The sequence below is a fragment of the Paractinoplanes globisporus DSM 43857 genome, from assembly GCF_000379645.1.
In the GTDB taxonomy this organism is placed as follows: domain Bacteria; phylum Actinomycetota; class Actinomycetes; order Mycobacteriales; family Micromonosporaceae; genus Actinoplanes; species Actinoplanes globisporus.
In genome coordinates, this window is sequence record NZ_KB903350.1 from 203,792 (window position 1) to 373,546 (window position 169,755).

General features: G+C 71.1%; 173 protein-coding genes and 1 pseudogene (1 of these 174 running past the window's edge). 72 read left to right on the forward strand and 102 right to left on the reverse strand.

What is annotated here, in order from left to right:
• Positions 1–697: the 3' portion of a serine hydrolase domain-containing protein gene (locus tag A3CQ_RS56340; RefSeq protein WP_020517623.1), read on the forward strand. It extends 509 nt beyond the left edge of the window; 697 of the gene's 1,206 nt are visible here — the last part of the coding sequence; the start codon falls outside the window, past its left edge; its stop codon occupies positions 695–697.
• A 67-nt stretch (positions 698–764) separates the two neighbouring features.
• Here A3CQ_RS56340 and hisS read toward each other — a convergent pair whose 3' ends face one another.
• A complete protein-coding gene (gene hisS, locus A3CQ_RS0145410; protein ID WP_020517624.1) occupies positions 765–2,087 on the reverse strand; it encodes a histidine--tRNA ligase in 1,323 nt (440 codons plus the stop codon).
• A 24-nt stretch (positions 2,088–2,111) separates the two neighbouring features.
• A complete protein-coding gene (locus A3CQ_RS0145415) occupies positions 2,112–2,792 on the reverse strand; it encodes an MBL fold metallo-hydrolase (protein WP_020517625.1) in 681 nt (226 codons plus the stop codon).
• A gap of 130 nt (positions 2,793–2,922) precedes the next feature.
• Between A3CQ_RS0145415 and A3CQ_RS0145420 the strand changes: the two genes are divergently transcribed.
• The gene (locus A3CQ_RS0145420) at positions 2,923–3,789 is read left to right on the forward strand and encodes a peptidylprolyl isomerase (RefSeq protein ID WP_026206914.1); all 867 of its coding nucleotides are present in this window, start codon (positions 2,923–2,925) and stop codon (positions 3,787–3,789) included.
• A 32-nt stretch (positions 3,790–3,821) separates the two neighbouring features.
• A complete protein-coding gene (locus A3CQ_RS0145425) occupies positions 3,822–4,652 on the forward strand; it encodes a peptidylprolyl isomerase (protein WP_020517627.1) in 831 nt (276 codons plus the stop codon).
• A 45-nt stretch (positions 4,653–4,697) separates the two neighbouring features.
• Here A3CQ_RS0145425 and A3CQ_RS0145430 read toward each other — a convergent pair whose 3' ends face one another.
• The 8 genes from A3CQ_RS0145430 to ruvC all read right to left on the reverse strand — a co-directional run bounded on the left by A3CQ_RS0145430 (position 4,698) and on the right by ruvC (position 13,888).
• Positions 4,698–7,184: a RelA/SpoT family protein gene (locus A3CQ_RS0145430; RefSeq protein ID WP_020517628.1), complete on the reverse strand. Its 2,487-nt coding sequence runs from the start codon at positions 7,182–7,184 to the stop codon at positions 4,698–4,700.
• A gap of 163 nt (positions 7,185–7,347) precedes the next feature.
• Entirely contained in the window at positions 7,348–7,902 is a 555-nt protein-coding gene (locus tag A3CQ_RS0145435; RefSeq protein ID WP_020517629.1) for an adenine phosphoribosyltransferase, read from the reverse strand.
• A 58-nt stretch (positions 7,903–7,960) separates the two neighbouring features.
• Positions 7,961–9,166 (reverse strand): protein translocase subunit SecF, encoded by a 1,206-nt coding sequence (secF, locus tag A3CQ_RS0145440; protein ID WP_020517630.1) that lies wholly within the window; start codon positions 9,164–9,166, stop codon positions 7,961–7,963.
• A gap of 2 nt (positions 9,167–9,168) precedes the next feature.
• The gene (gene secD / locus A3CQ_RS0145445; RefSeq protein ID WP_020517631.1) at positions 9,169–11,043 is read right to left on the reverse strand and encodes a protein translocase subunit SecD; all 1,875 of its coding nucleotides are present in this window, start codon (positions 11,041–11,043) and stop codon (positions 9,169–9,171) included.
• 151 nt (positions 11,044–11,194) lie between these two features.
• Positions 11,195–11,578, reverse strand: a complete 384-nt coding sequence (gene yajC, locus A3CQ_RS0145450; RefSeq protein ID WP_020517632.1) for a preprotein translocase subunit YajC — start codon at positions 11,576–11,578, stop codon at positions 11,195–11,197.
• A gap of 143 nt (positions 11,579–11,721) precedes the next feature.
• Positions 11,722–12,753 carry a Holliday junction branch migration DNA helicase RuvB gene (ruvB, locus tag A3CQ_RS0145455; protein WP_020517633.1) on the reverse strand — a complete coding sequence of 344 codons (1,032 nt, stop codon included), beginning with the start codon at positions 12,751–12,753 and terminating at the stop codon, positions 11,722–11,724.
• Positions 12,750–13,352 (reverse strand): Holliday junction branch migration protein RuvA, encoded by a 603-nt coding sequence (gene ruvA / locus A3CQ_RS0145460; RefSeq protein WP_020517634.1) that lies wholly within the window; start codon positions 13,350–13,352, stop codon positions 12,750–12,752. The genes ruvB and ruvA overlap by 4 nt, the downstream gene beginning before the upstream one ends.
• Positions 13,349–13,888, reverse strand: coding sequence for a crossover junction endodeoxyribonuclease RuvC (gene ruvC, locus A3CQ_RS0145465; RefSeq protein ID WP_026206916.1), 540 nt, complete (start codon positions 13,886–13,888; stop codon positions 13,349–13,351). Before ruvC ends, ruvA begins: the two co-directional genes overlap by 4 nt.
• A 102-nt stretch (positions 13,889–13,990) precedes the next feature.
• On the opposite strand from ruvC, the gene A3CQ_RS0145470 reads away from it, so the two are divergent.
• Positions 13,991–14,521: a hypothetical protein gene (locus A3CQ_RS0145470; protein WP_020517636.1), complete on the forward strand. Its 531-nt coding sequence runs from the start codon at positions 13,991–13,993 to the stop codon at positions 14,519–14,521.
• Between the two features lie 23 nt (positions 14,522–14,544).
• Here A3CQ_RS0145470 and A3CQ_RS0145475 read toward each other — a convergent pair whose 3' ends face one another.
• The 3 genes from A3CQ_RS0145475 to pdxT form a co-directional block, all read right to left on the reverse strand.
• Positions 14,545–15,084 (reverse strand): Uma2 family endonuclease, encoded by a 540-nt coding sequence (locus tag A3CQ_RS0145475; protein WP_245577664.1) that lies wholly within the window; start codon positions 15,082–15,084, stop codon positions 14,545–14,547.
• Between the two features lie 175 nt (positions 15,085–15,259).
• Positions 15,260–16,012: a YebC/PmpR family DNA-binding transcriptional regulator gene (locus A3CQ_RS0145480; protein WP_020517638.1), complete on the reverse strand. Its 753-nt coding sequence runs from the start codon at positions 16,010–16,012 to the stop codon at positions 15,260–15,262.
• 26 nt (positions 16,013–16,038) lie between these two features.
• On the reverse strand, positions 16,039–16,638 hold the full coding sequence (pdxT, locus tag A3CQ_RS0145485) for a pyridoxal 5'-phosphate synthase glutaminase subunit PdxT (protein WP_026206917.1): 600 nt from the start codon (positions 16,636–16,638) through the stop codon (positions 16,039–16,041).
• Between the two features lie 23 nt (positions 16,639–16,661).
• Here pdxT and A3CQ_RS0145490 point away from each other — a divergent pair, with 23 nt between their 5' ends.
• Together A3CQ_RS0145490 and A3CQ_RS0145495 are read left to right on the forward strand one after the other, a co-directional pair.
• Entirely contained in the window at positions 16,662–17,081 is a 420-nt protein-coding gene (locus A3CQ_RS0145490) for a helix-turn-helix domain-containing protein (RefSeq protein ID WP_020517640.1), read from the forward strand.
• Positions 17,078–17,512 carry a VOC family protein gene (locus tag A3CQ_RS0145495; RefSeq protein WP_020517641.1) on the forward strand — a complete coding sequence of 145 codons (435 nt, stop codon included), beginning with the start codon at positions 17,078–17,080 and terminating at the stop codon, positions 17,510–17,512. Before A3CQ_RS0145490 ends, A3CQ_RS0145495 begins: the two co-directional genes overlap by 4 nt.
• Positions 17,513–17,566: 54 nt before the next feature.
• Here A3CQ_RS0145495 and fliQ read toward each other — a convergent pair whose 3' ends face one another.
• Positions 17,567–17,839 carry a flagellar biosynthesis protein FliQ gene (fliQ, locus tag A3CQ_RS0145500; RefSeq protein WP_020517642.1) on the reverse strand — a complete coding sequence of 91 codons (273 nt, stop codon included), beginning with the start codon at positions 17,837–17,839 and terminating at the stop codon, positions 17,567–17,569.
• 201 nt (positions 17,840–18,040) lie between these two features.
• Here fliQ and pdxS point away from each other — a divergent pair, with 201 nt between their 5' ends.
• Complete coding sequence (gene pdxS, locus A3CQ_RS0145505) at positions 18,041–18,937, forward strand: pyridoxal 5'-phosphate synthase lyase subunit PdxS (RefSeq protein WP_026206918.1); 897 nt, start codon at positions 18,041–18,043, stop codon at positions 18,935–18,937.
• A gap of 7 nt (positions 18,938–18,944) precedes the next feature.
• Here pdxS and A3CQ_RS0145510 read toward each other — a convergent pair whose 3' ends face one another.
• Genes A3CQ_RS0145510 through pgsA form a run of 4 tightly spaced genes read right to left on the reverse strand, consistent with a single transcriptional unit; the run spans position 18,945 to position 22,209 of the window.
• On the reverse strand, positions 18,945–19,484 hold the full coding sequence (locus A3CQ_RS0145510; RefSeq protein ID WP_020517644.1) for a hypothetical protein: 540 nt from the start codon (positions 19,482–19,484) through the stop codon (positions 18,945–18,947).
• Between the two features lie 25 nt (positions 19,485–19,509).
• Positions 19,510–20,664, reverse strand: a complete 1,155-nt coding sequence (locus tag A3CQ_RS0145515; protein WP_020517645.1) for a glycosyltransferase family 4 protein — start codon at positions 20,662–20,664, stop codon at positions 19,510–19,512.
• 10 nt (positions 20,665–20,674) lie between these two features.
• A complete protein-coding gene (locus A3CQ_RS0145520; RefSeq protein ID WP_020517646.1) occupies positions 20,675–21,541 on the reverse strand; it encodes a phosphatidylinositol mannoside acyltransferase in 867 nt (288 codons plus the stop codon).
• Entirely contained in the window at positions 21,538–22,209 is a 672-nt protein-coding gene (gene pgsA, locus A3CQ_RS56345) for a phosphatidylinositol phosphate synthase (RefSeq protein ID WP_051115544.1), read from the reverse strand. Before pgsA ends, A3CQ_RS0145520 begins: the two co-directional genes overlap by 4 nt.
• 191 nt (positions 22,210–22,400) lie before the next feature.
• Between pgsA and A3CQ_RS0145530 the strand changes: the two genes are divergently transcribed.
• Complete coding sequence (locus tag A3CQ_RS0145530) at positions 22,401–24,572, forward strand: elongation factor G-like protein EF-G2 (RefSeq protein WP_020517648.1); 2,172 nt, start codon at positions 22,401–22,403, stop codon at positions 24,570–24,572.
• Between the two features lie 3 nt (positions 24,573–24,575).
• On the opposite strand, the gene A3CQ_RS0145535 is transcribed toward A3CQ_RS0145530, so the two are convergent.
• Positions 24,576–25,745, reverse strand: a complete 1,170-nt coding sequence (locus tag A3CQ_RS0145535; protein WP_026206919.1) for an FAD-dependent monooxygenase — start codon at positions 25,743–25,745, stop codon at positions 24,576–24,578.
• A 53-nt stretch (positions 25,746–25,798) separates the two neighbouring features.
• On the opposite strand from A3CQ_RS0145535, the gene A3CQ_RS0145540 reads away from it, so the two are divergent.
• Entirely contained in the window at positions 25,799–26,380 is a 582-nt protein-coding gene (locus A3CQ_RS0145540; protein WP_020517650.1) for a TetR/AcrR family transcriptional regulator, read from the forward strand.
• Here A3CQ_RS0145540 and A3CQ_RS0145545 read toward each other — a convergent pair.
• Positions 26,340–26,825 (reverse strand): HIT family protein, encoded by a 486-nt coding sequence (locus tag A3CQ_RS0145545; protein ID WP_084699509.1) that lies wholly within the window; start codon positions 26,823–26,825, stop codon positions 26,340–26,342. The two genes, A3CQ_RS0145540 and A3CQ_RS0145545, sit on opposite strands and share 41 nt — an antisense overlap.
• Positions 26,826–26,889: 64 nt before the next feature.
• Positions 26,890–27,777 carry an ADP-ribosylglycohydrolase family protein gene (locus A3CQ_RS0145550; protein ID WP_020517652.1) on the reverse strand — a complete coding sequence of 296 codons (888 nt, stop codon included), beginning with the start codon at positions 27,775–27,777 and terminating at the stop codon, positions 26,890–26,892.
• Positions 27,778–27,873: 96 nt separating this feature from the next.
• On the opposite strand from A3CQ_RS0145550, the gene A3CQ_RS0145555 reads away from it, so the two are divergent.
• The 4 genes from A3CQ_RS0145555 (at position 27,874) to A3CQ_RS61905 (ending at position 32,570) form a co-directional block, all read left to right on the forward strand.
• On the forward strand, positions 27,874–28,563 hold the full coding sequence (locus A3CQ_RS0145555; protein ID WP_020517653.1) for a response regulator transcription factor: 690 nt from the start codon (positions 27,874–27,876) through the stop codon (positions 28,561–28,563).
• Positions 28,564–28,580: 17 nt separating this feature from the next.
• Positions 28,581–29,963 carry an ATP-binding protein gene (locus A3CQ_RS0145560; RefSeq protein ID WP_020517654.1) on the forward strand — a complete coding sequence of 461 codons (1,383 nt, stop codon included), beginning with the start codon at positions 28,581–28,583 and terminating at the stop codon, positions 29,961–29,963.
• A 216-nt stretch (positions 29,964–30,179) separates the two neighbouring features.
• A complete protein-coding gene (locus A3CQ_RS0145565; protein WP_026206920.1) occupies positions 30,180–32,405 on the forward strand; it encodes an RICIN domain-containing protein in 2,226 nt (741 codons plus the stop codon).
• Positions 32,406–32,417: 12 nt separating this feature from the next.
• Positions 32,418–32,570: a hypothetical protein gene (locus A3CQ_RS61905; RefSeq protein ID WP_169516373.1), complete on the forward strand. Its 153-nt coding sequence runs from the start codon at positions 32,418–32,420 to the stop codon at positions 32,568–32,570.
• Here the strand turns inward: A3CQ_RS61905 and A3CQ_RS0145575 are convergent.
• Together A3CQ_RS0145575 and A3CQ_RS0145580 are read right to left on the reverse strand one after the other, a co-directional pair.
• Positions 32,555–33,565 (reverse strand): adenosine deaminase, encoded by a 1,011-nt coding sequence (locus tag A3CQ_RS0145575; protein ID WP_020517656.1) that lies wholly within the window; start codon positions 33,563–33,565, stop codon positions 32,555–32,557. The two genes, A3CQ_RS61905 and A3CQ_RS0145575, sit on opposite strands and share 16 nt — an antisense overlap.
• A gap of 17 nt (positions 33,566–33,582) precedes the next feature.
• Positions 33,583–34,344, reverse strand: coding sequence for a trans-aconitate 2-methyltransferase (locus tag A3CQ_RS0145580; protein WP_020517657.1), 762 nt, complete (start codon positions 34,342–34,344; stop codon positions 33,583–33,585).
• Positions 34,345–34,423: 79 nt separating this feature from the next.
• Between A3CQ_RS0145580 and A3CQ_RS0145585 the strand changes: the two genes are divergently transcribed.
• A complete protein-coding gene (locus A3CQ_RS0145585) occupies positions 34,424–35,401 on the forward strand; it encodes an aldo/keto reductase (RefSeq protein ID WP_020517658.1) in 978 nt (325 codons plus the stop codon).
• A 41-nt stretch (positions 35,402–35,442) separates the two neighbouring features.
• Positions 35,443–35,637, forward strand: coding sequence for a hypothetical protein (locus A3CQ_RS59900; protein ID WP_245577656.1), 195 nt, complete (start codon positions 35,443–35,445; stop codon positions 35,635–35,637).
• A 105-nt stretch (positions 35,638–35,742) separates the two neighbouring features.
• On the opposite strand, the gene A3CQ_RS0145590 is transcribed toward A3CQ_RS59900, so the two are convergent.
• The 7 genes from A3CQ_RS0145590 to A3CQ_RS0145620 form a co-directional block, all read right to left on the reverse strand.
• Positions 35,743–35,946 carry a cold-shock protein gene (locus A3CQ_RS0145590; RefSeq protein WP_020517659.1) on the reverse strand — a complete coding sequence of 68 codons (204 nt, stop codon included), beginning with the start codon at positions 35,944–35,946 and terminating at the stop codon, positions 35,743–35,745.
• 288 nt (positions 35,947–36,234) lie between these two features.
• A complete protein-coding gene (locus A3CQ_RS0145595) occupies positions 36,235–36,495 on the reverse strand; it encodes a DUF4235 domain-containing protein (RefSeq protein ID WP_020517660.1) in 261 nt (86 codons plus the stop codon).
• Positions 36,496–36,500: 5 nt separating this feature from the next.
• Positions 36,501–36,779: a DUF3618 domain-containing protein gene (locus tag A3CQ_RS0145600; RefSeq protein ID WP_020517661.1), complete on the reverse strand. Its 279-nt coding sequence runs from the start codon at positions 36,777–36,779 to the stop codon at positions 36,501–36,503.
• Positions 36,772–37,212, reverse strand: a complete 441-nt coding sequence (locus tag A3CQ_RS0145605) for a phage holin family protein (protein ID WP_020517662.1) — start codon at positions 37,210–37,212, stop codon at positions 36,772–36,774. Before A3CQ_RS0145605 ends, A3CQ_RS0145600 begins: the two co-directional genes overlap by 8 nt.
• A gap of 50 nt (positions 37,213–37,262) precedes the next feature.
• Positions 37,263–38,450 carry a mechanosensitive ion channel family protein gene (locus A3CQ_RS0145610; protein ID WP_020517663.1) on the reverse strand — a complete coding sequence of 396 codons (1,188 nt, stop codon included), beginning with the start codon at positions 38,448–38,450 and terminating at the stop codon, positions 37,263–37,265.
• A 60-nt stretch (positions 38,451–38,510) separates the two neighbouring features.
• Positions 38,511–39,335 carry a DUF1206 domain-containing protein gene (locus A3CQ_RS0145615; RefSeq protein WP_020517664.1) on the reverse strand — a complete coding sequence of 275 codons (825 nt, stop codon included), beginning with the start codon at positions 39,333–39,335 and terminating at the stop codon, positions 38,511–38,513.
• Positions 39,336–39,371: 36 nt separating this feature from the next.
• Positions 39,372–39,701, reverse strand: coding sequence for a hypothetical protein (locus tag A3CQ_RS0145620; protein ID WP_020517665.1), 330 nt, complete (start codon positions 39,699–39,701; stop codon positions 39,372–39,374).
• Positions 39,702–39,740: 39 nt separating this feature from the next.
• Here A3CQ_RS0145620 and A3CQ_RS0145625 point away from each other — a divergent pair, with 39 nt between their 5' ends.
• Complete coding sequence (locus A3CQ_RS0145625) at positions 39,741–40,028, forward strand: GNAT family N-acetyltransferase (RefSeq protein ID WP_020517666.1); 288 nt, start codon at positions 39,741–39,743, stop codon at positions 40,026–40,028.
• 22 nt (positions 40,029–40,050) lie between these two features.
• On the opposite strand, the gene A3CQ_RS63455 is transcribed toward A3CQ_RS0145625, so the two are convergent.
• Entirely contained in the window at positions 40,051–41,895 is a 1,845-nt protein-coding gene (locus tag A3CQ_RS63455; RefSeq protein ID WP_020517667.1) for a glycoside hydrolase family 3 N-terminal domain-containing protein, read from the reverse strand.
• Positions 41,896–42,027: 132 nt separating this feature from the next.
• Here A3CQ_RS63455 and A3CQ_RS63880 point away from each other — a divergent pair, with 132 nt between their 5' ends.
• The 5 genes from A3CQ_RS63880 to A3CQ_RS0145655 all read left to right on the forward strand — a co-directional run bounded on the left by A3CQ_RS63880 (position 42,028) and on the right by A3CQ_RS0145655 (position 46,108).
• On the forward strand, positions 42,028–42,159 hold the full coding sequence (locus tag A3CQ_RS63880; protein WP_020517668.1) for a hypothetical protein: 132 nt from the start codon (positions 42,028–42,030) through the stop codon (positions 42,157–42,159).
• A 40-nt stretch (positions 42,160–42,199) separates the two neighbouring features.
• A complete protein-coding gene (locus tag A3CQ_RS0145640; RefSeq protein ID WP_026206923.1) occupies positions 42,200–43,831 on the forward strand; it encodes a RecQ family ATP-dependent DNA helicase in 1,632 nt (543 codons plus the stop codon).
• 391 nt (positions 43,832–44,222) lie between these two features.
• A complete protein-coding gene (locus A3CQ_RS0145645) occupies positions 44,223–44,726 on the forward strand; it encodes a hypothetical protein (RefSeq protein ID WP_020517670.1) in 504 nt (167 codons plus the stop codon).
• Between the two features lie 25 nt (positions 44,727–44,751).
• Positions 44,752–45,642 (forward strand): AraC family transcriptional regulator, encoded by an 891-nt coding sequence (locus A3CQ_RS0145650; protein ID WP_020517671.1) that lies wholly within the window; start codon positions 44,752–44,754, stop codon positions 45,640–45,642.
• Positions 45,643–45,691: 49 nt separating this feature from the next.
• The gene (locus tag A3CQ_RS0145655; protein ID WP_020517672.1) at positions 45,692–46,108 is read left to right on the forward strand and encodes a VOC family protein; all 417 of its coding nucleotides are present in this window, start codon (positions 45,692–45,694) and stop codon (positions 46,106–46,108) included.
• Positions 46,109–46,163: 55 nt separating this feature from the next.
• Here the strand turns inward: A3CQ_RS0145655 and A3CQ_RS56360 are convergent, their stop codons facing one another.
• From A3CQ_RS56360 to A3CQ_RS0145695, 8 genes are all read right to left on the reverse strand, one after another.
• Positions 46,164–47,186 carry a hypothetical protein gene (locus tag A3CQ_RS56360; RefSeq protein ID WP_020517673.1) on the reverse strand — a complete coding sequence of 341 codons (1,023 nt, stop codon included), beginning with the start codon at positions 47,184–47,186 and terminating at the stop codon, positions 46,164–46,166.
• A gap of 84 nt (positions 47,187–47,270) precedes the next feature.
• Positions 47,271–47,897 (reverse strand): response regulator, encoded by a 627-nt coding sequence (locus A3CQ_RS0145665; protein WP_020517674.1) that lies wholly within the window; start codon positions 47,895–47,897, stop codon positions 47,271–47,273.
• Complete coding sequence (locus A3CQ_RS0145670) at positions 47,894–49,159, reverse strand: histidine kinase (protein WP_020517675.1); 1,266 nt, start codon at positions 49,157–49,159, stop codon at positions 47,894–47,896. Before A3CQ_RS0145670 ends, A3CQ_RS0145665 begins: the two co-directional genes overlap by 4 nt.
• A 22-nt stretch (positions 49,160–49,181) precedes the next feature.
• Complete coding sequence (locus A3CQ_RS0145675; RefSeq protein ID WP_020517676.1) at positions 49,182–49,916, reverse strand: ABC transporter permease; 735 nt, start codon at positions 49,914–49,916, stop codon at positions 49,182–49,184.
• A 1-nt stretch (position 49,917) separates the two neighbouring features.
• Positions 49,918–50,811 (reverse strand): ABC transporter ATP-binding protein, encoded by an 894-nt coding sequence (locus A3CQ_RS0145680; protein ID WP_020517677.1) that lies wholly within the window; start codon positions 50,809–50,811, stop codon positions 49,918–49,920.
• Positions 50,812–50,892: 81 nt separating this feature from the next.
• Complete coding sequence (locus A3CQ_RS56365; protein ID WP_040434174.1) at positions 50,893–52,083, reverse strand: glycosyltransferase; 1,191 nt, start codon at positions 52,081–52,083, stop codon at positions 50,893–50,895.
• Positions 52,084–52,161: 78 nt separating this feature from the next.
• Positions 52,162–53,742 carry a phytoene desaturase family protein gene (locus A3CQ_RS0145690; protein WP_020517679.1) on the reverse strand — a complete coding sequence of 527 codons (1,581 nt, stop codon included), beginning with the start codon at positions 53,740–53,742 and terminating at the stop codon, positions 52,162–52,164.
• An 18-nt stretch (positions 53,743–53,760) separates the two neighbouring features.
• Positions 53,761–54,249: a MarR family transcriptional regulator gene (locus tag A3CQ_RS0145695; RefSeq protein WP_020517680.1), complete on the reverse strand. Its 489-nt coding sequence runs from the start codon at positions 54,247–54,249 to the stop codon at positions 53,761–53,763.
• Positions 54,250–54,356: 107 nt separating this feature from the next.
• Here A3CQ_RS0145695 and A3CQ_RS0145700 point away from each other — a divergent pair, with 107 nt between their 5' ends.
• Positions 54,357–54,731, forward strand: a complete 375-nt coding sequence (locus A3CQ_RS0145700) for a DoxX family protein (RefSeq protein WP_020517681.1) — start codon at positions 54,357–54,359, stop codon at positions 54,729–54,731.
• Here A3CQ_RS0145700 and A3CQ_RS0145705 read toward each other — a convergent pair.
• On the reverse strand, positions 54,728–55,312 hold the full coding sequence (locus A3CQ_RS0145705; RefSeq protein ID WP_245577657.1) for a hypothetical protein: 585 nt from the start codon (positions 55,310–55,312) through the stop codon (positions 54,728–54,730). The genes A3CQ_RS0145700 and A3CQ_RS0145705 overlap by 4 nt on opposite strands.
• A gap of 199 nt (positions 55,313–55,511) precedes the next feature.
• On the opposite strand from A3CQ_RS0145705, the gene A3CQ_RS0145710 reads away from it, so the two are divergent.
• Both A3CQ_RS0145710 and A3CQ_RS0145715 read left to right on the forward strand, forming a co-directional pair.
• Positions 55,512–55,712 (forward strand): hypothetical protein, encoded by a 201-nt coding sequence (locus A3CQ_RS0145710; protein WP_020517683.1) that lies wholly within the window; start codon positions 55,512–55,514, stop codon positions 55,710–55,712.
• A gap of 75 nt (positions 55,713–55,787) precedes the next feature.
• The gene (locus A3CQ_RS0145715) at positions 55,788–56,144 is read left to right on the forward strand and encodes a DUF6401 family natural product biosynthesis protein (protein WP_020517684.1); all 357 of its coding nucleotides are present in this window, start codon (positions 55,788–55,790) and stop codon (positions 56,142–56,144) included.
• A gap of 71 nt (positions 56,145–56,215) precedes the next feature.
• On the opposite strand, the gene A3CQ_RS56370 is transcribed toward A3CQ_RS0145715, so the two are convergent.
• A complete protein-coding gene (locus A3CQ_RS56370) occupies positions 56,216–57,646 on the reverse strand; it encodes a mechanosensitive ion channel family protein (RefSeq protein ID WP_040434137.1) in 1,431 nt (476 codons plus the stop codon).
• 130 nt (positions 57,647–57,776) lie between these two features.
• Here A3CQ_RS56370 and A3CQ_RS0145725 point away from each other — a divergent pair, with 130 nt between their 5' ends.
• From A3CQ_RS0145725 to A3CQ_RS64460, 5 genes and pseudogenes are all read left to right on the forward strand, one after another.
• Positions 57,777–59,924 carry a SpoIIE family protein phosphatase gene (locus A3CQ_RS0145725; RefSeq protein WP_026206925.1) on the forward strand — a complete coding sequence of 716 codons (2,148 nt, stop codon included), beginning with the start codon at positions 57,777–57,779 and terminating at the stop codon, positions 59,922–59,924.
• Positions 59,925–60,122: 198 nt separating this feature from the next.
• Complete coding sequence (locus A3CQ_RS0145730) at positions 60,123–60,854, forward strand: VOC family protein (protein ID WP_020517687.1); 732 nt, start codon at positions 60,123–60,125, stop codon at positions 60,852–60,854.
• 92 nt (positions 60,855–60,946) lie between these two features.
• Positions 60,947–61,183 carry a hypothetical protein gene (locus tag A3CQ_RS0145735; protein WP_020517688.1) on the forward strand — a complete coding sequence of 79 codons (237 nt, stop codon included), beginning with the start codon at positions 60,947–60,949 and terminating at the stop codon, positions 61,181–61,183.
• A 1-nt stretch (position 61,184) separates the two neighbouring features.
• Positions 61,185–61,385: pseudogene (locus A3CQ_RS63460) on the forward strand (Clp protease N-terminal domain-containing protein); the annotation flags it as partial.
• Positions 61,386–61,472: 87 nt separating this feature from the next.
• Positions 61,473–61,802, forward strand: a complete 330-nt coding sequence (locus A3CQ_RS64460) for a Clp protease N-terminal domain-containing protein (RefSeq protein ID WP_387697964.1) — start codon at positions 61,473–61,475, stop codon at positions 61,800–61,802.
• A gap of 1 nt (position 61,803) precedes the next feature.
• Here the strand turns inward: A3CQ_RS64460 and A3CQ_RS0145745 are convergent, their stop codons facing one another.
• Positions 61,804–62,190 (reverse strand): hypothetical protein, encoded by a 387-nt coding sequence (locus A3CQ_RS0145745; protein WP_020517690.1) that lies wholly within the window; start codon positions 62,188–62,190, stop codon positions 61,804–61,806.
• Between the two features lie 38 nt (positions 62,191–62,228).
• Between A3CQ_RS0145745 and A3CQ_RS56375 the strand changes: the two genes are divergently transcribed.
• The 3 genes from A3CQ_RS56375 (at position 62,229) to A3CQ_RS56380 (ending at position 64,824) form a co-directional block, all read left to right on the forward strand.
• Positions 62,229–63,071, forward strand: coding sequence for an NAD-dependent epimerase/dehydratase family protein (locus A3CQ_RS56375; RefSeq protein ID WP_020517691.1), 843 nt, complete (start codon positions 62,229–62,231; stop codon positions 63,069–63,071).
• Entirely contained in the window at positions 63,068–64,309 is a 1,242-nt protein-coding gene (locus tag A3CQ_RS0145755; protein WP_020517692.1) for an enolase C-terminal domain-like protein, read from the forward strand. Before A3CQ_RS56375 ends, A3CQ_RS0145755 begins: the two co-directional genes overlap by 4 nt.
• A gap of 65 nt (positions 64,310–64,374) precedes the next feature.
• The gene (locus tag A3CQ_RS56380; protein ID WP_157297127.1) at positions 64,375–64,824 is read left to right on the forward strand and encodes a hypothetical protein; all 450 of its coding nucleotides are present in this window, start codon (positions 64,375–64,377) and stop codon (positions 64,822–64,824) included.
• 67 nt (positions 64,825–64,891) lie between these two features.
• On the opposite strand, the gene A3CQ_RS0145765 is transcribed toward A3CQ_RS56380, so the two are convergent.
• The 4 genes from A3CQ_RS0145765 to A3CQ_RS0145780 are packed head-to-tail and all read right to left on the reverse strand — an operon-like array spanning position 64,892 to position 67,379.
• Complete coding sequence (locus A3CQ_RS0145765) at positions 64,892–65,143, reverse strand: hypothetical protein (RefSeq protein WP_020517694.1); 252 nt, start codon at positions 65,141–65,143, stop codon at positions 64,892–64,894.
• Positions 65,140–66,057, reverse strand: a complete 918-nt coding sequence (locus A3CQ_RS0145770; protein WP_020517695.1) for a DUF1295 domain-containing protein — start codon at positions 66,055–66,057, stop codon at positions 65,140–65,142. The genes A3CQ_RS0145765 and A3CQ_RS0145770 overlap by 4 nt, the downstream gene beginning before the upstream one ends.
• Positions 66,058–66,072: 15 nt before the next feature.
• Positions 66,073–66,702, reverse strand: coding sequence for an aldo/keto reductase (locus tag A3CQ_RS56385; RefSeq protein ID WP_020517696.1), 630 nt, complete (start codon positions 66,700–66,702; stop codon positions 66,073–66,075).
• The gene (locus A3CQ_RS0145780; protein WP_020517697.1) at positions 66,699–67,379 is read right to left on the reverse strand and encodes an SDR family NAD(P)-dependent oxidoreductase; all 681 of its coding nucleotides are present in this window, start codon (positions 67,377–67,379) and stop codon (positions 66,699–66,701) included. The genes A3CQ_RS56385 and A3CQ_RS0145780 overlap by 4 nt, the downstream gene beginning before the upstream one ends.
• Positions 67,380–67,489: 110 nt before the next feature.
• Here A3CQ_RS0145780 and A3CQ_RS0145785 point away from each other — a divergent pair, with 110 nt between their 5' ends.
• Entirely contained in the window at positions 67,490–70,045 is a 2,556-nt protein-coding gene (locus A3CQ_RS0145785; RefSeq protein ID WP_020517698.1) for a winged helix-turn-helix domain-containing protein, read from the forward strand.
• Positions 70,046–70,122: 77 nt separating this feature from the next.
• Here A3CQ_RS0145785 and A3CQ_RS0145790 read toward each other — a convergent pair whose 3' ends face one another.
• Entirely contained in the window at positions 70,123–70,581 is a 459-nt protein-coding gene (locus A3CQ_RS0145790) for a GNAT family N-acetyltransferase (RefSeq protein WP_040434138.1), read from the reverse strand.
• Positions 70,582–70,642: 61 nt separating this feature from the next.
• On the opposite strand from A3CQ_RS0145790, the gene A3CQ_RS0145795 reads away from it, so the two are divergent.
• The 7 genes from A3CQ_RS0145795 to A3CQ_RS59905 all read left to right on the forward strand — a co-directional run bounded on the left by A3CQ_RS0145795 (position 70,643) and on the right by A3CQ_RS59905 (position 77,276).
• The gene (locus A3CQ_RS0145795) at positions 70,643–72,019 is read left to right on the forward strand and encodes an alpha/beta fold hydrolase (protein WP_020517700.1); all 1,377 of its coding nucleotides are present in this window, start codon (positions 70,643–70,645) and stop codon (positions 72,017–72,019) included.
• 48 nt (positions 72,020–72,067) lie between these two features.
• On the forward strand, positions 72,068–72,508 hold the full coding sequence (locus A3CQ_RS0145800) for a MarR family winged helix-turn-helix transcriptional regulator (protein ID WP_020517701.1): 441 nt from the start codon (positions 72,068–72,070) through the stop codon (positions 72,506–72,508).
• Between the two features lies 1 nt (position 72,509).
• Positions 72,510–73,478: a pirin family protein gene (locus A3CQ_RS0145805; RefSeq protein WP_020517702.1), complete on the forward strand. Its 969-nt coding sequence runs from the start codon at positions 72,510–72,512 to the stop codon at positions 73,476–73,478.
• 460 nt (positions 73,479–73,938) lie between these two features.
• Positions 73,939–74,688: an alpha/beta hydrolase family protein gene (locus tag A3CQ_RS0145810; RefSeq protein ID WP_020517703.1), complete on the forward strand. Its 750-nt coding sequence runs from the start codon at positions 73,939–73,941 to the stop codon at positions 74,686–74,688.
• A 162-nt stretch (positions 74,689–74,850) separates the two neighbouring features.
• Positions 74,851–75,030, forward strand: coding sequence for a hypothetical protein (locus tag A3CQ_RS61520; protein ID WP_157297129.1), 180 nt, complete (start codon positions 74,851–74,853; stop codon positions 75,028–75,030).
• 68 nt (positions 75,031–75,098) lie between these two features.
• Positions 75,099–75,791: a hypothetical protein gene (locus A3CQ_RS0145820; RefSeq protein WP_157297131.1), complete on the forward strand. Its 693-nt coding sequence runs from the start codon at positions 75,099–75,101 to the stop codon at positions 75,789–75,791.
• A gap of 60 nt (positions 75,792–75,851) precedes the next feature.
• Entirely contained in the window at positions 75,852–77,276 is a 1,425-nt protein-coding gene (locus tag A3CQ_RS59905; protein ID WP_157297132.1) for an SMI1/KNR4 family protein, read from the forward strand.
• On the opposite strand, the gene A3CQ_RS56390 is transcribed toward A3CQ_RS59905, so the two are convergent.
• The 4 genes from A3CQ_RS56390 to A3CQ_RS0145845 all read right to left on the reverse strand — a co-directional run bounded on the left by A3CQ_RS56390 (position 77,269) and on the right by A3CQ_RS0145845 (position 80,995).
• Positions 77,269–77,592, reverse strand: coding sequence for a TetR-like C-terminal domain-containing protein (locus A3CQ_RS56390; RefSeq protein WP_020517707.1), 324 nt, complete (start codon positions 77,590–77,592; stop codon positions 77,269–77,271). The genes A3CQ_RS59905 and A3CQ_RS56390 overlap by 8 nt on opposite strands.
• A gap of 69 nt (positions 77,593–77,661) precedes the next feature.
• Positions 77,662–79,575 (reverse strand): hypothetical protein, encoded by a 1,914-nt coding sequence (locus A3CQ_RS0145835; RefSeq protein WP_026206929.1) that lies wholly within the window; start codon positions 79,573–79,575, stop codon positions 77,662–77,664.
• Between the two features lie 157 nt (positions 79,576–79,732).
• Positions 79,733–80,221: an SUKH-4 family immunity protein gene (locus tag A3CQ_RS0145840; protein ID WP_040434179.1), complete on the reverse strand. Its 489-nt coding sequence runs from the start codon at positions 80,219–80,221 to the stop codon at positions 79,733–79,735.
• A 24-nt stretch (positions 80,222–80,245) separates the two neighbouring features.
• Entirely contained in the window at positions 80,246–80,995 is a 750-nt protein-coding gene (locus A3CQ_RS0145845) for an alpha/beta fold hydrolase (RefSeq protein WP_026206930.1), read from the reverse strand.
• Positions 80,996–81,068: 73 nt separating this feature from the next.
• On the opposite strand from A3CQ_RS0145845, the gene A3CQ_RS0145850 reads away from it, so the two are divergent.
• Both A3CQ_RS0145850 and A3CQ_RS0145855 read left to right on the forward strand, forming a co-directional pair.
• Positions 81,069–82,265, forward strand: a complete 1,197-nt coding sequence (locus A3CQ_RS0145850; RefSeq protein WP_020517710.1) for an aminopeptidase — start codon at positions 81,069–81,071, stop codon at positions 82,263–82,265.
• A 5-nt stretch (positions 82,266–82,270) separates the two neighbouring features.
• Complete coding sequence (locus A3CQ_RS0145855) at positions 82,271–83,128, forward strand: NAD-dependent epimerase/dehydratase family protein (protein ID WP_020517711.1); 858 nt, start codon at positions 82,271–82,273, stop codon at positions 83,126–83,128.
• 366 nt (positions 83,129–83,494) lie between these two features.
• Here the strand turns inward: A3CQ_RS0145855 and A3CQ_RS0145860 are convergent, their stop codons facing one another.
• On the reverse strand, positions 83,495–85,042 hold the full coding sequence (locus A3CQ_RS0145860) for a phospholipase D family protein (protein ID WP_026206931.1): 1,548 nt from the start codon (positions 85,040–85,042) through the stop codon (positions 83,495–83,497).
• Positions 85,043–85,121: 79 nt separating this feature from the next.
• On the opposite strand from A3CQ_RS0145860, the gene A3CQ_RS61525 reads away from it, so the two are divergent.
• Positions 85,122–85,286, forward strand: a complete 165-nt coding sequence (locus A3CQ_RS61525; RefSeq protein WP_020517713.1) for a hypothetical protein — start codon at positions 85,122–85,124, stop codon at positions 85,284–85,286.
• Here the strand turns inward: A3CQ_RS61525 and A3CQ_RS0145870 are convergent.
• From A3CQ_RS0145870 to A3CQ_RS0145890, 5 genes are all read right to left on the reverse strand, one after another.
• Positions 85,276–85,932: a class I SAM-dependent methyltransferase gene (locus A3CQ_RS0145870; RefSeq protein WP_020517714.1), complete on the reverse strand. Its 657-nt coding sequence runs from the start codon at positions 85,930–85,932 to the stop codon at positions 85,276–85,278. The genes A3CQ_RS61525 and A3CQ_RS0145870 overlap by 11 nt on opposite strands.
• A gap of 86 nt (positions 85,933–86,018) precedes the next feature.
• Positions 86,019–86,546 (reverse strand): DUF6817 domain-containing protein, encoded by a 528-nt coding sequence (locus tag A3CQ_RS0145875; protein WP_020517715.1) that lies wholly within the window; start codon positions 86,544–86,546, stop codon positions 86,019–86,021.
• Positions 86,543–87,634, reverse strand: a complete 1,092-nt coding sequence (locus A3CQ_RS0145880; RefSeq protein WP_020517716.1) for a protein-L-isoaspartate O-methyltransferase family protein — start codon at positions 87,632–87,634, stop codon at positions 86,543–86,545. Before A3CQ_RS0145880 ends, A3CQ_RS0145875 begins: the two co-directional genes overlap by 4 nt.
• A complete protein-coding gene (locus tag A3CQ_RS0145885) occupies positions 87,631–88,752 on the reverse strand; it encodes a phosphotransferase family protein (RefSeq protein ID WP_020517717.1) in 1,122 nt (373 codons plus the stop codon). The genes A3CQ_RS0145880 and A3CQ_RS0145885 overlap by 4 nt, the downstream gene beginning before the upstream one ends.
• Entirely contained in the window at positions 88,749–89,066 is a 318-nt protein-coding gene (locus tag A3CQ_RS0145890; RefSeq protein WP_026206932.1) for a TfoX/Sxy family protein, read from the reverse strand. Before A3CQ_RS0145890 ends, A3CQ_RS0145885 begins: the two co-directional genes overlap by 4 nt.
• A gap of 139 nt (positions 89,067–89,205) precedes the next feature.
• Between A3CQ_RS0145890 and allB the strand changes: the two genes are divergently transcribed.
• Both allB and alc read left to right on the forward strand, forming a co-directional pair.
• Positions 89,206–90,525 carry an allantoinase AllB gene (gene allB / locus A3CQ_RS0145895; RefSeq protein ID WP_020517719.1) on the forward strand — a complete coding sequence of 440 codons (1,320 nt, stop codon included), beginning with the start codon at positions 89,206–89,208 and terminating at the stop codon, positions 90,523–90,525.
• A gap of 4 nt (positions 90,526–90,529) precedes the next feature.
• On the forward strand, positions 90,530–91,513 hold the full coding sequence (gene alc, locus A3CQ_RS0145900) for an allantoicase (RefSeq protein WP_020517720.1): 984 nt from the start codon (positions 90,530–90,532) through the stop codon (positions 91,511–91,513).
• 21 nt (positions 91,514–91,534) lie between these two features.
• Here alc and A3CQ_RS0145905 read toward each other — a convergent pair whose 3' ends face one another.
• The 9 genes from A3CQ_RS0145905 to uraD form a co-directional block, all read right to left on the reverse strand.
• The gene (locus tag A3CQ_RS0145905) at positions 91,535–92,719 is read right to left on the reverse strand and encodes an FAD-dependent oxidoreductase (RefSeq protein ID WP_020517721.1); all 1,185 of its coding nucleotides are present in this window, start codon (positions 92,717–92,719) and stop codon (positions 91,535–91,537) included.
• Between the two features lie 153 nt (positions 92,720–92,872).
• Entirely contained in the window at positions 92,873–93,529 is a 657-nt protein-coding gene (locus A3CQ_RS0145910; RefSeq protein WP_020517722.1) for a PadR family transcriptional regulator, read from the reverse strand.
• Positions 93,530–93,854: 325 nt separating this feature from the next.
• Positions 93,855–94,988, reverse strand: a complete 1,134-nt coding sequence (locus A3CQ_RS0145915; protein ID WP_040434139.1) for a DUF6986 family protein — start codon at positions 94,986–94,988, stop codon at positions 93,855–93,857.
• Between the two features lie 4 nt (positions 94,989–94,992).
• Positions 94,993–96,540, reverse strand: a complete 1,548-nt coding sequence (aceB, locus tag A3CQ_RS0145920) for a malate synthase A (RefSeq protein WP_020517724.1) — start codon at positions 96,538–96,540, stop codon at positions 94,993–94,995.
• 216 nt (positions 96,541–96,756) lie between these two features.
• The gene (locus A3CQ_RS0145925; RefSeq protein ID WP_026206933.1) at positions 96,757–98,262 is read right to left on the reverse strand and encodes a DUF1996 domain-containing protein; all 1,506 of its coding nucleotides are present in this window, start codon (positions 98,260–98,262) and stop codon (positions 96,757–96,759) included.
• Positions 98,263–98,438: 176 nt separating this feature from the next.
• The gene (locus A3CQ_RS0145930) at positions 98,439–99,779 is read right to left on the reverse strand and encodes an 8-oxoguanine deaminase (RefSeq protein WP_020517725.1); all 1,341 of its coding nucleotides are present in this window, start codon (positions 99,777–99,779) and stop codon (positions 98,439–98,441) included.
• Positions 99,776–100,636 (reverse strand): factor-independent urate hydroxylase, encoded by an 861-nt coding sequence (gene pucL, locus A3CQ_RS0145935; protein ID WP_020517726.1) that lies wholly within the window; start codon positions 100,634–100,636, stop codon positions 99,776–99,778. The genes A3CQ_RS0145930 and pucL overlap by 4 nt, the downstream gene beginning before the upstream one ends.
• 4 nt (positions 100,637–100,640) lie before the next feature.
• Positions 100,641–101,003 carry a hydroxyisourate hydrolase gene (gene uraH / locus A3CQ_RS0145940; protein WP_020517727.1) on the reverse strand — a complete coding sequence of 121 codons (363 nt, stop codon included), beginning with the start codon at positions 101,001–101,003 and terminating at the stop codon, positions 100,641–100,643.
• Positions 100,990–101,499 (reverse strand): 2-oxo-4-hydroxy-4-carboxy-5-ureidoimidazoline decarboxylase, encoded by a 510-nt coding sequence (gene uraD, locus A3CQ_RS0145945; protein ID WP_020517728.1) that lies wholly within the window; start codon positions 101,497–101,499, stop codon positions 100,990–100,992. The genes uraH and uraD overlap by 14 nt, the downstream gene beginning before the upstream one ends.
• Before the next feature lie 183 nt (positions 101,500–101,682).
• Between uraD and A3CQ_RS63470 the strand changes: the two genes are divergently transcribed.
• Both A3CQ_RS63470 and A3CQ_RS0145955 read left to right on the forward strand, forming a co-directional pair.
• Entirely contained in the window at positions 101,683–104,691 is a 3,009-nt protein-coding gene (locus A3CQ_RS63470; RefSeq protein WP_020517729.1) for an ATP-dependent helicase C-terminal domain-containing protein, read from the forward strand.
• 79 nt (positions 104,692–104,770) lie between these two features.
• Positions 104,771–105,172 (forward strand): hypothetical protein, encoded by a 402-nt coding sequence (locus A3CQ_RS0145955; RefSeq protein ID WP_020517730.1) that lies wholly within the window; start codon positions 104,771–104,773, stop codon positions 105,170–105,172.
• Here the strand turns inward: A3CQ_RS0145955 and A3CQ_RS0145960 are convergent.
• The 8 genes from A3CQ_RS0145960 to A3CQ_RS0145995 form a co-directional block, all read right to left on the reverse strand.
• A complete protein-coding gene (locus A3CQ_RS0145960) occupies positions 105,165–107,489 on the reverse strand; it encodes a putative bifunctional diguanylate cyclase/phosphodiesterase (RefSeq protein ID WP_020517731.1) in 2,325 nt (774 codons plus the stop codon). The genes A3CQ_RS0145955 and A3CQ_RS0145960 overlap by 8 nt on opposite strands.
• An 85-nt stretch (positions 107,490–107,574) precedes the next feature.
• Positions 107,575–108,294, reverse strand: a complete 720-nt coding sequence (locus A3CQ_RS0145965) for a PP2C family protein-serine/threonine phosphatase (RefSeq protein WP_020517732.1) — start codon at positions 108,292–108,294, stop codon at positions 107,575–107,577.
• A gap of 115 nt (positions 108,295–108,409) precedes the next feature.
• Positions 108,410–109,432 carry a hypothetical protein gene (locus tag A3CQ_RS0145970; RefSeq protein ID WP_020517733.1) on the reverse strand — a complete coding sequence of 341 codons (1,023 nt, stop codon included), beginning with the start codon at positions 109,430–109,432 and terminating at the stop codon, positions 108,410–108,412.
• A complete protein-coding gene (locus A3CQ_RS58310; protein ID WP_245577658.1) occupies positions 109,429–110,541 on the reverse strand; it encodes a transporter substrate-binding domain-containing protein in 1,113 nt (370 codons plus the stop codon). The genes A3CQ_RS0145970 and A3CQ_RS58310 overlap by 4 nt, the downstream gene beginning before the upstream one ends.
• Positions 110,542–110,574: 33 nt before the next feature.
• Complete coding sequence (gene treZ / locus A3CQ_RS0145980) at positions 110,575–112,299, reverse strand: malto-oligosyltrehalose trehalohydrolase (RefSeq protein WP_026206935.1); 1,725 nt, start codon at positions 112,297–112,299, stop codon at positions 110,575–110,577.
• Positions 112,299–114,566 (reverse strand): malto-oligosyltrehalose synthase, encoded by a 2,268-nt coding sequence (gene treY / locus A3CQ_RS0145985; RefSeq protein ID WP_020517736.1) that lies wholly within the window; start codon positions 114,564–114,566, stop codon positions 112,299–112,301. Before treY ends, treZ begins: the two co-directional genes overlap by 1 nt.
• On the reverse strand, positions 114,566–116,677 hold the full coding sequence (gene glgX / locus A3CQ_RS0145990) for a glycogen debranching protein GlgX (RefSeq protein ID WP_026206936.1): 2,112 nt from the start codon (positions 116,675–116,677) through the stop codon (positions 114,566–114,568). Before glgX ends, treY begins: the two co-directional genes overlap by 1 nt.
• Before the next feature lie 154 nt (positions 116,678–116,831).
• Positions 116,832–117,749 carry a ketopantoate reductase family protein gene (locus A3CQ_RS0145995; RefSeq protein WP_020517738.1) on the reverse strand — a complete coding sequence of 306 codons (918 nt, stop codon included), beginning with the start codon at positions 117,747–117,749 and terminating at the stop codon, positions 116,832–116,834.
• A 70-nt stretch (positions 117,750–117,819) separates the two neighbouring features.
• Between A3CQ_RS0145995 and A3CQ_RS0146000 the strand changes: the two genes are divergently transcribed.
• Positions 117,820–119,430 (forward strand): methyl-accepting chemotaxis protein, encoded by a 1,611-nt coding sequence (locus A3CQ_RS0146000; RefSeq protein WP_020517739.1) that lies wholly within the window; start codon positions 117,820–117,822, stop codon positions 119,428–119,430.
• A gap of 3 nt (positions 119,431–119,433) precedes the next feature.
• Here the strand turns inward: A3CQ_RS0146000 and A3CQ_RS0146005 are convergent, their stop codons facing one another.
• Together A3CQ_RS0146005 and A3CQ_RS0146010 are read right to left on the reverse strand one after the other, a co-directional pair.
• On the reverse strand, positions 119,434–119,697 hold the full coding sequence (locus tag A3CQ_RS0146005; RefSeq protein ID WP_020517740.1) for a UBP-type zinc finger domain-containing protein: 264 nt from the start codon (positions 119,695–119,697) through the stop codon (positions 119,434–119,436).
• Positions 119,694–121,259 carry a Na+/H+ antiporter gene (locus A3CQ_RS0146010; protein ID WP_020517741.1) on the reverse strand — a complete coding sequence of 522 codons (1,566 nt, stop codon included), beginning with the start codon at positions 121,257–121,259 and terminating at the stop codon, positions 119,694–119,696. Before A3CQ_RS0146010 ends, A3CQ_RS0146005 begins: the two co-directional genes overlap by 4 nt.
• 71 nt (positions 121,260–121,330) lie before the next feature.
• Between A3CQ_RS0146010 and A3CQ_RS0146015 the strand changes: the two genes are divergently transcribed.
• From A3CQ_RS0146015 to A3CQ_RS0146035, 5 genes are read left to right on the forward strand one after another with little or no spacing between them, the layout of a single operon-like run.
• On the forward strand, positions 121,331–122,326 hold the full coding sequence (locus tag A3CQ_RS0146015) for a 3-oxoacyl-ACP synthase III family protein (protein ID WP_026206937.1): 996 nt from the start codon (positions 121,331–121,333) through the stop codon (positions 122,324–122,326).
• The gene (locus A3CQ_RS0146020) at positions 122,323–123,057 is read left to right on the forward strand and encodes a glycosyltransferase family 2 protein (RefSeq protein WP_020517743.1); all 735 of its coding nucleotides are present in this window, start codon (positions 122,323–122,325) and stop codon (positions 123,055–123,057) included. The genes A3CQ_RS0146015 and A3CQ_RS0146020 overlap by 4 nt, the downstream gene beginning before the upstream one ends.
• A complete protein-coding gene (locus A3CQ_RS0146025) occupies positions 123,009–124,475 on the forward strand; it encodes a class I adenylate-forming enzyme family protein (protein WP_020517744.1) in 1,467 nt (488 codons plus the stop codon). The genes A3CQ_RS0146020 and A3CQ_RS0146025 overlap by 49 nt, the downstream gene beginning before the upstream one ends.
• Positions 124,472–125,620 carry a cytochrome P450 family protein gene (locus tag A3CQ_RS0146030; RefSeq protein ID WP_020517745.1) on the forward strand — a complete coding sequence of 383 codons (1,149 nt, stop codon included), beginning with the start codon at positions 124,472–124,474 and terminating at the stop codon, positions 125,618–125,620. The genes A3CQ_RS0146025 and A3CQ_RS0146030 overlap by 4 nt, the downstream gene beginning before the upstream one ends.
• Positions 125,617–126,459: an NAD-dependent epimerase/dehydratase family protein gene (locus A3CQ_RS0146035; protein WP_020517746.1), complete on the forward strand. Its 843-nt coding sequence runs from the start codon at positions 125,617–125,619 to the stop codon at positions 126,457–126,459. The genes A3CQ_RS0146030 and A3CQ_RS0146035 overlap by 4 nt, the downstream gene beginning before the upstream one ends.
• Here A3CQ_RS0146035 and A3CQ_RS0146040 read toward each other — a convergent pair.
• Together A3CQ_RS0146040 and A3CQ_RS0146045 are read right to left on the reverse strand one after the other, a co-directional pair.
• Positions 126,446–127,021, reverse strand: a complete 576-nt coding sequence (locus A3CQ_RS0146040) for a fibronectin type III domain-containing protein (RefSeq protein ID WP_157297136.1) — start codon at positions 127,019–127,021, stop codon at positions 126,446–126,448. The two genes, A3CQ_RS0146035 and A3CQ_RS0146040, sit on opposite strands and share 14 nt — an antisense overlap.
• 69 nt (positions 127,022–127,090) lie before the next feature.
• Positions 127,091–127,747: a hypothetical protein gene (locus A3CQ_RS0146045; protein ID WP_020517748.1), complete on the reverse strand. Its 657-nt coding sequence runs from the start codon at positions 127,745–127,747 to the stop codon at positions 127,091–127,093.
• Between the two features lie 203 nt (positions 127,748–127,950).
• Here A3CQ_RS0146045 and A3CQ_RS0146050 point away from each other — a divergent pair, with 203 nt between their 5' ends.
• Together A3CQ_RS0146050 and A3CQ_RS0146055 are read left to right on the forward strand one after the other, a co-directional pair.
• The gene (locus A3CQ_RS0146050; protein ID WP_020517749.1) at positions 127,951–128,856 is read left to right on the forward strand and encodes a proteasome assembly chaperone family protein; all 906 of its coding nucleotides are present in this window, start codon (positions 127,951–127,953) and stop codon (positions 128,854–128,856) included.
• A 412-nt stretch (positions 128,857–129,268) separates the two neighbouring features.
• Positions 129,269–129,715, forward strand: a complete 447-nt coding sequence (locus A3CQ_RS0146055; RefSeq protein WP_020517750.1) for a hypothetical protein — start codon at positions 129,269–129,271, stop codon at positions 129,713–129,715.
• A 43-nt stretch (positions 129,716–129,758) separates the two neighbouring features.
• Here the strand turns inward: A3CQ_RS0146055 and A3CQ_RS0146060 are convergent, their stop codons facing one another.
• The gene (locus tag A3CQ_RS0146060; protein WP_020517751.1) at positions 129,759–130,505 is read right to left on the reverse strand and encodes an alpha/beta hydrolase; all 747 of its coding nucleotides are present in this window, start codon (positions 130,503–130,505) and stop codon (positions 129,759–129,761) included.
• A gap of 63 nt (positions 130,506–130,568) precedes the next feature.
• Between A3CQ_RS0146060 and A3CQ_RS0146065 the strand changes: the two genes are divergently transcribed.
• The 3 genes from A3CQ_RS0146065 to A3CQ_RS0146075 are packed head-to-tail and all read left to right on the forward strand — an operon-like array spanning position 130,569 to position 133,923.
• Positions 130,569–131,093 (forward strand): PadR family transcriptional regulator, encoded by a 525-nt coding sequence (locus A3CQ_RS0146065; protein WP_020517752.1) that lies wholly within the window; start codon positions 130,569–130,571, stop codon positions 131,091–131,093.
• A complete protein-coding gene (locus A3CQ_RS0146070) occupies positions 131,090–131,767 on the forward strand; it encodes an ABC transporter ATP-binding protein (RefSeq protein ID WP_020517753.1) in 678 nt (225 codons plus the stop codon). The genes A3CQ_RS0146065 and A3CQ_RS0146070 overlap by 4 nt, the downstream gene beginning before the upstream one ends.
• Positions 131,764–133,923 (forward strand): FtsX-like permease family protein, encoded by a 2,160-nt coding sequence (locus tag A3CQ_RS0146075; protein WP_020517754.1) that lies wholly within the window; start codon positions 131,764–131,766, stop codon positions 133,921–133,923. The genes A3CQ_RS0146070 and A3CQ_RS0146075 overlap by 4 nt, the downstream gene beginning before the upstream one ends.
• A gap of 98 nt (positions 133,924–134,021) precedes the next feature.
• Here the strand turns inward: A3CQ_RS0146075 and A3CQ_RS58315 are convergent, their stop codons facing one another.
• Complete coding sequence (locus A3CQ_RS58315) at positions 134,022–134,555, reverse strand: RICIN domain-containing protein (protein ID WP_157297138.1); 534 nt, start codon at positions 134,553–134,555, stop codon at positions 134,022–134,024.
• 148 nt (positions 134,556–134,703) lie between these two features.
• Positions 134,704–135,261, reverse strand: a complete 558-nt coding sequence (locus A3CQ_RS0146085) for a uridine kinase family protein (RefSeq protein WP_020517756.1) — start codon at positions 135,259–135,261, stop codon at positions 134,704–134,706.
• 86 nt (positions 135,262–135,347) lie between these two features.
• Here A3CQ_RS0146085 and A3CQ_RS0146090 point away from each other — a divergent pair, with 86 nt between their 5' ends.
• Entirely contained in the window at positions 135,348–136,013 is a 666-nt protein-coding gene (locus A3CQ_RS0146090; RefSeq protein WP_370657644.1) for a hypothetical protein, read from the forward strand.
• Between the two features lie 458 nt (positions 136,014–136,471).
• On the opposite strand, the gene A3CQ_RS56405 is transcribed toward A3CQ_RS0146090, so the two are convergent.
• Positions 136,472–136,993, reverse strand: a complete 522-nt coding sequence (locus A3CQ_RS56405; protein ID WP_020517758.1) for a DUF4188 domain-containing protein — start codon at positions 136,991–136,993, stop codon at positions 136,472–136,474.
• A gap of 88 nt (positions 136,994–137,081) precedes the next feature.
• On the opposite strand from A3CQ_RS56405, the gene A3CQ_RS0146100 reads away from it, so the two are divergent.
• The 8 genes from A3CQ_RS0146100 to A3CQ_RS0146135 all read left to right on the forward strand — a co-directional run bounded on the left by A3CQ_RS0146100 (position 137,082) and on the right by A3CQ_RS0146135 (position 144,862).
• The gene (locus A3CQ_RS0146100; protein ID WP_211216808.1) at positions 137,082–137,708 is read left to right on the forward strand and encodes a MerR family transcriptional regulator; all 627 of its coding nucleotides are present in this window, start codon (positions 137,082–137,084) and stop codon (positions 137,706–137,708) included.
• 86 nt (positions 137,709–137,794) lie between these two features.
• Positions 137,795–138,919, forward strand: coding sequence for a PD40 domain-containing protein (locus A3CQ_RS0146105; protein ID WP_026206941.1), 1,125 nt, complete (start codon positions 137,795–137,797; stop codon positions 138,917–138,919).
• An 83-nt stretch (positions 138,920–139,002) separates the two neighbouring features.
• A complete protein-coding gene (locus A3CQ_RS0146110) occupies positions 139,003–139,392 on the forward strand; it encodes a hypothetical protein (protein WP_020517761.1) in 390 nt (129 codons plus the stop codon).
• Between the two features lie 15 nt (positions 139,393–139,407).
• The gene (trmB, locus tag A3CQ_RS0146115; RefSeq protein ID WP_020517762.1) at positions 139,408–140,175 is read left to right on the forward strand and encodes a tRNA (guanosine(46)-N7)-methyltransferase TrmB; all 768 of its coding nucleotides are present in this window, start codon (positions 139,408–139,410) and stop codon (positions 140,173–140,175) included.
• Positions 140,176–140,244: 69 nt separating this feature from the next.
• Entirely contained in the window at positions 140,245–142,377 is a 2,133-nt protein-coding gene (locus A3CQ_RS0146120) for an ATP-binding protein (protein WP_020517763.1), read from the forward strand.
• Positions 142,378–142,410: 33 nt separating this feature from the next.
• On the forward strand, positions 142,411–143,805 hold the full coding sequence (locus tag A3CQ_RS0146125) for a selenium-binding protein SBP56-related protein (RefSeq protein ID WP_020517764.1): 1,395 nt from the start codon (positions 142,411–142,413) through the stop codon (positions 143,803–143,805).
• On the forward strand, positions 143,802–144,425 hold the full coding sequence (locus A3CQ_RS0146130) for a hypothetical protein (RefSeq protein ID WP_020517765.1): 624 nt from the start codon (positions 143,802–143,804) through the stop codon (positions 144,423–144,425). The genes A3CQ_RS0146125 and A3CQ_RS0146130 overlap by 4 nt, the downstream gene beginning before the upstream one ends.
• Positions 144,422–144,862, forward strand: coding sequence for a pyridoxamine 5'-phosphate oxidase family protein (locus A3CQ_RS0146135; protein ID WP_020517766.1), 441 nt, complete (start codon positions 144,422–144,424; stop codon positions 144,860–144,862). Before A3CQ_RS0146130 ends, A3CQ_RS0146135 begins: the two co-directional genes overlap by 4 nt.
• On the opposite strand, the gene A3CQ_RS0146140 is transcribed toward A3CQ_RS0146135, so the two are convergent.
• The 7 genes from A3CQ_RS0146140 to A3CQ_RS0146170 all read right to left on the reverse strand — a co-directional run bounded on the left by A3CQ_RS0146140 (position 144,839) and on the right by A3CQ_RS0146170 (position 150,566).
• A complete protein-coding gene (locus A3CQ_RS0146140; protein WP_020517767.1) occupies positions 144,839–146,185 on the reverse strand; it encodes an MFS transporter in 1,347 nt (448 codons plus the stop codon). The genes A3CQ_RS0146135 and A3CQ_RS0146140 overlap by 24 nt on opposite strands.
• Positions 146,178–146,735 (reverse strand): winged helix-turn-helix domain-containing protein, encoded by a 558-nt coding sequence (locus A3CQ_RS0146145; protein WP_020517768.1) that lies wholly within the window; start codon positions 146,733–146,735, stop codon positions 146,178–146,180. The genes A3CQ_RS0146140 and A3CQ_RS0146145 overlap by 8 nt, the downstream gene beginning before the upstream one ends.
• 39 nt (positions 146,736–146,774) lie before the next feature.
• Positions 146,775–148,811, reverse strand: a complete 2,037-nt coding sequence (locus tag A3CQ_RS0146150) for a copper-translocating P-type ATPase (protein WP_020517769.1) — start codon at positions 148,809–148,811, stop codon at positions 146,775–146,777.
• A 73-nt stretch (positions 148,812–148,884) separates the two neighbouring features.
• Positions 148,885–149,280: a DUF1801 domain-containing protein gene (locus A3CQ_RS0146155; RefSeq protein ID WP_020517770.1), complete on the reverse strand. Its 396-nt coding sequence runs from the start codon at positions 149,278–149,280 to the stop codon at positions 148,885–148,887.
• 60 nt (positions 149,281–149,340) lie between these two features.
• On the reverse strand, positions 149,341–149,781 hold the full coding sequence (locus A3CQ_RS0146160; RefSeq protein WP_020517771.1) for a hypothetical protein: 441 nt from the start codon (positions 149,779–149,781) through the stop codon (positions 149,341–149,343).
• A 33-nt stretch (positions 149,782–149,814) separates the two neighbouring features.
• Positions 149,815–150,102 carry a hypothetical protein gene (locus tag A3CQ_RS0146165; RefSeq protein ID WP_020517772.1) on the reverse strand — a complete coding sequence of 96 codons (288 nt, stop codon included), beginning with the start codon at positions 150,100–150,102 and terminating at the stop codon, positions 149,815–149,817.
• 29 nt (positions 150,103–150,131) lie between these two features.
• Complete coding sequence (locus A3CQ_RS0146170) at positions 150,132–150,566, reverse strand: OsmC family protein (RefSeq protein ID WP_020517773.1); 435 nt, start codon at positions 150,564–150,566, stop codon at positions 150,132–150,134.
• A 40-nt stretch (positions 150,567–150,606) separates the two neighbouring features.
• Between A3CQ_RS0146170 and A3CQ_RS0146175 the strand changes: the two genes are divergently transcribed.
• Positions 150,607–151,359, forward strand: coding sequence for a hypothetical protein (locus tag A3CQ_RS0146175; RefSeq protein WP_020517774.1), 753 nt, complete (start codon positions 150,607–150,609; stop codon positions 151,357–151,359).
• Between the two features lie 2 nt (positions 151,360–151,361).
• On the opposite strand, the gene A3CQ_RS0146180 is transcribed toward A3CQ_RS0146175, so the two are convergent.
• On the reverse strand, positions 151,362–151,856 hold the full coding sequence (locus A3CQ_RS0146180) for an SRPBCC family protein (protein ID WP_020517775.1): 495 nt from the start codon (positions 151,854–151,856) through the stop codon (positions 151,362–151,364).
• Positions 151,853–152,215 (reverse strand): metalloregulator ArsR/SmtB family transcription factor, encoded by a 363-nt coding sequence (locus A3CQ_RS0146185; RefSeq protein WP_020517776.1) that lies wholly within the window; start codon positions 152,213–152,215, stop codon positions 151,853–151,855. The genes A3CQ_RS0146180 and A3CQ_RS0146185 overlap by 4 nt, the downstream gene beginning before the upstream one ends.
• Positions 152,216–152,271: 56 nt before the next feature.
• On the opposite strand from A3CQ_RS0146185, the gene A3CQ_RS0146190 reads away from it, so the two are divergent.
• A complete protein-coding gene (locus tag A3CQ_RS0146190; protein ID WP_040434190.1) occupies positions 152,272–152,892 on the forward strand; it encodes a ribonuclease FAU-1 family protein in 621 nt (206 codons plus the stop codon).
• Positions 152,893–152,896: 4 nt separating this feature from the next.
• Here A3CQ_RS0146190 and A3CQ_RS0146195 read toward each other — a convergent pair whose 3' ends face one another.
• From A3CQ_RS0146195 to A3CQ_RS0146210, 4 genes are all read right to left on the reverse strand, one after another.
• Positions 152,897–154,678, reverse strand: a complete 1,782-nt coding sequence (locus tag A3CQ_RS0146195) for a gamma-glutamyltransferase family protein (protein ID WP_020517778.1) — start codon at positions 154,676–154,678, stop codon at positions 152,897–152,899.
• Positions 154,679–154,718: 40 nt separating this feature from the next.
• Positions 154,719–156,650, reverse strand: coding sequence for an ABC transporter ATP-binding protein (locus A3CQ_RS0146200; protein ID WP_020517779.1), 1,932 nt, complete (start codon positions 156,648–156,650; stop codon positions 154,719–154,721).
• Complete coding sequence (locus A3CQ_RS0146205) at positions 156,647–158,419, reverse strand: ABC transporter ATP-binding protein (RefSeq protein ID WP_020517780.1); 1,773 nt, start codon at positions 158,417–158,419, stop codon at positions 156,647–156,649. Before A3CQ_RS0146205 ends, A3CQ_RS0146200 begins: the two co-directional genes overlap by 4 nt.
• Positions 158,420–158,503: 84 nt before the next feature.
• Complete coding sequence (locus tag A3CQ_RS0146210; RefSeq protein ID WP_157297140.1) at positions 158,504–159,997, reverse strand: alpha/beta hydrolase; 1,494 nt, start codon at positions 159,995–159,997, stop codon at positions 158,504–158,506.
• A 116-nt stretch (positions 159,998–160,113) separates the two neighbouring features.
• Between A3CQ_RS0146210 and A3CQ_RS0146215 the strand changes: the two genes are divergently transcribed.
• Complete coding sequence (locus A3CQ_RS0146215) at positions 160,114–161,226, forward strand: PQQ-dependent sugar dehydrogenase (protein ID WP_026206943.1); 1,113 nt, start codon at positions 160,114–160,116, stop codon at positions 161,224–161,226.
• Between the two features lie 48 nt (positions 161,227–161,274).
• Here the strand turns inward: A3CQ_RS0146215 and A3CQ_RS0146220 are convergent, their stop codons facing one another.
• From A3CQ_RS0146220 to A3CQ_RS0146235, 4 genes are all read right to left on the reverse strand, one after another.
• Complete coding sequence (locus A3CQ_RS0146220; RefSeq protein ID WP_157297142.1) at positions 161,275–161,529, reverse strand: hypothetical protein; 255 nt, start codon at positions 161,527–161,529, stop codon at positions 161,275–161,277.
• A gap of 129 nt (positions 161,530–161,658) precedes the next feature.
• Positions 161,659–161,952 (reverse strand): hypothetical protein, encoded by a 294-nt coding sequence (locus A3CQ_RS0146225; RefSeq protein WP_020517784.1) that lies wholly within the window; start codon positions 161,950–161,952, stop codon positions 161,659–161,661.
• Positions 161,953–161,965: 13 nt separating this feature from the next.
• Positions 161,966–163,636 (reverse strand): sodium:solute symporter family protein, encoded by a 1,671-nt coding sequence (locus A3CQ_RS0146230; RefSeq protein ID WP_020517785.1) that lies wholly within the window; start codon positions 163,634–163,636, stop codon positions 161,966–161,968.
• 50 nt (positions 163,637–163,686) lie between these two features.
• The gene (locus A3CQ_RS0146235) at positions 163,687–164,352 is read right to left on the reverse strand and encodes a TetR/AcrR family transcriptional regulator (RefSeq protein ID WP_020517786.1); all 666 of its coding nucleotides are present in this window, start codon (positions 164,350–164,352) and stop codon (positions 163,687–163,689) included.
• Between the two features lie 81 nt (positions 164,353–164,433).
• Between A3CQ_RS0146235 and A3CQ_RS0146240 the strand changes: the two genes are divergently transcribed.
• Positions 164,434–165,609, forward strand: a complete 1,176-nt coding sequence (locus tag A3CQ_RS0146240; protein ID WP_020517787.1) for an FAD-dependent monooxygenase — start codon at positions 164,434–164,436, stop codon at positions 165,607–165,609.
• 111 nt (positions 165,610–165,720) lie between these two features.
• Here A3CQ_RS0146240 and A3CQ_RS0146245 read toward each other — a convergent pair whose 3' ends face one another.
• Genes A3CQ_RS0146245 through A3CQ_RS60350 form a run of 3 tightly spaced genes read right to left on the reverse strand, consistent with a single transcriptional unit; the run spans position 165,721 to position 168,061 of the window.
• Positions 165,721–166,539: an alpha/beta fold hydrolase gene (locus A3CQ_RS0146245; RefSeq protein ID WP_020517788.1), complete on the reverse strand. Its 819-nt coding sequence runs from the start codon at positions 166,537–166,539 to the stop codon at positions 165,721–165,723.
• Positions 166,539–167,198: an HAD family hydrolase gene (locus A3CQ_RS60345; RefSeq protein ID WP_020517789.1), complete on the reverse strand. Its 660-nt coding sequence runs from the start codon at positions 167,196–167,198 to the stop codon at positions 166,539–166,541. Before A3CQ_RS60345 ends, A3CQ_RS0146245 begins: the two co-directional genes overlap by 1 nt.
• Positions 167,195–168,061 carry an LLM class F420-dependent oxidoreductase gene (locus A3CQ_RS60350; RefSeq protein WP_020517790.1) on the reverse strand — a complete coding sequence of 289 codons (867 nt, stop codon included), beginning with the start codon at positions 168,059–168,061 and terminating at the stop codon, positions 167,195–167,197. Before A3CQ_RS60350 ends, A3CQ_RS60345 begins: the two co-directional genes overlap by 4 nt.
• Positions 168,062–168,303: 242 nt before the next feature.
• Here A3CQ_RS60350 and A3CQ_RS58320 point away from each other — a divergent pair.
• A partial coding sequence (locus A3CQ_RS58320; protein ID WP_157297144.1) for a glycosyltransferase occupies positions 168,304–169,755 on the forward strand: 1,452 nt, incomplete at its 3' end.

Consider the following 169,755-nt stretch of genomic DNA (forward strand, 5'->3'; position numbering starts at 1 on the left):
GCGGATCGGAGTCGGCGCGGGCTCGACGAACGCGCCGGGCGCGGCCTGGTCGTACTCGAACACGAATTACATCCTGGCCGGGCTGATCATCGAGCGGGTGACCGGTCACAGTTACCGCGCCGAGGTGAGCCGGCGGATCCTGCGGCCGCTGGGGTTGCGGGACACCTATTTCGAGGGGGCCGAGCTCGACATCCGCGGGCCGCACATGCACGCCTACGTCCCCTGGACGGACGGCACGCTGAAGGACTTCACCCTTTACAACATGTCGTGGGCGTGGTCGGCCGGCGAGATCGTGTCGACCGCCCGCGACCTGGACGTCTTCTACCGTGCGCTGCTGGGCGGCCGGCTGCTCGCGCCGCCGCTGCTGGCGCAGATGGAGACGACCGTCCCGCAGGTGCCGGACAACCCGGCGGCCGGCGGTTACGGCCTCGGGCTTTACTGGGTGGATCTGCCGTGCGGCCGTTTCTGGGGACACGACGGCGGCACGATCGGCCACCAGACGATCTCGTGGCACAGCGCGGACGGTATGCGCCAGGTGACATACGCCCAGAACATGGCGTTTTACCAGACCTCGGAGACCGAGCCACACCCGATCGACACAGCGCTCGTCAACTTCCTCGTGACGGCGCTGTGCGGCAGCGCCCCGGCCACGCTGGCCACGCCGAGGATGCCGCAGACGGTCGAGACACTCCGCTGAGCGGGACGGGTCGGAGCCGGTGCACCTGTGCATGGCTCCGACCCTGGACCCGGCCCTTGGGGGAGAGTCAAGCGCCCGAGACCACCGGGTGCAGATCCTCCGCCGGCGGCTGCCAGGACGCGGCGTCCGCGGACACCTGGTCGCCCGAGCGGATGTCCTTGACCGAGTCCGGCTCGCCGTCCGCGCCCGGGAACCACACGTACGGAATCCCGCGCCGGTCGGCGTACTGGATCTGCTTGCCGAATTTCGCGGCCGTCGGCGCCACCTCGGTGGGGATGCCGCGGCGGCGCAACGACGCGGCGATCCGGTCACAGGCCACCCGCTGCTCCTCGTGCGGCAGCGCCACGAGCACGCAGGTCGGCACCGATCGGGAGACGCTCAGCGCCTGCTGCCCGAAGAGCACGCCCAGCATGCGGGACACGCCGATCGAGATGCCGACGCCCGGGAAGCGATCCTTGCCCGAGGAGGCCAGGTTGTCGTACCGGCCGCCGGAGCAGACCGATCCGAACCGCTCGTAACCGCGCAGCTGGGTCTCGTAGACGGTCCCGGTGTAGTAATCGAGACCGCGAGCGATCTTCAGCTCGGCGGCGACGAGGCCCGGAGCGTGCTCCCGGGCGGTCTCCACGACCCGCACCAGCTCCTCGAGACCCTCGTCCAGCAGCGGGTCCTCGACGCCGAGCTTGCGCACCGCGTCCACGAAGGAGGCATCCTCGGCCGAGATCGCGGCGAGGTCCAGGCACGCGGCGGCCTGGGCCTCGGACGCCCCGGCGGTCTCCACGATCTGCTCGGCCACGCGAGCCGGGCCGATCTTGTCCAATTTGTCGACCGTACGCAGCACCTGCTCGGTGTCGGTGAGCCCGAGGCCGCGGTAGAACCCCTCGCACACCTTCCGGTTGTTGACCTGGATGCGCGCGGCCGGGATCGGCAGGCCGCTCAGCGCGTCCCCGATGACCAGCGGCATCTCGGTGTCGTAGTGGAACGGCAAATTGTCCCGGTTGACCACGTCGATGTCGGCCTGGAGGAATTCGCGGTACCGCCCCTCCTGGGGACGCTCACCCCGCCACACCTTCTGGATCTGGTACCGCCGGAACGGGAAGACCAGCTTGCCCGCGTTTTCCACGACATATCGGGCGAAGGGCACGGTCAGGTCGAAGTGCAGGCCAAGTTGATCGTCGCCGGAGGCCTCGTCCGGAGCGCCCTGCAGACGGTGCAGCAGGTAGACCTCCTTCGAGGTCTCCCCCTTGCTCAACAGTGTCGGGAGCGGCTCGACCGACCGCGTCTCCAGCGGGGCGAAGCCGTACAACTCGAAGGTGGACCGGATCCGGTCGATCACACGCTGCTCGATGATGCGCTGCGCGGGCAGCCATTCGGGGAAGCCGGAAATCGGCATTCTCAAAATCTCCTAGGAAAATCGTCAGAGACCACGGCGCGGCGCGGCGATCAATTCCCGGAGGTACGGGTTCGTCGCGCGCTCGCGGCCGATGGTGGTGGCCGGTCCGTGGCCGGGCAGGACGACGGTCTCGTCGGCCAGCGGCAGGATCTTTTCCCGCAGGCTGGTCATCATCGTCGCCGTGTTTCCGCCCGGCAGGTCGGTGCGTCCGATGGACCCCGCGAAGAGCACGTCACCCGAGAGGCATAGGGGTGACTCGTCCGGCAGGCGGAACAGCACCGACCCGCCGGTATGGCCGGGAGCGTGGTCGACCGTCACCTCGAGCCCGACGAGGTTCAATACCGCTCCGTCGGTCAGCTCCGCCACGTCGGACGGCTCCGTGTACTGCAGACGGCCGCCGAACAGCGAAGATAGATCGGCACTGAGGCCCTTCGACGGGTCGGCCAGCATCTCCCGGTCGGCCGGGTGCACGTACGCCGGGATCCCCCGCGCGCCGCAGACCGGGGCGACCGAGAACGTGTGATCGAGGTGCCCGTGGGTGAGCAACACCGCGGCCGGGTGCAGCCGGTGCTCGGCCAGAACCTCGTCGAGCTGGTCGAGCACGCCGATGCCCGGGTCGACGATCAGGCACTGCTCGCCCGGCCCCGCGGCAACCACATAGCAATTGGTGCCGAAGGCCTCGGCCGGAAAGCCGGTGACGAGCAAGGGAGCCCCTAAAAGAGATCGGATACGAATCGTAACGAGCGTAGCCGGGCGGGGGCACACCACTTTCCCAGGAGGTACCCGTACACTCTTGCGGGCGTGTGGCAGGACACAGGAGGAAGGGCAGCGTTCGGTGGCATCCAGTAAGGACCGGCAGCGCAAGCTCGCTCGGGAGAAGCTCGATCGGCAGATGGCGCGACGAGCTGTCAAGGAGCGACGGCGGCGGCGGGTCTACGCCGGGGTCGGTGCGGGTGTCGCGTTACTGCTCATCGTCGGCGGCGTCGCCTGGATCGGCGGGGCGTTCGACTCCGACGACACCACGAACGCCGCCGACCAGGACATCTGCGCCTGGACTCCGCAGAGCGCGACGACGAACACGAACCTCAAGGACGTCGGCACGCCGCCCACGAAGAACATTCCCGTCGAGGGCACCGAGACCATGACGATCAAGACCGACCAGGGCGACCCGATCGAGGTCAGCCTCGACATGGCCACGTCGCCCTGCGGCTCGGAAGATCTCCGGTACCTCGCGAGCAAGAACTTCTACGACAACACGACGTGCCACGAGATCACGACGTACGGCGCGATCCGTTGCGGCGACCCGAGCGGCACCGGGCTCGGCGGCCCGACGTACAGCGTGTACAGCGAGAACACACCGACCTCGCCCGACCCGTCGGCGAGCGCCGCGCCGGCCGGCAAGACCCCGCTCTATCCCAAGGGCACGGTCGCGCTGATCGGCAACCCGCCGGGCACCAACGGCAGTCAGTTCCTGATCTTCTTCAAGGACTACTCGCCGGCCACCCCGGAGTACTCGATCGTCGGTTCCGTGACCGCGGGCATGACGACGGTCGACAAGATCAGCAAGATCCCGACCGTCGAGGACACCGGCGGCGACAAGATCAAGCCCAAGACGAAGATCACGATCACCAGTCTCACCGTCGGGCAGACGGCTGCCTCCACGGCCGCCTCAGCCGCGCCCACGGCTAGCGCCCAGTCCTAATCCCCCAGGCCGAACACAGCAGGAGGAACACCGTGTCGTCGATCAAGGACCGGCAGCGCGCGGCGGCGCGAGCCCGGCTCGAGAAGGAGATGGCCGAGCGAGCCGCGGCCGCAAGGAAGCGCCGCCAGCGCCAGGCGATCATCGGATCGGCGATCGCGGTTGTGGTCATCGCCGGTGCGGCAGTGTGGATCGTCACCGCCATGAAGGACGACAACAAGAAGAGCACGAGTGCCGGCGGCGTGCCGGCCGGCCAGGTCGCGTGCACCTGGACGCCGTCCGACGCGAGCAGCGGCGGCAAGGTCAAGGACGTCGGCACCCCGCCGGCCACCGCGCCGAACACCGGCTCCGCCACGCTGACCATGGACACCAACCTCGGCAAGATCGTGGCGACCCTCGACAAGGCCAAGGTGCCCTGCACGGCGTCGAGCTTCACGTACCTGAGCAGCAAGAAGTTCTGGGACAACACGAAGTGCCACCGGCTGGTCAACGAGGCCAACTTCAAGGTGCTGCAGTGCGGCGACCCGTTCGCCACCGGCAAGGGCTATCGCGAGACCGACGGCCAGGGCGGCCCGAGCTACACGATGGCCGAGGAAAACCTGCCGACCGACACCAACAACCCGTACCCCGCTGGCTCGATCGCGATGGCGAACACCGGCCAGGCCGGCAGCACCGGCAGCCAGTTCTTCATCTGCTCGGAAAACACGCAGCTCCCCGCGAACTACACGCTGCTCGGCACGATCACCTCGGGCCTCGACATCGTGAAGGACGTGGTCAAGGCCGGTGACGACGGCGCGTTCAAGGCGTCGGCCGGCGGTGGGCACCCCAAGAAGGAACTCGACATCAAGACGCTCACGATGTCGTAATCCGGCGATTCTCGAGAAGGGCGGGGCTCAGGCCCCGCCCTTTTCCTATGCGCCCGATGTCACTCGGTAGGCGTCGAATACGCCGTCGACCTTGCGAACGGCGGCCACGAGGTGGCCCAGGTGTTTCGGGTCGGCCATCTCGAAGGTGAAACGGCTGACCGCCACGCGGTCGCGGGTGGTCGTCACCGTGGCCGAGAGGATGTTGACGCGCTCCTCGGACAGGACCCGGGTCACGTCGGCCAGCAGCTTGTGCCGGTCGAGCGCCTCCACCTGGATCGCGACCAGGAAGGTCGACGCGCTCGTCGGTTTCCAGCTCACCTCGACCACGCGCTCGGACTGGTCGCGCAGGTCCTCCGCGTTCGCGCAGTCCTCGCGGTGCACGCTCACGCCGCCCGAGCGGGTGACGAAGCCGAACACGGCGTCGCCCGGCACCGGGGTGCAGCAGCGGGCCAGCTTGACCCACACGTCGCTGACGCCCTTGACCACGACGCCCGGGTCCTGCGCGGTGCTGCGGTTGCGCGGCGGACGGGTCGCGACGGCGGTCTCGGCGATGTCCTCGACCGCGCCCTCCTCGCCGCCGAAGCCGGCCACGAGTTTCTGCACGACGGACTGGGCGGAGACCGTGTTCTCCCCGACCGCCGCGTACAGGGAGGCGACGTCGGCCAGGTGCAGGTCGCGGGCGATGGTCGTGAGGTTCTCGCTGGTCAGCATGCGCTGCAGGGGCAGGCCCTGCTTGCGCATCGCCTTGACGATCGACTCCTTGCCGATCTCGATCGCTTCCTCGCGCCGCTCCTTGTTGAAGAACTGCCTGATCTTCGTACGGGCGCGGGGGCTCTTGACGAAGCCGAGCCAGTCCTGCGTCGGTCCCGCCGTGGCCGATTTCGACGTGAAGATCTCGATGACGTCGCCGTTGGACAGTGTCGACTCGAGCGGGACCAGCTTGCCGTTGACCCGCGCGCCGATGCACTTGTGCCCGACCTGGGTGTGCACCGCGTACGCGAAGTCGACCGGCGTCGAGCCGGTGGGCAGCGGGATCACGTCGCCCTTCGGCGTGAAGACGTAGACCTCCTGGCTGGACAGGTCGAAGCGCAACGCGTCCAGGAACTCGGACGGGTCGCTCGCCTCGCGCTGCCAGTCGAGCAGCTGCCGCAGCCAGGTCATCTCGTCGATGTGCGCCGGCGGGCCGACGATCGTCGCGCCCTTCTGCTCCTTGTACTTCCAGTGCGCGGCGATGCCGAACTCGGCCGTGCGGTGCATCGCGAACGTGCGGATCTGCATCTCGACCGGCTTGCCGGTCGGGCCGATGACCGTCGTGTGCAACGACTGGTACATGTTGAATTTCGGCATCGCGATGTAGTCCTTGAACCGGCCCGGCACCGGCTGCCAGTTCGCGTGGATGACGCCCAGCGCGGCGTAGCAGTCGCGGACCGTGTCGACCAGGATGCGCACGCCGACCAGGTCGTAGATGTCGTTGAAGTCGCGGCCTCGCACGATCATCTTCTGGTAGATCGAGTACAGGTGTTTCGGCCGGCCGGTGGTCTCCGCCTTGATCTTGGCCGATTTCAGGTCGAGCGAGACCCGGTTGGTCACCTGGCGCAGCAGCGCCTCCCGCTGCGGCTGGTGCTCGCCGATCAGGCGGTTGATCTCCTCGAACCGCTTGGGGAACAGCGTGCCGAACGCGAGGTCCTCGAGCTCCCACTTGATCGTGTTCATACCGAGGCGGTGGGCGAGCGGGGCGAGGATCTCCAGCGTCTCCTTGGCCTTCTGCTCCTGCTTGGGGCGGGGCAGGAAGGTCAGCGTACGCATGTTGTGCAGGCGGTCGGCGAGCTTGATGACCAGCACGCGCGGGTCTTTCGCCATGGCCACGACCATCTTGCGGATCGTCTCGGCCTTGGCCGCGTCGCCCAGCTTGACCCGGTCGAGCTTGGTCACGCCGTCGACCAGCAGCGCCACCTCGCCGCCGAAGTCGCCCTTCATCTGGTCGAGCGAGTAGTCCGTGTCCTCGATCGTGTCGTGCAGCAGGGCCGCCACCAGGGTGGTCGTGTCCATGCCGAGGTTCGCCAGGATCGTCGCCACGGCGAGCGGGTGCGTGATGTACGGGTCGCCGGACTTGCGGTACTGACCCGAGTGCCAGCGGGCGGCCACGTCGAAGGCGCGCTGCAGCTGACGGCCGTCGGCCTTGGGGTGGCTGGCCCGGTGGGTGGCGATCAGCGGCTCGAGAACCTCGCTGACCTGGGTGCTCTGCCACGGCGCGTTGAACCGGGCGAGCCGGGCCCGGACCCGGCGCCCGGTGGGCGCGCTGGCCAGCCCGAAGACGCTGCTCGGCTCGTCCTCGGCCGGCAGCGGCTGGGTGACATCGGGATCGGGAGCGGGCACCGCGGGGCGAGGCTGGGTCATCTCGATCGGGGTCGCCTCGGCCTCCTCGGCCGCGCGCGACTCCTCGACGGGCGGCGCCTCAGCGTCCGCACCGGTCTGTGTGTCCTCGGTCGGCTGCACCGTGCCCTCCGCCGGAGGGGCGACGTCGCTGGACACCGGCCTCCTCACACCATCGCCTGGAACCTCACCGGTCGCCGTCGGCCGGAGTAGTCCGCTCATGCCATTGGTCACCTGGTTAGGAACGCCATCCTACCCGCACCGTCTTCCCCGATGGCCCGCCCGAACCTCCGAAAGAACGACCGCCAAACCGGCAAACCGGTCAAACCGTCAGCAGGGCGTGGACCTCACGGGGCGCGAGCCGCTTCCGGCCCTCGAGAAAGGCCAGCTCCATGAGCACGGAGAAGCCCGCGACCGTGCCGCCGGCCCGCTCCACCAGGTCGAGCGCGGCGCCCGCCGTGCCGCCCGTGGCGAGCACGTCGTCGACCACCAGGACGCGCTGACCGGCGATGAACGCGTCCTCGTGCACCTCGAGGGTCGCCTCGCCGTATTCGAGCGCGTACGTGGCGCTGAGGGCCTTTCGCGGCAGCTTGCCGGCCTTGCGCACCGGGATCACGCCGGTGCCGGTCGCGTAGGCGACCGCGGCGGCCACCACGAAACCGCGCGCCTCGACGCCGGCCACCACGTCGAACCCGTCCGGGTAGCGCGCGACGATGCCGTCGACCACCCGGCGGAACGCGGCGCCGTCGGCGAACAGCGGCATCAGGTCCTTGAAGACGATGCCGGCCTTCGGGAAGTCGGGGACGTCGATCGTGCCGTTCGCGACGACGGCGGCCAGCTCGGGGCCGCTGTCGCCGCGCGGGGTCTCATCAGTCACGGCTCGGAGCCTACCGACACAAAAGGCCCGCCTCTCGGCGGGCCTTTCGCGAAAAGAGTTACCGGCGCTTGCCGCCGCCGCTGGGCCGGTTGCCGGCGCCGCCGGGCCGTCCGCTGCGGTTGGTGTTGCGCTTGGCCGTGGGCCGCGAGCCCGGCCGCGGAGCCGTCGAGGCCAGGGCCGGCGCCTCCTCGTCCGAGACGGTCGCGTTCGGCTGGCGCTGCCGCTCGGCGCGCGGGGCGACGTCGCCCGAGCGGGCCGCGGCCCGGCGGGCCATGACCCGGGCGGTGTGCGCCTTGATCTTCGGCTCGTGGTCCTTGAGCAGGGTCAGCAGCGGCGCCGCGAACATGATCGACGAGATGACACCGATGCCCATACCGACGAACAGCACGAGACCGAGGTCCTTCAGCGTGCCCGCGCCGAGCAGGCCGGCGCCGATGAACAGCAGGCCGCCGACCGGCAGCAGCGCCACGAGACCGGTGTTGAGCGAGCGCATCAGGGTCTGGTTGATCGCCAGGTTCGTCGCCTCGGCGTACGTCCGGGTGCTGCCCGCCGTGATGCCGCGGGTGTTCTCCTGGACCTTGTCGAAGACGACCACCACGTCGTACAGCGAATAACCGAGGATCGTCAGGAAGCCGATCACCGTGGACGGCGTGACCTCGAAACCGACCAGCGAGTAGACGCCCGCGGTGAGGATCAGGTCGAGCAGCAGCGAGGAGACCGCGGCCGCCGCCATCCGCCACTCGAATCTGATGACCAGATAGGCCATCACCAGGACCAGGAAGATGACCAGGCCGATGACCGCCTGCCGGGTCACCTGCCCGCCCCAGGCCGCCGAGACCTGGTCGTCGCTGACGTCCGCCGGATTCACGCCGAGGTCGGCGACCAGCGTCTGCTTGGCCTGCTCGGCCTGCTCGGCGGTCAGCGCCGAGGCGCGGACCGTGAAGCTCTCGCCGCCCTGGCCGGCCCGGCCGACCTTCTGCACGGCGGTGACCTCGGCGCCCGGGTCGACCTGCTTGATCGCCTTGTCCACCGCGTCCGAGACCTCGGACTGGGTGAGCGGCGCGCCGGCGGCGGTCTTGGCCGGGACGCTGAACGACGTGCCACCGGCGAACTCGATGCCGAGGCTGAACCCGCGGAACACGAAGCTGCCGATCGCGATCACCACGAGGACCGCGGCGACGGTGAACCAGAGCTTGCGCCGGCCCACGATGTTGACGTTCGCCTCGCCCTGGTAGAGGCGGGTGGCAAGACCGGTGCGGGCCATGATCAGGCCTCCTTGACGTCGGTCGGGGCGGTACGCAGGACGCGGCCGAGACCGCTCACCCGCGGCGACATGAACGCCTTGGTGTTGGCGAACATCGTCATGATCGGATGCCGGAAGAGGAACACCACGACCAGGTCGAGCACGGTGGACAGACCCAGCGCGAACGCGAAGCCCTGAACCGCGCCGATCGAGACGATGTAGAGCACCACCGCGGCGAGGATCGTGATCGTGTTCGCCGAGATGATCGTGCGCCGGGCCCGGGCCCACGCCCGCGGCACCGCGCTACGCGGACTTCGGCCCTCGTGGATCTCGTCCTTGAGCCGTTCGAAGTAGATGACGAACGAGTCCGCGGCGACACCCAGCGACACGATGAAGCCGGCTATACCGGCCAGGGTGAGGGTGAAGCCGAGCGTGCGGCCGAGGAAGACCAGCGCGCCGAAGGTCAGCAGACCAGACAGGATGAGACTCAGGAAGATGACCGAGCCGAGCAGGCGGTAGTAGAAGAACGCGTACACCGCCACCAGGAGCATGCCGATCGCGGCCGCGAGCAGACCCGCCTGCAGCTGCTGGATACCGAGGGTCGCGGAGATCGTCTGCGCCGGGCCCGAGGTGAAGGTCACCGGCAGGGCGCCGAAGTTGAGCTGGTCGGCCAGCTGCTTGGCGGTCACCGCGGTGAACTGGCCGGTGATCTGCGAGGTGCCGGTGAGCACGCCCTGGATCTGCGGCGCCGAGATGACCGACTTGTCGAGCACGACCGCGACCGCGCAGTGGTCGATCTGGCCGTACATCGCCGTGGCGGCGACGAAGCAGGGGTCGCTCGAGGTCGCGTTGAACGCCTGGCGGGTCAGGTTGGCCCACTTGGTCGAGCCCTCGCTCTTGAAGTCGAGCGAGACGACCCACTGGCCGTTCTGCTGGTCGAGCTGCGGACTCGCCTTGGAGATGTCGTCGCCGACCACCGGCGCCTTGTCCAGCATGATCTTGCCGCCCTGGTAGCAGACCGCGGCCTGCTTGCTGACGTCGTCGATCGCGCCGTTCGGCCGGTCGTCCAGCTGCTTGCAGCTGATCGTCGGCACGTTGTACTGCATCTGCGGGGTCAGGGCGTTGACCTCGGCGCCGGAGAGCTTCGCGAAGCTCGCGAACGGCAGGCCGGCCTTCGGGTCGGTGGAGAGGTCGACCGGGGCGGTCAGCTTCTCGGCGGCGGCCCAGGCGGCCGCGCCCACCTTCTGCTGCACCTCGGCGACGGTCACGGTCTGGTCGCCAGGGACCGCGGCGGTGGCGCTCGCCGTCGGGCTGGGCGTGGGGGTCGCGCTCGGGCTCGGCGCCTTCACGACCTCGCCGCCGCCCTGGCCGCCCGTCGAGGGCGAGGCGTTGGCGGCGGGGGCGCTGGTGGCCGTGCCCGCTCCGGCCGACGCGCTGGTCGACGGCTTCACGGAGCCGGAGGCGCCGGCCGACGGGGCCACGCTCGGGCTCGGCGGGTTCAGCGCCGTCGACGACACGTCACCGGTCGCGCCGATCACCAGGCGGAAGCGCATCTGCGCCGCCTGCGACAGGGTCTTGAGCTGGTCGTCGGCCTTGCCGGCCAGCGACACCACGATGTTGCGGTTGCCCTGGATGACCACCTCGGCCTCGGACACACCGAGCGCGTTGACGCGGTTCTCGATGATGCTCTTGGCCTGCTCCATGCTCTCTTTCGACGGCACCTGGCCGCCCTGCACGGAAGCGATGTAGGTGGCCTGCGTGCCGCCGACCAGGTCCAGCCCCAGCTTGGGGTGGAGCCGGTCGGTGAAGCCGCCCTTCGCGCCACCGGCGAAGAAGACAAGCAGATACAGGACGACGAAGACCAGGCCGAGCACGCCGAGTTGGCGTCCGGGATGCATCTGTCCCTGTGGTGGTCGTGCCACGGCGTTCGGTCTCCCTGCGTTACGGCCGCCCCCCTGGCGGCGCCCATACATTGTCGATGGCCGATCTCCGGCCGGACGAACCGGCCCGACGGCTCACTGCGCCGCGGGCCGGTCCGGGAAGTATGTGTCAGTCCTTTTTCTGGGTGTCGGCGACAGTGTCGTCGTCGGCGACCGGCTCGTCCGCCGCCTCGGCCTCGTCGACCGGGGCAGCCTCCTCCGCCTCCTGCCTGTGCAGGACGCGAGCGATGGCCGGACGGGCGAACTTCACCTGAACACCCGGAGCGACCTCAAGAGTAGCCACGTCGGCGTCGACCGAGACGATCGTGCCGTGCAGGCCCCCGATCGTGACAATCTGGTCACCGGGGCCCAACTTGTTCTGCAGTTCCTGCGCTTCGCGACGCCGCTTCTGCTGGGGGCGGATCATCAGGAAATAGACCACGCCGAAGAGCAGGAGCAGGAACAGGATGGTGGTGAAGCTGTTTCCTGCTCCCGAGGCGGCTGCCAGATACACGAGAAAGCCTTCCGTAGGCCTCGGTGCGGTGGTGTGCGCACGTCGAGGCGATAAACACGTCGGGGTTGAACCGCGGCGAGTCTAATCGGTCAACCTGAGAAGTCCGAATGCGGCACACATCACGTTCACATTACGAGCGGATTTCATACGTCTCGGGCGAACAAGTCCGCCTGAACCGCCCCGGACGGCGGTGTCCTACCCAGGTGCAGCCAGCCCGATTCGGTCGCGACCCGGCCCCGCGGCGTGCGCGCCAGCAGGCCCGCCCGCACCAGAAACGGCTCGCAGACCTCCTCGACCGTGTCGGACTGCTCCCCCACGGCAACGGCGAGGGTGGACAAACCGACCGGGCCTCCGCGGAACGTGTCGATCAGGGCTCGCAGCACGGCCCGGTCGAGCCGGTCGAGGCCGAGTTCGTCCACGTCGTACACCTGAAGGGCTTCTCTGGCAGTTTCCTGGGTGACCACGCCGTCGGCCCGCACCTCGGCGTAGTCGCGCACGCGACGCAGCAGGCGGTTGGCGATACGCGGCGTGCCGCGCGACCGGCCGGCGATCTCCGCCGCACCCTCGGCGGTGATCGGCACCCCGAGGATGCGCGCCGACCGGTGCAGCAGAGAGTCCAGATCGGCCGATGAGTAGAAGTCGAGGTGCGCGACGAACCCGAACCGGTCACGCATCGGCCCGGAGAGCAGGCCCGCCCGCGTGGTCGCGCCGACCAGCGTGAACGGCTCGACGTCGAGCGGGATCGCGGTCGCGCCCGGCCCCTTGCCGACCACCACGTCGACCCGGAAGTCCTCCATGGCGCTGTAGAGCAACTCCTCGGCCGGCTTCGCGATCCGGTGAATCTCGTCGATGAACAGCACGTCGCCGGGCGCGAGACCGGTCAGGATCGCCGCCAGGTCACCGGACCGCTCGATCACCGGCCCACTCGTGGTGCGAATCCCGGTCCCGAGCTCAGCGGCGACGATGTTCGCCAGCGTGGTCTTACCCAAGCCCGGTGGCCCTGACAGGAGGATGTGGTCGGGCGGCGTGCCGCGGCCCATCGCGCCTTTGAGCAGCAGCTCGAGCTGATCGCGTACGCGATGCTGGGCGATGAAGTCGGCCAGCCGGCGCGGCCGGACGCTCGCCTCGGCATCGAGATCGTCGTCGCCCGCGTCCGCGGAGACCAGTTCGCTCATCGTGCGCGGCCCAGCAGCCGGATGGCCTGGCGCAGGAGCACGGGTACGGGCGGCACCTCGCCGTCGATCGTCTCGGCGACCTTGGAGACGGCCTGGTCGGCCTGCGCGACCGTCCAGCCCAGCGCGAGCACGCCCTGCCGCACCTGCTCCTGCCAGCCGCCGCTGAGCACCCCGGCCGAGCCGCCGTCGCCGAGCGGCAGCGGGCCGATCCGGTCGCGCAGCTCGACCACCATCTTCTCGGCGCCCTTCTTGCCGATGCCCGGCACCTGGGTGAGCGTCGCCAGGTCGGCGCCGACGATGGCGCGGCGCACCACGTCCGGGGAGTGCACGGCGAGCACCGCCTGGGCCAGCCGCGGGCCCACTCCGCTGGCCGTCTGCAGGAGCTCGAACAACTGCTTCTCGTCGTCGTCGGCGAACCCGTACAGGGTCAAGGAATCTTCCCGGACCACCATGCTGGTCGCCAGGCGCGCCTCGAGGCCGGCCTTCAGGCCGGCGAGAGTCCCCGGCGCGCACTGCACCTGCAGGCCGACGCCGCCGACCTCGATGACGGCGCTGTCCGGGTTGATGGCGGCGACCAGGCCGCGCACGCTGGCGATCATCGCCGGGCTCCTCGTCGTTGGTACCGTGCCGCGGCGAGCGCCGCCGCCTCGATGCGGGCCCGGGTGCCGCCACGCCAGATGTGGCAGATGGCGAGGGCGAGCGCGTCCGCGGCGTCGGCCGGCTTGGGCGGCGCGTCGAGCCCGAGCAGCCGGGTGACCATCCCGGTCACCTGCTGCTTGCCGGCCGTGCCGGAGCCGGTCACGGCCGCCTTCACCTCGCTCGGCGTGTATGTCTGCACGGGCAGCCCCGCCCGCGCGCCGGCCAGGATCGCGACGCCGCTGGCCTGCGCCGTGCCCATCACCGTCCGCACGTTGTGCTGGGAAAACACCCGCTCGACGGCCACGCTCTCGGGCTGGTGCTCGGCGACCAGCCGGGCGAGCTCGGTGTCCAGCCGCAGCAGCCGGAGGGAGATGTCGTCGTCGGTGTCGGTGTAGACGACGTAGTAGGCGATCAGCTTGCACTGCCGCCCCGGCACGCCCTCGACCACGCCGACGCCGCAACGAGTGAGGCCCGGGTCGACGCCGAGCACGCGCACCACGGACCTCCCCTGCCTCACGTACGTGTGTTCGACACCCTAATACGCGGTGGTCTTGCGCCCGGCACCGACACGCCTCGACGATGGGGACGGGAGGTAGTCATGTACCTCGTTCCGCCGATGGATGACGAACCACCACCGGAGTACGTCGCCTTCGTCGCCGGCCACCTGACCGCTCTGCGCACCGAGACGGACCGGCTGGTAGGCGGCGACGCCGAGGGCGGCCATATCTACATGGACGTGCTGGCCGACCTGGCCGGCCACTGGCGCCGCCTGCGTTTGTGGTCCTGGCTGGCGGGCAAGGACGCGGCCGGGGAGTACCTGCAACGCCGCCTGGCCGCCCGCACGAAACAGTGGCGCGACGAGCAGATCTACGACGTCGACGTCCGCGTGCTGCGCACGCAGATCTACATGCCGCTGCATGGTCCCGGCCAGACGCTCGCCTTGCGCAAGGCCCAGGTTCTCGATGACACCGTACGAGCCGGAGCAGTCCCCTTCGCCGACGCGGGCATTGCGTGGGTCCAGGCCTACAAGAAGCAGGAGTGGCACCGCTTGGGCCGCTGGATTGCCACCTGCATTCTCGTGGTAGGCGGAATGATCCAGTACATGACCTGGCTCTCCACCGGCTCCTGACGCTTACCGATCGACGGCGGCCATTACCGAGCGCGGTACTCCGCTTCCAGCTCGGACAAAAGCAGGCTGCGCTCCCACGAATACGTTGACTTGGCGGGCGCCAGCCGGAGAATCCGGACGTGCGCGTCGTCTTCGTCGCGGTCGAGTGTCTGATCGACGATCCAATACTCGGGGATGCCGCGCTTGGCGTACCAGTCCATCTTGTCGGTGTACTCGCCGTTGACCGAGTTCTCCGACACGACCTCGACCACGAGGCTGTACGCCGAGCCGGGCAGGTTCGAATACGACGCCTTCTGGGGTGGAAGCGCCCCGGCGATGACACCGACATCGGGAAGCCGGCAGTCGCGCGGCCGATCCCCGAGCACGCCAGGGTCCTGGAAGGCCTCGAGACCGGCCGCATGGAGCATGAGAAGGAGGCGCCGCGTGATCGACTTATGCCAGAAGGTCGACGGCGTCATGATGACGAGGTTTCCCTCGTGCAACTCGTAGCGGTAACCCTCGGGCAAGGTGAGGAGATCTTCGACATCGAGGCTCTCAATGGGGGGCAGATTCAAGCTCGGCATCACCAGCACCTCCTCACCGTACTGGTCACCAGACCAGCCGTCACCGGTCAACTGTCCCCGTGTTCACATGTACCAGAAACGCGCACCGTGATGGCACAAGTATCGCCTCACCCGGGCCCCGGAAACGCGAACGGGGCCGGCGCAGCAAGCACCGACCCCGACACAACCTCTGTTGTCACGCGTCAATGGCCGCCATGACCTCGTCCGACACATCGAAGTTCGCGTAGATGTTCTGGACGTCGTCGCAGTCCTCGAGCGCGTCGATCAGCTTGAAGACCTTGCGGGCCGCTTCCTCGTCCACCGGCACGGTCATCGTCGGGACCAGGGAGGTCTCGGCCGAGTCGTACTCGATGTCCGCCTCCTGCAGTGCCGTGCGCACCGCGATCAGGTCGGTCGGCTCGGAGACCACCTCGAACGACTCGCCCAGGTCGTTGATCTCCTCGGCGCCGGCGTCGAGGACGGCCAGCATCAGGTCGTCCTCGCTGAGGCCGCCGCTCGGGACGAGCACCACGCCCTTGCGGTTGAACAGGTAGGACACGCTGCCGGCGTCGGCGAACGTGCCGCCGTTGCGGGTCAGCGCGGTGCGCACCTCGGTGGCCGCGCGGTTGCGATTGTCGGTGAGGCACTCGATCAGAATCGCGACGCCGGCGGGTCCGTAGCCCTCGTACATGATCGTCTGCCAGTCGGCGCCGCCGGCCTCGAGGCCCGAGCCGCGCTTGACGGCGCGGTCGATGTTGTCGTTCGGTACCGAGCTCTTCTTCGCCTTCTGGATGGCGTCGAAGAGCGTGGGGTTACCGGCCGGGTCCCCGCCACCGGTGCGCGCCGCGACCTCGACGTTCTTGATGAGCTTGGCGAACATCTTGCCGCGCTTGGCGTCGATGACCGCCTTCTTGTGCTTCGTCGTCGCCCACTTGGAGTGGCCGGACATGAAAAACCTCCGTCATTGCCGCGCGTCTAGTCCAAGGCCTGGCGGACCATCTCGACGAAGTACCGGTGGACGCGGAGGTCGCCGGTCAGCTCCGGGTGGAATGCCGTGGCGAGCAGGTTGCCCTGCCGAACGGCGACAATCCTACCGGCGGCCGGTCCGTCCTTGACGCGGCCCAACACCCGCACGTCGTCGCCGACCTCCTCGACCCATGGCGCGCGGATGAAGACGGCGTGAAAATCGCCGCCCGCGATGTCCTCGATCGATACGTCGCCCTCGAACGAGTCGACCTGCCGGCCGAACGCGTTGCGGCGCACGGTCATCTCGATCCCCTGGAACGACTCCTGATCGGGCCGCCCGTCCAGCACCGTCGTGGCCAGCATGATCATGCCCGCGCACGACCCGTACACCGGCATCCCGTCGGCGATCCGCTTGCGAATCGGATCGAGCAGCCCGAAGCTCACGGCGAGGTTGCTGATCGCCGTCGACTCCCCACCGGGGATGACCAGGGCGTCGACGTCCGTCAGCTCAGAAGGCCGCCGCACCGGCCGCGCCAGCACGTCACTCTCCGCAAGGGCCGCCAGATGCTCCCGGACATCGCCCTGCAGGGCCAGCACACCGATATTCACCTTTCCCAGCTTAGGCTGGCCACGTGTTCGCGATCCGCCGGGTGCGGGACCACCTCGACCGCCACTACGCCGACCCGATCGCGCTCGACGCCCTCACCGCCATCGCCGGAATGTCGCGCTTCCACCTGATCCGCACGTTCCACGCCGCCTACGGCGTCACCCCGATCCGCTACCTCTCCCGCCGCCGCATCGAAAGAGCACAAGACCTTCTGCGGTACGCGAACCTGACCGTCACCGAGGTCTGCGTGGCCGTCGGCTTCTCGTCGCTCGGCTCGTTCTCCTCCCGCTTCACCGCCCTGGTCGGCGAGAGCCCCACCGCCTACCAGCGCCGCTACGCCGCGAACGCCCCGCACATCCCGGGTTGTCACCTGTTCATGAACGGGGTGATTCCGCAATTTCCGAGAAGCACGCCGGCCGGGGACGGGCCTAGCGTCGAGGAATGATTGAGAGCATCTCGCTGGTCACGGTCTACTGCCTCGACCAGAGCGCCACCCGCGACTTCTACGTCGACCACCTGGGCTTCGAGCCCCGCGTCGACGCCACCATGGGCGAGTTCCGGTGGGTGACCATCGCGCACCCCAGCCAGCCCGAGCTCGAGGTCACCCTCATGCTCCCCGGCCCGCCCCTTTCCCCCGACGCCGCCGCCTTCATCCGCTCCCAGCTCGAGTCGGGCCAGATGGGCGGCCTGGGCCTGCGCGTCGACGACTGCCGCAAGACCGCCGCCGACCTGACCAAGGCCGGCGTCACGTTCATCCAGGAGCCCTCCGACCGCCCGTACGGCGTGGAAGCGGTCATCCGCGACAACACGGGCAACTGGCTCACCCTGGTCGAACCCAAGCCCTTCACCCAAGAAGACCTCAAGAACTTCGCATAGGTGGCGGGAACGCGGAAGGCCGGCCCGAGTGGGCCGGCCTTCAGGTGCTCGGGGTCAGGAGCCGATCAGCTGGGGGATCTTCTCGAACAGCTGCTGCGTGTAGGTGACCATCTCGTGGAGCATCCAGTTGCCCGAGAAGAGCAGGGCCGCGCCGCAGGCCGCCGCCTTCGGGACGAACGAGAGGGTCGCCTCCTGGATCTGGGTGACCGACTGGAACAGGGAGATCGCGAAGCCCACCACCAGGGCGGTGAGCAGCACCGGAGCGGCCATCTTCGCCGCGATGGTCATCGCCTGGAGAGCGAGCTCGGTAATCATCGTGTCGGTCATGCCAGTCAGTTCGGAGCGGCGGCGGCGGCGCGGAGTGCGAAACGGGCGCAGCCAGGTTGCCGTTCGGTTCGCCCGGGAGAAACCCTCAAGTCGGCGCCGGCACGGAACACAGGCCACCGAGGGGTCGATTGGCCATCGGTGAGGGGCCCCGAGCTGAGTACGATTCACGTACCGAAACCCTGCTTGAGGAGCTTATTCACCATGTCTGAGAACCAGCCCGCCGTCGGGACCGCGCGGGTCAAGCGCGGTATGGCGGAGATGCTCAAGGGCGGCGTGATCATGGATGTTGTCACGCCGGACCAGGCGAAGATCGCGGAGGACGCCGGGGCCGTGGCGGTCATGGCGCTGGAGCGGGTGCCGGCCGACATCCGGGCTCAGGGCGGCGTGTCCCGGATGTCCGATCCTGACATGATCGACGGGATCATCGAGGCGGTGTCGATCCCGGTCATGGCGAAAGCGCGGATCGGGCACTTCGTCGAGGCGCAGGTGCTCCAGGCGCTCGGGGTCGACTACGTCGACGAGTCCGAGGTGCTGACGCCCGCCGACTACGCGAACCACATCGACAAGTGGCAGTTCACGGTGCCGTTCGTGTGCGGCGCGACAAACCTGGGCGAGGCGCTGCGCCGGATCACCGAGGGCGCCGCCATGATCCGGTCGAAGGGCGAGGCGGGCACGGGCGACGTGTCCAACGCGACCACCCACATGCGCAAGATCCGGCAGGAGATCCGCCGGCTGCAGACGCTGCCGGAGGACGAGCTGTTCGTCGCCGCGAAGGAGCTTCAGGCGCCGTACGAGCTGGTCAAGGAGGTCGCCGAGGCGGGCAAGCTGCCGGTCGTGCTGTTCACGGCGGGCGGCATCGCGACCCCGGCCGACGCGGCGATGATGATGCAGCTGGGCGCCGAGGGCGTGTTCGTCGGCTCCGGCATCTTCAAGTCGGGCAACCCGGCCCAGCGCGCGAACGCGATCGTCAAGGCCACGACCTTCCACGACGACCCGGACGTGATCGCCAAGGTCTCCCGCGGTCTCGGCGAGGCGATGGTCGGCATCAACGTCGACGACATCCCCGTCCCGCACCGCCTGGCCGAGCGCGGCTGGTAAGGCTCGCTCAGACCGACTCGAGCGGAGCCGTCGGCGGGGTCGCGGGCAACGGGACCTCCGCCGCCGGCTCGGGCAGCGCCGGGTCCTCGATGTCGAAGTACTGCGGCAGGGGATAACGCCTGGCCATGCCCAGCGCTCGCACCAACAGGCGGCGGCGGGCGGTGAGGGCGTCGCGCACCTGGTCGGTGTGCACCTGACGGGCCAGCCCGACGCGGCGGCTCGTGGCGATCAGCTGGCGGGTCGCGGGGTCGGTGCCGGTCAGTGCCGTGGCCCGCAACCGGCGGGTCAGGTCGTTCTCCGCCGACTCGCGCTCGTCGGGGTCGGCGTCCAGCGCGAGGCGGGCGGCCGCGTACAGCTCGTCGCTGTCCCGCTGCTCGGCGACGACGGCGGCCGCGGCGGCCCGGCGGAGCAGGTGGGCATCGAGAGCCCGCTCGGCCGACTGGGCGCGCACGTGCACCCGCTCGACGCGGTGCGCCGTCCAGCCGAGGTAGGCGGAGAGCAGCGCGATGACCGCGACGACCCCCAGCACCCACCACATGCCGGGCATCGTAGTGCCCTTTCGTGACCCCCCGTCAGGCCCCCGGCCGTGGCTCTGACCACTCTTCGTCGATGACCCGGCCGTCGGTGGCCTCGATCGCGGTGGCGTAGACCTCGAGGACACGCTTCGCCACGCTCGCCCAGTCGAACGCGGCGACCGTGGTGCGGGCCGCCGCGGCCAGCCCCTGGCGCCGCTCGGGGTCGTCGAGGAGCGCCCCCAGCAGCACCGCGAGGGCCGCGGCGTCTCCGGTCGGGAAGAGCGCGCCGGCCTTCCCGCCGTCGAGCACCCGGCGGAACGCGTCGAGGTCGCTCGCCGCGATCGCCGTTCCGGCCGCCATCGCCTCGGTAAGGATCATGCCGAAGCTCTCACCGCCCGTGTTCGGCGCCACATACACATCAACGCTGCGCAGCATGCGAGCTTTGTCCGCTTCAGATACTAAACCGAGAAATTTCACTCTTTCGTGGAGAGAGTCGGGAATCTCGTCGTAAAGGTCGTCAGGGTCCCCGGGGCCGGCCACCAGCAGCCGCAGACCGGGGCGTTCCCGGGCCAGCGCCACGAACGCCGACCGCAGGATCTCGAAACCCTTCCGGGGCTCGGTGAAACGCCCCAGAAAACCGAGAGTCCCGCCGGATCCGGGCCACCCGTCGAACGGGACGGCATCGGCGAACTTCGCGACCGCCACCCCGTTCGGGATCTCCATCGCTCCCCCGCCGAGGTGCTCGACCTGGACCTTCCGGGCCAGCTCGCTGACCGCGATCCGCGCCGTGATCTTCTCGATCACCAGCTGCAACAGGCCCTGAGCCACCGACATGGCCCGTGACCTCGTCATCGCGGTGTGGAAGGTGGCCACGACCGGTCCCCGCGCCGACAGCACCGCCAGCATCGAGAGGCTCAGCACCATCGGCTCGTGCACGTGCAGCACGTCGAACGCGCCCCGGTTGAGCCATCGGCGGACCCGGGCCGTCGACACCGGCCCGAACGAGATCCGGGCCACCGAGCCGTTGTAGGGAAACGGCACGGCCCGCCCGGCCGGCACCACGTACGGCGGAAGGTCGGCGTCCTCGTCGGCCGGCGCGAGCACGCTGACCTCGTGACCGAGCCCGATCAGCGCCTCGGAGAGATCCATGATGTGGTTCTGTACACCGCCGGGCACGTCGAAGGAGTAGGGCGAGACGATCCCGATCCGCACGATGCTCCCCCTACAGCCACAGCTTCTGCAGCATGTGCCAGTCCTGCGGGTGTTCGGCGATTCCCTCGGCGAAGGCGTCGGCCAGCATCTGCGTGGTGGCCTTGACCCGGACGTCGAGCGGACCCTCCGCCGGCGGCGTGATCGGCTTCAGCACCGCGTACGTCTGGGTGGGGGTGAAGGAAAGTCCGACGGCGTAGAGCGGCGCGCCGGTGCGGATCGCGAGGATCGCCGGCCCGGCCGGCATGCGGGTACGCCCGCCGAAGAAGCTGACCTCGACGCCGTTGCGGGAGAGATCGCGGTCGCCGAGCAGGCAGACCATCCAGCCCGCCAGGAGCCGATCGGCCAGCTCGTCCAGCGGTGGCCGCTCCCCGCCGGTGAGGGGGATGACCTTCATGCCGAGGTTCTCGCGGTACTGGACGAACCGGCGGTACACGGCCTCGGGCTTGAGCCGCTCGGCCACCGTGACCATGCGCCAGTCGTTGGAGGAGACCCAGCCGGCGGCCGCGTCCCAGTTGCCGGCGTGCGGCAGCGTCAGGATCAGGCCCTTCCCGTCGGCCATGGCCTTCCTGATCCAGTCGTAGTGCTCCTCGGAGATGCCGAACCCGTCGAGGAGCTGCTGCCGGCTCTGCGAGGGCAGGCGGAAGGCCTCCAGCCAGTAGCGCGCGTAGGAGCGCAGGCCGTCGCGGACGACCTGCTCCGGCACGTCGCCGCCGGCCACCTGGGTGAGATTCCTGCGCAGGCGTTGGGTGCCGGGTCCATTTTTCTTGTACGCGCGGTCGGCCGCCGCGTTGAAGAGGGACCGCGCCACCGGAAGGGGCAGCATGCGCACGACCCGCCACCCGGCCGCGAAGCCGAACTCGATCAAACGGTCCTTCACGGAGTCTCCGAGCGGGTCTCCGAAGCGGCGTCCGAAGCGGCGTCCGAAGCGGTCTCCGACGGCGCCGGCTCGGTGCGCGCGGCGTGGATCAGCCGCTGGAAGACGGTGATCACCGAGAGCGCGGCCACGACCCACAGCGCGGCCGGGAGACCCCAGTCCAGGCCGGCCGCGCCGAGCAGACCGCCGACGCCGAGGATGACCAGCCGTTCGAAGCGCTCGGCGATGCCGACGTCCGCGTTCAGGCCGAGGCTCTGCGCCCGGGCCTTCACGTACGACACGACCTGACCGGCCGCCAGAGCGACCAGCGCCGCGGCCACCCCACCGTACGGATTGCCCTGGGTGGCCATGTAATAGACGACGGCGCCGAAAACGGCGCCGTCGGCGATGCGGTCCATCGACGAGTCGAGGAGTGCCCCGAACTTGCCGGAGCCGCCGCGCATGCGGGCCATCGTCCCGTCGAGCACATCGGTGAGCGCGCACGCGGTGACCACCCACGTGCCCCAGAAGAGGTGCCCGTTGGCGCCCAGCCACGCGCCGATGAGCACGCCGACGGTGCCGGCGATGGTCACGGCGTTCGGCGAGATCCCGAGGCGCAGCAGGAAGCGGGCGGTCGGGTTGACGACGTGCGACACGACAGCACGGGCGGGTACTTGGACGATCTTTGCCATGGCGGTCCCACCATATCGGCGCAGGGCGGAAGTCGGCACGTGCCCGCCCACCAGTGGCCGTATCGTCATCTCTGCGGCGTTTTGCCAACTACAAAGGGTTGCGGGCTCTACAGCGCCGGGTGTGGGATTCAGGAACAGCGTGGTAACAGTCACGAAACGCTCGGCCATTCAAACAGCAGGGAGCGGCTGCCATGGCGCAGAAGACCTCGGAGAAGGGGCTCAACGGCGCGGCGGCGCCGGTGGTGACCGAGCCCGGCAGAGTACGAAACGTGGTGCTGGTGGGCCACTCCAGCTCGGGCAAGACCACTCTGGTCGAGGCCCTGCTCGCCGCCACCGGGACGATTCCGCGGGCGGGCACGGTGACCGACGGCACCACGGTGTCCGACCATGACCCGGCGGCGGTGCGCCAGCAGCGATCGGTGTCGCTGGCCTGCGCCCCGCTGATCCACCAGGATGTGAAGATCAACCTCCTCGACACGCCCGGGTACGCCGATTTCGTGGGCGAGCTGCGCGCGGGCCTGCGGGCCGCCGACGCCGCGCTCTTCGTGGTGTCGGCCGAGGGCGGATCCAGCGGAGAGAAAATTGCCGACGCCACGATTTCGTTATGGGAGGAATGTGCCGCGGTCGGCATGCCCCGGGCCGTCGCGATCACCAGGCTCGACCACCCCCGCGCCGACTACGACGGCACGCTGGAGGCCTGCCAGGACGCGTTCGGCGAAAACGTGATGCCGATCTACCAGCCGATGCTCGCCGACGACGGCGAGTCGGTGGCCGGCCTGCTCGGCCTGGTGACGCTGCGGGTGCTGGACTATTCGAAGGGCTACCCGCCCGAGGTCGGCGAGGCCGAGCCCGAGCACCTGACCCCCATCGCCGACGACCGGAACACGCTGATCGAGGGGATCATCGCCGAGAGCGAGGACGAGACCCTCATGGACCGCTACCTCGGCGGCGAGGAGGTCACCGCCGACACCCTGGTGACCGACCTGGAGATGGCCGTCGCCAAGGGCAACTTCTACCCGGTCATCCCGGTCTGCTCGGCGACCGGCGTCGGCCTCGACGCGCTGCTCGACGGCCTGGTCAACGGCGCTCCCTCGCCGCTGGAGCACGACCTGCCGGTGGTCACCGGGGTGGACGGCTCCCCGCGCCCGCCGCTGACCTGCGACCCCGACGGCCCGCTGGTGGCCGAGGTGGTCAAGACCACGATCGACCGGCACGTGGGCCGCGTCTCGCTGGTCCGGGTCTTCTCCGGCACGCTGCGCCCCGAGCAGGTCCTGCACGTCTCGGGCCACGGCCTCGCCGAGCGCGGCCACCCCGATCACGACGCCGACGAGCGCGTGGCGCATGTCTACTCCCCGCTCGGCGCGACGCTGCGCGAGGTGGCGTACTGCGTGGCCGGCGACATCTGCGCGATCACCAAGTCGGGCAGCGCCGAGACCGGCGACACGCTCAGCGGCAAGGACGACCCGATGCTGATGGCGCCGTGGACCATGCCCGAGCCGCTGCTGCCGATCGCGATCGTGGCCAAGACCCGCTCCGACGAGGACGCCCTCGCGAAAAACCTCGCCCGCCTCGTGGCCGGCGACCCGACGCTGCGCCTCGACCGCAACGCCGAGACCCACCAGCTGGTGCTCTGGACGATGGGCGAGTCGCACGCCGACGTGGTGCTCGACCGGCTGCGCTCGGGCGGCGTCGAGCTCGACACCGAGCCGGTGAAGGTGCCGCTGCGCGAGACGCTCGCCACCACGGCCAAGGGGCACGGCCGGCACGTGAAGCAGTCCGGTGGCCACGGCCAGTACGCGGTCTGCGACATCAGCGTCGAGCCGCTCCCCCGCGGCTCGGGCTTCGAGTTCGTCGACAAGGTGGTCGGCGGCGCGGTGCCGCACAACTACATCCCCTCGGTCGAGAAGGGCGTCCGCAGCCAGCTCGAGCGCGGGCTGGTCGCCGGCTACCCGGTGGTCGACCTGCGGGTGACGCTCTTCGACGGCAAGGCGCACAGCGTCGACTCGTCGGACGCCGCGTTCCAGACCGCGGGCGCGCTCGCGCTGCGCGAGGCGGCCGCGGCGGCCCAGGTCACGCTGCTCGAGCCGATCGACGAGATCGCCGTGCGCGTCCCGGAGATGTACGTCGGGGCCGTGATGAGCGATCTTTCCGGCCGCCGGGGCCGGCCGCTCGGCTCGGAGTCCGAGGCCGACGGCGTGCACAGCGTCGTGCGGGCCGAGGTCCCGCAGACCGAGCTGATCCGGTACGCGGTGGAGCTGCGCGCCCTGTCCTCCGGGGCGGGCACGTTCACCCGTACCTACGTGCGGCACGAGCCCATGCCCGCCCACCTGGCCGATGGGGTGCGTAAGGAGCACACGAAGTAGCCGTCACAAGGCGATGGCGTTGGCCGCCTCGTGCATCGGCGCGAGGATCTTGTCGATCACCTGCTCCTTGCGCGGGTGGTACTTCAGGGTCCGCATGCCGTACGTGCGGAAGGCGATCGCGAGGCGGCCGCCCGGCACCATGTCCTTGGCCATCTTCCGGCCGAAGGCCAGGTTCTTCTCGACGTACGGCCGCATCTCCCGCTCGTAGGCCGCGAAACCGTCCGCCTCGCCGAGGTGCCGCCCCAGAACGTACGCCCCGACCAGCGCGAGGCTCGTGCCCTGCCCGGAGGCCGGCGCGGGGCAGTGCGCGGCGTCGCCGAGCAGCACCACCCGCCCGGATGACCACGACGGCAGCTCGACCTGGCTCATCGAGTCGAAGTAGAAGTCGTCGGCCTTGTCCATCGCGGCCAGGAACTCGCCGGTGCGCCAGCCCTGCCCCTCGAAGGCCTCGCGGACGAGCCGCTTCTGCGCGGCCACGTCCCGCCGGTCGAAGTCGAGCGAAGGCGCGGCGAAGGCCAGTCCGACCCGCGCGTCCTGGTGTGGATCCATCGCGTACGCGAAGACCAGCCGGCCGGGCCGGAAGTACATGACCTCCTCCCGTTCGATGCCCAGCAGGTTCGGCGTCGAGAAGATAGAGATGTACGCCCCCAGGTGGCTCAGCGGCGATTCCCCCAGGACCATCCGCCGGGTCGCCGAGTGCAGCCCGTCGGCGCCGACCACGTAGTCGAACCGCCGGGGCGCGCCACGCTCGAAGGTCACATCGACGCCGTCCGGCCCGTCGGCGAGCTTGGTGACCGCGTCGCCGAACACGTATTCCACGCCGTCGGCGGTGGCGTCGTGCAGGATGCGGCTCAGGTCCCACCGCATGATCTCGACGTCGTCGCCACGACGGCCCATGAGCAGGTCGGCCGGGAGCGCCGCGATCGGGCGGCCGTCGCTCTTCACGTAGGTGATGCGGCGCATCCCGGTGTCGGCGGCCTGGGCCGCCTCGAGCAGGCCCATCCGGCGCAGCACCTCGGTGGCCGCACCACGGACATCCACCTTGTAACCCGCCTCGCGCAGCGCCGGGGCGCGCTCGACGACGGTCACCTCGAAGCCGCGCTTGCGGAGCCAGAACGCCAGTGCGGGACCGGCCACGCCGGCTCCCGAGATCAGTACCCGTGAGGTTGTCATGGACGTACTATACAAATGTCTTATACGTTTGTATAGAAGTTAGGATCGTCACCGTGGGCCACAAGGAAGATCTGCTGGTCGGGGCCAAGCGAGCCCTGCTGGAACGGGGCTACGCGCGCACCACGGCGCGCGACATCGTGGCGCTTTCCGGCACCAACCTCGGCTCGATCGGCTACCACTACGGCTCGACCGAGGCGCTGATGACGGCGGCGATGCTCAGCGCGATGGAGGACTGGGGCGACCGGATCGGCCTCGCACTGACCGGCCCGGGCGCTCCGGGCGAGGACCCGTTGATCGGCTTCTGGCGGCGCGTGCTCGGCTCGCTCGCCGAGGACCGGGCGCTCTGGATGGCCAGCGTCGAGGTGATGGTTCAGGCCGAGCACAACCCCCAGCTGCGCGAACAGCTCGCGGACGGGATCCAGCAGGGCCGCCGCGGCATGGCCTCGCTGATCACCGGCCGCCCGGAGGACGAGCTCGACGACGAGACCGTGCGCACCCTGGGCGCGGTGCAGATGGCGATGATGTCCGGCGTGCTCATCCAGTGGTTCACCGACCCGGCGACCGCGCCCACCCCCGAGCAGATCGTCGCCGGGATCAGAGCGCTGGCGGAGAGGGCCACGCCTTCGCCAGCATGACCCTGGTGTCGGTCAGCACCTGCGGCAACACCTTGGTGCGCCCGATCAGCGTGACGAAGTTGGCGTCGCCGCCCCACCGCGGCAGCACGTGCTGGTGCAGGTGGGCCGCTATGCCCGCGCCCGCCACCGCCCCCTGGTTCATGCCGAGGTTGAAGCCGTGCGGGCTGCTCACCGACCGGATCACCCGCATCGCCGTACGCGTGAAGGCCGAAAGCTCGGCCGTCTCCTCCTCGGTGATGTCGGTGTAGTCGGCAACGTGCCGGTAGGGGCAGATCAACAGGTGCCCCGGGTTGTACGGATAGAGGTTGAGCACCGCGTAGACCAACTCGCCGCGGGCCACCACCAGGCTCTCCGGCTCGGGCAGGCCGGGCGCGAGGCAGAACGGGCAGCCGGACGGTTTCGCGTATCCCCCGGGCGGGGCGTCCTCGCCGGTCAGGTACGCCATCCGGTGCGGCGTCCAGAGCCGCTCCAGCCCGTCGGGCTCCCCGGTCTCCGTCACAGAAGGCAGCCTATGCCAACGCGGCGGCGAGCCAGGGCGGGAGCGCCTCGCGGGCCGAGAGCCACGGCGCGGGAATGCCGTCCATCCCGGTGTGGGCGGCCACGATCCCGCCGGCGATCGCGCAGGTCGTGTCCACGTCGCCGCCGGCCGAGACGCAGGCCTCGATCGCGCCGGGATAGTCGTCGAGGAAGCGATCGGCCACCCAGACCGCGAACGGGACCGTGTCGCGGGCCATCGCCGCCGAGCCGTTGCCCAGCTCGTACGCGGCCTCGGCCACGTCGCGGAGGTGGGTCGCGCGCAGCAACCCCTCGCGGACCCGCCCGTCGGGGGTGTGCGCCGCGACCGCCCGTAGCAGCCCCGGCCGGTGCCCGTCGAGCCGGCCGGCTGCCGCCAGCGCCGCCGCGACCGCGACCGCCACCCCGCCGGCCAGACCCTCGGCGTGAGCGTGGGTCACCTCGGCCGCACGGGCGCCCTGCGCGGCCGCCCGCCGGAGTGAATCGGCGTGCCAGGCGCCCAGCGGCGCGGCCCGCATCGCCGCGCCGTTGCCGAGCGATCCGGCGCCGTCGAAGGCCGCCGCGGACGCGATCGGCCACGGCAGACCCTCGCGGATGGCACGCAGCATGACGACCGCGCCGGGACCGTAGCCCCGATACGGATCGTGATGGCGGGCGAGCAGGTCGGCGAAGGCGTCGCGGTCGAGCTCGCCCTCGTCGAGGATGGCGACCAGACAGCACGCCTGCTCGGTGTCGTCGGTCCACTCCCACGGGCCCGGCGGCAGGTCGGCGAAGTCGACGGGCCGTACGAAATGCTGCGCTCCGAGGGCATCGCCGACACTGAGACCGGCCAGGCTCTCGAGGGCCAGGGCCAGTCGTGTACCGGGGAAAAGCGTGAATGACATCGGCACATCGGATGGTATTCCACTACCGAACGTGATCGAAGGGTGTCCCTGAATCACCGGTTAGGCGCGGCTTGCCGTTGGCAGTACGGTCTCTGCATGGCCACGGTGTTGCTCGTCGAGGACGATCACGTCGTGCGTGGCGCCATGCTCCGCTCGCTCACCGATCGGGGCCACGCTGTGCACGCGGTCGGCACGGCGCTCGACGCGTTGCGGCGGGTCGCCGCCGAGACTCCCGACCTCGTGGTGCTCGATCTCGGACTGCCCGATCTGGACGGTTCGGACGCTTTGCGCATGTTACGCGGCATCACCGACGTACCGATCATCATCGCCACCGCGCGCGACGACGAGCAGACGGTCGTCCGGTTGCTGCGGGCCGGCGCCGACGACTACATGGTCAAGCCGTTCACCGGCGCCCACCTCGACGCGCGGATCACCACGGTGCTGCGCCGGGTGGGCCGCGCCAGCCGCACCGCCCAGCCGGCCGTGCACGAGGTCGGCGAGCTGCGGGTGGACGTGGGCGAGCGCAGCGCCAGCCTCGGCGACCAGTCGCTGGCCCTGACCCGTAAAGAATTCGATCTACTGGCATATTTGGCAGCGCGTCCGGGCCGAGTGGTCTCCCGTCGTGAGCTGTTGGAGGAGGTATGGCGACAGCCATCGGTCGGCGAGGACCAGACGATCGACGTTCATCTGTACTGGCTACGCCGGAAACTGGGCGAATCCGCGGCGAAGCCTCGCTACCTGCGCACCGTGCGGGGGGTCGGATTCCGGTTGGTGGCGCCGGACTGAGGTCCCGGCTGGCGGCCATGAGCGCCGTCACCACCGCCGTCGCCGCACTGGCGTTTCTCATCCCGCTCGGCTGGGAACTGCGCTCCGACCACCGTGACCAGGTCATGTCCGCGGCCGAGCGGCGCAGCGCCACGATCGCGGGCGCGGTCGCCGCGGGCGCCGACAAGAAGGGTCTGGCCGCTGCGGTCGCCGCGGCCGGGGGCCGGGCCGTGGTCCATCCGCCGGGCGACGTGTCGTCGACCCGGGCGGGCGCGGCCGAGGTGCGACTGACGGCCACGAGCGGCGCCATCCGCGAGGTGGGCGTTCCCGATGGTCTCGTACGCCTGGAGCCCGTGACCGTCGGCGGCAAGACGTCCGTGGTCGAGGTGTTCGTGCCGGCGGCCGACCTGGCCGGCAACACCACCCGCAACTGGCTGCTGCTGCTCGGCATCGCGCTGGGCCTGGTCGGCGGCTCGGTCTTCGTGGTCGACCGGCTGGCCCGCGGCGCGGTCAACTCGGCGCGCAACCTCGTCCACGCGGCCCTCGCGGTCGGCGACGGCGACCTCGGCGTCCGCATCCAGCCGTCCGGCCCGCGGGAGCTGGCCGAGGCCGGGTACGCGTTCAACCGCATGGCCGACCGCCTCGTCAGCAACCGCACCGACGAGCGGGAACTGGTCGCCGACCTGTCGCACCGGCTGCGCACCCCGCTGACCGCTTTGCGCCTCGACGCCGAGGCCCTCGACCCCGACGACACCCAGGTCGGCATGTTCGACCAGGAGGAACTCGACCGGCGGCGCGGTATCCGGCGCATCCGGCAGGCGATCGTGACGCTGGAGGGCGAGGTCAACCAGCTGATCAACACGACCCGCCAGGCCGTCGCGGCCCAGGTGGCGAACGCTCCCGAGGAGGGCCTGTGCGACGCCTCCGAAGTGGTCCGTGAGCGGATGACCTTCTGGTCGGCGCTGGCCGCCGACCAGAACCGGCAGTACCGCGTGATCGGCGCTCATCTCCGTATCCCGGTTCCGGTCGGCCGGGCCGAACTGGCTGCCGCGCTCGATGCCGTTTTGGGTAATGTGTTCCGGTACACCCCCCAAGGAACCGCGTTCGAGGTGGGCATCTCCCGGCGTGACGGCTGGGTTGCCGTCCGCGTCGACGACGCGGGGCCCGGTATCCCCGACCCGGAGAGGGCGATGCAGCGTGGCCAGAGCAACCAGGGCTCGACCGGTCTCGGTCTCGACATCGCCCGCCGCGCGGCGCAGGCCGCGGGCGGCTCGGTCAGCCTCGACCGCGCCGCGATGGGTGGCGCGAGCGTGGTGATGCTGCTGTCCGACGCCGATGCCACCCCCAAGCAGGCGAGCCGGTTCGGCCTGGTCGGGCGCCTGGCCCGGGAACGCGGCAACCGCCCCGGGAGGCCCGAGTGAACGTCGCTCCGGGCGGTGCAACAGTTGCTTAGATCTGCATTAAAGAGGTTTCGCCGGCTCGCCCGGAGTGGAATGGTTCCCCCCGATCCCATCCGGCTTCCCGGTTCGGACCCCGCACATCGTCCCCGCGCAGCGAACCGGCGAAGCTCACACGCGGTGAGAGGCGGTAATCCCATATCCGCCTCCCACCGCGCTCCCGCCAGGCAAGGAGAGGACTTGTCCACCCACCGCCGGCCGGTCGTCGCGCCGCGCGCACATCGCCGGGTGGAACGCCCCGGCACGGCCGCGCGCCCGTGGACGCACCGGCTGCTGCCGGTCGGCCTGGGCCTGGCCGTGCTCGGCGTGGGCGGCGTCGTCGGTCCCAGCGTGGTCGAGGAGGTCTCCGGCGGCGGCTCGCAGCAGCTCGAGCTGGCCGCCCTGCCCGCCGACAACCCGGGCCAGGGACTGGTCTACGAGGGACTCTCGGCGGCCAAGGCCGACGCGATCTGTGCCGGTACGTACCAATTGGACGACCAGACCTGCACGCACGGCCCCGACCCGGCCCCGGCCGGCCTCGCGGTCCGCCGCGACGTCACCCCGGTCACGGCGAAAGCGCCCGAGCCGGTGCAGCCCACCCTGGAATCGGCCGCGGTGCCGACCGACGCCGAGATCGCCCGGGACGAGGGCGGCAGCGCGCTGACCGCGGACGCGCCGGCGTTGATCCCCGACGCCGCGCCCGGCGAGGCCGACTTCATCATGGGCGCGCAGAACGTCGCCTGCGAGTCCGACGGGCGCAGCGGCAAGCGGGTCCAGGTGCTCTACCTGCACGAGTTCGGCACCCCGTCGCGGTACACCGACTTCCTCGGCTCGATCCGCACGTGGTCGGCCGGCGTCGACCAGATCTTCGACGAGAGCGCCGGCGAGACCGGCGGATCGCGGCACATCCGCTTCGTCACCACCCCGCAGTGCCGGGTCGACGTCGCCGAGGTGCAGCTGCCGCCCGAGGCGCTGGACACGTTCGCCAAGAGCGTGCGGGCGTTGCAGGCGCTCGGCTACAACCGGAACGACCGCAAGTACTTGATGTTCGCCGACGCCAACGTCTACTGCGGCATCGCGACCTACATCGCCGACACCCGGGCCGGCCTGGGCAACCGCAACAACGGCGGTCCGTCGTACGGCCGGGTCGACTCGGGCTGCTGGAGCTCGGTGATGGCGGCCCGGGAACTCACCCAGACGCTGGGCGCGGTGCTGATCGGCTCGCCGAACGCGAGCGGTGCGGGCGGCTGCCTCGACGAGTACGACCTGCTCTGCGGCGAGGACCGCTCCGGCAAGCCGGTGCGCGACGTCTGCCCCAAGAAGCACGAGACGCGTCTCGACTGCGGCCACGACGACTACTTCAGCACCAACCCCAAGCCGGGCAGCTGGCTCGCCAAGAACTGGAACATCGCCACCAGCGAGTTCCTGCTGCGCAGCGACGGCGGCGACGACGTACCGGACGCGGTCGGCGCACCCTCGGACACCGCGACGGAGGCGCCCACCGAGGCACCGTCGGTCGCGCCGAGCGTGAGCGTGCCCCCCGCCCCCGGCCCCGGCGGCGTCGCGGACGGCGGCGGCGACGCGCCCCCGGCCCCGGGCGACGGCCCGGCACCGGGCAACGGAAATGGCAACGGAAATGGCAACGGCAACGGCCCGGCGAACGGGAACGGCGCCGGGCCGCCGGTCTCCACCTCTCCGTCGACCGAGCCGGTCGGCCACACGGCCAAGCCGATCGTCACCCGGCCGGTGACGGCCCAGGCCGTCCAGGCGGTGCTCGAGATCCGCGACGCCACGAGCAGCTCGGTCCGGCTCACCTGGAGCGCGGCCTCACCCACCGCCACGTACGAGGTCTGGGTCGGCAACTCGCCGATCGCCACCACCAAGGCCACCCGGGCCCGGCTCATCGGCCTCCGGCCGGACGCGACCTACCAGGTGACGATCAAGACGGGCAGCACGTACGCGGCGAAGGCCACGGCCGAGACCGCGCCCGCCGCCCGGCCCGCCCAGAACACGTGGTTCACCCTGACCAACGCGCTGACCGGCGGCGCCGCCGACCTGTACGCGGCCCGTACCGCCAACGGGACTCCGCTGACCCTGGCCGGCACCGACGGCGACGCGCAGCAGCAGTGGCAGCTGGTGCCGGCCGGCACCGGCAGCTACTCGCTCGTCTCGCGCGCCACCGGCAAGTGCGTGGTGCCGCTCAACGGCAACCCGGTCGCCGGGACGCCCCTGGTGCAGGGCGACTGCGGCACCGACGACGGAGCCCGCTGGCAGTTGCAGGCCTCGCCGTTCGGATTCACTCTGCGCACCACGGTCGGCGACCTGGTCGCCGGCGTAGGACAGCAACGCTTCGGCGCGCACCGGGTGCTGGTGCTCCAGAACGGCAACGGTCAGCGCCACCAGAGCTGGACGGCGGTACCCGACTGACGGGAGGCGACGATGCCTGAGACGCTCACCAAACCCTTGGCCGAGCCCGACGAGGGCCCGGCCCGGTTCAACAAGCGGCGCCTGGTGCGCTGGATCGCGATCCTCACGATCGGCATCATCGTGGTGCTCGCGGTGTGGCAGGAACCGCTCTACGCGCGGTTCTGATAGGCGTCGATCTCGGCGATCAGAGCTTCCTTGCCGGCCGGGTCGAGGAAGCTCTGCCGCACTGCGCCCCGGGCCAGCTCGGCCACGCCCGCGTCGTCGAGGTCCAGCAGGCGGGCGGCGACCGCGTACTCCTCCTCGATCGTGGTGCCGAACATCGGCGGGTCGTCGGAGTTGATGCTCACCTGAACGCCGGCGCCGACCAGCACGGCCAGCGGGTGCTCCTCGATCGAGGCGACCGCCCGGGTGCGTACGTTGGAGGTCGGTGAGATCTCCAGCGGGATCCCGTGCTCGGCCAGGTACGCCATCAGCTCCGGGTCCTGCGCGGCGGAGATGCCGTGCCCGATCCGCTCGGCGTCCAGGTCGCGCACGGCCGACCAGATCGTCTCGGGCCCGGTGGTCTCGCCGGCGTGCGGCGCGCTGTGCAGCCCGGCCGCCCGCGCCTGGTCGAAGTACGGCTTGAACTGTGGCCGCGGCACGCCGACCTCGGGCCCGCCGAGGCCGAAACTGATCAGTCCGTCCGGTCGCTCCTCGAGGGCGACCCGCAGCGTCTCCTCGGCGGCGGGCAGGCCGGCCTCGCCCGGGATGTCGAAGCACCAGCGCAGCTCGATGCCGAAGTCGCGCCGCGCGCCGCGCCGGGCGTCCTCGATCGCCTCGCAGAACGCCTTCGCCGCGATGCCCCGCTTCACGCTCGAGTACGGCGTGACGGTCAGCTCGGCGTACCGGACCTGCTGGCGGGCCAGCTCGCGGGCCACCTCGTAGGTCAGCGTCCGCACGTCCTCGTCGTCGCGGATCAGGTCGACGACGGACAGGTACACCTCGATGAAGTGCGCGAAGTCGCGGAACGCGAAGTAGTCGGCCAGCGCGGCCGGATCGGCCGGCACCGGCGACCGGCCCTCGTGGCGGGCGGCCAGCTCGGCCACGATCCGCGGCGAGGCCGAGCCGACGTGGTGCACGTGCAGCTCTACTTTCGGCAGCCCGGCAATGAACGAGGTCACGCGGGGTTTTCCTTTCGTCAGGACGCGGTCCGCGCCACCACGAAGACGCGGCGGAACGGGAACGCGACGTGCCCGTGTGCCGCCGGGTAGGCGGCGGTCAGTTCCCGCTCCAGGTCGGCGCGGAACGACTCCCACGCATTCTCGTCCAGCGCGGCCTTGACGGGCCGCAACGCCGTGCCCTCCATCCACCGCAGAACGGGGTGTGCCTCGCCACTCTCGGGCAGCAGGTGCAGGTACGTCGTCTCCCACGCGTCGACCTCGGCCCTGGCCGCCATCAGCAGGCCGGCATAGCCGGTCGGGTCGTCGACCGGAGCCTCCCGGGTCACGTGGGCCACGCCGTACTCCGCCGCCACCTGCCGCAGCAGGCGGTGCGAGGGGCCGTCGAAGTTGCCCGGCACCTGCATGGCGAGCCAGGCGCCGGGCGGCAGCTCGGCGGCCCAGCGGGCGAGCAGCTCGCGGTGCCCGTCGACCCACTGCAGGGTGGCGTTGGTGACCAGCACGTCGACGTCGGCGCCGGGCTTCCAGTCGCGGACGTCGCCGAGCTGGAACCAGGCCGGCCCGCCGTGCGCGACGGCCTTGTCGATCATCTCGGGGGACGAGTCGACGCCGGTGACCCGCGCCTGCGGCCAGCGCTCGGCCAGGGTCAGGGTGAGCTCACCGGGGCCGCAGCCGAGATCGACGACGGCGCGCGGCCGGTCGGCGTCGATGCGGGCGGTCAGATCGAAGAAGGGCCGGGAGCGCTCGGCCCCGAAGCGGCGGTAGACGGTCGGATCCCACATGGTCAACCTTCCTGCACTGTCTTCCAAACCGTACGTACGTCTTGCTGGACGATAGCAGAGGGAGCGGTAGGGTCGGGCCGTGGAAAATCGCACCTTCTCGAGGCTGGGCCGCACGGTCGGCGTCATCGGTCTCGGCGCCTGGCAGCTGGGCGCCGACTGGGGTGACGTCAGCGAGGCCGACGCGCACGCCACCCTGCAGGCCGCGGTCGACGCCGGGGTCACCTTCATCGACACCGCCGACGTCTACGGCGACGGACGCAGCGAGCAGATCATCGGCTCGTTCATCAAAGACAAACCTCAGCTCACGGTCGCCACCAAGATGGGGCGCCGCGTTGAGCAGGTCCCGGCGAACTACACGCTCGACAACTTCCGCCGCTGGACCGACCGGTCCCGCGCCAACCTCGGCGTGGAGACGCTCGACCTGGTGCAGCTGCACTGCCCGCCGACGCCGGTCTACTCCACCGGCGAGGTCTACGACGCGCTCGACACCCTCGTCGAGGAGAAGCGCATCAAGGCGTACGGCGTGAGCGTCGAGAAGGTCGAGGAGGCGCTGGCCGCCATCGCCCGCCCGGGCACCGCGAGCATCCAGATCATCCTCAACGCGTTCCGGCTCAAGCCGCTCGAGCGGGTGCTGCCGGCCGCCGCCGAGGCCGGCATCGGGATCATCGCCCGGGTGCCGCTCGCCAGTGGCCTGCTCTCGGGCAAGTACGACGAGCACACCACCTTCCCGGCCAACGACCACCGAAACTTCAACCGCCACGGCGAGAGTTTCGACGTGGGCGAGACGTTCGCCGGGGTCGACTACGAGACCGGCCTCGAGGCGGTCCGCCGGCTGCGCCCTCTGGTTCCCTCCGGCGCCACCATGGCCCAGTTCGCGCTCCGCTGGATCCTCGACCAGTCCGGCGTCACCGTGGTCATCCCGGGCGCCCGCAACCCCGAGCAGGCCCGGGCCAACGCGGCCGCCGCCGATGTGGCGCCACTGCCGCCCGAGACTCTCGCCGCGGTGAAGGCGCTTTACGACGAACTGATTCGTCCGGCGGTGCATGACAAATGGTGAACGAACCGGCATCACCCCCGCGACTCAAAGGGTGGTTGCTCATGACGATCGGGCTTCTCGCGATCGTCGTCGGTGCGCTGTGGACAGTCCAAGGACTTGACATTCTCAGCGACAGCAAGATGAGCGGCAAACAAACCTGGGCATTCGTCGGTGTCGGTGTTGCCGTGTTCGGCCTGATCCTGGCAGTGATCGGCGAACGTGTCCGATCTCGATCCAAAAGAAAAGTAGAAAGCTAAAGGAAAGCCCCGCACTCTCCAACGAGAGTGCGGGGCTTGTCTCGATCCGAAGCCGATCTCCGCCAGGCGATCGGCGGCCGGTCACGAAGGACCGGCGTGTTTGGCTCAGAGCGGGCGAACCTGCTCCGCCTGCGGGCCCTTCTGGCCCTGGGCGATCTCGAACTCGACCCGCTGGTTCTCCTCCAGAGTGCGGTAGCCGCTCATCTGGATGGCCGAGAAGTGGACGAACACGTCAGCACCCCCGCCGTCGACGGTGATGAAGCCGAAGCCCTTGTCCGCGTTGAACCACTTCACGGTTCCTTGCGCCATGCTGAACTCTCCCTCTGAAAATGCCGGCCCTGCTGAAGCCCGGGCCGATGACCGTTTTCGAGCAGCGGCGCCGTGAGGCGGCCCTTCCAGAGGACGTCCCATCCGTTGCGACCATCCCGCGGTCTTGGCGGAAGCAGCGAACCACATACGCAAAAACTGGGCACACTGTACCCGAGAAGGGGCCGGAAAAGCTGCCCCTGAAGCGAATCGAATAAACGCCTGGCTATACGGAAAAGGCCCCCCACTTCGCTCTCGCGATGTGGGAGGCCCGTGCAGCTCAGGGGCGCCTTAGTCGGGCCATTGGCCGGTCAGTTTGCGCACCGTCGAAGCGCCGCCTCGATCGACGGCCGCCTTCACGAGAGCGAAGATCGCACCTTGTAGCGCGGCGGCCGCGAGTATCTCCCCCCAGCCGCGGTCCTCATCGGTCGCGTTCGGTGCGTCGTCGTCTCCGGAAACCGCCTTCCAGATCTCCTTGAACGCATATCCGGCCACCGCCCCGGCGGCCGCGCCGAGCAACAGACCCACCGGCTTGTACGCGATCTTGGACATCCTGCTCAACGTCGCCTCCCCCGTACCACCAGGATGATCCCCACCACCGCGACGATGCCCGCCGCCACCAGAGCGATCGGCACCTGGTTGGCCACCACCGCCTCGCGGGCCCGCTGCCTGCTCTGCTCGAGCTGGCCGAGCGCGCGCGACTTGACGTCGGCCTTGGCCGTGAGGGCCTGCACCGTCTCGCCCAGCTCCGCGCGGGTCAGCTTGATCTCGGCCCGCAGTTCCGCGATGGTCGGTTTCGGCGCCGGCGCCGCCGTATCGCCCGTCTGCTCACTCATTCGGCTCCGCTCCTCGACCGGTCCTGACCGCCTGCTTGACCTCGTCGACGTCGAGCTTGACGCTCTCGATCGCCGCCTTCGGTTCCGGCGGCACCGCCTTGGTCACCTGAATCTTGCCGAACAGCGCCAAGAGCCCGGCCACCAGGAACAAGGCTACGGTCCAGATCAGCGCGGCCAGCCAGAGCGGCAGGAACAGGCTGAACACGATGATCAGTGTGGCGATCGCGGCACCCACGCCGTAGAACACGAACACCCCGCCGGCGCCGAACAGCCCGATGCCGATGCCGGCGTGCTTGCCTTTCTCGGCGAGCTCGGCCTTGGCCAGCGCTATCTCGTCGCGGACCAGGCGTGAGATCTGCTCGCTGGCGGTCTGCACGAGCTCGGCCGTGGACTGCTCCGCGACCGGTCTCTTGCCGTTCAGGACGTCGGCCATCGTGACCCCCCTTTCCCCTACCCAGGGTTTATGCCCTGATCAACTGTGAGTCAATCCTCTTGCTTAAAACCCGGCAAAGCGCTCGCCGCCGTGTCACCATCCGGGCCGCCGAAGCGGGCGCCTCGCTCCTCGGCGTCGCGCCCGCCGCTGAAGACCTGGGCATCGTTGGAGGGTTCCGACCGGGGCGGCGGGGACAAGCGGGCCGGCGTGGGCTCGGCGGATTCCAGGTCGGCGCGCAGCCGCGGCAGGGCGTCCGGCTGATGCTGCCAGACGTACGCGACCAGGCGCTCACGCACCAGGCAGCGCAGGTCCCACAGGGCCGCCGCGTCGGCCGCGCTCACCAGCGCGCGCAGCCGGACGTTCCCGCCCACCGCGTCCGTCACCTGCAGCACGCAGACCCGCCCGTCCCAGAGGCTGGATCCCTCGCAGACCGCGCGGAGCTCGGCCCGCAGCGCCTCGATGTCGGTCGAGAAGTCCACGTCCAGCTCGGCGGTGCCCAGCACGGCCGATCCCGTACGCGTCCAGTTCTGGAACGGCTTGGTGGTGAAGTACGAGGTCGGCAGGAGCAGCCGGCGATCGTCCCAGATCTGCACGGCCACGTAGGTGAGCGTGATCTCCTCGATCCGGCCCCATTCCCCCTCGACGACGACCACGTCGTCGACCCGGACGGCGTCGCTGAACGCCAGCTGCACTCCGGCGAACACGTTGCCGAGCGTGCTCTGCGCGGCCAATGCCGCGATCACCGAGACCAGGCCGGCCGAGGCCAGCACGCTCGCGCCCAGCGCCCGGATGTCGGGGAAGGTCATCAGCACCACGCCGAGCGTGAGCACGACGATCGCGGCGACCGTGACCCGGCGCAGGATCACCACCTGGGTCTTGAGACGGCGGCGCTTCAGGTTGTCGGGGACGTCGGTGCGCCAGCGGGCCAGCGCCGCGTCCTCCAGCACCAGCACCAGCGCGGCGACCAGCCAGGCGAACGCCGCGATGAACAGGATCACCAGCAGGTGCAGCAGCGGGCCGCGGCCCGGGAAGTCACCGGCCTGCCAGCGGACCGCCTGCTGGACCGCGAACAGGGTGACCGTGGCCAAGAACGGGCGGTGCGCGGTGCGGGCCAGGTCGGCGGCGAGCTCCGAGCGGCGGCCGAGCCGAGTCGTCATCCAGTGCAGGATCTCGACGAGCACGATCGCGGCGCCGGCCGTGGCCACGACGGTCAGGATTCCGATCATCAGGTGGCGCATCGTGCTCTCCTCTCCACGGGACGGGCCGGACAACCCTTCCGCGTGGAGAGTAGAGAGGACTCAGACTTTCCGGTACCGGGCCTGGGCGAAGCAGTAGATGCCGAACGCGGCGATCCCGAGCCCGATCAGCGCCAGCAGCCACACACCCCACGGGTGGCCGGCGAGCGTCTTGAGGGCCGCGTCGAGGCCGCGGGCCTTGTCCGGCTCGGAGGTGACGGCCGCGGCGACGACCAGCACACCGGCGATGGCGTACGCGACGCCCTTGGCCGTGTACCCGGCCATCCCGAGGCGGATCGTGGACTTTCGCACCGACGCGGCCATCTGCTGCGTGTTCAGGTGCTTCACGAACTTCTTGCGCGCCCCGTACACGAAGATGCCGATTCCGACGCCGATGACCACCAGGCCGATGAAGCCGACCAGCCAGCGGCCGCCCTGATGCGCCATGATGCCCGCCGACTTGCTCTGCTGGCTGTCCGCCATCGACGCCTTCGCGCCGCGCAGGACGTTTACCGCGTACCAGGCCAGCCAGAGATAGAGGATCGCGCGAACGCCGGAGATGACCCGCTCGGCGATCGCCGTCTTGGTGCGCGGGCCGCTCTCGCCGATGATCGCCTCGAACGCCTGCCAGATCGCGAGCCCGACCATGCCGATAGCGATCAGGACCAGCAGCACCTCGCCGAATCCGTTGCCGGCCAGGGACTGCAGGGCGCCGGACTGGTCGCTCTCGTGGCCGGACCCGCGGAAGGCGACCTGGAACGCGATCCAGGCGAACAGCAGATGGATGATGCCGTAACCGACAAAACCCGCCCTGGCCACGAACTCCAGCGGCTTGCTGTCGGCGGCTCGGGAGGCGGTGTGTTTGACTTGCGAGGTCGCGGAGGACATGCCCCCTCATTGACCGGGGCCGACCTCCGGCAAACCTCAGTTACGTGACACCTGGAAACTGACGGTGCTGTCGGTGACGCTGTCGAGTGACACCTGCAGGCCCGCGACCTGCGCCGCCTGCTGCCCCTTGGTGAGCGTGACCTGCTCCCCCGCGACGTCGAGAGTCACCGTGTTCGAGTCGGCGCTGACGAATTTCGCCTCGACGCCGAGGACGCTCGCGCTCGCGTTCACCTCGCGGTCGATGGTCACCGTGCACTGGTCGATGCCGCAGCTGACGTTGTCACTACTGCAGCCGGCGAGCAACGCGAGGCCGAGGGTGGCGGAGCTGAGTGCGGCGGCGACGCGCCGGGTGGGCTTGAGCACCATTCGAGGGTACGAGGTCAGAGCCACCCTAAAGTGAAAGTCGTGAGCGACTACGAGGTGCAGGACAACACGGCCAACCATCGCTTCGAGCTGCTGGTCGACGGGGCGGTCGCCGGCCTCGCCATGTACCGTCACCGCGGCGACGACATCGTCGTGGTCACGCACAGCGAGGTGAACCCGCAGTTCCGGGGCCGCGGCCTCGGCAACGAACTGGCGCAGCGGACGCTCGAGCTGATCCGCTCCCGCGGCCAGAAGGTCGTCCCGATCTGCCCGTTCTTCGCCCGCTACGTCGAGGAACACCCCGAGTACGACGACATCGTCGTCGCCTGACCTCGGCCGCGGCAGTCACCTGTCAGGCTGCAAGCGGCGCCGGCACCGGGCTACCCGCGATGACCTCAGCCGCGGCCAGTCCGCAGGCGCGGGTCGCGCCGTGGGTGGCGATGTGCACCCCGCCGATGACCCTGACCGGCACGCCCATCTCGACGACGATCGCGTCCGGGCGTGCCTCGAGCACCCGGGCCAGCGCCGTTGCCAGCCACGGGTGCCGGTGCACGTCCCGGGCGACCAGCACGAGGGCGCGGCCCTGCGCGCCGGCCAGCACCGGGGCAGCCGGATCGGCGAGACCTTCCAGGTCGTCGGCCGTGAGTCGCAGCGAGGTGGTGCCGGGCAGCAGGTCGTCGAGGGGCGCGCCGACGCCCCACGGGGTCTCGGCGCCGATCGCGATGTTGCGCGGCGGCGCGAACTCGACCACGTGAGCCGGCCGATCGATCGGCAGCCGAGCGGCGCCATCGGTCACCGTCACCTTCACCGCCCGCCGCGCCGCCTCGAAGCCGACCGCCGAGCCCTTCACCTTCACCTTCGCCCCGTTCACCGCAGAACCGTTCGCCCCAGAACCGTTCGCCCCAGAACCGTTCGTCGCGGAAACGTTCGCCGCGCGAACGTTCGCCGCGGAACCGTTCGGCGCGGAAACGTTCGCCGCGGAAGCGTTCGGCGCGGAAACGTTCGGCGCGAAAACGTTCGGCGCGGAAACGTTCGGCGCAGAAACGTTCGGCGTAGAAACGTTTGGGGCGGAAACGTTCGGCGTGGAAACGTTTGGGGTGGAGGCGTTTGCTGGCGCGCCGTGGGGGGACGGCAGGGCCGTCAGGTCGCCGTTCAGGCGGGCCGCGTCGGCTATCGCGCGGGCACCGGTTCGGGTTTGTGCGCGGGTTGCCCACGCGCCCAGGTCGCGCACGCGGCGGGCGGCGTCTACCAGGCGTTCCTCCTTGAGGTCGCCGGTGCGGACCGCCTCGACGATCGCGTCGCGCAGGAGGATCGCGGTCTGCTCGTCGGCGTGGTCGCCGCCCACGCAGATCGCGTCTACGCCGGCCGCGAGCGCTCGGACAGTCGCGCCGGCAAGGCCGTAGCGGCGCCGGACGCCTTGCATCTCGATGCCGTCGGTGACGATCAGGCCGTCGAAGCCGAGCTCGTCGCGGAGCAGGTCGGTCATGATCTTGCGGCTCAGGGTGGCGGGCCACTCGTCGTCGTACGCGGGGACGAGCAGGTGCCCGGTCATCACGGACTGGACGCCCGCCTCGATCGCGGCGCGAAAGGGCAGCAGTTCGCACGCCTCCAGCCCGGCCCGATCGCGGTCGATCAGCGGCACCTCGTGGTGCGAGTCGACGCTGGTGTCGCCGTGACCCGGGAAATGCTTCGCACAGGCGGCGACTCCGGCGTCCTGCAGGCCACGGATGAAAGCGCCCGAGTGGCGCGCCACCAACCGCGGCTCGGCGCCGAAAGCGCGTACGCCGATCACGGGGTTGTCGGGGTTGCTGTTGACGTCGGTGTCCGGGGCGTAGTCCAGGGTGATCCCGGCCGCGGCCAGCTCGGCGCCCAGATCGCGGGCGACCGCCTCGGTCAGCTCCGGATCGTCGATCGCGCCCAGCGCCAGATTGCCGGGGCGGGAGCTGCCGTCGCGCGACTCGAAGCGGGTGACGTCGCCGGCCTCCTCGTCGATCGCGACGATCACGTCGGGGCGCTCGGCCCGCAGCTGGGCGGTGAGCGCGGCCACCTGGGCCGGCGACTCGACATTGCGGGCGAACAGGGCGACACCCCCGAGCCCCTCGGCCAGCCAGCGGCGGACCCAGTCCGGCGCGCTCGTCCCGACAAAGCCCGGCTGGAGCACCGTCGCGGCCAGCTCCGGCAGTTCCTGGTTGGGCATGGGCCCCCGTACCTCCGCGTCGTCGCGCGCTCATGGGAGCGCGCCCCCCGGTTGTGCGGACCTATGGTCACACCCGGCCACCGATTTAGTCAACAAACCTTTCTATTAGCCGGGTCTCGATACGATGCCCTCGTGCCCACTGAACTGGCCGCGACCTCGGGCGTCGACTGGTCGCAGATCCACGCCGTACGGCTGCTCGGCGTCGCCCTCGCCGCGCTGTTCCTCCTCTGGGCGATCCGCCGGATGTTCGGCGGGAAGAAATAGGCGTTTGCTTGTCACATCGGCGGGGCACAATGGCCGCGCCATGAACCTCTTCCATCGCTCACGCCTGCGCAGGGTCGCCCAGCAACACTTCGGGTGGCCCTCGTTACGCCCGGGCCAGTTCCGGCCGATGCGCGCGGTGCTGCGCCGGCGCGACGCGCTGGTCATCCTGCCCACCGGGGCCGGCAAATCGGCCATTTACCAGGTGCCGGCGGTGCTGCTGCCCGGCCCCACGATCGTCATCTCCCCGCTGCTCGCCCTGCAGCAGGACCAGATCGCCGCGCTGAACGAGCGCGACGATCCGCTGACCCGCGCCGTGCGGGTCAGCTCGGCCGAGACGCCGAACCAGCAGCGCGCGGCCCTCGAGGAGATCCGTTCCGGGCGGGCCGAGTTCCTGTTCATCACGCCCGAGCAGCTGAGCGACCCCGCGCGGCTCGCCGAGATCCGCGCGCTCAAGCCGGGACTGGTGGCTGTCGACGAGGCGCATTGCATCTCGGCGTGGGGCCACGACTTCCGCCCCGACTATCTCGCCCTCGGCGGCATGATCAAGGAGATGGGCCGCCCGCCGGTCCTGGCGCTGACGGCCACCGCCTCACCACCGGTGCGCGAGGACATCATCTCCCGGCTCGGCCTGCGAAAGCCCGAGGTGCACGTCTCCGGGCTGGACCGGCCGAACCTGTTCCTCGAGGTGGCGCACTGCCCCGACGAGGACTACCGCTGGCGCCGGCTCACCAAGCTGATCGACTCGGTCGAGCGCCCCGGCATCATCTACGTCGCGACCCGCCGGGCCGCCGAGGAGTTGTCGGGCCGGCTGGTCGCGGCCGGGTACAACGCGGCGTTCTATCACGGCGGCATGGCCGGCGGACCGCGCGAGCAGCGGCAGGAGGACTTCGCGTCGGACAAGGTGGACATCATGGTGGCCACCTCGGCGTTCGGCATGGGCATCGACAAGGCCAACATCCGCTGGGTGGCGCATGTGGCCCTGCCCGACTCGCCGGACAGCTACTTCCAGGAGATCGGCCGCTCCGGGCGCGACGGCGGACCGGCCCACGCCATGCTGCTGTGGCGGGCCGAGGACGAGGCGATCCAGCGCTTCTTCACCGGCGGCGCGCCGGACGAGGCGGAACTGCGCTCGCTGGCCGCGGCGCTGCGCTCGGGCCCGATGACCAAGACCGCGCTCAAGGACAAGACCGGCCTGGGCCCGCGCAAGGTCGGCGCCTACCTCGCCCTGCTCGAGGAGGCCGGCGCCGCCGTCCCCGGCGCCGGCAACAAGATGACGGTCCCGCTCTTCGCCCCGCTTCCGGCGGCCGCGGCGGTCGCCGCCCTCCAGGCGTATGAGCGTCAGCAGGTCGTCACCCGCTCCCGGACCGACATGATGCGCGGCTTCGCCCAGGCCCGCGGCTGCCGCACCCAGGTTCTGCTCTCCTACTTCGGCGAGCGGCTGGCCCGGCGCTGCGGCCACTGCGACAACTGCGTGAACGGCGTGACCGAGCCCGCGGTGTCACCGAAATCCGCACCGTTCGCCGTGCACAGCCGGGTCCGGCATCAGGAGTGGGGCATCGGCATGGTGATGGGCTACGAGGAGGACCGTATGACCGTCCTTTTCGACGACGTCGGCTACAAGACCCTCTCGGTCCCGGTCGTCGTCGAGAACTCGCTGCTCACGGCGCCGTAGGTCACCAGTCGCCGGCGATGACCGCGACGTCGGCACGGCGGAGTGGTCCCGTCTCCGCCTGCCGACGCCGCCGGGCGACGAGTACGCCGCCCATCCCGGCCAGGCCGCGACCAGCAGGACGGCCACTGCCCACCTCATCGCTGAGCCCGGCGGAACGACCTTCAAGATGTCACGTCGCGGGCTCGACCGTCGGCTATTTCGCCAGGTCAGGGCCCTCTTGAGTGACGGCCGGGCGCGGGCGGCGCACAGGGCGTCGCCGAGGCTTTCGCCGACGCTGGTACGTTGCGTTTCGCCAGCCGCAAGTCGGTGATCTTCGACGCGGGTCGGGGTAGTAGGGGGCGAGGCTCGCATCGGCGCGGGCCTTCGATTGCCGAGATGTGAGGACGATGTCGTGAGCGACGAACCGCTGTACTCGAAGCTGGGCTTCACCGACGCCGAGTGGGGGCTGCTGGTCGGCCTGCCGCAGTCGGTGCTGACGGCGGCGAGCGCCGCCACGCCCGACAGCGCCCGCAAGACCCGGGCCGAGAACGAGGCCGGCCGCGACGTGATCTCCGACGCCCGTACGTCCGCGAGCCCGCTGGTCGCGGCCGTCGCCGCGGCCCTGGTCTCCGAGGTGGGCGACCCCGAGCTGGGCGAGGAGGCCGCGGTGATCGAGCCCGGAGACCCCATCGCGTACGCCGAGGACGTCCTCGAGCGGGTCGCCGAGGCGAACGCGCTGCTCACCGCCAAGGCCGACCAGGCCGACGCCGAGACCTACAAGCACTGGGTCATCGAGATCGCCGAGAGCGCCGTCGGCGCCGCGTCGACCGGCGGAGTTCTCGGCATCGGCGGCGAGCAGGTGACCGACTCCGAGCGGGCGTTCCGCGACGAGCTGGCCAAGGCCCTGGCCGACTGACCCCGGCCCGGGCCATCCTGGTCGGGTGGGTCTCGACGAGTACGCGCAGGTGCGACCGTCTTTAGCGCTGCGCCCCTTCGTCGGGTTCTACTCCGGGTACCGCCAGGCCGGAATCGCGCCGGCCCGGCACCGGGGGCTGCCCTCGCCGTACCTGACGCTGATCTTCACGATGGACGATCCGCTGGAGGTGGCGGTCCATCCCGATCCGCGGCAGCGCCCGGGTCGCTACGACGCGCTGATCGGCGGGCTGCACCTCACCCCCGCGGTGATCACGCATCCGGGCCGGCAGTCGGGGGTCCAGGTCGCGCTGCGTCCGCTCGGGTGCCGCGCCCTCTTCGGGCTGCCCGCCGCCGAGCTGGTCGGCGCCGACCTGCACGCGTCCGACGTCCTCGGTGACCCATGGGTAGCCGAGGTGCGCGAACGCCTGCTGTCGGCGCCCGATTGGCCGTCCCGCTTCGCCGCGGTCGACAACGCCCTGCGCCGCCGCCTGCACGACAACCCACCCCAGATCAAACCCGAGATTGTGTACGCCTGCAGCCGCCTGCTGGACGACCCTGTAGCCACCGCCGCAACGATCATCGAACGCCACCCGCTCGCCGGGGGTGGCGGCGCGGTCGGGCCGAGCGGCGGCGCGGTCGCGGACGTCGCGGCGGAGGTTGGCTGGAGCGCGCGTTATCTCACCGACCGGTTCCGGGCCGAGGTGGGACTGCGACCCAAGGAGGCCGCGCGGGTGGCCCGGTTCGATCGGGCGCGACGGGCGCTGAAACCCGGCACCCGGCTGGCCGATGTCGCCGCCGTGCACGGCTTTGCCGATCAGTCTCATCTCGTGCGGGAGTTCCACGCCTTCGCCGGCTGTTCGCCGACGGCGTGGCTGGCCGACGAGCTCGACCTCATCGAGAGCCTGCGCCACCTGTAGTTCGGTTTTGTCCAAGCCACCGCGGGCCGGACGGGGCGACGATCGGGGCATGACCGATGAGAAGACTCCGCCACCGCAGGTGTGGCCCACGCTGCGGGCGAACGACGCCCGCGCCCTGATCAAGTTCCTCGTGGAGGCGTTCGGCTTCGAGGAGACCGTCGTCTACGGCGAGGGGGATCGGGTCGATCACGCCCAGCTCAGCTGGCCGCTTGGCGGCGGCATCATGCTCGGCTCCGCCAACCGCGGCCCCGACGACCAGTGGGCGCTCCCGCCCGGCACGTTCGGGGCCTACGTGGTCGCCGACGACGTCGAGGCCCTCCACGACCGCGCGGCGAAGGCCGGCGCCCAGATCGTCCGGCCGCTTCAGAACACTGATTACGGCTCGCACGAATTTGCCGCCCGCGATCCCGAGGGCAATCTGTGGTCGTTCGGCACCTATCGGGGGGAGCCGCGGGCTGGGTCGTAGGGCCCGACGCCGGCTGTCTGACGCGCAGGGTTCTCGCTCGGTGGGGCCGGACGGGTCAGACGTGGCTCAGGCGGGTGGGGTGGTCCTGGGCTGGCGGTTGGCGTAGCAGGGCGAGGGTGCGGGCTGCGGCGGCGACGATGGCGGCGATGGCCAGGGCCGTCGCCGTGTCGGCGATCAGGGGCGCCTCCAGGGGACTGATGCGGGCGGCGGACTCGATGACCGCTAGCAGGCAGAGGGTGGCGTAGCCGGAGACGGCCAGGGCGACCGTGTGCAGGCGGGAGCGCTCGGACAGGGGGGTGCGGGCCAGCAGCCACGCGAGCAGGGGCAGGGCCAGCACGCCGTGCATGGGCACGAAGTGGGCCGGTTTCCACTGGGCGCCGACCGCGTACGCCGCTACCTGGTCGCCGCGGGCCACATCCAGGACCGCGGTCACCACCATGATGGCGCCGATCAGGAGGGCCGTGTCCAGGGCCAGGAAGCCTGCCCGCAGGGCCAGGCGCATCGAGGGCGCCACGCCGGGGAGGGGGCGCAGGGTCGCTACCGTCAGCGCGACTATGACCAGGATGATGACTCCCCCGCCGGCGGCCAGGACTCGGGAGACGAGGGTGTCGAAGGGGGTCTCCATGTTGAAGTGGGAGGGGACTCGGCGCCACGCCTGCAGGGTGATCAGGGCGACCTCGACCACGGCGGCCGCGGCGAAGACACCGAGCAGGAGGCGGCGGGAGCGGGCGCGCAGCGGGACGTAGGACGACACCCAGGCCAGCGTGATCAGAGTCAGGCCGAAGGAGAGGCCGAACGTCGCCGGCTTGCGCCAGGAGACCGGGCCCTCCCAGGTGTCGCCCGAGGTGATCAGCACGGCGGCGTGGAAGAGGCCGCTGGCCACCAGGGCCGCCCCGAGGTAGTAGCTGATCCGCTCGATGCGACGGGGGCCCGCGGCCGGCGACTCGTCGGGGGGCGGACCCAGCATGGGCGCGTCGGACGGATGCGGCGGGTCCGGCGCGGGCGCATGCGAGGTGGACGGCGTGGGCGCGTGCGGGGCAGTCGGCGTGGGCGCCGGCGGGGTGGCGTTGTGCGACATGAGGGGGATCCTTCCGGACGAGGAGCGGGCGCGCGTCGGACGACGGGCGTACACCGTTCTACGACGTGGGTATGACAAGAACCGTCAATCCCGCCGGAGCAGCCCCTGTTCGAAGGCCGCCGCCACCGCCGCCGCCCGATCGCGGACACCCAATTTCGCGTACGCGTGAAGAAGGTGGGTCTTGACCGTCGCCTCGCTGATGAAAAGCAGCGAGGCCGCCTCCCGGTTGCTGTTCCCGCGGGCGATGAGCGTGAGCACCTCGATCTCGCGGGCGCTGAGCGGCTCCTTGACCGGCGAGCGCAGCGTCCCCATGAGACGCCCGGCGACGGCCGGCGAGAGCACCGACTCCCCCCGGTACGCCGCGGTGACCGCCCGGAACAACTCGTCGCGCGGGGTGTCCTTGAGCAGGTAGCCGGTCGCCCCGGCCTTGATCGCGGGCAGCACGTCACGGTCCGTGTCGTACGTCGTCAGCACCAGCACGCGCGCGGTCGAGCCCTGTTCACGGAGCGCGCGGATCGTGGTGACCCCGTCCATCTCGGGCATGCGCAGGTCCATGAGCACGACGTCGGGCGAGACCGAGGAGGCGACCGCCAGCGCCTCGCGACCGTTGCCGGCCTCGCCCAGCACCGCGAAGCGATCGTCGCCGGCGAACATCCCGCGCAGGCCGTCCCGTACGACCGGATGGTCATCGACGATGAGCAGCCCGATCATGCCGCCGCCCCCAGCCCGAGAGCCGGCACGCAGGCCGAGACCGCTGTCCCGGCGCCGGGCTCCGACTCCACGGCGAGCGTCCCGGCGACGCGCAGCACCCGTTCCCGCATGGCGCTGAGGCCGTAGGACGAGGCATCCGGCGACGCCGAGGGATCAAACCCGACCCCGTCATCCCGTACGTCGAGCGTCACCACATCCTCCATGTACGACAATGTCAGGAAAACTCGGGTGGCCTGAGCGTGCCGGGCAACGTTCGCGAGCGCCTCCTGCGCGGTCCGCAGCAGCGTGGTCTCGATCTCGGGCAGCAGCGGCCTCGGCGCCCCGGTGGTGATCAGCGACGCGGTGACCTCGTGCAGGCCGGACCACGTCGACACCACCTCGTCGAGCGCGTCGGGCAGGGCCGCCGCGTCCAGCGGCTGCGGCCGCAGCGCCTGCACCGACCGTCGGGCCTCGGCCAGGCTCTCCCGGGCCAGTTTCCGCGCCGCCTCGACGTGCCGCTCCCAGGCGCCGGGCACGGCCGAGGCCGCCTCGAGCTGGGTGACGATCCCGGTCAGCCCCTGGGCCAGCACGTCGTGGATCTCGCCGGCCATCCGCTGCCGCTCGTCGTGCACCCCGGCCTCGCGGGCCTGCACCAGCAGCTGGGCGTGCAGTCCCGCGTTCTCCTTGAGGGCCGCCGCGAGCTTGGCGTTCGTCTCGGCGAGCTGATGGATCATCTCGACGCGCTTCGCGGACTGCTCGTCGGTCATCGTGGTCAGCATCGTCATGGAGCCGGCGATCACGACGTTGAACACCAGCAGGACCGCGAAGTACCCCCATGCGCCCGGATGAGCGATGACCGGGAAGCCGCCGATCTGGGCGATGGCGTTGGCCACGGCCACCGAGGTGGCGCCGGCCAGCCGGGACAGGCGGCCGCGGAACGCGTACCCGGTGAAGAGGTAGCCCGTCCAGGCGAAGAAACCGAACAGCGGGCTGCACCAGACCAGCAGGTAGATCAGCGCGATGAGCACGACGTAGAAGATCGTCATGCGGCGGTGGTCGTGCTCCCACTGCGGGTGCAGCGCGGTCCACCAGAGCATCCACCCGGTGGTGAAGACCACCAGCCCGGCGATGATCGGGTAGGGCTGGTGGGCCACGTCGAGGGCCGCGCCGATCGGGACGATCGCGGTGGACCAGGCAAGAGCCACGTACGGGACCCACCTCAGCCACCGGTCGAGCCGGCGCCGCGACGAGTCCAGCCGGGCGACCTCCGACATGTCCGACATATCTCAGCTCTCCTCGGGAACCCTACGACCAGCGGAACAGCCGGGCCGCACCGAACCCGAACACCACGAGGTATCCCACCAGCACGGTAGCCGACAGCAGACTCGGCCAATGACCCGTCATCGCCTCGTGCAACGCCCGCTCCCCCGCCCCGAGCGGCGTGAAGTCCCCTACTCGCTGCAGCGCCGCCGGCATCGCCTCGCGCGGCAGCCACAGGCCGGCGAAGAACATCGACGGGAAGAACAGCAGCGTGCCGACCGTGTTGGCGGCCTTGCCCGTGGGCACCACCGCCGAGATGAACATCCCGATCGCGAAGACGCCGAGGGCGGCGAGCAGGAAGGCCAGGACAAAACCCGCAAAATTCGACGGCAGCCGTACGTCGAAAGCGAGGCGAGCCACGGTCAGCGCCAGCGCGCTGGAGACGATCGCCGTGATCAACGCGGCGGCCAGTTGGGCGCCGAGCAGCAGGGACGGCCGGGCCGGAGTGGTGGCGAGCCGCCGCAGAATGCCCTTCTCCCGGTACAGAGCCAGCACGGACGGCGTCACCTGCAGGCCGAGCATCGCCAGGGTCAGCGTCACGGCGATCCCGGCGTACAGGTCGATCACCCGCGCACCGCCGATGTCCGGGTTCGCCTCCCGGAAGGACGGGATGCTCCCGAGGATCACCACGAGGATCGTCGGGAAGAGCAGCGAGAAGAACGTCGGCACCGGCTCGCGGAACAGCAGCTTCAGCTCGCTGACGGTCAGTTTGGTGAACATGTCAGTCCCTTCCCACGAGCCGGACGAACGCCTCGTCCAGGTTCGCCTGCTCGATGCGCAGGTCGTTGGCGATGATCTGGTGGGCGGCCAGCACCGAGGTGACGGCCTGCAGCAGGTTGCCGGTGCCGACCACCTCGACCTGCGGGCCGTGGTGCAGCACCGCGGTGACCTCGGGCGCGGCCAGCAGGAGCGGGTCGTCGAGCGGCACGGACGGCCGGAACCGGATCCGCTGCTCGGCGCTGAGCGCGTTGACCAGCCCGGCCGGCGAGTCCAGCGCCACGACCTCGCCGTGGTCGATCACAGCGACCCGGTCGCAGAGCCGGGACGCCTCCTCCATGAAGTGGGTGACCAGCACGATCGTGACGCCGGTGTCGCGGATCGACTCGATCAGGTCCCAGGTGTCGCGGCGGGCCTGCGGGTCGAGACCGGTGGTGAGCTCGTCGAGGATCGCGATGCGCGGGCCGCCGATGAGCGCGAGCGCGATCGACAGCCGCTGCTTGCGGCCGCCGGAGAGCTTGCCGTACCGGGCGTTGAGCTGGTCGTCGAGGCCGAGGGTGGCGGCCAGTTGCCGCCAGTCGGCCGGCGACGGATAGAAGGCGCTGTAGAGCTCGAGCGCCTCGCGCACGGTGATCTTGTCTTGGAGCTGGCTCTCCTGGAGCTGCACCCCGACCAGCCGGCGCAGCGCCGGATCGCGGGGCGGACGGCCGAGCACGGTGATCGTGCCGCCGTCGGCGGTGCGCAGGCCCGACACACACTCCGCGGTGGTGGTCTTGCCGGCGCCGTTGGGGCCGAGGATGCCGAAGATCTCGCCGCTCTCGACGGCGAACGAGACATCGCGCACCGCGACCGTTTCCCCGTACTGCTTCCGCAGGTTCTTGACCTCGATGACTGGCATGCATCGAGCGTCGCGTGGATCGTTCCCGGCCGAATCGACCGGCAAGCGAGCCTTCTAGTCCACCAACTGGTGGATGCGGTCCTAAGCCAACGCCTCGGCGCTGCTGTCGCGGCGACGGCCGGCGACGGCCGCGTAGACCGAGCCGACCTGGGCCGCGACCCGCCGCCACGAGTACGCCTGGCGGGCCCGGTCGAGCGCGGCGGTCGCGTACGCGAATCGGCGGACCTTGTCGTTGACCAGCCGCCGCAGCGCCCCGCCGAGCGCCCGGGGATCGCGGGCCGGCACCAGATCGCCGGTCAGACCGTCGACCACCGCCTCGGTCAGCCCGCCCATCGCGCTCCCCACGATCGGCACGCCGCAGGCCATCGCCTCCAGCGCGGACGCCTCGAGCTCCTCCTGCCAGGGCGCGGGCACGTACAGGTCGGCGGAGCGGTACCACCCCGGCATGTCGGCCGCGGGCACCCGGCCCACCAGCCGGAACCGGTCGGCGACGTGCAGCTTGTCGGCGAGCGCGCGCAGGGTGCGGGCGCCCGGGTCGGCCGGCAGTTGCTCGGGCGATGGGCCGCCGACCACCACCACCTCGGCCTCCGGCACCCAGCGCATGGCCTGGACGACGTCGCCGAAGCCCTTGCGCTCGACGAGCTGACCGACCGACAGGATGCGGGGACGCCCCGGGTCGCGCTCGACGGCCGGGCCCTCGGGGGTGAACCGGTCCGAGTTGACCCCGGCCGGCACGACGGTCAGCTGGGTCCGCGGCACGCCGATGCGCACCAGATCCCGTACCTCACCCTGGGTCTGTGCGACCACCTGGTCGACGGCGCGTCCGAGAGCCCGCTCGTAACCGGACCGCGACGGCTTGCCGTCGGTGGACGCCTCGATCGCGCCGAGCTCGTGGAACGACTGCACGACGGGAAGGTCCAGCTGGCGGGCGGCGGTCACTGCGGCCAGGCCACTGGTCCAGAAGTGGGCGTGCACGACGTCGGGCTCCCACCCGCCGTCGCGCCATTTCTCGGTGAGCCGCTGGGCGAACTCCCCCATGTACGGCAGAAGGAGGTCGGGTGGGACGACGCGGAGCGGGCCGGCCGGCACGTGCACGACGCGGATGCCGCCCGGGGTGGTGACCTCTTCGGCCACGGCCGGTTCGTCGCGGCGGGTGTAGACGCGGACCTCGTGGCCGAGCTCGGCGAGCGCGGTGGACAGCTCGGCGACATGGGTCTGCTGGCCGCCGTCACCCAGCGGGCTGGCGTGCTCGGAGATCATCGCGATGCGCACGGCTTCCTCCGGGTCGGGCGACGGTGACGCGGTGCTGATGCCCGACGCCCAAATCGGCAAACATCACCACCGGTCACCTTACCGGTAAATTGCCCGCTGAGCTGCGGCGACGGCGCCCCGGTAGAGGTCGCCTGTGAGGGATGCCTCGCGGGCGAGAGCGGCCCGGGCGGCGTTGGCGCCGGGCGCGCCGTGCACACCGCCGCCGGGATGAGCCGACGAGCTCGCCAGATAGAGGCGGTCGATCGGCGTGTCGGCGCGGCCCAGGCCGGGGATCGGGCGCAGGAACAGCTGCTGGTAGGCCGCCGAGGTGCCGCCGCCGAGCGCGCCGCCGGCGAGCGACGGGTTCTCCCGCTCGAGATCGGCCGGCGAGAGGACGTGCCGTCCCACGATCAGCTCCCCGAAGCCGGGCGCGTAGGTCTCGACGACCGATTCCATCCGCTCCACGTGGGCGGCGATCTCGTCGGGCTCCCAGTGGTCGCGGCGGGGCAGATGGGTGTACGCCCAGGCCGATTCGGTGCCCGGCGGCGAGTGCCCCGGGTCGGCCGTGGTCATCTGCCCGAGCAGGAGGAACGGATCGGGCGGCACCTCGCCCGTCGCGATCCGCGCGGAGAACCGGGTCAGCCCGTTCAGATCGGCGTTCAGGTGGATCGTCCCGGCGCCGGCCGCCGCCGGGTTGCGCCAGGGGATCCTGCCGCGGACGGCCCAGTCGATCTTCAGCGTCGCACCGTCCCAGCGGAAGTGCGACAGATCGCTCACCATGCGCGGCGGCAGCCACCGCTCTCCCACCAGATCGAGGAAGAGCGCGGGCGCCGGCACGTCGGCGAGAACGGCCCGGCGGGCCGCAAAATCACGACCACCCCGATCCCGTACGCCCATGGCCCGCCCCCGCGCGATCAGGATGCGATCCACCGGTGCGTCGTAGACGATCTCGCCGCCGCGTGCCGTCAGCCGGGTCACCAGGGCGTCGGTTATCCGCTGCGCGCCGCCCGCCGGAACAGGCCAGCCCGTCTGCTGCCCGAGCATCGCCAGCAGCCAGCCGTAGATCCCGCCCGCCGCGTCGTCCGGGGACAGGTCGGTGTGCAGCGCGCAGCCGGCCAGCGCCAGCGTCGCGCCCTCCCCGCGGAACAGTTCGGACCCGAGCTGCCGCGCCGAGAGCATCAGCCGCCGGCCCAGCCGGAGGGCGCCGCCGACCCGTAACCGTCCGAGAAGCCCCAGACCGGCCGTCACGGGCGGAAACGGCGTCAGGATCGCGTCCAGTAGCGGCTCCGAGATCCGCGACCACTCCGCGTAGGCGTCCCGCCAGCGCTCTCCGTCACCGTCCGCGAACTGCTCCATCGACGCCATCGTCACGTCGAGATCGCGGTTGACGGTCGCGGCCCGGCCGTCCGGCAGCAGGTGGGTGAAGACGTCCGGCGCGTGCCGCCACTCGATCCCCAGGTCGAGCCGGCGCAGCACCGGCGACGCGAACCCGAGCGGGTAGAACGAGCTGAACAGATCCGACAGATATCCCGGCGACGTGACAAATCCGGACCGCACGGCTCCGCCCGGCTGCGATGTCGCCTCCAGCACCCGCACCGACCATCCCGCGTCGGCCAGCAGATTCGCGGCAACCAGCCCGTTGTGGCCGGCCCCGACCACGATCGCGTCCGCGACGTCCATCCGCTCCCCTGCCTCCGCCTACGCGCTCGGCGGGCAGTGGCCGCCGGGGTCGACGGCGCCCATGATGCGGCGGGCGATCTCGCGCAACTGGCGCCGCTGGGGCTTGGTGAGCGGGTCGAAGACGAGCTGGCGGACCGCCTCGACGTGGCCGGGGGCCGCCGCCACGACCTTGGCGTAGCCCTCGTCGGTGAGGACCGCGAGCGTGACGCGGCCGTCGGCCGGGTCGGGGAAGCGGCGGACCCAGCCGCGTTTCTCGAGGCGGGAAACGACCTGGGAGAGGCGGGGCAGCGAGCCCTCGGCCGCGACGGCCAGATCGCTCATGCGCATGGTGCGCTCGGGGGCCATCGACAGGCCGGACAGCACCAGGTACTCGAAGTGGGTCAGCGCGGCATCCCGCTGCAGCTGAGCGTCGAGCGCACCGGGCAGGCGCATCAGCAGGGCGGCCAGGGACATCCAGGTCTCCCGCTCGTCGGGCTCCAGCCAGCGGGGCTCGGGATCGGCTTCCACCGGGTCAGTTTAGCTTAACGATTGAAGCGACATTCTGTTGCAGCGTGAAGTGAATTCGCGTACGGTTCGCTTCACTCGTTAACTAACTCGGCTCGTGGAGGGCCCCTGTGAACGTCGTTTTGTGGATCATTGCGGGGCTGCTCGCGGCCGCCTTCCTGGCCTCCGGCGCGATGAAGGTGCTGCGGCCGAAGGAGCAGCTCAAGGCGGCCGGCATGGGCTGGACCGACGACTGGTCGGACCGTGCCGTCAAGGCCATCGGCGGGCTCGAGGTGCTGGCCGCGATCGGGCTCATCCTGCCGGCCGCGCTCGACATCGCGCCGATCCTCGTGCCGCTGGCCGCCACCGGCCTGGCCGTCATCATGGTGGGCGCGATCATCGTGCACGCGCGCCGCAAGGAGTACCCGGTGGCCATCATGAACGTGGTGCTGCTGGCGCTGACCGTGTTCGTGGCGTGGGGACGGTTCGGGCCGTACTCCTTCTAGTCGTCGCGGACGGTCAGGCTGCCGATCGTCGAGCGCGTGCTCACCGCGTACCGGTCGGGGAATGTGATCCAACCCGGCGTCTGCACGACGGTGCGCGGGGGAATCGCCTGGCCGGACACCCAGGGAAGCTCGGCGAAGCCGGCGCCCTGACCGAGCTCGACGCGCAGCGGCGAACCGGTGAGCACGAGGCTGCCGACGGCGCCGGCCAGGGTGATCGGCACGGTGCCGCTCGGCGGCGGCAGACGCAGCTCCACCAGGCCGGACGCGCCGAGATCGACCCGCGAGACCCAGCCGCGCCGCAGGTCGAGTTGCTGCTCGCCGGCCCCGGCCGGGAGGCTGATCGCCCAGCGCACATCCCGGTTGAGCACGATGCGCACCTCGTCGGGGCCGTCCCCGCCGGTCGGCACGAGCCGGGCCCGGACCTGGCCGTTCTCGCTGGTCACGCGCGGTTCCAGGCCCGAGTCGGCGGGGGTGGTGACGCGGTACAGGACGCCGGGCATCGCGGCGGTGACCACCTCGACGCGGGAGGCGGCGTCGTCGACCGTCAGGTACGCGCCCGAGCGGCCGAGGAGCGCGCCCACGGCCACATGCTGATCGGCGACCGGCACCGGCGGGGCCACATTTCGCGGCGCGCAGCCCGGCACGACGCTGACCAGCGATAATGCGACGATGGCACGGAAGATTGAGCCACGGCGACGCAATTCGGGGGGCACGATCGGACAACGGAGAATCGGCCGAACGGGTGACGGCGATCCCGCCGCATCGCGACAAACTGGCCGAATGCGATCTGCCGGTTTCCTGACCGACCGCCAGCGCCGCTTCGCCTGGGTCGGCTTTCTGCTGGCCGCCTTCCAGGCGCCGGTGGCCGCCAAGGTCATCGACGACGCCTCCTGGCTCTTCGCCGTGGTCGTGGCCATGGTCGTGGCCACCGTGATCCTCGCCGACGACGCCCAGCGCCGCCGGCCGACGCCCACGGAGTAACCCGGCGGCTCGTCAACCGAGCTGCACCTGTCAGGAGAACCGTTCAGCGCCCGGGCCTCCGTAACTTTTCCTCTCATGAATGGCCTGTTCAGCGGCGCCGCCGCCCGTGCTGCCCTCCGTTCCGCCCACGCGTGCCTCGCCGAGCTCCACGAGACGGTGGGCGCCGGTGGCCTCGCCGCCGCCGACGCCAGCCCCGGCCTCATGGCGCTCGTCGACCAGCACGCCGCGGGGATCCGCGACAGCCTGTCGGTGGACGTCCGGCCGCTGACCGCGGTGATCCTCGCGGCCTACGCCGAGGGCGTGCGGGACGCGGCGTTCACGCACGGCTGGCGCCCGCCGGTCGGCCTGTTCGACTGGTCGGAAGACGACTGGGTGATGCGCCGGCTGCTGGCCGTGTGCGCGCTCGCTCGCACGCTTCCGCAGCCCAGCTGAGGTAGGCACCACCTGCACAGGCTGTCCTTTGCTTCGGGGCCGGCGCCGGGATTTCCCGGTGCCGGCCCCTTCTACGTTCCCGGCTTGCGGCGGCTCGCGGTGTCGTCGGCGGCGACATCCTGCGTGGTGTCGTCGGCGCTCGGGATGACCTGGGTCTCGTCGGGGCCGATCACCACGGTGGCGTCGGGACCGGGATTGATGATCGTGGTGTCGGCGGTGTCCGAGCTGATCACGGTGGTGGCGTCGGGATCGCCACCGTCGAGATCGAGGTCGAGATCGGGATCGGGATCGACGGCGTCGGTGTCGCTCGCGAAGCCGGGGATGAAGTCGGCGCGGTTCTCGGGCGGTTCCAGGTCGAAGGCGGTGTCGGTGACCCGGCGGCCGCGCGGGGTCGGGATCACCTGGGTGTCGTCGGGCAGCGACGAGGTGGCGGCGGCCCGCCGGGCGGCCTCCGCCTTCGCCTCGGCCATCAGCTGCTGGTCGGCGGCCCGGGCCGCGGCGGCCTGGCGCTCGGCCTCGGCCTGCGCGACGGCGGCTTGGCGCGCCTCCTCGGCCCGCTTCGCGACGGCGGCCTGACGGGCCTCCTCGGCCTCTTTCGCCTCTTTCGCCAGGCGCGCCTCCTCCGCCTCTCGCACGCGGCGGGCCTCGGCGACGCGGGCTTGCTCCGCCGCGCGCGCCTCTTCGACGCGGCGGGCTTCCTCGGCGCGACGGGCTTCCTCGGCCACACGCGCCTCTTCGGCCACGCGGGCCTCCTCGGCGCGACGGGCTTCCTCGGCCGCGCGGGCCTCCTCGGCGCGACGGCGCTCGTCCGCGTACGCCTTCGCGTGCTCCCGGATCGCCTCCGACTCGGTGCTCGCCCGGTCGAGCCACGTCTCCCACCGGCTCTGCATCGGCCGGATCAACCCGCCGCCGACGCCCACGATCACCACCCCCGCCACCGTGGCCAGCACCGCGATGAGCAGCGGCTGCGTGACCGAGGTGGCGATACGCACCTGGTCGAGCGCCGCGATCACCCCGAGCGTGACGATCACGATCGCCACCGCCCGGCCCAGCACCTTCCCGTACGGGAGCCCGCCCAGCGCGCTGACGATCAGGTCGTACGCCGCCCCCGCGATCGCCGCCGCGACCACCACGATCACGATCGCCACGAACGCGCGCGGCAGCCAGGAGATCAGCGCGGTGAGCACGTCGCTGACCGGGTTGGGACCCCAGATGCCGAAGGCGAACTGCAGTGCGAACAGCAGCACCGCATAAAAGACAATCTTCGCACAAAGGTCACTCGCGCTGACCTTGCCGTTGCGCAGCACCCGGCCCACCGTGCCGCGCTCGACGGCCCGGTCGAAGCCCGTGCGCCCGAGGCCCTTGCCCACGAGCGTGCGCAACAGACGGGCCACCACATAGCCCACCACCAGGATCGCGATGAACGCCAACGCCGTCGGCAGGAACAACAGCACCGACCGCCACATGTCGCTGAGCCCCTGGCCTAACCCGTTCCCGGTCATCGCCACTCCCTGCTGTCCGCACGGCCACTTGCGACCTTAGGACGGAACGAGCGACCGCGCCCGGTCAAGAATCGGACGGACGGACGGTTGGGGATCGTCCGAATGGCCGACTCCGGTTACGCTTTTGGTCATGGCCGGAACGGGAGGGGTGAGCTCCTCGATGCTGCCCGCCCTGCCCTCGCAGCCCCGGCCCGGGCGCCCGAGCTGCGCCGATCTGGTCGCCGCCACCGACTGGTCGGCGACCCGGCTCGGTCGGCGCGACCGGTGGGACCAGGCGGTCGCCGCCACGGTCGAGCTGGTCCTCGCCTCGCCCATGCCGATGGCGGTCACCTTCGGCGACGACTTCGTGCTGATCTACAACGACGCGTACGCGGATCTGATCGGCACCCTGCACCCGGCGGCGCTGGGCCGCCCGGCCGCCGAGGCCTTCGGCGACCTCTGGCCCTCCCCCGGCTTCGGCGCGGTGGTGGAGGAGGTCTACCGATCCGGCCAGCCCCTCCTGGAGGCCGAGACCCAGCTGACGGTGTCGCGCACCGAGGAGGCGTTCCTCACCCGCGCCCACTCGGCCGTCAAGGATTCGAGCGGCACGACCGCCGGGGTGCTCACCGTCGCGGCCGTGACCACCCAGGTCACCCGCCGCCTGCAGAACCTCGGCGAGCTGACCGCCCGGCTGGCCGGCGCGCTCACCATCGACGACGTCGCCCGGGTCGTGCTGGGCTACCTGACCGACTCGTTCGATGTCGACCACTGTGTCTTCGCGGTCGACGACGGCACCGCGTTCCGCTCGGTGCGCCGCATCCGCGGCGAGGTGATCGACGAGGCCGACGAGCGCCTGCCCCCGGTGTGGAAACGGCTGCCCGACGACGACCGGTTCCCGCCGGTCGCGGTGGCCCGGTCCGGCCGGCCGTCGTTCGTGCCCGACGGCGAACCGCTGCGCGACGTGGCGACCGACCGGCACGAGCGCCGCATCCGCGCGCTGGCCGCGCTGCCGCTGCGCACCCCGTCGCTGGCCGGCGCGATGACCATCGGCTACCGCGTCGCGCACACCTGGCTGCCGGCCGAGCGGGCCCTGCTGAGCGCCGCCGCGCAGCTGGTCGCGCAGGCCGCCGAGCGGGCACGCCGGTTCGAGGCGCAGCACGGCACGGCCCAGCTGCTGCAGCGCAGCATGCTCCCCGAGCACCTGCCCGAGCTCGAGCACTTCCGGATAGCCGCGCGCTACGCCCCCGGCGTGGACGGCAACGCGGCCGGCGGCGACTTCTACGACGCGTTCCGGCTGGCCGACGGCCGGCTGGCGATCGTGCTGGGCGATGTGGCCGGGCACGACGTGCGGGCGGCCGCGGTGATGGGCCAGGTCCGGGCCGCGCTGCGGGCGCTGGCGCTGACCGCGCCCGAGCCGCCGGCGGTGCTGGCCGGGCTCGACCGGCTGGTCGGCTCGCTGGGCGCCGAGTCGCGCAACGAGGAGATCTTCGTGACCGTCGTGTACGGGGTCCTCGACCCCGCCGACGGCACGATCACCCTGGCCAGCGCGGGCCATCCGCCGCCGGTGCTGCGCCGCGCGGGCGTGGCCGGCGAACCGCCCACGGCCGAGCTGGTGAAGGTGCCGCCGGGCGCGCCGCTCGGGCTCGGCGGCCGCTGGCAGACCGGTCAGGTACGCCTCGAGCCGGGCGACACGATCATGTTGTTCAGCGACGGCATGGTGGAGCGTCGCGGCCGCCCGCTGAACGACGGGCTCGACGCGCTGGTGGCGGCGGCCGCGGCGGCGACCAGCGGCGACCCGCGCAACCTGTGCTCGATGGCGACCGCGGCCGTGCCCGGCCCGCCGACCGACGACGACGTGGCCGTGCTCGCGGTGGAGCGGGCGGTGACCCGCAGCCGGTCCGACACGATGCGGGTGGCGGCCGATCCGACTGGCCCGAGCCGGGTGCGCCACTGGCTGACGGCCCGCCTGCGCTCGTGGGACGTCCCCGAGCCGGTGATCGCGTCGGCGGTGCTGTGCACGAGCGAGCTCACCACCAACGCCCTGCTGCACGCCGGCACCCCGGCCCAGGTGGAGATCGACCTGAACGCCGAGCGGCTGCTGGTGTCGGTGGCCGACACGGGCACCCGGGGCAGCGTGATCCGCACGCACGACGGGATGGGCAGCCTGTCGAGCCGCGGCCGGGGACTCGGACTCATCGAGGAACTGAGCGACTCGTGGGGCACGGATCCGTCGGTCCGCGGCTCCACGGTCTGGTTCGAGATGCTGCTCCGGGGATCCACGAAGTCCTCTGCCGATTGATCACCTGTTTAACGGTCGCGTTACATTCGAACCCTCAACCAATTACGTTAAGTAGCGGCAACACGCTCCAAAACGGACATTGAACCCGTGGGTAGTGACGAAGCGTATTGGGTGTCGTAAGGTGGTCCCAACTCGGGGACATCCACGTTGGAGCGGCACATGCGGATCAGAGGCTTTGCGCCATCGACCCCTTGCTGGGTGGAGCTGACGACGCCGGACCCGGCCGGGGCGGCGTCGTACTATACGGACCTGTTCGGCTGGACGAGAGACGGCGATCGCTTCCTGGTGGACGGGCGCGCCGTCGCCGGCATCAGCGCGAGCCGGCCGGACCGGCCCGACGGCTGGCTGACGTACCTCGCGGCGCCCGATCTGAACGGCACGGCGGAACGGGTGCTCGACGCGTACGGGCGAATGATGACCCGGCCGGAAGAGCGACCCGGCGCACGAAGCGTGATCGTCGCGGACGCCGGAGGCGCGCTGTTCGGGCTCTGGCAGGCGGCCGGGTTCGCGGGCACGCAGTTGCGCGGCGAGCCGGGGACGATGGCGTGGTCCGATCTGCTGACCGACGACGTGGCCGGGGCGACCGCGTTCTACGGCTCGGTGTTCGGCTGGTCGCTGACGCACGAGTTCGGCAGCGGCGAGTGGCTGACGGAGGCGCACGACTCGGTGGCCGGGCTGATCACCGGGCGGTACGAGCACCGCTGGCAGCCGTCGTTCCAGGTGGCCGACTGCCCCGAGTTGACCGATCACGTGGGACGGCTGGGCGGCCGGATCACCGCGGGGCCGATGGAGATGGGCCTCGGTCGGTACGTGGAGATCGTCGATCCGATGGGCGCGGCGTTCGCGATCACCGCGCCGGTGCCGCGGCCGGTCGAGCTCTCGGTCGCCTACAACGACATCATCGGGTTCGAGCTGACGTACGGCGGCTGATCCAGAAAAGGCCGGCTCGCCGCCGGCCTTTTTTGCGCCCTCCGTGTCAACCGGGGTTGACGTACCCGCGATGTCAACGTAGGTTGACAGGCATGACTGAGGCAACTGACCTCGCCGCCGCCGCCGGCAGCGCCGATCCACGGGTCGGCCTGCGCGCGGTCGTCGCCCTGCGCCGCCTGCTGGAGGGCCTCGAGCACCTGCAGGTGGCCAATGCTCGCCGCAAGGGCTGGTCCTGGCAGGAGATCGCCGACGCGCTCGAGGTGACCCGCCAGGGCGTACACAAAAAGCACGCGCACCTCATGCCGGCGCGCGATCCACGGGAGGGCTGACATGTTCGAACGGTTCACGACGGCCGCACGCGCCATCGTCGTCAACGCCCAGGAGGAGGCCCGCGACCTGGGGCATCCCTTCATCGGCACCGAGCATGTGCTGCTCGCGCTGCTCGACGAGGACCACGGCGCCGTCGCGGCGCTGCTTCTCCCCTACGGCGTCGAGGCGTCCGTCGCGCGCGCCGACGTCGAGCGGCTCGTCGGGGGCTCCCCGCCCGATCTGTCCTTCACCGAGCCCGACGAGGAGGACGCGGCCGCCCTCAAGGCGATCGGCATCGACCTCGACAAGGTGCGCGCGGCGATCGAGGAGAGTTTCGGCGCCGGCTCGCTGCGCCTGCCCCGGGAGGCGCCGCGCCGGCGCGGGTTGTTCGGCCGGTTCTACGCCGGCGGTGGCGGCGGCGGGCACATCCCGTTCTCCCGGCGGAACAAGAAGGTGCTCGAGCTCGCGCTGCGCGAGGCGCTGCGGCTGCACCACAACTTCATCGCGCCCGAGCACATCATGCTGGGCATCCTGCGCGAGGGTGAGGGCCTGGCCTGCCGGGTCCTGACCGACCACGACGTCGACTTCGGCAAGCTGCGCGAGGACCTGGCCGATTCCGTCGACAAGACGGCGGCGTGACCTACCCCCGGAAATAGATGCGCAGCTGGTGGCCGTTGGCGGTGTGGTGCCAGCCCACGTCGCCGAGCACGTCGAGCTCGGGCCGGCGCTCGAGCCAGGCGGCCGCCAGCGCGAACGCCTCGGCCGGCGTGCGCCCGATGAACGTGACCCGCCGCTCCCACTCCTCGACGACGCGGCCGCCGGGCCCGGAGACCACCGCGGTCGGCCCGACCCGGCGGCCGTTGCGCACGGCCTGCACGAACCAGTCGTCGAGTTCCTCGTCGTGCTCGACCGCCCAGCCGTCGAACCAGTCGAAGTCGTTGGCGATCGCGTTGCGGGCGCAGTCGAGGGCGGCATCCAGGGTGGCGAGCTCGATGTCCTCGCCGTTGTAAGCGACCCGGTACGCCATCGCGTCACCCTCCCAGCGGCGTTGATGATAATGGAGCAATGCGTGTGCTCGTGACCGGCGCAGCCGGCCTGATCGGGACGGCTGTGCTCGCTCTGCTGGCCGAACGCGGCATTCCGGTCACGGCGCTCGTTCTCGACGAGGTTTCCCCGATCGAAGCCGACCGGGTCGTGGTCGGGGACGCGCGCGATCCGGCAACGGTGGACGACGCGCTGCGCGACGTCACCGATGTGATCCACCTGGCGGCGATCCCGACCCCACTGCACGATCCGGACGAGGTCGTGTTCGGGCACAACACGCTCGCGACTTTCACCGTGCTCGATCGGGCGGGGCGGGCCGGGGTGACGCGGGCGTCGTTCGCCAGCAGCTATGCGATCTGCGGGCTGCCGTTCGCGCGCCGGCCGCTGCGGATGCCGTACCTGCCGATCGACACCGCGCTGCCGTTGCAGATCACCGATCCGTACGCCCTGTCGAAGCAGATCGACGAGGCCACGGCCGCGATGATCCACCGGCGGTACGGGATGAGCGTCGTGGCGTTCCGCCTGCCGTTCGTCGGGACGGCGGCCGGCCGCCTGAGCGAATTCTCCCGAAATTTCGGGCATTCGCCGCAGATGGGGGCGGCGGACCTGTGGAGCTATCTGGACGATCGGGATGCGGCGCGGGCGCTGGTCTCCGGGTTGCGCCCGGCGGTGGCCGGCCTCCACATCCTGTACGTCGCCGCGCCCGAGACCCTGGCGCCGCAGCCCACGGAGTGGCTCCTCGACCGGTTCCACCCCGGGGTTCCCCGGCCGGCGTTTCCCGGGCGTACCGTGCCGATCGATCTGGCTCCGGCCCGCGACCTGCTCGATTTCAAGGTCAAATTCCCGTTCGAGGTACGCGGATGAAGCCGCCCTGGACCGCACGAGAGCCCATCACGATCACCGGGGTGCGGGTGATCGTCACCGCTCCGGAAGGCGTGAACCTGGTGGTCGTCCGCCTGGACACCTCGACGCCCGGGCTTTACGGCCTGGGTTGCGCCACCTTCCACCAGCGCTTCGCCGCCGTCGTGGCCTCCCTCTCGACGCACATCGCCCCGCTCCTGGTCGGCACGCCCGTCTCCGACATTTCCGAAATAAGCCGTATGTTGCATTTCTCGGCGTATTGGCGGTCGGGGCCGGTGCTGAACAGCGCCCTGTCCGGGGTGGACATGGCCCTGTGGGACATCGCGGGCAAACGGGCCGGCATGCCGGTCCACGAGTTGCTCGGTGGCCGGCTGCGCGGGGACGTCCCGGTCTACCTGCACGCCTCCGGCGAGACGATCGACAAGACCCTCGATCACGCCGCGGCGCTCGTCGGCGCCGGTTTCTCGCACGTACGCCTGCAGACCGGCCAGCCCGGGCTGGGGACCTACGGCGCTCCCGGCCGCGCGGGCGGCTACCCGCTCGCGCCCTACCCCGACGGCTGGAGCGTCCAGCACTACCTCGCGCAGACCCCGCGCCTGTTCGCGGCCGCCCGCGACCGCCTCGGCGACGACATCGAGCTCCTGCACGACGTGCACAGCCGTCTCACCCCGAAACAGGCCGTGATGCTGGCGCGCTCGCTCGAGCCGTACCGCCTGTTCTTCCTGGAGGATCCGGTGGCGCCCGAGCACTACGACCGGCTCCCCGAGGTGCGCGCCGCCTCTCCCGTCCCGATCGCCTGCGGCGAGCTCACCGTCTCGGTCACCGAGGCGGCCCGGCTGGTCACCTCGGGCGGCGTCGACCTGCTGCGCTGTCACACCTCCGCGATCGGCGGCCTCACCCCGGCCCGGAAGCTGGCCGACCTGTGCGAGCTGTCCGGCGTCCAGACCGCCTGGCACGCTCCCGCCGACGTCTCCCCCGTCGGCGCCGCCGCCAACCTCGCGCTCGACCTGGCCAGTCCGGCCTTCGGCATCCAGGAGGGCCACATCTACCCGGACGTCGTCCACGAGATCTTCCCCGGTACGCCGGTGGTCGAGGCCGGTTACGCCCGCCCGTCGACCGCGCCCGGCTGGGGCGTCGACCTCGACGAGAAGCTCGCCGCCGAGCATCCCCCGGTGATCGGCGGCCACGAGCGCTGGGCCGCCACGGTCCGCCGTCCGGACGGCGCCATCGAGGCCCCCTGAAAAGCCCCTCGGAGGGCGCCCTCGAGGCCCCCTGAAACATGAAAACGAGGCGTACCTTCGAAGCCATGAGTATGCGGTGGTGGTCGATCGAGGTACGCGACGGTGTTCTCCCCGCTCAGCGGTGGAAGGACGGCTACGGGGAGGCCCTGCTCGAGGCGGCCATCACCAACGGCGCCCGCCGCTGGGAGTGGACCGTGATCCCCGGCGGCGTCGTCCTGGAGGTGGCGTTCCGCGAGTCGGAGGAGTGGGACCGCTTCCGGGCCCTGCCCGTCGTGACCGCGGCGCTCGACGCCACCCCCGACCCGGTCAACGGGCTGTATGTCTATCCCGGCCGCGGCGGCAACTCGTCCGCCCGCTCGCCGAAACGTAAGCCGAAGCCGGCCGGCGCCGGCGCGGCCGCCATCCCGATCCCGGTCGAGCCGCCGCCGATCGCCCGCCTGGCCGAGGCCCTCCCGCCCGCCGAGCCGATCGCCGCCGCCCTTCCGGCGTCCCAGACGATGCAGCCGGCCGCCTGACCCACCGGCCCGTGCTTCCCGGCCACGTGACCCACCGCCACGCGGCCGGTGCGTCGGTTGCCTCGGCTCAGCCCAGTGCCTTGAGCTGCGCCTCGATGCGCTCGCGGCGCTGCTCCAGGGTGTCGATGACCGCCTCGGTCTCGGCGATGCCGGTCAGCTCGGTGGCGATCTCCTCCGGCTCGATATAGCCCTCGGAGGTGTCGCTGTCCTGCCCGCGCCGCGCCTCGGCGTCGCCGGTCAGCCGGCGCAGCTCGGCGAGCTCCTCGTCGACGTCCTTCAGTTCCTGACGAAGCTGCTCAGCCGTGATCTCATCGCTCATGCGGCCATCCTAGATCCCCGCCCGGGCGCCGGAATCAGGGCCGGGACCCGTCGCATGTGCTCGGCGTACGCGGGCCGCCGCGCCAGCGACCGCCGATCCATCATCGGCACGCTCACGAACGCGAAGAGCAGGATCATCACGACCGGCCCGGCGACCGTCCACCACCATCGGGGCGCCGCGGCCAGCCCGAAGAGCCAGAGCCCCCACCAGAAACTGATCTCCCCGAGGTAGTTCGGGTGCCGCGAGTACCGCCACAGTCCGCGATCCATGATCCGCCCGCGGTTCCCGGGATCCCCCGCGAACCGGTGCAGCTGCCGGTCCGCGACCGCCTCGACCAGGATCGCCGCGCCCGTCACCAGCACCGCGAGCACGTCGAGCCAGCCCCACGACCGCCCGGTCACCGTGACCGCCGGCCACACCGCGAGCAGCCCGCCGAACACCACCAGCGTCGGCATCACCTGAATCCCGGTCAGGCTGATCACCCACCACGGCAGCCATCCCGGGCGCGTCTCCCGCAGCTGCACGTACCGCCAGTCCTCGTGCCCGAGCCCGCGCCACGACACGGCCCAGTTGGCCGTCAGCCGAACCGCCCACACCAGGACCAGCACGAGTACGGCCCACTGCCGCCCGGTGATCGCGCCAAGGTCTCCGCCGGACCGCCACCACACCCAGGCCACCACGATCACGCCGGGCGCCACACTCCAGTACGGGTCGTAGAGGCTGGCGTTCCCCACCACCACGCTCGCGGCGAACACGACGAGGGTCGCCACGAGATCGGCCCAGAACGTGAGCCCCAGCGGATGCCCGCCCCGGCCCACCGCGACGACAACCCACGCCGCCAGCCCCGCCGCGACGTAAACGCCCACCACCACGGCAAAGCCCGTCCGCCGCGACGTGCCGAGATCGACAGCCATGACAAGAGCTTGCTCTCACCTCCGGTCCGAAGTCGAGCGTTCGCCGGGCGCCGGAAACCGCCGGCTCAGGTCCGCGCGCGCCGCCTCGTCGAGGCCGATGCCGCCGGCGGCGGTGAGATTCTCGGCGAGGTGCGCCCGGGTGCGGGTGCCGGGAATGAGCAGGACGTTCGGGGCAAGGTCGAGCAGCCAAGCGAGCTGGACCTGAGTCGGTGTCGCACCGAGCCGGTCGCCGAGCGCGCCGATCAGCGGGTCGGCATCGAACCGCGCGCCCGGGATCTCGGCCGGCTCCATCACCCGCAGGTTCACCGCCGCCAGCCGCTCGGCGCCGAGAGCGGCCAGATTCTGCTCGATCCCGCGGCGCAGCCCGCCGCCCGCGACCTTGCTCACGATCGCGAGCCCGTCCGGGTAGGGATGCAGCGCCTCCCGGATCAGCGCGTTCACCGTGCCCGCCCCGTAGAACTGCGCGGTGTCGATGTGATCCACCCCCGCCGCCACGGCCGCGCGCAGCACCCGGATCGCCTCGTCCCGGTCCCGCGGTGGCCCGAAGACGCCGTCCCCGGCCAGCTGCATGGCGCCGTACCCGGCCCGGCGCACCCGCCACCGCCCGAGCGCGAACGTCCCGCCGTCGACGGCGCCCGCGCTCACGGGCCGTAGGCCGGCAACACCGCGCCGCTCACCGGCGCGGCGGCGTCGCTGACCAGGAACGCGATGATGCCGGCGATCGCCGCCGGCGCCACCGCGTGCGCCAGCACCTCGGGCGGGAGGTACGGCCGCGTCTTCGCCGTGTCGAGCAGGGCGGGCGCGACGGCGTTGACCCGGATTCCGAGCGGGCGGAGCTCGAGGTCGAGCGAGCGGACGAGATGGACCAGCGCCGCCTTGCTCACGCCGTACGTGAGCACGCCCGCGGCCGGCTCGAGTCCGGGCCGGGCGGCGACGTGCACGACCGATCCCCCGCCACGCTCCTGCATGTAGGGGGCCACGGCCTGGGTGAGCCACAGCGCGGCGCCGGCGTTGACGTCGATCATCCGGCGCAGGTCGTCCGGCGTCGCCTCGGACAATCCGCCCGTGTGGTAGGTCCCGAGGGTGTTGACCAGCACCTCGGGCGGGCCGAGCCGGGCCGCGACCCGGTCGACGACATCCTTGGCCGCGGCCGGGTCGGTCGCGTCGCCGACCTCGTACCCGATCCCGTCGGGCAGTTCCTTGAGACGGTCCTCGTCGCGGTCGATCCCGGCGACCGTGAAACCGGCGCCGGCCAGGTTCTCGGCCGTCGCCCGCCCCAGTTCGCCGCCCGCTCCGACCACGATCGCCACCCGCGCGCTCATGGGTGCACCTGCAGTTCAGTCATGCCGCCAGCCTCGCTCGGCGGAGGGTGAGAGGTCGTCACCGGATTCCGGTGAACTGCGCCGATCTTCGGCGGAGCTAGGCTGGCCCGGTGTCCGGAGGCGACGGCGGGACGCTGATCGACCGTCATGATCTGATGGCCGCGCTGGACGGCGCGGCCGGCAGGCGGGTCACGGTCGTCTCGGCCCCGGCCGGGAGCGGCAAGACGTCGTTGCTGCGGGCCTGGGCCGACCGGCAGGACCGCGTCGCCTTCCTCTCGGTGAAACCGGGCCAGCACGACGCGCAGTTGTTCTGGCTGGCGCTGCTCGGCGCTCTTCGCGGCACCGCTGCCCCGTCCGCCGCGCCCGCGTTCGACGGCCCGGCCATGACCGAGCGGGTCCGGGCCGAGCTCGCGGCGCCCGGCGCGCCCCGCATCCTGATCATCGACGACCTGCACGAGCTCACGTCCCCCGAGGCCATCGAGCAACTCACGGCGCTGCTCACGCAGCTTCCCGAGGGCGTACGCGCGGTGGTGGCGACCCGGGGCGAGCGTCCGTTGCGCCTGCACCGGTTGCGGCTGGCGGGCGACCTCGCCGAGATCCGGGCCGAGCGTCTGGCCTTCAGCCCGGACGAGACCCGTCGCCTGCTGGCCGTCGCCGGGGTCGAGCTGCCCGGGCCGCTGCTGGCAACCCTGCACGAGCGGACCGAGGGCTGGGCGGCCGGGCTGCGGCTGGCCGTGCTGTCGCTCGCCGGGCACCCCGATCCCGAGCGGTTTGTCGCCGAGTTCTCCGGCAGCGATCGCACGGTCGCCGAGTACCTGATGGCCGAGATGCTGGGACGACAGCCGCCCGAGGTGCGCCGCATGCTGCTGCGCACGTCCGTGCTCGACCGGGTCAACGGCGAGCTGGCCGACCTGCTCACCGGCGCCACCGGATCGGAACGGATGCTGCTCGGCCTCGAGGACGCGAACGCCTTCGTCGTGTCGCTCGACCCCGGCCGTACCTGGTTCCGCTACCACCGCTTGTTCGGCGACCTGCTCCGGCTGGAGTTGCGCCGCACCGCCGCCGCCGACATCTCCGGGCTGCACCGGCTGGCCGCGCGATGGCTCGCCGACCACGCCGGGACCGCCGACGCCATCCGCCACCTGCAGGCGGCCGGTGACTGGCCGGGCGCGGCCGGCCTGCTCACCGACCATGCCCTCAGCCTCACCCTGGACGGCCAGGCCGCCACCGTGGCCGCGCTGCTGCGTGACTTCCCGCCCCGGATCGCCGACGACTTCCCCGGCCTGGGCCTGGTCCGAGCCATCGCCGACCTGAACGAGCTCCGTCTCGACCAGGCCGCCGCTCACCTCGACGCAGCCCGCACCGACGCCGCCACACCCCGCCGGCGAATGACCCTCGCCTCGCTGGACCTGCTCGTGGCCCGGCTGCGCGGCAGCTTCGAGGAGGTCCTGGCGCAGGTGGACGTCCTGCCCGCCGCCGGGCCGGCGCAATCGCCCGCCGACGTCGCGCTCGCCGGCGACCTCCGCGCCGTGGCGCTGCTGAACCTCGGCGTCACGCACGCCTGGTCGCTGCGCCTGGCCGAGAGCGAGAAGTACCTGACCGAGGGCGCCGCCCTGGCCCGCGACCTCCATCGGCCGTACCTGGAGGTGGCCTGCCTGGCCCATCTGGGGTTCGCCACCACCGACCGATCCCTGGCCGAGGCCAGACGGAACTGCGAGGAGGCGATCGCCCAGGCGGCCCGGCACGGCTGGGAGTCCGAGCCCGTGATCGCCCCCGCCCAGGCCACCCTGGCCGCGATCCTCATCGCGACCGGCGACCTCGACCACGGCGAACGCCGGCTCGACCGCGCCCGGCACGCCACCCGAGCCGGCGGCGAGCCCGGCCTCCAACTGCTCATCCACCTGGTGTCCGCGATCCTCGCGGCGGCCCGCGGCCACCACCGTCCGGCCCTGGCCGAGCTGGCGGAGGCCCACCGGGTGCGGGCGGCGATGGCCGGCGAGCACGCGCTGGGCCCGCGCCTGACCGCGCTGACCATCGCCACCCGGGCCCGCCTCGGCGAGGTATCCGAGGCCCGGGACGCCCTGTCCGGTCTCGACCCTCGTCTGCTGGCCACCCCCGAGATCCGCAACGCCGCCGCCACGGTCAGCCTGGCCGAGGGCAATCCCGCCGCCGCCCGCCACGCCCCCGAAGGCAGCACCCTCACCCAGGTCGAGACCCACCTGCTGGACGCGCTCGCGAGCCACGCCCGGGCCGACGACCGCGCCACCCGCGCGTCCCTGGAACCCGCCCTGCACCTGGCCGAGCCGGACCGCCTGATCCTCCCGTTCGCCATCACCGGCGCCTGGGACCTGCTGCCCGCCCTGCCCTCCGCCGAGACGTCACACGCCGCCCTGATAGCCGACATCCTCGACGTACGAAACGGCAGCCGCGCCCGCCCCACCCCGGCCGACCCACCACCCGACCGACTCAGCCCCAGCGAGCTGCGCGTCCTCCGCTACCTCCCCACCAACCTCACCCGCCCCGAGATCGCCGGCGAACTCTCTATCTCGGTGAACACCGTCAACACCCACATCCGCCACATCTACACAAAGCTGGGCGCCACCGACCGCTCAACCGCCGTCCAACGAGGCCGCGACCTACGCCTCCTCTCCACCGCCCGCCTCTGACACCCGCCGACCGAACGCATCCGATCGCCCTGCGTCAGGGACGACCACTTCGCCCGGGTCCGCGAGTGGCTCGGCGACTACAGGCGCAGCCGCATCGCCGGGTCCGCTGTGCGCACGAAGCCGAGCGACCGGTAGAGCCCCTCGCCCGAAGCCGAGGCCCGCAGGTCGACCTTGCGCACGCCCTGCGCCCGGAACCACTCCAGCAGCGCGGTCACGCACAGCCGCGAGAAGCCCCGCCGCCGCATCTCCGGGTCGGTGGCGACGCTGAAGATGTAGCCCGTGCGGCCGGCCGGGTCGCCCGGTGCGCCGAGCCGGTGCTCGATCGTTCCGACGGCGCACGACGCCAGCCCGGAGCCGTCCGGCCGGTCGACGACGAAGGCCGCCAGCGTCGACGACGGTAGCCGTTCGCGGAGCGCCTCGCGGGCCGGCTTGCGCCAGTCGTCGTCCCATGTATCGGGATTCATGCTCGTCAACAACACGGCGCGTAGGCGTACCAACTCGTCAGCGTCATCGGGGCCGGCTCGGCGCGCATTCATGGCACGGACGTTATCCATCCGGGGGCAGCGGACCGGAGTGATTTTCCACTAACGTCCGACCATGGTTCGCGGCGTAGGGCTCCTGCCGGCGCTGGTCTGGGGTGTGCTCGTCGCGTTCTGGCGACCGCGCGGCCCGATCTTCCCGTACGAAGCATTGCTGATCATCGTGATCAGCGTCGCGGTGGGCGTGTTCGCCGGCCGGGTCTACCGGTCACGCTGGGCGATCCTGCTGGCGCCGGTGCTGTTCGCGGTGGCCGGCGAGGTCACCCGGGTGGGGTTCACCGGGCCGACCGTGGACTATCCGCGCCCGACCGACCTCGGCATTCTCGCGCTGATCGTCGGGCGCGGCTTCTACGCGTTGCTCACCCTGCTGCCCATGGGCGTGGCCGCCGCGTACGGCGCCGGTTCCACGCGGCACAGCCGCAGCCCCTGGCGGTGGGTGGGCCGCTTCGTGACGGGCGTGCTGGCCGTCGTGGTTCTCGCGACCGCCGTCGTGGTCGCTCTCCCGGGGCGCGCCACGCCGATCCGGGGCGGCATTTCCGAGCTTGCGTACGCCGGGAAGATCGGTCTCATGATCCGGGGCGCCCGTGCCGACCTCCCGGTCATGCTGTTCGTCCCCGGTTCGCCCGGCGGTTCGGAGCTGCGCGCGATGCGCGAACGTCTCGGCGCCCTGGAGCAGCGGTTCGTCGTGGTGACGATGGACCGGCGCGGTGGCGGCCGTTCGTTCGGCGCGCTCGACCCGACGCCCACGTTCACGGTGGAGAACGAGACCCGCAACGTCCTCGCCGTCACGGAGTACCTGCGCAACCGCTTCCGCCGCGACAAGATCTTCCTGGTGGCGCACTCGGGCGGCACGATCGGCGCGACGCTCGCCGTCCAGGAGGAGCCCGAGGCCTTCGCGGCCTACGTCGGCGTCGGCCAGGTGGCCAACCCGACCACGAGCGACCGCACGCAGTACGCCGACACCGTCGCCTGGGCCCGATCCCACGGCGACGGCCAGTTGCTCGCCCGCCTCACCGACGTGGGCCCGCCGCCCTACGCGAACATCTACGGGTACGAGCCGATGATCCTCAACGAGGACCGGGTGTACGGCACGACCAACGGCGACGCCCTGCTCGAGAACGTCGAGGCGCCCGAGCTGGGCACGCTCGACAAGGTCCACGTGCTGTCCGGCTTCCTCGACTCGTTCGACGCCTACTACCCGCGGGTGCGCGACATCGACTTCGCGAGGCAGGTGCCCGCTCTCTCCGTACGCGTGTATTTCGTCGCCGGAGATCGTGAGGTTCCCGCCCGCGTACGGGATCTCGGTCTTTGGTATTCGGCGCTGAAGGCGCCGCACAAGGAGCTCGTCACGCTCAAGAACGCGGGCCATCGGTCGATGTTCGATCAGCCGGCGGCGTTCGCGGAGGTGATGGCGCGGGTCCTCGCGGAGTCGTGACGACCGGCACCTTGTTATTTCAGATTTGAAAGAGTTAGAGTCTTTCCCATGGCCGAACCGCTGACCGACGACGAACAGCGCGCCTGGCGCACCTTCATCGAGAGCTCCTGGGCCCTGCACACCCACCTCGAGGATGACCTGCGCGCCAAGACCGGCCTGAGCATGAACGACTACCACGTCCTGGTCACTCTCTCCGAGGCGCCCGGCCGCCGGCTGCGCATGGGCGAGCTCGCCGCCTCGCTGGTGTTCTCGCCGAGCCGCATCACGTACCAGATCAATTCGATGGTCAAGCGCGGCCTCGTGCGCAAGCAGCCCTGCCCCGAGGACGGCCGCGGCCAGGAGGCGGTGCTCACCGACGAGGGCATGGCCGCCCTCGAGTCCGCCGCCCCGCTGCATCTGATCACCGTCCGGGACCGCTTCATCGATCGCCTCGACCCCGACGAGCTCGAGGTCATCCACCGGGTTTTCGAAAAAGTAAGGAAGGCCTGAGATGCCCGCCATCACCGTCGACGACGTGCTCGTCCTGCCCCGCCTGCCCGAGACCGGCCCGGCCACCGAGTTCCGCGCGGTCCGCCGGCTCACCACCGCGCCCTCCGGCTACGAGGGCGAGGGCTTCCCGGTGCGCCGGGCGTTCGCGGGCGTGCCGGTCAACGAACTCGACCCGTTCATCCACCTCGACCAGATGGGCGAGGTCGACTACGCGCCGGGCGAGCCGAAGGGCACGCCGTGGCACCCGCACCGCGGCTTCGAGACGGTGACGTACATGATCGACGGGATCATGGACCACCAGGACTCGCTCGGTGGCGGCGGCACGATCACCAACGGCGACACCCAGTGGATGACCGCCGGCCAGGGCATCCTGCACATCGAGGCCCCGCCCGAGCACCTGGTCACCAGCGGCGGCCTCTTCCACGGCCTGCAGCTGTGGGTCAACCTGCCCCGCGCCGCCAAGATGATCACCCCGAAATACCAGGACATCCGCGGTACGCAGGCCGCACTGCTGACCAGCCCCGACGGCGGCAGCCTGATCCGGGTGATCGCGGGCGAGATCGCCGGCCACGCCGGACCGGGCTCGACGTTCACCCCGATCAACCTCGCCCACGTCACCCTGCAGCCCGGCGCCCGCCTCGACCTGCCCTGGCAGACCGACTACAACGCGCTGGTCTACGTGCTCGCAGGCCGCGGCACCGCGGGCGTCGAGCGCCGGCCGATCCACATCGGGCAGCTGGCCGCGTACGGCCCTGGCGAGGCGATCCGCGTCGAGGCCGACCCGACGCAGGACTCGAACATCCCGGCCCTGGAGCTGTTCGTGATGGGCGGCCGCCCGATCCGCGAGCCGGTCGCCCACTACGGCCCCTTCGTGATGAACACGAAGGAGGAGCTGGCCCAGGCCTTCGAGGACTTCAAGAAGGGGCGCCTGGGCGTGGTGCCGGCGGACCGCCTCCCGCACACCGACTGACGAAGCCCCGGTGGTAGAGCGGGTCGCCGCCCGGTGGCAGGGTGGTGACCCGCGCACCGTCGATCAGCACGGCGTACACGCACGGCACCGAGGCTGCCCGCGGGCCGGGCTCGGGCGCGGGTATCACGACCATCGCGGCGGTGACCATCAAACTGACGAACATCGTGGGTCCCTCCTCTTTCGGATGGATCCACGCTCGCTTCCCGGCTGCCGCGCCCACATCGGGAGCGACTCTTCAGAAATCGCCGCCGCCCTCTTCAGATTTCCGTCCCGCCGGAAAATCGGTGGGCGGGACGACGCCGCGGGCGGTAACGTGCCGCTTGCCGTGACTTCGGACGAGGAGGTGAGACCCATGTACGTGGTATCGACGTGGGTGCTCCCACGGTCCGTCACGGCCGCGCGACTGTCGTAGGGAGTCGCCGGGAGCGCCGCTTGCAGGCACTTCCGAAAGGCAACTCCCATGAACATCACCGCACGGACGTCGTCGAACGGCGTCACCGAACGCGACTTCACCGTCGGCGACATCCCCGGCGTGCTCTGGTCGCCGGCCGCCACCTCCGGCCGGCTCCCGCTGATCCTGATGGGTCACGGCGGCGGCACCCACAAGAAGGCCCCGGCCATGACGGGCCGCGCGGGCCTGCTCCTGGCCGCCGGCTTCGCGGTGGCCGTCATCGACGCGCCCGGCCACGGGGATCGCCCCCGCACCGCGTACGACGAGGAAGAGATCGCCGTGATGCAGCGGGCCATGGCGACCGGCGAGCCGGTCGGCCCGATCGTCGAGCGCTACAACGGCCACCTCGCGAAGCAGGCCGTGCCCGAGTGGCAGGCGACGCTCGACGCCCTGCGGGAGCTGCCGGAGATCGGCTCCGACGGCCCGGTCGGCTACTACGGCATCAACATGGGCACCGCGATCGGTGTCCCGCTGACCGCGATCGAGCCCCGCATCACCGCCGCGGTCTTCGGCCAGTTCTGGCCGGGCACGCTCGTCGAGGCGGCCCGCCGGATCACCGTCCCGATCGAGTTCGCCCTCCAGTGGGACGACGAGCACATCCCGCGGGAGGCCGGGCTGGCGCTGTTCGACGCCTTCGGCTCCACCGAGAAGACGCTGCACGCCAACGCGGGCCGGCACAAGGAACTGCCCCGCTTCGAGGCGGACAGCGCGGTCCGCTTCTTCACCCGCCACTTCAGCAAGGCCATGACTCCGGCCTGACGTGATCGCGTAGGCGGCCGGTGGACCGGCCGCCTACGCTCGCGGCCATGACGCCGGTGCTGGGGACTGGGCGATCGCGTTGCGGTCGCGCGGATCAGCCCGTTCGACCCGACCGGGCCGTACGCGGCCGCGCTGTACCGGGAGGCGGCGGGCACCCGGCAGGTGCCCGGATTGCTGGCGCACCGTCGTCTCCCCGGCGGCGATCTTCAGGTGCTGGAGTGGCTGCGGCCGGTTCCCGAGGAGGAGGCCGACGGGCGGCTGGTGGTGGCCGACCTGTTCTACGCCGACGGGCCCAACCTCTACGCGACCGCCGCCGACGCGCGCCTGGCCGGCCGGGGCTAGCGGTCGCGGGCAACCATCCCTACCATTACGTCGCGCGATATAACGTCGTACGTAATAGGAGGCGGTCGTTGAACAGGGCGGTTCTGGTCTTGGCGCCGGCCGGTGCGTTGCTTGCGGTCGCGGGGGCCTTCCTCTACCCCGCGGCGTTGGGTGGGGGCGGCTATCTGGGGCTGGCCGGAGCGGTCGTCGCGCCGGCGGTCTGCGTCGTGCTGCTTCGGTGGGGTCCGACGGCCGTGCCGGCGGCGCCGGCGGTCGCCGCGCGGATCGGTGCCACGGCGGGGCTGATCGCGGGGGCGCTCTATGCCGCCGAGGGGCTTGCGGAATACCTCAGCGCCGGGGTCACCGACGCCAGCGTGACCATTGGCTGGATCATCGTGGGCGGACTGGTGACGGCCACCGTCATTGCCGCGGCTACGGCCTCGGTGCGGGTGGGAACCGTGCGGGCCGGGGTGATCGCGGCGGTGCACTGCGCCGTCAGCGAATACCTGGTGTGGTACCCGGCGGTGCTGATCGCCTACTACGCGTTCCGCAACAGCGGGGCCATCGAGCGGGTCTGGCGGGCCGAGGGCATCTACGACGACTTCGCCCGCAGCGGCATGTCCGACATCCGGGCGTTCGTCCTTCAGGATTTCTGGGGCGCCGGTTTCTTCCATCTCCTGGCCGGCCTGGTCATCGCCGGGATATTCGGGACGCTCGCGGCGCTCGCCGGGCGGCTCGGCCTGCGCTTGCGGCCGGCCGGATCGGCGACCCGACCCGGGTGACCCGGCCCCGAACGGCCGCCGGACGGCGCGACAGCGACGGGAGCCCTAAAGTCTTCAGGCGTGGAACGGGGGTGGCCGGCGCGCGGGGCCTGGGTGATCGCTGCTACGTCGGCCGAGGTCGACTGGCGGATCGCGGCGCGAGCGATCGCGGCCGCCGCCGAGGTGACGGTCGCGGCGGTGGTCGTGGGCGGGGAGCTCGGCGCGGATGAACCGGTGCGGGAGCGGCTCGCGGGGCTGGTCGAGCTCGGCGAGGTCGACCAGGTCGGGCTGGAGCGAGCCCGCGATCTCGTGGTGGCGGCGATCCGGGCGTACGACCTCGTGCTGGTCGGCGCCGACACCGGGCTGCTCGTGCCGATCGGGCGGGACGGCTGGACGCCGGCCGACCTCGCGGCGGAGGTGAACGCGCCGGTCGTGGTCGTGACCGGGCCGGGGCCCGACGCGGTCAACCACACCACGCTCGCGTTGGGGGCGCTCGCCGGGCACGGGATCATCGCGTCGGTCGTGACCATCGGCGAGGTGGACGAGGCCGCGCTGCCGGTCGCGCCGAGCGGGCGGATCCCGGCCGCCCCGGGGGACTTCGGCGACGCCGGTGAGTGGCTCGAGCCGATGCTGCGGGCCACGGCCCGGCCGGCGCCGGCGGCGGAGAGCGCGCCCGCCGAACCGAGGCGGACGACCAGCGGGAAGCGGATCGTGCTGGCGCTGGCGGCGGTGTTCGTCGTCATGGTGGTGACGGTGTGCGGGCTGGCGTGGTTCGGGCGCGGGCCGGACGACGTCGAGTATCGGCAGACCATCACGGCCCGGACGGTGTTGCCGCCGCTCCCCCGGGCCACCGTGCCGATGCCGACCGCGCGGCGGCGAACGGCCGCCGATGTCTGTCCGGAGAACGGCGGGCCGGGCGGCGTCACGAAGCCGGACGCGGCGACCACCGCCCGCGTGAACGCGGCCTGGGCGCGGATCGAGAAGTGGCTCCGGGGGCACGCGCCGGCCAGTGCCAAGGCGCTGCGGCCGGGGGCGTCGGCCGCGGCCGTCGACGACCTGCAGCGGCGGATGTCGGTGGCGTTCCCGGCCGACCTGGTCGCGTCCTTGCGGCGGCACGACGGGGTGGCGCGGGGCCGGGGTTTCTCCCTGCCGCCGTTCTACACGCCCGACACGCTCACCGAGATCCTCGCCGACTGGCGCGTGAACTGCGGTGTCATGGCGACCGAGAACATCACCTGGGCCGATGACGCCTGGTGGCACCGCGACTTCGTGCCGTTCGCGGCGGCCGGCGACGGTGGCAGCCTCGTCGTCGACCAGCGGGACGGCGGGCACGGCCGGGTGGGCGAGTTCTTCGCGGAGGACGGCACCACCTTCGAGCGGTGGCCGGGGTCGGTCGCGGAACTGCTCGAGCTGACCGCCGGCTCGCTGGAGACCGGCAAGCCGTTCGCCGGGCACTACCGGCCGCGGGTGGACGAGAACGGCGCGCTCGACTGGGAGATCAGCTGATCACCCGCAGGCGGTCGACCAGCCGGTCGATATAGGCGGGGGTGAGCGGGCCCATCCCGAGCAGGGCGCGAAGGTAGATCGGCGCCAGGATGTGGTCGACCACGTCGACGGCCTGCGGAGGTTGCTCGCCTCGTGCCCGCGAACGGTCGAGGATGACCTGGACCTGGCCGGCCCGCTCGGCGAGGAAGGCGTCGCGTCGCTCGCCCGGGTAGCCGACGGCGCGGCGCAGCGCCGCCAGGCCGTCGGGGGTGGTGAGGTCGCGGGCCACACCGGTGGCGTAGGCGAGCAGGTCGCCGGTGTCGAACGCCAGGTCCACGGCCCTCAGGGTAGACAAAGCGGGGGCCGGTGGCCCCCGCTTTGCCGACGAACCTACTGCTTGGCGACCCTACTGCTTGGCGACGAACCGGATCCGGCGCTTACGCCCGAGGGCGGCCAGCCCGATGACGATCAGCACGATGCCGGCCGCGGCGATCGCGAAGATCGGGGCGCCGGTGATCGGGAGACCGCCGCCACCGCCCTGGCCGCCGCCCGCTGTGCCGCCCGGTGACGGGCTGGCCGAGGCCGGCGGCTTGGTGACGGCCGGCACCTGGTCGGCGCCGCCGTTGAAGGCGTCCTTGTCGTCGGTCGTCTTGGCCACCTCGGTGAGCGACTTCTGGACCGTCGACGGCAGGGCCGGGTACTGCTGCTTGAAGGTGCTGTCGTTGAGCGTGTCGACCTTCACCGGCTGGGTGAAGTCGACGCCGCCGGCCGTGACCACGAAACCGTCCGGCGTCGTGTAGACGACGCTGTTCAGCTCCTTCAGGTACTTGTTGTAGATGTCCTTCGGGTCCCACGTCTTGATCGACTCGAGGGTGTCGACGTCGTTGCTGTCGACCCCGAAGTCGGCCGCGGTGCCGGCCTTGGCGAGCCGCTGGCGGTACCACTCGGCGGCGACCCGGCTGATGTAGACGCGGCGCAGGGCGGTGTACTCCGGCGACTCGTTCACCAGCTTGGTCAGCTCCGGCACGATCACCGAGCGGTAGATCTCGGTGGCCGCCTTGGAGTCGGCGGGGCAGGTGAAGTCGCTGCCGGGCATGTGGAAGTCGGCGCCCTCGGTCTTCACCTCGAGCGGCGCGTCCAGGATGTAGAGCTCCGAGCCGGACTCGCGGACCGTGGCCTGCTTGGGCACGATCCAGTCGCGCTTGCAGAACTTCTCGAGGCCGGCGGCCTGCATCTTGCCCCAGAACTCCTTGCCGATCGGCGTGTTCGGGTCGATCAGCTTGGTGCCGGACTCCTTGAGCGTGAGGTCGGACGACAGCAGAACCTGGCCGACGTCGGTCTGGGCCAGGTCGGAGTCGATGATCCGGTTGGGCTCGTCGGGGTTGAGGTTCACCCAGAACTTCGACGGCTGGACGGTCATCCACACGTTGAGCGCCGTGAACGCGTCGTAGATCGGCCCGGTCCCGTCGGTGGACGGCTTGCCGGGCAAGGTCGGCGCCTTGAACGAGTACGTGTTGCCGGAGGTGCCGTCGGAGACGTACCGCAGCTGGACCGAGGAGAAGTCGATGCCGCCGGGACGGCCGGGGCCGAGCTGGCGCTGGACGGCCTTGCCGATGCCGCTCTGCACGTTCGCCGGGTCGTTGATGCGGCCCGGGGCGCCGTTGGCCTTCAGCTGCTTGAGCGCGAGCGGCTTGTTGCCGGTCTTCGGGTTGTTGGCCCGGTCGCGGATCGCCTTGACGTCGTCGTCGGTGTCGCCCTCCCGGCCGTTCCACTGCCAGGACCAGGTGAACTTGTTACGTACGCCCGCGGTGCCGAGCTTGGTGTCGCACTTGTTGGCGCACGGCTCGAGCTCGGAGAAGCCCTCGGCGATGCGGGAGGCCCGGGCCGGCTGGTACGACACGCGACCGGTGGCCGGGTCGAACACGATCCGCCTCGCCTTGCCGTTCATCTGGTCGAGCAGACGCTCCTCGGAGTGCTGGAGGTTGTCGCTGTACCCGATGACGTAGGTCCCGTCCTCCAGCCGCGCGATGGCGTAGTTGGAGGCGCCGGCGTTCTTGAAGAGCTTGTCGGTGGTGCCCCGGGGCTTGTTCTGCTGCAGCCACAGACGGGCCTTCTGCAGATTGCGGCTCAACTCGTTGCACCCGTAGACAACCTGCCCGTCGGCCGTGACCGGTGGGCATCCGGGATCCACCGCCGACAATGCGGTGAGGGCGCCACCGGCGAATGCCGGAGCGGCGGGCAGCCCGCCGACCAGCGACCAGAGCAGGAGCAGGACCGCCGCCCAGCGCCCCCAGAGCGCGGGTTTGGTGGTTCGTTGCATCGAATCCGTCGTCCCTTCTACCCGCGCCGGAGAATGGCCCCCCATGAGCGCGCGGCACGGGTTATTCATGCGCGACCGTCAATGTCGCGCAGACGGGAACGGATGCTAGATGGTCACTTCGGCCCGGGTGATCCCGTACGACGTTCCGGACATTTACCTAGAAGTCCGAATAGGTACCTTCGGCCAGCTCGTAGTACAAGGCGTCCCAGTACGTGTCGGTCTTGTCGGCCGCGGGGTCGATCCGGGCGATGCCGGCGCGGACCTCCTCGGCGGCATCGGCCCAGGCCTCGGCGTCCTCGCCGGTCAGATCGGGCTCGTACCGAAGCACCAGCCGCACCGACCGGCCGAACTGCTCCAGGCTCGAGTTCACGAAGTTCGGCGGGAGGTCGTCCGGGCGTACCAGATAGACCGCATCCGTAGCCAAATCGAGACAGAACTCGCCTGCGAAGAGCCCGATGCCGTGCCCGAAACGCAGCAGCCGGCCGAGCGACGGGACGTCCACCTCGGACAGTTCGGGGCCGAGCAGGAAGTTGGCGCTGTCGTCCAGCTTCAGCAGGGCGACGGGCAGGTCGGCCGCGAGAAATCGCTCCCGCAGCGACGGCGGGAGCGACTCCCAGCCGGGCACATCTTCGACAGGCGCTGACATGCCGGACATCGTAGACACCAGAACCTAACCGGCCAGGAACTCCAGCATCACCGGGTTCAGCAGGTCGGGGCGCTCCATGCTGGGCAGGTGGCCGGCCCAGGACAGGTCGAGGCGTTCCGCGTCGGGCAGGGTCGCGGCCAGCCGGTCGGCGATCGCGGTGAAGTCGGGCAGGTCGTGGGCGCCGGTGACGAGCAACGTGCGGGCGGCGATGGCGTTCAGGTCAAACTGGTGGCGGATCTGCTCGGGCTCCTCGTCGACGCCCACCTGCACGTCGAAGATGTGACGCTGCATCACGCGTACACGGGAACGAATTTGATCTGTGGCCTCGGGACCGACCCAGACCTCGGCGTTGAGGTCGGCCGCGCCATCCAGGTCACCGGCCTCGAGCAGGGCATCCTCGCGCTCGCCGTAGGCCCGCAGCTCGGGGCCGGGCTCGAAACCGGCCACGGCGGTGGCCAGGAGCAGCAGCGCGGAGACGCGCGACGGCCAGCGAGCAGCCACTTCCAGCGCCACCTTGCCGCCGCCGGACGCGCCGACCAGCCGGAACCGGTCGACGCCCAGGTCGTCGAGCAGCGCGATCACGTCGTCGGCGTCACTGTAGAGGCCGGTCGGCAGCGGGGTCTCGCCGAAACCGTTGAGATCGCAGCGGATCGCGCGGTAGCCGGCCGCGGTCAGTGCCGGGACCTGCGGATCCCACATCCGCCGATCGACGACCGTGGAGTGCAGGAGCAGGACGGCCGGCCCGTCGCCGGCCACATCGTATGCAAGCGTCATTGCCGCCGACGGTAACGAGCCTGGTCCGGCCGTGCATCCCAATAACGAACGATCATCACCTAGGCTGTCCGGCATGGGACAGATCGAGCGCTTCGCCGACCTGGTCGTGCGGGCCGGGGTCAACGTGCAACCGGGCCAGGGAGTCGTGATCGACACCGACACCGCCCACCTCGAGATCGCGCGGGCCGTGGTCGAGGCCGCCTATCGCGCCGGGGCCGGCTGGGTCGAGACCGTCTGGAGCGACGGGCCCATGCAGCGCTCGGCGGTCGACCACACGAGCATCGAGCAGCTCACCCGCACCCGGCCGTGGGCGCTCGCCCGCATCGAGGAATGGGCCGCCGCGGGGGTGGCCTCGATCGCGCTGGTCGGCGACGCGAACCCGCACCTGTTCGACGGCGCCGACCCGGAAAAGGTCGCGGCCCGCCGGTGGGAGGAGGCGCAGGCCCGGCGGCGTGCGCTGTTCGACCGCATGCGGTGGAGCGTGGTCGCCGCACCGAACCCGGGCTGGGCGCAGCAGATCTTCGGCGAGCCCGACGTGGATCGCCTGTGGGAGGCGGTCGGCACCGCGATGCGCCTCGACGCCGCCGACCCGGCCGCCGCGTGGCAGGAACGGTCGGCGACGCTGACCGGCCGCGCCCACCAGCTGGACGCGCTGGAGCTGACCGAGGTGCGCTACGTCGGCGAGGGCACCGACCTGACCGTGGGTCTGCCGGCGAACCCGCGCTGGACCGGCGGCGGCATGATCGACCCGAACGGCATCGCCTACCTGCCGAACATCCCCACCGAGGAGGTGTTCACCAGCCCCGACCGGCGCCGCGCCGACGGGGTGATCCGGGTGACCCGTCCCATGGTGATCGCCGGCCAGCTGATCACCGGCCTCCGGGTCACCTTCAAGGCCGGCAAGATCATCGACGTGTACGCCGACGAGGGCGCCGACGTGATCAAGGCGCAGGTCGCCACCGACGAGGGCTCGTCCCGCCTCGGCGAGGTGTCGCTGGTCGACAAGGACAGCCGGATCGCCAAGGCCGGGATCGTCTTCCACAACACGCTGTTCGACGAGAACGCGGGCTGTCACGTGGCGTGGGGGCAGAGCTTCCCGTTCGCGGTCGAGGGCGGCATGGCGCTGAGCGAGGCGGAGCGGGTCGACCTGGGGCTGAACATGTCCGGCGTGCACACGGACGTGGTGATCGGCGGGGCCGGCATCACCGTGACCGGCACCGGGCCGAAGGGCACCGTCGAGATCATCCGCGACGACGAGTGGGTGCTCTGACCGGGATGCGCGTGCTCGTTCTCGGCGGTACGGGATTCGTGGGCCGGGCGATCGTCTCGCGGTTGCCGGCCGGCGGGCACGAGCCGGTGCTGTTCAACCGCGGCACCCACCGGGACATGTTTCCCGAGGTCGAGCAGCTGATCGGGGACCGGTATGCGGGGGACTTCGCCGCCCTCAAGACCGGCTCCTGGGACGCGGTCGTCGACGTGACGTCGTACCTGCCGCGGGATGTCGCCGGGGCGATGGACGCGGTGGGCGATCGGGCCGGGCGGTATTTGTTCATCTCCAGCCACGCGGTGTTCGACGGGGCCGGGCCGGGGCTGCGGGAGCCGATTCGTGACGCCGAGTGGCCGTTGACCAATGACACCTACGGTCCGTCGAAGGTGGCTTGCGAGCAGGATGTGACGGCCCGGTTCGGGGATCGGGCCACGATCGTGCGGCCGTGCAAGGTGGCGGGGCCGCACGACACTCAGGAGGGTCTGCTGCACTGGGTGCGCGCGGCGGCCGCCGGCGGGCGGGTCGAACTCCCCGGCGATCCCGATCAGCCCATCCAGTTGGTCGATTCACGCGATTTGGCCGAATTGGTGGTCCGGCTCCTGGTGGACGACAAGCCCGGCGCCTACACCGCCGCCGGCGACCAGACCACCTTTTCCGGACTTATCCGGATTTGTGCGGAGGCGGCCGGGACCGAGGTCGAGATCGTGCCCGTCGCGGCCGAGCCCGGGAAACACGCGCCGCTGGTGAGGGATCGGGAAGCATGGCCCACGCTGCACCGGACCCCCGCCCCGGAGATGCTTCCGCTGACCCCGCTCCTGACCACCGCCCGCGACGTCCTCGCCTGGGACCGGGGCGAATCTCGCTGACGGGCCAGCGCCGGGCGGAACGCTTTCCCCCAGGCGGCGCCTCACCCCCGGACGACGGCCCGGCGCGACGCCCCCCGCGCGACGGCTCACCCCCAGACGACGGCCCGGCGCGAGGCTTGTCACCCCGGGTGGCGGTTCGCTGACGGACCTCGGCCCGGCGCAACACTTGCCACCCCGGGCGGCGGTTCGCTGACGGACGACGGCCCCGGCGATATTGCCACCTCGGGCGACGGTTGCGGACTTCGCGGCGTGGGCGCGGGTCTTGGCCACCCACTCAAGCCCGGCGGTCGCGGCACGGTCCGGTGTTGCAGGGAGCTTGCGCTGGAAGGCGGGGACTTTTCTGGACCTCGTACGATATGGGGATTTTTACCAGGAATTTGCGCGACGGGACCGCCATGGCCGGCCATCGGGGTCGTAGAGCAGGCGGTAGGCCGGGAGGGACCAGACGCGCTGGTGCCAGGGCAGATGCTCGGGGGCGTGGGGGAAGATGCGGCCGGGTGGGCGAGGGTCTGCGCGGCCGGCGTCGCTCCAGGATCGCAGGCGGGCTCCGGCGGAGGTCATGGCCTTCACCGCCGACAGGGGGTCGACCAGGTCTTCGTCGTCGGTGGGGGCGCGGTCGAGGTGTTCGCGCATGAGGGCGAGTCGCAGGTTCCGGGCAAAACCGCCGGACTCGTCGGCGGCGGAATCGAGGATCGCGCACGACACCTCGCTGTCGTGGGTCCAGGAGCGGCGGTTGAAGTTGTCGCTTCCTACGCTGCACCACGTGTCGTCGATGACGCAGACCTTGGCGTGGACGTAGACCGGCGTGCCCTCGTGATTTTCCAGGTCGAAGACGTGGATGCGGTCGGGAGCGGCCATCCGGCAGACGGCCAGGGCCTGCTCGCGGCCGATCTGGTTGGGCGGCAGGGAGAGGCGGCCGTCCACGTCGGGGTGGCGGGGGACGACGGCGATCAGGTGCAGGGTGGGTGTGGCTCGCAGCGCCTCGGCGAAGAGGTTCGCCACCTCGGTCGACCACAGGTACTGGTCCTCCAGGTAGATCAGGTGGCGGGCCCGGCGGATGGCCTTGGTGTAGGCGCGGGCGATGCTTCTCTCGCCGTTGCGGGCGAAGGAGTACCGCGGGCGCATCGCCGGGTACGTGCGCAGCACCTGGATGTCGAGCGGGCCGCACGCGGGTGGGTCGGGCGGCTGGTCGGGTAGCCGGTCGGCGTGCGGGTCGGCGTGCTTGAGGCGGTCCATGACGGTGGCGATCGGGCCGTGCTGGTCGAGGGGGGCGGGATCGTTCCAGCGCTCGCGGAAGGTCAGGTCGAGGGCGCCGACCACCGGACCGCGGACGGCGAGCTGGACATCATGCCAGGGCGGATTTTTCCCGTATTCACGGGACATTTGCAACGGCTGCGGATCGCCGTGGTGGTCCGGGCCGTCGCGGCGGCTGTGGCACAGGTCGATGCCGCCGACGAAGGCGATGTCCTGCTCGGGACGGCCGGGACGGCGCAGGACCACCAGTTTCTGGTGATGGGAACCGCCGCGTCGTACCCGCTGGTCGAGGAGGACTTCGCCGCCGGCCTCGCGGATGTCGTCGCCGAGATTGCGGTTCTCCTCCTCGCTGTAGGCCATTTTGTCCACATGCGACCGCCACAGCAGGCCCTTGACGATCACGCCCCGCCGGGCGGCCGCCGCGAAGAGGGCGGCGACGGTCGGGCCGTCGTCGCGCAGTCGCTCGTCCGGGTCGCCCCGCCAGTCGGTGAAGAAGAGGTGGTCACCCGGTCGGAGACTGTCCACCTCGGTCGCCAGCCGGTCAAAATACGTTATTCCGTGAATAAGTGGTTCGGCCGAGTTTCCCGCACACCACGTGGGTATGGAGGAGTCCGGGTTGCCGCGCTCCTGCTCATTGAGGAACCAGTCCAAGGCAGCCACTCCGAGGTCGACGATGCCCTCACGCTATGCCCGTTGACGGACCCCCGCATGCTGGAAGCAACTCCCGGAGGGATCAGCCATGAGCAGCGAGCCGTTCCCCGAGACCACGACCACGACCGCCATCTCCACCACCGCCACCGTCGCGGCCGCCGCCGCGGCCGCTACCGCCGCCGAGAAAGGACTGCTCATCGCGGTCCTGCTGATTGTTCTGCTCGGTGCCGGCGGGATGCTGTTCATGATTTGACCGCTCGTATCGACAGCGTGGTGGGCACGGGGGCGCCGCCCTCCACGAAGTCGACGAGACGCAGGCCGGCCGTCAGGAATGCGCGCAGCAGCGTCGGCAGCGGGAAATGGGTCGCTCCGACCCGGTTGCGGACGCCCTCCGTCGTCCACGAGTCCTTGGTCCAGTGGCCGTCAAGATAGCCGGGACGGATGATCACCGCCTCGGGGTCGGAGCGGTCGGCGAAACCGCCGCAGAAGGCGGGATGCACTCCCACGTGGACGAAGGTGCCGCCGGGGCGGAGGACTCGGGCCGCCTCGGTCAGGACCTGCGGATATGCCGGCATGTCGGTGTGCACCATGATCGCGATGGCCGCGGGCAGCGTCGCGTCCCGGAGGGGCAGGCGGGTGGCGTCGGCCCGGGCCACGGGGAGGCGATTTTTCCCGTACGCGAGCATGCGGGCCGAGAGATCTACGCCCAGGGGTGTCCAGCCGAGTGCGCTCAGTTCGGCCGCATGGATGCCGGTGCCGCAGCCGATCTCGAGGATGGGGCCGGCCCCGGGGCCCAGGAGGGTGTCTATTGCGGCATTTATCCCGATCGGGTCGCCGGGGGTGGTGCGGGGGAGGAAGTCGGTCTCGTACCAGTCGGCTATCTCGTCGTAAACCGCCATTCGCCCATGCTGCCCCGGGGGCCTGCTTGGTCGCCGCCCCGCGGGCTCAGCCGTCAGCGAACGCCACGCCGGGGGCGGCCCCGGGCTCAGAGCGAGAGCACTCGCCGGGCGTCGGCCATCACGGACGGTGAGGCGAGTGGTTCCCAGGTGGGGAAGACCGAGCGGAAGTAGTCGCCGGCCTTGGCCGCTATCTCGGCGGAGCGCTCGTAGACGTCGAGCTCGTTGACGATGCTCAGGTCGACGAAGGCACGCAGCTCGGCGGGCGTGGGCGAGGCGCTGTGGCCGGTGAAGCGACTCCAGATCAACTTCGTCGCGGGAAGGGCCCGCCACGTCCGCCCGCGGTCGCAGCCGCCGTAGAGGTAGACCATCTCCTCCGCCTCGACGCCGATCAGGCCGCGGAGAGTGGCGCGCTCGGAAACGTCGAGCAGCACGACGGGGAAGCCGTCCGTGCCGTAGGCCGCGTGAGTCAGGGCGGCCAGGCACGAGGCCGGCGCGGCGCCGTGCCCGGCGAGTCGCGCCGACACCCGGCCGAGGTGCTCGTACAGCGATCCGCCGGCATGCGGGATCGATTCCGCTCCGCGCGCACGCAGCCACTCCAGCACGGCGGTGGTCATTCCGGCGCCCCCAGGTCCCACGCGCTCGGGGCCCAGATCGGTGCCGAACGATCACCGGTGAGGGCCAGGCGGACCTGCCACGATCGCATCGACGGGCGCCCGGCCGCGTCCCAGCGATCGAGGACCTCGGTGGCCAGCTCGACGAGATCGGGCGGGCCGGCCAGCACGCTTCCGTCGGGAAGGATCACGACGCCCTTGGTCCGGGACGAGACCAGGCCGAGGTGGGCGTGATCGTGGTCGGGGGCGACGACGTGGGTCGCCCGACGGGTCAGGGCGCCGGCCGCGTACCAGAGATCGCGATAGGCCGGCTCGTCGAGCGGCGGGTCGAATCGGGCGGGCGCGGCCGGCTCCAGCGGGCCGAGCGCGTCGGCGGTCACCGGCGCCGGGAACGAGCCGGGATGCGGGGCGGTGAGCGGGCCGGACGCGAGCATGAAGCCGGACGCGCAGACGGGCACCCCGGTGACCGGGCCGTCGGCCGGGCCGTGCACGGACAGGATCGGATGGGTGCCGGCGTGGATCACGGGGGCCACCACGAAACCGCCGGGCGCGAGCTGCGCGAGCCACCGCGGGGAGACGCCGCCGACGCCGACCGTGACTATCACCCGGTCGAACGTGGCGCCGGGCTCGCCCGTGTAGCCGTCACCGTGCTCGACGCGTACGGACGAAATGCCGGCGCGAGCCAACGCGGAGCGTGCCTTGACCGCCACGTCCTTTTGCACGTCGATGCTGGTGATCGTCGCCCCGAGCGACGCGAGAAGGGCGGCGTTGTAGCCGGTGCCGGCGCCGATCTCGAGGATGCGCAGGCCGGGGGTCACGCGCAGGGCGAGGATCATCATGGCCATCAGCGACGGCTGGCTGGAGGAGCTGATCGGCACCTTGCCGTCGAGCTTGGTGACCAGCACGTCGTCGCTGTAGACGGTGGGCAGGAACTCGGGGTCGGCCGGGCGCACCCAGGTGCCGTCGCGGCGCTGGAAACCCTCGGGGACGAACGCCTCGCGGGGGACGCCGGCGAACGCGGCCGCCAGTTCCGGCGGGAGCTCGACGGCCCGCCGGATCTGTTGCACGTAGTCGCCGCGCGGCCCGGTCATCCCATCACGATAGAGGCGGCGACGGCGGCCTCGAGGCAGTCGGGCACATCGGCCGCATGGTAAGGCCATTCGGAGGGCTCGATGGCGTCGAGGAATGCGGCATAGGTGACGGCGCCGCGCAGCGCGGCCACGGGTCGCAAGAGCTGGGCGACGCGCAGCGGGTCGGTGCCGGGCCGGGCTTTCTTCCACCGGTACGCCCATTGCTCGATCACGGGATCGGGGGTGTCGAGCCGCTCGGTCAGTCGGAGGATGTCGAACGCGGGGTTGCCGAGCGTGCAGTCGCCCCAGTCCATGATGGTCAGTCGACCGGCGTCGTCGGTGCGCGTGTTGCCGGGGTGCAGGTCGCCGTGCATGAGGGTGTCGGGGAGCCCGCAGTCGTCGACCGCGGCGAGCCGGCCGGGAAGCTCGTCGAGCAGGTCACCGAGTCCGTCGATCTTGTCGAGGTACGGTTCGGCGACCCGCCGGACGCGCGCGATGTCGATCCGGCCGTCGGGGACCGTCGCCGCCAGCTCGGCGTCGCCGGCCAGGGCCAGCTGGACGGGGTGGAAGGCCTCGGCGATCTGGGCGCACAGGCCGGCGCCGGCGCCGTAGCGGTCGGCGCCCTCGACGTGGGCGAGCAGCATGCGGCCGTCGGCGCCGTCCGCGATCAGCGCCGGGACCAGGCCGGGGGCGACGGCGCCGACCAGGCGCAGCGCCGCCGGCTCGTGGGCGAAGAACGACGGGACCTGCTTGAGCCAGGCCACCGTGCGGTCGCCGTCGTCGAGGCGCCAGATCGCCGAGAGGTTCCAGGTGCGCTGCTGGTGGGCGGTCACCGGGCCGAGCACACCGCGCGCCCAGGCCAGTGACGCGGCCGGGCCGCCCACCTCGGCATAGGGCGCCCGGCGGGGATGCGGCGCCAGATCGACCGTGACCGGAAGCAGTCCGGCGGGCGGGGAGGCGGTCTCGGCCAGATAGGTGACCTGGTCGCCGGAGGCCTCGAGCAGGCGCAGGATCTGCCGGTCGGCGGTGGCGAACTCGCTCACCTCCTGCCGCCAGGGCGTGCCGACCTCGAACGGCGGCAGGGCACCGAACACCTCCCCCGCCGGCGACACGAGGACCAGCGTGACGACGCGCGTCATTTCGGCGGGAGGGTCGCGGCGTGGGCGCGGGCCAGCGCCACCCACTCGTCGAGCACCGGGTCGTCGAGGGTCTCGGGGGCCACGAGGATCCAGCCGTTCATGCGGCGGCCGCCGACCTCGAACGGGCGCACGCCGGGGCGGTCGGCGACCGATTCCGGGTCGATGCGCACGATCAACTCGTCGGCGTGCACGCCGACCGTCATGTTGCCGTTCGTCAGGAACGCCAGACCGCCGAACATCTTTTTCGCGGTGACGGCCGGATCGTCCCCGAGCCGGTCGTGCAGCCGCTGCGCCAGCACCTCGTCATAGGCCATGCCGCACATTGTGGCCCGCCGGAAGTGACATGCCGGTCACAGCCCGCGGATAGCGCCTGTATCGAGGTGGGGGCCGGGCGGCGGCTGGGCCACGCCGCAGCCCGTCTCCCACCTCGATACAGGCGCTAGGGTCGAGTTCATGGTCGATCTGGTGCTGCGGTCTCGTCGTGTGGTCCTTCTCGGGCCTCCCTCCGGCGTGCGCGCGGCCTCCGTCGCTGTCACCGGCGACAAGATCGTCGCGATCGGGGTCTACGACGCGCCGTTCGAGGCGGCCGAGGAGGTCGATCTCGGGGAGACGATGCTGCTGCCGGGGCTCGTCGACACGCATGTGCACGTGAACGAGCCGGGGCGTACGGAATGGGAGGGTTTCGCCACCGCGACTCGGGCGGCCGCGGCCGGTGGGGTCACCACGATCATCGACATGCCGCTGAATAGCCTGCCGCCGACGGTCGACGTCGACGCGCTGGCGGTGAAGAAGAAGGCGGCCACCGGGCAGATCCGCGTCGACGTCGGCTTCTGGGGCGGGGCCATCCCCGGCAACGCCGGCAAATTGGCCGGCCTGCACGAGGCCGGGGTGTTCGGTTTCAAGGCGTTCCTCGCCGACTCGGGCGTCCCCGAGTTCCCGCCGGTCACCGCCTCGGAACTGGCCACCGCGATGCGAGCCGTCGACGCGCTGTTCGTCGTGCACGCCGAGGACCCGGATCATCTCTCGCCGGGGAAGGAGTCGGCCGCGTACGCCGATTTCCTCGCCTCGCGGCCGGCCGAGGCCGAGCACGCCGCCATCGCCACCGCGATCGACGCGGCCCGCACGACCGGTCGGCGGGTGCACATCCTGCATCTGTCGGCGGCGGGGGCGCTTCCGCTGATCGCCGCGGCGCGGGCCGAGGGCGTGCGTGTGACCGCCGAGACGTGCCCGCACTACCTGACGCTGGACGCGGCGGCGATCCCGGACGGCGCCACCGAGTTCAAGTGCTGCCCGCCGATCCGGGACGCGGCCAACGCCGACGCGCTGTGGCGGGCGCTCGCCGACGGGCTGATCACGTGCGTGGTCAGCGATCATTCCCCGTGTACGCCGGAACTGAAGCGGCGGGACACCGGGGACTTCGCGGCGGCCTGGGGCGGGATCGCTTCGGTGCAGCTGGGACTGCCGGTGGTGTGGACGGCGGCCCGGGACCGTGGGCACTCGCCGGCTGACGTCGTCGACTGGATGGCGCGGCGGCCGGCCGATCTCGTCGGGCTCGCGGGCAAGGGGCGGATAGCGCCGGGCGCGGATGCCGACCTTGTCGCGTTCGATCCCGAGGCGACGTTCACGGTCGATCCGCACCGGCTTCTTCATCGGCATGCTGTCACCCCGTACGCGGGAAAGCGGTTGCACGGCGTGGTGCGCGCGACCTGGCTGCGCGGACGCAAGGTGACCAACGACGAGGCCGGCGGCGGTTTTCTGACCCGGGAGGGGTAACACCATGGAGGAGTTCAGCGCGCGGACCGATCTTGCCTCCCGGGCTCTCGGCGGCGGTGTCGTCTTCGCGAACGACGAGTTCTTCGCGGCGGCGGATCACCTGGTCCTGGCCCATGCGCCGACGTTCACGCCGCGCACGTTCGACCAGAAGGGGCAGGTCTACGACGGCTGGGAGACGCGGCGGCGGCGCTCCGGCTCGGAGGACGTGGCGATCGTGCGGCTCGGCGCGGCGGGCGTGATCCACGGCGTCGACATCGACACAGCGTTCTTTGTCGGAAACTACCCGCAGTACGCGTCGGTGGACGGGCTGGCTACCGAGGGCTATCCGGCCGGGGCCGACCTCGCTGATGCCGCATGGGTGCCGCTCGTGCCGAAGTCGCCATTGCAGGGCGACACCCGGAATCTGTTTCCGGTCACCGATCGTCGCCGTTTCACGCACGTGCGGCTGACCATTTATCCCGACGGCGGGGTGGCGCGGTTGCGGGTGCACGGCGAGGTGGTGCCCGATCCGGCGCTGCTGCCCGAGGTGCTCGACGTGGCCGCTCTCGCGCACGGCGGACGGGTCACGGGGTGCAGCAACATGTTCTTCGGGCGGCCGCACAACATGCTGATGCCGGGGCTCGCGCAGCATATGGGCGACGGGTGGGAGACGGCCCGGCGGCGAGTTGACGGCAATGAATGGGTGGAGGTGGCGCTGGCCGCGCCGTCTCAGATCGCGTTCGTCGACCTCGACACCAGTCATTTCAAGGGCAATGCTCCGGGGGCGGCGTCCGTGCGCGGCTCGCTCGACGGCGATTGGTTCGGCCTGCTGCCGCGGACCGCGCTCAATCCCGATACTCCCCATCGCTTTCCGGTTGGACAAAGCGGACAGATTGCCTCTCGGGTTCGTCTCGACATCTACCCGGACGGCGGCATGGCGCGGCTGCGGGTGATCGGGCGGCCCGACCGGCGGATTCTCGAGGAGAATTTCCGCCGGTCGAGCGCCTGACCTATTTCGTGAGCGCGGGACTTATTTCGTGAGCGCCGGCCAATCGATGCGGTAGCGCTGGTCGGGACCCATCGTCTTCTCCGGCTTCATCACCAGTTTCAGGAAGATCGGCATGATGACCGGCATCAATGCCTTCGCGACCGGGCCGGGCGCCTTCGTGTGGTTGATCTTCGCCGCGCGGGAGGCGATCCGCTCGACCCGGTCGCGCCGCAGCCGCTCGTAGGTGGCGAACGCCTGCTGGACGTCGGGGATGTCGCGCAGGCAGCGGGCCAGCTGGATCGAGCTCTCGATCGCCAGCGACGCGCCCTGGCCGGAGCTGTTGGAGGGCGCGTGCACGGCGTCGCCGACCAGCGCCATCCGGCCGCGATACCAGTGCGGGACGGGCGGCATGATGTACAGAGCGCCGTTGACCTGCAGATCCTCCGGAGCCAGGTTGCGCAGAAGATCGCCGCCCGGCTCGTCCTCCCCGTACACGTCAAGAAGCGTCTTTATCCACTCGCCGGACGGGACCGCCCGGGCCTCCTTGATGCTGAGCGGCCGCGGATGCGGCAGGTTGACGCCGAACGTGGTGCCGCCGCCCGCGGCCGGCCAGTACAGGTAGTAGCCGCGCTTGCCGAACGCGAAGGTCATCGTGCCGGCCTCCTCGGCGACCTCGGCCGGGGAGAGACCCTCGAACGCCAGCATGCCGGTGTATCGCGGACCGGGCGCGTCCGGGTCGATGAGCCGCCGGACGGTCGAGTGCACGCCGTCGGCGCCGACGATGACGTCCGCGGTCACTTTCTCACCGTTGTCGAAAATTGCCGTGACCCGATCGCTCTCCTCGCGGACGTCGGTCAGGCGGCGGCCGTACTCGATCGGGACGCCCTCGGCTCTCGCCCGCTCCTGCAGGATGCGGTAGAGGTCGCTGCGGCGGACCACCCGCAGCGGCTCGACCCCGTCGAGGCTGGGCATGGCCACCCGCTTGTCGTTCACCGACATCACTTGGCGGTACGCCGGGCTCGCGACCTCGCGTACGGCGTCGGCGGCGCCCACGATCTCGAGGGCGGCCATGCCGTTCGGGGCGATCGCGATCGTCCCGCCCAGGCCGTCGGCGGTGCTCGGATAGCTTTCGTAGACCGTGGCCGCGATGCCGGCCTTGTGCAGGGCCAGGGCCGTCACCGGGCCCGCGATGCCAGCGCCGATGATCGCGACAGTCTTCTCTTTCATGGCTTACTCCTCCGTGCGGTTGTCGTGCATGACCGCCATGGGAGGAACCCCCGGTATCCTGTGGGTGCCGCTTCGGGCCGGGTCGTGGTTCCCATGGCTTGGTTTCGAGGCCCGGTCCCGGCAGGCTGTTGCAGCAGTCCGCCGGGACCGTTCTTACTTCTTGCCGTACTGCTCGATGCTGCTGTCGGCCAGTTCCACCAGTTCCGCGGAGATCTCTCCGGTCTCGTGGTGGTGCCGCCACTCGGCGAGCCCCGGCAGCGTCCCGCCGCTGATCTCCTCGATCAGCGACCGCATCCAGGCCGCCTCGGCCGCGAGCATGGCCAGGTCGTACTCGATCTCGATGAGGAACAGCCGAGGCACGCGCGGCGAGTGCAGCTCGAGCGCCGCTCGCGCCTCGGCGGTCTCGCGCTCGACGCCGGCGAGACGCTGTTGCAGCAGCGTCACCACCTCGTCGGGCCCGATCACCGCCATGACCGAGAGGCCGGCCCGGAACCGCGGAAACTCCGGCTCGGCCACCGACAGCAGCTCGCGGGCCCAGTCGACCAGCTCGGCGCGCCCCTCGTCGGTGATCCGGTAGACCGTCCGCTCGGGGCGTCGCCCCTCGCGGCCGCTCTCGACCTCGGCGAGCAGGCCGTGCTTGGCCAGGTTGCGAACGACGGTGTAGAGCGAGCCCCACTTGATCTGGAGGTCGCGCTCCTTGCCCCAGCCGCGCAGCGTCGTGGCCATCTCGTAGGGGTGCATCTGCCGGAACGCCACGGCCGACAGGACGGCGAGCGCCATCAGATTTGCCACCCGGCGGCGCTTGGCCATGGGGCCCTCCTCGGCTGATTGTGACCGGTTATTCGCAGACGAGTATACGCACGCGAGTATTCGCCGGGCAAGCGCCCTTGCTGCCGCAACTGGCGGCGCCCACCGCAAGCGGGCAGCCACCAGGCCGCGGCAACCCGGCCCAGCCGGCGGCAGCCGCGCCCACCGCAAGCAGAACGCCACCGGGCCACGGCGGCCCAGCCCAGCCACTCACCCAGCCGCGCCCACCGCAAGCAGGCAGCCACCGGGCCATGGCGGCCCAGCCGTCGGCGGCCGCGCCCACGCAACACGCAGACGCTGGGCCATGGCGGCGGCCGAATGACGGGGTCTACTGGGTCAGGGTGAGCAGGTCGGATCGGGGGAAGCCGGCGTCTTTGAGGGCGCCGCAGTCCAGGCCGCGCAGGAGATAGCCGGCCAGCGCTCGGGCCGTGGCCGGTTCGTCGGCTATGCCGGATTCTTGGCGGGACAGGTAGCGGTGCAGGCGGGCGACCGCGGCGTCGCGGCCGTCTCGGAAGAAGGCGTAGGTCGCCGCGTAACGGGTGGGCAGTTGCGCCGGGTGAAGGTCCCAGCCCTGGTAGAAGCCTCGTTCCAGCGAGCGGCGCACCAGGCGGTAGTGGAGCTCCCAGGCGGCACGGATCTCCGCGGGAGAGCCGACCGGGAGGATGTTGGTGGAACCATCGGAGAGGCGGACTCCGGTCTGCGCGGCGGCGGCCTGCATGACGGCCTTCGCGTAATCGGCGACGGGGTGATCCATCGCCTGATACGCGGCGGCGACACCGGCGGCGGCGCTGTAGTCGTACGTTCCGTAGTGGAGGCCGATGCACCGGGAGTCGGCGGCGGTGATAAGGCGGGCCACCGTGGCGGTGCCGTCGGCGGCCAGGACGGCGGCGGGCAGCTCGACCTGGATCTCGAAGCGCAGGCGGCCGGCGGGGAGGCCGTAGGAACGTTCCAGTTTTTCGCAGAGGGTTACCATCGCGGCCACCTGATCGGGGCCGCTCACCTTCGGTAGCGTGATGACGAAAGCGTCCTGATAGGACGACAGGAACAGGTCCAGCGTGCGCAGAGCGCGGCGGCGCGTGGCCGCCTCGAGCGACTTGATGCGGATGCCGACGAAGGGCGGGACCGGGCCCTCGCGGAGGATCTTGGCGGCCCGGCGGACGGCCTCGTCCTCCTGATCGTCGGCGCGGACGCCGTAGCCGTCCTCGAAGTCGACGCGGAGATCCTCGATCGGCTCCCGGGCCAGCTTGGCGCGCACGTCGTCGGCCGGCCACGGGAAGTCGGCCATCGCCGCCGCGGCGATCTCGCCCCAGTCGCGGAAGTTGTCCAGCCGGTCGGCGGGGATGTACACGGTGTGCACGGGCTGACGGCCGGGGCGCTCCCCTGGGTAGCGAGAACGGAGGAACGCATCGTGAGGGGCGAGACGGACGTCCAACTCCGCGTAGTCGTCCTCGGTCAACCGCATGTGCTCAGTCGATCGAGTCGTAGGCCGCGGTGGTGAGGAAGTCCGCGAAGTCGTCGGCCAGCGCGACGCGCTCGAAGAGCTTCCGGGCGTCGTCGAAGCGGGAGGCCGCCCAGACCTCGTCGCCGACGGAGGCACGGATCGACGCCAGTTCCTCGTCCTCGATGCGGCCCACCAGGTCGGCGGTGATCTCGGTGCCGTCCGGCAGGCGTACGCCATTGTGGATCCACTGCCACACCTGGGAGCGGGAGATCTCGGCGGTGGCCGCGTCCTCCATCAGGTTGTTGATCGCGACAGCGCCGTTGCCGCGCAGCCACGCCTCCAGGTATTGCAGACCGACCGAGACGTCGTTGCGCAACCCCGCCTCGGTGACGGCGCCGTCGGTAGCCGCGACGCTCAGCAACTGGTCGGCGGTCACCGAGACGTCGGGGCGTTGCTTGTCGAGCTGGTTGGGGCGGTCGCCGAGCACGCGGTCGAAGATCTCCTGACAGACCGGCACGAGATCGGGGTGTGCCACCCAGGAACCGTCGAAGCCGTCGCCGGCCTCGCGCTCCTTGTCCTCGCGGACCTTGGTGAGCGCCACCTCGTTGACCTTGGGGTCACGCCGGCTGGGAATGAAGGCGGCCATGCCACCCATCGCGAAGGCGCCGCGCCGGTGGCACGTCGAGACAAGCAGTTCCGTGTACGCCCGCATGAACGGCGCGGTCATCGTGACGGCGGCCCGGTCCGGAAGGATCATGTGCGGGTTGTCGCGGAAGTACTTGATGATGCTGAACAGGTAGTCCCAGCGGCCGGCGTTGAGGCCCGAGATGTGCGGGCGCAGCGCATGGAGGATCTCCTCCATCTCGAAGGCGGCCGGGATCGTCTCGATCAGCACCGTCGCCCGGATCGTCCCGCGCGGAATCCCCAGGGTGTCCTGCGCGTGGTCGAAGACGTCGTTCCACAGGGCGGCCTCTTTGTGGGACTCCATCTTCGGGAGATAGAAGTACGGGCCGCTGCCGCGCGCGATCAGCTCGGCGGCGTTGTGGAAGAAGTAGAGCCCGAAGTCCACCAGTGCGCCGACGGCCGGCTCACCATCCACGGGCAAGTGGCGCTCGTCGAGGTGCCAGCCGCGCGGGCGCATCACGATCGTGGGGTACGGACCGCCGTTCAGCTCGTAAGTCTTCGTCTCGGTCTCGAGGGTGATCGTCCGGCGGATCGCGTCGTAGAGGTTCTGCTGGCCGTCGACGACGTTCGACCAGTGCGGGGTGTTCGCGTCCTCGAGGTCGGCCAGCCAGACCTTGGCGCCGGAGTTGAGCGCGTTGATCGTCATCTTGCGCTCGGTCGGGCCAGTGATCTCCACCCGCCGGTCGCGCAGGTCGGCCGGGGCCTCGGGAGCCTGCCACTCGGCGGCGCGGATGTCGGCCGTCTCGGCGAGGAAATCGAGTGTGCCACCCGCGGCGATCTCGGCGCGCCGGGCCGAGCGAGCCGCCAGCAGCTCGTTGCGGCGGGATCGGAACAAACGATTCAGTTCCGATACGAACGCCACAGCCTCATCGGAAAGGATCTCGGTCATCGCGACGGCTCCCCTCGGTGCGCCTACTCCCTCGTACCGTAGTGGACCTCACCCCGGCCGTCGCGCCGTGTGACGGGAAGCCCAGCCATGCAGGTGCGCCGTAGCGCGCGCTGCGGCGGCTACCGAACGCTTGGTCGCGTTGCGGCAGCCGCCGTAGGCGGGGTTCAGACCATTTGCGGTTGGGAACGGTCTGTCAGGCGTACGGTATGAGGGTTTTTAGAATGTTCCGGACGTGTTGCACTTCGCGTGCTGGACGACGCAGTCCTTGACGCGGTGGCCGAGTGGGGCCGGTTCCCAGGCCAGGAAGGCGTCGCCGTGCATGGAGCTGGCGTTGCCGGAGCTGAGCTTGAAGCCGGCGGAGGAGCCGCTGGTGGGGTAGCCGATCACGAAGGAGATCGAGGGGATCGCGACCGGGAACTTGCCGGAGCATTGACCCTTGGAGTCGGCCGGGCCCACGTGTGACTTGTGGTCGGGGCTGTCGAGGTGGACGCCGTCCCAGCAGTCGGGGAAGGTCAGCTGAAAGGTGAGCTCGGCGGTCTTGGCGCAGACCGGCCAGTTGCCGTCGGTACTGCGGCCGATCTCGCCGCCCATGCCGGCGCACCAGAACTGGCCGGGGGCGCCCTTGGGGGTGGCGACCTGGCGCTTCGCGTCACCGGTGATCATGCGGAAGCCCTGCGGGAACGGGACGGTCTTGGTCGGGTCGGGCAGGCGGGAGCCGTAGTAGACGGTGACGCCGTGCGGTTCGACCGGTTTGCCGTTCTCGTAGAGCGTGGGGATCCAGTACGCGGAGTGGTCCTCGGCCGGCTTGCAGCTGGAATCGGTGTTCGTCAGCAGCGTGTCGAGCGTGGTGCCGGCGTTGGTGCCGTTGTTGCCGAGGAATGAGTGCATGTGCGACGCGCCCGGCATGTTCGGGAAGACGATGGGGTCGTCGGGCAGGGCGTGGCTGACCGTGCAGGAGGCGTTGAACTCCGAGACCCGGACCGGATTGTTGGTGATCGGGCGGAGGGTCATGGCCTTGAACTCGGCGAGTTGGGCGGCCCACTTCGCCTGATCCACGTCGACCCAGCCCGGGCCGTCGGCCGAGGGGGTTGTCGGGGCCGTGGTCGGGGCCGTCGTCGCGGGCGTGGTCGGCTTTGTCGTATTTGTCGCGGCCGTGGTTGGCGTCGCGGGCGTGGGAGTCGCCGCACCCGTGGCTCCCAGAGTGAACCAGTTTACATTGACAAAGTCTGAATTTTGCGGGCTTTTCATGACGGCGAACAGCGTCTGCTTGCCGACCGGCGGCTGCTTGATGGTGGCGGTCTTGGTGACCCACTTCTGCCAGCCGCCGGTCATGGCGATCGGGAAGCTGGCGATCAACGTGCCGGTCGGCTTGCCCAGACGCAGCTCGACCGCGCCGCCGGCCTTGTTGTTCGAGGCGAGCCGGGCCGTCACGGTGCCGCCGATCTGGACGCTGTCGTACCGCATCCAGTCGCCGGTCTTCAGCCAGCCGACGTTGCGGCCGCCGTCCTTGTCGGAGGTCGTCTCGGTGCGGGCGCCGTTCTGCGCGCTCCACGCCTCGGCCTGCAGGCGACCGGGCACGATCGTCTCGGCGGCGTCGGCGGTCGCGATGTAGATGCCGCTGCCGACGAGCGCGGCGGCGACGGCGGAGGCGAGGATGACGCGGGTTCGGCGGCGTCGGGAGCGCGGGGCGGCGGGTGCGACGTGAAGGGCATCGCTGCGCATTAATATCTACCTTTTCGATGACCGTGGGGGTCTGTATCGCAAAGGAGTATGCACAGCTCAGAGGCATGATTCAACGCGTGGAGAAAGACTTATGAATGGCCTTTCAGAAGGCTCCTGGTAGCCGTCGGATCATCTTCGAATAACGCTTTTAGCAGTTCTCGTACTTTAATTTTCGCTTAAGCCAGAATGCGACGGTGCGCAACGGCGGCCTCACGCTGAAGAGTTTCGGCGTCGGCGTGGACGAGCTCGCCGCGCTCGACGACCGGGCGGCCGCCGACCAGCGAGAGCTCCACGGGCGCGGGCGGGCCGAAGACCAGCGCGGCCAGCCGGTCGTCGATGCCGTCGTGGGCCAGGCCGTCGAGGCGCCACACGACGAGATCGGCGAGCTTGCCGATCTCGAGCGAGCCCAGATCGTCTTGCCGCCCGAGACAGCGGGCACCGCCCATCGTGCCGAGGCGCAGGGCCTGGCGGGCGCTCATCGCCGTCGGCCCGCCGCGCGACCGGGCCGTGTACAGCGCCTGGCGCAGCTCGGCGCCGAGGTGAGAGACCTCCTGCGAGGCGGCGCCGTCGACCCCGAGACCCACCGGGACGGCATGATCCAGCAGATCGCGTACGCGCGCCACGCCCGCCCCGAGCCGCGCGTTGGAGCTCGGGCAGTGGGCGACGCCGGTGCCGGTCGCGCCGAGCCGCTCGATCGCCGGGTCGTCGAGGTGGACACCGTGCGCGAGCCAGACGTCGTCGCCGAGCCAGCCGACACTTTCCGCGTACTCCACCGGGGTGCAGCCGAACCGTTTGCGGCAGAAATCCTCCTCGTCGTCGGTCTCGGCGAGATGGGTGTGCAGGCGGACGCCCTTGCGCCGGGCCAGCGCCGCGGCCTCGGTCATCAGCCGGGTCGTCACCGAGAACGGCGAGCAGGGCGCCACGGCGATCTGCAGCATCGCGCCGGGCGACGGGTCGTGCCAGCGGTCGATCGCCCGCTCGGTCGCGGCGAGCGCCTCGTCGGTCGTCTCGACGACGTTGTCGGGCGGGAGTCCGCCGTCCTTCCGGCTGAGATCCATCGAGCCGCGGGTCGGGTGGAAGCGCAGCCCGATGCGCCGGGCCGCCTCGATCTCGGCCTCGAGCACATCGCCGCCGTCGCGGGGGAAGACGTAGTGGTGGTCCATGCTCAGGGTGCAGCCCGAGAGCGCGAGCACGCCGAGGCCCGCGCCGGCCGCCGCGCCGACGATCTCGGCGTCGAGGCGGCCCCAGATCGGGTAGAGCGTGGTCAGCCAGCCGAAGAGGGTCTCGTCGAGGGCGAGGCCGCGGGTCGCCCACTGGTAGAGGTGGTGGTGGGTGTTGACCAGGCCGGGCGTGACCAGGCAGCCGGCGCCGTCGACCCTCCGCCCCGGGCCCTCGGGCGCCGGGCCCGCGCCGACCGCGGCTATCCGGCCGTCGTCGCCGACCACCACGTGGCCGCTCGGGTGATACGTGTCGGCGGCGTCGACCGTGGCCACCGCGACGTTGTCGATGATGATCACAGGTACCACTCCACGCCGGCCGGGGGCGCGTCGTCGCGGATCACGGTTCCCTCGATCAGGCCGTACGGGCGATCGCCGGCGATGAAGACCTCGTTGTCATTGGTCAGGCCGAACGGGGAGAGGTCGACCAGGTAGTGGTGTTTGTTGGGCAGGGCGAGGCGGACCTCGGCCAGCTCGGGCCGCTGGGAGAGCGTGTAGCTGCCCATCGCATAGAGGGTCTGCTGCAGCGAATGGCTGTACGTGTTGGCGAAGGCGGTGGTCAGCGCCTCGAGCGCGCCCGCGAACGACCCCGCCCAGTCGCCGTCCGCCGTCAGATGGCGCCATCGGGCGTCGACAGCAGTGGCCAGGATGCGGTCGCGGGTCTCGGGCAGCGTCGTATATCGATCCTTGGGGTACCCGTGGAACTCGGAGGCGGTCGAGTTGAGCAGAGTGAGGCCGGTGACGCCGGAGACGACCTGCTCCTGCTCGGCGGTCACGGTGACCGCGGCCAGCCGGGTGTGATCGCCACGGCGCTGGAACGAATGCGGGCCGAGCCGTTCCCAGCCGTACGCCTCGATCGTGATGTGGGCCTTGTCGATCTGCGACTGCGTGGACACGAAATGCCGGGCCAACTGCAGGGCGAACTGCTCGGGCTCGCCGACGCCCCGTTCCTTCGCGAACGCGTACACCGTGTTTTTCATGGTGTCGGTGGGGAGCACGCCGGAGTTGTCGCCGGTCAGGTGGGTCGCGGCCAGGTCGCCGGAGAGCGCGATGCTCACGTTGAGATCGGTCAGCGTGTGGGTCTCGCCGTCGCGCGCGACGCTGACCAGGCGCGTCTCCGCCTTGCCGTAGCGGTTGGGTCCGAGCACGATCGCCACGGCGTCAGCTCCCTCGGTAGGTCGTGTAGCCGAATCGGCTGAGCAGCAGCGGAACGTGATAGTTCCGCTCGGCGTCGCGCACGTGGAACGCGATGGTGATCTCGGGGAAGAAGCACTCGTCGCCCAGGTAGGGCTCCACGTAGAAGAAGAGGCGATAACCGCCGGCCTGCCACTCGTGCAGCGGCACTCGATGGCGCAGCCGTCCGTCGTCGTCGGTGCGGCCCTCGGCGATCATGCGCCAGCCCTCCGAGTCGCGCCGCTCCAGCCGCACATAGACGTCGCGCGCCGGCTCGCCGGTCACCGTGTCGAGGATGTGCGTCGAGATCTTGGCGTGGAACTCGGGCTGCGTCCCGTCATCCGAGGGCATCGAGCACCCGCTCCAGCCGGAGCAACGCGATCTTGCGAAGCTCGTCCGCCACGATGACCCGCTCGGTCTCCTCGTCGTTGGCCAGCCGATCGCGCGCCTGCGCGAGGATCTCCTCCTGCGTGCGCCCATTGGCAAAGATCAAAAACACATGACCAAACCGGTTTTCGTACGCCCGATTGGCGTCCACGAGAGCGGCCTTGGTCAGCTCGTCGGCGCTCTGGGCGGCCGTCGACTGCTCCCGGCGCGACCAGGAAGCCTCCTTGGAGTCGCCGGAGGCCCGCTCCCCGATCCGCGGATGAGCGGACAGCCCCACCCGCACCTCGGGCCAGCTCAGCCCGTGTGCCGCCCGATCGGCGGCAGCGATGATCTCCAATCGCTCGCGATAGGGCCGCCGGGCGACGATCGCGGCGCCCCACCCGGGCGCGGCGCAACAGGCGAGCAGGTCCTCCTCGAGGCGAGCCGCGGGCAGTGCGTTGAAGACCTCGACCGCGTCCATCCGGCAACCCCCTCCTGGTGTCGATCAGTCAAGCAGGCCCGCTCGTGCGAGTGCAGACCTTTGAACGGGAATTAACAGACCCGTTCCGGTTGCGAGCCACCCTGCCACGCGGGTCCGACAGTTTTTCGGGGGCCCGGTTTGCCCGGATCCGGTTTTGTCACACCCCTGCGCGAGGATGGACCCGTGCTCATCCCCGACGCCGCACTGCCCGATCTGCCCATCCGGCCGGTCCTCCCCCGCCTGCGGGAGTCACTGGCCGCCGCGGGCGCGTCGGTGCTGGTGGCGCCGCCCGGCACGGGCAAGACGACGCTGGTTCCGCTGGCGCTGGCCGACTCCGACGGCAGCGTCGTGGGCCGCGTCGTCGTCGCCGAGCCCCGCCGTCTGGCCGCCCGGGCCGCCGCCCGGCGGATGGCCTGGCTGCTGGGCGAGCAGGTGGGCGCGAGAGTGGGCTTCTCGGTGCGAGGCGAGCGCCGCGTTTCCCGCCACACTCTGGTCGAGGTGGTCACCACCGGCGTTCTGGTCCGCCGGCTGCAACGCGATCCGGAACTGGCCGGCACCGCCGTCGTGATGGTCGACGAGTGCCACGAGCGACATCTCGACACCGACCTGGCCCTGGCCTTCCTGCTCGAGGTGCGCTCGGCGCTGCGTCCCGATCTCCGCCTGGTGGCCGCCTCGGCCACCGCCGACACGTCGGTGCTGGGCGAGGTGCCCGTGGTCCGGGCCGAGGCCCGGCTGTTCCCGGTCGAGGTCCACTGGGCGCCGCCGCCCGGCCCGATCAGCCCACCGCTGGGCCTGCGCGTCGATCCCAAGCTGCTCGACCACGTCGCGTCGGTCGTCCGGCGGGCGCTGGCCGAGGGCTCGGGAGACGTATTGGTCTTCCTCCCCGGCGCGCGCGAGATCGATGCCGTGGCCGGCCGCCTCGGTGGCACCGTCGAGGTCTTGGCCCTGCACGGCCGTCAGCCTTCGTCCATTCAGGACGCCGCGCTCCGCCCCGGCACGCGCCGCCGGGTCGTGCTCGCCACCGCGGTCGCCGAGAGCAGCCTGACCGTGCCCGGCGTGCGGTCGGTGGTCGACGCCGGCCTGAGCCGGGTCCCGCGGATGGACCATGCCCGGGGCCTGGGCGCCCTCGTCACCGTGCCGATGTCGCGAGCGGCCGCCACCCAGCGAGCCGGCCGCGCGGGCCGCGAGGGGCCCGGCCGGGTCTACCGCTGCTGGTCGGCCGCCCAGCACGACCGGCTGCCCGCCCAGCCCGAGCCCGAGATCGCCGCCGCCGACCTGACCGGCTTCGCGCTCGACCTGGCGTTGTGGGGCCATCCCGACGGCACCGGCCTCGCCTTGCCCGACCGCCCACCGCCCGGCGCGCTCCAGGCCGCCGTGACGACCCTGCATGACCTCGGGGCCGTCGACGGCGACGGCCGCATCACGTCCCGGGGCCGTGCCCTCGCCGACGCCGGCCTGCACCCGCGGCTGGCCCGCGCCCTTCTCGACGGCGCCCCCGTGGTCGGCGCGCGCCGGGCCGCCGAGATCGTCGCACTGCTCGACGACGACCGCGCCACCTCCGACGACCTGGTGGCCGCGTGGCGACGGGCGCGCTCCGCCAACGAGCCTTCGTGGCGCACCGAGGTCCGCCGCCTGACGGCCGCGCTGAGCCGTTCCTCCGCGGCAGACTCCGGTGACGCCCGCGCCGGCGATCCCACGACCGACGTCGAGGTCCCCGACATCGCCGACGCCGCCTCCGCCGACGAAGACAACGACACCCGCGACGAAAACGGCGACGGCAACCGGGACCACGACGAGACCCGCGACCACGACGGAGACGGCAACCACGACCGCGACGGCAACCGGGACCATGACGACGCCCGCGACCGCGCCGACAACGGGGACGACAACACCAACCGCGACCGAGAGGGAGCCGGTGACCGCGACGGGTACGGCAACCACGACCGCGACGCCAGCCGCGAACCGGACCGAGTCGGCAACCGCGACCGGAACAGGGCCGGCGGGCGCGACCAGGGTGGTGACGGCGGGCGCGGCCGGGGTGGTGACGGCGGGCGCGGCCGGGGTGGTGACGGCGGGCGCGGCCGGGGTGGTGACGGCGGGGGCGGCCGGGGTGGTGACGACGCCGCGGGGCGAGGCCGCGAAGGTGCTGGTGCGGTGCCGAATGCGACGCCGCCCGGGAGCGCGCGGGGTCGGGACGACGCCGGGTCTCGGTGGGTGCCGGATGATCTGGCGGCAGGGCTGATCGTGGGGATGGCGTATCCGGAGCGGGTGGCGCGGGTGCGGGAGGCCGGGGGGCGGGCCTACCTGATGGCGGGTGGGACTGCGGCCGAGCTTGGGCCGGGCAGTGGGCTGGCCGGGGTTGCCTGGCTGGCCGTGGCTTCTGCCGATCGGGCGGCGGGGGCGCGGACGGCGCGGGTTCGGGCCGCGGCGCCGCTCGACGAGGCGACCGCGGTGGAGGCGGCGGGGGCGATGCTGGCCGAGTCGACCGAGATCGGCTGGGTGGATGGCGAGGTGGTGGCCCGTTCCGTGCGGCGGCTGGGGGCAATCACGCTGGTTGAGCGGCGGATCAACGATCCCGATCCGGGGATGGTGCGGGCGGCGCTGCTGGAGGGACTGCGCCGGGACGGGCTCGGGCTTCTCACCTGGAGCCGGAGCGCGGTGGAGTTGCGGGAACGGATGGCTTTCGCGCACGCGGCGCTCGGCGAACCGTGGCCCGATGTCGGCGACGAGGCCTTGCTGGAACGGGCCTACGACTGGCTCGGACTGGGGTCGGCGCGGCGGCGGGCCGACCTCGCGAAACTCGATGTCGCGTCGGGGCTGCGCCGGTTGCTGCCGTGGTCGGTGGCCGGGCGGCTCGACGAAGTGGCGCCGGAGCGGCTGCCGGTGCCGAGCGGGTCGCGGGTTCGGGTGGACTATTCGGACTCGGCGGCGCCGGTGCTGGCGGTGAAGGTGCAGGAGGCGTTCGGCTGGAAGGACGCGCCTCGCCTCGCGGACGGGCGGGTGCCGGTGCTGCTGCACCTGCTCTCCCCCGCGGGGCGGCCGGTCGCCGTCACCCGGGATCTCGCGTCGTTCTGGCAGCAGGGTTATCCGCAGGTTCGCGCCGAGCTCCGCGGACGATATCCCCGCCACCCCTGGCCCGAGGACCCCACCACCGCCGAGCCGACCCGCCGCACCAACCCAAGGTCGCGCTGACCAGAAGCCGCGCTGACCAGAAGCCGCGCTGACCAGAAGCCGCACTGACCAGGCAAAACCAGCAGCAGAGAGGGTGCCCATGAGCTTCACGATCGAGGTGGAGCACCGGATCACCGTGGTGCAGGGGCTGTCCTCGCCGGTGCGGGCGCGACGAGGACTTCCCGGAATTCCGCCGGGCGAAGGCATTTCGGTGGTGGTCACGGCCGGGGTGGAGTTCGGCGAGGACCAGCTCACGGAGCTCGGCCGGTTCGTCGACACGGACGCTGTCGCCGAGGAACTGGCGGACTGCTGCGCGAAGCTCGACGGGCGGCCCTGGCCGGACCTCTTTCCGTTCCGGCCGACGTTTGAGCTGGTGGCACGGCATCTCTTCGGCGAGCTGGCGGCGCGGGTTCCGCAGCTGAGCTTCGTGGCCCTGCGCGACGAGAGCTTCGGGACCACCACCCGCTTCCGGCCCCGCCCGGTTTCCCCGGAGGCTAGGTGAGCTGCTGGAGGGAGGACGGCCCGGGCTGGGCGGGTATGCCCAGCGGCCGGAGGCGGTGCAGCGGGCCGGGCTGCCCGTACAGGTAGCCCTGACCCAGCGGGCAGCCCAGGCCGGACAGGGCGGCCGCGCGCGTCGACGTCTCGATGCCCTCCGCCACGACCGCGATGTTCAGGTCGGCGCAGATGGCGAGGATCGAGCGGCACAGGGCGGCGGCCCGGTCGGGGTCTTCGTCCACATCGGTCAGGGTGGAGTCGAGCTTGACTATGTCGACCGGCAGGGAGTGGAGCTGGGCCAGGGCGTTGAAGCCGCTGCCGAAGTCGTCCAGGGCGATCCGGGAGCCGAGCGCACGCAGCCGGGCGGCGGCGGCCGCGGCGGCGGGGAGGTCCTGGATGCGGTGGGTCTCGGTGATCTCGATGACCAGGCGGGACGGCGGGAGGTTCTGGCGGGACAGGGCCGCTCGCACGGCCTCCTCCAGACCGGCCTGGCCCAGGCGGGCCGCCGACACGTTGACGTGGACGTCGATCGGGCGGCCGTAGATCAGGGCAAGCCGGGAGGCGTCGGCGCAGGCCTGGTCCAGCACGAAGTTGTCGATGGCGGCCACCTGTCCGGTGCGCTCGGCCACCGTCACGAAGACATCGGGATGGACGGGGCCGCCGGCGGCCGGCAGGGTCCAGCGGGCCAGCGCCTCCACCGCGACGATCGCGCCGTCGGTGAGGCGGACGATCGGCTGGTAGTAGACCTCGAATCCGGATGCCGCGGGCCGGCCGCCGGGAACCAGGGCCTGCGCCAGCAGGTGCGGCATGTCGGCGTTCGGGCTGCCGTCGGCCGTGCCGGCGTACCGGGCCAGCGAGCCCTTCCCCCGGCGCTTGCTGGAGTACATCGCGGCGTCGGCCCGGCGGAGCAGGGCGTCCGCCGACAGGGGCTCGCCGGGCTCGGGCACCACCAGGCCGATGCTCGCGCCGACGGCGATCCGGTGACCGTCGACCAGGAACGGCTCACGCAGCGCGGCCAGGATGCGATGCCCGGTCGGCTCGGCGTCGGCGGGATGGTGGTCGAGCACGACCGCGAACTCGTCCCCGCCCAGGCGGGCCACCAGATCCTCCGGCACGACGCAGCCCTGCAGGCGCTCCGCGATGGCACGCAGCACGCGGTCGCCCATGGCGTGGCCGAAGCTGTCGTTCACCAGCTTGAAGTCGTCGAGGTCGGCGAAGAGCACGGCCACCGGCCGGGCCCGGTGGCGATGGGCGTCCAGCGCCAGCACCAGCCGCTCGCGGAACAGGGCGCGGTTGGCCAGGCCGGTCAGCGGGTCGTGGTATGCCTGATGGCGCAGCCGCTGTTGCCCCTCCGACACCCGGTCCAGCAGCACGGTGTTGTCGACGATGGTGAACATCTGCCGGGCCACGACCAGACCAAGACCAAGCCAGCCGAGGTACGCCTCGAACGGCGACAGCGGATTGCCGGCGCCCGTGCTGATCGCGATCACGATGCCGGTGGCGGTGACCGGAACGTACGGGAGCAGCAGGTGCAGCCAGTCGCGCTCGGCGACGTCGCGTTCCGGGTCGTAGGTGATGGTGGGGTCACTCACCGCCGCGAGCGCCACGAAGCCGACGCCGATCAGGTATCCCGCCGACTCCAGCGGGGTGAGCGGGCCCTCGCCGAGACGCAGCAGGCGAAGCGTGTCGCTGATCGCGAAGCCGGCGAGCGCGGTGGCGGCCAGGAACAACGGCTGCCGGCCGGCCGGTGAGCCGGGCCGGGTGAGCAGCAGCAGCACGACGATCGTGAACATCAGCAGGTCGGCGATCGGGTACGCGGCGGACAGGCCGACCACCACCGGGTCGAGACCGTCCCAGTTCATCGCCTTGCCGGGCAGCACCGACCAGCCGAGCGCGAGCAGCGAACCGGTGATCAGCACGCTGTCGATGAGCAGGGCGACCTGGTCGCGGCGCACCGAGCTCGCCACCGGGCGCGGCCGCGCGTAGGGGACGCTGAGCAGCGCGAGCAGCATGCAGGCGGGCAGGATGAGGAAGCCGACGTCGGCGGCCGAGCCGACCGGCCGGCTGTGGTCGACGATGTCGAGCACGACCCACCAGAGGCGGATCGCCGACCACCCGAGCAGGCCGACGCCGGCGAGCAGCCGCCATCGCCGCTGGACGCCCGTGCGACGACCGGCCACCACGATGCAGACCCATGCGGCCGCGACCCCCGCGACCACCTGGACGGCATCGTCGTACAGCCGCCACCCGCGTGCCCCGACCAGTTCGCCGAGTGCCACGGAACCCAGGACGAGCGTCAGCGTGACGTAAAGTCGCGCCGTCATCCATTCACCACCCGCAAAAGAGCCGCGGGCCCCCTGATCCGCGACCGGAGTAACCTACCGCACGCTGCGGGTGATGGCGCGAAAGTCAGTCCGATGTCAGATCGGCGACAATCACCGTGACGTTGTCGGGGCCGCCGCCGCGCAGCGCCAGGTCGACGAGCCGCTCGGCGCACGATTTGGCGTCGGTGGCCGCGAGCATCTCCTGCTCGATCGTGTCGTTGCTGACCACCGCGGTGAGCCCGTCGCTGCACAGCAGCCAGCGGTCGGCCGGCTCCGGCTCGACGATCACGTACGCGGGGCTGACCGGCTCGCCCTGCAGGACCCGGGTGACCACGGAGCGTCGCGGATGCCCGGCCGCTTCCTCGGGCCGGATCAGTCCCTGGTCGACGAGCATCTGGACGTACGTGTCGTCCTTCGTCAGCTGGTTCAGCCGGCCGTCGCGCAGGAGGTACGCCCGGGAGTCCCCGACGTGCGCCATCGCGGCACGCGTACCGGAAAAAATGACCGCGGTGAGCGTGGTGCCCATGCCCTGCAGTTCGTGGTCGGCGGCGACGTGCTCGGCGATCCGACCGTTGGCGACCTCGAGCGCCCGGTGCAACGCGTCCATCTGATGGTCGTTGTCGATGGGCACGTCGAGACCGGTCATGGACTCGATCGCAAGGCGGCTCGCGAGATCGCCGGCGGCCATCCCGCCCATGCCGTCGGCAACGACGAGCAGGTGGTCACCGGCGTAGTAACAGTCCTCGTTGTTGCTGCGGACATGTCCTTGGTCGGTGACTGCCGCCCACCGGAGGTGCAAGGTCATGGCGTGCAGCTTCCCAGATCACCGCAAGCCTGTCTGCACGTGGGCGGCGGCGCGTCGCAAAAGACCAGGCTGACTTCGGTCGGGTCAAGGGCGGCGGCGGGGTGGTGGGAGGGGGTCAGCTGGGGTTGAGGGGGCGTCCTAGGCATCGGGGGTCGACCTCTTTGTCACGGTGGGTGGGCGCGATCCAGGAGAGCGCCGACTCCTCGACCTGCCAGCCGCGTACGGTGACCGCGCTGTCGGGCGGCCGCACCGGCTCGGGGCAGAGGACCTTGGAGCGGACCTGGTCGTTGGGGATGAAGATGACGGTGCCGTCGGTCTGCAGCATGGTCGTCGAGGTGTCGTCGACCGAGATCAGTTGACCGCGCTCGACGTGGATCGGGCCGGCGGCCGGGCCGACCTCGACGGCGCTGTTGGGCAGCACCGGCGCGCGCAGGAAGATCACGCCGACGGCGAGCGGGGCGACCAGAGCCGCGCCGACCGCCGGCCAGTGCGTGACCAGCCGCGCCGACCAGGCCGGGACCGGCCCGGTGAGCAGCGGGCCGAGCAGCGGCGGCACGCCGAGCAGCAGCGCCGTGGTGATCTCGCCGGCGCGGACGGCCTCGATGATGCCGGGCCACACGAAGATCAGCACGAGCAGGCCGACGAGGACCGGCACGCCGATGGTGTTCCACAGCATGATCCAGCGCTCGGTGCGGAAGCGCAGCACCGCGGTGAGCCCGAGGATCGAGACGACGAGCATGCCGAGGGTCGGCAGTAGCCGCAGCTGCCAGGTGAACGCGGCGAGCATGGTGGCCAGCAGCACGACCCAGTCGGGCATGCGCAGCGCGGTGACCGCCAGCATCGAGCGGCCGGCGTCGTCGGGGGCGCTGACCAGCAGGATGCCGCCGAGCGCCCGCAGCACGAGGATGACCGCGGGCACGGTCCAGATGAGCGTGATGAACAGCGCGCTGATCATGCCGAGCGGGCTGATGTACTGCACCAGCAGCAGCATCGTCGGCAGGTCCTGCTGGCTCAGGTACCACAGCCGCAGGACGAGCAGCACCAGCGGGAACGCCGGCAGGACGGTGAACAGCCAGTTCATCTGCGCCCGGCGCCGCCGGGTGGGGATCGGACCGCCCTTGACGAAGATGTCGGTCACGGGAAGACGTCCTCCCAGGGCAGATCACGGATGTCGGGCTTGGGCACGTCGGGCTGTGCGGCGACCGCGATCGGGGTCTTGTCGTTGTGCTTGACCTCGACCTGGAGGTTGTTCTTGAAGGCCTCCTCCCAGCGGGAGTCCTTCGGGTCCTTGAGCGAGCGATACAGCGTGAGGTTTACCAGTTTCCGCAGGGCCGGGTTCTCCCCCACGTTCACGCCCCAGGCCTCGGTGGCGTCGTAGCCGAGGTCCCAGTGGTCGAACTCGCCGGGGAAGCGGTCCTTGAAGCCGGCCAGGATCGCGGCGTCGGTGCTGACCGCCTCGACCTTGTGGGCGCGCAGGTCGTCGATGCACTCGCTGACCTTGTTCTTGCTGCGGGTGATCGCCTCGGCCGACTTGAGCCCGCTGAGGCTGGTCGAGGTGGAGAGCGAGCAGACCTGCTTGTGCTCGAGGTCCTTGAAGGTGGCGACCGGCGCGTGGCCCTTGAGGGTCAGGACGGACTGCTCGGTGTAGAGGTAGGGCGCCGAGAACGTCACGCCGGCCGCTGCCTCCCGCTCCGGCGTGATGCTGTAGCTGGCGATCACCATCTTGACCGGCACCCGATTCCCGTCGGCGTCGGTCGCCTGCATGCGCGCCCTGTCCTCGCTCTCCATCCCGTAGAACTGGACCTCGTCGCGCCGGAAGCCCAGATCCTCCGCGATCATGTACGCGATGTCGACGTCGAACCCGGTCCAGATCTTGGAGCCCGTGTCGTAGTAGGCCACCCCGGGCTGGTCGTCCTTGACCCCGATAGTCAGTACCGTCCAGTCGTCCACGCCGGACTGCGCGCGCAGCTCGGCCACCGACGGCGGCCCGCCCACGAAGACCCCGGCGAGGGCGATCGTCAGCCCGAGGACCAGCACGAGCCCGAGCGCGGCCAGACGGAACGCGGCGAGGTTGAGCCGCGGCAGCGGTTCGGCCATCGGCTCGGGGTCGGGCGGCGGCAGCTGCCGGTCGGCCGCCTCACGCTCGGCGATGTCCTGCACCGCGATGTCCTCGGCGGTGCCCTCGGGACCCGGCGGCGTGCGCCGACGCACCGGCCAGGCGAACCGGCTCGAACCGCGCTCCGTCATCGCCCCATCGTGCCGCATGAGTGCGACACGGGTTCAGCGGGCTGCTACCACCACTGCGCTCTCCGCGGGCAACTCCACCCGATCGCGTTGCAGCACTACCCCGGGCGAGGTCGCGAGCAGCACCTTGCTCGGCACGGACCGCAGGCTCACGGTCTGCGCCACCGGGGCGAGGTTGGCCGCCACGATGCACGCGCCCCGGCGAATCACCACGAACTGGTCGCCGTGCCAGACCTCGACCTTGGACAGCCACGGGTCGGACAGATCCGCGTACTGCCGTCGCAACGCGATCAACTGCTTGTACAGGGCGAGGATCTCGGCGTGGCCGGGCTTGCCCAGCTCGTCCCAGTCCAGTTTGGAGCGCTCGAACGTGGCCGGGTCCTGCGGATCGGGGACGTCGGAAGAGGCCCAGCCGTGCCGGGCGAACTCGCGCCGCCGGCCGGTGCGCACCGCGTCGGCCAGCTCGGGCTCGGGGTGGCTGGTGAAGAACTGCCAGGGACTCGAGGCCGCCCATTCCTCGCCCATGAACAGCATCGGCGTGAACGGCGCGGTGAGCAGCAGCGTCGCCCCGACCTTGAGCAGCCCCGGAGAAAGCAGCGCGGAGAGCCGGTCGCCGATGGCCCGGTTGCCGATCTGGTCGTGGTTCTGCAGGAATGCCACAAAGCGATGGCCTGGCGTTTTAGAAGAGACCGGCCGCCCGTGCGTCCGCTGCCGGAAGGTCGACCAGGTGCCGGCGTGGAAGAACGCACCCTCGAGCACCGTCTGCAGGCAGTCCAGCGAGCCGAAGTCGCCGTAGTACCCCTGCCGCTCGCCGGTGAGCAGCGCGTGCAGCGCGTGGTGCACGTCGTCGTCCCACTGCGCCTGCAGGCCGAAGCCACCGGCCTCGCGCGGCGTGATCAGCTTGGGGTCGTTGAGGTCGGACTCGGCGATCAGCGAGAGCGGCCGGCCGAGGTGCGCCGAGAGCGACTCGACCTCGACCGCCAACTGCTCGAGCAGGTTGATCGCGGAGTGGTCGACGAGCGCGTGCACGGCGTCGAGCCGCAGGCCGTCGACGTGGTAGTCGCGCAGCCACATGAGCACGTTGTCGGCGATGTAGCGGCGCACCTCGTCGGAGAGCGGACCGTCCAGGTTGATCGAGTCGCCCCACGGGTTCGTGCCGTGCGGGCTCAGGTAGGGCGCGAACATCGGGGCGTACGCGCCGCTGGGTCCGAAGTGGTTGTAGACCACGTCGAGGAGCACGCCGAGGCCGCGGGCGTGTGCGGCGTCGACGAACCGCTTCAGCCCGTCGGGCCCGCCGTACGGTTCGTGCGGCGCGTACCAGCAGACTCCGTCGTACCCCCAGTTGTATTCGCCGTTGAACGCGTTGACCGGCAGCAGCTCGACCAGGTCCACGCCGAGATCGACGAGGTGGTCGAGCCGCTCGATGGCCGCGTCGAACGTCCCAAGAGCCGTAAATGTCCCGACATGCAGCTCGTAGAGAACCGCGCCGGGAAGCTGCTTGCCGGTCCACGCCTGATCGGTCCACGCGAACGAGGAGTGGTCGTACACCCGGCTGGGCCCGTGCACGCCATCGGGCTGCCAAGGGGACCGAGGATCGGGGAGAGGGGATTCCGCGCCTTCCAGAACAAAGGCGTAATCGGATCCAGGCTCGGCGTCGACAGAAAGACGCCACCAGCCCGACTCGTCGCGCTCCATCGCGCGCTCCTCCCCCGCCACCAGAAGCTTCACGGTCTTCTCGGGGACCCAGACTTCGAAGAGCATTATTCTTTCACCAGCAGAGCGACGGGGTAAGTGCGCAGCAGTTCGGCCACCGCCAGGCGGTTCCCGCCGTAGCTTGTCCCCGTGAACAGTTCCGTCCAGCTGTGACCGTCGAGTGACACGGTGGTGTCGCCCCAGCCGCCGTGGCGTGACAATCCGACCGGCAGCCGCGTGGCGATCGTCACGGCGCCGCCGCGGTCGAAGGCCAGCGCGTGGTCGCCGACCCGCCCCTCGGCGAAGACCGGGCGGTAACCGGTGAACAGTTCCGGCCGTTGCCGGCGCAGGCGCAGCGTGCGGCTGGTGATCAGCAACTTGGCCGCGCCGCCCTCGTCGACCGGTGGCAGCCAGCCGTCGTCGAGGCGGGTCAGCAGCCCGCGCCGGGCCGCGAAATCGACCGGGCGGCGGTTGTCCGGGTCGACCAGCGAGTAGTCCCACAGCTCGGTGCCCTGGTACACGTCGGGCACGCCGGGCATGGTCAGCTGCACGACCTTCTGGCCGAGCGAGTTCGACCAGCCGGGCGGCGTGATCGACTCGACGAAATCGGTCACCTCGCGGTGCAGGGCCGGGTCGTCGTAGATCCGGTCGACCATCTCGCGCAGCAGCGCCTCGAACCGCTCGTCGGGACGTTGCCAAGTGGTCGAGCTCGCCGCCTCGCGGGCGGCCTTCACCGCGTACGCGAAAAGTCTCTCCCGGGAGATCGGCCAGGAACCGACGGCAGCCTGCCAGATGAGATGCGCCAGCGAGGGGTCCGGGAGCGGAGCGATCCGGACCCAGCGGCGCACCACCTCGGTCCAGTCCCCGGGCACCTCGGCCAGCACCGCGAGCCGTGCCCGCACGTCCTCGCTGCGCTTGGTGTCGTGGGTGGACAGTGTGGTCATGGAGTCCGGCCAGCGCCGCCGCCGGTCCTCGCTGGCCTCGTGGAAGTCGTCGGGGGTGACGCCGAACCGGGCCGGATCGTTCCCGACCTCGTTGCGCGCGGTGAAGCGCGTCCAGCGGTAGAACGCGGTGTCCTCGACGCCCTTGGCCATGACCGCGCCGGTGAACTGCTGGAAGCGGAGGGAGAGCTCGCCGGCGGGGTCGCGCAGCCGCGCGGTGACGGCCTCGAGCACGGGTATCAGCTGCGGCCGCCGTCGCCCGGCCTCGGCCCGCGCCCGCGCCAGATGCCGGGCGCCGAACGGAAGATAAGACCGATAGACCGGAAAGCAGGCGGCAAGCTCGGCCAGAGCGCGTGGTGCGGCCTCGATATCCGGTACGAGTCGAGCCATGCGCTCCAGCTCCGCGGCGAGGTGGGTCGTCGCCACCGCGAGCTTGGCCTCGTGGACCTGTTCCTGCCAGGAGGTCTCGGCGCCGGTGAGGTGATGCTGGAGGGTGTCGAAGAACGCCTCGGTGGTCGAGTCGACGAAGACGCCGCAGACCTCGGCGAGCGCGTCGTACCCGGTGGTGCCCGCGACCGGCCAGGGCGGCAGCCGCTCGCCGGGCTCGAGGATCTTCTCGACCACGATCCAGGCGCCGGGAGCGGCCTCGTGCAGGCGGGTGAGGTAGCCGCCGGGGTCGCGCAGGCCGTCGGGGTGGTCGACGCGGATGCCGTCGGCCAGGCCGTCGCGGTGCCAGCGGAGGATCTCGGCATGCGTGGCGTCGAGCACCGCCTCGTCCTCGACGCGCAGGCCGGCCAGGTCGGTGATGGTGAAGAAGCGGCGGTAGTTGAGCTCGCTGTCGCCCCGGGTCCAGTTGACCAGCTCGTAGTGCTGGCGGTCGTGGACCTCCCGTGGGGTGCCGTCGCCGGTGCCCTCGGCGATCGGGTAGCGGTGGTCGTAGTAGCGGAGCTCGTCCCCATCGACGGCCAGTTTGTCCAATTCGTCCGGAGAGTCCGCAAGCACCGGGATCAAGATCCGACCGCGCGACCAGTCAATGTCGTAAAACCCGGAAAATTCAGACTTCTGACCATTTTTCAGTACGTCCCACCAGGTCGGATTGGCATGCGGTACCGCAACGCCGGCGTGGTTGGGAACGATGTCGACGACCAGCCCCAGTCCCGCCTGCCGGAGCGTTTCGGACAAATCCGATAAGGCGGAGGAGCCGCCGAGAGCCGGGCTGACGAACCGGTGATCGACAACGTCGTAGCCGTGCTGCGAGCCGGGCGTGGCGGTCAGCAGCGGTGCCGTGTAGAGGTGGCTGACCCCGAGGTCCGCCAGGTAGTCGGCCAGCGCCGCCGCGGCCGACAGGGGAAAGTCCGGGCGTACCTGGACCCGATAGGTTCCGGAAGGGGGCATCAGACCGTCCTGTCCAGCACAATTAGTGACCGGTCCGGAACCACGATCGTGTTGCCGGCCTCCACGACCGACGGCCGATCCGGCGACGCCTCGGCCGTCTCGATGACCTTCTCCCACTTCTCCCCGTACTCGGCGGGGGGCGTGGCGAACTCGATGGGCGCGTCGTGCGCGTTGAAGAACAGCAGGAACGACGAGTCCACGTGCCGCTGCCCGTACTGCCCCCGCTCGCGGATGCCCTCGCCGTTGACGAACAGCGCGACCGCGCGGCCGAAGTCGTTGCCCCAGTCGTCGCCGGCCATCTGCCGCCCGTCCGGGGTGAACCACTCGAGGTCGGGCAGCGGATCGCCGCCGCCGCGCGCGGTCACCGGCAGACCGGTGAAGAACCGCCGCCGCTGGAACACCTGGTGCCGATGGCGGAACGCGGTGAGCCGCCGGGTGAACTCGAGCAGCTGCTCGTCGGCGCGCTCCCAGTCGACCCAGGCGATCTCGTTGTCCTGGCAGTACGCGTTGTTGTTGCCCAGCTGGGTGCGGCCCAGCTCGTCGCCGTGCGAGATCATCGGCACGCCCTGCGACAGCATCAGCGTGGCCAGGAAATTGCGCCGCTGCTTGGCCCGCAGCGAGAGCACCTTGGGATCGGCGGTCGGCCCCTCGATGCCGCAGTTCCAGGACCGGTTGTGGCTCTCGCCGTCCCGGTTCTCCTCGCCGTTGGCCTCGTTGTGCTTGTCGTTGTACGACACCAGGTCGGTCAGCGTGAACCCGTCGTGCGCCGTCACGAAGTTGATCGAGTGGAACGGCTTGCGGCCGTCGTCCTGGTACAGGTCGGCCGAGCCGGTGATCCGGGAGGCGAACTCGGCGAGCGTCGCCGGCTCACCGCGCCAGAAATCGCGTACGGTGTCCCGGTATTTGCCGTTCCATTCCGTCCAGTTCGGCGGAAAGTTCCCGACCTGGTACCCACCCGGCCCGACGTCCCACGGCTCGGCGATCAGCTTGACCTGCCCGACCACCGGGTCCTGCTGAACCACCTCGAAGAACGTGGACAGCCGGTCGACGTCGTAGAACTCGCGGGCCAGGGTGGAGGCGAGGTCGAAGCGGAACCCGTCGACGTGCATCTCGGTGACCCAGTACCGCAGCGAGTCCATGATCAGCTGGAGGCTCTGCGGGCTGCGCACGTTGAGGCTGTTACCCGTTCCGGTGTAGTCCATGTAGAACTGCGGCTGGTCGTCCACCAGGCGGTAATACGTACGGTTGTCGATGCCCTTGAGACTGAGCGTGGGTCCCAGGTGGTTGCCCTCGGCCGTGTGGTTGTAGACGACGTCGAGGATGACCTCCATCCCCGCCTTGTGCAGGGCCTTGACCATCCCGCGGAACTCCTGGGTCTGCTGACCGAGCGTGCCGGTCGAGGAGTAACCCTGGTACGGCGCGAAGAAGCCGAGCGTGTTGTATCCCCAGTAGTTGTGCAGCCCCAGGTCGTGCAGCCGGTTGTCGTGCACGAACTGGTGGACCGGCATGAGCTCGACCGCGGTCACGCCGAGACCCTTGAGGTGCTCGATGATCGCGGGGTGGCCGATCGCCGAGTAGCTGCCGCGCATGTCCTTCGGCACGTCCGGGTGGCGCTCGGTGAGGCCCTTCACGTGCGTCTCGTAGATCACCGAGTGGTGGTACGGGATGTCCGGCCGCCGGTCGTTCCCCCAATCGAAGTACGGGTTCACCACCACGCCCTTGGCCATGTAGGGCGCCGAGTCCAGGTCCGACATCTCGTCGGGGTGGTCGAAGTCGTACGCGTACAACGACGGGTGCCACTCGACGTCCGCGTCCACCGCCCGGGCGTACGGGTCGAGCAGCAGCTTGTGCGGGTTGTAGCGCAGCCCGCGCCCCGGCTCGTACGGCCCGTAGACGCGGTAGCCGTACCGCTGGCCCGGCTCGACGCCCGGCAGGTAGGCGTGCCAGACGAAGGCGTCCTGCTCGTGCAGCTGAACCTTGCGCTCGTTCCCGGAGGGGTCGAACAGGCAGAGCTCGACCGCCTCGGCCCCCTCGGAGAAGATGGCGAAGTTCGTGCCCGTGCCGTCGTACGTGGCACCCAACGGGTACCGGTGACCAGGCCAAACCTGCATTTTGCGCTCCCACCCCTCATCCGCGCCACGGAGTGTGCCCGCCGGCCGTCCGGCGTAATCCTGCGCGGCAGCGTCAGCGGTCATTCTCACCGATGCGCCCGGCGACTTCCCCCCGACTGTCCGGTTGCCCGCTGATCGATACCTCCCGAACGGGTCAGCCCGTCCGCTTGGTGGCGTAGATGGACAGGTTGGTGTAGGCGGCCGCGAGCATCGGCGCCGGGACGTCGCGCTTGGCCGCCTCGGCCAGCAGGTCGCCGAGGATCGCGTCGGCCTCGACCGGCAGTCCCTGCGCCATGTCCCGGTACATCGAGGAGGTCATCGGCGCCTTCGTGGCGAGGTTGCGCTGGAACACGGCGACCGCGCCCGGCCGCGGCGCGTGATCGGCCGCGGTGGCGATCGCCATGGCCTCGGCCAGTGTGCGGGCCCCGAGATCACGTCCGCCGGGCGCCGCGTTGATCTCCCCGATGCCGGCCCGCATCAGCGTGGTGAGCGACGCCATGGTCGCGAGGAAGATCCACTTCTCCCACATGTCCTGCACGATCGTGTGCGACGGGTTCGAGTCGAACTCCTCGCCGGACAGCGCGAACGTCACCTCGGACAGCCGGTCGTCGTCGCCGCCGTCGAGCGGGCCGTAGCCGATCCGGTGCATCGGCGACAGCTGGACGATGTCGCCGTCGTCGTCGACCGTGGCCTCGACCAGGCAGACGCCGCCCCACGCCCGCTCCGGGCCGAACGCGCCCTCCAGCTCCTCGACGTGCCGCATCCCGTTGAGCAGCGGCACGATCACGGTCCGCGGGCCGATCGCCGGCGCCATGTCGATCAGCGCCTGCTCGAGCGCGTAGCTCTTCACGGCCAGCACGACCAGCTCGTACGGGCCGTCCACGGAATCCGCGGTGATCAGGCGCGGCCGCACGACGGTCTCCCCGTCGGGGCTCTTGATCCGCAGTCCGCGCCGGTCGAGGACGGCCCGCCGGCCGGGCCGGACCAGGAAGGTGACGTCCTTGCCGGCCTGAGCCAGGCGGCCGCCGAAGTATCCGCCGGTCGCCCCGGCTCCTACGAAGAGTGTCCGCATAGGCCCATCTAACTCCGGTGTTTACGGCAATCGCCGCTCGCCGCCACCGGAGATCCGTAGGGTCGCAGGTATGAGCGTGTTCGCCCGTCTCCGGATCGGCGCCCGGCTCGGCGCGGCTTTCACCGCCGTCTGCCTCTGCATGCTCGCCGCCACCGCGATCGGCGTCCTCGGTCAGCAGCGGGCGGGCACCGCCACGGAACGCCTCACCGCCGCCGACCAGATGCGGCACGGGGCGATGGTGGCGAAGTTCCGCACCGCCGACTTCGCCGGCTGGCAGACCGGGTACGCGTTCGACACGCTGCGCGGCGTGGCCGGCGCGACCGAGGACACCGTCGGCCAGCGCAAGGAGTTCCTCGCCTCCACCGCCGCCTTCCGCGACGACCTCGCCACCCTGTCGACCAAGTCGCTGACATCGGCCGAACGCGACGTCCTGACCGCGGTCGGCGGCGACTTCGAGCAGTTCATGGCCGTGGACCAGAAGATCATCGCCGGGTACCGGGCCGGCACCGAGGCCGGCGTTCGACAGGCCAACACCCTGGCCTCGGGCGAGTCGCTGGACTGGTTCGGCAAGATCGTCACCGAGATCGACCAGTTCGTGGCCCTCGCCGACAAGCAGGCGCAGACCGCCGCCGCCGAGGCGCTGGCCGCCGGCCGGACGGCCCGCACGCTCATGATCGTCGCCGGTCTGATCTGCCTGCTGCTGGCGGCCGGCGTCGCCGTGCTGATCACGCGCAGCATCACCCGGCCGCTGCGTGCCACGGTCTCCGCGATCCACACCGTGGCCGGGAAGGACCTCACCGTTCAGGTCCCGGAGGCCGGGCGCGACGAGCTGGCCGCCATGGGCCGCGCGCTCAACGGCACCCTGCGGGTTCTGCGGGACGCGTTCAGCACCATCGCCGGCAACAGTCAGACCCTCGCCTCGGCCGCGCAGCAGCTCAACGCGGCCACGGTCCGGATCGCCGACGGCGCGGACACCGCGTCGGGAAAGTCCGACATCGTGGCGGCGGCGGCCGAGGAGGTCTCGCGCAGCGTCGGCACCGTGGCCGCCGGCACCGAGCAGATGAACGCCGCCATCCAGGAGATCGCCGACGGGGCCGCCCGCGCCGCCGGGATCGTCGCGACCGGGGTGGAAAGTGCGCAGGCGGCCGGTCAGACCATCGGGCGGCTCAGCCGCTCCAGCACCGAGATCGGCGAGGTGATCAAGCTGATCACGCAGATCGCCGAGCAGACGAACCTGCTCGCCCTGAACGCCACGATCGAGGCGGCCCGGGCCGGTGAGATGGGCAAAGGCTTCGCGGTGGTGGCGGGCGAGGTGAAGGACCTCGCCCAGGCGACGGCCAAGGCGACCACGGACATCGGCGGCAAGGTCGACGCCATCCAGCAGGACACCAACGCGGCGATCGGGGCGATCGACCAGATCACCGGGATCATCGCCCAGATCAGCGAGCACTCGACGACGATCGCGAGCGCGGTGGAGGAGCAGTCGGCGACCACGGCGGAGATGAGCCGGAACGTCGTCGAGGCGGCTACCGGGTCGGGGGAGATCGCGAGGAACATCACGGGGGTGGCGAGCGCGGCCCAGGAGACGGCGCACGGGGCTGCGGAGTCGCGGGGGACGGCTGATCGGCTGGCTCAGATGTCGGAGGATCTGCGGGAGTTGGTGGGGCAGTTTCGGGTCTGACCGCTAGCCGAGCAGTTCGTCGGTGAAGCACCAGCGCCACTTCTCGCCGGGCTCGAACGAGCGCATCACCGGGTGGCCGGTCTCGTCGTGGTGGGCGGACATGTGGCGGCGGGGGGAGGAGTCGCAGCAGGCGACCGTGCCGCAGTCGAGGCATAGGCGCAGGTGCACCCAGCCGGTGAAACCGTCGGCCACGCAGCGGGGGCATCCGTCCTCGTACGCGGACTGGGGGGCCGGCTCGCCGGCCTGTGCCAGGTGCTGGCAGGTCAATCGTCACTCCGTTGCAGCTGGGACTCTTCCAGGTCTAGCTCGCGCTGGGCGCGGGTCAGCACCTCTTCGGGGATTCGGCCCTCGTTGCGGGCGACCTTGAAGACGTGCCGTTCCGCGAGGATCATCTCGCGCCGCAGCCGACCGTACGCCGCCGAGGGGGTTTCCTGCTGCTGATTGCCGAGCCGTTCCCACGCGTTGTTGGAGCGGCTCTCGGTCAGTGCGCGCAGGCGGTCGACCACCTCGGCCGGGGCGCCGTCGGCACTCCTCTCGAGCGCCTCCAGGGCCGCCCGGCTGGCCTGATACTGCACGCCGGCCTCGGCCAGCGCGTCGGCGGCGCTCGAGTCCTGCCGCACGCCCAGGCGCACCGCGAGCCAGGGCAGGGTGGTTCCCTGCAGCAGCAACGTGAAAACGATCACGGCGAACGCCACGAAGATGAACAGGTCCTTGTTGTAGTCGCCGCCGCCCTTGTCGGGCAGGGTCTGCGCGGCGGCAAGGGTCACGACGCCGCGCATGCCGGCCCAGGCGATCACGGTGGGCACGCTGGGTGGCGGCCGTTCCTCGCGGTTCCGGATGCGCGGGATCAGCCGTACGAGATAGGTGGCGGGATACATCCAGATGAACCGCACGGCGACGATGGTGCCGATCACCGCGGCGGTGATCGCCACGGTCGTGCCCACGCTCGTCGTGATGCCCTCGCCGATGCTGCGCAGCTGCAACCCGACCAGCAGGAACACCACGCCCTCGAGGAGGAACGTGATGAGACGCCACACCGCCTCCATCTGCAGCCGCGACGTCGGCGACAGCAGGTACGGGATGCGGTGGCCCAGGTAGAGCCCGGTGACCACCACGGCCACGACGCTGGAGCTCTTCAGCTCCTCGGCCACGATCACCACCACGAACGGCGTGAGCAGCGAGACGGCGTCGTCCAGCAGCGGGTCGAGGATCTTGCGGTGCAGCTTGGCCGCGGCCACGGCGGCGACCAGCCCGATCAGCACGCCCCCGCCGGCCTTGAGCGCCACCTGCCCGACGATCGGCCAGAACCCGACCGCGGTTCCGGCCAGCGCGCCCGCCGCGATGCGCACGATCACCAGCGCGGTCGCGTCGTTGAGCAGGCTCTCGCCCTCGAGGATCGTCACCACCCGGCGCGGCAGGCCGACCCGGCGGGCGATGGCCGTCGCCGACACCGCGTCGGGCGGTGCCACGATCGCGCCCAGCGCGACGCAGGCGGCGTACGGAACCCCGGGAAGCAGCCAATGCACCACCGTGCCCACCGCGAACGCAGTGACCAGCACCAGGCCGACCGCGAGAAGAAGAATCGGGCGGATCTGCCGGCGGAAGGCCGGCACCGACGTCTGCAGCGCGGCCACGTAGAGCAGCGGCGGCAGGATGCCGATCAGCACCAACTCGGGCTTGAGATGCGCCTCCGGGAAACCCGGGACGTACGACAGGCCCAGGCCCGCGACCAGCAGCACGAGCGGCGCCACGAAGCCCAGACGGCGGGCCAGAGCCGCGCCGAGAACGGAGATCGCCACCAGCACGACCACGTCGACGATGCTCCCCATGCAGGGAAGCTTAAAGAGTTGAGCACCCCTACTCACGCCGGGGACACGGCGGGTGCGGAAGGCTGTCGCCCATGAATGTGGGGATCACCGGGATCGCGTACGCCCTGCCGGCCCGCGAGGTGCCGACCGCCGAGCTGCAGCGCAGCGTGGCGGTGGCCAGTGGGCTGATGCTGCCGCCGCGGATGTTCGAGCAGGCCACCGGCATCAAGCGCCGGCGGATGGTCGCCGACGGGGAGTACGCGTCCGACCTGGCGATCGACGCCGCCACCAAGGTGCTGGCCGACACCGGCGTCGACCCGCTCGACGTCGACCTGCTGCTGTTCGCGAGCGCCACCCGGGACATGGCCGAGCCGGCCACCGCGCACGTGGTGCAGGCGGCGCTGGGCAGCCGGGCGCACGCGCTGGACGTCACCAACGCCTGCAACAGCTTCCTCAACGGCATCGACCTGGCCCGCTCGATGATCCTGGCCGGCCGGGCGAAACGGGCGCTCGTGGTCACCGGCGAGACGCCGACCCGGGCGATGCGGCCGCGGCTGGACGGGCTGGCCCAGGCGCGCACGGCGTTCGCGGGCTTCACCTTCGGCGACGCGGGCGCGGCCGTGCTGGTCGAGCCGGTCGCCACCGGCGGCATCGTCGACGTCGACGCCGAGACGCACTCCGAGCACTGGTCGGCCGGCGGCATCTTCGGCGGCGGCTCCCGGCATCCGCGCGGCGACGAGCACACCTATTTCACCGGCGACGGGCACCGGCTTCGCCGGATCTTCGAGACGATCGGCGCCGGCCTGTTCGAACGGGTCGCGCTCCGCACCGGGTACGGGTGGGGAGATTACGCGCGCGTGCTGGTTCACCAGGTCACGCTTCCCTACCTAGATCATTTCGTACGCGTGACAGGCGTGCCCAAGGACAAGTTGGAAGTGACCGTCGATGAGCTGGGTAACACGGCCTCGGCGTCGCTCGGGGTCCAGCTGGCCCGGGTCCGCCCGGCGCTGGAGACCGGAGACCGGGTACTGCTGGTCGGCCTCGGCGGCGGCGTCAGCCTGATGACCATGGTCTGGGAGGTGTCGTGACGGCGCCGCTCTGGGTGATCGTCCCGGCGTACAACGAGGCCGCCCGGATCGGCGACACCCTGCGAGCGCTGGCCGCGCAGACCGACACCGACTTCACGCTGCTCGTGGTCGACAACGGCTCGACCGACGGGACCGCCGCGCTGGCCCGTTCCTTCCGCGGCCCGTTCCCGACCGAGGTGCTGGTCGAGACGGAGAAGGGGGTGGGCTGCGCGGTCGACACCGGCTTCCGGCACGCGATCGCCAACGGCGCCGTGCACCTGGCCCGTACCGACGCCGACTGCCTGCCCGCGCCCGGCTGGGTGGCGGCCGCCCGGCGCGCGCTGGTCCGGGGCGGGGGCCTGGCCTGCGGCCGGATCGTGGCCCGCCGCGACGAGCACGGCCCGGTCGGGCGGGGATTCTTCCGGGCGCTGGTCGGGTTGGCGGCGACGTTCGGCCGGCTGCGCCCCGCCCACCGCGGCGAGCAGTTCCTGGCGCCGTACCGGATGCACGCCGGCAACAACATGGCCATCACCGCCGACCTGTACGAGGCCTGCGGCGGCATGCCCCGGCGGCCTTCCCCCACCGACCGCACGTTTCTCAACCGGGTGCGGCGCACCACCGCCGCGATCGTGCACAGCCGGCACATGGTGGTCGCCAACTCCACCCGGCGCCTGTCCGCGTACGGCATCGTCGGGACGGCGAAGTGGTACCTGGACCGCGGCAGCGGCTCGCGCACGGCGGACCCGCGCTGATGCTCGACGAGCTCATCGCCGGCCTGCGCGAGGAGGACACGCGTCCGGCCCTGGCCGGCCGATGCACGCGCGGCGAGCTGGCGGGCCTGACGCATGGTTACTCGGTCGCGCTCCGCGAGAAGGGTCTCGCTCCGGGCGACACCATCGGTCTGGCCGTACGCCCCGGAGCGCGCTCGCTGGCGACGATGCTGGCCGCGTACCGGATGGGCCTGCGCATCGCGGTGCTGGACCCGACCGCCGGCCCGGACGTGCTGCGGGCCCGCCTCGCCCTCGCCACGCCGCGCCTGATCCTGGCCGACGCGGCCGCGCAGGCGGTGGCCGGCCGGCTCGCGCCGCTGGCCCGCCGCGCGCACCTGGCGCTGCCCGCCCTCGACACGCTGGCCCCGGTGGTCACGGTGGGCCGTCGCCTGCCCGGCGCGCCGCCCGCGCTGCGCCCGCTGGCCGGGCCGCTGCCACCGGCGTACGACGGCGACGGAGACGCGGTGATCGTCTTCACCTCCGGGACGACGAGCCGGCCGCGCGCGGTCGTGCACACCCGGCGGTCCCTGTCGGCCGGGATGACGGCGGTGCGCGACCTGGTCCGCCCGCTGCCCGGCGTCCCGGTGCTCGGCGGCACGTTCTTCGTCCTGCTGCCGTCGCTGGCGAGCGGCGCCCCGGTGGCCCTGCCTGCCCGGCGTGGCCTGGGCCGCCAGATCCGCAACCTCGATCCGCAGGCCACCTACCTGACGCCGCCACACCTGCGGGCCGCGCTGGCCGGCGGCGTGCGCTTCACCGGCCGGGTCTACAGCGGGTCGGCCCCGGTGAGCGCCGCCCTGCTCGCGTCGGTGCGGGCGGCCGGCGCCCGCGAGGCCTGGGGTGTCTACGCCCTCACCGAGGTCTTCCCGGCCGCCGCGGTCGAGTCGGCCGAGAAGGCGGCCTTCACCGGCGAGGGCGATCTCGTGGGCGCCCCGCTTCCGGGCGTGACGGCGTCGGTCGACGCCGGCGGCCAGCTCCTGCTGTCGGGTCCCACCGCCGCCGGCCGCTATCTCGGCGAGCAGCCGTTCGCCCAGGTGGCGACCGGTGATCGGGGTCGTGTGGAAGACGGCCGGATCGTGCTCGGCGGCCGCCTGAAGGACATGATCCTGCGCCGCGCCGAGAACATCTATCCGGGCCTGTACGAGCCGTCCCTGCACATCCCCGGCGTCGAGCTGGCCCTGCTCGTCGGCGTCCCGACCGGCGACGGCGACGAGCGCGTGGTCGCCGTGATCCAGCCCGCCGCCGGCGCCAGTGAGGCCGGTCTTCGGGTGGCCCTTCGCGATCCGCTGGCCCGGATGGGCGCGGCCCGCCCCGACGCGGTGATCTTCGCCCGCATCCCGCTCGCGGGCCGGTCGCGCAAACCGGACCGCCGAGCCACCGCCCAGCTGGCAGCGAACGCATGACCGCCGCCCGGGCGCGGGACCGGCGCGTCTATCTGCTCAGCCACCCCGTGCTGTTCGCGCTGCTCGCGGCCCTGCGGCGCAAACCGGTGCGCCGGCTGGGCGGCACGCTCCTGGTCCACGACCGGGAGGCCTACCTCGCGGCGCTCACCCGGATTCCCTTGGACCGCACGGCCGAGGGCACCACCGGCGGCGCGGTCGACCGGCTGGCGGGGGCGGGCGGGCTCTTCGACCAGCAGGGCGACGACCATCGCCGCACCCGCCGCGACGTCGCCGAACGGCTCGGCGCGGCCGGGGTCGAACGGCTCCGCCCGATCTGGACGCGGCTGCTCGACGAGCGCCTCGTGCCCCTCGCCGATGGGCACCCGGTCGACCTCGTGCCGCTGGCCGCGGAGATCGCCGGAGTAACCGCGGCGGCGCTGCTGGACCTCGACATGGACCCGCTCGAGTTGGCCGCGGCGGCCCGGCGGGCCGGGGCGACCGCCGCCCGCGCCCATCTGCCCGGGCTGGGCCGGCGGCGGGCCGAGATCCGCGCCGAGGCCGCGGCGAGGCGCCTGCTCGCCCTGGTCACGGCCACCGGGAAACCGGACCGCCCGCCCGGCGCGAGCGAGGCGGGCGACCGCCACGACCCGGGCGACCGCCACGACCCGGACCGCCGCCGGGACGCCGGGCTGGCGGCGACACTTGCCGTCGCCGCGGTGAACACAACCGTCGCCGCGCTCCCGCGGGCGGTGGCCTGGGTGGCCGATGACGGGCTCTGGGCGTACGCCCGGGACAGCGTGCTCGTCGATGAGCTGCTGCGCGTCACCTCGCCCACGCCGCTCCTGCCTCGCGTGGCCGCCGCCGGAGGCGAGATCGCCGACGGCTGCCCGGTGCACGCGGGCGACCGGATGCTGCTGATTGCCCGGCATGCCGCGGACGCCCACCGGCGCGATCCCGATCCGCGGAATCCGGCGCCGGCGCGGACGGCTCAGCTCGTCTTCGGGGCCGGGACGCACGCCTGCCCGGGTGCGCGGCTGGTCCGGCGGCAGCTCGGCGATCTCCTGGAGGCGCTCGCCCCGCACCGGCCGGTCGTGGTGCGGGCGCGCGTCGATCGCCGATCGGCCCTTCCGGGCTGGCGCGAGCTGGTCGTCCAGGGGACGGTATGAGGATCGCGATCACCGGGGCGAGCGGTTTCTGCGGCGGCGTGGTCGCCCGGCTCGCGGCGGAGAGCGACGCCGACGTGGTCTGCGTGGGGCGGCGTCCGGGGCCGGTCGGGAAGCACCTGTTCTGGGACGCCGCGGCGGGCGAGCCCGATCTGGGCGGGGCCGATGCCGTCATTCATCTCGCGGCGGCGATCGGCGATCCGCGGCCGGGGCGGCGGACCGAGGAGGCGTTCCGGCGGGTCAACGTCGACGGGACGAGGCGGCTCATGACGGCGGCGGCCGGACGGCCGGTCGTCTGGGTGAGCAGCGCCTCGGTGTATCGGCCGGGGCCTTACCGCGAACCCGTGCGGGAGGATCATCCCGCCGATCGGCAGCGCACCGCTTACGGGCGTACGAAATCATCGGGTGAGAAAATCGCCCTGGCCGGCCGGGCGGTGGTTTTGCGGCCTCGAGCGGTCTACGGCGAGGGTGACCCCCATCTGATGCCGCGGCTGCGGCGGATCGTTCGCGGCGGACGCGCCTGGCTGCCCGGCCCGGATGTGCCGCTGAGCCTGACCGCGGTGGAGAACCTCGCCTCCGCCTGTCTCGCGGCGATCGGCTGGCCGCCCGGTGCCTACAACATCGCCGACGACATGGTCTACCGGCGTGACCGGGCGGTGGCAAGCGTGCTCGGCGTGCCGGTGCGGCACGTGCCCTTGAGGATCGCGCGCGGGATGGCCCTGCTCCCGGGCCGGACCCTGACCCGGTACGGCATCGACCAGGTCACCGACGGGATGGTGCTGGACATCGGGAAGGCCCTGTCCACCGGCTGGCGACCGGAAATATCGCTTATGTCGTCGTAATCACCGGCGAGCGGGCGACCGTGGCGGCCTGGGTGCCGTCGCGGCCGAGAATCGTGGTGACGGCGTCGACGGAGAAGACGTAATTGGTCTTGGGGTCGAGGCCGGTGACGGTGGCGGTGAGGAAGCCGCAGCCGGTGCCGGGGGTCACCACGGTCCAGCCGACGTCGCGCTGCTGGCCGACGGTCAGGCTCTGGGAGATCGCGGTGATGCGGTACTCGACCAGGTAGCCGCCGCCGGGGTTGTAGAAGGTGACGGCGGCGCTGGTGCTGGCGGGCACGACGGTGGCGCCGGCGATGCCGTGCGAGGTGTCCGGCGGGCAGCCCGGCGAGCCGGTCGGCGTGGCGGTCGCGCTCGACGACGGCAGCGGCAGGAAACCGGTGGGGAAGGTGCTCGGCGTGGCCGTGGCGCCGGACGGAGCGGGCGACGGCGTGGCGCTGCCGGCGACGGTGACCACCCACGGCGAGCCGCTCGGGCTCGGCACCGGGCCGGCGACCGTGCTCGCCTTGCAGCCGCCCAGCACGAGCGGCGCGAAGATCAACATGCCCAGCCAACGACGGCGCACCGGCCACCCTCCCCCGTTCGGATGTCGGGGGTCAGATCGGCCGGGGGCTCAAGATCCTTAGGCCGACTCTCAGGCCGCGCGGAAGTGAGTGCGAGCTCGGGCGGCCAGGTCCCGGGTGGCGGCGGAGGTGACCCAGGCCGCCTTCTTGGCGAACATGCGCCGCGCGGCGTGCAGTCCGGCCATCTGACCCAGCCGGAAGCCGAGCTTCATCATCACGCCGGTCAGCGGGCGGTCGGCCACGTCGGTGAACAGGCGGCTGGCCCGCTCGCGACCGGCCGCGACGCCCAGCGCCAGGCGGGCCGGCTCGGCCGCCTTGTGCACCCGCTGGAGCACCATCAGGTCGATGGTGCGCTCGGTGGCGGCCGGGTCGTGCCCGTACGCGGCGGCGACGTGCAGCACCATCCGCGACTGGGTCCAGGCCAAGACGCCCACGTCGAGAACGGCGCCGGTCAGGCCGGTCGCGCCCGAGACCGAGCCGGAGATGCGGGACAGCGTGGTGAACCGTCGCACGGCCAGCGCGGCAAGAGCATCGGGCGTGATGTCCGGATTGTCCAACCGACAGCGCTCGGCCCACTGGGCGGCCTCGGGCCCGAGGCGGCGCACCGCGTCGAGGGCGAGGTGCTCGGGCGCATACTGCGGGTCGGACTTCATGCGCGACCAGAGCGTGCCGGGGGGCGCGATGGTCTCGGGAATCGGCTCTCTGACGGGGATGGCGGATTCGCTCATCAGATCGCTCCGTAGGGGGGATGGGGAAGGATCCTGATCCATTGTGGCGTGCACATGCACGTGCAGGCGAGGGGTGCAGATGATTTTGTGTCCGGGCTGAGACCTTGATCGCCCTCTGGCAAGATCACAGGTCGGCCGGAATGAACCACGGACCGCCGTTGTTACCAGCAGTTACCCGCTTTTGTGCACAGGAGGTCCTCGACGTGCTCGAACCGACCGAGCTCTACGAGTTGGCCGACGACCTGCCGGCCCTGGACGAGCCGGTGCTCGTCCAGGCGCTCACCGGGTTCGTCGACGCGGGCAGCGCGATCCAGCTGTTCCGCGAGAATCTGCTGGAAAACCTGGAGAACAGGGTCGTCGCGACCTTCGACCTCGACCAGCTGCTCGACTATCGCTCCCGCCGCCCTCCGATGATCTTCATGGAGGACCACTGGGAGTCCTACGAGGCGCCCAGCCTCGCCCTGCACGTCATGCGCGACCAGCTGGGCCGCGAGTTCCTCATGCTCGCCGGCCCCGAGCCCGACCTGCAGTGGGAACGCTTCATCGCCGCGGTCACCGGCCTGCTCGACCGCTTCGGCGTCAACCTGACCGTCGGCCTCAACGCGATCCCGATGGCCGTGCCGCACACCCGCCCGGTCAGCGTCACCGCCCACGCCACCGACCAGCGCCTGCTAGGCGACCGCGAGTCGTGGCTGCAGCGCGTGCAGGTCCCGGCCAGCGTCGGCAACCTGCTCGAGTTCCGCCTGGGCGAGGCCGGCAAGGACGCAATGGGGTACGCGGCCCACGTCCCCCATTACCTGGCCCAGACGAGCTACCCGGCTGCTGCCGAGTTGCTGACCGACTCGGTCTCGGCCAGCACCGGCCTGGCCCTGCCCACCGGCGAGCTGCGGAAGGCCGCCGAGATCGTCCGAGCCGACATCGACAAGCAGATTGCCGACGACGAGCAGGCCGCGCGGTTGGTCAGTTCGCTGGAGGCGCAGTATGACGCCTTCCTGCGCGGCCGGGAGAACAACCTGCTCGCGGAGTCGGATACGCCGTTGCCTACCGCGGAGGAGCTGGGGGCTGAGCTGGAGCGGTTCCTGGCTGAGCAGACTCGGGATGATGGGTAAGACCGTGGGGCTCCGCCCCACACCCCGGCCGCGCTCGGAGATCAGCCTGGCGGTTTGGTTGCGGTGGGTGGGGTGATCTCCTCGCGGCGGCTGCCGTAGGGAATTGCAAGAAGGGGTGGGACGCAACCAAACACCGGTTGCATCCCACCCCTTCTTGCAATGGGGCTTGGCTGCCGTCGCGAGGAGATCACCCCCCGGGGTCCCTCTTGGGCGGCATTCGCCGCCAATCAAAACCCCGGCGTCTGCGTGGTTGCGGTGGCGGGGTTTGGGGCAGCGCCCCAAGGCCTCAGGCAGCAGAGTATCCGCGAGCATAGCCAGCAACGCCCCCGCCGCGAACGCCCCCGTAAGCCCACTGGCCGGGTCCAACAGCGCATATCCCGCCGCCGCCGACACCGCGATCACCGCGGTCCACATGAGCAGCACGCGCCGCTGCGCCCAGCCCGCCACGCGCAGGCCGCTGCTCGACGACATGCCCTCCGGCAGATTGGACAGCAGGACGCCGACCGGGAGCGACACGCTCACGCCGCCCTGCAGCACGGTCAGGCCCAGCACGAACGACTCGGGGATGCCGTCGAGGATCGAGCCGAGCACGATCGCGATCGCCGAGCCGCCGGCCCGGGCGCCGTCGGGATCCTTGCGCTCGCCGGCGCCGCGGCGGGTGAGCAGCCAGTCGCCGGCGGCGAAGACCACGGCGCCGACCAGCACCAGCAGGCCGACCCAGGCCCACCGAGCGGGTGTCCAGGGCCGTGTCGATCAGCTCGAGGGAAACCGAGCCGAGCAGTACGCCGCTCCCCAGCGCCATCACGACGGCCATCACCCGGCGGCTCGGTGTCAGCCGAAAGGCGATCAGCAGCGCTGACGCCCCGAACGCGCCCCACAGGAAGGCCGCCGTCACGCTTGATTTATCGGCGCCCGGCCAGCATGAAGTCGAGGGCGACCTGGATCTGCGCGTCCCAGTAGCCCCACTCGTGCTCGCCGGGGCCGAACTCCGCGTCGAGCTTCACGCCGGCCGCCGTGCACGCCGTGACGAACCGCTCGTTCTGCTTGACCAGGTGGTCCTCGGTGCCGCAGCGCAGCAGCAGCCGGGGCAGCGCGTCGGGGTCGGCGGTCTTCACGAGGTGCAGCAGGTCCTCGTCGCCGCCGGCGACCTTGCGGTCGGGGAAGACGCGGGAGACCAGGGCGCGGATGTGCGGCCTCAGATCGAATTCCTGGATGTACGCGAGATCCACCGCGCCGGAGAGGCTGGCGGCGGCCGCGAACCGGTGCGGCTCGCGCAGCGCCCACTTCAAGGCCCCGTAGCCGCCCATCGAGAGCCCGGCCACGAACGTGTCGGCGCGCCGGGTCGACACGTTGAAGAACCGCTCGACGGTCGCCGGCAGCTCCTCGGTGAGGAAGTCCCAGAACCGCATGCCGTACGCCTCGTTGGCGTAGAAACTGCGGTGCACCTGCGGCATGACCACGGCCAGGCCCTTCTCCGACGCGTACCGCTCGATCGAGGTGAACCGGGTCCAGGCCGTGTCGTCGTCGGTGAGCCCGTGCAGCAGGTAGAGCACCGGCGTCGGCGAGGCACCCTGCTGCGGCAGCACCACGGTCATCGAGGTGTCCAGTTCGAGGGTCTCGGCGGCGAAGTCGACGCGGATCAGGGCCATCGGCTCAGGTTGGCACACCATGACTATGCCCGGTGGGTATACCCGATGGGTATAGTCCGGCGCATGACGGTGTCGTACGCATTGCTCGGGCTGCTCAACGAGGCCGATCGCCACGGCTACGACCTCAAGCAGTCCTACGACCGCCGGTTCGGCGCGACCCGGCCGCTGCGCTTCGGACAGGTCTACCGCACGCTCGCCCAGCTCGAGCGGGACGGGCTGATCGCGGTCGCCGGGGTCGAGCCGGGCGCCGGCCCCGAGCGCAAGCGCTACTCGATCACGACGGACGGGGTGACGGACTTGGAGCGCTGGTTGTCCGAACCGGAGGATCCTCAGCCGCAGTTGCAGACCGTGCTGTTCACCAAGGTGGTGGTGGCGCTGCTCTCCGGCCGATCCGCCGATGTCTTCCTCGAGGAGCAGCGCCAGCGGCACCTCGCCGTGATGCGCGACCTCACCCGGCAGCGGCGCGAGGCGTCGCTGCGTGACGGCATGCTCATCGACTACCAGCTCTTCCACATCGAGGCCGACCTGCGCTGGATCGAGCACGCGGCGGGCCGCCTCGACACCCTCGCGGAGGAGATCAAGTTATGACTTCCCTGCTGAGCGGCCACGGGCTGCACAAGAGCTTCGGGCCGATCCCGGCGCTGCGCGGCGTCGACCTGGAGGTGGCCGCGGGCGAGGTGCTCGCGGTGATGGGTCCCAGCGGCTCCGGCAAGTCCACGCTGCTGCACTGCCTGGCCGGCATCCTCGCGCCCGATGCCGGCGAGGTGACCTTCGACGGACGGCGCATCGACAAGCTCCTGGATGGCCGGCGCAGTCGGCTCCGCCGTACACAATTCGGATTTGTCTTTCAATTCGGCCAGCTCGTCCCGGAACTCACCCTCCGGGAAAACATCGCACTCCCCCTGCTGCTCGGCGGCCGGGGCCGACGGGGGTCGGTCGCCGCGGCCGGGGAGTGGATCGAGCGGCTGCAACTCACCGATTCCGCCGACCGGCTGCCGGGCGAGGTCTCGGGCGGGCAGGCGCAGCGGGTGGCGCTCGCCCGGGCGCTGATCGCGGGGCCGCGCGTGGTCTTCGCCGACGAGCCGACCGGCGCGCTCGACTCGGTCGCCGCCGACGAGGTGATGGAACTGCTGGTCACCACGGCCAGGGCGGAAGGCGCGAGCGTCGTCGTGGTCACCCACGAGCCGCGGGTGGCGGCCTTCGCCGATCGACAATTGACCGTACGGGATGGCAGAGCGGTTCTCCCGGCGGTGGCGCCATGACCATCCTCCTCGGGTTCCGGCTGGCGCTCGCCGGCGGCCGCGAGGGGCTGGCCCGGGCGGCACTGGTCGCGGCCGGCATCGCCACCGGCGTACCGCTGATCCTGCTCGCGCTCTCGGCCCTGCCGATCATGCAGAACCACATCGACCGGCTGGCCTGGCACCGCACCACGGCGACCAGTCCGGCGACGGCGCCCGATCACGCGATGTGGCTCGCGGTCACCGACCGGTACGCGGGGCAGGACATCATCCGGGTGCAGGTCGCGGCGCTCGGACCGCGGCCGCCGGTGCCGCCGGGGATCGCGCGGCTGCCCGGGCCGGGTGAGCGGGTGCTCTCCCCCGCGCTGGCGTCGCTGGTGCGGTCGGTGCCGGCCGATCAGCTGGGCGACCGGTTCCCGGGGCGGGACGTCGGGCAGGTCGGGCCGGACGGGCTGATCGTGCGCGGGGAACTGGTGGCCCTGGTCGGGCGCACGCCGGCCGAGATGCTCGCCATGCCCGGCGCGATCGAGATCGCCGGGATCGAGCAGCCGGGGCTGCGGCTCGACCTGGCCGGGGTGTGGGGCGTCCTCTTCGGACTGATCGCGGCGCTGGTCGTGGGGCCGGTGGCGGTGTTCGTCGCGATGACCGTGCGGGTCGGCGGGCCGAGGCGTGACCTGCGGTTCGCGGCGGTGCGGCTGGCCGGGGCGACCCGGTTGCAGACCGCGGTGCTGGCGGCGACCGAGACCGTGGTCGCGGCCGTCGCGGGGACGCTGCTCGGATGGCTGCTGTACGTCGGGTTGCGGCCGGTGGCGGCCGGCATGATCACCCTCGGCCACGGGTCGGCAATCTTCACGTCGGACGTGGCGGTGCCCGTGGTGCCGCTGATCGTGGTGCTGGCCGGGGTGCCGGTGCTGGCGGTCCTGACGACGCTGGTGGCGCTGCGGCCGGCGCAGATGACGCCGCTCGGCGTACGGCATCGGCGGCGCCGGCGGCCGCCCAGCGCGTGGCGGCTCGCGCCGATCGTGGTCGGGCTCGCGGGGGCTTGGTACTCGTTCGGTGCGGCGAATGATCCGGACAAAGTCGACGATTCTTTGGCGCAGGCGACCCTCGGGCAGATATCGATGGTGTCCGTGCTGATCACGCTGATCGGGTTCTTCCTGACCGGGGCGTGGGTGTGCATGTGGGTCAGCCGGGGGATGGCGCGGGTGAGCCGGAGCGCGCCGACGCTGATCGTGGCGCGGCGGATTGCGGCCGACCCATACAGCACGTTCCGGATGGTCGGCGGGGCGGCCGTGGCCATGTACGTGGCGACGGGCGTGGGCTTCTCGGTGGCGGCGTCGTCTTCTTCCACGCCGCCGACAACCCTGGATCGCGGCGTGGTCGCCGTGCACACGCAGGGTGTCGCGATTCCGGCGCTCATGACGGGTGACGCGGTCGTGGCCCGGGTGACGCCCGGCCAGATGATCGTCGTGTCCTGCTCGGACCTGGCCCGGGTGACCTCCATGTCCTGCCCGCTGCCGATCTATCAGGAGGGCGGCGCGGACGACCAGGTCTATCTGCGGGCCGAGGACCTATTCACGCTGCCGTACCCGAATCCCACCTCGGCCGACACGGTCTTCCAGCCTCAGGGATTCTCGTCGCCGGGGCCGTTGACCTCGTCATTGCCGGTGCAGACGGTGTTTGTGCGGACCGACGGGTCGACCGCGGCCGAGGAACGGGTGCGGACTCTGGCGGCGGGCGCGGTGCCGCAGTCGCGCAGCAAGGTGAGTGCGGACCTGGCCGGGGGCTCGGGGTGGACCGGGGTCGCGGACATTCTCCCGTACGCGATGGTCTTCATCTTGATTCTCACGGCGTGCAGCCTGACCGTCTCGGTGATCACCGGGGTGCTGGAGAGGCGGCGGCCGTTCGCGCAGCTGCGGGCGTCCGGCGTGTCGCTCGGCGAGCTGCGGCGGATCGTGCTGCTGGAGACCGGGGCGCCGCTCGCCGTCACGCTGCTGCTGGGGGTGGGGCTGGCCGTGCTGCAGTCACTGATCCTCATCGCGCCGTCGGACTGGATTCTGCCGAGCGGGCGGTTCCTCGCCGGGCTGGCGGTGGGGGCGGTGGCGGCCTATGGGGTCTCGCTGATCGCGTTGCCGTTCATGTCGTCGGCGACGCGGCTCGACGCCGTGCGCTACGAGTAGGCGTGGCCCCGGCGTCGGCCGGGGCCACGTTGTCCCGTCTTACAGCGGCTTTTACTGCCGCTCTTACTGCCGCTCTTACTGCCGCTCTTACTGCGCTCTTACTGCCGCCAGACCCAGATCTGGTCGCCGAGGCCGTTGCAGGTCCATTGGATTGCCTGGGTGTCATTGGCGGGGTTCCCGGCCGGGATCGCCAGGCACTTGCCGCTGTTGTAGTTCCTCATGGTGTAGGCCGGCGGAAAGACGCCGAGGTCGCTGGTCAATTCCCATTCCTGTTCCGCGTGGCTGGACAGGTAGTCCCACAGGATGGCGCCCCCGCCGTTGTTGGGGTTGCCCCCGCTGATGGCCAGCGCGTACTGCGACGAGGTGCCGGCGTTACGGAACGAGACCAGCGGGAAGCCGGCGGGAGAGGTCCCGCGCTGCACCACCAGCCACTGCTGCCCCTGCGGCGTCCCGCTGACCTTCGCCGGCTGCTGGACGACCGCGCCCTTGGCGGTGGTCCGGCCCTGGAGAACCTTTCCCGTCGTCCAGTTCTCCAGCCAGATCCACCCGGGCGCCGGATTGGCGTGTGCCGGCGCCGGGGCCGAGTTCACCACCACGGCCGTCGTCAGGGCCATCAAGGTCGCTGTTGCCATTGCTCGAATGCGCATGTTTCCCCCGTGTCGGTCGCTGTCCATTTGAGACAGTCAATCTCGGGGATCATGCTGGTGCGCTCGCGATCTTGTCAACGGCGGGCGGCCACCACTCGCTCGATCCGCGCGGCGGCGCGCGCGCCTTCCGCGGTCACGGCCGATCCGTGGTGTCGATGATCAGGTCGGCGCGGTCGCGGGTGCCGTCGGTGGCGAAGAACTGCTCCTCCTCGGCCATCCACTTGCGCCACAGCTGCTCGGCGCCGGGGAAGGAGCTGTCGCGGGCGAGGCCGCGCGCGAGTCGCAGCGGGGCGGGCGCCTCGACCCAGACGGCGTACGCGAGGCGGCCGATCGTCTCGCGGCGGGTGCAGGTGACGCCCTCGACGATCACGGTGGGCGACCAGGGCTGGGTCTTCCAGGCGCCGAGGGTGTCGCCGTACCAGTCCGTCCAGTCGCGTGTCTGGTACGTGGCATCCTCGCCGCGCAGCAGCGGCGCGAGCACCTGGGCGTCGAAGCGCGGCCACCAGCCGGCGAAATTGCCCCAGCTCACGAAGTCGTCGATCTCGATGACGGGCGCCTTCAACGCCGCCGCGAGCCCATGGGACAGGAAGCTCTTGCCCGCGCCGCTCGGCCCGTCGATGCCCACGATGCGCACGCCACCGACCCCGTCCCGCGAGGCGACGGCGGCGGCGACCTGATCAACGAGATCCACGCGCGCAGCTTATCCAGAGCGGCTTGGGAATGTCGTACCCGTCGATTAGAATGTGTGTACTAAAAGGGGCCGTGACCTGCGAGGAGATCAACGTGACCGCGCCTGTAATGTCCGAATCTGTTGCTGTCATCCCGCCCTACGCGACCATGCTCGGCTTCACCCGCTACGTGACCCGCACCGGCCCCGCGAAGGCCACGTTCGTCGGCGGTCTGCGGCGCGCCCGCGAGCGCCGCTCCGGCTTCAATCCGCACGGTCAGTTGGTCAAGGCACTCAAGGCCGACATCGCGTTCCGCACCGGCGGGAGCTACCTCAACGGCGTCACCGATCTGGTGAAAGACCGGTGGAAGCCGCTGTACGAGTCGGTCAGCGCCGGCGCCTTGACCTACCTGGCCTCGCTGGGCGACCCCGAGCAGGTCAGCCTCGCCCAGACCCGCGACGCCGTGGCCTCGGTCGGCCCGCTGGCCGTAAAGATCAACCCCCACTTCGGCCTTCGGTACGAGGACGGCCGCCGCGAGGCCGTGCGCCTGCACTTCGACGAGGCCCCGCCCACCCCCGAGGCCGTCACCGCCACGCTGCACCTGATGGCCGGCCACATGGACCAGATCCTCCCGAACGCCGAACCGGTCCTGGTCGACCTGCGCCGAGGCGTAACCCACCGCATGGACCCGGCCGTCAAGCCTTCCGACATCGAAAGCTGGCTGACCGGCGAGGCGGCCGCCTTCACCGCCATGTGGTCCACCGCGGCGGCCTAGCTCCCACCCGTCACCCCCGAATCCCGCGGCCGCCCCACCCACCCCGGGGCGGCCGCGGCACACCACCGCCGCCGGGGCGGCACCGCGCGGGCGGCCGTGGTGCGCCCCTCGCCCGGGCCATCCTTGCGCGACCGCACGGCGACGCCGACTGGGCCGCCCCCGACCAAACGGCCACGAGCCGACCACTCGCCTCAGCCGACTAAGCCCTCGCCCAGGCGACCCCGGCGCGACCGCACGGCGACGCCGACTGGGCCGCCCCCGACCAAACGGCCGCGAGCCGACCGCTCGCCTCGGCCGGCTACACCCCACGCCCAGGCGACCCCGGCGCGACCGCACGGGGACGCCGGCTGGGCGGCCACCTCCCGCCCCGCCCGGCCGGGTGCGGGGCGAGCACAGCGACCGCCGCCGCGAGCGTGGCTGACCGTCGCTGGCTGGGCTCGCGATGGATCGGGCCGGTGTTATGCCGCGTCGGCGGTGGTTTGGGGCTCGGGGTCCGTGGGGGCGGCGTTGGCGGCTCGACGGGCGGCTGCTGTTCGGGTGTTGCGGGTCAATTTGGCGGGGGTGCCGGCCGTGGCCAGGCCGAAGGTGGGCATGTTGCCGTACAGGGCCTCGAAGCCGCCGTCGCGGACCAGGTAGGTCTCGTGCCAGATGCCGACGTCGCCGCTGTCGCCGACCACCTTGTTCCAGCGCTTCCAGGCCGGGTGGTGCGGGAGGCGGGCGTCTCGGGCGAATGACTCGAGCTGCTCCACGCTGCGCCAGTACTGAACCAGGATCGGGCCTCGGGGGCCGATCCACGACGTGAAGTGCATGAGGCCCAGTTCCTTGCGGCGCATCAGCTCGCGCAGCATCGGGCCCATCGCGGCGGCGACCGGGATCCACTTGTGGAGTTTCCACGGCTTGTTGATGCGCATGCCGATCAGGAAGACCACGAAGTCGCCGTCCACCTCGGCGGTCGTGTAGCCAGGAATGACCTTGCCCATCTCGACTCCCCCATAGATTTGGATAGCGGTGCTATCTGCTTTAGATAGCTACACTATCCACTCGAAGGGCGGTGATCGCAAGGTGCGAGTGGGAGAGCTGAGCCGGCGCAGTGGGGTGCCGATCCCGACGATCAAGTTCTATCTGCGGGAAGGGCTGCTGCCGCCGGGTGTCGCCACCGCCGCCAACCAGGCCGACTATGACGAGGAACACCTGCGGCGACTGCGGCTGATCCGGGCGCTGATCGACGTCGGCGGGGTCACGGTCGCGGGGGCCCGGGAGGTGGTCGCGGCGCTGGGGACGCATGCCGACGATCCGCTCGATCTGCTCGGGGCGGCGCAGACCGCAGTCGAGCCGCGGCACCGGCCCGACCGGGACACGCCGCAGTGGCGAGCCGCGCGCGAGCGGGTGACCGCGCTGATCGCCGACCGCCGGTGGCTCATCCACCCCGACTCGCCGGCGATCGACCTGGTGGCCGACGCTCTGGCCGCGGCCGACTCGCTCGGGGTCGACGAGCTGCTCGACAAGTTCGGCGAGTATGCCGACACCGCCGACCGGATCGCGGCCGTGGAGGTGCGGGCGGTGCTGGACCGGCCCGACCCGGCCTCCCGGATGGAGCTGGTCGTGCTGGGCACCGTGCTCGGCGAGGCCCTGCTCACCTCCCTGCGGCTGCTCGCCCACCAGCACGAGAGCGCCCGCCAGCTCGGCGGGGGGTGAATTCCGGGAATCGCTCAGGTGCGAATCAGTTGCGGACGATCTGCTCGTTGTATGACACAGCGAGGGGGCGCTCCGTTATGCACGGCATGAAGACCATCACCGCGATCCTGACCGCGACGGGCGCACTGCTGACCGCCCACCCGGCCCCGGCACAGGCCACGCCGACGCTGCAGAATCTCGTGGCATATGTACGCAACGGGGACATCTACGTCAGCAAGGGGACGGCCGAGAAGCGGCTCACCACGGGCGGTGGGCGATCCCGGCCGCGCTGGTCGCCGGACGGCAAGCGGATCGCCTACCTGACCGGTGCGCAGCTCTGGACGATGAACGCCGACGGCAGCGGTCCGCGCCGGCTGACCACGCGAGCGGCGGCCGGGCCGTCGTGGTCGCCCGACGGAAAGTGGATCGCATTCGCCTCTCTCTCGTGCAGCGGCGGGCCGGGCGTCTACCGCATCGCGGCCGGCGGCGGGACGCCCGAGGTGCTGTTCCCACGCGACTGCCGGGGCGAGGAGCTGCCGCCCGAGCCGGCCGGCAACGCGCGGCAGGGCACGCCGACCGACCGAGCCGGCACCGCGCAGGCGGGCACGCCGACCGACCGAGCCAGCAACGCGCAGGCGGGCACGCCGACCGACCGAGCCAGCAACGCCCGGGCGGGCACGCCGACCGACCGAGCCGGCACCGCGCGGGCGGGCGCACTGACCGACCGGGCCGTCACGGCTCGGGTGGGCACATTGACCGACCGGCTGCGTACCGACGACGCGGTGGCCTGGTCTCCGGACGGCACGAAGATCGCTTTCCGGGGTGGCGAGTGCGAGTCGATCTACGACGCGTGCCTGAGCGTCGGTACGGTCACCACCGGCGGCGAGCAGACCGTCGCGGCGTACGGCGGGGGCAGTCTGCAGACGCAGGGCTTCGCGGTGGTGCCCACCTGGCGGTCGGACGGCGCCCGGCTCGCCTGGACGGCGTACCAGCAGGGCGAGACCACGGCCGACAACCAGCCGCTGCACCTCGTCGAGTTCGACCCGGCGACCCGCGCCCAGCGCATGGTCGGCGCGGCGCTCGACCGGGAGCTGGCCTACCTCGACACCAATCGCGCGGTCGTCACGTCCCAGTACCGCGGCGGCTCCTGGCTGACCGTGGTCGGGCTCGGCGACGGGTCGCGGCGGCTGTTCCACTCGGGGTCGCAGCCAAGCGTGCGGCCCACCCGCTAAGACGACGCGCGAGGGTGCCGAACAGGGAGTAGACCGGTGGCAACCTGGTTGCCATCCCGCATGTCACCGATGGGGGATTCGCGATGACCGTCTCCGGCCTCGGCTCGGCGCATACTCCGCGCACGCCTGTGACGCCGACGAATCGGGCGCCGCGCGCGGAACGGGCCCACCGCAACGACTTCGACCACCTGACCGTCGCCGACCGAGAGCTGATCTTTCAGGCGACCGGACAGCGTGTCGGGCCCGGTTTCGACCCGTCTCGGGAGCCCACGACCAGCTTCGCGGCGGCGCTGGCCGCCGAGCGCGCGGCGACCCGACTGGCGCCGGGACAGCCCGTGACCGCCGTCTACCTCAAGGACCTCAACCGCCGCTTCGACCGCTCCGGCGGCGCCAACCCGATCGGCCCCTACCTCAGCAAGGCCCTCGACTACCTCTCCCGCAGCGGCCCACGCCGGATCGACGTCTCGGCGTAGCTACGCTGGAGGCCGATGACCACAGATCACCGGCCGATCCGCACCTTCCACCCCCGCCGGGGGCGGATGAGCGCCCGCCACGCCGACGCGCACGCCGCCCTCTGGCCGCGCCTGGGCCTCACCGTCGAGGACGGCGACCGGGCGCCGCTCGATCTCGCGGCGTTGTTCGGCCGCGAGGCGCCGGTCGTGCTCGAGATCGGTTTCGGCATGGGCGACGCGACCGCCGCCATGGCCGCGGCGGATCCCGGCCGCGACTATCTGGGCGTCGAGGTCCACACCCCCGGGATCGGCAATCTGCTCGCCCTGGTCGCGGAGCAAGACCTTCATAACGTACGCGTGGCACGCGGCGATGCGATGGAGCTGGTGCACAGGATCGCCCCTGGGTCGCTCGACGCGGTCCTGGTGTTCTTCCCGGATCCGTGGCCGAAGGCCCGCCACCACAAGCGCCGGCTGATCCGCCCCGGCAACGTGGCCCTGCTGCGCGACCGCCTGCGCCCCGGCGGCCTGCTGCACTGCGCCACCGACTGGCCGCACTACGCCGAGGCGATGGCCGCCACCCTCGACGCCGACCCGGGCCTGCGCCGCGCCGACGACGACCGCGCAGGTCACGCCGCGACCGACCGCTCGGGCGACGGCGAGGACGAGCGCGCGGGCCGCGCCGAGGCAGACCGAGACGGTCGCGTCGGGGGCGATCGGGCGGGGCGGCCCGAGACCAAATTTGAGCGGCGGGGAGCGGCTGCGGGGCGCCCGATCGCGGATTTGCGGTATCTGCGTCGCGCGTGACCGCGTACCCCATGGTTTGCCGGTTTTAAAGGGTTTTCGCCTTTAGGCTGGAAAGCCGGAGGTCAGGTCATGCGGCGAAAGGACCCCGGCCTGGATGCCGGACTGGCGTGGGGTACCCGGGTGGCGACGCTCCCGGGCGGGGTCGACTGGCGGCCCGGCGTGCTCGAGGAGGGCCTGCTGAGCACCTCGAACGAGCTGCACCGGGGCGTGCTCACCAGCGGCGCCGCCGACCAGCTCGCCGCCCTGGTCGCGCGGGCCGCGCACGCCCGGGTCGGCCTGATCCACTTCGTCCAGGGCGGCCGGCTCCGGCTGTACGGCGGGTGGGGCCTCTCCGGCTCCTGGGACGAGGTCGCGGACGTGCCCGTCGAGGAGTCGCTGGGCGCGATCGTGCTGCGCAACGACGCCCCGGTGCTGGTGGCCGACCTGTCCGCCGACGACCGGGTGCCACCGGGACAGCGCGGCGCCTACCTCGGGCATCCGATCCGCGACCAGCACGGCGCCGTGGTCGGCATCTGCTGCGCCTGCGATCGCGGGCCGCGCGCGTGGACCGCCGACGAGGTCGCCGCCGTCGCCGAGGCCGCCCAGGTCTGCACGCTGCTGATCACCGAGCAGGTGGCCCGGTACGAGATCGACCAGCAGCGCCGCTTCCTCGACGCGGTGCTCGACAGCCTGCACGACGGGGTCACGGCCTGCGACGCCGACGGGCGGATCGTCTTCGTGAACGAGCGGATGCGGGCGATGTGGGGCGCGGCCGGCCTCCCCGACGACCGGCTGCCGGACGGGCTGACCGACGCCGCCGGCCGGGTGCTGTCCCGCGACGACCTGGGCGTGTTCCGGGCGTTGCGCGGCGACCACCTGCGCGACGAGGAGGTGATCCTGCACGGTTCGGACCGGCGCACCCGGCACTACCTGGTCGACGCGCACCCGATCACCGGGCCGGACGGGCACACGGTCGGCGCCGTGCAGGCCGTGCAGGACGTGACCCGGCGCCGACGGGTGGAGCGGTTTCGCACCTGCGAGCTCGCGGTCATCACGGCCCTGGCCGAGGCGCCGAACATCGAGGCGGCCGGCCCGCGCGTGCTCGAGGCCGTGGTCGGCACGCTCGACTGGGTGCACGCCGAGCTGTGGCTGGTCGACGAGGCGGCCGCGGTGGTGCGCTCGGCCGCGCGGTGGAGCGCCCCCGGCTGGCAGGCCGACATCGACGTGCCGGTCGACCTTCCCTACGGCACCGGATTGGCTGGACGGGCCTGGCAGGTCGGCAAGCCCCTGTGGATCCGCGACGTCGGGAAGCCGCAGAGCCTGATCTCCGAGGAGACGGCCAAGAGCTCCCGCCTGCACGCCGCGCTGGCTGTCCCCGTACGGGAGGGATTTGAGACTCTTGGGGTTTTGACGGTCTTTGCCGACACGGTCGAGGACCCCGAGGATGAGCTGCTCGCGCTGATGTCGGGGATCGCCGCGCACATCGGGCAGTTCGTGGAGAAGCGGCTCGTCGAGGACCTGCAGCGACAGCTCGACCGGTCGAAGAACGAGTACCTCGCGCTGATCGGGCACGAGCTGCGCACGCCGCTGACGTCGATCAGCGCCTACACCGAGCTGCTGCGGGAGGCGGACGAGCACACGCTGGTCACCGAGGGCCCGCGGCTGCTCGAGGTGATCGACCGGAACACCAACCAGCTGCGGCACATCATCAACGAGCTGATGGAGCTGTCCGCCCTGGACGCGGGGCACGCCGATGTGCAGCTCGCGCCGATGGACCTGGCCGAGGTGGTGCGCGACTCGCTGGCGAAGGCCCGGGCCGCGGTGCACGGCGCGCCGCTGGTGATCGAGGACGAGCTGCCCGAGCACCTGGTGCTGCCGGGCGACCGGAAGCGGCTGCGCCAGGTCGTCGACAACCTGCTCGGCAACGCGGTGAAGTACAGCCCGGACGGCGGGCACATCGGCGTGACGCTGAAGGCGACCGGGCGCGCGGCGGAGCTGGCCGTCTCGGACACCGCGCTGGGGGTGTCGACGGACGAGCGGGAGAAGATGTTCACCGGGCTCTACCGGACGAGCCGGGCGCGCGACAAGGCGATCCCGGGGACCGGCCTGGGCCTGACGCTGAGCCGCGCGGTGGTGAACCGGCACCACGGCAGCATCGAGCTCGTCGAGCAGGCGGGCTCGGGCACGACCGTGCTGGTGCGGTTGCCGCTGGATGCTCGTTGATTTCTACAACTCCGCTGGGGAAAGATGGCGGTTATGACTCGGTGGACCCCGGACCCGACGTTCTACCCCTCCCCCAGCGCGGCCGCCTCGGCGCCGGCCGAGGAACTGGCCTATGTGGCGGCCTTCGATCGCTCGGCGCAGCAACCCGACGCGATCGCCGTGATCGACACCGCGCCGGACTCCGGCACGTACGGGAAAGTGGTGGGGTGGACGTCGCTGCCGCACACCGGCGATGAGCTGCACCACTTCGGGTGGAACGCGTGCAGTTCCGCGCTGTGCCCGACCGCGCCGCACCCGCACGTCGAGCGGCGATACCTGATCGTGCCCGGCCTGCGGTCGTCCCGGCTCTACGTGCTGGACACCAAGGACGACCCGCGAGCGCCGAAACTCGTCAAGGAGATCCCGGCGTCCGAGCTGGCGGCCAAGGCCGACTATTCCCGTCCGCACACGATCCACTGCGGGCCGGACGGGATCTACATCTCCGCTCTGGGCGCGGGGTCCGGCGACGGAGGGCCCGGCGGCATCGCGGTTCTGGATCACACCACCTTCGACGTACGGGGTCAGTGGGAGGCCGACCGCGGGGACCAGGTCCTGGCCTACGACTTCTGGTGGCACCTCACCCGCGACGTGCTGGTCAGCTCGGAATGGGGCACGCCGTCGATGATCGAGAACGGCATCGACCCGGCGCTGCTGCTCGGGCGGCAGTACGGGCACCGGGTGCACTTCTGGGATCTCGCGAAACGAACCCTGGTGCAGACGGTCGATCTCGGCGACCAGTACCAGATGACGCTCGAGCTGCGACCGGCTCATGACCCCACGAAGGAGTACGGCTTCCTGGGCGTCGTGATCAGCGTCGAAGATCTGTCGGCCTCGGTCTGGGTTTGGCACCGGTCCTCGGGCGAGTTCGCGGTTACGAAGATCATCGACATCCCGGCCGAGCCGGCGGCGGCCGCCGATCTCCCGCCCGCGCTGCAGCCGTTCGAGGCCGTGCCGCCGCTGGTCACCGACATCGACCTGTCCGTGGACGACAAATACCTCTACGTCTCCTGCTGGGGCACGGGCGAGCTCAAGAGGTACGACGTCACGGATCCCTTCCACCCGGTCGAGGCCGGGTCGATCCACCTCGGCGGGATCGTGCGGCGGACCGCCCATCCGTCCTTCCCCGACGAGCCCCTGGCCGGCGGGCCGCAGATGGTCGAGGTGTCCCGCGACGGCAAGCGGGTCTACGTGACCAACTCGCTCTACGGCTCCTGGGACGACCAGTTCTACCCGGACGGCGTCGGCGCGTGGCTCGCCAAGATCGACAATGACGACTTCACGCTCGACCCGCGCTTCTTCCCGCACGGCGACGAGTTCCGCGGGCTGCGCGTGCACCAGACGCGGCTGCAGGGCGGGGACGCCAGCTCCGACTCGTACTGCTTCCCGTGACCTGGGCGGCGCTGATCGCGCTCGGCGCCTTCCACGGGCTGAACCCGGCGATGGGCTGGCTGTTCGCGGTCGCCCGCGGCATGCAGGAACGCTCCCGCCGCGTGCTGCTGCTGTCCCTGCCGCCGATCGCGGGCGGCCATCTCGCGTCGGTCGCCATCGTCGCCGCCGTGGTGTCGGCGACCGCGTCGGTGGTCGCCGCGAACGTGGTCGGCATCGTGGGCGGGGCGATCCTGGTCGTTTTCGGCCTCTGGCGGCTGCTGTCCGAGCGGCACTTCCGCTGGGCGGGCATGCGCCTGTCCCACCCGCAGTTGGCCGCGTGGTCGTTCCTGATGTCGTCGGCCCACGGCGCCGGGCTCATGCTGCTGCCGGTGCTGACGACGGCGGCCGTCGCCGGCCACCACCACATGGGTGCCGCTCAACCGAGCGTCGCCGCCTTCGGCGGGCTGGCCGCGGCGGGGGTGCACACGCTGGCGATGTTCGCCGTGATGGGCGCGTGCGCGCTGCTCGTCTACGAGTTCGTCGGCGTGAACGTGCTGCGCCGCGCCTGGTTCAACATGGACAAGGTCTGGGCCGGGGTGATGGTCGGCGCGGGGGCGCTCACCATAGCCTTGACCGCATGACGACTTGGCGGGACGTCGAGGAGGCCGCGCCGGAGTTCGCGCGGCGCGTGCGCGGCCTTTTCGACGCACATCGACACAAAACCCTGGCGACCGTACGCCGTGACGGCGCGCCCCGGATCTCCGGGATCGAGGTGGTCTTCGAGGAGGGCGAGCTGGTCTTCGGCTCGATGCCGCGGGCACGCAAGGGCGACGACCTCAAACGGGATCCGCGTTTCGCCCTGCACAGCGCCACGGTCGACCCGATCGAGGGCGCCGAGGCGGAGTGGCCGGGCGAGGCGAAGATCGCGGGGCGGGCGCTTCCGGTCGGGACGGAGGGTGACAGCTTCCGCGCGGACATCACCGAGGTCGTGCACACCCACCTCAACCCCGAGGCCACGCTGCTGGTGGTCGAGTGGTGGACGCCGAAGGACGGGCTACGGCGCGTCGACCGGGAGTGAGGCCGCCCGCTCGCCCCTGATCCCCGCCGCGGCGGCACCCGCCGCCCCGGCTGCGGCCGGCTCGGCACCGGCCCGCGTGGCGTCGGCCCGCGCGGCGTCGGCCCGCGCGGCGTCGGCCGCTGGCGGCAGGTCGCGCATTTTCCGGAGGGGTGACAGGACGACCCAGAGCACGCCGAGCAGGCCGCCGATCGTGGCGACCCACAGCGCCGGGCGCACGCCGATGGTCGCGCCGAGCGCCCCGCCCAGCACCGCGCCGACCGGCCGGATGCCGTAGTTGACCGTTCGGTTGAAGCCGGACGCGACCGAGAGCCGGTCGTGCGGGGTGGCCGCCGTCTGCACCGAGCCGGCCGCGATGTCGAGCACCATCACGCCCAGGGCCGACAGGAACTCGGCCACGAACAGCAGCGGCGCCCCGCCCGCCAGCGGCACGAGGATCAGCGGCGCCGGGAAGACGACCATGCCGGCGATCAGCGCCGGCCCGATCCCGAGCCACCGCGTGATGCGGCCCGCGACCACCGCGCCGGCCAGCCCGCCCACCGCCCCGGCGCCGAGAACGAGCCCGAGCGTCCCCGGCGCGATGTGCAGCTGCGTGGTCGCGTAGAGCACGAACAGCGCCGCGAAGATGTAGTTGAAGAGGTTCAGCGTCGAGGTGCCCAGCAGGATCGGCCGCAGCACCGGCGACCCCATGACGAACCGCATGCCCGCCACCATGCCGCCACCCGACTCGCGCGCCACCCGCCGTTCCGCGACGGACATGCGCGAGAGGAACCCGGCCGAGGCCACGAACGTCACCGCGTCGGCCACCAGCGCGAACGGCGCGCTGAACACCTGCACGAGCAGCCCACCGAGGCTGGGCCCGGCCACGAACGACATCGCCCGGCTGCCGTTGACCAAACTGTTGGCGCGTACGTAGTCGGGACGCTTGACGAGGTCGGCGAAGAGGCTGCTGTGCGCCACCTCGAACAGCACCGACAGCGTGCCCGTCCCGAACGCCACGGCGTAGAGCACGGCCAGCGTCAGCCCGCCGCCCCACCAGAGCAGCGGCACGATCAGCAGCAGCACGGCCCGCCCGAGGTCGGCCACGATCATCAGCCGGCGCTTGTGCGGGTACCGGTCGACCCAGGCCCCGGCCGGCAACGAGAACAGCAGGTTGGGCACCAGCGCCGCCGCGGTCAGATAGCCCATCTCGGCCGGTCCCGCGCCGATCGCCAGCACGGCCAGCAGCGGCATGGCCAGCACGGTGACCTGATCGCCGAAGAGCGACACGGTCTGCGCCGACCAGTAACGCCGGAACGCCACGTCCCGCAGCAGGTGCTCAGTCACGAGGCACCGCCATCCGGATGATCTGCACCGCCCGCGCCCCGGCCGGCCGCCGCGCGGGATCTTCCAGCCGCTCGTCGAACCGGGCCATCACCGCGTCGATCTCGGCGGTCAGTTCCGCGAGCTCGCCGGCCGTGACGAACGTCAGCACGTCGCCGAAGCCAGCGGCCCGCCGCCATTCGGTGGGCTCGTCACCCCGGCGCCCGAGGTACTCCCGGGCCCGGCGGGTGTACTCCTCCAGGATCGCGGCGTTGAGCTGGTCGGACGCCTGCTGGACCGCCGGGTCGTCCGAGGAGTCGTCCCACGAGGTGTATCGCGCGGTCGCCCGCCAGGGCCGCTCCCGCCCGTCCGCCCCGGGCGCCCGCTCGGCCAGGCCGTACTTCGCGAGCTGCCGCAGATGAAAGGAGCAGTTGGGCACGGACTCTCCCAGCCGCGCTGCCGCCTGCGTGGCGGTCATCGGCCCTTCGCCCCGCAGCAGGCCGATCAGCCGGAGCCGCAGGGGATGCGCGTAGGCCCGCAACGCGGTGGCCTCGGTCAGCTTCACCTCCTTCATATCCTAGAGAATGCTTTAGAAAGACTCCTTTAGCAAGTGCTACGCGTCGGGAGTCAGCCGGACCCGGCGCAGGAGCTGGGCATTCGCGGCGACGACGATCGTGGAGCCGGACATCAGGATCGCGCCGACAGCGGGACTGAGGACGAAGCCGGTCCAGGCCAGGACCCCGGCGGCCAGCGGCAGGGCGATCACGTTGTAGCCGGCGGCCCAGGCCAGGTTCTGGATCATCTTGCGGTACGAGGCGCGGGACAGTCGGATGATGCCGGTGACGCCGCGCGGATCGGAGGAGGCCAGCACCACGCCGGCCGACTCGATCGCCACGTCGGTGCCGGCGCCGATGGCGATGCCCACGTCGGCCCGGGCCAGGGCGGGAGCGTCGTTCACGCCGTCGCCGACCATCGCCACCCGAAGCCCGCGCGACTGGAGGTCGGCCACCGCCTGGTCCTTGTCGGCCGGGAGCACCTCGGCGAAGACCTCGTCCAGGCCGAGCTCGGCGGCGACCTCGTCGGCCACCGGCTTGGCGTCGCCGGTGATCATCAGGATCTGGGTGATGCCCTCGGCCCGGAGCTGGGCGATCGCCTCGCGGGCCTCGGGACGCACCTCGTCGCGCAGGGCGAAGGCGGCGACGACCTCGGTGTCGGCGGCGATCAGATAGAGGATTACGGCACCGGGCCACTCCGCGGCGGATTTGGTGATTTCCGGCGGGACGGTCAGATCGAGCTCGCGGAGCAGGGCGGGGCCGCCCACCGCGTACGGCCGATTGTCGATGAGAGCTCGCACCCCGCGGCCGGTCAAGGACTGGAAGCCGGTGGCCTGGGGTCGCCGCGGCGCGGCGGCGACGATGGCGCGGGCCAGCGGATGCTCGCTGTCGGCCTCGACCGCCGCGGCCAGGGAAAGCACCTCGTCCTCGTCGTGGCCGGGGGCCGCGATCACGGCGGTGAGCGCGTGGGCGCCCCGGGTCAGCGTGCCGGTCTTGTCGAAGAGGACGGCGTCGACCGTGCGCATGCGCTCGAGGGCGAGGCGGTCCTTCACGAGGATGCCGGACTTCGCCGCGACGGCCGTGGACAGGGCGATGACCAGCGGGATCGCGAGGCCGAGGGCATGCGGGCAGGCGATCACGAGGACCGTGACCGTGCGGACGACCGCCTGGTCGAGATCGCCGAGCGCCCACCAGACCACGAAGGTGATCGCCGCGGCGGCGGTGGCCACATAGAACAACAGGGCCGCGAAGCGGTCGGCCAGCACCTGCGCCCGGCCGCGCGAGGCCTGCGCCTGGGCGACCAGGCGGCCGATGCCGGCGAGGGCGGTGTCGTCGCCGACCGCCGTGACCTCGATGCGCAGCGCCGAGTCGGTGGCCACCGTGCCGGCCACCACGCGATCGCCCACGCCCCGCGCCACCGGGCGGGACTCCCCCGTGATCATCGACTCGTCGAGCGAGGCCGCGCCGTCGACGATCTTCCCGTCGGCCGGGACGCGGCCGCCGGAGCGCACCAGCACGGTGTCGCCGGTCGTGAGGTCGCCGATGGCGACGGTCCGGGTGTCGCCGTGTGCGTCGACGCGCTCGGCCTCGTCGGGCAGGAGCGCCGCCAGCGCGCTGAGCGCGCCCTGGGCCTGGCCGATCGCCTTCATCTCCTGCCAGTGACCCAGCAGCATGATGGTGACCAGGGCCGCGAGCTCCCACCAGAAGTCGAGATCGAACCACCCGAAGCTGGTCGCGATCGACGCCACGTACGCGACGGTGATCGCCATGGAGATGAGCAGCATCATCCCCGGGGTGCGGGCGCGCAGCTCGTGCAGCCCGCCGGTGAGGAACGGCCACCCGCCGTAGAGGAACACCACGGTCCCGAGCACCGGCCCGACCCAGCTGATCCCGGGGAAGTCCAGCGTGTACCCGAACCAGTCCATGACCATCTCACTGGTCACGACGATCGGGACGGTCAGCGCCAGGCTGAGCCAGAACTTCCGCCGGAAGATCTCCGGATCGTGCCCGGCGTGCGCGTCGTGCCCGCCGTGCCCGGCATGGTCAGCGTGCCCGGCATGGTCAGAATGCGCTGCATGGTCGGCGTGATCCATCATCGCTTCCACCTCCGCCCGGAAAGCTATACCCCCTGGGGGTACCTAGGCAAGGCAGATGTGGCCCAGAACCCAGTCAGACTTTCTTGAGCTTGCGCCACCCGCCGGCCTCGTTGTTGGCCGCGATCTGCCGCAACATGACCGTCAGCGCCTCCCGCGGAATCGGGTCGTGCTCCCAGAACGCGACGGTCCGCGCGGTGCTGTTCGCCTGCCCGGCCGTGATGATCCCGTCCGGATCGGGCACTATCGCGCCGTCGTACAGGAAAAGGTTGATGTGGTCCTTGGTGCGGAGGAACGCACAGACGTTGCCGTGATAAATGAAGTACGGCTGGACCGTGCGCTTGATCGTCTCGGTGACGCCGGGAATCGCCGCGTGGATCAGGTCGCGTAGCTCCTCACCGACCCGCGCCTGCCAGTCGGGCATGCCGGCCAGGTAGGCGTCGACGCCGGGGTGTCGCTCGTAGTCGGGCATGGGTGTCAGCCTTTCGCGTAGGGCCTGCTCACCCCACTGAGACCGCCCGGACGCCCGAAACTAATCGCGGCCGGTGAGGCGCCGCAGCGATCTCCAGCCACGCCACGCGAATACCCCCGCGAAGACCACCGACAAGGACCCCTTGACCGCGTCGCCGTCGACCCAGGCCTTGACCGCCAGCCCGGCCAGCGCCGCCGCCACCACGACCGGGATCAGCCCGAGCACCGTGGCCAGCGCGAACGATGCCCGCGTCGCCACGCTGCGCGGTGGCCGCCCGTCCTCGCCGAGCGGGGCCGATGCCGACGGGGTGGTCCTCGGCAGGCTCCGCCACGCTTCGTCGAGGGCGCCGCCCGCGGCGATGGCGAACAGGACGAACACGAGCAGTCCCGCCACGACGGCCCATCGGTCCGGGCCACCGGCCACCAGTACGACCACCGCCGCACCGAGGGCGAGCAGGCCGATGCCGACCGCGGCTACGGGTATGCGGGACTTGGCCGCCATGCCGCATACCTACCAGAGTGGACCGGGTTTCGGCTACGGCGAAAAGGTGCCGCGGTGGCCGCGGACGAGCGTGCCGTACGCCACCCACACCGGCTGGCCGCTGGCATTGATGCCGGCCGCGAGGCGCAGACCCATCACCACGTAGATGCCGGCGACCGAGGCCCGGCGGGCGCGAGAGAGAGCACGTTCCTCGAGGGCCTTGGTCGCCTCGGCGGCGGAGGCGGCCAGCGCCTGCACGAGACCGAGATACCGGTCCGGCACAAACCCCTGCAGGTTCTCGACGGTGACCAGGGTGACGGTGGCCGGTTCGCCGGGTTCCATGAATTCAGCGTACGGCCGCCGAACCCCCGTTAGTCGGCCGGCGACGTGCGGGTGTCGACCGGGGTGCCGAGCTGGACCGTGCGCGAGACGGTGCAGAGCCGGTCGTGCGACATCCGGGCCGCGCGCGGCAGCATCTCCCGGGCCGCGTCGCCGGCGGCGCCCTCCGGGAACGTGACGTGCAGCTCGATGGCCAGGTTGACCAGCCGGTTGCCGCCGGTCTCGTCCCGGACCTTGTCGCCGGTGACCTCGACGACGAAGCTCTCCGGCTCCGCGCGCTTGCTGGTGATGTAGTCGACGTCCGCGCCCGTGCAGCCACCGAGCGCGGCCAGCAGCAACTCCACCGGCGTGAAGTCGTCTCGATCCCCGCCGCCGATGGTGATCGTGCCGCCGCGAGCGTTGCGTACCTCGTACCGGCCAAGGCTCGTGCGCTGCAGGCTCACCGAGCGCCGGGTGTCGTCCGCCATACCGCGTACGGTACCGGGGCCGAGGGAATGGGGTGACGCGGTGTTCTCCGTCGAGGAGCGCGACTTTGTCCGGGACCGGTTGCTGGGCCTGGCCGAGGGTGACCCGGCCATCGTCGGTGCCGCCATCACCGGATCCCAGGCCGTCGACGGCGGCGACCGATGGTCGGACATCGACCTGGCGTTCGGTGTCGAGGGCTCGCTGGACACGACGATGCGCCGCTGGACCGAACTGCTCTACCGCGACTTCGCCGCCGTTCACCACTGGGACTTGCCGTCCCGCTCAGCGGTGTATCGGGTGTTCCTGCTGCCCCGAGGCCTCGAAATCGACATCGCGTTCGCGCCGGCCGCGGAATTCGGTCCGGATGGCCCGAGTTGGCGTACCGTCTTCGGGCTGCCCGCACCCGCAACGGCCACCCCGCCGCCAAGTCGACGGCATCTGGCCGGGCTGGGCTGGCACCACGCCCTGCACGCGTGGGTCTGCATCCAGCGACACCGCTGGTGGCAGGCCGAGCACTGGATCAGCGCCCTACGCGGACAGGTCCTGGCCCTGGCCTGCCTACGCCTCGGCCATCCGACCAGCTACGCCAAGGGCGCCCACCTGCTTCCCCCCGACGTGACCGCGCCCTTGAACGCCACCCTGGTCCGTACGCTCGACCACGCCGAACTCACCCGGGCTCTTGGCGCGGCCACGACCGCGCTGATCGCGGAGATCGCGCTCGTCGACGCGCCTCTTGCCGCCCGGCTTTCCCCTGTCCTGGGCGGCCCGCTCGGCGTCGACCCGCCCCGGTCGTGAGGTCACGCGGGCGTGGGCAGCGCCTCGTAGTAGGGCTTCATCGCCGGGTAGTAGTCGTCGAAGCTGGGGGTGGGGAGGTCGTCGCGGGCCGCCACCAGCATGTCGAGGTAGTACTCCCAGCCGGGACCGTAGTCGCCGATCGCGTCGGCCGGGTCGAGGTGGTGGACGAGTTGGAGTTCGGTCAGGTCGCCGGCTTGGGACAGCAGCAGTTCGATGCGCATGCTGCCGGACTCGTCGGACAGGGCCAGTCGCCGTGGTGGGTCGCAGACGTCGATCCGCTTGTCGAGCCAGGGCGCCTGCTCCTCGAATCCCATCTGGACCTTGATCATGCGGCCGGGGGCGGCGTCGCCCTTCCAGGTTCCGAACCATCGGGCCGTACGATCGGGCTCGGTCACGCTGGCCCACACGTCCTCGATGGGCGCCCGGAACGTGCGGCTGACGACGAGCGCGTTGCCGTCGGCCGAAGGAACGAGCCGGCCGGTGGGTGTATTGGTCATGCGGTGTTCTCCTGTCCGTGATCCGTCGTGTCACGCCGGCGGCGCTCGCGACGGGTGCGATAGACCTCGGTCTCCAATGCGTCGAGGCGACCAGCCCAGCCGGCGGCCGGGCCGAACTGGTCGAGCCACGCGATCAGGCCGGCGAACCGCGACGCGTCGAGTTCGTAGAGGCGTTGGCGGCCGGTGAGCGTGTCGCGGACGAGTCCGCTTTCCCGCAGTACACGCAGGTGCCGGCTGACGGCGGGCCGGCTGATCGGGAACCGGTCGGCGATCTCCCCGGCCGGGAGCGGCCGCTCCCGCAGCATCACCAGGATGGCTCGCCGCACCGGGTCGGCGATCGCCGCTGCCACCTCGTCCACCGGTGAAGCGTAACCAGTACGTTACGCTTTTGGCAAAGGGCGGTACGGTCGCGATCATGCCTTTCGCGCCCGGACAGCTCATTCTCCGTCGCTACTTTCGCGGAGAGCGGTACACGTTCGTCCAGCCGGCGCGGGTGGTCCGCGACGACGAGGCGGGACTGCTGTTGTGGCTCATGGCCGGCAGCGAGTTCGCGGCGCTCGTCGATGCCGACGGCCGCACCGCGCACGACCTGGCCGTCGATGACCTGCGCGATCCGCGGCTGACCCGGCAGACCTGGCGCGATCACGACGTCCTGATGCTGATGCCGCCCGGCGCGGCGTACTCGATCTGGTGGATGTTCCGCGACGGCGAGTTCGCGCTCTGGTACGTGAACCTGGAGACGCCCGCCGAGCGCGACGACGAGGGCGTCGACTGCACCGACCACGTGCTCGACGTCCTGGTCGAACCCGACCGCACCTGGAGCTGGAAGGACGAGGACGAGCTCGCGGCCCGCACCGGCCGGGACGGCTACTTCGACGCCGAGGCGGCCGGGCGGATCAGGGCCGAGGGCGAACGGCTGATCAAGCTGGCCGAGAGTGGCGAGTTCCCGTTCGACGGCACGCTCACCGATTTCCGCCCGGATCCCGCCTGGCGACCGGCGGCCCTGCCCCCGGGCTGGGACAGGGCCCACCGATAGACAACTAGCGGGACGGATGGACGACGCCGGCCGCGCCTCCGCCGCGCCGGACCGGTTCGGCCGAGGCGATGATGCCGCCGTGGCGCGTGAACTCCATGGCCGTGGCCGCGCCCAGCTCGGCCATGTCCGGCCCGAACGTATGGCCCAGATCGGTCAGTGCCGGCCCGTACTGCGTATGGAAGGCCGGTTCGGCCTGGATGCCGGCCGTGTTGCGCTGCGACGCGCGCGGCGCGGCCATCGCGTCCGGCAGCGGCATACCGAGGACCACACGGTTGAGCAGGATCTGCAGGACCGTGGTGATGATGGACGCGCCGCCGGGCGAGCCCAGCGCCAGGAACGGCTTGCCCTGCTTGAGGACGATCGTCGGCGACATCGAGCTGCGCGGCCGCTTGCCGGGCCCGGGCAGGTTCGGGTCGGGGAAGGCGCCCTGGGTGGGCGTGAAGTTGAAGTCGGTGAGCTCGTTGTTGAGCATGAAGCCGCGCCCGGGCACGACCATGCCGTTGCCGCCGAACTGCTCGAGCGTGAAGGTCCACTCGACGACGTTGCCCCAGCGGTCGGTGACCGTCATGTTCGTGGTGCTCAAACCGTTGTCCGGGGTGGCCGTCGCGGGGGCCGGCGTGCAGCCCGAGGCGTTGATGTCGCCGGGGCCGACCGGCTTGGCCATGGCCTTGGCCGGGGAGATCTGGCAGGCGCGCTGGGCGGCCCAGCGGTCCGAGGCGAGCTTTTTCAAGACCTCATTCGGCGTGTACGCCCCGACGTAGCGCCCGCGGTCGGCGAAGGCGAGCGCGGACGCCTCCAGGTAGGTGTGCAGCACCTGGGTCACGTCGGCCGGCGACGGGTCGACCTTCTCGAGGATGTTGAGCGCCTCGGAGACGGCCGTGCCCCCGCTCGACGGGGTGGACATGCCGTACACCTTGAGACCGCGGAAGTCGGAGACGGTCGGCGCCGGCCGCCGCACCCGGTACGCGGCGAGGTCGTCCATCGTGAGCACGCCCGGCCGGATCGGGTACGCCCAGGTGCCGACGGGGTTGGACGAGACCGGCGGATGCTGGACGGTCTTGACCAGGTCGGCGCCGATCGGCCCGCGGTAGAACGCGCCGATGCCCTGGCGGGCGATCTGCCGGTACGTCGCGGCCAGGTCGGGGTTGCGCTGGATCGTGCCGAGCGCGGGCGGCGCGCCACCGGGCAGGTACAGCGCCTTGGTCGAGTCGAACTGCCCGAACGCGGCCAGGTTGTCGGTGATCTGCTGGCGGAACTGCGCGTCGACGACGAACCCGCGGTCGGCCACGGCGGCCGCGTCGCGCAGCAGGCCCGGCAGCCGGCGGGTGCCCCACTGCCGCAGCGCGTCGTCCCACATGGCCAGCGCGCCGGGCACGCCGGTGGACAGGCCGCTGACCCGGGCCTCCTGGAAGTCGTAGGGCAGGCCGTCGGCGGGGTCGATGAAGTAGGTCGGCGTCATGGTGGCCGGACCGGTCTCGCGGCCGTCGATGGTGGAGACGGTGTGCCGCTTGGCGTCGTAGTAGACGAAGAACCCGCCGCTGGCCGGGCCGGCCACGAACGGCTCGGTGACGCCGAGGGTGGCCGCGGCCGCGACGGCGGCGTCGACCGCGTTGCCGCCGTGGCGCAACACGTCGAGGCCGGCCGCGGTGGCGGTCGCGTCCACGGTGGCGATCCCGCCGCCGTACCCGTAGGCGGTCGGCCCGAGAACGGGAGTGGAGGCCGAGGCCGGGGCCGCGATCAGCGTCGAGGACAGGGTTGCTGCTGCTAGAACCGGCAAGATCCGCATCGATCCTCCGAAGTGGGCAGTTGGCGGCAGAGGTGTCTGTCTATCCCTGCCTACCAGAAGTCGACGCCCACGTCTCGAACATGGCGGCATAAGGACCCCCGGTCCGCACGAGTTCGGCGTGACTGCCCGACTCGACGATCCCGTGGTCGTCGACCACGATGATCCGGTCGGCGCGCATCGCCGTGGAGAGCCGGTGCGCGACCAGGATCGCGGTCCTGCCCTCCAGCAGCGCGTCGAGCGCCGCCTCCACGCGCAGTTCGGAGCGCAGGTCGAGGCTCGAGGTCGCCTCGTCGAGCACAACGACCCGCGGCTCGGCCAGAAACGCCCGGGCCAGCGCCAGCAGCTGCCGCTCGCCGGACGACACCGACTGGCCGCGCTCGTGCAGTGGGGTGTCGAGGCCCTCGGGCGCGCGCTCGACCAGTTCCCGCAGCCCGACCGAGTCGACGGCCGCCCAGACCTCCTCGTCCGAAGCGCCGGGGCGGGCAAAGGCGATGTTGTCCCGCAGCGTCCCCGCGAAGAGGAACGGCTCTTGCGGCACCACCCCGATCTGCGTCCGCAGCGAGGCGAGCGTGACGTCCCGCAGGTCGTGCCCGTCAATACGGATATGTCCGGCTTGCGGATCGTAGAACCGCGTCACCAGCTTGGCCAGCGTCGACTTCCCGGCCCCGGTCGGCCCGACGCAGGCCACGGTCTCGCCGGGAGCGATCGTGAGCGACAGATGCGATAAAACCGGATGAGAAGGCAAATACCCGAAGGTGACGTCGTCGAAGACGATCTCCCCCGCGACCGGCGGCAGCACGACGGCCGACGGCGACTGCCGCACCGACGGCGCGGTATGCAGCAAAGTCCGGATTTTCCCGACGGCCGCCTTCGCCTGCTGGTACTGCGTGTAGAGCTGCACCAACTGCTGCACGGGTTGGAAGAACGCGTTGATGTACAGCACGAACGCGGTCAGCTCGCCGATCGTCAGCGTCCCCTGCAGCACCTGGTGCCCGCCGACCAGCAGCATGATCGCCATCGCGATGAGCCCGATCACCGATGTCCCCGGCCCGTAGATCGCGTTGATCCGCCCGGTCCAGTCGTTGGCGTCGCGGTACTGGCCCACCACCGACCGGTGCGCGACGACGTTGCGCTCCTGCCGGTTGTGCGCGGTGACGACCCGTACCCCGTTGAGGCTCTCGGACAGGTCCGCGAACATCGCCGCGATCGTGTCGCGCTGACGGTTGTAGCCGCGGTCCGCCGCGTACCGGAACCACAACGACGCGGCCGTGAGCGGCGGCACCACCAGGACCAACGTCAAGATCGCCAGGGATACGTCGTAGTGGAAGAGCACGGCGGTGACCACCACCATGGTCAGCGCCTGGATCAGGAACTGGGCGAAACCGTCCTGCAGCAGGCTCTGCAACGACTCCACGTCGGAGGTCATCCGGGTCATGGTGACGCCGGCCTTCTCCTCGGTGTAGTAGTCGAGCGACATGCGCTGCAGGTGCGCGAAGATGCGGATCCGCAGGTCACGCGTGGCCGAGGCGGCCAGCACGCCGGTCTTGCGCATGCGCACCGTCGTGGCGACGCCGGTGAGCAGCACCGCCGCCACGAAGCAGATCGTCGCGACGACCAGCACCCGCAGGTCGCGCGCCGCGATGCCGTGGTCGATGCCGATCTGCACGAGGTACGGGCCGGCCTGCAGCAGCAGCGTCTCGACGAGGATGGCGAGCGAGGCCGCGAGCAGCAGCCCGGGCCGCCCGATCAGCAGCCGGCCGATCGAGATCTTCGCGCCCGAGTCGGCCACCGGGTCGAAAGCGATCCCCGGGTCCCCGTGGTCGGGCTCCTTCGCCTCGAGCTTGGCGACACCCTCCGCGAGATCCGACGGGATGCCCGCGAACGGCAGGCCGTTCCCCTTGCGCCCGGCCGCGCCCATCGTGGGCCGGCCACCGACGCTGAAGCCACCGAAGCCACCGCCGAACATGCTCATGCGGTCACCGCGCTCTCCGACGACGACGCCGCCAGGACTTCGCCATAACGCGGTTCGGAAGCCAGGAGCGACTCGTGTGTGCCGTCGGCGATCACCTTGCCGCCGGCCATCAGCACGACCCGGTCGGCGAGGCTGATCGTGGAGAGCCGGTGGGCCACGATCAGCGTGGTGCGGCCGAGCATGCGCTCCTTCAGCGAGCCGTGGATCCGCTGCTCGACACCGACGTCGATGGCGCTGGTGGCGTCGTCGAGCACGAGCACCGGCGGGTCGACCAGCAGCGCCCGGGCGATCGCGATCCGCTGCCGCTGCCCGCCCGAGAGCGTGTAACCGCGCTCCCCGACCACGGTCTCGTAGCCGTCCGGCAGCTCGAGGATGAACTCGTCGGCGCCCGCCGCGACCGCCGCCTCGATCACTTCGCGCCGCGAGGCGTCGGGTCTCCCGTACGCAATGTTGTCGTGGATCGAAAGCGAGAAGAGGAAGGGCTCGTCCGGCACGATCCCCACCTGCTCGCGCAGCGTCGACAGCTTGATCCGGCGCACGTCGACGCCGTCGATGGTCACGCTGCCCGAGGTCACGTCGTAGAAGCGGGCCGCGAGCCGCCCCAGCGTCGATTTGCCCGATCCGGTGCCGCCGACGACGGCCACGGTCTCCCCGGCCCGGAGGGTCAAATTCAGCCCCTCAAGAGCCAAGGTCCCGTTCGGGTACGCGAAGGAGACGTCCACAAACGCAAGATCGCCGCGCAAGGGCCGGTCGACCGGGTCCGGGTCGTCCAGGATCTCGCTGGGCGTATCGAGAATCTCGTAGATGCGGCGCGCCGAGGCCGACGCCCGCTGCCCCATCATGATCATCATGCCGAGCAGCCGGAACGGCGGTTGCAGCATGAGCACGTACGAGTTGAACGCGACGATCGTGCCGACCGTGGTGTGCCCGTTGATCACCATGAGGCCGCCGATGAGCAGCACCAGCGCGAGGCCGAGCCGGGGCAGGTTGTCCAGCAGCGGGTTCCACCGGCTGCGGATGCGGGCGTCCTGCCGGTAGGCCCAGCGGATGCGGTCGGCGCTCTCGGCGAGCGTGCGCAGCTGGCGCCCCTCGGCCGCGAACGCCTTGACGATCCGTACCCCCTGGATGTTCTCGTCGACGACGGTGGCCAGCTGGGCCAGCCGCGCCTGGATCATCCACGAGACCGGGAAGATCGCCTTGCGCATGCTGACGCCGAGCACGCCGATGATCGGCATGGTCGCCATGGCCACGATCGCGAGCGGCACGTTGATCGAGAGCATCAGCACGAAGGCGACAACCGCGATCAGGCACTGCACCAGGATCGATGGGCCGAACGACAGGTACATCTGCACGGCCCGGATGTCAGAGCCGGAGCGGGACATCAGCTCGCCGGACTGCACGCGGTCGTAAAACCCAAATGGCATCCGTACGAGATGGGCGTAGACGATGTTGCGCAGGTCGTACTCCATCTCGTACGCCGTGCGCAGCAGGTAGAGCCGGGCCAGGTAGTTGATCCCGCCCTGCAGCAGGGCCAGGGCGATGATCGCCAGGACGTAGGTCGAGAGCTTGCCGGTGCGGGCGACGATCGCGTCGTCGATGCCGATGCGGACCAGGTTGGGGATCTGCACCTGCACGACGAGGCCGATGAACGACAGCACCAGCGAGGTGATCAGCAGGGCCCGATGGGCCTTGACGAGCGGCAGCGCGCGACGCAGCCAGCTCTTGCGGACATCAGGGTCGATGGACGCCTTGGGCGCGCGTCGGCTCAAGCAGCGCCTCCCCGAGGACGGAGCGTGTAGTTAGCTTGGCTAACGATACTCCTCGCCGGTGGCACCGCCAGAGTGATGCGTCACTCAGCCGACTCCGTACGGTTTCGGCTCGATCCCCGGGCAGGTCGCGCCGGCCTTCGGGCGGACCAGACCGATGAGGTACGCGTCGGCGGCGCCCGACACGCAGGGGCTGTGGTCGTAGACGACGTGGCCCCAGCCCTCGTAGGTGATCAGGCTGGCGATCGGGCCGAGCTGCTGGGCGACGCGCTGCGCCCAGGCGTACGCGGTGGCCGGGTCGTGCCGCGAGCCGATCAGCAGAACCGGGGGCAGGCCGGCCGGCGCGACCAGCGGCCGCTGCGGATTGGCCGGGGCGGCCGGCCAGCCGAGGCAGCCGACGGTGGCCGCCAGCGCCAGCGGCGAGGCGGCCATCTGCGGCGCGCGGCCGGCCAGGATCGACAGGCGGCGGTGCAGGTCGGGGAAGCCGGTGATCGGCAGGTACCAGTCCGAGCAGATCACGGCGGGAAAGCTGTGGTCGGTGATGTCGACCGACGGCGGCACCGCGGTACGCCGCTTGGCCAGCGGGGCGTCCGCGTCGCGCAGGTAGTAGGCGAACGAGTACCACTGCGGCTCGTAGAACGCGGCGAAGGCGGCGGTGATCAGGTCGGACTGGTTCAACTTCGCCGGCCGGTCGTACGGGTTCTCCAGCGTTCCGGCCCGCGCCCGGGCGACCAGCCGCGCCCACAGCGCCGGGATGTCCTGGCCCCGCAGCACGCAGGAGTCGTCGTGCGCGCACCACGACACGAACTCGTGAAAAGAGTCCTGGGCGGCGTCGGTCTCCTGGACCAGGAAGGTGCCGAGGCCGGCGCTGTGGTCCATCACGCCGTCCAGGACCAGGGCGCGCAGGTTCTGCGGGTAACGCTCGGCGTACTGCTCGCCGATCAGCGACCCGTACGAGGCGCCGTAGAAGCTGATCTTCTGCTCGCCGAGGGCCTCGCGCAGCGCGTCGACGTCGCGCACCACGCTGCCGGTGTCGACGTGGCCGAAGACCGGGCCGGTACGGGCCGCGCAGTCGGCGGCCAGCCGGCGGTTGTAGTCGATCGTGGTGGCGTAGTCGCGGGCGGACTCGACCAGCAGGGGCGGCCGCTGGTCGACCAGATCCTGCGAGCAGAGCACCGGGCTGCTGCGACCGACGCCGCGCGGGTCCATGCCGACGATGTCGAAGTGCTTGCGGAGCTCGTCGGTGAAGAAGCCGGGCGCGTCGAAGGTGAAGTCGACGGCCGAGCCGCCGGGGCCGCCCGGGTTGACCAGCAGGGCGCCGATCCGCTGGGCCGGGTCGGTGGCCGGGCGGCGGGCGACGGTCAGCGCGACCGTGGGGCCGGCCGGGTTCGCCCAGTCGGCCGGGACGCGAATCGTGCCGCATTGGACCTTCGCGTTCTCGGGGCAGGGCTTCCACGCGATGGCCGGTGCCTCCGCCGCCTCCGCCGTCTCCGCCGCCGCCTTCGCCGGGACGGTGCTCACCGCGTACGCGAAAAGGATCATGACGATCGCGGCCCGCAAGGGTCGCGCCAAAGCTCGCACCGCGATGTCTCTCCGCCCTGCACGGCAGCGGCACCGCGCCGGCTTATCGTCGGACGAATCATGATCGGCAGTCTGGGAAACGGGTGAAGTTCGCCGGGGCGTGGCACGGTGTACCGATGACAACCGGGACACGCATGCGTCTTGTGCTTGCCGTTTCTTCCGCTTTTATTGTCGGCGGCTGCTCGTCGCCTTCTTCGTCCTCCTCACCGCGCGCCGAGGTCACCGTGCCGTCGCCGGCCGCACCCACCTCCGGCTCCGTCGCCGCCAAGGCCCCGGACCTGAGCAAGCCGCAGACGATCGTGACCGGGCTCGAGGTTCCGTGGGGTCTCGCGTTCCTGCCGGACGGCACCGCGCTGGTCGGCGAGCGGAACCGCGGCGACATATTCCAGATTCCCGTCGGCGGCGGCCAGCCCAAGCGGGTCTACCACATCGACGAATCGCGGTCGGGTGGCGAGGGCGGGCTGCTCGGCCTCGCCGTCGACCCCCAATACCGGCAGAACAAATATGTGTACGCCTATTACACCGCCGAGGACGAGAACAAGATCGCCCGATTCCGGCTGTCGGACGACACGCCCACGGTGATCTTCGACGGGATCACCCGGGGGCCGCGGCACAACGGCGGGCGGCTCGCGTTCGGCCCGGACGGGATGCTCTACGTGGGCACCGGCGACGCGAGCGAGGGTGAGCAGTCGCAGAACCCCACGGACGTCAACGGGAAGATCCTCCGGCTGACCCGGGACGGCAAGCCGGCGCCGGGCAACCCGACGGCGGGCTCGCCGATCTGGTCGATGGGGCACCGTAACGTGCAGGGACTCGCGTGGTCGGCCGACGGGACGATGTACGGGATCGAGTTCGGCCAGGACACCTGGGACGAGGTGAACATCATCGAGCCCGGCAAGAACTACGGATGGCCGGTCGTGGAGGGCAAGGGCGACAACCCGAAGTACGCCGACCCGATCGTGCAGTGGCGCACCGACGACGCCTCGCCCTCGGGGGCCGCGATCATCGGGAACACGCTGTACGTGGCCGCGCTGAAGGGCCAGCGGCTGTGGACGGTGGCGCTCGGCACCCACTCGCCGAAGGCCTTTCTCACCGGGAAGTACGGGCGGCTGCGGACCGTGGGAGCCGCGCCGGACGGGGCGCTGTGGGTGCTGACCTCGAACCGGGACGGTCGTGGTCATCCGGTGGATTCGGACGATCGCATTCTGCGGTTCGCGCCGGCGGCCTGAACGCGTTCGGCCCGGTCCGTGGACGGCTTCACGGACCGGGCCTCGCGCTCACTTCTTGTTGTTCGGGGGTATTTCCGGGAGCGACGAGATCGCGTTGGCGTACTGCGCGATCTGCCGCCCGTTCGGGACCACTCCGACGGCACGGAGTTGGTCGTGGATCGCCTGCGCAACCTCATGCTCGGATTGCCCGCGATGAGTCTGCGCGACCTTGTTGATGACGTAATCGATTCTCACTTGAGCCTGCCAGCCGGCGGGACGGCTACCGCCGGAGGTGGCGAGGCTGACTGCGGCGAGTGGTTCCATGCCCTGTCTATCGGAAGGTCAGACCCCTCACTGGAAGATATGCGGAGGCTGTGCAACCGAGCCGCACCCGTTCCACACCGTTCCGGTAATCAGCAAACCCGTTTCCGCCGCTTTTGGGCCGTGGCCGCCTCAATCCTGGTCGTCGCTCGGGGCGGTGTCGGCCTCGTCGTCCGTGGCGCCGGGGAGGGGCTCGGGCGGGCTCAGGCGGAGCCAGAGCAGCATGAGCAGGCCGAAGACGAGCATCGCGATGCCCATCCAGAGGTTGATGTGCACGCCCTGCGCCTTGGCGATCTCGGCGGAGGTGTCGAACAGCCCGATCAGCGTGACGATCACGCCGTAGACCACGAACAGCCCGCCGATCACCAGCCGGACGTCGAAGAGCCGGACAACGCGGCGGCGACTGGCGTCGGATTCGTTTGCCATGTCAGGTATCCCCTCACCAGACCGGGATGTACAGGACCACGGCCAGGACCAGCGCGATCGCGCCGAGCAGCACCGGGTTGCGCCACCACACCTTGTCGGCGGCGAGGATCACGTCACCGGAGGTGGTGCTGCCGCCGAGGCCGTAGACGAGGCCGCGAAGCTCCTCCTCGGGTTTCGACGGGGTGAACTGGGTGACGATCAGCGCCACGATCACGGCCACCACGAACGCGGCGCCCGCGCCCCAGAAGCTCTCGTCCAGGTCGGAGTTGAACTTGATCACGTCGCCCAGGTGCAGGAGGTACAGCGTCAGCGAGGCCAGGGTGCCGAGCACCAGCGACCAGAAGCCGGCCCAGGCGGACATCCTCTTCCAGAACAGGCCGACGATGAAAGTCGCGAACAGCGGGGCGTTGAACAACGAGAACAGCGCCTGGATGTAATTCATGATGTTGTTGAAGCCGGCCGCGATGAACGCGGTGCCGATGCCGATCAGCACGCCGCCGACCGTGGCGATCCGGCCGACGCGCAGGTAGTACTCGTCGCTGCGGTCCTTGCGGACGTAGCTCTGCCAGATGTCGTACGTGAAGACGGTGTTGAACCCGGAGACGTTGGCCGCCATGCCGGCCATGAACGAGGCCAGCAGGCCGGTCACGGCCACCCCGAGCACACCGTTGGGCAGCAGTTCCCGCATGAGCTGCGGGATCGCGTAGTTGTACTGCAGGTCGCCGCTCTCGGCGCCCAGCCCCTTGACGGTGACCAGCGCGATCAGGCCGGGCACCACGGTGACCACCGGGATCACCAGTTTGGGGAAAGCGCCGATGATCGGCGTACGCCGGGCGGCGCTCATGTTCTTGGCCGACAGTGCGCGCTGCACCTCGGCGAAGTTGGTCGTCCAGTACCCGAACGAGAGCACGAAGCCCAGGCCGAAGATGATGCCGATCCAGCTCGCGCCGAGCGGGTTGTCCGTGCTGCCGGTGTTGGCCCAGGTGTGCAGCCCGGGCTCGCCGAGCGGGGTCTGCCGCACCTTCTCGAACAGGCCGTCGACGCCGCCGACCTTGGTGAGCCCGACGATCGTGATCGGGATCAGACCGGCCAGGATCACGAAGAACTGCAGCACCTCGTTGTAGATCGCCGAGGAGAGGCCGCCAAGGGTGATGTAGGCGAGCACGATGGCCGCGCCCAGCATGATGGAGATCCAGAGCGGCCAGCCCAGCAGCGTCTGCAGGACCAGCGCGAGGGCAAAGAGGTTGACGCCCGCGATCAGCACCTGCGCGACCGCGAAACTGATCCCGTTGAACAGGTGGGTGCCGTTGTTGAAGCGCCGCCGCAGGAACTCGGGGACGCTGCGCACCTTGGAGCCGTAGTAGAACGGCATCATCACGATGCCGAGGAAGACCATCGCGGGCACCGCGCCGACCCAGTAGTAGTGCAGGGTCATCAGGCCGTACTGGGCGCCGTTGGCGGCCATGCCGAGGATCTCGAGGGCTCCGAGGTTTGCCGAGATGAAGGCGAGGCCGGTCACCCAGGCCGGCATCGATCTCCCGGAGAGGAAGAAGTCGGCGCTCGTCCTGATCGCAGCGCGGGCCGCGAAGCCGATGCCCAGCACGGTGATGAAGTAGAGCGCGAGGATCAGGTAGTCGTAGACGTCCAGGTCGAGCCGGAGTCCGCTCGCTGCGAGCACCTGCACGGGCCACCTCCTAGGCCAAGTGGCCACCGTCTACCCACCAAGAACATGCTTCACACCCGTTGCGCGACAAGCACTTCCAATCCGTCGAGGATGCGGCCGAGCCCGAACGCGAACGCGTCGTCGGTGCCGCCGTGCGCATCGATGTCGATGAGCGCGGCGACCACCGCCGGAAATCGCTCGGCGTGATCGCGCAGGACCACGCTCATGGCGGCGGTCAGGTCGCCCTCGGGGCCGACGCTCTGCCCGGCGAACATCCGGACGTGGCCGGAGACGGTGGCCACCGTGTCGAACCGCTCGGCGCCGGTCAGGCCGGGCGGTAGCACGCTCAGCGCTCTTTCCAGCCAGGCGATCTCGACCGGGCCGACCGGGCGGCGGCCGGTGCTCGCCTCGAGCGCCCAGGCGTGGGCCGAATACCCCTCGAACAGCGCCGTCGCCCAGTGGGTGAGCCCGTCCCGCCAGCCGCCGGAGATCTCGGGCGGCTCGCCCAGCGCACGCTCGAGCATGGCCCCGACCAGCTCGGCCTTGCCGGGCAGATAGCGGTAGAGCGACATCTTCGTATAACCCAGGTCGGCCGCGACCCGCTGCATCGAGACGGCCGCGAGACCCTCGGCGTCGGCGATCGCGATTCCCGCCTCGGCGATCTGGTCGAGGGTGAGCGCCGGCTTGGGGCCGCGGGTCGGCCGGGGGCGCTGCGCCCAGAAGAAATCACCAGTCATGTTGCCTTCCCTTCAAACAGCGTCTACCGTACACAGAAATAACCGAGTCCGGCGGACACAATTTTCGGGGAGACGAGAACGATGGAGATCCTGATCTCAGGCGCGAGCATCGCGGGCCCGGCGCTGGCCCACTGGCTCGGCCGCTTCGGCCACCGCCCGACGATCGTCGAGGTGGCGCCCGCCCTGCGCACCGGCGGCAGCGCCGTCGACTTCCGCGGCGAGCTGCACATGGGCGTGCTCGACAAGATGGGCGTGCTGCCGGCCCTGCGCGCGATGGAGACCCACGGCACCGCCATGCGCTTCGTCGACGCCGACGGCGAGCGCCTCATGGAGTGGCCGGCCGGCCTGGCCGGGGGCGAGCTCGAGGTGCAGCGCGGCGACCTGTCCCGCGTCCTGTGCGAGTCCGCCCCCGGCACCGAGTTCCTCTTCGGCGACCGCATCACCGCGATGACCGAGACACCCGACCGCGTGTCCGTGACCTTCGCGAGCGGCCTCCAGCGCGACTTCGACCTGGTGCTGGGCGCCGACGGCGTCCACTCCGGCGTCCGCCGCCTGGCCTTCGGCCCCGAGGAGCAGTTCGTGAAACACCTGGGCTACTACGTCGGCGGCTGGGACGTGCCGAACGAGTGGGGCCTGACCCGCGACATGCTCCTGCACAACGAGCCCGGCGCGATGATGAGCATCGGCGGCAACCACCAGGACCCCACGATCGCCTCCGCTTTCGTAGCCTTCGCCTCCCCCAAGCTGCGGTACGACCGCCACGACCGCGACGCCCAGAAACGCCTGATCCGCGACCGCTTCACCGGTATGGGCTGGCTGGCCCCGCGCCTGCTAGACCTGCTCGACGCCGCCCCCGACGTCTGGTTCGACCAGATCTGCCGGGTAGACAACCCCACCTGGACCAAGGGCCGCGTAGCACTGGTGGGCGACGCGGCCTGCGGCGCCACCATCGGCGGCCAGGGCAACGGCACCGCGATCGTCTCGGCCTACGTCCTGGCCGGCGAGTTGGCCAAAGCCAACGGCGACCACCGCATCGCCTTCCCCGCCTACGAAAAGCGAATCGGCAAGTTCGCCCGAGGCACCCAAAAAGGCGGCGACACCACCGGCAAGTTCCTGGCTCCCAAGACGAGGACCGGCATCCGAGCCCGCAACTTCCTCAACAACCAGAAGTGGGTAATAGACCTGACCTTCAAAATCGCCGCCGACCGCAGCACCAACCTAGACCTACCCAACTACGCCGCCCTAGCAGCTAGTTAGCCCTCAACCCTCGCCGAGCGGCGGCGCCGGTTTCGGTTTGGCGGCGAATGCCGCCCAGAGAAACCCGGGGGTGATCTCCGAGCTGAAGCCGGGGGCGGAGCCCCACGGTCTTCAAAGCGGCGGCGACCCCCGAGACAACCCCACCTCAATAGCCTCCCGAGTAGCCTCAGGATGAGTAACCCACGGATAGTGCCCAGCCCCAGCCAGCCAAACAATAGAAGCGTTAGGAAGCCAATCCGCCAGCACATGCGGAGCAGCCAGCCCAGTGACAACATCCCGCTCCCCCGCGACGATGGTCACCGGCACACCCACCGCCGCCAGATCTCCCGGGTCAAGCGTGTCCGCCCAGAAATCCGTGTAATCCCCGATCACCTCCGCCCGCCGAGCATGCGCCCGCACCGCCGGGGAATCGGCCCCATAAACCAGCGGCATGAACGCCGGATCCGGCTCCTCGCTGTCGAGCCCCGCATCCCACGCCGCCTTGGCCGGCGCGTACCACGGCTCCGCGGCAAACCATCTCTTGACCAGCACATCCTGGTTGGGCTCGTCTGCTCCCATCGGGATAGGGATCCGCGACGGCGCGAGCAGCACGAGCCGCGACACCCGAGACGGATGCCGCGCCGCATAAGCAAGCACCGGCCAGGCCCCGGCCGAGTGCCCGAGCAGGTCGAGGCGGTCCACCCCCAGGTCGAGCCGCAGCCGTTCGAGGTCCTCGGCGATGTCCGTGAAGACGTGCGACGGCGCCGGCGCGGAAAGCCCCGTGCCGCGCTGGTCGAGCAGCAGCAGAGTATGCGTGCGGTCCACCCCGCCGAGATCGCCCAGATAGCCGCCGGGCCGCCCCGGTCCGCCGGGCTGGCAGACCAGGAGCGGCCCGTCGCCGCGCAGCTCGTAGTGCAGGTCCGTACCCGCGGCCGACCGGAATTCCCCCATCAGCGGAGCCTATCGATAGCTTCCACTGTCAGCTCGCGCAGATCCGACACCACCAGCGTCGCCTTGGCCAGCGCATCCGGCGCCGGAGGGTAGACACCGTGCGGCACCGCCACCACGGCCAGGCCGGCCGCCGCGGCCGAGCGCAGGCCGTTGCTCGAATCTTCCACCGCGGCGCAGACGGCCGGGGCGAGACCGAGCTTCTCGGCCGCCGTGAGATAGACGTCGGGGTACGGCTTGCCCCGCGGCACCTCCTCGGTGGAGAGCGTCACCTGGAAGGCGTCGGTGAGCCCGGCCGTGGCCAGCACCTGGTCGATCAGGACCCGGGACGACGAGCTGGCGAGCGCCAGCGTGAAGCGCTCGCCGATACGGCGCACCGCCTCGACCGAGCCGGGGATGAGCGGCAGGTCCGCGCGGTACCGCTCGGCCATCCGGCCCAGCACGTCGTCCGCGACCTGCTCGGGGGTGCGCGGCACGCCGACCTCCTCGGCCAGGTGCCGCGACCACTCGCCGGTGCTCATGCCCATCATCCGGTCCTGGGTGTCCGGGAGGAACTCGCGACCGTACTCGGCCACGTACCCCCGGCGGACCTCCTCCCAGACCTCCTCGGAGTCGATGATGACGCCGTCGAGGTCGAAGACGACCGCCCTGATCGTGCTCACAGCTCCGCTGCCGCTGGGATGATCTCCTTCTGGAAGACCTCGAACTGCTTGGTGTCGTACGCGTTGACCAGGCTGCCGTGGGCCTGCTGGAAGCCCATGGCGGCCAGGCCGCGAAGGCCCTCGATGATCTCGCCCGGGCTCTTGGTGGTGAGGTCGTAGTGGAACATGACGGTCTTCTCGATCTCGTCGTAGTCCCGGCCCACGGTCTCGCAGTGCTGCTTGAGCACGTCGAGCTTGTGCCCCACCTCCGGGCTCGGGAAGAGGTTGCACGCGTCGGCGTACTTCGCGACGAGCAGCAGCGTCTTCTTCTCGCCGCCGCCGCCGATCAGAATCCGCGGGTGCGGCTTGGTCAGCGGCATCGGCGAGTTGAGCAGCCGGCCGAGCTGGTAATGCTTGCCCTGGTACGGCGTCTCGTCGCCGGTGAACATCTGCTGACAGATCTGGAGAGCCTCCTCCAGCCGCTCGAAACGCTCCTTCGTCGAGGGGAAGAAGAGCCCGAGACCGCGCGACTCGTCCTCGTTCCACGCGGCGCCGATGCCGAGCATCGCGCGGCCGCCGGAGAGCACGTCGAGCGTGGTGACCGCCTTGGCCAGCAGGCCGGGGTCGCGATAGGTCACGCCGGTGACCATGGTGAACAGCTTGACGGCCTTGGTGTGGGCCGCGAGGTAGCCGAGGGCGGTGTACGCCTCGAGCATGTCGTTCTCCGCCGGGCCGACTCCCCGGATCTGCCAGACGTGGTCCATCACGCTGACCCGGTCGAACCCCGCCTCCTCGGCCGACGAGGCCACGTCGGCGAGCACGGCGCCGAGCCGCGGAGCGCCCTCGGGCCAGGTGAAGTTCGAGATGTGCAGGCCAAGTTTCACTGCCTTTTTCCTTCCGACAGACATTCACCCGCGTCTGATCCGCAATCACCCAAACCCTACCTCGGATCCTCCTCGGTTTGTACGCACAGTAGCGGTGTACGAGACGCATACGTTCCGTCACCCCGTTCGGCAGAGCCGTTTCCGACCGCCCGAAGGAGTGGCCTCCACCGTTCCGATGAGTTGCTGTTCGGTTGCCGGCCGGTAGCTTCAAAGATCAGCAGTTCCACGTGAGGAGCACCGCCATGCCTCCCTCGCCGCTCAACCCAGCGACGATCCGTCATCGCCGACCATCACCGTCCGTAAGCGTCGTCATCCCCGTCCGCGATCCGGGCGGCCTTCCCTTGATGCTGCGCGGCCTGCCCCCGGTCGACGAGGTCATCGTGGTGTGCGAGGGACCGACCACCGAGACGGCGGCGGTGGTCCGCTCCGCGCGGCCCGACGCCCGGGTGCTGCGCCCCGGCCGCCCCGGCGCGGGAAATGCCCTGGCCACGGGCCTGGCCGCGAGCAGCTGCGACGTAGTGGTCACGCTGAACGGCGACGGCTCGACCGATCCCGGCGAGATCCCGCGCTACGTAGACGCCCTGACCGGCGGCGCCGACGTGGTCCTCGGCTCCCGTTACCGCGAGGGCGGCCGCGACCTGACCGGCGGCCGTTTCCGGCGCTGGGCCAACCTCCTGCTGATCTGGATCGTCAACACCGTGTTCGGCACCGACCGCACCGACCCCGGCTTCGGTTACACGGCGTTCTGGCGGGACGCCTTGGAGCGGCTGGACCTGCCCGACCCGTCGCCGCGCGCGGGCGCCGCCCGGACGGACGGACCCGAGTTGTTCCCGCTGCTCACCCTGCGCCCGGCGGTGCTCGGCCTGCGCGTGGCCGAGGTGGGCAGCGTCGCCTACCCCCGGATGAGCCGCCCGGCCCGCGCCGACCGCCCCACCCTGACCCACTGGCTGCGCGTCATGGCCGGCGAGCTCCGCGGTCGCCGGGGGCGCCACTCCGATGCCCGCGCCGACGGAGACCCCTCGACCCGGCCGTCATCCGGGCCATCGACCCGGCCCTCGTCCCAGCCCTCGTCCCGGCTTTCGGCCCAGCTTTCGGCCCAGCCGGACGGTCCGGCCGCCCGGGCCGGCTCCACCCGCCCCGACGGTTCCGCCGCCCGCACCGGTTTCGGCCCGCGGTGGGGACTCGGTGCCCGGCTCGCCGCCGCCGACGCGCACGGCGAGACCACCCAGGACCAGGCCTCCACCCGGCCCGGCCGGCCCGCGTCCGACCGCCGGTCGAAGGGCGAGCCGCTGTGGGGGCCGCCGAGCCGCCGTCTCGCCCCGGCCCGCGACCTGTGGCAGGCGGGAGAAAACCCGATCTCGCACACGTCGCCCCGCTCGATCGCCAACCTGACCCCGCACGCCTGGCGCTCCGGCTATCCGGGCCGCGTCGGCGCCCGCGCGATCGACCTCCCCGACCCTGCGGCCGGCCCGGGCAGCGCCGGCACGTCAGGCCCTGGAAAGGCCGACACCTCGGACTCCGCCACCGCGGACGCCTCCGGCCTAGGCGGGACCGACCCCTCCAGCCCCGGCGACACGAGCGCCTCCGGCCTAGGCGGGACCGACGCCTCCGGCGGCACGGGTGTCTCCGGCCCCGGCGGCGCGGGCACCTCCGGCATCGGCGGCGCGGGCACCTCCGGCATCGGCGGCGCGGGC

Excerpts from the sequence above, each read along its gene's own strand:
- treY (WP_020517736.1), bottom strand. The coding sequence starts at position 114,566 with ATGCCCCCTTCCGGAACCTATCGGGTCCAGGTACGCCCGGACTTTCCC.
- A3CQ_RS0145715 (WP_020517684.1), top strand. The coding sequence starts at position 55,788 with ATGAATGGCCTGTTCAGCGGCGCCGCCGCCCGTGCTGCCCTCCGTTCC.
- A3CQ_RS0145480 (WP_020517638.1), bottom strand. The coding sequence starts at position 16,012 with ATGTCCGGCCACTCCAAGTGGGCGACGACGAAGCACAAGAAGGCGGTC.
- A3CQ_RS0146190 (WP_040434190.1), top strand. The coding sequence starts at position 152,272 with ATGCCTTTCGCGCCCGGACAGCTCATTCTCCGTCGCTACTTTCGCGGA.
- A3CQ_RS0145495 (WP_020517641.1), top strand. The coding sequence starts at position 17,078 with ATGATTGAGAGCATCTCGCTGGTCACGGTCTACTGCCTCGACCAGAGC.
- A3CQ_RS58310 (WP_245577658.1), bottom strand. The coding sequence starts at position 110,541 with ATGACGGAGCGCGGTTCGAGCCGGTTCGCCTGGCCGGTGCGTCGGCGC.
- A3CQ_RS0145755 (WP_020517692.1), top strand. The coding sequence starts at position 63,068 with ATGAAGCCGCCCTGGACCGCACGAGAGCCCATCACGATCACCGGGGTG.
- uraD (WP_020517728.1), bottom strand. The coding sequence starts at position 101,499 with ATGGACGCGGTCGAGGTCTTCAACGCACTGCCCGCGGCTCGCCTCGAG.
- A3CQ_RS0145580 (WP_020517657.1), bottom strand. The coding sequence starts at position 34,344 with ATGTGGGATCCGACCGTCTACCGCCGCTTCGGGGCCGAGCGCTCCCGG.
- A3CQ_RS61905 (WP_169516373.1), top strand. The coding sequence starts at position 32,418 with ATGCCTGAGACGCTCACCAAACCCTTGGCCGAGCCCGACGAGGGCCCG.
- A3CQ_RS0146245 (WP_020517788.1), bottom strand. The coding sequence starts at position 166,539 with ATGGGGGAATTCCGGTCGGCCGCGGGTACGGACCTGCACTACGAGCTG.
- A3CQ_RS0146075 (WP_020517754.1), top strand. The coding sequence starts at position 131,764 with ATGACCATCCTCCTCGGGTTCCGGCTGGCGCTCGCCGGCGGCCGCGAG.
- A3CQ_RS0146160 (WP_020517771.1), bottom strand. The coding sequence starts at position 149,781 with ATGGCGGCCAAGTCCCGCATACCCGTAGCCGCGGTCGGCATCGGCCTG.
- A3CQ_RS0145995 (WP_020517738.1), bottom strand. The coding sequence starts at position 117,749 with ATGCGGACACTCTTCGTAGGAGCCGGGGCGACCGGCGGATACTTCGGC.
- A3CQ_RS0145805 (WP_020517702.1), top strand. The coding sequence starts at position 72,510 with ATGCCCGCCATCACCGTCGACGACGTGCTCGTCCTGCCCCGCCTGCCC.
- A3CQ_RS0145875 (WP_020517715.1), bottom strand. The coding sequence starts at position 86,546 with ATGACCACCGCCGTGCTGGAGTGGCTGCGTGCGCGCGGAGCGGAATCG.
- A3CQ_RS0146125 (WP_020517764.1), top strand. The coding sequence starts at position 142,411 with ATGACTCGGTGGACCCCGGACCCGACGTTCTACCCCTCCCCCAGCGCG.
- A3CQ_RS0145655 (WP_020517672.1), top strand. The coding sequence starts at position 45,692 with ATGACCGATGAGAAGACTCCGCCACCGCAGGTGTGGCCCACGCTGCGG.
- A3CQ_RS0146170 (WP_020517773.1), bottom strand. The coding sequence starts at position 150,566 with ATGGCGGACGACACCCGGCGCTCGGTGAGCCTGCAGCGCACGAGCCTT.
- A3CQ_RS56375 (WP_020517691.1), top strand. The coding sequence starts at position 62,229 with ATGCGTGTGCTCGTGACCGGCGCAGCCGGCCTGATCGGGACGGCTGTG.
- A3CQ_RS0145530 (WP_020517648.1), top strand. The coding sequence starts at position 22,401 with ATGGCGCAGAAGACCTCGGAGAAGGGGCTCAACGGCGCGGCGGCGCCG.
- A3CQ_RS0145925 (WP_026206933.1), bottom strand. The coding sequence starts at position 98,262 with ATGCGCAGCGATGCCCTTCACGTCGCACCCGCCGCCCCGCGCTCCCGA.
- A3CQ_RS0145725 (WP_026206925.1), top strand. The coding sequence starts at position 57,777 with ATGGCCGGAACGGGAGGGGTGAGCTCCTCGATGCTGCCCGCCCTGCCC.
- A3CQ_RS0146000 (WP_020517739.1), top strand. The coding sequence starts at position 117,820 with ATGAGCGTGTTCGCCCGTCTCCGGATCGGCGCCCGGCTCGGCGCGGCT.
- A3CQ_RS0145640 (WP_026206923.1), top strand. The coding sequence starts at position 42,200 with ATGAACCTCTTCCATCGCTCACGCCTGCGCAGGGTCGCCCAGCAACAC.
- A3CQ_RS0145665 (WP_020517674.1), bottom strand. The coding sequence starts at position 47,897 with ATGATCGGGCTGCTCATCGTCGATGACCATCCGGTCGTACGGGACGGC.
- A3CQ_RS0145870 (WP_020517714.1), bottom strand. The coding sequence starts at position 85,932 with ATGGCGGTTTACGACGAGATAGCCGACTGGTACGAGACCGACTTCCTC.
- A3CQ_RS0145780 (WP_020517697.1), bottom strand. The coding sequence starts at position 67,379 with ATGAGCGCGCGGGTGGCGATCGTGGTCGGAGCGGGCGGCGAACTGGGG.
- A3CQ_RS56370 (WP_040434137.1), bottom strand. The coding sequence starts at position 57,646 with ATGACCGGGAACGGGTTAGGCCAGGGGCTCAGCGACATGTGGCGGTCG.
- A3CQ_RS0145735 (WP_020517688.1), top strand. The coding sequence starts at position 60,947 with ATGACTGAGGCAACTGACCTCGCCGCCGCCGCCGGCAGCGCCGATCCA.
- A3CQ_RS0146235 (WP_020517786.1), bottom strand. The coding sequence starts at position 164,352 with ATGACTGGTGATTTCTTCTGGGCGCAGCGCCCCCGGCCGACCCGCGGC.
- glgX (WP_026206936.1), bottom strand. The coding sequence starts at position 116,677 with ATGCAGGTTTGGCCTGGTCACCGGTACCCGTTGGGTGCCACGTACGAC.
- A3CQ_RS0145670 (WP_020517675.1), bottom strand. The coding sequence starts at position 49,159 with ATGTCGGACATGTCGGAGGTCGCCCGGCTGGACTCGTCGCGGCGCCGG.
- A3CQ_RS0146195 (WP_020517778.1), bottom strand. The coding sequence starts at position 154,678 with ATGCGGATCTTGCCGGTTCTAGCAGCAGCAACCCTGTCCTCGACGCTG.
- A3CQ_RS0145915 (WP_040434139.1), bottom strand. The coding sequence starts at position 94,988 with ATGCGGTTGACCGAGGACGACTACGCGGAGTTGGACGTCCGTCTCGCC.
- A3CQ_RS0146165 (WP_020517772.1), bottom strand. The coding sequence starts at position 150,102 with ATGGAACCCGGCGAACCGGCCACCGTCACCCTGGTCACCGTCGAGAAC.
- A3CQ_RS0145710 (WP_020517683.1), top strand. The coding sequence starts at position 55,512 with ATGCGATCTGCCGGTTTCCTGACCGACCGCCAGCGCCGCTTCGCCTGG.
- A3CQ_RS0145675 (WP_020517676.1), bottom strand. The coding sequence starts at position 49,916 with ATGTTCACCAAACTGACCGTCAGCGAGCTGAAGCTGCTGTTCCGCGAG.
- A3CQ_RS0145745 (WP_020517690.1), bottom strand. The coding sequence starts at position 62,190 with ATGGCGTACCGGGTCGCTTACAACGGCGAGGACATCGAGCTCGCCACC.
- A3CQ_RS59900 (WP_245577656.1), top strand. The coding sequence starts at position 35,443 with ATGACGATCGGGCTTCTCGCGATCGTCGTCGGTGCGCTGTGGACAGTC.
- A3CQ_RS0145605 (WP_020517662.1), bottom strand. The coding sequence starts at position 37,212 with ATGGCCGACGTCCTGAACGGCAAGAGACCGGTCGCGGAGCAGTCCACG.
- A3CQ_RS0145890 (WP_026206932.1), bottom strand. The coding sequence starts at position 89,066 with ATGGCCTATGACGAGGTGCTGGCGCAGCGGCTGCACGACCGGCTCGGG.
- A3CQ_RS0146030 (WP_020517745.1), top strand. The coding sequence starts at position 124,472 with ATGACCGCCGCCCGGGCGCGGGACCGGCGCGTCTATCTGCTCAGCCAC.
- A3CQ_RS58315 (WP_157297138.1), bottom strand. The coding sequence starts at position 134,555 with ATGGCAACAGCGACCTTGATGGCCCTGACGACGGCCGTGGTGGTGAAC.
- A3CQ_RS0146225 (WP_020517784.1), bottom strand. The coding sequence starts at position 161,952 with ATGGCAAACGAATCCGACGCCAGTCGCCGCCGCGTTGTCCGGCTCTTC.
- A3CQ_RS0145510 (WP_020517644.1), bottom strand. The coding sequence starts at position 19,484 with ATGCCCGGCATGTGGTGGGTGCTGGGGGTCGTCGCGGTCATCGCGCTG.
- treZ (WP_026206935.1), bottom strand. The coding sequence starts at position 112,299 with ATGCTCTTCGAAGTCTGGGTCCCCGAGAAGACCGTGAAGCTTCTGGTG.
- A3CQ_RS0145885 (WP_020517717.1), bottom strand. The coding sequence starts at position 88,752 with ATGACGCGCGTCGTCACGCTGGTCCTCGTGTCGCCGGCGGGGGAGGTG.
- A3CQ_RS0145680 (WP_020517677.1), bottom strand. The coding sequence starts at position 50,811 with ATGCCAGTCATCGAGGTCAAGAACCTGCGGAAGCAGTACGGGGAAACG.
- A3CQ_RS0146150 (WP_020517769.1), bottom strand. The coding sequence starts at position 148,811 with ATGATGGATCACGCCGACCATGCAGCGCATTCTGACCATGCCGGGCAC.
- A3CQ_RS0145965 (WP_020517732.1), bottom strand. The coding sequence starts at position 108,294 with ATGACCTTGCACCTCCGGTGGGCGGCAGTCACCGACCAAGGACATGTC.
- A3CQ_RS0145835 (WP_026206929.1), bottom strand. The coding sequence starts at position 79,575 with ATGCAACGAACCACCAAACCCGCGCTCTGGGGGCGCTGGGCGGCGGTC.
- A3CQ_RS0146010 (WP_020517741.1), bottom strand. The coding sequence starts at position 121,259 with ATGGGGAGCATCGTCGACGTGGTCGTGCTGGTGGCGATCTCCGTTCTC.
- ruvB (WP_020517633.1), bottom strand. The coding sequence starts at position 12,753 with ATGAGCGAACTGGTCTCCGCGGACGCGGGCGACGACGATCTCGATGCC.
- A3CQ_RS0145475 (WP_245577664.1), bottom strand. The coding sequence starts at position 15,084 with ATGCCGAGCTTGAATCTGCCCCCCATTGAGAGCCTCGATGTCGAAGAT.
- allB (WP_020517719.1), top strand. The coding sequence starts at position 89,206 with ATGGTCGATCTGGTGCTGCGGTCTCGTCGTGTGGTCCTTCTCGGGCCT.
- A3CQ_RS0145590 (WP_020517659.1), bottom strand. The coding sequence starts at position 35,946 with ATGGCGCAAGGAACCGTGAAGTGGTTCAACGCGGACAAGGGCTTCGGC.
- A3CQ_RS0145800 (WP_020517701.1), top strand. The coding sequence starts at position 72,068 with ATGGCCGAACCGCTGACCGACGACGAACAGCGCGCCTGGCGCACCTTC.
- A3CQ_RS0145550 (WP_020517652.1), bottom strand. The coding sequence starts at position 27,777 with ATGTCATTCACGCTTTTCCCCGGTACACGACTGGCCCTGGCCCTCGAG.
- A3CQ_RS0145615 (WP_020517664.1), bottom strand. The coding sequence starts at position 39,335 with ATGTCCTCCGCGACCTCGCAAGTCAAACACACCGCCTCCCGAGCCGCC.
- A3CQ_RS0145555 (WP_020517653.1), top strand. The coding sequence starts at position 27,874 with ATGGCCACGGTGTTGCTCGTCGAGGACGATCACGTCGTGCGTGGCGCC.
- A3CQ_RS0145810 (WP_020517703.1), top strand. The coding sequence starts at position 73,939 with ATGAACATCACCGCACGGACGTCGTCGAACGGCGTCACCGAACGCGAC.
- hisS (WP_020517624.1), bottom strand. The coding sequence starts at position 2,087 with ATGCCGATTTCCGGCTTCCCCGAATGGCTGCCCGCGCAGCGCATCATC.
- A3CQ_RS0146055 (WP_020517750.1), top strand. The coding sequence starts at position 129,269 with ATGAGCAGCACGCGCCGCTGCGCCCAGCCCGCCACGCGCAGGCCGCTG.
- A3CQ_RS0146180 (WP_020517775.1), bottom strand. The coding sequence starts at position 151,856 with ATGACCAATACACCCACCGGCCGGCTCGTTCCTTCGGCCGACGGCAAC.
- A3CQ_RS56360 (WP_020517673.1), bottom strand. The coding sequence starts at position 47,186 with ATGTCGCACAACGCCACCCCGCCGGCGCCCACGCCGACTGCCCCGCAC.
- A3CQ_RS61525 (WP_020517713.1), top strand. The coding sequence starts at position 85,122 with ATGAGCAGCGAGCCGTTCCCCGAGACCACGACCACGACCGCCATCTCC.
- pgsA (WP_051115544.1), bottom strand. The coding sequence starts at position 22,209 with ATGGCAAAGATCGTCCAAGTACCCGCCCGTGCTGTCGTGTCGCACGTC.
- alc (WP_020517720.1), top strand. The coding sequence starts at position 90,530 with ATGGAGGAGTTCAGCGCGCGGACCGATCTTGCCTCCCGGGCTCTCGGC.
- A3CQ_RS0146135 (WP_020517766.1), top strand. The coding sequence starts at position 144,422 with ATGACGACTTGGCGGGACGTCGAGGAGGCCGCGCCGGAGTTCGCGCGG.
- A3CQ_RS0146145 (WP_020517768.1), bottom strand. The coding sequence starts at position 146,735 with ATGAAGGAGGTGAAGCTGACCGAGGCCACCGCGTTGCGGGCCTACGCG.
- A3CQ_RS0145790 (WP_040434138.1), bottom strand. The coding sequence starts at position 70,581 with ATGAATGCGCGCCGAGCCGGCCCCGATGACGCTGACGAGTTGGTACGC.
- A3CQ_RS0145850 (WP_020517710.1), top strand. The coding sequence starts at position 81,069 with ATGGGACAGATCGAGCGCTTCGCCGACCTGGTCGTGCGGGCCGGGGTC.
- A3CQ_RS0145855 (WP_020517711.1), top strand. The coding sequence starts at position 82,271 with ATGCGCGTGCTCGTTCTCGGCGGTACGGGATTCGTGGGCCGGGCGATC.
- A3CQ_RS0146065 (WP_020517752.1), top strand. The coding sequence starts at position 130,569 with ATGACGGTGTCGTACGCATTGCTCGGGCTGCTCAACGAGGCCGATCGC.
- A3CQ_RS0145910 (WP_020517722.1), bottom strand. The coding sequence starts at position 93,529 with ATGGCCAAGCGCCGCCGGGTGGCAAATCTGATGGCGCTCGCCGTCCTG.
- aceB (WP_020517724.1), bottom strand. The coding sequence starts at position 96,540 with ATGACCGAGATCCTTTCCGATGAGGCTGTGGCGTTCGTATCGGAACTG.
- A3CQ_RS0146120 (WP_020517763.1), top strand. The coding sequence starts at position 140,245 with ATGCGGCGAAAGGACCCCGGCCTGGATGCCGGACTGGCGTGGGGTACC.
- A3CQ_RS0146200 (WP_020517779.1), bottom strand. The coding sequence starts at position 156,650 with ATGAGCATGTTCGGCGGTGGCTTCGGTGGCTTCAGCGTCGGTGGCCGG.
- A3CQ_RS0145905 (WP_020517721.1), bottom strand. The coding sequence starts at position 92,719 with ATGAAAGAGAAGACTGTCGCGATCATCGGCGCTGGCATCGCGGGCCCG.
- A3CQ_RS0146215 (WP_026206943.1), top strand. The coding sequence starts at position 160,114 with ATGACAACCGGGACACGCATGCGTCTTGTGCTTGCCGTTTCTTCCGCT.
- A3CQ_RS0146220 (WP_157297142.1), bottom strand. The coding sequence starts at position 161,529 with ATGGAACCACTCGCCGCAGTCAGCCTCGCCACCTCCGGCGGTAGCCGT.
- A3CQ_RS0146060 (WP_020517751.1), bottom strand. The coding sequence starts at position 130,505 with ATGGCCCTGATCCGCGTCGACTTCGCCGCCGAGACCCTCGAACTGGAC.
- A3CQ_RS0145960 (WP_020517731.1), bottom strand. The coding sequence starts at position 107,489 with ATGACGGCGCGACTTTACGTCACGCTGACGCTCGTCCTGGGTTCCGTG.
- fliQ (WP_020517642.1), bottom strand. The coding sequence starts at position 17,839 with ATGACCGACACGATGATTACCGAGCTCGCTCTCCAGGCGATGACCATC.
- ruvA (WP_020517634.1), bottom strand. The coding sequence starts at position 13,352 with ATGATCGCCAGCGTGCGCGGCCTGGTCGCCGCCATCAACCCGGACAGC.
- trmB (WP_020517762.1), top strand. The coding sequence starts at position 139,408 with ATGACCACAGATCACCGGCCGATCCGCACCTTCCACCCCCGCCGGGGG.
- A3CQ_RS0145880 (WP_020517716.1), bottom strand. The coding sequence starts at position 87,634 with ATGACCGGGCCGCGCGGCGACTACGTGCAACAGATCCGGCGGGCCGTC.
- uraH (WP_020517727.1), bottom strand. The coding sequence starts at position 101,003 with ATGCCCTCGGATGACGGGACGCAGCCCGAGTTCCACGCCAAGATCTCG.
- A3CQ_RS0145840 (WP_040434179.1), bottom strand. The coding sequence starts at position 80,221 with ATGTCAGCGCCTGTCGAAGATGTGCCCGGCTGGGAGTCGCTCCCGCCG.
- A3CQ_RS0145795 (WP_020517700.1), top strand. The coding sequence starts at position 70,643 with ATGGTTCGCGGCGTAGGGCTCCTGCCGGCGCTGGTCTGGGGTGTGCTC.
- A3CQ_RS0146105 (WP_026206941.1), top strand. The coding sequence starts at position 137,795 with ATGAAGACCATCACCGCGATCCTGACCGCGACGGGCGCACTGCTGACC.
- A3CQ_RS63455 (WP_020517667.1), bottom strand. The coding sequence starts at position 41,895 with ATGCCCAACCAGGAACTGCCGGAGCTGGCCGCGACGGTGCTCCAGCCG.
- A3CQ_RS0145845 (WP_026206930.1), bottom strand. The coding sequence starts at position 80,995 with ATGACGCTTGCATACGATGTGGCCGGCGACGGGCCGGCCGTCCTGCTC.
- A3CQ_RS0145620 (WP_020517665.1), bottom strand. The coding sequence starts at position 39,701 with ATGGTGCTCAAGCCCACCCGGCGCGTCGCCGCCGCACTCAGCTCCGCC.
- A3CQ_RS0145560 (WP_020517654.1), top strand. The coding sequence starts at position 28,581 with ATGAGCGCCGTCACCACCGCCGTCGCCGCACTGGCGTTTCTCATCCCG.
- A3CQ_RS56405 (WP_020517758.1), bottom strand. The coding sequence starts at position 136,993 with ATGGGCAAGGTCATTCCTGGCTACACGACCGCCGAGGTGGACGGCGAC.
- A3CQ_RS0145610 (WP_020517663.1), bottom strand. The coding sequence starts at position 38,450 with ATGCGCCACCTGATGATCGGAATCCTGACCGTCGTGGCCACGGCCGGC.
- A3CQ_RS0145765 (WP_020517694.1), bottom strand. The coding sequence starts at position 65,143 with ATGAGCGATGAGATCACGGCTGAGCAGCTTCGTCAGGAACTGAAGGAC.
- A3CQ_RS0146240 (WP_020517787.1), top strand. The coding sequence starts at position 164,434 with ATGGAGATCCTGATCTCAGGCGCGAGCATCGCGGGCCCGGCGCTGGCC.
- A3CQ_RS0145595 (WP_020517660.1), bottom strand. The coding sequence starts at position 36,495 with ATGTCCAAGATCGCGTACAAGCCGGTGGGTCTGTTGCTCGGCGCGGCC.
- secD (WP_020517631.1), bottom strand. The coding sequence starts at position 11,043 with ATGCATCCCGGACGCCAACTCGGCGTGCTCGGCCTGGTCTTCGTCGTC.
- A3CQ_RS0146110 (WP_020517761.1), top strand. The coding sequence starts at position 139,003 with ATGACCGTCTCCGGCCTCGGCTCGGCGCATACTCCGCGCACGCCTGTG.
- A3CQ_RS0145545 (WP_084699509.1), bottom strand. The coding sequence starts at position 26,825 with ATGGCGTACCTGACCGGCGAGGACGCCCCGCCCGGGGGATACGCGAAA.
- A3CQ_RS0146155 (WP_020517770.1), bottom strand. The coding sequence starts at position 149,280 with ATGCCCGACTACGAGCGACACCCCGGCGTCGACGCCTACCTGGCCGGC.
- secF (WP_020517630.1), bottom strand. The coding sequence starts at position 9,166 with ATGGCCCGCACCGGTCTTGCCACCCGCCTCTACCAGGGCGAGGCGAAC.
- A3CQ_RS0146070 (WP_020517753.1), top strand. The coding sequence starts at position 131,090 with ATGACTTCCCTGCTGAGCGGCCACGGGCTGCACAAGAGCTTCGGGCCG.
- A3CQ_RS0146045 (WP_020517748.1), bottom strand. The coding sequence starts at position 127,747 with ATGAGCGAATCCGCCATCCCCGTCAGAGAGCCGATTCCCGAGACCATC.
- A3CQ_RS0145955 (WP_020517730.1), top strand. The coding sequence starts at position 104,771 with ATGAGCTTCACGATCGAGGTGGAGCACCGGATCACCGTGGTGCAGGGG.
- A3CQ_RS56380 (WP_157297127.1), top strand. The coding sequence starts at position 64,375 with ATGAGTATGCGGTGGTGGTCGATCGAGGTACGCGACGGTGTTCTCCCC.
- A3CQ_RS0146035 (WP_020517746.1), top strand. The coding sequence starts at position 125,617 with ATGAGGATCGCGATCACCGGGGCGAGCGGTTTCTGCGGCGGCGTGGTC.
- A3CQ_RS0145600 (WP_020517661.1), bottom strand. The coding sequence starts at position 36,779 with ATGAGTGAGCAGACGGGCGATACGGCGGCGCCGGCGCCGAAACCGACC.
- A3CQ_RS0145690 (WP_020517679.1), bottom strand. The coding sequence starts at position 53,742 with ATGGACGTCGCGGACGCGATCGTGGTCGGGGCCGGCCACAACGGGCTG.
- A3CQ_RS0145535 (WP_026206919.1), bottom strand. The coding sequence starts at position 25,745 with ATGACAACCTCACGGGTACTGATCTCGGGAGCCGGCGTGGCCGGTCCC.
- pdxS (WP_026206918.1), top strand. The coding sequence starts at position 18,041 with ATGTCTGAGAACCAGCCCGCCGTCGGGACCGCGCGGGTCAAGCGCGGT.
- A3CQ_RS0146015 (WP_026206937.1), top strand. The coding sequence starts at position 121,331 with ATGAATGTGGGGATCACCGGGATCGCGTACGCCCTGCCGGCCCGCGAG.
- A3CQ_RS0145770 (WP_020517695.1), bottom strand. The coding sequence starts at position 66,057 with ATGGCTGTCGATCTCGGCACGTCGCGGCGGACGGGCTTTGCCGTGGTG.
- A3CQ_RS0145470 (WP_020517636.1), top strand. The coding sequence starts at position 13,991 with ATGTACCTCGTTCCGCCGATGGATGACGAACCACCACCGGAGTACGTC.